This window comes from Pseudomonas sp. NFPP24 (assembly GCF_900112095.1).
GTDB classification, from domain to species: Bacteria; Pseudomonadota; Gammaproteobacteria; order Pseudomonadales; family Pseudomonadaceae; genus Aquipseudomonas; species Aquipseudomonas extremorientalis.
Window position 1 is genome coordinate 57,672 of record NZ_FOKD01000004.1, and the last position, 230,686, is coordinate 288,357.

The following is a 230,686-nucleotide window of genomic DNA, read 5'->3' on the forward strand; positions in this document are numbered from 1 at the left end:
GACGAATTGCTCCAGCACTATCGTCAACACAGCCCCGTCGAGCCGCCGGCGTCCCTCGACGCCTTCATCCTCAACGCAGCCCGCCGTGAAGCCTCGGCGCCGCAGCCGAACCTGTGGCAACGCTGGCTGCAAGCCTGCCAACGGCCGCGCTGGCAGATGGCATTCGCCACCGTTGCAGGGTTGGCCCTGATGATCGGCGTGGTGATGCGCTCGCCCGTGCCGCAACCCGACGTTTCCACCGCGACCTTCTCCGCGCTTCGCGACGAAGCACCGCGTCCCGCTGCACCCGCGATGTCCGCGCCTGCCCCCGTCGCCCGAATGGCCGCCGCGCCCCAGGCAGAGAGTGCGCAGGTCATGGGCTCGATGGCGGAGGAGTCCGGCGCCAAACTCAGCAAGCGTGCGCCGGTGGTGTTGCCTTCGTTAGAGGAGGGGTTGCAGAAGATTGTGCGCTTGCGTGAAGCCGGTGAAAGCAAAGCCGCGGATGAAGAACTGCTGGCATTGCATGCGCGTTTCCCTGACGAAGACTTGCCGGCGCGTTTGGAGGCGTTGCAAAAGCGTTGATCCACAAAGGCCGTGAGACGCGATGTCTCACGGTCTCATGGCCGCCGCTTGCGATCTGGCATCACGGATCTCATTTGAGCTCGATGCCGGCTACCCTCGGGTTTTCTTCGGACGCTCTATGAAAGGCGTGTCCAGGCGTTTTCGCGCAGCTGGCACTGGCCTTGCTCTGGCACTGGTAAACCGCCCGGCACGCCAGTGCCATCCGCTTCAAGGAGAAAAGCGCCATGAGCCTCTCGAGCAATTCGCAACGCAGCATGCGTGCCGCTGTATGGCACGGCCGTAACGATATCCGCGTCGAAGATGTGCCGCTGCCCGTTTCGCCCCCTGCGGGTTGGGTGCAGATCCGAGTGCAATGGTGCGGCATTTGCGGGTCCGATCTGCACGAGTACGTGGCCGGTCCGGTGTTCATACCGGTTGATGCGCCGCACCCGCTGACCGGCATTAAGGGCCAGTGCATTCTCGGTCATGAGTTTTGTGGCGAAATCGTCGAGCTCGGTGCCGGGGTGCAGGGCTTCAGCGTGGGCGAGTCGGTGGCAGCCGATGCCTGCCAGCATTGCGGCACGTGCTACTACTGCACCCACGGGCTGTACAACATTTGCGAAAACCTGGCCTTCACCGGGCTGATGAACAACGGTGCCTTTGCCGAATGGGTCAACGTGCCCGCCAACCTGTTGTACAAGTTGCCGGCGAACTTTCCGGCTGAAGCCGGGGCACTGATCGAACCTCTGGCAGTAGGCATGCACGCGGTGAAAAAAGCCGGAAGCCTGCTGGGGCAAAACGTGGTGGTGGTCGGCGCGGGCACCATTGGCCTGTGCACCATCATGTGCGCCAAGGCCGCCGGTGCTGCTCAGGTGATCGCGCTGGAGATGTCCGGAGCACGCAAGGCCAAGGCGCTGGAAGTGGGAGCGACCCACGTGCTCGATCCCAATCAATGCGATGCCCTGGCCGAAGTCCGCCGCCTGACCGGCGGGCTCGGGGCGGATGTCAGTTTCGAATGCATCGGTAACAAACACACCGCCAAACTGGCCATCGACCTGATCCGCAAGGCCGGCAAGTGCGTACTGGTGGGCATCTTCGAGGAGCCCAGCGAATTCAACTTCTTCGAGTTGGTGGCCACGGAAAAACAGGTAATGGGCGCGCTGGCCTACAACGGAGAGTTCGCTGACGTGATCGCATTTATCGCGGACGGGCGGCTGGACATCACGCCACTGGTGACAGGGCGCATTCAGTTGGAGCAGATCGTGGGGCAGGGCTTCGAGGAACTGGTCAAAAACAAAGAACATAATGTGAAAATCATTGTGTCGCCTGCCCGGGTTTGAAGCGAAGGGCGGGCGATGCGGTCTTTGCCCCACGCCCACAAAAAAGCCCCAGGCCTTTCGACCTGGGGCTTTCTCATTGTATCTGGTGCACCCGGCGGGATTCGAACCCACGACCCCTGCCTTCGGAGGGCAGTACTCTATCCAGCTGAGCTACGGATGCTTGTGCGGGCGACATCATACCCATGTCGACCTTGGGCGTCCATGCTGGTCTTTGGGCGTTCAAGCGTAGGAATTCGCTGCATAAAGGCCCTAGGCCGGGCGCCACCCATCAGAAGGGCAGAATCCGGCCCAACGACGTTGATCAGAAAGATCGACTAAAAGCGCCGTTTTCGTTCTTTTTTTCGAACAGACTATTGCCCTGTACCCCCATTGATCCTAGGATTCGTTTGAGATTTCAAACGCTCTGTCTCCCGCGCGCTATTCACCTATCCCGCGTGCTGGGGCTGATTTCCCTGACGGCAGCCCACAAGGCGCCTTTCAACAACTCTAATTCGCTCCGCGTGCGCGCGGTGCTGTTAAGGAAACCCGACATGCAGCTCAAAGATACCCAGTTGTTCCGCCAGCAAGCCTTTATCGATGGCGCTTGGGTCGATGCGGACAACGGTCAGACCATCAAGGTCAACAACCCGGCCACGGGCGAGATTCTTGGCACCGTGCCGAAGATGGGCGCCGCTGAAACCCGCCGCGCCATCGAAGCCGCCGACAAGGCCCTGCCGGCCTGGCGTGCACTGACCGCCAAGGAGCGCGCGAACAAGCTGCGTCGTTGGTTCGAACTGCTGATCGAAAACCAGGAAGACCTCGGTCGCCTGATGACCCTCGAGCAAGGCAAGCCACTGGCCGAAGCCAAGGGTGAAATCGTCTACGCCGCCTCCTTTATCGAGTGGTTCGCCGAAGAAGCCAAGCGCATCTACGGCGATGTGATCCCGGGCCACCAGCCGGACAAGCGCCTGATCGTGATCAAGCAGCCGATCGGCGTGACCGCCGCGATCACCCCGTGGAACTTCCCGGCCGCGATGATCACCCGTAAAGCCGGCCCGGCCCTGGCCGCCGGTTGCACCATGGTGATCAAGCCTGCTTCGCAAACCCCGTTCTCGGCCCTGGCCCTGGTTGAACTGGCGCACCGTGCCGGTATCCCGAAAGGCGTGTTGAGCGTGGTCACCGGCAGTGCCGGCGACATCGGCGGTGAGCTGACCAGCAACCCGATCGTGCGTAAATTGTCCTTCACCGGCTCGACCGAAATCGGTCGCCAGTTGATGGCCGAATGCGCCAAGGACATCAAGAAAGTTTCCCTGGAATTGGGCGGTAACGCCCCGTTCATCGTGTTCGACGACGCCGATCTGGATAAGGCCGTCGAAGGCGCGATCATCTCCAAGTACCGCAACAACGGCCAGACCTGCGTCTGCGCCAACCGCCTGTACATCCAGGACTCGGTGTACGACGCGTTCGCCGAGAAGCTGAAAGTGGCGGTGGCCAAATTGAAGATCGGTAACGGTCTGGAAGAAGGCACCACCACTGGCCCGCTGATCGACGAGAAAGCCGTGGCCAAGGTGCAGGAACACATCGCTGACGCCCTGAGCAAAGGCGCCAAGCTGCTGGCCGGTGGCAAAGTGATGGAAGGTAACTTCTTCGAGCCGACCATTCTGGTTGACGTGCCGAAAAACGCTGCTGTGGCGAAGGAAGAAACCTTCGGCCCACTGGCGCCGCTGTTCCGCTTCAAAGACGAAGCCGAAGTAATCGCGATGTCCAACGACACCGAGTTCGGCCTGGCGTCCTACTTCTATGCCCGCGATCTGGGCCGTGTGTTCCGTGTGGCTGAGGCGCTGGAGTACGGCATGGTCGGCGTCAATACCGGGTTGATCTCCAACGAAGTGGCGCCGTTCGGCGGCATCAAGGCCTCGGGCCTGGGCCGTGAAGGTTCCAAGTACGGGATCGAGGATTACCTGGAAATCAAATACCTCTGCCTGGGCATCTGACCCGGCAAGAGCTTGCAGCAAACGCAAAGGGCACGAGAGCGCTGACCCTTTGCGTGTTTCACCGCGTAATTCGTAGTGGCCGGGAAAGCTGTGGCAGTCGATCATCGCATGCTGCCGTAGTTGCCTCCCCGCCACGTATTCCTTGGACCACGCCACCCGATGAGTGGCGAATGAGGACTTTATGAGCAAGACCAACGCATCCCTGATGAAACGCCGCGAAGCCGCTGTACCGCGCGGTGTTGGCCAGATTCACCCGATCTTCGCCGAATCCGCGAAGAACGCCACCGTGACCGACGTTGAAGGTCGCGAGTTCATCGATTTCGCCGGCGGCATCGCCGTGCTGAACACCGGCCACGTGCACCCGAAGATCATCGCCGCTGTGACCGAGCAGCTGAACAAGCTGACTCACACCTGCTTCCAGGTATTGGCCTATGAGCCTTACGTGGAACTGTGCGAGAAAGTGAACGCCAAGGTCCCAGGCGATTTCGCCAAGAAAACCCTGCTGGTCACCACCGGTTCCGAAGCCGTGGAAAACGCCGTGAAAATCGCCCGCGCCGCCACGGGCCGTGCCGGCGTGATCGCCTTCACCGGCGCCTACCACGGCCGCACCATGATGACCCTGGGTCTCACCGGTAAAGTCGTGCCTTACTCGGCCGGCATGGGCCTGATGCCAGGCGGCGTGTTCCGCGCGCTGTTCCCGAACGAATTGCATGGTGTGAGCGACGACGACGCCATCGCGAGCATCGAACGCATCTTCAAGAACGATGCCGAGCCGCGTGATATCGCTGCCATCATCATCGAGCCGGTGCAGGGCGAAGGCGGTTTCTACGTCGCGCCGAAATCCTTCATGAAGCGCCTGCGCGAACTGTGCGACAAGCACGGCATCCTGCTGATCGCCGACGAAGTGCAAACCGGCGCCGGCCGTACCGGTACCTTCTTCGCCATGGAACAGATGGGCGTTGCCGCCGACCTGACCACCTTTGCCAAATCCATCGCCGGCGGTTTCCCGCTGGCCGGTGTGTGCGGCAAGGCTGAATACATGGACGCCATCGCGCCAGGCGGCCTGGGCGGCACCTACGCCGGTAGCCCGATCGCTTGCGCAGCTGCGCTGGCGGTGATGGAAGTGTTCGAAGAAGAGCACCTGCTGGACCGCTGCAAGGCAGTTGGCGAGCGTCTGGTGACCGGTCTCAAAGCCATCCAGGCCAAGTATCCGGTGATCGGCGAAGTACGTGCCCTGGGCGCGATGATCGCGGTCGAGCTGTTCGATGACGGCGACACCCACAAGCCAAATGCGGCGGCTGTTGCTTCCGTGGTGGCCAAGGCGCGTGACAAGGGTCTGATCCTGCTGAGCTGCGGCACCTACGGCAACGTGTTGCGCGTACTGGTCCCGCTGACTTCGCCGGACGAACAGTTGGACAAAGGCCTGGCGATCATCGAAGAGTGCTTCTCCGAGCTGTAAGAGAAAGTTGACCTGTTCGACAGAAAAAAACCCGCTCCGGCGGGTTTTTTTACGCCCATTGCCGCACATTCAGGTCGTGTTCATTGTACGTAGGCGGCTCCATTGACTAAGGTTGCAAGCATTGCCGATGGAGCGTGCTGGATGACTGCTGTTGATTTACCCGCTGTACCCCGCGTGTTGATTGCCGAGGCGGACCCTTGGTCGCGGGACCTGCTCAAGCAAGTGCTGTTGAATGTGCGCTGCGATGCGCGGCTGGATGTGTGTGCGCACGGGCATCAAGCGGCGACCCTGCTGCGAGATAAGGCCTATGACCTGATCCTGGCCGATTGGGAGTTGCCCGGCATCGATGGCCTGAGCCTGCTGCGCAGTGTGCGCCATAAGCGCCGCTCGCCGCTTCTGCCGTTCATTCTGCTGAGCAGTCGCAATGACAGCGCCAGCGTGCGCGAAGCCTTGCCCCTGGCGCCCACGGCGTACCTGACCAAACCCTTGAACATGGAAGGCCTGACCCAGCGCCTGCAGGACCTGCTGCTCAACGAAGGCGAAACGGTGTACTGCGAGATCCCACCGCTGGCGCCCGGCATGACCTTGCCAGTGTTCCTCGAGCGGCGCCGCGAAGTGTGCGATGGCGCGCCCTTGCGGGTCGATGTGAAAGCCGCCGTGCAACACAGCCTCGGGCCGGAAAGCCTTGACCTCAAGCATCTGGAAGACCAGGTGCGCATGGACCCGCAAATCACTGCCGTGCTCATCGCCGCTGCCAACAGTGCAGGCCATCACGGCGCACCGGTACAGACCCTGCCCGGCGCCCTGCACAAGCTGGTGCCGGGGCAAAGCATGAACCTGATCCTCGGGCTGGCGCTCAAGCACAACGTGGTACTGAGCGACCCGGCGCTGGTCGCCTACGCCGAGCGGCACTGGCAATTATCCCAGGACACCGCTGACTACGCCCTGCGCCTGGCCCGCATGCTGGAGCTGGATCACGAGCGCTGCTACAGCGCGGGTATCCTCCATCGGCTGGGCGACCTTGCGCTGTTACGCTGCCTGGAGGACTGGCGCCAGGGTGGCGGCGAGCTGGATGACGAAGCGATTGGCGAATCCCTCTACACCTTTGGCGCCGCCTACGGCTCGGCACTGCGCGCGCGTTGGCGTTTGCCGCTGGAGCTGCGCCAGTTGATTGCGGCGATCTACTCGCTTGAGGGCGGTGTGTATGCGCGGGATGCGCTGGTGGTGAATCTGGCGGCGCAGATGGCGCGTTTGACTGAACATGAAGGTTTGGAAGAGCTGGCGGCGGGCAAGACGGCGCGATTGCTCAAGCTGGGCTTTTCGGAGCTGACTCGAGTACGCAAATCCTAATGTGGGAGGAGGCTTGCCTCCGATGGCAGTGTATCAGTCACCCATGTGCTGGCTGACCCCCTGCTATCGGGGGCAAGCCCCCTCCCACATTTGAGCAGTGTCGACTCCTAGCCCGCGATCACACGGTTCTTGCCCAGGCGCTTGGCCTCGTACATGGCCGCATCGGCACGGGCGAACAGACTGTCCAGGGTCGAGTCGCGCTCGGTGAGGCTGGCAAGGCCCTGGCTGATGGTCACGCTGAAAGCCTGGCCTTCGTAGCTGAAGCTCAGCTCCTGGATCTCCCGGCCCAGGCGCTCGGCCACCTGCAACGCCATCTCCGGCGCACAGCCAGGCAGTACGGCGGCGAACTCTTCGCCACCGATGCGTCCGAACAGGTCGCCACGGCGCAGCACCCCTCGACCGCTCTCGGCGATACGCCGCAGTACCTGGTCGCCCTCCAGGTGGCCGTAGCTGTCGTTGATGTCCTTGAAGTCATCGATATCCAGCAGCAAAAAGGCCAGCGGGGCACCTTGTGCGCAGGCACTGTCGAAGGCCTGGTTGGCGCATTCGAAGAAGTGCCGGCGGTTGCTGCTCTGGGTCAGCACGTCGGTGGTGGCGAGGCGGTGCAGCTCCAGCTCCATCTGTTTCTTTTCGGTGATGTCTTCGGCCATGCCCACCACGATCAGTGGCTCGCCGGGCTCGACCTGCTGGTTGATGTAGCACTTGTCGCTCAACCAGCGAATCTGCCCGTCGGCGGTGATGATGCGGTACTCGCGGTCTTCCACGGCGCCCTGTTCCAGCACGCGGGCCAGGCTGTATTCGGCGTAGTCGAGGTCTTCGGGGTGGATACTGTTGCGCCACTCCCGGTGGTCGGCCAGCAGCAGGCCGGCAGAGCGCCCGAAGACGCGTTCGTAGGCGGGGCTCACATACAGCACGCGGCGGGTTTCCCAATCGATGGCCCACAGCACAGCATTCACGCTGACCAGCATTGAGCTCAGCAATTGCTCACGTTCGCTCAGTCGCTCGACTTCGCCCTGGGCATGCACCAGCGCCAGCAGGGTCGCCGCCGCCGCTGGGCGGGGATGCTCAGCTGCAGGCGCGTCGATTAAGGAGGACTTTTCGTGAACCATCGGCACAACTCTCTCTGGGCGCGCCGCAAACAGGAGCAGCGGTCACTACAAGGGGCCACCATGATGGCGAAGTGTTCATTGAGAGAGGCGAATTGCAGTGAAGTTCCGTCAACAGGACCGATTGCCGGTGCCCGGTAAATGACGCCAAAAAGCCGATAGGTGGGAGGGCAAGCCCTCCCACCGCAGCATCAGACTGCCGCAGGACGCAGCGAATAAGTCTTCAATTGGTGCGCAAAATCCCGCAGGGACTGGATGCCGCTGGCCTCGGCTTCATGCACCCATTCCTTGATGGCCGCCAGCATATCGTGGCCATTGGAGCTGGTCTTGAGCCAGATCTGCTGCAGCGCCAGGCGCTTTTCGTAGATCACTTTCAGTGCATGGCTGTGTTCAAGCATGCTCTGGATGCGCACGTGATGGCGGTCATCCAGCAAGCTGGTTTCCCGCGACAGCAGGCGCTTGGCGCGGTGGAATTGATGGCGCACCGAGTGATCGACCTTTTCCAGCTCCTGCTTGACCAGCGGGCCGATCACCAACTTGCGGTACTGGGCCATGATCTGGAAACGATTGTTGAGGATCGCCATGGCGGTATCCATGTCCAGATGGCCCTTGCCTTCCACGCGGTGTGCGATGGGGGCGACACGCTGCACCTTGGCCAGGCGCAGGAAGCTGAACACCTTGATCCACGCCCAGCCCAGGTCGAACTCCCACTTCTTCACCGACAGTTTGGCGGAGTTGGGGTAGGTATGGTGATTGTTATGCAGCTCCTCGCCGCCGACGATGATGCCCCACGGCACCAGGTTGGTGGCCGCGTCACGGCATTCGAAGTTGCGATAGCCCACGGCATGCCCCAGGCCGTTGATCACGCCGGCGGCCCAGAAGGGAATCCACATCATCTGGATCGCCCAGATGGTGATGCCGATGGTGCCGAACAGCAGCAGGTCGATCACCCCCATGATCGCCACGCCCAGCAGCGGGTAGGGGGTGTAGAGCCTGCGTTCGATCCAGTCGTCCGGGCAGTTCTTGCCGTAGATACGCAGGGTCTCTGGGTTTTCGGCCTCGGCGCGGTACAGCTCGGCGCCTTTGCGCAACACGGTGGACAGGCCCTTGATGACCGGGCTGTGCGGGTCGTCGACGGTTTCGCATTTGGCGTGGTGCTTGCGGTGGATGGCAGTCCACTCGCGGGTGTTCTGCGCCGTGGTCAGCCACAGCCAGAAGCGGAAGAAATGTTTCAGGCCGGCATTGAGCTCCAGGGAGCGATGGGCTGAATAACGGTGCAGATAGACCGTGACCCCAACAATGGTCACGTGGGTCATCAACAGCGTGACTGCCACCAGTTGCCAGGCTGACAGGTCAAGAAAACCGTTGTACCACATAGGCTGTATGGCCCTCAGATAAAGAAAAGAACAGCTCACGCATTATCACTAAGCCTACAGAGAAAACCAGCCGCCCTTTCAGATAGGAGTGACTGGATGTTTCTTATTCTATAATCCGCAGCCTTTGTAGGGCGATTCTGTTTTTTTGGTAAGGATTACTGAACATATGCCGTTTTCATACCGAGGTGCCCTGCGTGTGGGGCTGGTATACCTGCTGGTTTCCATCGCGTGGCTCCAGCTCAGCAACCACTTATTGATCAGCTTTCTCGATGAACCGTGGGAGTTGGGACGCTGGCTGCAAGTGCGTGGCTATGTGTGGGTGGCCTTCAGCGCCTTGGCGATTTACCTGATGTGCGCCCGATTTGCGCGTGCCAGCCAGCTTCAGCAACCGTTGAAGGAAAACCGCGAACGCCTGCGCCAGGCCGCCGCCGTGTTCGACTGCACCCGCGAAGGCGTGCTGGTCACCGACGCGCAGGGGCTGATCGTGCATGTGAACCGGGCCTTCATGGCGATCACCGGCTACAGCCGCGAAGACGTCATGGGCCAGCAGCCCAGCCTGTTCAAGTCCGGGCGCCATTCGTCGCATTTCTACCAGCAGATGTTCCAGAGCCTGGAGCGCACCGGCGAATGGAGCGGTGAAATCTGGAACCGGCGCAAAAGCGGCGAAATTTACCCCCAGTGGCAAACCATTCGTGTGATCCACGATGACCAGGGCCACGTCAGCCATTATGTCGCGGTATTTTCCGATATCAGCGCCATCAAGGACTCCGAGCACGAGTTGGCTCACCTCGCCCATCACGACCCGCTGACCGACCTGCCCAACCGCCTGCTGTTCACCGACCGTGCCGAACAGGCGCTGGCTTCGGCACAAATCCACAAGCGTGGTTGCGCCTTGCTGTTGCTGGACCTGGACCACTTCAAGATCATCAATGACAGCCTGGGCCATAACATTGGCGACCAGTTGCTCAAGCTGGTCGGCGAACGGCTCAAGGCGCTGTTCGGCCCAGGCGTGACCCTGGCGCGGCTGGGTGGGGATGAGTTCGCCGTGCTGGTGGAAAGTTGTCCACAGGTGGCGCAAGCGGCCAGTTTGGCGCAACGCATGCTGGATGCGATGAAGCAACCGTTCATCTTCGACGGCCATCAGCTGTTTATCAGCGCCAGCATTGGCATCAGCCTGTTCCCCAACGACGCCCTGAGCGCCGAACAGCTGTTGCGCAACGCCGATTCCGCGCTGTTCAAGGCCAAGAGTGCCGGCCGCGAAAGCTATGCCTTGTACACCGAAGAACTGACCGCCCATGCGCAGAACCGGGTGGAGATCGCCAGTGAGCTGCGCCGTGCCCTTGAACAGCAGGAGCTGTGCGTCTACTACCAGCCGGTGCACGACCTGCAGGGCAGCCGCCTGATCGGCGTCGAAGCGCTGGTGCGCTGGCAGCACCCGGAGCGCGGTCTGGTGCCGCCGGGCGAGTTCATCCCGATTGCCGAGCGCACCGGGTTGATTGCCGATATCGACGCCTGGGTCATGGACCAGGCCTGTCGGCAGATGTGCCAATGGCTGGCCGATGAGGTGCCGCTGAGTTTTATCGCCATCAATGTCTCCAGCCGCCTGTTTGCCCGGCGCGAGTTGTACGAGCAGGTCGCACAGGTGCTGCACGACACGGGTCTGGATCCCGCCTGCCTGGAACTGGAAGTCACCGAAAGCGCGGTGATGGATGACCCTGAAATGGCCCTGGAACAACTGCATCGCCTGCGCGAGCTGGGTTTGCGCCTGGCAATCGATGATTTTGGGACCGGTTATTCCTCGCTGTTGCGCCTCAAGCGCCTGCCGGTGCAGAAGCTCAAGATCGATCAGGGCTTCGTTGCCGGTTTGCCGTGGGACGAGGACGATGCAGCGATCGTGCGCGTGGTAATCGCCCTGGCGAAAAGCATGGGCATGCAAGTGCATGCAGAGGGAATCGAGCAGGTTGAACAGGCGCGGTTTCTGCTGGATCAGCAGTGCGATATGGGGCAGGGGTATTGGTTTGGCCGGCCGGTGCCGGCCCACGAAATTGATTGGCACCGAGCCCCCCCAATCCTGACCTGAAATGCAGTCAAAAGGTGGGAGCGGGCTTGCCCGCGAATGCGGTGCATCAGTTAACACATTTTTAGCTGACACACCGCTTTCGCGGGCAAGCCCGCTCCCACATTTGGATCTTCTCTAGGCTTTATTTACGTACTTGGGCACCAAACCCGCACGCAACCCCACGTCCCACCAGAAAATTCTTTCTGGTTATATAAACATTCTTAAATAGTATTTTTAAGAATATCCGCGCTTATCTACTATCGCCCTCACGCCGCAAGCAGTGCCGCCACTGCCAGGCACTATTCATTTCAGGAGCGAGACCATGAGCGCATCTCTACGTAGCGTCGACGGCCAGGACGAAGCAGCCATTTTGCGTGAGATCCAGAGCGCCTTGCGCGATCTGCGGTTTGGCGCAGTGGAAATCACCGTGCACAACGCCCAAGTGGTACAGATTGAACGCAAGGAAAAATTCCGCCTGCAGAACCCGGGTAACAAACCGAGCTGAGCAAGAACGGCGATAGACCCGCAACTATAAAAAAAGCCAACACCCAAAGAATTTCAGGAGCTTCTATGTCGTCGATTCGCCGTTACGCCCTGGCCGCCCTGGCCAGCGCCGTGTTTGCAGGTTCAGCGGTTGCCAAGGACTACGAGTTGCTCAACGTCTCGTACGACCCTACTCGTGAGCTGTACCAGGACTACAACGCTGAGTTCACCAACTACTGGAAACAGGCCCACCCGGGTGACAACGTCAAGATCCAGCAATCCCACGGTGGTTCGGGCAAGCAGGGCCGTGCCGTGATCGATGGCCTGCGCGCCGACGTGGTCACCCTGGCGCTGGCCGGTGATATCGACGAAATCGCCAAGCTGGGCAAGACCCTCCCGGAAAACTGGCAAACCCGCCTGCCGGACGCGAGCACCCCGTACACCTCGACCATCGTGTTCCTGGTGCGCAAGGGCAACCCAAAAGGCATCAAGGATTGGGGCGACTTGATCAAGAAAGACGTGTCCGTGATCACCCCGAACCCGAAAACCTCCGGCGGCGCCCGTTGGAACTTCCTCGCCGCCTGGGCCTATGGCCTCAAGGCCGGCGGCAGCGAAGCCAAGGCCCAGGAATACGTGAAGGAGCTGTTCAAGCACGTGCCGGTGCTGGACACCGGTGCTCGCGGCTCGACCATCACCTTCGTCAACAACGGTCAGGGTGACGTGTTGCTGGCCTGGGAAAACGAGGCGTTCCTGGCACTGAAGGAAGACGGTGGCGCCGACAAGTTCGACATCGTCGTGCCGTCCCTGTCCATCCTCGCCGAACCACCGGTTGCCGTGGTCGACAAGAACGCCGAGAAAAAGGGCAACACCGAAATCGCCACTGAATACCTGAAACACCTGTACAGCCCGGCCGGCCAGGAGATTGCGGCGAAGAACTTCTACCGCCCACGCGATGCAAAAGTGGCCGCCAAATACGCCCAGCAGTTCCCGAAACTGGACCTGGTGACTATCGACAAAGACTTCGGCGGCTGGAAAACTGCCCAACCGAAATTCTTCAACGACGGTGGCGTGTTCGACCAGATCTACACGGCGCAGTAAGCCAAAATACCTGTAGGGGCTCGCTTTTCTGTGGGAGCTGGCTTGCCTGCGATAGCATCACTGCGGTGTGACTGATACACCGTGGTGCCTGCATCGCGGGCAAGCCCGGCTCCCACAGAAAAGCGCGCTCCTACAGTGGTTTCTACCCTTTGACCAAGGACTCTTATGTCGCGTCGTATCTCCCCCGTCATACCCGGCTTCGGGCTGACGCTGGGCTACACCGTGGTGTACCTCAGCCTGATCGTACTCATCCCCCTGGCGGCGATGTTTGTACACGCCGCTCAACTCACCTGGGATCAGTTCTGGAACATCATCTCCGCACCGCGTGTGCTGGCGGCGTTGCAACTGAGCTTCAGCACCGCACTGTACGCAGCGTTGATCAATGGCGTGATCGGCACGCTGCTGGCCTGGGTGCTGGTGCGCTACACCTTCCTCGGCCGCAAGGTCATCGATGCGATGATCGACTTGCCGTTCGCGTTGCCCACCGCTGTTGCCGGCATCGCACTGACCGCGCTGTACACGCCTACCGGCCTGGTTGGTCAGTTCGCCGCCGACCTGGGCTTCAAGATCGCCTACACCCCGCTGGGTATCACCCTGGCGCTGACCTTCGTCACCCTGCCGTTCGTGGTGCGCACGGTACAGCCGGTGTTGGCCGATATCCCCCGGGAAGTAGAAGAAGCCGCCGCCTGCCTGGGCGCCAAGCCGTTGCAGGTGTTCCGTCACATCCTGGTGCCGGCGCTCCTGCCCGCCTGGTTGACCGGTTTCGCGTTGGCGTTCGCCCGTGGTGTCGGTGAGTACGGTTCGGTGATTTTCATTGCCGGCAACATGCCGATGAAAACCGAGATCCTGCCGTTGCTGATCATGGTCAAGCTCGACCAGTACGACTACCGCGGCGCCACATCCATTGGCGTATTGATGCTGGTGGTTTCCTTTGTCCTGCTGCTGCTGATCAACCTGTTGCAGCGGCGCATCGAACGTCCATAAGGAGGCGCGGAACATGTCCCAATCGTCTATTTCCGCCGCGTCCTCGGCCAACGCTGCCCGCCGTGGCAGCGCCGCGTCGCGACGCATCCTGATCGGCCTTGGCTGGCTGGTGTTCGCCCTGTTCCTGTTGTTGCCGCTGTTTATCGTGGTGACCCAGGGCCTGAAGAACGGCCTCGGCGCATTCTTCACCGCGATCCTCGAACCGGACGCGCTGTCGGCGTTGAAACTCACGGTGATCGCCGTGGTGATCTCGGTGCCGCTCAACCTGGTGTTCGGCGTCAGCGCCGCGTGGTGCGTGAGCAAGTACTCGTTCCGTGGCAAAAGCATCCTGGTGACGCTGATCGACCTGCCGTTCTCGGTATCGCCGGTGATCGCCGGCCTGGTCTATGTGTTGATGTTCGGCGCCCAGGGCTTCTTTGGCCCGTGGTTGCAGGACCACGACATCCAGATCGTGTTCGCCTTGCCCGGCATCGTGCTGGCGACCATCTTCGTCACCGTGCCTTTCGTGGCCCGTGAACTGATCCCGCTGATGCAGGAGCAGGGCACCCAGGAAGAAGAGGCCGCGCGCCTGCTCGGTGCCAATGGCTGGCAGATGTTCTGGCATGTGACCGTGCCGAATATCAAATGGGGCCTGATCTACGGCGTGGTGCTGTGTACCGCACGGGCCATGGGAGAGTTCGGCGCGGTGTCGGTGGTGTCCGGCCACATTCGCGGCGTGACCAACACCCTGCCGCTGCACGTCGAGATTCTCTACAACGAATACAACCACGTTGCCGCGTTTGCGGTGGCGAGTCTGCTGCTGATCCTGGCGCTCTTCATCCTGCTGCTCAAGCAGTGGAGCGAGAACCGTATTAACCGCCTGCGCGCCGGTGCGGCTGAGGAATAAGTCATGTCGATCGAAGTCCGTAATGTCAGCAAGAACTTCAATGCCTTCAAGGCCCTGAACAGCATCAACCTGGACATCCAGAGTGGCGAGCTGGTGGCCTTGCTCGGCCCGTCCGGCTGCGGCAAGACCACCTTGCTGCGCATCATCGCCGGCCTGGAAACCCCGGATGACGGCAGCATCGTGTTTCACGGTGAAGACGTCTCCGGCCACGACGTGCGCGATCGCAACGTCGGCTTCGTGTTCCAGCACTATGCGTTGTTCCGTCACATGACCGTGTTCGACAACGTGGCGTTCGGCCTGCGCATGAAGCCGAAGAACCAGCGCCCGAGCGAAAGCCAGATCGCGGTCAAGGTCCACGAATTGCTGAACATGGTGCAACTGGATTGGTTGTCGGACCGCTACCCGGAGCAGCTCTCCGGTGGCCAGCGCCAACGTATCGCCCTGGCCCGCGCCCTGGCGGTGGAGCCGAAAGTATTGCTGCTGGATGAACCCTTCGGCGCCCTCGACGCCAAGGTGCGTAAAGAGCTGCGTCGCTGGCTGGCGCGTCTGCACGAAGACATCAACCTGACGTCGGTGTTCGTGACCCACGACCAGGAAGAGGCCATGGAAGTCGCCGACCGCATCGTGGTGATGAACAAGGGTGTGATCGAGCAGATCGGCTCACCGGGTGACGTCTACGAAAACCCGGCGAGCGATTTCGTTTATCACTTCCTGGGTGATTCGAACCGCCTGCACCTGGGTGAAGACAAACACGTGCTGTTCCGTCCCCACGAAGTGTCGTTGTCGCGGCATGAGCTGGAAGACCACCATGCTGCTGAAGTGCGGGATATCCGTCCGCTCGGCGCTACCACCCGTGTGACGTTGAAGGTGGAAGGCCAGAGCGAGCTGATCGAAGCGGAAGTGGTGAAAGACCACGACAGCCTGACTGGCCTGGCGCGGGGCGAGACGCTGTTCTTCAAGCCCAAGGTCTGGCAGAAAGCCTGATAACCCCGCACTGTGAAACGGTGCCAATGTGGGAGGGGCGGTGCGACGATTCGACTTGCCCCCGATAGCAGTGGGTCAGTTGATAAACATGTCACTGAAACACCGCCATCGGGGGCAAGCCCCCTCCCACATTTAGGCCTCTCTCGGCTTCAGATCGCGTCGAACCACCGGCCCCGAGCGCTCCTCGATCTGCTGCTTGAGGTCATGCCGCAACCCCAACAGGAATGCCAGTTCGGCCACCACGAACAATGGCCCCACGATCAATCCCGAGACGTCATCCACAAACGCCGGCTTGCGTCCTTCGTAGTAATGCCCGACAAACTGAATCACCCAACCCACCACGAACAGGCCAATGCCGCTGCTGAGCCACACCAGCGTGCTCTGCGCCGCCAGCACGTGCCCGGCCCATAACGACAGGCCCATCAGCACGGTCATCAACACGCCCAGGGCCAATTCCAGGCGCAGGTAAAACCACGCAGAGAACAGCGCGAGAAGAACGGCGGGTGAGATCCATAGGCCAGCGACGGCCCATTCGGGGCGTGACAACAGCACGGCCACTGCCACCACAATCAGTGGAATGCCGACAAAGTGGCTGGCGATATTGCGCGGGTCGCGGTGGTACGCGGCATATTGACTGAGGTGGTCGATGAGGCTTTTCATTGTTATTCCTCCTGTAGGATGTTTGATCATCTCCCGTCAGCCAGCGACTGACTGTCAACTGGGCGACAATCTCTGGAGTTCTCATGATTGCGGCAACCTGGCATGCCCGATTGGCCACCGGCCAGTGGTTCAGCCACCTGCCTGTACCGCTACAGGATAGTTTGCTGGCGGCGGCTCGGCTGCGTCAGCTGACGGCGGGGCAGTACCTGTTCCGGCGCGGTGATCCGCCCTGTGGGGTGTATGCGGTATTGGAGGGGGCGGTGCGGGTCAGCGCGGTCAATGCGCAGGGCAAGGAAGCTATTCTGAGCCTGGTTGAAACGCCTTACTGGTTCGGCGAGATCTGCCTGTTCGATGGTTTGCCACGTACCCACGACGCCTTGTCGGTTGGGCCGTGCACGCTGTTGCAGGTACCGCAATCGGCGATGCTCGAGATTCTTGACCAAAGCCCGGTGTATTGGCGCGACATGGCGTTGTTGATGAGCCAGAAGTTGCGCCTGTCGCTGATCAATATCGAACAGATGAGCCTGATGCCGGCGTCGACACGTATCGCTCACCGGCTGCTGATGATTGCCGGCGGGTACGGCGAGATAGAGCATTCCCGTCGCGTCCTGCAACTGCCCCAGGAAGATCTGGCCGCGATGCTGAGCCTGTCGCGCCAGACCACCAACAGTTTGCTTAAGGCGTTAGAGCAGCAGGAGATCATCAAGCTGAGTTACGGCGCGATTGAAGTGCTCGACCTGCCGCGCTTGCGGCAGGCCGCGGGGGCTGGCTAGGAACCGCGATACGTCGAAAAACCGTAAGGGCTCAGCAGCAGCGGGATGTGGTAGTGCTGGTCGGCCTGCTTGACCTCGAATATTACCGGGACTTCCGGGAAAAACGTCTCGCGATTGGCTTTCTTGTAGTAGTCACCGGTCTTGAACACCACGCGATACTCGCCCGGCTTCATGGCTTGGTTGGCCGGGAACAGTTCGGCGATACGCCCCTGCTGGTTGGTGACACCTTCGGACAGCGACTGCCAGTGATCGCCTACGTGTTGCTCCAGGGTGACGTTGACACCGGCAGACGGCAGACCGTTTTCCAGGTTCAGCACATGCACGCTCAGCGGGTTGCCGGCCGCCAGGGCCAGGCTGCTCAGGCCGCTCAGGCTGAGGGCGGCGAGGGTCATAGTCAGGGTTTTCATTGAGGTTTCCTCAAGGGGTGATTGTCAGGCCAAGTTGATTGGCCGCCTTTACCGCGCACGCGTCGTCCTGCTCGGCACCGCCGGCACCGGCAATGCCAAGCGCGCCTACCAGTTCAGTGTCGGCGAACAGCGGCACGCCGCCCCCGAGCAACAGCAATTCGGACAAGCTGTTAAGGTTGGCGGCCTCTGGGTTGTTGCGCGCACGCTCGGCAAACAACCGAGTGGGGGTTTTAGTCGACAACGCCGTGTACGCTTTGCGTTGGCTGGCGATGCTGTTGTGTGGACCTACGCCATCGGCCCGCAGGCTCAGCAATGGATTACCGCCCCGGTCGAGTACGGTAAGTGCCGCCGTGCACTGCGCCAGGCTGGCGTCTGCCAGTTGGCGTGCGGTGTGCAAATCCAGGTCGGCGTGGCGCGGCAGCGGTGGTGCTGCCAGGACGCTGGCGCTGATGGCGAAGCTCAAGAACAAGGTATTGCGGTACATGGGAACGGCTCCAGAAAGCAGGCGGTTACCTTAGCCAGCGGTCTCGCTCAAAAGCCGAACAATTCGATTACAGGTTTGTAATGAACCAAGAGGTAGGCATGCAGGTGTTGTTAGTGGAAGACCAGCCGAAATTGGCGCAACTTATGGCCCAGGGCTTGAGCGAGGCCGGCTTCGCAGTAGAAGTCGCAGCCAATGGCATGGCAGCTCAGCGGTTTGTGGAAAGCACTGACTATGACTTGGTGATCCTGGATGTAATGTTGCCGGGTTTGAATGCCTGGAGGTTGCAGCAGTCGATTCGCAAGAAGGGCGAGACGCCGGTGTTGTTCTTGACGACCCCGGAAGGAATCGAGGACCGTCTGCGCGAGTTGGAACTGCATGAGGATGATTACTTGCTCAAGCCGTTTGAAGCCAAGGCCTTGGTGGCGCGGGTGAAGAAGTTGTTGCGGCGTGACCGTGGGCGATGATTGATCCGGCAACTTCAATACCTGGACCACCGCCATCGCAGGCAAGCCAGCTCCCACATTTGGAATGCATTCCCTGTAGGAACCGGGCTTGCCCGCGATGGGGCCATCACGAACACCGCAAATCCACCTACCGCAACCCATCCCTGAACTGCCCCGGCGTCATCCCCGTCCAGCGCTTGAACGCGCGGTTGAAACTGCTGGTATCAGCAAACCCCAGCAAATGACTGATTTCCGCCAATGAGCATTGCGGATCCCGCAAATGCAGCAACGCCAAATTCTCCCGGCACTCATTGAGCAACGCATCAAACCGGCAGCCTTCATCCGCCAGATGGCGTTGCAGGCTGCGCAGGCTCAGGTGCAGCGCCTGCGCAACCCGCTCGGCGCTGGGTTCGCCGTCGGGCAACTGCGCTTCGATCACCCGGCGGACCTTGCGTTCCCAGGTCAGCGGTTGCAGTTGGGCGAGGGTGCGCTTGAGCACGGTTTCGTTGTGTTCGGCCAGTTCGGGGTTGGCGTCGTCCAGGTGGCTGTCGAAATCCTGGGCGGCGAACTCCAGGCGGTCTTCCTCAGCGCCGAAAAACACCGGCGCGCGAAACACCGTATGCCATGGCTTGGGATCGGCCGGTTCCGGCCTTCGCAGGTACACCGCCAGCGGCGCGTATTCGCGCCCCAGGCGATTGCGACAAGTGCGCACATAGATCGCCGCAAACGCATCGATGGCCTCGAACGCTGGCGCTGGGTTTCCCGGTAGTTGCAGCAAGCGGAACCGGTAGCGCTCGCCATCGCCGCTCAGCTCCAGGGCCAGTGCATCGCTGACCACCTGGTGATACCGCACGATGCGCTCGAACACTTCCCGCAAGCTGCCACTGGCCACCAGCGCATACCCCAACGCATGAAACGTGGTGGGGCTGACGAACCGCGACACCCGCAGACCAATCGCCGGGTCGCCGCTGGCCTGCACCGCCAGCTCCCACAAACGCGTGGTCGCTGACAGCGGATAGCGCGCGTTGGGATCGTCCATCTGCCGCGGGTCGAGCCCGGCTTCCAGGCACAGCGCGGCGCTGTCGAGGCCCAGGGCGTCGAGTTGCTTGCGCAGGGCGCGGGTCCAGCTGGCGAGGGAGGTGGGTTCGGTCATGGCGATTGGCGCTTGCGGTCAACAGGTTGGCGTGCGTGGCTGATGCCCTGGCGGACCGCTTGGGCCAGGATGCATCCATCAATAACCAGAGGATGGAAGCATGGACGGTACTTCTGCAAGTCCCCAGCAGATGAACGCACAACAGCGCTCGGCGCATATCCGTGAAGTGGTGCTGGCCGAGGGCGTGCGCCTGCGCCAGCAGCACCCTTGGCTGCTGCATCAGGACGCGTTGGGCGCGGGCATCCTGGCCTTTGCCTTGGCGGGCATGATTGGCTGCGCAGCGCTCTACATCAGCGGGCATATGGCCTGGTGGGTGTGCCTGCTGCTCAACGCGTTCCTGGCTTCACTGACCCACGAGCTGGAACACGACCTGATCCACAGCATGTACTTTCGCAAGCAGCGCCTGCCGCACAACCTGATGATGGGCCTGGTGTGGCTGGCGCGGCCCAGTACGATCAACCCGTGGGTACGCCGACACCTGCACCTCAACCATCACAAGGTGTCCGGCACCGAGACCGACATGGAAGAGCGCGCCATCACCAACGGCGAGCCCTGGGGTTTTGCGCGGTTGCTGATGGTCGGCGATAACGTCATGTCGGCCTTCATCCGCATCCTGCGGGCCAGGACCTGGACGCACAAATTGACGATTCTCAAGCGCTCGCTGCTGGTGTACGCACCGCTGGCACTGCTGCATTGGGGCGCGTGGTATGTGTTCCTTGGCTTTCATGCCGCCAATGGCATTGCCAGTCTGCTCGGTGCGCCTATCGAGTGGTCAGCTGGCACCGTGCAGATGATGCAGGTGATTGATATCGCTGTCGTGGTGATCATCGGCCCCAACGTGCTGCGTACCTTTTGCCTGCACTTTGTCAGCTCCAACATGCACTACTACGGCGATGTGGAACTGGGCAATGTGATCCAGCAGACCCAAGTGTTGAACCCCTGGTGGATGTGGCCTCTGCAGGCGTTCTGCTTCAACTTCGGCAGCACCCATGGCATCCACCATTTTGTGGTGAAGGAGCCGTTTTACATCCGCCAGATGACCGCCAAGGTGGCGCACCAGGTGATGGCTGAGATGGGCGTGCGCTTCAATGACTTCGGGACGTTTGCGCGGGCCAATCGGCTGGAGCCGCAAGCGCGCACAAACGCGGGGCTCAATCCGGCTGAAACGGTGATGCGCTGAGTATTACGCCGGTTTCGTCCACGTATTGCTGCCAATGGTCGATAAGCGTGGCCAGTTTGTCCGGGTGACGCTGGGCCAGGTCGTGGATCTCGCCGGGATCCTGGCCCAGGTCATAGAGCTGCCATGTCGCCGGGCCCACCGGGCCTGGGATGTACACGGCTTTCCACCGGCCCTGGCGAATGGCCCGGCGCCCGAACAGCTCCCAGCCGGTGACGGTGTGCTCATCGTGCACCTCGGCGGTTTCACCTGACAGGAAGCCCAGCCACGACTTGCCCCGCAGTGGCGCCACCGGCTTGCCGCGCCATTGTTGGCCCGGATGGCGCACACCGGCCAGGTCCAGGAGCGTCGGCGTGATGTCCATCACTGTGCCAAACCCATGGCTGATCCGGCCTTCAAGCGTCAGCCGAGGGTAGTGCATCAGTGCCGGCACCCGAATCCCGCCTTCGGTGGTAAATGCCTTGAACAGCCGTGACGGGGCGGTTGCCACTTGAGCCCACGAGGGGCCGTACCAGACGTAGGAGTTGGCACGCCCGATGTTCTCCAGGCTGTTGTCGTAGTGCTGGTTGAGGTAGGTCAGCAGCTCGGGGCCGAACTTGGGGAAGGCTTCCAGCAGCGCACCTTCAGCGCCGTTGTCGGACATGAACACGATGAACGTGTTATCCAGTTGACCCTGCTGGCGCAAGTACTCCACCACCCGGCCGATGTTCCAGTCCATGCGCTCGACCATGGCCGCATACACTTCCATCGCCCGCGCCGACACTTGGCGCTGTGTCTCGGTAAGGCCGGCCCATTGGGCACTCAATCCGATCAGTGGATGGGGTTCGACATCCGCGTCGATCAGCCCCAGGGCCTTGAGCTTTTCCAGGCGTTCCAGGCGCAGCACCTCGGGTCCGGCGTCGTAGCGGCCACGGTATTTGTCGACGATCTCGGCGGGAGCCTGCAACGGCCAGTGCGGGGCGGAGAATGGCAGGTAAGCGAAGAACGGTCGCGCCTGGTCGCGCTCCCTGAGGTATTGCAGCAACTTGTCGCCAAAAGCGTCGGATGAATAGAAATGTTCAGGCAGTCGCTCGACGAAAATGTCGTCTTCGATATACAGCGCAGGCGTGGATTTGAGCAGGCCGGGCGTCGTCTCGTCGTAGGGCGGTTCGAAGCCATAGTGGTTGGCCGCGCCGGGCAACAGCGCGAAGGAGCGTTCGAAACCCCGCGCGTGGGGCGCCAGTTCGGCGGTCAGGCCCAAGTGCCATTTGCCGCTCATCAGGGTTTGGTAGCCGGCCTCGCGCAGCAGCTCCGGCAAGGCCACGACCTTATCGTTCAGGTAGCCCTCATAGCCGGGCTTGCCGATCAGCTCGGGTGTGAGGGCCTCGGCCATGGTGCCAATGCCGGCGATATGGTGGTCGGTGCCGGTCAGTAGCATCGAGCGGGTCGGCGAGCAGGTGGGCGCGGTGTGGAAGTCGGTCAGGCGCAGGCCGTTCAGGGCCAGGGCGTCCAGGTGTGGTGTGGCGATTTCCCCGCCAAAGGCGCCGAGGTCGGAAAAGCCCAGGTCATCGGCCAGTATCACGAGAAAATTGGGACGTTGCGGCATCAAGGCACTCCTCATTCAGCAGGCAATAAACGCCAGGGGCAGGTTGCGGATCTGTTCGCGCACAGGGGGCTGGTAATGGTCATCGTTGGTCAGTTCGTGCAACAGCTCCTCACGTAATTGATGGAACTCGAAACTGCTGCGTTGGCGCGGATGGGGCAGGGTGACTTGCACCACTTGTTTGATCCGGCCTGGCCTTGGCTCCATCACCACGACGCGGTCGGCGAGGAAGATCGCTTCTTCCACGTCGTGGGTCACCAGCACTGTCGTGATCCTGGCGCGGGCACGAATCGCCAGTAGTTCATCCTGCATCTGCTGGCGTGTCAGCGCATCGAGGGCGCCGAATGGCTCGTCCAGCAGCAGGATACGTGGGCTGGCCACCAGGCCGCGGGCAATTGCCACGCGTTGCGCCATGCCGCCGGAGAGCTGATGGGGGTAGGCACGCGTAAAGTCGGCCAGGCCGACCAGCTCGATAAAATCATGGACCCGTTGGCTGCGCTCGGCGTCGCCTGATGGTTCGTTGACCAGCCCCAGCCCAATGTTTTGCTCCACGGTCAGCCAGGGAAACAAGCGGTGTTCCTGGAACACAATGCCGCGCTCACGGCCGATGCCACTGACGGCTTTGCCGTCCACCTCGATCTGGCCGCGGAACTGTGTGTCCAGGCCCACCAGCAGGCGCAACAGGGTGGATTTGCCGCACCCGCTGGAACCGACAATCGCGACGAATTCGTCTTCGGCAATCTCCAGGTTGAATTCACGGATGGCTTCCAGCTCGACACCGTCGACGTCAAAGCTCTTGCCCACATGGTTGAAGCGGACGATAGGTGCGTTCATGCGTGTCTCCAGCGGGTAGCACGGGTTTCGATGCGTTGGCCGATAAGGTTGAGGGCGGCGCCAGTGAGGCCGACCAGGAGCATGCCGCTCATGATCAGGTCCATGCGCAGCAACTGTTGAGCGCCGATCATCAGGCTGCCGATGCCGCCGTTGGAGGGCATGAAATACTCAGCGCCGATGGTGCCCAGCCAGGCATAGATCAGGCTCAGGCGCAGGCCGGCGAAAATCCCCGTCGCAGCGCCGGGCAACACCAGGCGGCGCAGGCGCTGGAACAGGTTCAGGCGCAGCACCTGCGCCGCCTCGCGCAGTTGGGGTGACAGGTTCAATACGCTGCGCTGGGTGGCGATAAATAACGGGAAGAACGCGGCGAGGGCGATAAACACCCCCTTGGCCAACTCGCCCAGTCCGAACCACGCGGTGAGCAACGGTACCCAGGCGAAGATCGCAATCTGGCGCAGCGCAGACAGCGTCGGCCCGAGTACGCGCTCGCTGCGCCGCGACAATCCCAGCCACAGGCCCATGGCAAACCCCAGGCTGGTGCCGAGGATCAAGCCGCCCAGCGTACGGCCCAGGCTTTTGCCCAGGGCACCGGACAGGCTGCCATCCAGCACGCCCGTCACGGTGGTGTGCAGGACTGTCCATGGGCTGACCAGAATGTTCGCATCCACCCAATCCTGCTGGGTTGCCAGTTGCCATAACGCCAGCAACAGCAGCGGCAACAGCCAAGGCTGCAGGCGTTGCCAGCCTTGATAGCGGGGGCCCTGAGGAATCTGTGCCGTCGCCGGATGGGGCCAGTGCACCCATTTGCGGTCCAGCCAGCCGATGCCGCGATCCATCACCACGCCCAACACGCCGATCACCACGATGCACACGAAAACGATATCGAGCATGAACAACTGGCGAGCCCATACCATCAAGTAACCAATGCCTTCGCTGGACGCCAACAACTCCACGGCCAGCAATGAGGTCCAGCCGGCGGCCAGCGCGAGGCGTACGCCGGCCATGAACGCGGGGAGCGCGGCCGGCAGGATCAGCCGACGAATCAGCAGGTGAGTGGGCAGGCGCAGCACGCGGGCGGCTTCACGCAGGTGGGGCTGGGCATCACGCACGCCGACCAGTACATGCAGGGTGACGGGCACTACGATTGCCTTCACCAGCACCACCAGCTTCAAGGTTTCGCCGATACCGAAAAACACCATGAACAGGGGGATCCAGGCCAGTGTTGGCACTTGCGCCAAAGCGCTGAACGTGGGGAATACCACGCGCTCGACACGGGCGCTGAACCCCAGCAGGGCACCCAGCAACGCCCCGGCGCCGATGCCCGCCAGGAGTCCCCAGAACAAGCGCTGAACACTGATTGCCAGGTGAGTCCACAACTCGCCACCGGCCAATTCCACAGCGCTGCTCCACACCAGTGAGGGTGGTGGCAGAATCTGCTCGCTCATCCAGTGATTGTGGCTGGCCAGCCACCACAGCGCGAACAGTGCCAAGGGCAACAGCCAGGGCAATAACCGTTCTCCCAGTTTTGGCCAGCGGTGCGCCCGATCATGACGGGGAGCGGCCAGAGGCAGGCTCAACAGTGATATTCGGGCCATGGAGGACCTCCGTTGTCGCCGATGGCGTTATGTGATTTTGATCTTACAAAAACGCAATCAAGATGATTGGGGGATAAGAAAATGCATTTAATGCCTCAGCCGGGCACGCATCCAATGCATTCGGAGAATATTTTCAATGCTGTTCATGCATAGGCCCCAAGGGTCGGCGTTTTAAGCCTTATAGTTCTAAAAGCTATTAAATTGTGCATTTATAGTATTTAAAGTTTTGTGTGGGTTGTGCCTACTTTCTGCTCCCGGACGACCGTCGCCCACAGGAGCTGCGCTTATGAAACTGCCCTTTAAACGCTTGATTGCATTGTTCGCGGGTACCGCCCTGGCCGGTTGGGTCCAGGCCGCCGAACTCAAGGAAATCCGCATTGCCGTACCCGACCTCAGCGCGGGGAGCCAGCACAGTGGTGGTGGTATCACGGATGTGTTGCGCGACCAGCAGATCTTCGAGAAAGCCTTTGCCGACCAAGGCATCAAGATCCAGTGGAATTACTTCAAGGGCGCAGGACCGGTGATCAACGAGGCCTTCGCCAACGGTCAACTGGACCTGGCCTACCTGGGCGACCTGGCGGCGATCATCGGTCGCTCCAATGGCTTGGACACCCGCCTGCTCAGTGCTTCGGCACGCGGCGTCAAACAGTATCTGGGCGTGGTTCCCGGCTCTGGCATCAAGACCCTGCAGGACCTCAAGGGCAAGCGCGTTGCGGTGTTTCGCGGCACGGCCACTCAACTCTCGTTCGACAGCGCCCTGGCCAGCCAGGGCCTGAGTGAAAAAGACCTGAAAGTAATCAATCTGGATTTCAGCGCCGCGAGCGCCGCCCTGGCTGCCAGGCAGATCGATGCCACTTGGGGCAGTTCTAGCCTCAGTGCGCTTCAGGCCAAGGGCTTGGCCGAATTGCCACTGACCACCAAGGACCTCGGCGGCGCGGGCAGCATCCAGGCTGTATTGGTGGGCAGTGGCAAGTTCGTCGATGAGCACCCCGATGTCGTGGTCAAGTTGCTCAAGGCCCAGCAGCAAGCAGTGCAGTGGTTGACCGATGACAACAACAAGCAAGCCTATATCGACCTGGTGTCGGGGCTGGCCAGTTACCCACCGATCATCCTGAGCAATGACCTGAAAAACGAGAAGCTCAGCGAGCTGTTCCCCTCGACCCTCGACCCGGTGTTCCTCGGCAAATTGCAGGAGTCGGTAGACCTGGCGACCAAGGAGCGGCTGATTCGCAAGTCCTTCCAGGTCAGTGACTGGGTGGCGCCGAATCTGCAGGCGGCGGGTCTCTAAGCGACGTCAGACCGCCACGCTCACGTCTTGGCGGTCGACTTGTACCAGCGTCTCGATCATTGCCTTCGCCGCCGGCGACAGGCGCGAGCCGGTGCGGCTGACCACCCCACACCGCGCACTCATGGTGTCCATGTTCTGCGGCAGGTTGCGCCAGTGCAGCACCACCAGGGAGCCACGGGCGATGTCTTCGGCAAATGCTTCTTCGGTGCCCACGCCAATGGCATTGGACTGCAGCACGATCTTCACCAGCGCCGGGAAGTGCTCGGTCTGGATGCTGGGTGAAAAGTCCATGCGCCCGCTGAGGTTCGCCAGCAGTTTGCGAATGCCCTGGGAGATCAGCGGCGACGCCAGCGGATAGTCGAACATGTCGTTGGTCGACAGGCTGTCCTTGGCCAGCAGCGGGTGGCCCGGACGGCAAAAAAATACACCACGCTTGGGGCTCAGTGCGCGGGTCTGGAAGTTTGGATCGTTTTCGAACTGGCGGATGTCGGCAATGAAGAACTCGATTTCTTCGCGGCTCAGAGCGCGGCTGAGTTTTTCCCAGTTATCCACCTGGAAACTGGTCCGGATCTTCGGGTGTGCAGTGATAAAGCGCGCCACCGCATCGGGTACCAGTTTCACCGCGGGCGCCGGTCCGGTGCCGAAGCGCAGGTCGCCGGCATCGAGCTTGGTCATGCGGGTGACTTCACTGCTCAGCAAGGCGGCACCGTGCACCAGGCTCAGCGCATGTTGCAGCACTACCTGGCCCTCGGGAGTGGGGCGCAAGTCCTTGTTGCCACGGTCCACCAATACGCAGCCGAACTCATGTTCCAGGCTTTGGATACTGCGGCTGAACGCGGGTTGGGTGATGCCCATGGCGTCCGCGGCACGCACAAAACTGCGGTGTTCGTTGAGGGCGATGAAATAGCGCAGTTGGCGAAGATCCATATGCTTTCCCGGCATTTTAAAAATAGGTCGAAGGCATTTGCGACCGAGGGAGCTGAGGTTTTAAATGCAAGCTCTTATTCCGTCAACGAAGCATTCATTCATTTGCTAGATCTAAATTGCATATGAATAGAGCGTTGTCGGAAAGCGTTCCCACCATCAGGCACATGAGGGTCACCACAATGAGCAATGTCGCATTCGCTGTTCAACCCATCGCCCAAGCGCTGGACATTCACCCCGTCGGCGGGCGCATTGGCGCCGAGATCCGTGGGGTCAGACTGTCCGGCGACCTGGATGCCGCTACCGTCGAGGCCATCCAGCAGGCCCTGGTGCAGTACAAGGTGATCTTCTTCCGCGAGCAGACCCACCTTGATGACCAGAGCCAGGAAGCATTTGCGCACCTGCTGGGCGAACCGATTGCCCACCCGACCGTACCAGTGCGCGACGGTACCCGTTTCCTGATGGAGCTGGACGGCGGTCGTGGCCAGCGCGCCAACTCCTGGCACACCGACGTGACCTTCGTCGACGCCTATCCCAAGGCTTCGATCCTGCGTTCGGTGCTGGCACCCAGGTCCGGCGGCGACACGGTCTGGGCCAACACATCCAGTGCCTACAATGACCTCAGCGTCGAGCTGCGAGCCCTGGCGGACAACCTGTGGGCGGTGCACAGCAACGAATACGACTACGCCGCGCGCAAGCCGGATGTGTCGGTGGAGACGCTGGAGGAATACCGCAAAGTGTTCACCTCCACTGTCTACGAAACCGAACACCCGGTGGTGCGCGTACATCCGGTCAGCGGCGAGAAAACCTTGTTGCTGGGACACTTCGTCAAGCGCCTCAAAGGATACTCCCAGGCAGATTCGGCGCAGCTGTTCAACCTGTTGCAGAGCTACGTCACCCGCCTGGAAAACACCGTGCGCTGGCGTTGGAGCACCGGTGATGTAGCGATCTGGGACAACCGCGCCACCCAGCATTACGCAGTGGATGACTATGGCACCCAGGAGCGTATTGTGCGCCGGGTCACGCTCAAGGGCGATGTGCCGGTGAGCGTGCACGGGCAGGCCAGCAAGACCACCAAGGGTGTGTGATCACCACACGCCGATCTGCACCACCTTGTCTGTTTCCGGCTCTCCATAACGAAACCGTTGGCCACGCAGATCGATCTCTGTGTGGCTGATGGTGGTGCGCCGCTTCAGGCCACGCAGCCATTCGAACAGATAGCCCGAATGGGTTTCGCGCACGTCGGCGTACGCCGGGTCGGCCCCCAGGTCATGCAGTTCCTGCGGGTCGTTTTCCAGGTCGAACAGCTGTGGGCGAAAGCCATCGTACGCCAGGTATTTCCAGCGTTCGCTGCGCACCATCGTCATGCGGCAACGGTCGATGGGCTGCTCCAACCGTTCACGGGCCGGGGCCTGGAAGGCGTAGTCGTATTCGGCGATGGCGTAGCGTCGCCAGGCGCTTTGCGTACGGTGCAGCAGTGGGATCAGTGAGTGGCCTTCCAGGCGGTGGTCGGCAGCAGGCAGCCCCAGGGCGTCGAGGAAGGTCGGCAGCGCATCAATGGTTTCCACCAGGCGGTCGTCGAATGTGCCACGGCTGGCATCGGCACTGGCGCGTGGGTCGCGCACAATCAACGGGACGCCTACGGCCGGCTCCAGCAGGAATTCTTTCTCCCCGAGGAAATGATCGCCAAGGAAATCGCCATGGTCGCTGGTGAACACGATCAGCGTGTCGTCCCAGCGCCCATTGCTTTGCAGAACATCGAACAGCCGCCCGAGTTGATCGTCGATCTGTTTGATCAGCCCCATGTAGGTCGGGATCACCGTGAGGCGTACCTCGTCACGGGAAAAGTTGAGGCTTTCCTGGTGCTGGCGAAACGCTTGATAAACCGGGTGATCGCTGGGTTGCCCCGGCTGGATGGGCGCCTGGATGTGCTCGGCGCCATACAGCGCGTGGTACGGCGCGGGGGCGATGTAAGGCCAATGCGGCTTGATATAGGACAGGTGCAGACACCACGGCTGCTCGGCTTGTTCGTGGATAAAGTCGATGGCGCGGTCGGTGGTGTAGACGGTTTCCGAATGCGCCTCGGCTACCCGCGCCGGTAGCCCGGCATTGCGCATGTGCCAGCCACTGAGTAGCTCACCGCCCTGACCTTCTGCGGCGTTGGCCCATTCATGCCATGGGTTGGTACCGTTGTAGCCTTGTTCGCGCAGGTAATGCGTGTAGGGCGCGGACTCGCGCTTGTCGTCGAACAACGGGCTGTCAGGGTAAATCCCGTCGTGACGCATATACGCTTCAAAACCGACCTCGTTCAGTGGCTCGGCCTGTGCGCCGTGGGGGTCGATCTTCAGGCGCTGCAAAGCGTCCAGGTTTGGCGTGGCGTGGGTCTTGCCTACCAGCGCGGTGCGGATACCGTGGGGGCGCAGATAATCGCCGATCGTCAACTCTTCCAACGGCAGTGGCACCCCGTTCCAAGCCACTTGGTGGCTGCTGACATAGCGTCCTGTATAGGCCGACATCCGCGACGGTCCGCAAATGGTGCCCTGGGTGTAGGCACGGCCGAATCGCACACCGGCGGCGGCGAGACGGTCGATATTCGGCGTGTGCAAATGAGCGTGGCCGTAGCACGACAGGTAATCGCGGCGCAGTTGGTCGCACATGATGTACAGCACATTGCGTACAGGTTTTGGTTGAGGCATGAGGGTTTACCGAACGGAGGACAGGGGGCTTTTTTCGTCCTTTGCGCCGGGGCTGGCAAGTGCATTTGGGGACTGGGTTTCATGCAGGCCATGCATGGGCGTTGCTGCAGGCGTTATCGGGGACAAGCCCCCTCCCACACTTGAAATGCATTCAAAAGTGGGAGGGGGCTTGCCCCCGATGGCATCAGTTCAGACAGCGAAATTCTCCAGCGCACACACATCCTCATCCAGCGCATCAATCTCCTTGATCTGCTCGATCATCGCCTCCGCCAGTGGTGATAACCGGTACCCTGCGCGGCTGACGATACCGTAGCGGGTGAAACGCTCCTCCAGGTCTTCGGCGAGTCCGTCGATCTTCAAACACACCAATTCGCCTCGGGCCATGTGCAGCACATCGCTGTTGGCACTGACGATACCAATGGCATCGGAGCGCAATACCACACCCATCAAGCTGTAGCCGTTTTCGCACTCCACATTGGGCAGGTAATCGGGGCGTCCGCTGAGGTCGACGATGACCTTGCGCAGGTTGGGCGGGCGGATCGTCACGGCCAGTGGATAACTCATCAACTCTGCGGCGCTCACGCTCTCGCGACCGGCCAGGGGATGGCCGGCGCGGCAGCAGAAATTCCAGCGGCGTGGACGCAAGCGATGGGTGTGATAGTCAGGGTTGGCTTCGAAGTGACGGGTATCAGCGACAAAGAATTCGAACTCCTCGCTGAGCAGGCGCTTGCCCAGGCTTTGCCAGTCATCTACCTGGAACAGCACGCGTGCCTTCGGGTAGCGCCCGATAAAGCTGCCAATGGCGCGGGGAATCAACCCGGCCGCGGGTGCGGGGCCACACCCAAAGCGCAGCTCACCGGCCTCCAACCCATTGAACTGGCTGATCTCGTTGGCCAGTTGCTGGGCACCGCTGACCAGGCGCCGGGCATGCTCCAGTAGCACCTGGCCTTGTTTGGTGGGCGCCAGGTCCTTGCGACCGCGGTCCACCAGTTGGCAGCCGGCGGCATGTTCCAGGGCCTGGATGCTGCGGCTGAACGCCGATTGCGAAAGGTTCACGGTCAACGCCGCCGCCACAAAACTGCGTTGTTCGGCGAGGGCGATGAAATGGCGGAGCTGGCGCAAATCGATATGCATTTTTCACATCAAAAATATCGGGGAAATGCATTGGCTATGCATTAGGTCGACTCCTTATAAAGGCTATCTCTTATGCAGTAAATGTTCTAAAAAACATAAATAAATAACCTTGGGGAATATGTGTCGATGAGTATTTCCTGGTTACGGAGCCGCTTATGAGTGTGTTCAAGCCCGCTGTACCTTGCTCTTCCTGGAGGCTCAAGCGTCTGCCGCTGGCCTTGTTGCTGGCCGGCAGCGCCAGTTGGTCGTCCAGTCACGCGGCCGAGGTGATCTCCCCTGAACCTGAGGGCGAAAGCGCCAGCGGCCAACTGGAAACCGTCACGGTGACGGCACGCCGTCGTACCGAAAGCGCGCAGGAGGTGCCGACGCCGATGAGCGTGGTTGGCGGCCAGGCACTGGAGAGCCAAAGGGTCTACCGCATCCAGGATTTGCAACAACTGGTGCCCAGCGTCAACGTTGCCTACATGCATGCGCGCCAGTCCAGCGTGTCAATCCGTGGCCTGGGCAACAACCCGGCCAGCGATGGCCTGGAAGGCAGCGTGGGGTTGTATATCGACAACGTCTATCTCGGCCGGCCGGGGATGGCGGTGTTCGACCTGATGGACATCGAACAGCTCGAGGTATTGCGCGGCCCCCAGGGTACGTTGTTCGGCAAGAACACCACTGCCGGGGTCATCAATATCAGTACCCGTGCGCCCAGTTTTACCCCGGAGCGCAGCATCGAGACGTCGTTGGGCGAAGATGGCTATTTCCAGACCAAGGGCACGGTTTCCGGCCCGCTCACCGATGATCTGGCGGGACGTTTTTCGGCGTATCGCACGCGCAGCGATGGCGACATCAAGAACGAGCACGACGGCCATGATCTCAATGGTGGTTCACGCCAGGGCTTTCGCGGACAACTGTTGTACAAGCCGAGCGATACGTTCAACCTGCGCTGGATTGGCGATTACAACGAAGAGGATTCCAGCGCCGGCACCCGCGTGCTCTACAGCACCGGGCCCACGATCAATGGCACCAACCTCTATGAGTCACGCGCTGCGGCGGCTGGCGCAACGCTGGTGGACGGCACCCACCGCAAGGTCAATCTGGACAACGACCAGCATGTCACGGTGTTCCAGGGCGGTACGTCCCTGGAAGCCAACTGGACGCTGCCGAGTGATTTCACCCTGACCTCGGTCAGCGCCTACCGCTGGTGGAATTTCACACCGCGCAATGATGATGGCCTCAATGTGCCGGCGTCCTATAACGCGGGGGTGTCGGTGGAAGATAAGCAGTGGTCCCAGGAGTTTCGCCTGGCTTCGCCGACCGGCGGGTTTTTCGATTACGTGCTGGGTGCCTATTACTTCGGTAACTCCCTGGACAACAAGTCCTTCGCCTATTACGGACCCCAGGCCGACATCTGGAACGGCACGGCAACGGGGGCGCTCGCCAACGTGAGCAGTGTGGGCAACGGGCACATCCGCACCGACAGCTTCGCGCTGTTTGCCCAAGGGACCTGGCACCTCACCGAGCGCCTGGATTTCACCGCCGGTCTGCGTGGAACTTATGAAGAGAAAAGCGCCTGGGTGACTCGCAATGCGCCGGTGGGTGGCGCGGCTGTCACGGGCGCGGCCGCTACGGCTCGGCGTGGGCGTGCCGGGGCCTACGACTCTGGAGACCTCAACCAGTACAGCACCAGCCCTTCGGGCCTGCTGAACCTCAGTTACCGCTTCAATGAAAACCTGCTGGGCTATGCGACCCTGTCCCATGGCGAGAAATCCGGTGGGGTCAACCTGGCGGTGGGTTCGGCGCCAACGGCCGGCGCGGATTCGCTGCTGGTCGGCACCGAAAGGGCCAACAACGCTGAACTGGGCTTTAAAAGCACGCTGTGGGACCGACGCCTGCAACTCAATGCCAACCTGTTCTGGACCCAGGTCAATGGCTACCAGACCAACGCCTATGATCAGGACAACCGGGTGCAGTACCTGACCAACGCAGGCTCCGTACGTTCGCGTGGGGTGGAAGTGGAAAGCACCCTGGTTCCCATCAAAGGACTGACGCTGAACGTGAATGGCTCGTTCAACGATGTGAGCTACCTGTCCTACAAGGACGCCCCGTGCCCACCGGAAGTCAGCCTGCGCCCGGGTGCCCCGGCCTCCTGTGACCTGACAGGGCATCAGGTGGTGGGCGCGTCGAAATGGATCGCCAATGCCAATGGCGAGTACAAGTGGAACCTGGACAACGGTCTGGAACCCTACGTCACTGCCAGCTATGCATTCCGCTCCAAGGCCGTGGGGACAGTGGAGGACTCGGACTACGGGCAGATCCCGGCGTACGCGGTGGTGAACGTGTCTACCGGCTTGCGTGGCAACTATCAGCAGGGGCAGTGGGATGTGTCGCTGTGGCTGAAAAACGCCTTCGACAAAACCTACTACACCACCCTGTGGACCGGCGGTAACGGCGGTTATGAAGGCTTGCTGGGCACGCCTCGCACCCTGGGTGTGACCGGTCGCTACGACTTTTAGGCCGGTACGCTGGCGGTGCGATAGGTGGCCGGGCTGAATACGCGGGTCACCACCAGCATCGCCACCGTTGTCACGGTCAGCACCACCCAGGCGCTGACAAAGCTGCCGGTGAGTTCGCGCAGCCAACCGGTCATCCACGGCGAAATCGCGTTGATCAAAAAGCCCACGCCTTGCACGAACGCCGCCAGTTGGCCGGCTTGGCGCGGGTCGCGGTGGTGGTCGAGGGTCAGCAACAGGCTCAGGGCAAAACATGCTCCCAGGCCAAAGCCGCACAGCGCCACCCATAGGTGCGGAAACTGCAACGGCGCGATCAATAGGCCCAGATAGCCGATGGTCTGGGCCAACAGGCTGATCCACAGCAGCGGCCGACGGTCGATCCCGCGTTGTGCCAGCACCGGCATCAACAGCGCGGCGATCACCTGGAAGATGGTCATGAACGCCAGCAATGAACCACTGGGCAACACGCCCCAACCCAGTTGCTGATAGTAGGCCGGCAGCCACGCCACCAGGCTCATGTAGCCGCAGTTCACCAGGCCGAAATACAGCGCCAGCAGCCAGGCACGGCGATTGCGCAGCCCCTTGTAGGCAGGGATGACGTTCGCGTTTTTTGCCGCACCCAGTGGCAACCAGGCCCACAGCAGCAGCGCCGCCAACGCGGGTAACAACCACACGCCCAGCCCGGCCTCCCATTGCTGGAAATACGTGGCTGCCACCGGACTGAGCAGCGCCGCCAGGCCGCCGCCGGCCATCAACGAGGCCGAATAAACGCCCATCGCCACCGGCACGCGATGATGGAATTCACGCTTGATCATCGCCGGCACCAACGCCTGGATCAGTGCCACGCCGGCACCGCCAAGCAACGCAGTCACCAGCAATGTCGACCCTTGGCCCATCAGCCAGCGGGCCAGGCACGCCAACAGGATCATCATGAGGCCCAGGGCGATGCCGCGTCGTTCCCCCAGCTGCGCTTCAACACGCACGCCCACCAGCGCCACCAGGCCCATGCACACCACGGGCAGGCTGGTGAGCAGGGCGCTGCTCTGGAAGCTCAGGCCGGTGGCCAGGCGGATTTCGCCAAGCAACGGGCTGATGGAACTGAGGATCGGCCGCAGGTTCAGTCCCAGGACCACCAGCAGGCCCCAGCCGGCGAACCGGCCTGCGGTTGAGGAGTTAAGCGACATGCAGAACCTGCGGAGTGTGCAAATGAGGCGTGAAGTATCCACAGTCGCCGAGGTATTCTGAAATTAAATATAACCATGCCAACCAGTGGCAAATGGAATGGTAAGCACGATGTTCGATCCCGTGTTGTTGCGCAGCTTTGTCGCCGTGGTGGACTGCGGCAATTTCACCCGCGCGGCAGAGCGCCTGCACTTGACCCAGTCCACCGTCAGCCAGCAGATCCGCCGCCTGGAAGAGGCGGTGGCGTGCCAGTTGCTGGATCGCGACCAACGTCGTGTGGTGGCGACGGCGGAAGGCGAGCGCCTCCTGGCCTATGCGCGGCGCATCCTCGCGTTGCATGAGGAAGCCGCCGACGTATTGATCAACCAGCAAAGCGACGGCGTGCTGCGCCTCGGTGTGCCGGAAGACTTCGCTGCCGAACGCCTGATGCCTCTGTTATCGGCCTTTGTGCTGGCGTACCCCAGGGTGCGCCTGGAGGTCACCAGCGGTCTTGGCCCCGAGTTGCAGCGCCAGTACCGTAGCGGTGAGTTCGACGTATTGCTGGTCAAGCAGATGGGCGACAGCGACGACTGCCTGGCCTCATGGCCAGAGCCGTTGTGTTGGGTGGACAGCCGCAGTACGCCATCCCTGGGGCGCGACCCTTTGCCGTTGGTGGCCTTTCCGGTGGGGGGCCTGTACCGCAATGAAATGCTGCAACATCTGGAAGTGGGGGGCTGGCGCTGGCGCATCGGTTACTCCAGCGCGAGCCTGGCCAGTGTGTGTTCGGCGGTGGCGGCGGGGTTGGGTATCAGTCTGTTACCCCGGCGTGTGGTGCAGGCCGGGCATGTCGTATTGGGCGCGGACAGCGGTTTGCCTGCGGTGCAGGGCGTGCGGCTGGCGTTGTACGGGCGCACTGGCCTCGGCGCGGCGGGGCAGAGCCTGCAACGCCAATTGCTGGATTTGTGTGCTAACAGCCCAGCCTGAACGATGCCTTTGCCGAATATTTTTCATGCCCGGAAAGCATTGAAAAACATCGCCTGGACGCCAGCCCACGCAGGACGGGGCTTTGGCGTTTCATCATGTTTCATTTATTCGTTTTAGGTCTATGTATAACTTTAAAGGTTACTTTAAGAGATAAGCCTCTGGCGCCGATGATTCAGCCCACGACGGCCTTCCAAGCAGGCCTGTCGGTTTTTTTGCTTAAAAACCGTAGGGAGTGAATCAATGGGCAATGTCCAGACCGCCGCCAGTGCACACGAGGCGCCGTGGCGCCAGGCGCCGGGTGGTGAGTTGGTCGACCTTGGCCGGCCGCACCGAGCGCCGTTGGGACAACTGCGAACGCAGAGGACTCCGAAGCGTTTCTCCAGCCGTCGCGAAGGTATCCTGCTCGGCCTGCTGGTACTGGCCCTGCACGGTGCGGTGATCTACTGGGTGAGCCAGAAGCCGACCCCGGTGCTGCCGATCGTGCCGCCGGAAATTCCACCGATGACCATCGAATTTTCCCAGCCGGCACCCCCGGTGGTCGAGCCGCCACCGCCCGTGCCGCCACCGCCGCCGCCTGTGGTCGAGCCACCGCCGCCGGTGGTGGATGAATTGGCCGCCAAGCCGGCGCCGCCAAAACCGATTCCTAAACCCAAACCCAAGCCAGTGCCAAAGCCTGAGCCCAAGCCTGCACCGAAACCGCCCGAGCAACCGCCTGCGCCACCGACTCCCGCGCCGCCTGCGCCTCCAGCACCACCGGCGCCGGCTCCGGTTACGCCCGCTTCGGCCAACGCCGCGTACTTGAAGAACCCGGCGCCGGAGTATCCGTCACTGGCCCAGCGGCGCGGTTGGGAAGGCACGGTGTTGCTCAGGGTGCATGTACTGGCCAGCGGTAAGCCGGGCGAGATCCAGATCCAGAAGAGCAGCGGTCGCCAGCAGCTCGATGACGCCGCACTGACCGCCGTGAAGCGTTGGAGCTTCGTGCCGGCCAAGCAGGGCGAGGTGGCCCAGGACGGCTGGGTCAGCGTCCCGATCGATTTCAAGATTCACTAATTATTCGGCTGCGGTGTGTTGCACGCGCCGCGACCTGCACAGAGGGAAGACATCATGGCATTAGCATCTCCACTTGAATCCATCGAAAGCGCGGTGATCTGGCTGCTGGTGGTTTTTTCGGTCGCCACCTGGGGCCTGGCCCTGCTCAAGGGCGTGCAGTTCGGTCGCCTCAAGGCGCAGGATCGCAAATTCCATAAACAGTTCTGGGCGGCGTCGAGTCTCGACTCGGCTGCCGAGCTGGCGCAAACCCAGCCGGGTGCCGCTGCCCGCGTGGCCCAGGCCGGCTACGCCGCGATCCAGGTGGGCGATACCCCACACGCAGCGGACCTGAGCCAGGCGATCAACCACCAGGACCGCCTTGAGCGTGCCCTGCGCCAGCAGATCGTGCGAGAGCGGCGCTCCCTGGAAACCGGCCTGGCCGTGGTCGCCAGTATCGGCAGCACCTCGCCGTTCATCGGCCTGTTCGGTACCGTGTGGGGCATCATGGAAGCGCTCAAGGGCATCAGTGCCGCCGGTTCCGCCAGCCTCGAAACGGTGGCCGGCCCGATTGGTGCCGCACTGGTTGCGACGGGCGTTGGTATCGCCGTCGCCGTGCCGGCGGTGCTGGTCTACAACTACTTCCTGCGTCGCCTCAAGCTGACCGCTGCCGACCTCGATGACTTCGCCCACGACTTCTACAGCCTGGCGCAGAAAAATTCCTTCCGTGTGCTGCTGCACCCGACCCTGAACAAACCCACTGCCGGCAACCCGCAGAAAGTGAAGGAGGCGTCCTGACATGGCCTTCTCCACGCAAGACACCGATGAGGTACTGAGCGAGATCAACGTCACGCCGCTGGTGGACGTGATGCTGGTGCTGCTGGTGGTGTTTATCGTCACCGCGCCGCTTTTGACCAACGCGATCCCGATCAACCTGCCCAAGACCGAGGCGGTCGCGCCGGTGGAGCAGAAAGACCCGCTGGTGGTGAGCATCGACGGCGCCGGCAAACTGTTTATCAACAAGGACGAAATCCAGCCGGACCTGCTGGAGTTCAACCTGCAGGCGGCCAAGGCCAAGGACCCCGATGTGCGGGTGCAACTGCAGGCGGATGATGGCGTGAACTACGGCGAAGTGGCGCGAGCCATGGCGTCTATCGAACGCGCGGGCATTACCAAGCTGTCGGTGATTACCGCACGTTAGTTGCAAAAGCCTCGACAAGTTTTTGGCCGTTTCCTTGGCAGGGTGCGGCCTTTTTTTTGCCTGCGATTCAATCCTCAACTTGAAATGCGATCAATGTGGGAGGGGGCTTGCCCCCGATTGCAGTGTGTCAGCCAATCAATCTGTAACTGATACACCGCCATCGGGGGCAAGCTCCCTCCCACATTTTGAACTTCATTAATTTTGAATTTTTGGTTATTAATAAATAGCTTCTTATTCCTTAACGAATATAACACCCGTCCCTATACTGTTCAGCAACGTTAAACGCTGCAGGAGGGCACACCCATGCACAGCGAGTCGATTCGTTATCTGATCGTGCCGGGCTGGCAAGGATCGCCAGAAGATCATTGGCAAAGTCACTGGCAGGTCAGCCTGCCCAACAGCGCCCGCGTGGAGCAGGCCGATTGGCTGACGCCACGTCGAGAAGATTGGGTCGCTGCGCTGGCCGAGGCCATCGCAGCCGACAGCACGCCGGTGATCCTGATCGCCCATAGCCTGGGCTGCATCACGGTGGCGCATTGGGCGGCCACCGCGCCGGTGCACTTCCTGCGCCAGGTGCGCGGTGCCTTGCTGGTGGCCCCGGCCGATGTCGAACGGCCCGCCTGCTCACCTGCGTTGCGTAATTTTGCGCCGATCCCGACCGACCTGTTGCCGTTCCCCAGCCAGGTGGTCAGCTCCGACAACGACAGTGCTGTCAGCGCCGCGCGAGCCCTGGAATTGGCCCGCAACTGGGGCGCCGAAGCCGGCATTCTGTCGGGGGCGGGGCACATCAATGTGAAGTCCGGCCACCAGCGCTGGGAACAGGGGTTCGCCTACCTCTATCGCCTGCAAAGCCGCCTTGAGCATCACGCCCGGCGTACTGCCTGAATTTTTTCAACGCCCCGTCCCTTGAGTGGATTGGCGGCGGGAGCCTGCCATGAGTCTGCATGAAACCTACGGCCAGCCATTGCTGACCTTTCCCGACGCGGAAAAAAGCCCACTGAGCATCCGCGCCAAGGCGCTGGTGTTTGTCGACCCGCGTTCGCGGCAGCTGCGCGAAGACCTCGAAAGCCTCGCACCCCGTGCCTTGCCCGTGTTGATCCGCGGCGAGACCGGTAGCGGCAAGGAGTTGCTGGCGAGGCATATTCACCGGGGCAGCGACCGCACCGGTCTGTTTGTCTCGGTCAATTGCGGTGCGATCAGCCCGACCTATGCCGATGCCGAATTGTTCGGTTATGCCGCCGGCAGCCACAGTGGTTCGGCCAGCAGCCGGGCAGGGTGGTTCGGTTCGGCGAATGGCGGCACCTTGTACCTGGACGAGATCGGCGATTTACCGCTGCCGATCCAGGTGAAACTGTTGGCCGCGCTGGAAAACCACGAAGTCACCCGTGTCGGTGCCCATCAGCCGAGCCCGGTGGATGTGCGCCTGGTCGCCGCCACCAGCATCGACCTGGCCCAGGCCGTGGCGGCCGGCAAGTTCCATGAGCGCCTGTTCCACTATCTGAGCGAAGGTCGGTTGGATTTGCCGGCGCTGCGCGAGCGGGTCGGTGACATCTTGTCCCTGGCCGAATACTTCCTGGGCATCTACAGTCAGCGCCTGGACCTGCCGGTGCCGCTGATCAGCGATGCCGCGCAGCGTGTGCTGGAACACCACAGCTGGCCGGGCAATACCCGCGAGCTGGAAAACGTTATTCACTTTGCCCTGCTGGTCAGCAGTGGGGATGAGATTTTGCCCGAACATTTGAATCTGCCGGTGGCGGGTTCTGCGCTGGAACAGGTGCGGCGGATTTTCGAGCGCGCCAGCCCCGCCGAGCGGGAAACGTTAAGTAAATTCCTGCATGAACAAAATGGAATATCAACGTGAATAAAAGATATTGTTCGGGAATAAAAAATCTAGGTATTGTCCCTCCCACGCCGCGATAGCACTTCGCTGGCACACTACATAAAAAACGGTCGTCAGAGACGCCCCCGGAATTCCGATAAGGACACTGCATGAAAAAGGTTCTGTTGTTTACCGCACTGGCGGCTGCCCTGACTGCAAGCTTCGCCCAGGCCAACGAAAAACTGGTGGTGGCCGCCACGCCGATCCCGCACGCCGAGATCCTCGAACTGGTCAAGCCAACCCTCGCCAAAGAAGGCGTGGACCTGGAAATCAAAGTCTTCACCGACTACGTACAGCCAAACGTGCAGGTTGCCGAGAAACGCCTGGACGCCAATTATTTCCAGACCCTGCCGTACCTGGAAAACTTCAACAAAGGCAAGGGCACCAACCTTGTGACAGTGGTCGGCGTGCACGTTGAACCGTTCGGCGGCTACTCGAAAAAGATCAAGAAAATTGAAGATCTGAAAGATGGCGCCACCGTGGCCATCCCCAACGAAGGTTCCAACAGCGGCCGCGCCCTGTTGCTGCTGCAGAAAGCCGGCGTGATCACCCTGAAAGACCCGACCAATGCCTTGGCCACGCCAAAAGACATCAAGGACAACCCCAAGCACCTGAAATTCAAGGAGCTGGAATCGGCCCTGCTGCCACGCGTGCTGGACCAGGTTGACCTGGACCTGATCAACACCAACTACGCCCTGGAAGCCGGCCTGAACCCGGCCAGGGATGCGCTGATCATCGAAGACGCCAAGTCGCCGTACGTGAACTTCCTGGTGGCTCGCCCGGACAACAAGGACAGCGATGCGATCCAGAAGCTGTCCAAGGCCCTGACCAGCCCGGAAGTCAAAGCCTTCATCGAGAAGAAGTACAACGGTGCGGTAGTGCCTGCGTTCTGATGTAACCCAAACCCCCTTCAAGGTTTGAACGCCGACGGCTTATATAGCGTCGGCGTTTTTTATGCCCGGAATTTGGAATGCAATCCAAATGTGGGAGGGGGCTTGCCCCCGATGGTGGTAGCACAGCAAAAAATGTGCTGACTGAACCACTGCTATCGGGGGCAAGCCCCCTCCCACATTTGATCCGCTTTGATCTAGAGAGCTCTGCTATTGATCGCCCTGCGCAACGCCATCAACCACTTCACCAACTCCTGCGGATCCATCGGTTTCACTTCCTTCATGGTTCGATCCCTCGAATCTCAGACCTCCAAACCATAGTCCTCACCCGCCAAACCCGCGAATCCGGCGGATATCTTTTTGGGTGATATCAATATGCTATTTGGGTATTTAAACTTTACTTTTTATACCTTTAAAGTTCGCGCTACCCGGCGTTACCCACACCGGATCGGATTGCGCTCGCTGCATTACCCTTGCGGCGTCATGGACTGGAAATGACCTTCGATTTCGCTTTTATCCTCAGCACCCTGCCGGCGTTCCTGAAGGCCGTGGGGGTGACGCTGCAAGTGGGCCTGATCGCCATTGCCACCTCCCTGCTGGTGGCGCTGATCAACGCCGCGCTGCTGGTGTTTCGCACACCTTACCTGTCGCGCCTGGTGGCGCTGTATGTGGAGCTGGCGCGTAACACGCCGCTGCTGATCCAGCTGTTTTTCGTGTACTTCGCGCTACCGGCGCTGGGCTTCAATATTTCCGGGTTCTGGGCGGCGATCATCACCATGACCTTCCTCGGCGGCGCCTACCTCACCGAAGTGCTGCGCGCCGGTGTGGAAGCGGTGCCGCTGGCGCAGATCGAGTCGGGCAAGTCCATCGGCCTGTCCGACTGGCAACTGCTGCGCCATGTGATCCTGCCCCAGGCCGGCATCCTCAGCCTGCCAGCGCTATTCGCCAATTTCATCTTCCTGCTCAAAGAGACCACCGTGGTCTCCGCCGTGGCGGTGCCGGAGATTCTCTACACCACCAAGAGCTACATAGCGCTCTACTACAAGACCTACGAAATGCTCGCCGTGCTGACGCTGATTTGCGTGTTGCTGTTCTTGCCGCTGTCGCTGCTGCTCAGCCGCCTGGAAAGGAGGCTCCAGCATGGCCAGTTCGGGTCTTGAGTTGCTGTGGGTGTCGTTGCCGCAACTGGGCAAGGGCGCTGCGCAAACCCTGTCGATTTCGTTCTTGAGTATCGCTTTGAGCACCGTCGGCGGCGTGCTGTACGGCGTACTGCGCACCTTGAACAACCGCCTGATCAACGGCGTGCTGCGGGTGTACCTGGAATTGTTCCGCGCGATCCCGGTGCTGGTGTGGCTGTACCTGGTGTTTTTCGGCTTGCCGATTTTCTTTGGTTTGAGCATTCCGAGCTTTTGGTGCGCGGTGTTGGTGCTGTCGCTGTGGGGCGCCAGCGAAGTGGGCGAGGTGGTGCGCGGCGCGTTGCATTCGCTGCCCCGTGGCCAGCGTGAAGCGGGCTTGTCGATTGGCTTGTCAGGTCCGCAGTTGTACGGCTACGTGCTGCTGCCGCAAGCGCTCAAGCGCATGACGCCGCCGACCATCAATGTCTACACGCGCATTATCAAGACCAGTTCCCTCGCGGTGCTGATCGGTGTGGTGGACGTGATCAAGGTCGGCCAGCAAATCATCGAACGCACCTACGAGTCCGTGTTGATCTACGGCGTGCTGTTCCTGTTTTTCTTCTTTATCTGCTACCCGTTGTCGGCTGCCTCCAAGGTGCTGGAACGGCGCTGGGGCCAGGCATGAACGCATTGATCGAGTTCCAGGATTTCAACAAATTCTTTGGCGAGGCGCAGGTGCTCAAGGGCATCGACCTGAGCGTGCAAAGCGGTGAAGTGGTGGTGATTCTCGGCCCCAGCGGTTGCGGCAAAAGCACCTTGCTGCGTTGCCTCAATGGGCTGGAAGTCGCGCACAGCGGCAGCCTGCGTTTCGCCGGCAAAGAGCTGTTGGACAAACACACCGACTGGCGCCAGGTGCGTCAGGACGTGGGCATGGTGTTCCAGAGCTACCACCTGTTCCCACACATGAGCGTGCTCGACAACATCCTGCTCGGCCCGCTGAAAGTGCAAAAACGCGACCCCCGTGAAGCCCGCGAACAGGCGGAAAAATTGCTGGCCCGCGTCGGCCTGGCGGACAAGCGCGATGCCTTCCCGCGCCAGCTCTCCGGCGGCCAGCAACAACGCATCGCCATCGTCCGTTCGCTGTGCATGAACCCCCAGGTCATGCTGTTTGACGAAGTCACCGCAGCCCTCGACCCGGAGATGGTCAAGGAGGTGCTGGAAGTGATCCAGGGCCTGGCCCGCGATGGCATGACCCTGCTGATCGTCACCCACGAAATGGCCTTCGCCCGCGCCGTCGCCGACCGCGTGGTGTTCATGGAGGCCGGTCGCATCCTCGAACACAACACCCCCGAGGCATTCTTTACGAACCCGCAAACCGCACGCGCGCAGCAGTTCCTGGAGAAGTTCTCCTTTGTTTCAACACTGCCCAAGAAAACCCAGGAACTGGAGCTGATATGAAAAAACTACTGCTGCCACTGTTTGCCGTCGCCCTGCTCGCCGGCTGCGATAAAAAGGCCGAAGAGCCTGCAAAACCGGTTACCGCCGCAAGCTACCTCGACAAGATCAAGGCGCGCGACAAGCTGATCGTGGGTGTATTCACCGACAAGCCGCCCTTTGGTTTCGTCAACGAAGCCGGGCGCTATGTCGGCTTCGATACCGACATCGGTCGCCAATTCGCCAAGGACCTGCTGGGCGATGAAAACAAAGTCGAATTCGTCGCCGTCGAACCGGCCAGCCGCATCCCGTTCCTGCAAAGCGACAAGGTCGACCTGATCCTCGCCAACATGACCGTAACGCCCGAGCGCAAGGAAGCGGTGGACTTCACCAACCCCAACCTGAAAGTCGCGGTACAGGCCCTGGTGCCGAATGACAGCGCGGTGAAAAGCCTGGATGACCTGGCGACCCGCACCACCATCGTTACCACCGGCACCACGGCTGATATCTGGCTGACCAAGAACCACCCGGACTGGAAGCTGCTCAAGTTCGAGAAGAACTCCGAGTCGCTGCAAGCGTTGTCCGCCGGCCGTGGCGATGCCTACGCCCAGGACAACCTGGTGCTGTTCAGCTGGGCCAAGCAGAACCCGGGCTACCGCGTGCTGGAAGAGAAGCTCGGTGATGAAGCGCCCATCGCGCCGGCGGTGAAGAAAGGCAACATCGAACTGCGCGACTGGGTGAATGCCGAGTTGGCGAAGCTGGGCGAGGAGAAGTTTTTGCTCAAGCTGTATGACCAGTATGTGCGTAAAGAACTGAGCGATGACACCAAGCCTGAGAGTGTGATTGTCGAAGGCGGTAAGTGGCAGGGCTGATACCGCTATCGGGGGCAAGTCGCACCGCCCCTCCCACACTTGAATGTATTCACAGATCAATAATGTGGGAGGGGCGGTGCGACGATTCGACTTGCCCCCGCTGAGGCCAGCACAGCCACCGCCTACTCCGGCCAATGCCAAGCCGGCGCATCCAGAATCCCCTGCCCGTCAATCCGGGTTTCCCCCAGCACCTTGTTCGCCGGCAAACCGGTAATTGGCCACCGCGTGGGTCTTGAGCGTGGGCATCCAGTCGCCTTGGGAACCATTGGAGTATGGGAGCCTCCATGCAGATAAGGAACCCTGAACTAAGCTCACAGTCGCATACACACTGGCACGTCGGCATCACGCAAAAGGAGCCTGCATGGGCGCTCGCATTTCCACCTGTATTTTCGGCCTTGGCCTACTGGCGCTGTTGAGCGGCTGTGGCGAGGACAAGGCCGAACCCAAGGCCCATTCGCGGGTGTTCGTGCAGACCGTGCAGCCGGCGGACTTCGCGGCGGCGGTCACGCTGACCGGGGATATCCAGGCTCGGGTGCAAACCGATCTGTCCTTTCGCGTGGGCGGCAAAATCATCCAGCGCATGGTGGATGTGGGCGACCGCGTGAGCGCCAGGCAAGTGCTGGCCAAGCTCGACCCCAAGGACTTGCAGACCAACGTCGATTCCGCGCAGGCCCAGGTCGTGGCCGAACAGGCGCGGGTCAAGCAGACTGCAGCTGCATTTGTGCGCCAGGAAAAACTCTTGCCCAAGGGCTACACCAGCCGCAGCGAATACGATTCCGCCCAGGCCGCGTTACGCAGCAGCCAGAGCGCCCTGGCTGCCGCCCAGGCTCAACTGGCCAACGCCCGCGAGCAACTCGGCTACACCGCGCTGATCGCCGAAGCGCCTGGGGTGATTACCGCACGCCAGGCCGAAGTCGGCCAGGTGGTACAGGCCACCGTACCGATTTTCAGCCTGGCGCGCGATGGCGAGCGTGATGCGGTGTTCAACGTCTATGAGTCCCTGCTGGTGGAGCCGCCGCCCGATGCGCCGATCACCGTCAGCCTGCTGGATAACCCCAGCATCAAGGCCGTGGGCAAGGTCCGTGAGGTCACCCCCGCCGTGGCCGCCAACACCGGCACTGTGCAGGTGAAAATCGCCCTGCAGGCCTTACCCAAAGGCATGGAGCTGGGCTCGGTGGTAAGCGCCACCGCCAATGGCCCGGCGAAGGCCAGTATCGAATTGCCGTGGGCCGCGCTGACCAAAGACCTCAGCGAACCCGCTGTGTGGTTGGTCGACGGCGACGGCAAGGCGCAATTGCACAAAGTCACCGTGGCACGTTACCTCACCGGCAAAGTCATCATTGGTGACGGCCTCAAGGGCGGCGAAAAAGTTGTGGTCGCCGGCGGGCAATTGCTGCATCCCGGCATGATTGTCGAGATTGCCCAGCCAGGAGCGCAGCCATGAAACGCCTCACGGGGATACTCGTCGCCAGCGTGTTGCTGGTGGCCTGCTCCAAGGAAGAACCGCCGCCCGAGCCCGTGCGCCCGGTCCTGTCCATGGAAGTGAAGTCGCAAGACCAGGAAAACCTCGGTCGCTTCGCCGGCACCATCCAGGCCCGCTACGAAAGTAATTTAGGCTTCCGCGTACCCGGCCGCATTGCCCGCCGCGCGGTGGACGTGGGCGCCGAGGTGGAGAAGGGCGCCTTGCTCGCCGTCCTCGACCCCACCGACCAACAGAACCAACTGCGCTCGGCCCAGGGCGAGCTGGCCCGCGTGCAGGCGCAATACATCAACGCCCAGGCCAATGCGCGCCGCCAGCAGGAGTTGTTCAACCGTGGCGTCGGCGCCCAGGCCCAGCTGGATATTGCCCAGACCGACCTGAAGACCACCCAGGCCTCGCTCGATCAGGCCCAGGCCTCCGTCAATCAAGCCAAGGACCAGCTCAACTACGCCGAACTGCGCACTGACCACGCCGGTATCGTCACCGCCTGGAATGCCGAGGCCGGCCAGGTGGTCAGTGCCGGCCAGCAGGTCGTCACCCTGGCGCGCCCGGATATCAAGGAAGCCGTGATCGACCTGCCCGCCGGCCTCGCCGAGCGCTTGCCACCGGACGTGGTGTTCCTGGTTGCCGGGCAGCTCGACCCCAGCGTGCATACCACCGCTATCGTGCGCGAGATCGAACCCCAGGCCCAAAGCGCCACGCGCACCCGGCGTGCGCGCCTGACCCTGGCCGACACGCCGCCCGCGTTCCGCCTGGGCACGGCGATCAGCGTAACGTTGAGCACCGCCATCGCCCCGCGCATCGAAGTGCCCCTGAGCGCCTTGCAGGACGTCGACGGCAAGACCCGCATCTGGCTGCTCGACACCCAGAGCCAGACGGTACAACCGCGTGATATCACGGTGATCAGCCGCGATGCCGACAGCGCCTTGCTCAACGGCGGCGTCAAACCCGGCGAGCGCATCGTCACCGCCGGCGTCAACAGCCTGAAACCTGGGCAAAAAGTCAAAATCGACGAGGACAGCCCGCGATGAAAGGGAGCTTCAACTTATCCGACTGGGCCCTCAAGCATCAGTCCTTCGTCTGGTACCTGATGTTCGTCGCGCTGCTGATGGGCGTGTTTTCGTACATGAACCTGGGCCGTGAGGAAGACCCTTCCTTCACCATCAAGACCATGGTGATCCAGACCCGCTGGCCGGGCGCGACCCAGGAAGAAACCCTCAAGCAGGTCACCGACCGCATCGAGAAAAAGCTCGAAGAGCTCGATTCCCTCGACTACGTGAAAAGCTACACCCGGCCGGGCGAGTCCACGGTATTCGTGTTCCTCAAGGACACCACCAGCGCCAAGGACATCCCCCATATCTGGTACCTGGTACACAAGAAGATCGACGACATTCGTGGCAGCTTCCCACCGGGTTTGCAGGGGCCGTCGTTCAACGATGAGTTCGGTGATGTATTTGGCTCGGTGTACGCCTTTACCGGCGATGGCCTGTCGATGCGCCAGTTGCGTGACTACGTGGAGCAGGTACGCGCCGAGATCCGCTCGGTGCCGGGGTTGGGCAAGGTCGAGATGATCGGCCAGCAGGATGAAGTGATTTACCTGAACTTCTCCACGCGCAAACTGGCGGCGCTGGGGATTGACCAGCGCCAGGTGGTGCAGAGCCTGCAATCGCAGAACGCGGTGACGCCAGCCGGGGTGATCGAGGCCGGGCCGGAGCGGATTTCGGTGCGCACCTCGGGGCAGTTCGCCTCGGAGAAGGACCTGGCCAACGTCAATCTGCGGCTCAATGACCGTTTCTATCGCCTGGCGGATATCGCAGACATCAGCCGGGGTTATGTGGACCCGGCGCGGCCGATGTTCCGGTTCAACGGCAAGCCGGCCATCGGTCTGGCGATTGCCATGCAGAAGGGCGGTAATATCCAGTCGTTCGGCAAGGCCCTGCACGAACGCATGGACGAACTCACCGCCGACCTGCCAGTGGGCGTCGGCGTGCACAAGGTGTCCGATCAGGCGGAAGTGGTGGAAGAGGCGGTCGGCGGTTTTACCAGTGCCTTGTTTGAGGCCGTCATCATCGTGCTGGTGGTGAGCTTTATCAGCCTCGGCATGCGCGCCGGACTGGTGGTGGCGTGCTCGATTCCGTTGGTGCTGGCCCTGGTGTTCGTGTTCATGGAATACAGCGGCATCACCATGCAGCGTGTGTCGCTCGGCGCACTGATCATTGCCCTCGGCCTGTTGGTGGACGACGCGATGATCACCGTCGAGATGATGATCACACGCCTGGAAAAAGGCGAGACCAAGGAGCAGGCGGCGACCTACGCCTACACCTCCACGGCGTTCCCCATGCTCACCGGTACGCTGGTGACCGTCGCGGGGTTTGTGCCGATCGGCCTCAACGCCAGCTCGGCGGGCGAGTACACCTTTACCCTGTTTGCGGTGATAGCCGTGGCGATGCTGGTGTCGTGGGTGGTGGCGGTGCTGTTTGCGCCGGTGATCGGCGTGCATATCCTGAGCGCCAACGTCAAACCTCACAACGCAGAGCCGGGGCGGATTGGACGGGCTTTCAATGGCGGCATGCTGTGGGCCATGCGTAACCGCTGGTGGGCGATTGGCATCACCGTGGCGCTGTTCGCGGCGTCGGTGTTTTCCATGCAGTTCGTGCAGAACCAGTTCTTCCCCTCGTCGGACCGCCCGGAAATCCTCGTCGACCTCAACCTGCCGCAAAACGCCTCGATCAACGAGACGCGCAAGGCCGTCGACCGCCTGGAAGCGATCATCAAGGACGACCCGGACATTGCCCGCTGGAGCACGTACATCGGCCAGGGCGCGATCCGTTTCTACCTGCCCCTCGACCAGCAACTGGAAAACCCCTACTACGCGCAGTTGGTCATCGTGAGCAAGGGCCTGGAAGAACGCGGCGAGTTGATCGCGCGCCTGCAAAAGCGCCTGCGTGATGATTTCGTCGGGATCGGCAGCTACGTGCAGCCGCTGGAAATGGGCCCGCCAGTGGGCCGGCCGATTCAGTATCGCGTGTCGGGCAAAGACACCGACCAGGTGCGCAAGCACGCCATCGAACTGGCGACCTTGCTGGACAAGAACACTCATCTGGGCGAGATCATCTACGACTGGAACGAGCCGGGCAAAGTGCTGCGCATCGACATCGCCCAGGACAAGGCACGCCAACTGGGGCTGTCGTCGGAAGACGTGGCGCAACTGATGAACAGCGTGGTCAGCGGCGCTTCGGTGACCCAGGTGCATGACGATATCTACCTGATCAACGTGGTGGGTCGTGCCGAAGACGCCGAACGCGGTACGCCGGAAACCTTGCAGAACCTGCAGATCGTCACGCCCAACGGTACGTCGATTCCGCTGCTGGCCTTCGCCACCGTGCGTTACGAGCTGGAGCAGCCACTGGTGTGGCGTCGCGACCGCAAGCCGACCATCACCATCAAGGCTTCGGTGCGCGATGAGATGCAGCCGACGGACCTGGTCAAGCAGCTCAAACCGGAAATCGACAAGTTCAGCGCTGGCCTGCCGGTGGGCTACAAGGTCGCTACCGGCGGCACCGTGGAAGAAAGCGGCAAGGCCCAGGGACCGATTGCCAGCGTGGTGCCGTTGATGCTGTTCCTCATGGCGACGTTCCTGATGATCCAGCTGCACAGCGTGCAGAAGATGTTCCTGGTGGCGAGCGTCGCGCCGCTCGGGCTGATCGGTGTGGTGCTGGCGTTGATCCCTACGGGCACGCCCATGGGTTTCGTGGCGATCCTCGGCATCCTGGCGTTGATCGGCATCATCATCCGTAACTCAGTGATCCTGGTGACGCAGATTCATGAGTATGAGGTGGCCGGCTATACGCCGTGGGATGCGGTGGTGGAAGCCACCGAGCATCGGCGCCGGCCGATCCTGCTCACGGCGGCGGCGGCGAGCCTGGGCATGATCCCGATTGCCCGTGAGGTGTTCTGGGGGCCGATGGCCTACGCGATGATCGGCGGGATCATCATCGCGACTTTGTTAACACTTTTGTTTTTGCCTGCGCTTTATGTGGCTTGGTACAAGATCCGGGAGCCCAAACCAGAGCAGAGCTGAACATGCCTCACTTCCTGCGCCACGGTCTGTTGATTTGCACACTGTTGCTGTCACCCATGGCTTTTGCCAGCACCGTATTGGAAAACCCCCTGTGGCGGGTCGAACTCGACCCGGCCACCCTCGCCATCCGCGTGACGCCCCACGGGCAGGCGACGGTACAAGCTTCCAGCGGCTTGCCGGCGCGTGCCGTCAGCCAGCTTGTGCGGAGCGATCAACAGGCCAGTTGGCAGTGGGACGACGGCGCCTTCCGGGTGAGCGCCAGCCTTGAACAGCGCGACCTCAAGTTGACCCTGCGCGCGCGTGAGCCTGGCGAGCTACCTATCCTTCAGCAACCCGCCAGCGCCCTGGGCAACGGGCTGATGTGGCCGTTGGCCGAAGGGCATTACGTGCCCGCCGACAACGCTGTATGGAACGCGTTTTTGCAGGAACAAGGTGATCTCAACACCACCCAGGATCTCAGCCTGCCGCTGTGGGGCCTGGACCACGGACGCTTCACCTTGAACTGGTTGCTGACCAACCCCTACAACAATCGCCTGCGCTGGCAGGAAGGGATGGCGCTGTCCGTGGCCCACGAATTCACCGCGCTCGACCCTGATGCGCCGATGACCCTGCTGTTGCACCTGGGGGAGGCCGATCCCTTGGCCGGCGCCAAGCGCTATCGCCAATGGCTGGTGGAGCAAGGGCGTTATGAAGCGCTGGCGGAAAAACTGCGGCAGACACCCGAGGCCGAGAAGTTGCTGGGTGCCAGCCATGTCTACCTGTGGGGTAATGACCTGCTGGCGCCGGAGGATGTCCGTGACTGGCCGTTGTTGCTCAAACGCCTGCGTGGCCATGAACTCAAAGGCTTGCTCGACAAGGAGTCGACAAAGATCCTGGCGCAGGCGACGGCCTTGAATCGCTATGAGCAGACCGCGCTGCTGCGGGGGCTGAATGCGGCAATCAACAGCAAGGCCCGGCAGAGTTGGCAGGTGCAAGAGCCGGATATGACGCGCCTCGCTGCACGTTATGGTGAGCTGCGCAGCGAGTTGGCCGTCGCGTTCGCCGGTGCGCTGAGCGATACCCCCCAAGCCTGGGGCAGCCGGGCGATCCAGTCACTGCGTGATACAGGTCTTTCACGCTTGCTGCTGACCCTAGGCGAAGGCTGGGAGGGCGGCCTGTGGCACCCCGAGGCGATCCGCGCCGGGGTTGAGGCGGGTTACCTGATGGCGCCCTACGATTCCTATGAAACCGCGTTGTCTGCCACGGAAAATCCGGATTGGACCACCGCCCACCTGGGCAGCAGGGCTTACCGCGACTGCGCGATTATGTTGAAGGGTGGCAAGCTGAAAACCGGCTTCCAGCAGTCCGGTCACTACACCGACCCACGTTGCGTGCGGCCTTTGCTCGAAGCCCGTGTGAAGGCCGTGCAGGCCAAGGCCGGTTTCAACGCCTGGTTCCTCGACGCCTATGCCACCAGCATGGTATTCGACAGCTACCGCGACGGCGCCCGGATGACCCAGGCGCAAAACGCCGAGGGCAATGTCGACGCCTCGCGCTGGCTCAACACGGTGCTCAAATTGCCAACCGGTTCCGAAGACGGCAACGCCATCACCGCCCAAGGCATTCTGTTCGCCCATGGCATGCAGACGCCGGTGATTGGCTGGGGTGACCAGGCCATGACCCAGGACAAGCAATCGCCCCATTACGTGGGCAATTGGTACCCGCCGGAGCAGCCGACGGTGTTCTTCAAGCCGGTGCCGCTCAAAGAGCCGTTTCGCACGGTCCACTTTGAACCGAGCATGCGCCTGCCGTTGTACCAGGCGGTGTTCCACGGCTCGGTGATCACCACACACCACTGGCTGTTCGACAGTCTCAAACTGAGCAATGTGCGGGTCGAGAATGAGCTGACGCAACTGCTCTACAACGTGCCGCCGCTGTATCACCTGAGTGCCTCGACCGTTAAACAGCGGCTGCCGGTGATCCAGCGGCAGGATCGGTTCTTCCGGCCGCTGCACCAGCGTTTGGCGACCCAGGCGATGACGGATTTTCGTTGGCTGACGGCGGACAGGCAGGTGCAGCAAACTACCTTTGCCGATGGCACGCGGTTGGTGGCGAATTTTTCTGGCGAGGAAAAAGAAGGTTATGCCGGGCGCAGTGTGACTGCACATGGGGTGGGTGAAAAACCGTTGGTGTATCAGGTGGAGTAAGGCTGCCTCAGCAGGCGTCATCGGGGGCAAGCCCCCTCCCACATGTTGACTGTATTCACACATCAAACTGTGGGAGGGGGCTTGCCCCCGATGGCGTCAGACCAGGCAACGAAAATCTACCGCTTGCGCCACACACTCGCCAACCAGGGCTGTTGCGCCCTGGGCAAACCTGCCGGCCGGTAGTAATGCTCCAACTCCACAAACCCGGCTTGCGTCAGGAGTGTTTGCCACGCCGCCAGGTCGTGATAAGACCCGTACCGTGGCCCATTCCAGCCTTCCTGGTTGTCACCCCGAGGGTTGGAACTGAACAACACGCCGCCCGCCTTCAACGCCCCATGCAATTGCTTGAGCACACGTGGCAGTTCCTGCTTGGGGATATGAAACAACACCGCATTGGCGAAGATCCCGTCAAAGCGCTCGACAGGCAGGTCCAGCTTGAGGAAATCCTGCTGCAACACCTCGCAGCCACTGTCCTCCCGCGCCATCTGCGCAAACCGCTCCGAGCCGTCGAGCCCCACCGCGATATGGCCCATGCGGGTAAAGGTCTGCAAGTCACGCCCGGGGCCGCAGCCGAAATCCAGCACAGTAAACGGTGCCGGACCCTGGATATGCCGCAGCAGGGCATCGATGTTCTGGCTCACATCGTGATCGCGGGTGCCTTCACGGAAGTCCTCGGCCACTTTGTTGTAGTGGCCGAGGGTGGTGGCGGTGATGGTGCTGAGGTCGTCGGGCTTGAGAGTCATAGGGAGACGCTTGGGCGGTTAAACGGTGACTATATCCCATGTTTTGCTGACGGGCCCCTGAGTTCAGAGCAGTGGCGTTGCTACTGCATCCAGGTCTTGGGCACCGTTAACGTTAACGCCTTCTGCATATCCGCCGTTTTGGGAGAGCGTGGTCAGTTGATTTTTTTTGCCACCCCCGATTGAGGCAAGGCAGTTGTTCGTTGCGGGACTACCGCTTGTAGCAGGTGTCCAGATGCATCCAGTGTTGTACTGATCGCTATCAGTGCTATTTAACGCCACGATGCCGTTGTCAGCGATGCTGAACGCTTGCACCCAAACAGCCCCGGTGGGCGGGACGATCAGTTGAATGCCGAACACCCCGAGAGTTGGAAGCCACGTCAAATAGCTGGCTCTGCCCGTAGCATCCTGACGCGCTGCCAGCACAACCCCCGTATTGTTAATTGCCAGTCCTGCATTCTTGGAGTCTACGGCGAGGGTCAATGTCAGCGGCGCGGCGGTGGGTGTATTCCAGACGGCCGTCCGGTTCAGGTTGATGTCGGCCTGGGGATATTCGCAATCACCCACGGATTGCATCAAGTTATTGATGCCGCTGACAGTACAGCGGTTGGCCCCGCTCGCGATGGGCAAGGATGTGACGGCGTAGGCGGAGGCATTCCTTTGAGCAATTCGAGGTACGGTGATGCCATTGGCGCCTGGGCAGTTCAGAGCAATGCTGGGGTAGCCATTGGCAAGGGTGGTGTTCACATCGGTAGGGATGCACTTGTCGTTGTAGCCAAGCAGCGATGAAAAAACCCGTACAGGTGTGCCGGTGCCCGCGAGCCAGACGATAGTGGAGCTTTCATCGTTGCTGCTGATACTCCATCCAATCATGTCTCCACGTTGATTGAACGCAGTGATCATGGTTCGTACATCTGCAGGACGCAGTAAAGTACTTGGAAGCGGCGTCAGCACAGTCGGTGCAGCGCCGGGCGTCGCTGCGTTCCAGATCACCGCCTGGTCGACACTGTTGGCATCGTTACAGATGCCGCCAATCCATCCGCCATTGGAGACGGCCCTTGCGACACAGGGTTAATGAGGATCCAGTGGCTCCAGTCGCGCCTTCGAGTTCGGCGTGTTCACGTTTGCGACAAACGGGACGTTGTTGGCGCTGGTACTGGCAGGAGAGCAGTTGCCGACAGCAATACCGTTGTTGGTGACGCTTTCGGTTTTGCATTGCTCACCTGTTGCATGACCCAGGTCGATGTAACCGGCGGCGTTGACCGACAGCCCAAACGCGCCGACCAGCAGGCAGCTCACGAAACTTATCAGGTACTTGTTCATCATCGTTCCATCCTTGGATAAAGGTTTGGGCTGATTAGATGCGCAAACAAGACCGCCAACAACTGTCAAAGTTAACAGGTTTATACGAGCGGTAAATGCTTGCAGATATTCGTTAACTTCATTGGTCGAGGAGTAAGTTTATTTATTTGAGACGGTTGGGGCGAGTGGGTCAGAGAAGCTCTTCGTGATCGCCCACTGTGCCGCCAATGTAAGCGAGGGGATGAATGTATCATCGTACTGCTTGGAATCATTGCGTAAGTTGCCACTGACGAACATCATGCTGACTGTGGCAGAGCTGGGGGGTGGGCGGTTCCATAAGATTAAGCTGTACGCTAAAGAGAGAGTATTTAATGGGATTGCTTGTGCATGGCCGACAGCTGCCTAGCTAGGAAACATGCAACTGTTGCCAAACCTTTGGGCTAACTAAAGACGAATAGGCGCAGACCCTATTTATGAGACAAGCGCCGCTAGAATACGACGTTAGAACACAGACCTTGTAAGCCGGAATTCTTAGGCCCGCAAAAAGCGTTGCCTAAAAAATCCAAAATCGGGGTGTTAGGTAAAAATTCATAGGCGCCCAGAAAATTCAATGTATCTTTCAGGGCAATGCTGTGATGAATGGACATAGCACTCTTATGCTGCCCAAGCGGAGTCGCCATTGCACTACCGCCAGTAGCCACAATGACTAAAAGAACAATCATTGCCAAACTTTTAGGCGCTTTGAACTTGAACATACTTTCACTCCAATAGTCGGCTGTCTATCACCGATGATGACCTGATTGGATACCCCAAAAAAATGACGCAACTGTTAGAACTAACGGGTACAGACGAGCGAAATATTTTAGAGCGTGTTGAACCCCGCGCCAATCAATGAACTTGTAAGTAACGTATATCACCCCCAGCAGGCTTTTTCCCACGAGCGGCTACGTCATACCATAGGGGCAGCTGCAAGCAAGCCCCCAGCTCACTACTAAAGTCGTTTGTGCCGATTGTTCATAAGCATCAGCTCATCTTTAACAACTTGTCGGGACAACTTAGGTGTTACGACTCATCCTGACCTTTCGCTTTCAAAAACTAACGGAAGCCTCTCAACATTGATTTTAGAGCGACTGAAACCATGAGCTGCCATTTTTAGCGAATCCCGAAATGAACTGAACGCTCTGATCTACTCCCTGGCTACAAACCATACTCGTATTCATAGCTGGCCGGCCGCAATCCCAAATCCAGGTTTCAGCGAAGTACCCACGGGTATTTGCCTCCGGGAGCGGGGTCGCAACTGCAGTTGTGACACTGGATACTGCTATGAAAAACACTGCGATCGCAGTACCGCAAGATGCCTTGACCTTCAACATGCCCCTTACTCCAGTAATCGATTGTCCATACCGTTGTTTACCACGCTGACCCGATTAGATACCCCAAAAAACGGCCCCACAACTGTCAGAACTAACAGGTACAGACCAGCACCCTCCCTCACCGCTTATTAAGCCCCCGCGCCAACCGATCCCCACCCAACTGAATCACCGCCACCAGTGCCACCAGCAGCACAATCACCGTCAGCATGATCTGCGTATCAAAGCGCTGATACCCATACCGGTAAGCAATATCCCCCAAGCCCCCGGCGCCAATCGCGCCGGCCATGGCCGATGAGTTGATCATGGTCACCAGCGTGATGGTGAAACCGCCAACAATCCCCGGCAGCGCTTCCGGCAACAGCACGTGCCAGATGATGTGCCAGCGGCGGCAGCCCATGGCTTGTGCGGCTTCGATCAGGCCGTGGTCGACTTCGCGCAAGCTCACTTCGGCAATGCGTGCAAAGAATGGAGTGGCGGCGATGGTCAAGGGGACGACCGCTGCCCATACGCCGTAGGTGGTGCCGACGATCAGGCGGGTGAACGGGATCAGCGCCACCATCAGGATCAGGAACGGAATCGAGCGGAACAGATTGACGAACGCCCCCAGCACGCGGTTCAGCGCCGGGGCCTGGTAGATGCCGCCCTTGTCACTGGTCACCAGGAATACCGCCAGCGGGATTCCCACCAGCAGCGCGATCAGCGATGACACGCCGACCATCAACAAGGTGTCGATGGCGCCTTGTACCAAACGATCAAACCACATAGCCCAGCACCTCTGTGTGTTGTGCCCAATTCCCGGCTCGTTTGCGCAGTTCTTCGGCGCTGTGGGGCGAGCCGTTTACCGCCAGCAGCAATTGCCCCAGGGCATGCCCCTGGATGCGTTCCACGCCGCCTTGCAAAAGGCGCACGCGACCGCCGAGTGCGCTGAACAGGGCAGCGAGGTCGGGTTCGTCGGTGTCGCCGCCGGTGAATTGCAAACGCAGCACCAGCGCCGCGTCCGCCGACGCTGGTGTGGCCTGCAGGCGGCTTTGCAGTTCGTCCGGCAGCCCGTGTTGCAGGGGGGCCAGCAGGGTTTTGCTGACTTCATGCTGCGGGTTGCCGAACACGTGCCACACCGGGCCTTGCTCGACGATGCGCCCATGTTCCAGCACCACCACGCGGTCGCAGATTTCGCGGATCACCGCCATCTCGTGGGTGATCAGCACGATGGTCAAACCCAGGCGCCGGTTGATCTCGCGCAGCAGGCCGAGAATCGATTGGGTCGTCTCCGGGTCGAGGGCCGAGGTGGCCTCGTCGCACAGCAGGATCTCGGGGTCGTGCACCAGCGAACGGGCAATGCCCACCCGTTGTTTCTGCCCGCCGGACAGCTGCGCCGGGTAAGACGTGTGCTTGTCCTGCAACCCCACCAGTTCAAGCAGCTCGCGTACTTTTTGCTCGCGCTGCTGCTTCGGCACGCCCGCCACTTTCAACGGCAACTCGACGTTCTGCCACACCGTTTTGGCCGACATCAGGTTGAAGTGCTGGAAGATCATGCCGATGCGTCGACGCAGGGCCACCAGACGGTCTTCATCAAACTCACCGATGTCCACCTGATCGATCAGCACCCGCCCGCTGCTGGGTTGTTCCAGGCGATTGATGGTGCGGATCAGCGATGACTTGCCGGCGCCGCTGCGGCCAATGATGCCGAACACTTCACCGCGCTGGATCGCCAGGTCGATGCCTTGCAAGGCATGCACCGTGCCGTCGTAGGTCTTGCCCAGGTTGATGAAACGCACATGCGCGCGATTGAGGTCCGGGTGCAATTCGCTCTGCTCGGCGTCCCAGGGCGGCAGGCCCAGGTCGCGCAGTTGGGCATGGGCGGCGGTCATTTTTTATCTTCCCAGCCGACTTGGTAGAGCTTGCCGAGGGATTTATCCAAGGCGGCACGCACCACCGGCGAATGCTGGTAGATATCCACAAACTTGATCACCCGTGGGTCGGTCTTGCTTTTGGGCTGGATCACGAATTGGATCACGTACTCCGGATGGTCGAGGCCGTCGAACAGCAGCGCCGACTCGGCATCGAAGGTCTTGGACAGGCGGATATACGCCGGGTAGCCCTGCACCAGGTCGGCATCGTCATAGGCGCGCACCAGTTGCACGGCCTCGACCTGCAGGATCTTGATCTTCTTCGGGTTGCTGATGATGTCTTCCTCGGTGGCCTTGTAGCCCACGCCCGGCTTGAGCGTGATCAGCCCCGCCTTGGCCAGCAGTTGCAGGCCACGACCGCTGTTGATCGGGTCGTTGGCAATCGCCACGCTGGCGCCCTGGGGCAAGTCGTTGATGCTTTTGTACTTCTTCGAATACAGCCCGACGTTGTTGATGATGCCCGGCGCATAGGGCACTAGGTCAAAACCGGCGGCGGCCTTGGCGTTTTCCAGGAACGGGATGTGCTGGAAATAGTTCACGTCGATATCGCCGGCAGCCAGGCTGACGTTGGGTGCGATCCAGTCGGTGAACTCCACCAGCTCGACTTTGAGGCCTTGCTTGCCGGCTTCGGCTACAGCGGCTTCCAGAGGAATCGCAAAGGCGGCGGTGGTGCCGATCTTCAACGGCGCATCGGCGGCGAATACCGCTGAGCTGAACAGTCCGAACGCCAGGGCCAGTGCTTTGACTGGATGAGTGAGCAGTGTCTTTTTCATTGGGTATTTCCAGTCAGAGAAGCAGTTTGTCGGTAGGTGGAACCGGTGTGTTGTTCGGGTAGGCGGGCGCTGCCCTGGAAGACTTTTTCCCGCAGTGTTCCCTGTTCATATTCAGTTTTGTACGACCCGCGCTTTTGCAGCTCCGGCACCACCAGGTCGATGAAGTCCACATAGCTTTCCGGCGTGACGATGCGCGTGAGGTTGAAGCCATCCAGGCCGGTCTCGCTGATCCACGATTCCAGCTCGTCGGCGACCTGTCCGGGCGAGCCGACCAGGGTGATGTAGCGCCCGCCCAAGGCGTGCTGCTCCAGCAATTTGCGCCGGGTCCAGTCGTTGTTCTGCAGGTTCTTGGTGGCCGACTGGATCGCGTTGCTCTTCACGTACTGGATCGGCTCGTCCAGTTCGTATTGGGCAAAGTCGATGGCGGTGGATGCCGAGAAATGCGCCACGCCGGCTTCCGGGCTGGCGTAGCTGAGGTACTCGGCGTGTTTGGCCCAGGCCAACGCTTCTGTGGCACCCACGATCACGTTGAGGCCCATGAACACCTTGATGTCATCCGGGTTGCGCCCGGCCTCGACCGCGCTGGCGCGCACCTTGTCCACCTGGACCTTGGTCGCGGCCTTGTTCTGGCCGCTGATGAATACGCACTCGGCATGGCGCCCGGCGAACAGCAACCCGCGCTCCGAACTGCCGGCCTGGAACAGCACCGGTGTACGTTGCGGAGAGGGCTCGCACAGGTGATACCCGTCCACCTGGTAGAACTCCCCCTGGTGCTCGACCTTGTGCACCTTGCCCGGCTGCGCATACACCCGCGCCTTGGGGTCGTTGAGCACCGCGCCGTCTTCCCAGCTGCCTTCCCAGAGTTTGTAGAGCACCTCCAGGTATTCATCGGCCTGATCGTAGCGGCGGTCATGCTCGACTTGTTCAGTGAGGCCCATGGCCTTGGCGGCGCTGTCGAGGTAGCCGGTGACGATGTTCCAACCCACACGGCCACGGCTCAGGTGGTCCAGCGTGGACATGCGCCGGGCGAACAAATACGGCGGCTCGTAGGTGAGGTTGGCGGTGAGGCCGAAGCCGAGGTTTCTGGTGACGGCGGCCATGGCTGAGACCAACAGCAACGGGTCATTCACCGGCAACTGGATCGACTCTTTGAGCGGCACATCAATCGAGTTCTGGTACACGTCGTACACACCGACGATGTCGGCGATGAACAAACCGTCGAACAGCCCGCGCTCCAGGGTTTGCGCCAGCTCGGTCCAGTACTCGATCGTCTTGTACTGGGTCGAAGTGTCCCGTGGATGCGTCCACAGGCCGTGGTTGATATGCCCGATGCAGTTCATGTTGAAGGCATTGAGCAGGATTTTTTTCTTCGCCATCAAATGGTCCCCCGCAGTGGCGGGTTTTCATCGTTCAGGTGGTAATTACCCACCGCGTGGTACTTCCACCGCACCGGGTCGTGCAGGGTGTGCACCCGGGCGTTGCGCCAGTGACGGTCCAAGCCATGTTCAGCCAGGGTCGCCTGGCTGCCGGCCAGTTCGAACAGGGTGCTGCCGGCGGCCAGGGAAATTTCGGTGCTCAAGGCGCGTACTTCCGCGACGGCAATCGAGGCGGCAGCGACGGTCTCGGCGTTGCTGTCGGCCTGGGCACGGTCCAGGTACTCGCCCGAGCGCTCCAACAGCGCCTCGGCGGCGTGCAGGCGGATGCTCAAGTGGCCGAAGCTTTTCAGGGTCAGTGGGTCTTCAGTGGCTTTGTCGTTGCCGGAGTCGATCCACGGGCGGGTCTTGGTGCGTACAAAGTGCAGCGCATCTTCAAAGGCCGCACGGGCGATCCCGGTGTCGATGGCAGCGTGAAGGATCTGGGCCAGCGGGCCGACGGTGGTCGGGCGTTCGAAGGCGCTCTGGAACGGGATCACGTCCTGCGCGGCCACCCACACGTTATCGAACACCACCGAACCGCTGCCGGTGGTGCGCTGGCCGAAGCCGCTCCAGTCGTCGATCACGCTCAGGCCTTCGCTGTCGCGTGGCACAAAGGCCAGTTGCTGCACGCCGTGTTCATCCACCACCGACGTGGGGATGCGCTGGGCGTAGATCGCGCCGGTGGAATAGAACTTGCGGCCGCTGATACGGAAACCGTCACCGTCGCGGGTGATTTTGGTGACGCGGTCATGGGCGGTCTTGGTGCCCAGTTCCGCCAGGGCGTTGCCGAAGCGCTGGCCGGCGAGTACCTCGGTGTACAGGCGTTTTTGCTGTGGCGGGCTGCCGTTTACGCGCAGCACTTCCAGGGCGTAGAAATGGTTCTGCGGGATCTGGCCCAGGGATGCATCGGCCTGGGCTATCAAGGCAATCACCTTGGCCAGGGTGACATTGGATACGCCCGCGCCGCCGTGCTCCTTCGGCACGCTGATGCCCCACAGGCCGGAGCGCGAGAACGCATCCAGCTCGGGCAAGGGCAGGCGGCGCTCGCGGTCGCGCTGGGCGCTGTCGCGGCGAAAGTCTTCGGCCAGGTCGCTGGCGACAACAAGGGCTTGTTCGTCGCTGGTGATGACCGCGACGGGATGAGAGAAAGTCATGATGTTCTCCAGATGTCTGGTCGGTCAGATCCAGGAATGGCGAGCCGGCAAGGTACCGTTCAAGCGATAGGCGCCGATGGCGTGATACTTCCAGCGCACCGGGTCGTGCAGCGTGTGCACCCGGGCGTTGCGCCAGTGACGGTCGAGGTTGAATTCGGCAAGGGTGGCGCGGCTGCCGGCCAGTTCGAAGAGCTTTTCGCTGACCAGCAGCGACACTTCGGTGGTCAGCACCTTGGCCTCGGCCACGGCGATGGAGGCCCGTGCGGCGGACTGCGCGGTGATGGGCGCGGCGCTGACCTGGTCCAGCACTTGCCCTGCCTTGCGCAGCAGCGCTTCGGCGGCGTGCAGTTCGATCTTCAGCTTGCCGATGTCGGCGATCACGTACAGGTCATCGCTGGCACGTTCGACCTTGGCGTCGATCCAGGGGCGCGAGCGTTCGCGTACGAACGCGATGGTGTCATCCAGCGCGCCACGGGCGATGCCGGCGTCGATGGCCGCCTGGATCAATTGCGAGACGGCGCCCTGTATCGTCGGAGTTTCGCCGATGCGCCAGTTTTCCACGACCAGTTCGGCCTCCACCGGCACCCGATCCAGCAGCACCGTGCCGCTGGCGGTGGTGCGCTGGCCGAAGCCGGACCAATCGTCAACGATGCGCAGCCCTTCAGTGCCTCGGCGCACGAACGCCATGACCTGCTTGCCGTCATCGTTCAACGCCTTGACCGCGACCCAATGCGCAAACAGCGCGCCGGTGGAATAGAACTTCTGGCCGCTGATTACGTAACCGTCACCGTTGGCGGTGATGCGCGCCTTGAGCTCCAGGGTATTCCTGGTACCGCGTTCCGGGCCGCCATTGCCGATGCGCCAGCCGTCGAGCACGCTCTGGAACAGCTGTTTTTTCTGGCGCTCGGTGGCGGCGCCCTGCAACAGGTGCAGGATGCCGAAATGGTTCTGCGGGATCTGCCCGAGGGCCGGGTCGGCCGCGCTGATGATCGCGAACACCTCGGCCAGGGTCACGAACGACACCTGCGGGCCGCCGTACTCACGGGGAATGGAAATACTGCCCAGCCCACTGCGGGTGAACTGCTCGATCTGCGCCCACGGCAGTTTGCGTTGCTGGTCGCGCCTGGCGGCTTGCAGGCGAGCCGCCTGGGCCAACTCATGGGCAGCCTTCAGCACCTCTGCGTCGTTGCGCAGCACGGTGGCCGGCAACAGCAGGGGGGCTACGTCCAGATCATTCTGGGGGGGGGTTAGAGCCAAGTTAGACATCAGCGCCGCTCCTTGGCTGCACGTAATGCCCTGGCGTTGCGCACCGGGGTAATCCTGACCATACCGACCTCGCATTCAATGAAATAAAAACAGAAAAATCAGAGATGTCCGGTGGTCCGGTGTATATACCCTAAGCGTGTTAAATATTTAAATAAACTAACTTTTGGGAATATGCATAGAAGGTCTGTCACCCAGGTTCACAGGGCGATCCCGGCGCTCGTGGCTGGTAGGTCAGCGCGGTCCCGGCCGGGCGGGACGGTGCCCCTGCTGCAATGCGCAAGGTGCGCGCGGGTGCCCAGCGTGAATTGTTGCCGACGCGGTCAAGAATGCAGTACGTCACTTCCAGCCGACAGTCGTCGCCCGCTTCGATAATCACCGTCGAAGGTACCCATACCTGTACCGCCAGGCCGACTTCCCTGGCCCGGATCTTCGGCAGATCCAGGCGCACATCGCCCCAGCGCAAGGTGATGGCATCGCCGGTGGTCATGTGCAGGTAAGGCTCGATGGTCAGGGGAATACCGCGCCGCACCTGGCTGGCATTGACGCCGTAGCGGCGGATGATATCGGGCAGGCCCACGGGGGCGAGGTTCTGGTTTTCGTCACCGCAAAGGGGTGAGGGTTGGCCGCCTGGGCACAGGGTCTTTACACGCACTCGCCTCACGGCTGAGCGAGCAGGGGCGTGGCCGACCTGCATGACTTGGTAATGCACCTGCGTCGGCCCCTCCAGCACAAAACTCTCTGGTACCCGCAGGTGAGTGAACTCGCCGATCTTGCCTGTGGTGATCCGACGTGAAGCGGCGAAACAGTTGTTCCAGAACAGCTCGATCAGGTCGCCTTCATCCATGCCGGGATACGGCGGGATGTCAACCTGCAAGCGTGCAGCGGCCAGGGCATTGATGCCATTGCCGACGGCCTGGGGCAGTGTCGGGGCGGTGAGCAGGGGGCGCGTCATAAGTAATCTCCTTGATGCAGCCAGCAGCAATCGCTCCGGACCTTTGGCGCAGGTGTGCGCGGTGGGCCGAACGAAACGATTCAGTGAATAGCCGGGATAGGATCCAATCCTCTGGGCGCTAGATAAGAGGGTTGGCCGAGGGGCGTCAATGGCGGCAAAGGGCTAAATGGCGGGTTTGGAGATAATCAGAACGGTCTGACTGGGGCGGGGATATTCAGGTAGGTGCGGCGGGGTGTTTTACCCGCGAGAACGAGGATTCCCCTTGTAGGAGCCGGCTTGCTGGCGAAGAGCGATCAGGCAACGCGGTAAACCTGATTTACCGCGTTAACGTTGACGTTTTTCGCCGGCAAGCCGGCTCCTGCAGGTGGGAATCAGTGGGCGAGGAATTTGCTCAGGAACTGCTTGGTGCGCTCTTCCCTGGGGTTGGCGAACAGCGCCTTGGCATCGCCTTGTTCCACGATCACACCCTTGTCGAAGAAGATCACCCGGTTGGCCACATCCCGCGCAAAACTCATCTCGTGGGTGACGATGACCATGGTGCGGTTTTCTTCGGCGAGGCTGCGGATGGTCGCCAGCACTTCGCCCACCAGCTCAGGGTCCAGCGCCGAGGTGGGTTCGTCGAACAGGATCACCTCCGGCTCCATGGCCAGCGCGCGGGCAATTGCCACGCGCTGCTGCTGGCCGCCGGAGAGGCGCCGTGGGTAGGCGTCTTCCTTGCCTGCCAGGCCTACCCTGGCCAACAGCTTGCGACCCAGTGCGACCGCGGCATCGTGCGGCATCTTCTTGACCACGGTGGGGCCTTCGATGACGTTTTCCAGCGCGGTGCGGTGGGGGAACAGGTTGAAGTTCTGAAACACAAAGCCCACGTGCTGGCGCAGGCGTCGCACCAGGCTTTGTTGCTGGTTGATCGGCTTGCTGGTGTCGATCTCGATGTCACCCACCTTGATGCGGCCGCTGGTGGGTTGTTCGAGGAAATTCAGGCAGCGCAGGAAGGTGGTCTTGCCGGAACCGCTGGGGCCGATGATGGCGATGACTTCGCCTTCCTTGACCTCCAGGTCGATGCCGTTGAGCACCACCTGACCGTTGAATTGTTTGGTCAGTTTTTCAACCACGATCATGCTTCAGGACTCCAGGTCATGCCGGTTGACCCGGTCTTCCAGGCGATTTTGCAAGTGCGCCAGGATGCTCGCCAAAATCCAGTAGATCAGGGCAGCGGAGAGATACATGGTGAAGATTTCGAAGGTCCTTGCCGACACCAGTTGCGCCTGACGGAACAGCTCGGGCACCTGGATGGTGGCGGCCAGCGCCGTGTCCTTGACCAGCGAAATGAAACTGTTGCCCAGCGGCGGCAAGGCCGTGCGCATTGCCTGCGGCAGGATGGCCCGGCGCAGGGTTTGTGCGCGGGTCATGCCGATACTGGCGGCGGCTTCCCATTGGCCGCGCTCGATGGAACCGATGGCGGCACGCAGGATTTCACAGGCGTAGGCAGCCATGTTCAGCGAAAAGCCGATCATGGCTGCCGGGATCGGATCCAGCTCGATGCCCACTTGCGGCAAGCCGTAGTAGATCAAAAACAGCTGTACCAGCAAGGGCGTGCCGCGAAAGAACGACACGTAGACTCGGGCGAGCCAACTCACCAGCTTGAAGCGCGACAGGCGCATCAAGGCCAGGCCGAAGCCCAGCAGCAAGCCGAAAAACATCCCGCCGAGGCTGAGGATCACCGTGTAATACGCGCCCTTGAGCAGAAAGGGCGCGGAGTCCAGCGCGAGTTGGAAACCTGCTTCCATTATTGAGTGACGTCAGCGTTGAAGTATTTCTCGGACAGCTTCTTCAAGGTGCCGTCGGCGCGCAGTTTGTCGAGGGCCTTGTTCACCGCATCCAGCAGTTCTGGCTCACCCTTGCGCAGGGCGATACCGGCTTCCTGGCGGGAGAAGGCATCGCCGGCTGCAGCGGTGTCCGGGGCTTTCTTGGCGTACTCCAGGGCGGCCAGGCGGTCGATCAGGATGGCGTCGATACGGCCGATGCGCAGGTCCTGGAACTTGGTCGGGTCGTCGTTGTAGGTCTTGATGATGGCTTTGGGTTGATTGTCCTTGAGCCATTGTTCGTAGTTGGTGCCCAGGCCTACGCCGACTTTCTTGCCGGCCAGGTCGTCGGCGGTCTTGATAGCGTCGACGTTTTTCTTCAGGACCAGCGCCTGGATACCGGAGACGGTGTAAGGCTGGGAGAAGTCGTATTTCTTTTTACGTTCTTCGGAGATGGTCACCTGGTTGACCACGGCGTCCAGGCGCTTGGATTCCAGGGCGGCGAGGATGCCGTCCCATGGCGTCGCTTGCAGCTTGACCTTCACGCCCAGCTCCTTGGCCAGGGCTTCGGACAGTTCCACTTCGAAACCGCTGAGCTTGCCGCTTTCATCGACGAAGCTGAACGGCGGGTAAGTACCTTCCAGGCCGATCTTGATCTCGCCGGCTTTTTTGATGTTGCCCAGTTGTTCACCCGCGACTGCCTGGCCGATCAGGCCAGCCCCGAGTGCCAGGCCCAGAGTGCCAACCAGCAACGTGCGACGGAATACAGAAATAGTCATGAAGAGCCCCTGTGTTTTTATGGTGTGCGAAGCAGGTGACGCAGTAGTCGTATCCTGCCTTAAAGCGCGTAGCGCGTCTTCGCCTACGGCGCGACTATAAGGCCGGTTTTTAAGACTTGAAAATAATATAAATTAAATCTGATATTCCAATAAGAAATATATAGAGGTTCTAATGTGGGAGGGGGCTTGCCCCCGATAGCGGTGTAGCAGTCACAGAAGTCATGGCTGACACTCCGTCATCGGGGGCAAGCCCCCTCCCACATGTTGGTCCACATTTAGCCCGCGTTGATTCAGTTGAAGGCGCTCTTGTAAGCAAACAACGCGGGCGCGCCACCGGTATGCAGGAAAATGATCGGGCCATCCTCGAAGCGCTGGCGCCCGATACCGTCCAGCAAGCCGGCCATGGCCTTGCCAGTGTAGACCGGGTCCAGCAGCAGGCCTTCCTGGCTCGCCAGCAACTTGACCGCCGCCAGGGTGCCTGCGTTCGGTTCGCCATAGCGCGGGCCAAAATATTCGTCCCACAGGATCACCTTGAAGGCTTCGGGAATATCCACACCCAACAATTGGGCGGTGCGTTCGGCCAGGCCCTGCACTTTCGGGAACTGTGCTTCTTCGGTGCGCGATACGGTGATACCGATCACGGGCAACTGCGGCAGCACTTCGCTCAACGCCAGGGCCAGGCCGCTGTGGGTGCCCGCACTGCCGGACGCCAGCACCACGGCGGCAAACTCGATGCCGCTGGCTTCGATCTGCGCGGCCAGCTCCAGCCCGGCGCGCACGTAACCCAGGGCGCCGAGTGCATTGGAGCCGCCGATGGGCACCAGGTATGGCTGCTTGCCGTTGCTGCGCAGGCGGTCGGCGACGGCACTGAGTTGGTCGTCGACGTTGTCGAGGTTCTCCACCAGCTCCACCTTGGCGTCGAACAGGTCCAGCAGCAGGCGGTTGCCGTTGCCCAGGTAGTTGGGGTCTTCGGTGCCGGTGGGGTTCTCCAGCAGCGCGACGCAGCCCAGGCCGAGCTTGGCGGCCAGCGCGGCGGTCTGGCGCACGTGGTTGGACTGGATCGCGCCAGCGGTCACCAGGGTGTCGGCGCCTTGGGCGATGGCATCGGCGGCCAGGTATTCGAGTTTGCGCAGCTTGTTGCCGCCCATGGCCAGCGGTGTGGTGTCGTCGCGCTTGACGTAGATATCCCTGCCCAGCCAGGCCGATAGCCGCTCGAGTTTTTCCAGGGCGGTGGCGCCACCCAGCAGTTCCAGGCGGTTAAAACGGTCGAGCTGTTGTTTGATCATGGCTACGCACGGTTGATGAGGATGGGGCGACTATAGGCAGGCACTTTTCATCGGGCAACCGCCAATCGCTTATTCCGGAAGGTTCTTAGCATTGCACCATTGGTTCTTAAGGGCGGCCAGGGTGCATACCGTAAAGTGAGTGCCATTACGTCAGGAGTGAAAACCGTGAGTGAGCGTTCCAGTCATTGGCAATTACAGACCATCGTCAGCCAGTTGCGCGGCGCCCGGGACCAGTGGCGAACGCGCAATGGCCGTTTGAGCGGTGAGCATGGTGGCCGCGAGTTGCCTTCGCGTGAAGCGGTGGCGCAGATCCTGGAGTCGTTGTGCGGCGCGTTGTTCCCCATGCGCCTGGGCCCGGTGGACCTGCGTGAAGAAAGCGAAGACTTCTATGTCGGCCACACCCTGGATGTGGCGCTCAATGCCCTGCTCGGCCAGGCGCGCCTGGAACTGCGCTACGCCGCGCGCCAGAGCGGCGAGGACGACAGCGCCGTTAACGCCCACGCCATCCGCCTGATCCAGGATTTCGCCCTGGCCTTGCCGTCCCTGCGCAGCCTGCTGGACACCGACGTACTGGCCGCCTACCACGGCGACCCGGCCGCTCGCAGTGTGGATGAAGTGTTGCTGTGCTACCCCGGCATCCTGGCGGTGATTCACCATCGCCTGGCCCACCACCTGTACCGCGCCGGCCTGCCGCTGTTGGCGCGCATCAGTGCCGAGATCGCCCACTCGGCCACCGGCATCGACATCCACCCCGGCGCACAGATCGGCCCGAGTTTTTTTATCGACCACGGGACCGGCGTGGTGATCGGCGAAACCGCGATCATCGGCGAGCGCGTGCGCATCTACCAGGCCGTGACCCTGGGCGCCAAGCGCTTCCCGGCGGATGAGGACGGGCAGTTGCAGAAGGGCCACCCGCGCCACCCGATTGTCGAGGATGACGTGGTGATCTACGCCGGCGCGACCATCCTGGGGCGCATCACCATCGGCAAGGGTTCGACCATTGGCGGCAACGTGTGGCTGACCCGCAGCGTGCCGGCGGGGGCGAATATCACCCAGGCGAACCTGCAGCATGATGACGGCACGCAAAAGTGAGCATGTCAGCGTTCAAGCCGCTCCAGTGACAGGTGGGTCTGTTCGCGCAGCCACTCCATGCGACGTTCCGACAGGTCATTGTAGAGCTGGTTGTACAGGTTCTCGGACATGACCTGGTCCGGGACGACTCGGTCCTCGATCTGTAACTGTTCGATCCGGGACTTCAGTGCCTCGCGTTTTTGCGTTTTCTCCTGCTCGTTCAGACCCTGCGCCTGGGCAAACGCTTTTTGTTCGGTATCCAGTTGCTCCAGGCTTTCCAACTGTTGAACCGTGTTTTCTTCGTTGGCTGCGTAGTCTTTTGCGTAGCGTTCCTTCAGGAAGGGCTCCCAGTAGGGTTCCTGCAACATGCGGTTCACCAGTCCGTCGCCTTCACTCAAGTCTTTCACGGCTTTGCCCGCATGGATGATGGAAGACTCAGGCACATCGGCGGTGTTTCGATACGTCATGCTGTCGCTGACCCAGGGCAGGTTGAGGCTTTTCGACAGGCGTGTCTGGTAGGCCAGGTAAACCTCCACCTCGTCGACGCTGCCGGGCTGTCCATCAACAACCTGGGTGGACAGTCGCAGTCCCTGGCCACCTTGATTGGCAGGTTTGAGACGGTTGGCGATGTCCGCCCGGGCGACATCGTTCACCATCTTGAGCCTCGCGGCGCCTTGGGCTAGACGGGTGATTGTCTCTTCATGTTCAGCTTGCGTTCGACTGTATCGCCTGGCCGTGGTGGCGGTGACCTGAATCCCCATTTCGGTGAATATCTGGCGGCTTGCGTCCGGGCACAGCCCCGGGAAGCTCGACATTTTGAACAGCTCCTGACGCAGCATCGTGTCTTCGTGCATGCTCAACAGCATATGCCGCACCTGATCGGTCAGGATTCTTCGGTTTTGTTCGTAACGCATCTGGTCCATCGGGTCCTCGAAAGCCTCGGGTTGCTCCAGTTTCTTGATGACCTCGAAAAAACCCTGGGAGCCTTCTTCATTTTCCAAGTCAAACCAGACATTGGCAAAACGTATCTGGTTTTCATCGTCCAGGTCATCCACCCAAAAGTCAGCATCGCCCTTGGGCGGGTAAGTGCGATAAGGGTCCAACCCAAAGTCAGTTTTGTGCTCGTCCCAAAGGGCCCTGGCTTCAGGCGTGAGGGTTGCGCGGTCCAGCCAGGTGTTAGCCACGGTAAATGCCTCTGCGGACTCCCTGGCGACCTCTGGAATTGTGGTAACGGGGTTGCCGCGAAGGTACAGGTCAAAAGACGCGTCTCGCTCGTGCGCAAAGAGACCCGCGGGCCATTCGCTGATCCCTGTGTGGGACAGGTCCAGCGCCCTCAGGTCGCGCATGTGACTAATATCCGGTACCCGTCCCAGAGGGTTTTTTGAAAGATCCAGCCCCTGCAACCGCCGCAGTTTTTTCAACTGCTGGACAGCGGTGTTGTCCAAGGCAATAGCGTTGTTGCTCACGTCAAGGGCTTTGAGCGAGCGCATGTTTCCAATGGCCTCGGGCAGCGTGACCAGACGGTTATCCGCTAAATCAAGCGCCTTCAGTTTTGGGAAATGCGCCAGGAATGGCGTATGTTCAGCGGCAAACCCACTGCCATTCATATGCAAGTGCGTGACCAATCCCAACTCAAAGGGCAGCACGGGCAGTTCAGTCGGCAGCACTGTATCGCTCAGGTCCAAGTACACGTCGTTGCCTGCCGTATTGAACTCGTCGTGCAGTTTTGTGTACCCCTCGCGCCAGGCTTCTTTCAACTTCTTGGTAAATGCCTTCCTGGCAAGCACCTCTTCCAGCGAGTTGCGATAAGGAAATCGGGTACTGTCTTGCAAATAGGTGTGTAGCGCCTTGTCTAAGGCTTTGCCTTCGGCTTTCAGGTTTTCCAGTTGTAATCGCCCCTCTTCACTCTCGGCTTTTTCAGCGAAGCGTTTCACGCCTTGCTCGGACATCCCCGGCAGCCAGTGTTTGATATCCCCCTGCACCGTAACGGGATTTACCTCGACATCGACCACGCGGCTCATGCTGTTGCCGCCACCGAGCAGGATCAGTGTTTCACGTTCAGGATGGGTGGGGATAGGCGCCTCGGCGAGGGTCAAGCGCCGTTCGGTGGGCGCTTTGTTTTTTTCAATCAGCCATGTGCGCAGTGTGTCGCTATCGCGCAAGGAGCTCTCGGGCGGCAATGCCTGGAATACAGCATTGTAGAAGTCAGTTGGGCCGTGTATCAGCTTGCCTCCGGCGTCGAACACCCGATACTGGCCTTTTCGGTTACGCACCAGGATCTTGAGGTGTGCGGCATCCTCTGCGCCGACCTGGGTTCTCAGGTCGCCGGTAGGGGTTCGCTCACGCACCTGGATACGCAGATTCGCAAAACTGTCTGAGTGAATTCTGAGGGTATTGAGTGCCAGGTTTTCGGTGTGTGTCGAGGGCGGGGTACCCTGGACAAGCTGTTCGAACATGCGCGTACTGCGGACTTCGAAATCCAGCTCCCGCGCTTGGTTTTTTACCTCCAATGGAAGGCGTTTCTTTTCACTCATAATGCTCAGGTGGCGGCGACGGGTATGGCGAACCAGGCTCTGAGCGATACTCAGGGGGAGGTCCGGGTACTGGCTGCGCAGCAATTGGATAGAGGGCTCGTCGCTGGCCTCCTGGCGGGAGTAATCGCTGTGGGCGAGGGAGGCGCTTTGCTGCTCGACATACGCGGCCAGCCGTTCACGCAGCGCTTGTACGCGCTCATTTTCAGGCAACTGTTTGCCGAGTAACTGGGTCAGTTGTGGTTCATCCAGGTAGTCCACGACTTTTTCCGCCAGCCTGCCGGACATGACATCGGCGATGCTCAGGCTCAGGGTATCGGCGCCTGTTGCTTGTGCATTGCCATAACGACGGGGCGTGCCTGATAAATCGCTACGCGGGTACACCAGCAAGGCTTTGTCGCGAGGCCAACCCTCAAGCTCGGTGACCATTTGTTCGAACCAGTCCGACGACGGGTCAAGGGGCTGGCCTGTACGGATAGCGTCTCCGGCCTCTCTGATGCCCTTCTCACTGTTAAAGCGTTTGAGGGTATCGGCCAACAAGGGTGGGGTGGGTTCATTGTTGACATACATATGGCGTAAATCCCCGAACTCGACACCGCTTATCTGCCGTACCTGCTCCAGTTCACCGGCCGTCAGACCGTTTGTCTGTGGCCCGAAGCGTCTCAGCAGGCGAGCATTGTTCCAGGTCCTTGGCTGTTCACCGGCCAGCACGCACGCGCCGCTGCCATTGAGCGCCACGGGAGGCTGGTAGGCACTGGGGCGTTTGGGATGGGCAAGGGTGTACGTTTGGGTGACAGGGTCCTTGCGGACTTCATAGTGGTGGTTTTCCACTTTCACAATCTGCTTGCCCTGATGGTGGTGAAGGCCATTTTCGTGCGCAATGGAGGTCTCGGGCAGGCGCAGGTTGGTATGTTGGTAAGGCGCGAGGTCAGGGGCCCAGAGGCGCGTCTGCGCGGAAGGTGTCTGTACGGGTTGGAGTTGCTCGACAAACGTGGACAGTTTCACCTTGGCAATTTCACCCACTTTACCTCCCGCTTCGAACAGCGCGAGCTGCAGCGTGTTCTCTGCGATCGAGAGCAGATGTTCTGCCGCTTCGCGCTGCAAGCCTTCGGCCCAATCGACGATGCCTTCAAATACATCGTCGAGCATCTGGTAGGTGGTGTAGGCCAACATCAACTCCCCCAGCAAGGGAACGAACGGAGTGATGACCAGGAGCGCGGCATTGAAAATGTCCGAGAGCATTTTTTCCAGGTTGTCCCACCACTTCCAGCGCGCCATGCGGTCGGCGTAGGCTGTGGAGATGGCAATCTCTCGGGCGTCGTTCACGCATTTGTTCAGTTTGACGCGGTAGAGGTAGTGCCAGAGATCATCCTGGCCCGGATTTTCGCCACGGTTTTGAATATCGTCACGAACAGCCAGGGTGCGAAATTGCAGGTTGGGGGTTTCTACCGGCTCTGGGCGCCAGTTGGGGCGGCTGTCCCCAGGTTCTCTGTCGTGCCAGCGCACAGTGGAAAGCAACTGATTGAGTTGGTAAAAAAAGCGCCCACGTTCCTGATGGGCCACGAACTGGCTGAAGAACTGCTGGTAGCTGGGGCGGGATGGGTCGGCGCCAGGCGTGCGGTCACGCAGTTGGCCGGTCAACTCTTTGACGAAGGCCGGGGCCGAGCTGTAGTCCTTGAGAGGGTGGGCGGGGTCATCAGGGATATAGACCAGGATTTTATGAAGCGCTGCGTCCAACCGTGCGGGGGCGATGATGAAAATGCCCGGCAGGCGTGTATCCAGCAGGCTCAGCGCGTAGACGTCCATCGTTTGCCCGCCCAGTTGAAGCGGGCCGTCTCTTTGGAGCAGCGACTGAATGAGGGTGTAACTGTCTTCGGTGATGTCTTTTTTGGCGAGCGCCACGTGAGCGGCACTGTTGAGGGCGGCTTTCAGGTTGTGGATGACTTTTTGTCGGAAGGAGGTGGCGACCGAGGCATTGCCGAACCCCACTGTCAGGGTGAGGTTTTGCATATAGCGCGCACCGATATCCAGGTTTCGGCACAAGGTTTTGAAATGGTCGGCGGTGAGGGGTTGACCTGTCACCCTGTGTTTGAACGTGAGTATCTCACGCTGCCCACGGGCATCCTCTGCCGAAAGGAAAGCGTAATCGACAAAGGTTTCCGAAGCTGAAAAGTTGTGCAAGGCGGCGTCGAGCAGCGTCGTTGTCCGGACGGAGACACCCGGGTGCGTCCCGAACGTCCACCAGGGCAATGTGGCCGGCGCGTATAGACGGATCGAAGTATTCGACACATCAATAGCGCCGTAGTCACGCAGGGCATTTTTCAGCAAGGGCTCGGCGAAGGCCTTAATGTCGGTGAGTTTCTCGAATAGCGTGTCCAGCGCGTTCTGGCTGGCCCAGTGGGTGTCCAGGGCGTGCTTGAAGGGCAGGCGCTGCTCCGAGCCAGGGGCATTGCGATAGAGTTCCGTGAAGTCTGGGCGCTGTTTTTTCAACGCCGCAAAACGTTGCAGTGACGTGCTCCGCAACCATGGCGGCAATTGTTGCCGGATAAAATCAAAATGCTTCAATGTCTCTGGCATGACTGAATGACCTCAGGTGGGCAGTGGTCATTCGATTGTGGTGAATGCAACAGGAGGCAGGCTGCACATATTGAAAGGCGTGCTGAACGTTTTTCAGCGCGATCCGTCATACCTTTCCTTGAGCTTGTGTAGGAATCACCTACCACTCAGCCCTGCGATTAGTCCCAGACAGCCTATCCATGTTTAACTTGAATGCTCGTTCAAGTTAAACCCGGTGGTTCGCTGCCCGCTCACAACAGGAGGCTTACCTTTGCTGAGTCCGTTTTTCACAGCCATATCCCTCATCCTTGGGGTGCATCGTTCATGAGTGCATCGTCCACCCCATCCAGCGGCCTGGTGCGCATGAATGCGCCGGTCTTCTACTTTGCCGCGACGTTTATCCTGCTGTTCGGCATCACCGTCATCGCTATCCCGCAACAGGCCGGTGCCTGGCTGCTGGCGGCGCAAAACTGGGCGGCCAACACGGTCGGTTGGTACTACATGCTGGCGATGACCCTGTATCTGGTCTTCGTGGTGGTCACCGCGCTATCGGGCTACGGCAAGATAAAACTCGGTGCCGACCACGACGAGCCCGAATTCAGTTACCTGTCCTGGGCCGGCATGCTGTTCGCCGCCGGGATCAGCATCACGCTGTTCTTCTTCTGCGTCTCCGAGCCGCTGACGCACCTGGTGCAACCGCCGCAGGGCGCGCCGATGAACGCCGACGCTGCGCGCCAGGCCATGCAGATCCTGTTTCTGCACTGGGGCCTGCATGGCTGGGGCGTGTTCGCGTTTGTGGGCATGGCCCTGGCGTACTTTGCCTACCGGCATAACCTGCCGCTGGCGTTGCGCTCGGCGCTGTACCCGCTGATTGGCAAACGCATCAATGGCCCCATCGGTTACGCGGTGGATGGCTTTGGCATTATCGCCACGGTGTTCGGCCTCGGCGCGGATATGGGTTTTGGGGTGCTGCACCTCAACTCCGGTCTCGATTATCTGTTTGGCATTGCCCATACCCAGTGGATCCAGGTCGGTCTCATCACGCTGATGATGGGCGCCGCGATCCTGGTCGCTGTGGCCGGCGTCGACAAGGGCGTGCGGGTGATGTCCGACATCAACATGCTGCTGGCCTGTGCGCTGCTGCTGTTCGTGTTGTTCGCCGGGCCTACCCAGCATTTGCTTAACACCCTGATCCAGAACATCGGCGACTACCTGGGCGCCTTGCCGACCAAGAGTTTCGACGTATACGCCTACGACAAACCCAGCGACTGGCTGGGTGGCTGGACCGTGTTCTACTGGGCCTGGTGGATCGCATGGTCGCCGTTCGTGGGCCTGTTTATCGCACGGATTTCCCGTGGTCGTACCATCCGCGAATTCGTGTTCGGCGTGCTGCTGATCCCGCTGGGTTTCACCCTGGCCTGGATGTCGATCTTCGGCAACAGCGCCATCGACCAGGTGCTCAACCACGGCATGGCCGCGCTCGGCCAGTCGGCCATCGATGATCCGTCGATGAGCCTCTACCTGCTGCTGGAAACCTACCCCTGGAGCAAAACCGTCATCGCGGTCACGGTGTTTATCAGCTTCGTGTTCTTCGTCACCTCGGCCGACTCCGGCACCGTGGTGCTGTCGACCCTGTCGTCCAAGGGCGGCAACGCCGATGAAGACGGACCGAAATGGCTGCGTGTGTTTTGGGGGGCGATGACCGCGCTGGTCACCAGCGCCTTGCTGTTCGCCGGCAGTATTGATTCGCTCAAGTCAGCGGTAGTACTGACCTCGCTGCCGTTCTCGATGATCCTGCTGCTGATGATGTGGGGGCTGCACAAGGCGTTCTACCTGGAGTCGCAAAAGCAGATCGCCCAGTTGCATTCGCTGGCGCCGGTTTCGGCGGCGCGCAAGGGCCGAGGCGGCTGGCGTCAGCGTTTGAGCCAGGCGGTGCATTTCCCGTCGCGGGATGAGGTGTATCGCTTCCTGGAATCAACCGTGCGTCCGGCGATTGAGGAGGTAACGGCGGTGTTCGTCGAGAAGGGCCTGAGTGTGGTCACCCAGCCCGACCCTTCCAACGACAGCGTCAGCCTGGAAATCGGCCATGACGAGGAACATCCCTTCGTCTACCAGGTGCAGATGCGCGGCTACTTCACGCCGTCGTTCGCCCGTGGCGGCATGGGCTCCAAGGAGATCAACAACCGCCGCTACTACCGCGCGGAAGTGCACTTGGCCGAGGGCAGCCAGGACTACGACCTGGTGGGCTACACCAAGGAGCAGATCATCAACGACATCCTCGACCAGTACGAACGGCACCTGCAGTTCCTGCACTTGGTGCGTTGAGGTTCAGGCCCTGATGTACAGGGCCAGTGCCACTCACGGCGCGCCGAACACGCCACTGCCGATCACCAGCTCTGACACCTGGGCTGGCCGGCAGTGACTACCCCTTGCCCAACGCACTGTCCAGGGAGTAGTGGCCTGCACCGCGAAACACCAGGTACAACGCTAGCAGCGCCATCAGTACCGGGTACTCGATGCCCCGGTCGATCCATGCCCACGTCGGCCCCAATAAGTAAGCAATGGTCAGCATCTGCACGGTCATCATGGCCGCGACCAGCCGTGTGCCCAGGCCGAGGATCAACAGCAACCCGCCCACCGCTTCCAACAACGCGACCAGCAGGCCGATCAACTCCGGCTGCGGCAGGTGCAGGCGGTTCTCGATCAGGTTGATGGATGCCGCCATCGGGTCGGCCATCGAACCATGTGCACGGCCCAGCAATTTGGGCAGGCCGTGGGTGAGCATGATTACCCCGAAACCTGCGCGCAGCAGCGCGTAGGCAAGGGGTTCGGCAAAGCGGTAAAGCGGGGCGAGTGCGGGGATCGATAAGGTTGGCATGAAAGAACTCCACAAAGTGAACATCGCTGGCCCAGATGTACGACTCAGACCAGCCCGCCATTGGCGCGCAGGATTTGCCCATTCACCCAGCCACCGGCCGGGCTCACCAGAAACGCCACCACGCGGGCGACATCTTCCGGTTGGCCCAGGCGTTCCAGCGGCGGCATCTTAGCCATGCCCTGGATCTGTTCTTCGGTCTTGCTGTGAAGGAACAGTTCGGTGGCGACCGGGCCTGGCGCCACCGCGTTGACGGTAATCCGGCGCCCGCGCATCTCTTTAGCGAACACTTGAGTCAGGGATTCCACCGCCGCCTTGCTGGCGATGTACACCGCGTAGCCGGGGAAGTTGAGGCCGACGGTACTGCTGGAAAAGTTGACGATGCGCCCGCCGTCGTTCAGGCGCGTGGCGGCTTCACGCAGGGCGTTGAAGGTGCCACGGGTGTGGATATCGAAGTTCTGGTTGTAGAGCTCATCGCTGTGCTGGGCCAGGGGCAGGGTCTTGAGGATGCCGGCGTTGTTGATCAGTACGTCGACCTTGCCCAACTGTGCCTCGGCCTGGTCGAACAGGCGCGTGATGTCGGCGGGGTTGGCGACGTCGCCTTGAATCGCTATGGCCCGGTGACCGGCCTGGCGCAGTTCCACCACCAGTTTCGACGCCTCGGTGGCACTGCTGGCGTAGTTGATGGCCACGGCGTAACCGTCGGCGGCGAGTTGCTTGGCAATGACGGCGCCGATTCCACGGGAAGCGCCGGTGATGATTGCTACTTGAGTCGTCATGATCTGGGTTCCTTTAACGGTAGGTGGAAGCAGGTTCACATGTTTACCCAGGGCGATAAATGCGCCAGAGTTGCCTTGACTGTTCAATAATCGCCAACAATAGGCGCGACGGAGTGCAGCGTGGATCAAGTCAAGGCCATGAAGGTTTTCGTGCGGATTTACGAGCGTTCCAGCTTCACGCTGGCGGCCGATGACCTGAATCTGCCCCGGGCGACCCTGACCCACACCCTCAACCAGTTCGAAGCGTGGCTGGGCACGCGCCTGCTGGAGCGCAGCACCCGTCGCGTGCGCCCGACCCTGGATGGCGAGGCGTATTACCAACGCTGTTTGCAGTTACTGGCGCAACTGGAAGAGGCCGAACTGGCATTTCGCAGCGTGGCGCCCAAGGGCCGTTTGCGCGTGGATTTGCACGGTACGCTGGCCAAGTATTTTGTGGTGCCGGCACTGCCGCAATTCATGGCGCGTTACCCGGAGATCGAGCTGTCGATCAGCGAGGCGGATCGCTTTGTCGACCTGATCGCCGAAGGCGTGGATTGCGTGCTGCGCGCAGGCGCCCTGGGTGACTCCGCGCTGATCGGCCGACGCGTCGCCAACCTGCGCCAGGTCACCTGCGCAAGCCCTGCGTACTTGCGTAAATACGGCGAACCCAAGAGCCTGGCCGAGCTGAGTGAGCACCGCGCGGTGAACTATGTTTCGCGCACCACGGCCAAACTGTTTCCCTTCGAGTTCATGGTGGACGGCGAGCTGCAGGAAGTGAGTATCCAGGGTGCGCTGTCGGTGTTCGGCGCCGAGATTTATTCCGCCAGCGCGGTGGCGGGATTGGGCATTATCCAGTGCCCGCACTACCGCATGGCCGAATTGATCGAGCAGGGCGTGATGCGTGAAATCCTTCCTGACACACCGCCGCCGTCGATGCCGGTGTCGGTGTTGTATCCGCAGAACCGGCACTTGTCGCCGAGGGTGCGGGTGTTCGTCGACTGGCTTGCCGAAGTCTTCGAAAATGCCCGCTAAGCCGTGTAATAGAAGGGTTTCTTAAATTTAATTTCATCCGTTCACGCCACGGTTTGACGCGTAACTGTCATCTGGTCACTGCGTAATTGTGTGAAGCGTTTGACGCTTTCATTTCAGAACAGTGACGGAGACCGGTACCAATGAAGACGTTGATAAGCCCTATGGTGGGTGCCGCCATGGCGAGCTTTATGCTGTCCGCCCATGCCGATTTTATCGATGACAGCCACGCCGATGTGACCCTGCTCAACCGCTACCTGAACCAGCAGGGGCGTGACGTGGTGAACAGCAACGCCAAGGCCCACAGCATTCGCGATTGGGGCCAGGGTTTCGAGTTCAACTTCAAGTCCGGCTACACCGAAGGCCCGGTGGGGTTTGGCCTGGACCTGCAGGCGTTCTATGGGTTGAAGCTGGACTCCGGCGGCGACCTCAACGACAAGGATCACCAGGGCCGCTACCCGGGCAGCATGTTCCCGCTGGACAACGGCAAGTCCGCCGACCAGTTCGGTGTGTTGAGCCCGACGTTCAAGATGCGTTTCGCCAAGGATGAATTGCGCTTGGGTACGCTCTACGGCAACAACCCGGTGCTGGCCAACACCGACGGGCGCCTTTACCAGCAGACCAACACGGGTGTACAGCTGGTGTCCAAGGACCTCAGTGACTTCACCTTCACCGGCGGCGATATCTTCAAGACCAAGATCCGCAACGAAACCGGCGACCAGGGCATGATCACCGCCGGTGGCACCAAAGAGAGCGATCGCTTCCTGTTCGGCGGTGCGGACTACACTGGCATCCAGAACACCACGGTCAGCCTGTGGTACTCCAACCTTGAGGATTACTACCAGCAGTTCTTCCTCGGCGCCAAGCGGCATGACGCCTTGTCCGTGGGCGCGATCGACACCGACTTGCGGGTGTTCCGCAGCCTGGGCGTGGGCGGCAACGCCGATGGCGACAAAGACTACGCAGCCGCCGGCCTCTACGGTGACGGCACGGGCAAGGGGCGTATCAACCAGACCACCGCCAGCCTGCTTGAGAGCTACAGCCTGGACGGCCACACCGTCGGCCTGGGCATCCAGAAGAACAGCGGCGACAGCGACTTCCCCTACTTGGATTCCGGCCTGAACAGCGGCGACAACCGCCAGGGCCCAGGCTCAGGCGCCGACACGCCGGCGCTGACCAACATGCAGTTGAATAAATTTCAACACGCCGGTGAGCGCACTTGGCTTGCGCAGTACAAGTATGACTTCGGTAAGCTTGGCCTCACGGGCCTGACGTTCTCCGCCGCCTATGCCCACGGCGATGACATCCGCACGGCGCAAGGCACTACCAGCGAATGGGAACGTAACGTCGCCGTGGCGTATCAAGTGCCTACCGGCACCCTCAAAGGCCTGGGTGTCACCTGGAAAAACGCCCATGCCAGCCCGGACATCAGCGGTGCTACCGTGCAAGATGAAAACCGCTTCTATGTGAGTTATGTCGTTCCACTCTGGTAGGCAATTGCTGTAGAACGGAACGGCAGACTTAAGCGATTCAGCTGGTTAAAAGGCCTGGGAATACCCTTATTCCCAGGCCTTATTTGCCGACGTCCAAGAGAGGATTCGATGACTTACATTGCTGCCGAAAACCGCTATGAATCTATCCCGTATCGCCGCGTAGGCCGCAGTGGGCTGGTGCTGCCCGCACTGTCCCTGGGCCTGTGGCACAACTTTGGCGACAGCACCCCGATCGACACCCAGCGCGCCTTGCTGCGCACCGCGTTCGACCTGGGGATCAACCACTTCGACCTGGCCAACAACTATGGCCCGCCCTACGGCAGCGCCGAGATCAACTTCGGCCGTTTGCTGCGTGAAGACTTCAAGCACTACCGCGACGAACTGATCATCTCCAGCAAGGCCGGCTGGGACATGTGGCCCGGCCCTTACGGCCAGGGCGGAGGTTCGCGCAAGTACGTGCTGGCCAGCCTCGACCAGAGCCTGCAACGCCTGGGTGTCGACTATGTGGATATCTTCTATTCCCACCGTTTTGACGCCGACACCCCCCTGGAAGAAACCGCCAGTGCCCTCGCCACTGCTGTGCAACAAGGCAAGGCGTTGTACATCGGTATCTCGTCCTACTCAGGGGTAAAAACCCGCGAAATCGCCGCCCTGCTCAAAGAGTGGAAAGTGCCGCTGCTGATTCACCAGCCGGCCTACAACCTGCTCAACCGCTGGGTGGAAAAAGACCTGCTGGACACCACCGAAGAGCTCGGCGCCGGGGTGATTGCCTTCACGCCGCTGGCCCAGGGTTTGCTGACCGACAAGTACCTCAACGGCGTACCGGCGGATGCACGGGTGAATCGCCCGGGCGGTGGTTCGTTGCAGGCCAAGCACCTGTCCGAAACCAACATCGCCCACGTGCGTGCGCTGAACGAGATCGCCCAGCGTCGTGGTCAGAGCCTGGCCCAACTGGCACTGGCCTGGACGTTGCGTGATCCACGGGTGACCAGTGCGCTGATCGGTGCAAGCCGGCCGGAGCAGATTATCGAGAACGTCGGTGCGTTGAAGAACTTGAGCTTTAGCGTGGAAGAACTGGCGGAGATCGATCGGTTTGCCCAGGAAGGCGGGATCAACCTGTGGGAAAAGCCATCCACGGCTGAATAAACAGTCCATGTGGGAGGGAGCAACCCCCTCCCACATTTGATTTCTGGTGTGATGACTAACGGGCCTGGCCTTAGAACGGCACATCCCCAAGAATCGTCGCCCGATGCATCACCCGCCGCTGCGGCCGGTAGTCATCCACCGCGTAGTGCTGTGTCACGCGGTTATCCCAGAACGCCACATCGTTTTCCTGCCAACGCCAGCGAATGGTAAATTCCGGGCGTGTCGCGTGGGCGAACAAGAGCTTCAGGATTGCTTCACTCTCCGCCGGTTCCAGCTCATTGATCCTGGTGGTAAACCCATCACTCACGAACAGTGACTTGCGCCCACTCACCGGATGCGTACGCACCACCGGGTGCGATAACGGCGGGTTCTTCCTGCGGGTTTCTTCCCAGCGTGCCAGGTCTTCGGCGGTGTTGCCAAAGCGCTCGAGCGGAAAGGACTTGGTGAAGTCATGGGTCGCCGTCAGCCCATCGAGCAAGCGCTTCAGCGGTTCGGACAACGCTTCATAGGCTGCAATCCCGCTGGCCCACAGCGTATCGCCACCAAACGCCGGCAGCAGCTTGGCGCTGAGTACTGCACCGAGCGCCGGAGTGGGCAGGAAGGTCACGTCGGTGTGCCACACAGCATTGTCGCGCACGTCGGTGACGGCGGTGTCGAGGATCAGCACTTCGGGCTGGTCCGGCACGTTGGGGTAGATCGGGTGGATATGCAGGTCACCGAAATTCGCCGCGAACCGCGCTTGCTGCTGCGGGGTGATCGACTGGCCGCGCAAGAACAGCACCGAGTGGGTGAGCAACGCCTGTTCGATGGCGTCGCGCTGTTCAGGGGGCAGCGGCTGGGTGATATCGACGCCACTGATCTGGGCGCCCAGGGCGGTGCTTAATGGGGTAACGGTCAGGCTGCTCATGCGGTTCTCATTCACTCAGTGTGCCTGGCCATGCCACGGCACCAATTTACGCTGCAGGGCACGCAGGCCCATTTCCATGGCGAAGGCGATCAGGGCGATCACCAGAATCCCCAGCACCACCACATCGGTGACCAGGAACTGCGCCGCCGACTGCACCATGAAGCCCAGGCCGCTGGTGGCGGCGATCAGCTCGGCGGCGACCAGCGTGGACCAACCCACACCCAGCCCGATGCGCACGCCGGTCAGGATGTCGGGCAGGGCGCTCGGCAGGACCACATGGCGAATCAACTGGGCACGGGTGGCACCCAGCGACTGCGCCGCACGCAGTCTGGCCGGGTCGACGGTGCGCACGCCGGTGGCGGTGGCGATGGCTATCGGCGCGAAGATTGCCAGGTAGATCAGCAGCACCTTGGACAGCTCGCCGATGCCGCACCAGATCACGATCAACGGCAGGTAGGCCAGCGGCGGGATCGGTCGGTAGAACTCGATCAGCGGGTCGAGGATGCCACGGGCGATTCGGTTGGAACCGATGGCGATCCCCACCGGCACGGCGGTCAGCACCGCGAAGCCCAGGCCCAGGCCGATACGGCTGAGGCTCGCGCCAAGGTGCTGCCACAAGGTGGAGTCCATATAGCCGGTGGTCGCCAGCAGCCAGCCCTTTTGCAGCACGGCGGACGGCGGCGGCAGGAACAGCGGTTCGATCAAGCCGCTGGCGGTCACGGCCCACCAGAGGGCCAGCAAGGCGACCAGGGTCAACACGCTGATCCAGCGCGTGCTCAGGCTGCGTCGTACCGGGACAACTGCGGGCGCCACCGGTTTGGTCACCGTGGCGGGAAGTTCGTAGCTGCTCATGCGGACACCTGCCGTTGGGAGAACACTTTGCCCAGCACGTGTTCGCGGGTTTCGATAAAGCGTGGGTCGGACTTGATCGCCCGCGCCGACTCACCGGCGGCGTAGCGTTGGCCGAAGTCCAGGTGCAGGCGTTCGACGATCTGGCCGGGGTTGGGCGCCAGCAGGATCAAATCGGTGGCGAGGAAGACCGCCTCTTCGATGTCGTGGGTAATCAGGAACACCGGCTTGGCCGTGCGCCGCCAGACTTGCAGCAACAGCTCCTGCATCTGTTCGCGGGTGAAGGCGTCGAGGGCGCCGAAGGGCTCGTCCATCAGCAGCACACGAGGGTCGGCGGCCAGGGCGCGGGCCAGGCCGACACGTTGCTTCTGGCCGCCGGAAAGCTGCCAGATGCGTCGGTTGTCGAACCCGGCCAGGTCGACCAGCGCGAGCATTTCCCGGGCGCGTATTTCGCGTTGCGCCTTGGGCGCGCCGGCCAGCTCCAGGCCGAAGCCGACGTTGGCCAGCACATCCTGCCAGGGCAGCAGGGCGTCGTCCTGGAACACCACGCCGCGTTCAGCACTGGGGCCGTTGACCGGCACGCCATCGAGGGTGATACGCCCGGCGCAAGGTTTGACGAAACCGGCAATCAGGTTCAACAGCGAAGTCTTGCCACTGCCGGACGGGCCGAGAGCCACCAGCAACTGCTGGGGCCCCAGGTCGAGTGAAATGTCTGATAGTACCGGTTCTGTGGCGCCTGGGTACTGTGCGCTGATGCGCTCCAGTTGTAGCAAGGCCATCGCAATGAACTCCCGATCAGTGAGTGATGAATTTGGCGCTGACGTAAGGGGCGTAGTCCGGCAGCACGGCGTCGACCTTGCCTTGTTCCTTGAGGAACGCGGCGGTGTCGGTCACAGCCTTGGTGGTCGGTGCGCCCAGCAGGGTCACCTGGTCAGCGGCCAGCGGGTAGACGTTGCCTTGCAGCAGCAGTGGGATGTCGCTGGCCTTGGCGCCGGAGAGTTTCACCAGTTTGTCGACGTTGCCTTTGTCGGCGAGCCAGGCTTGTGGGTCTTTGCGGTACGCGGCGTAGGCATCCAGGGTGACTTTGGCGAACGCGGTGACGATTTCCGGGTGCGTCTCGGCGAAGTCCTTGCGCACAATCCAGGCATCGAAGGTCGGCGCGCCGAACTTGGCCAGTTCGCCCGAGGTGATCAGCACCTTGCCGTTTTCCTTGGCCACGCCCAGGGCAGGATCCCATACGTAGGTGGCGTCGATATCACCGCGCTTCCAGGCGGCGATGATCGCCGGTGGCGCGAGGTTGAGGATGGTCACTTTGGACGGGTCGATGTTCCAGTGCTTCAGCGCGGCCAGCAGGCTGTAGTGCCCGGTGGACACGAAGGGTACGGCGACTTTCTTGCCGACCAGGTCCTGCGGGCTGTTGATGCCCGAACCGTTGCGCGCTACCAGGGCTTCGGCGCCGCCGATCTGGGTGGCGACCAGGAAGGTTTCCACCGGTACCTTGCGGGTGATCGCGGCAGTCAGCGGGCTGGAACCGAGGTAGCCGATCTGCACGTCGCCGGAAGCGATGGCGGCGATGATGTCGGCGCCATTGTCGAATTTGCGCCAGTTGATCTTGGCGTTTGTGGCTTTTTCATAGTCGCCATCGGCCTGGGCGACTTTGGCCGGGTCCACGGTGGTCTGGTAAGCGATGGTCACGTCCGCCGCCTGGGCAAACAGGCTGGCACCGGCCAGGGACAATGCGGCCAGGAGACGCAGAGGGGTTAGCAGTTTCAAGGGGAAGCTCCTCAATCAGGCGGCCGAGGGTCGGCGTGTGAGGAGCCTAAATGATCTAAGAATCCGAAAATAAATAACATTTTCGAATTAGCTTATGAGAAGAACCGCGGGCGCTGATCGTGAATTGAAATGACGTCAAATGTGAGAAGGGGCTTGCCCTCTCCCACATTTGCCCCGGTTTCAGCTTACTTAGTTGCTGATGGCGAGGATGCTGGCCTGGTACGACCCAACAAACACATCGAAATCGCCCACTTCGTTCTGCTCCAGCTCAGCTTGCTGCGCCAGCGACGTCCGCGCCAGCTCTTCAAAGCGCGCCTGCTCTTCAGCCGCCAGCGGCTCCTTGCGGAAATGCTCGGCGTGCAACTGGCTCTGATGCAGGGAGAATTGCGCAAAACTCTCTTTACGCTCGGCCATCGCCGCCAGCACCTGGGCCGACGGGGTCAGGGACGAATCGTTGACCTTGGCCAACTGGGCGTCGAGCGCCTGGCTGTGCTCAGTGATGCCGTGGCTCTCGTCCAGCAAGGCAGCCAGCGGTGCAATCTGCTCCAGCAACTCGGACGCCCACTCCTTCATGTCCACCGGCTGGCCCTGGCGTTGCAATTGCAGGCCCGGACGGCGACCTTCCTTGACCACGCTGAGGAAGTTGGACGTGGCGTTGCCGCACTCGTTGTTGGCGAACAGCGGGCTGTCGTTCAGTGCGCAGAACAGCAGGAAGGCGTCGAGGAAGCGCGACTCTTGCAAGTCGATGCCCATGGGCAGGAACGGGTTGATGTCCAGGCAGCGCACTTCGATGTACTGGATGCCACGGGCCATCAGCGCCTGGATCGGCCGCTCGCCGGTATAGGTCACGCGCTTGGGGCGGATGTTGGAGTAGTACTCGTTTTCGATCTGCAGGATGTTGGTGTTGAGCTGTACCCACTCACCGTCCTTGTGCGTACCGATTTCGACGTAGGGCGCGTAGGGCGTTGCCACCGCTTCGCGCAGGCTGTCGGTGTAGCTGGCCAGGTCGTTGTAGCACGGCGTGAGGCCCGCCTGGGCGTTGCTCTGGTAACCCAGGTCACTCATGCGCAGGCTGGTGGCGTAGGGCAGGTACAGCGTGTCGGCGTCGAGCACTTCCAACTGGTGCGAACGACCGCGCAGGAACCCGGCGTCCAAGGCCGGCGAAGCACCGAACAGGTACATCAACAGCCAGCTGTAGCGGCGGAAATTGCGGATCAGCGCGATATAGGCGTTGGACTGGTAGTCGCGGTCAGTGCCGACAAACCCTTCGGTTTCCTTGAGCAACGGCCACAGCGCCTCGGGCAACGAGAAGTTGTAGTGGATGCCGGCGATGCACTGCATGGTCTTGCCGTAACGCAGGGCCAGGCCCTTGCGGTACACGTACTTGAGCTGGCCGATATTGGAGGTGCCGTAGTAGGCAATCGGAATATCTTCCTCGGCCGGCAACGGACACGGCATGGAGGGGCTCCACAGGTATTCGCTGGCGAGCTTGGTATAGGCAAAGCGATGGATCTTGTCCAGGCTGCTCAGGGTATCGGCCGGGTCGGGCAGGGCGGGAGTGATGAACTCCAGCAGCGATTCCGAGTAGTCGGTGGTGATCTGTTCGTGGGTCAACGCGGCGCCCAGGGCTTCGGGGTGCGGCGTTTGCGCCAGTCGACCCTCACCGGTGACACGCAGGCATTCGCGCTCGATGCCGTGCAAGCACTGCTCTAGCAGGGAGAGGTGTTCGCGCTTGCCGAGCAGGGCCAGGCGGCGGTTGAGAAGTTCGCTCAAGTTGGATTCCTTCACGCGTCAGTCGCCCCAATATGGGGGTGGGCAGGACGGTCTACAAGGGTGAAGTTGAAACTGGCGTGATCGCCTGGTTTTGAGTCGATTTGACCCGCTCTGAATATGCCGACTTCACTCCATGAATTTGGCTACAGCGCAGCGAGAAAATTCCGACGCCGTTAGTGCAGCGCCGAAATTAACTCAAATCGGGGGTGGGGAGCTATAGGACAGCGAAGGTGCCCTGTGCTTTTGCGACAAGTCTTTCGTCCTGATACACATCCGCCTCGACCACCAGCGTGCGGCGGCCGGCATGAATCACCCGGCTGGTGCACAGCACGTCACCGTCCGACACGGCGCGGATGTAATTGATCTTGCACTCGATGGTCGCGCTCTGCTGGTCGAAACCATGGGCGCTGGAACAGGCCAGCCCCATCGTAATGTCCACGAGGCTGAAAATCGCCCCCCCATGGAGCTTGCCCGCGCGGTTGCGCAGTTGCGGCTCCAGGGTCAGGGCCACCTCGGCAACGCCTTCTTCAAGGCGTTGCAGGCGGCAGCCGATCAGTTCGCTGAAGGCGCTCTGGGTCAAGCCGGCCGGGATCTCCATCAGCGCTTCTTCAACTGCTTGGCGTTGGCGAACAGCGAGGCCATGGCGTTGTTGCTTGGGGCTGCGGTGGCGGTTTCCTTGCGAGCCGTATTGTTTTGCGACTGGCGCGGTGCCGAGCCTGGGCGCGCGCCACGGGCACCGTCGATTTTCTCGCCGGGGGTGTCGCTCATGCGCATCGACAGGCCGACGCGTTTGCGCGGGATGTCGACTTCCATGACCTTGACCTTGACCACGTCACCGGCCTTGACCGCTTCGCGGGGATCCTTGATGAATTTCTCCGAAAGCGCGGAGATATGCACCAAACCGTCCTGATGCACGCCGATGTCCACAAAGGCGCCGAAGTTGGTCACGTTGGTCACCACGCCTTCGAGGATCATGCCCGGTTGCAGGTCCTTGAGGTCTTCGACACCGTCCTGGAACTCGGCGGTCTTGAACTCGGGGCGTGGGTCGCGACCAGGTTTTTCCAGCTCTTGCAGGATGTCGGTGATGGTCGGCACACCGAAGGTTTCGTCGGTGTACTTCTTGGGATCCAGGCGCTTGAGGAAAGCGGCGTCGCCGATCAGCGAACGGATGTCGCGGTCGGTCTCGGCGGCGATGCGCTGCACCAGCGGGTAGGCTTCCGGGTGGACCGCAGACGCGTCAAGCGGGTTGTCGCCATTCATGACGCGCAGGAAGCCGGCGGCTTGTTCGAAGGTTTTTTCACCCAGGCGTGCGACTTTTTTCAGCGCGGCACGGGTTTTGAACGCGCCGTTTTCGTCACGGTGGCTGACGATGTTCTGTGCCAGGGTGGCGTTGAGGCCGGAGATTCGCGCCAGCAGTGCCACGGAGGCGGTGTTCACGTCGACGCCCACGGCGTTTACGCAGTCTTCCACAACTGCGTCCAGGCCGCGCGCCAGCTTCAGCTGCGACACGTCGTGCTGGTACTGGCCGACGCCGATGGATTTAGGGTCGATTTTCACCAGTTCGGCCAGCGGATCCTGCAGGCGACGGGCGATGGATACCGCGCCACGGATCGACACGTCGAGGTCCGGAAATTCCTTGGACGCCAGTTCCGACGCCGAGTACACCGAAGCGCCGGCTTCGGAGACCATGACCTTGGTCATCTTCATGGCCGGGTATTTTTTGATCAGTTCGGCGGCCAGCTTGTCGGTCTCGCGGCTGGCGGTACCGTTGCCGATGGCGATCAGGTCCACCGCGTGCTTGGCGCACAAGGCGGCCAGGATCGCGAGGGTCTGGTCCCATTTGTTGTGCGGCACATGCGGATACACCGTGGCGTGGTCCAGCAGTTTGCCGGTGGCGTCGACTACGGCGACCTTGCAGCCGGTACGCAGGCCCGGGTCGAGGCCCAGGGTGGCACGCGGGCCGGCCGGGGCGGCCAGCAGCAGGTCGTGCAGGTTGTGGGCGAACACGTTGATCGCCTCGGTTTCGGCACCGTCGCGCAGCTCGCCCAGCAGGTCGGTTTCCAGGTGGGTGTAGAGCTTGACCTTCCAGGTCCAGCGCACCACTTCACCGAGCCACTTGTCCGCAGGACGGTTCTGATTCTGGATGCCGAATTGTTGGGCGATCATGCCTTCGCAGGGGTGCATGGTGCCCGGCAATTCGTCGCCGACCTTCAGCGCGGAGCTGAGAATACCTTCGTTGCGGCCACGGAAAATTGCCAGTGCGCGGTGGGACGGCATGCTCTTGAGCGGCTCGTCGTGTTCGAAGTAATCACGGAACTTGGCGCCTTCTTCCTCTTTGCCGGCGATGACGCGGGCGCTGAGGATGGCTTCCTGCTTCAGGTAGCTGCGCAGCTTTTCCAGCAGGCTGGCGTCTTCGGCGAAGCGTTCCATGAGGATGTACTTGGCTCCTTCGAGGGCGGCCTTGACGTCGGCGACGCCTTTTTCGGCGTCGATGAAACGGGCAGCTTCGGTTTCCGGGGTCAGCGACGGGTCGTTGAACAGACCGTCGGCCAGCTCGCCCAGGCCGGCTTCCAGGGCGATCTGGCCCTTGGTGCGACGCTTCTGTTTGTAAGGCAGGTAGAGGTCTTCGAGGCGGGTCTTGGTGTCGGCGAGCTTGATGTCGCGCTCGAGTTGCGGGGTCAACTTGCCCTGTTCCTCGATGCTGGCGAGGATGCTGATGCGCCGTTCGTCGAGTTCTCGCAGATAGCGCAGGCGCTCTTCCAGGTGACGCAGTTGGGTGTCGTCGAGGCTGCCGGTTACTTCTTTACGGTAACGGGCGATGAACGGCACCGTGGAGCCTTCATCCAGTAGAGCGACGGCCGCTTCGACCTGTTGTGGGCGTACACCGAGTTCCTCGGCGATGCGGCTGTTGATGCTGTCCATAAAACCACCTGAAATTCTGAAAAGCAGCTCGCAGGCCCGGAAAACAAGGCCCTGGGAGGCTGGTTGAGCGGCCCGACTGGCGCCGCTGCCTGGGTCAAGAGGCTGCCTATTGACCCTCGAAATCGAAAAAATCGCGACAAGCGGGTGAAAAAAGCCTCGGCAGCAAACGGTAACGATCTGACGTTGCCCTGCACGGCGGCGGCGCATTATAACCAGCGTTCTGTCCTTGGGGGGGATTGCGCCAACGGTTGTAGGGCGCGGGTTCGCTGGCGGTAGAGGAAAAATCTGCTAACAATGCACACGGTGCGTATAACGGCAGCTAGGCCATAATGCGCGCCGAGATAAGAGGAGCATCCAATGAGCAGCACTGCACAAACTGCTGAAGGCGAAAAAATTCTCATCGTTGATGACGATCCGGGGCTGAGCAGCCTGCTGGAGCGTTTCTTCAACTCCAAGGGTTACCGTGCCCGCGCGGTGCCGAACACCGAGCAGATGGACCGACTGCTGGGGCGCGAAGTCTTCAACCTGGTCGTACTCGACCTCATGCTGCCCGGTGAAGACGGCCTGACCGCCTGCAAGCGCCTGCGCGGCGCGAACAACCAGATTCCAATCATCATGCTCACCGCCAAGGGCGATGAGCTGAGTCGCATCAAGGGCCTGGAACTGGGCGCTGATGACTACCTGGCCAAACCCTTCAACCCCGACGAGCTGATGGCGCGGGTCAAGGCCGTACTGCGTCGGCAGGCCCCACCGGTACCGGGTGCACCGGGCAGCGAAGATGAAAGTGTCACCTTTGGCGACTACGAACTGTCGCTGGCGACCCGTGAGCTCAAGCGTGGCGATGAAGTGCACATGCTCACCACCGGCGAATTCGCCGTGCTCAAGGCCCTGGTGATGAACGCTCGACAGCCGCTGACCCGCGACAAGCTGATGAACCTGGCCCGTGGCCGGGAATGGGACGCGCTGGAGCGCTCCATCGACGTGCAGATCTCCCGACTGCGTCGGATGATCGAGCCGGACCCGTCCAAGCCACGGTATATCCAGACGGTGTGGGGCGTAGGTTATGTGTTTGTGCCGGATGGCAACAAAACCAGTTGACCGATGATTTGCAGTTACGGGCCTCCCGGTGTCTGACTCCATGAGGGTCGACGGGATGCCCGGCGTCTGCAATTCTGCGAGCGCCGCTCGTTTCTGCAAGGTATCCAGCTGTCTTCTATGAAAACCCCGTTGTGGTTCCCCCAAAGTTTCTTCTCCCGCACCCTTTGGCTGGTGCTGATCGTCGTTCTGTTTTCCAAGGCACTCACGCTGGTTTATCTGTTGATGAACGAGGACGTGCTGGTGGATCGACAATACAGTCACGGTGTTGCCCTTACCCTGCGTGCCTATTGGGCAGCTGACCCTGAGAATCGCGAAAAAATCGCCAAGGCCGCTACGTTGGTTCGTGTGGCGGGCGCGGGTGTGCCGGAAGGCGAGCAGCATTGGCCCTACAGTGAGATCTACCAGCGCCAGATGCAGGCTGAACTCGGTGAAGACACCGAGGTGCGGTTGCGCATGCATGTATCGCCGGCATTGTGGGTGCGTGCGCCGAGCCTGGGCGAGGACTGGTTGAAGGTGCCGTTGTATCCGCATCCGCTGCGGGGGCAGAAAATCTGGAACGTGCTGGGCTGGTTCCTGGCGATCGGGCTGCTTTCAACGGCGTCGGCGTGGATCTTTGTGCGTCAGCTCAACCAGCCGCTCAAGCGTCTTGTGTTTGCCGCCCGCCAGTTGGGTCAGGGGCGTAGTGTGCGCCTGCCAGTCAGCGATACGCCCAGCGAAATGACCGAGGTGTATGGCGCGTTCAACCAGATGGCGGAAGACGTCGAACAGGCTGGGCGCGAGCGCGAGCTGATGCTGGCGGGGGTGTCCCATGACTTGCGCACACCGTTGACGCGATTGCGCCTGTCGCTGGAGTTGATGGGCAACCATACTGATCTCACCGATGACATGGTCCGCGACATTGAGGACATGGACGCGATTCTCGACCAGTTCCTGGCGTTTATCCGCGATGGCCGTGATGAGGTAGTGGAAGAAGTCGACCTGACGGACCTGGTGCGTGAGGTGGTCGCGCCCTATAACCAGAACGGCGAACAGGTGCGCATGCGTCTGGAGCCGATCCGGCCGTTTGCGTTGCGTCGGGTGTCGATGAAGCGCCTGTTGAACAACCTGATTGGCAACGCCTTGCATCACGCCGGTTCTGACGTGGAAGTGGCGGCGTATGTGTCTGGCGACAGTGCAGCGCCCTATGTGGTGCTGAGCGTGATGGACCGGGGGGCGGGCATCGACCCGGACGAGCTGGAAGGCATCTTCAACCCCTTCACCCGTGGCGACCGTGCCCGGGGTGGCAAGGGCACTGGCCTTGGGTTGGCGATTGTGCGGCGGATTGCTTCGATGCATGGTGGCAATGTTGAGTTGCGCAACCGCGAAGAGGGTGGCCTGGAGGCGCGGGTACGCTTGCCGCTTGGGCTGATGTTGCCCAGGGATGCGGTATAGGCACAGTTGCAAGCTCCCGGTTTAAAGCTGCAAGAGAAAGGCGGATTGTTTTGCCTGTCCTTGCAGCTTAAAGCTTGAGGCTGCTGGCTGCTTCTCTAGCCCTTGCCCTTGGTCCTGGTCATATTTGGCCCACCATTCTTCTCCAGATGCTGAATGATGATCCCCGCCACATCCTTGCCGGTGGTGGTCTCGATCCCTTCCAGACCCGGTGATGAATTCACCTCCATCACCAGTGGCCCATGGTTGGAGCGCAATATATCCACACCCGCCACACTCAACCCCATCACCTTGGCCGCCCGCAGTGCGGTCATGCGTTCTTCCGGGGTGATCTTGATCAGGCTGGCGCTGCCGCCACGGTGCAGGTTGGAGCGGAACTCCCCCGGCTTGGCCTGGCGTTTCATCGCCGCAATCACCTTGTCGCCCACCACGAAGCAGCGGATATCCGCGCCACCGGCTTCCTTGATGTATTCCTGCACCATGATGTTCTGCTTGAGACCCATGAACGCCTCGATCACCGATTCCGCCGCCGTCGCAGTTTCACACAGCACCACGCCGATACCCTGGGTGCCTTCCAGCACCTTGATCACCAGCGGCGCGCCATTGACCATGTCGATCAGGTCGGGGATGTCGTCGGGGGAGTGGGCGAAGCCAGTCACCGGTAGGCCGATACCACGGCGCGACAGCAACTGCAGCGAGCGCAGCTTGTCCCGCGAGCGGGCAATGGCTACCGATTCGTTGAGAGGAAACACCCCCATCATTTCAAACTGGCGCAGCACTGCGCAGCCATAAAACGTCACCGAAGCGCCGATTCGCGGGATCACGGCATCAAACCCTTCCAGCGGCTTGCCCCTGTAGTGGATCTGCGGCTTGTGGCTGGCGATGTTCATATAGGCACGCAACGTGTCGATCACCACCATTTCGTGGCCACGTTCGGTGCCGGCCTCAACCAGGCGGCGGGTGGAATACAGACGCGGGTTTCGCGACAGCACAGCAATCTTCATGCAGCACCTGGGGCAGATAGGGTAGAGACCGGGAACACCGGCTTGTCTTGTACGTACTTGATGCCGGGATTGACCACCAAATGGCCGTCAATCAAGGCTTTGGAACCCAGCAACAGGCGGTAACGCATGGCCTTGCGGCAGGCCAGGGTAAACTCCACCCGCCATACCCGATCACCCAGCGCCAGCGTGGTGCTGATGACATAGCGCACCTGCGCATGGCCATTGGAGCTCTTGATGGTTTTCATCGTCACCAGCGGCGCTTCGCAGCGGCGGTGACGCAGTTGCACGACGCTGCCCAAGTGTGCGGTAAAACGCACCCACTGCTCGCCGTCGCGCTCGAACGGTTCAATGTCGGTGGCGTGCAGGCTCGAGGTGCTGGCACCGGTGTCGATCTTCGCGCGCAGGCCTGCTACTCCCAAGTCGGGAAGTGCCACCCACTCACGCAGACCCACAACGGTCAAATGGTCAAATGTCTTCAATATGGATAACCGATCAATTTGCCCAGGCCTGAGGGGATATCTCGGCCAGGGCTTTAAATGCAGGCTTGGCGAACCAGTAGCCTTGCATCAGAAATATTCCACAGTCGGAGAGAAAGTCCCGTTCGCCGGCACTTTCGATGCCTTCGGCGATGACAGTAACCCCCAACTGCTCACAGATTGTGACAATCCCCTGGACGATGACCTGACGGACACGGTCCTGATCAACATCGCGGATCAGCGCCATGTCGAGTTTGATCAGGTCAGGTTGGAAGTCGGCCAGCAGGTTCAGCCCCGAATAGCCCGCGCCGAAATCGTCGATGGCGGTCTTGAAGCCGAATTCGCGATATTCACGCAGAATATTCGTCAAATGGCGATAGTTATCTACATGCTCGCTTTCCAGGGTCTCGAAAATCAGTTGGTTCAACGGAAAATTATGTACGCGAGCCGCCTCCAGGGTGCTACGGATGCACAGTTCCGGGCGGTACACGGCATTGGGCATGAAGTTGATCGAAAGGTGAGTTTGCATTCCCAAGGTTGCCGCACCGGCGATCGCCTGGGTTCGGCAGCGTTGGTCGAAGCGGTAGCGGTTGCCTTCGTTGACCTGGTTCAGCACCGACAGCGCCCCTTCGCCTTGTGTGCCACGCACCAGGGCTTCGTGGGCAAAGATCGAATGGTCCCGCAGGTCTACGATAGGCTGGTAAGCGAACGCAAAATCGAACCCTAGGGGCTCGCTTTGCTGGCAACCCACGCAGCGCTGGTTGGGCGAGGTGAGTGAAAGGGGGAATTCGGTCACAACATATCCTCGCGAAAACAGGGTGCTACCTGGCGTATCTTAGGTGAGCCTTGGGATTTATGCGTCGAAGGGTTTCAACGGTAAAGTTGCGACATTTTTCAGAGCGAGGAATTCAAGTGGCTCAAAAGCAGGAAGAGGAAGAAAAGGTCCGTCTGGACAAGTGGCTGTGGGCGGCGCGTTTCTATAAAACCCGTGCCCTGGCCAAGGCCGCCATCGAGAGCGGCAAGGTGCATCATCGTGGCGAGCGCTGCAAGCCGGGCAAAGAGCCACGTGTCGGTGATGAGTTTCAGATTCGTGCAGGGTTTGATGAAAAGACGGTCGTGGTTCAGGCGCTTTCCATCGTTCGTCGTGGCGCATCTGAAGCGCAAGCGTTATACGCCGAAACCGAAGCCAGCATCGCCAAGCGTGAAAATGCGGCGGCGATGCGCAAGGCCGGTGCCACTGGCATGACCACCGATGGCAAACCGAGCAAGAAACAACGCCGCGACCTGTTCAAGTTTCGCGGCAGTGGCAACGATGACTAGCCTCAATCGAACGGGCTTTTGTAGTGAGCGGGGCAAGCCCGCTCGCCACAGATTATTGCCGTGTTCTAACGACGCTCATTCGCCCCACTATGGGTAAACGAGCAGCCAGCCCGAACACCGGCGCCGTTACCCGCAACAACCCACCCGATACCTTCGCCGCAAACGGTGTGTAGTACCCCCAGCCCAACGCCAACAGTGCCAGCAACACTCCGCCGATGTAATCGTCTTGCCCCCAATGTGCCCCCGCCACCAGGCGCGGCATCATGAACAGCAGCGTCAGGGCCCAGATCACCAGCACCTGGCCGATGCGCTTGGCGAACACGGTCATGAACATCCCCCAGATCAGCAGCACCGACGCATGGTCCCCCGGGAAGCTCTGACTCGAACGGTCCTTCAACTCCCAGGTCTTCTCCAGGCCCGGGAAGTAGTCACTCATCTGGATCGCCCCGCTGATCACCATGGACGGGCTATTGTGTTGCCAGCCCATGTGCGCGGCGAGTTTGGAAAACAGCATGCGGATAAACAGCAACAGCAACAGAATGCCGACAAAACCTAACAAGGCTTGGCGTACTTGCACCGCCTTGAACACCCAATCGCCGCGAATCAACAGCATCAGCAGAATCACCCCGACCACTGCATCGAACGGTCGCAAACTGGCGACAGCCCACACGTGCAGCCATGTGGAGCTGCTCGCCAGCGGGTCATTGAGCAGGTGAAACAGCCACTCGTCGAACATCACACACAGCATCTGGCCCGTGGGCCACAGCCAAAAACACAGCAGCCCGATAGCGAGTAGATTGCAGACGGCCCATCGCCCGAGGTTCCACTTGGCTTGGAACAAACCCGGATTGTTCATAAACTGTCCCTCATGGCTCTAGAAACCGCACCAAAACGGTGCTAAAGCGTTTAATTCTATAAACCTTGTAATCATTTTGTCATCAATTCAGATACCCAGACCTATGACTGATCTACCGGATACCGACTTCACCCAACGCTTCATCTTCGACGAGAGCGACGCCCGCGGCGAACTGGTCTCGCTGGAGCGCAGCTATGCCGAAGTCCTTGCCAAGCACCCTTATCCGGAGCCGGTCGCGCAACTGCTCGGTGAGCTGATGGCCGCAGCAGCGTTGCTGGTGGGCACCATGAAGTTCGACGGTTTGCTGATTCTGCAGGCGCGTTCCGAAGGCCCGGTGCCGATGCTGATGATCGAATGCTCCAGCGAGCGTGAAATCCGTGGCTTGGCCCGTTATGAAGCCGATCAGATCGCGCCGGATGCCACCTTGTCCGACCTGATGGCCAACGGCGTGCTGGCAATTACCATCGACCCGACCGAAGGCCAGCGCTATCAGGGCATCGTCGATCTGGATGGCGAAACCCTGTCGGACTGCTTCACCAACTATTTCGTCATGTCCCAGCAGGTGGGCACCAAGTTCTGGCTTAACGCCGACGGCAAGCGCGCCCGCGGCCTGTTGTTGCAGCAATTGCCGGCTGACCGTATCAAAGACGACGATGATCGCGCAGAAAGCTGGCGGCACATCATCGCCCTGGCTGACACACTGAAAGCTGAAGAATTGCTGGGCCTGGACAACGAAACCATCCTGCACCGCCTTTACCACGAAGAGGCCGTGCGACTGTTTGACGCACAGGGCCTGCGCTTCAACTGCAGTTGCTCGCGTGAGCGTTCGGCCAATGCGCTGGCCAGCCTGGGCCTGGAAGATGCGCAAAACCTGGTGGTGGAGCACGGTGGCCATATCGAGATCGACTGCCAGTTCTGCAACGAGCGCTACCTGTTCGATGCGGCCGATGTAGCGCAATTGTTCGCCGGCGCAGGCATCGACACCCCTTCCGACACCCGCCACTAAAACGTTTAAGCACAGGTAAATCACCTGACAAACGCCGGATTAGCGCAGTTCTGACGGGAGGGCCCTACTCTTTTTGGGCTTTTCTGGCATAATCCGGCCCACTTTTTTCGCGGTAGTAGTGCGCAACTTTCTACTACAAAACGTTTGGAGCACTCGGCCATAGGCCGACGGGGAACCTCATGACGCAAGCCAACAACGCCGTATACACCGATCTGAGTGTTGACGATCTGGTTAAAGAAGCCCTGCAGCGTGGTGAAGGCGTGCTCGCCGATACTGGCGCGCTGGTCGTCGAAACCGGTCACCGTACTGGCCGTTCGCCGGTCGACCGTTTCATCGTTGAAGAGCCATCCACCCAGGCTTCCATCGCCTGGGGCCCGATCAACCGCAAGTTCCCGGCCGACAAGTTCGATGCCCTCTGGGCTCGCGTCGAGGCATTCAACAACGCGCAAGAGCATTTTGTTTCCCACGTTCACGTAGGGGCTTCCGAAGACCACTACCTGGCTGTGAAAATGACCACCCAGACTGCCTGGCAGAACCTGTTCGGTCGTTGCCTGTTCATCAACCCGGCCCAGTACAACCCGGCCGGTCGTGACGAGTGGCAAGTGCTCAACGTGGCCAACTTCGAATGCGTGCCAGAGCGTGACGGCACCAACTCCGACGGTTGCGTGATCCTCAACTTCGCACAGAAAAAAGTCCTGATCGCCGGCATGCGCTACGCCGGTGAAATGAAAAAAGCCATGTTCTCGGTGCAGAACTTCCTGCTGCCGGCTTCCGACGTACTGCCGATGCACTGCGCCGCCAACATCGGCGAAGCAGGCGACGTGACCCTGTTCTTCGGTCTGTCGGGCACCGGCAAGACCACCCTGTCCGCCGACGAAAGCCGTTACCTGATCGGTGACGACGAACACGGCTGGGGCGAAGGCGTGGTGTTCAACATCGAAGGCGGTTGCTATGCCAAGTGCATCGACCTGTCCGAGAAGAACGAGCCGGTCATCTGGAAAGCCATCAAGCACGGCGCCGTGCTGGAAAACGTGGTGATCGACGAAGCTGGGCACGCCGACTACACCAACGTCAGCCTGACCCAGAACAGCCGCGCCGCCTACCCGCTGGAGCACGTGGCCAAGCGTTCCGAGAAGAACCTGGGCGGCGAGCCAAACGCGGTGATCTTCCTGACCTGCGACCTGACCGGCGTACTGCCACCGGTGTCGATCCTCAGCGAAGAACAAGCGGCCTACCACTTCTTGTCCGGCTACACCGCACTGGTAGGCTCGACTGAGATGGGTTCCGGCGGCGGCATCAAGTCGACCTTCTCCACCTGCTTCGGCGCACCATTCTTCCCGCGCCCGGCTGGCGAATACGCTGAACTGCTGATCAAGCGTATCCGTGGCTTCGGCTCCAAGGTCTACCTGGTCAACACCGGCTGGACCGGCGGCGGCTACGGCGTCGGCAAGCGCTTCAACATCCCGACCACTCGCGGCGTGATTGCAGCGATCCAGAGCGGCGCGTTGGTCGGTGCTGAAACCGAACACCTCGACACCATCAACCTCGACGTGCCATTGGCCGTACCGGGCGTTGAGACCGGCCTGTTGAACCCACGTAACACCTGGGCCGACAAGGCTGCCTACGACGAAGCGGCGAAGGCGCTGGCCGGTCTGTTCATCGAGAACTTCAAGAAGTTTGAAGTGAGCGATGCGATCAAGGCCGCGGGTCCCAAGTTGTAAGATTCAGTCGTTGTGAAAAAGCCGCCTCTTGTGAGGCGGCTTTTTTGTGCGTGTCGGATTAGTCGGCGATATGTAAAACCACTGCGCCGACCAGTACCAGCACAACCCCCAGCACCTGCACCGCCGACAACCGCTCCTTGAAAAACATGAATCCCAGGATCGCCGCAATCCCGCCCGACAACGTACTGATCACCGTCACCACCGAAACCGACCCCGCCATCGCCCCCCATGAAAACGCCGAGAACCCGCCGAGGTTCATCAAGCTCGCCCCGGTCAGCGTCGCGCAGTTTTTCAGCGGTGGGATTTTCAAGCCGTCCTTGATCTTCAACACCATCACCAGCAGTACGCACAGGCCCACCAGGTAACCCAGCCACAGCATGGTGATCGGTCCCAGCGCCGGCAGTGTGTAGCGGCCTTGCAGCCAGAAGCTGGTGCCATACAGCAGGGCGGCGAGCATGGCGTAGGCGATCGACTGGCTGGGGTTGTTGTGGGGGACGCCGTTGTCCTTATGGATGCTGGAGAGGATCACGCCGATTACACACAGGGCGATGCAGCCCAGTTGCGTCGGGCTGATGTGTTCACCGCTGGCCCAGGACAGAAGTGTGGTCACCACGCCGTAGGAGGTCACCAGCGGCGCCACGATGGCGGCTTTGCCCAGGGCGAAGGCCTTGGACAGTGCAAGAGCGCCGGAGACAGTGAACAGGGCGGCAGCGATGCCCAGCAGCCAGACGCTCAGCGCGGCGTCGAGGGCTTTGAACAGGAAGGTCGGGAGGATGACCAGCAGCAGGGTCATGATCAGAAAGCCCAGCGCCTGGCCGAAATACACCGCGCGTTTTACGCCCACGGCGCGGGCGTTGAGGCCCACGAGAAAATCCGTGCCGCCCCAGAGCAGGGCGGCCAGCAGGCCCATTGTTACGTCCATGTAAGATCCTTGTTGTTTTGAGCACGCTCATCGAATGTGGGAGGGGCTTGCCCCTTCCCACATTTGAGTACCGGTGTGCCTGGAGTTTGTGTTCGCTCAGCTCAGGTTTTCCAGCGTCTGCGTGTCCCAGCTGTGGGTCTTGATCGCCAGGTAGAGCATGCCGATGGTCAGCGGCACTTTTTCGCCGCGCCCCTTGGCCCGGCGCTTGAGGAACACATCAAACACCGGCGGGTTGAAGTAACGATAAGTGTCGTAGTCACCCAGGTCGAGGGCGAATTCCTGCTCCAGCGCTTCCATCAGGTGCTTGGCCTCACTGCCGTCGCAGCCCAGGTCGAAGTTGATCGAAGTTTGCAGGCGGATCGTCTTGTGTTTTGGCAGGCCGATTTCTTCGTGCAAGAGCTGCAGGAGTTGCTGCATAACGGGGTCTTCGGGGAAGTTGGGGGCGAGGTTCATGGTGGGGGCACGCAGGAGTGGGTGAGGGGATCGGTTGCGGTGGATCTGGTATTGGTTTCGAGTGAGGAAGAGTGCCAAGCCTATCAAGAATACGAAGACAGGTAGGAAAGGCATTCTGAGGATCACCGCGACGTAGGGTAGTAGGAACGTCAAGGTGAAGCCTGTTGCAAGGAATGTGAGGGCGAAGCGCTTTCTGAGGGTGCAGTCGGTAATTTGATAATGAAGTAATAGGTAGAGCCCGAGGAAGCAGACTAATTGCAGGTAGAGATTCACAGTATCTGATCCCCCTTCGCTTCGAGTGTCTGGGTATCCCAATACTTGGCTTTGACGGCTTGGTAGAGCATGCCAATGGTTAGAGGGCGCTTTCCCACGCTGCCTTTTTCCACATATCGCAAATACGCGTCAAAGCCTCGACGCTTGAAGTAGCGGTTGCCGTTGTAGTCACCTGGTCGCATGCCGAAATCGTGCTTAAGTAGTGCCATCAATTGCTTGGCTTCGGCACTGTTACATCCGAGGTCGTGGTTGATTGATGTGTTGAGGGTGATGGTTTTGTGTTTGGGCAGGCCAATGCTTTCATGCAAAATTTGCAGGAGGTGCAGCATGAGTGGGTCATCAGGAAAGTCCGGCGCAAGGTTCAAGGTTGGGGCGATTAACAAAGGGTGGGTGGTTTTAGTCCTGCAATAGATATGTTGGGTGCTCAATAACCCGATGCCTGTCACGAAGGCGATTATCGGCATGCTTTCAAGCTGTGCCTCTCTGATCCAGGAGGTGGCATACAACAGAAGTGCAGGGCCAGTTACCAAGAGGTAGAGTCCAAGCCATCTTCTGAGTAAGGGCCGCTTTATTGTTCGGTCGACTAGGGTGGCCAGTACGAGAAGCAGCAGCAGGTTGGTCCACTGGGTGTATTCATTCATTGCGCTAGCCACCCTGGAACTGCCGGACCATGGCCGACAGCGACCGCTGAGGTCCAATTCCGCCGTTGACCTGTGCGTCGAGGCCGATAACTACATCGCCGGCGTGATAGCTGCGAATGATCCCTTTAATAATCAGGCCAGCGGCTGCACCAGCGGCGAACCCAACGGCAGGAGATGCCAGGCTCATGGGTGCTGATACGGCGCCGCTGATTAATCCCGCAACGATCTCCCCACGAATGTTGAGTAAGTCAGCCTGTGTCCGGGTCAGCGGTTTGGATATGGCGACAGCCATCTTGCAAGGCAAATCGCGAGGGAGCATTTTTCTATAGATATCTACGAGTCTTTGGCGCAACTCGTTTGCAGAAGTACCTGCTTCCAGCAGGCAGAGGCTCGCCAGTACCGGGTGATTGGCAGGCGAGACGATAAGGCGCAGCACCGTGAAAGTGATGCCGTAGTGGCCAATGTATTGAGTCCTTTCGATGTTCACGGGTAATTTGCCGAGGCTGTTGAAAGGGCGCCAGTTTCAGTCAGAGAAAGGTGAGATTTATAGAGGGGTGGGCAGGAGTTTTAAGCAGTTTCGGAAGGGGATGTCGCGGTATTTGGAGGTTTCTTACAGGGCTTTCCGGGATTTTTTGTTTGGCAGTGATTTCCGGTGGTTAAAGCGTTCAGTTGTAGGAGCTTAGGTGTATGGCTGTTGAGGTTGTAGCTGCACGTGCTGCGCTTCTTCCAGCAAATCACAGCCGTCCTGAACGAGCAGGTACAGGGCGTTAGTGATGTGGGAAATGTCTTTGAGGTCTGCGTGTTCGAATGTCACGCAGGAGAAGGTTTCCAGCAAGTCTGTGGCAGCGCGGATGCGTTGATGCGCGGCGGACTGGATGTCTTCGGCTTTGGCTTGAATGTCGATGATAAGCGGACGGGTGTCGGTGAAGTTGGTGCGAAGAACGCGATAGCGATTGGTTGAAACGTTAGGTTTTGTCATTGCAGTGTTCCAATACAGATTCAAAGAAATACGCCAAACGAGTTGGCATGTTTTGTCTCTGCTGTATTTCGAGTGACCAAACCCGGCCGCTGATTTGGCAGCGACGAAGCGAACCTTAGAAGTGAGTCAGTTTCCGGGCAATAAACAGATGGTTTAACTGTGCGTGGTCCGATCAGGCACCGACCGGCCTACTCACACACCGCTCAAAAATCGCCTCCAGCCCCCGATAATCACAGGCCACCGCATCAATATTCGCTGGTATCCACGCCGCGTGCTTCACCAGCCACCAGTTCACTGAAAACCCGGCATTCACGATGATCTGCTCGAACAAGATCCGTTGTGCTCGGCCATTACCTTCGCGGAAGGGATGGATGACGTTGAGGTCGCCGTAGGCTTCGGCAATCTGCTTCACCAGCTGGGCCTGGCTCGCCCCGACATACCAGTTCGCTGCCTCCATTTGCCGGATGATCTTCGCCGCTTCCGGCGGGATGCGTTCCGGGGTGCAGAACAGCGTGTCGCCCTTCTGGATGTTGACGCTGCGCAGTTCACCGGCCCAGTCGTAGAGGTCGCCGAACAGGACGCGGTGTATGTGTTGCAGGCGTTCGAGGTCGTAGGGCGGCGGGAAGAGAGGGAGGTTGCCTACGGCGATTTCGGATAATTCCCGCTCGGCCTGGTGCAGTTGGGCTTCGTCGTGCAGATCGAGGCGGTTGCGCAGGACGCTGCTACCGGGATAGCAGTACGGATCCTGGCCCACCCCGTATTTGTCGAGCATCAGCGTGGGGTGTTGCGGTACTTGGCAAGGACGGCTTCACGGGTCGGCAAGGGCTTGTCGACGTCGGCCGGTTGGGTGTCGAACCCTTCCAGGCGCAGGCTGGCCAGGTAATTGGAACGGCGGATCTTGTGGTAATGATCCTGTTTTTGCTCAAACGTCGGTTCGCTCATGGCAGCGTACTCTTGGGTAGCAAGGCTTGATTGTAGCGCAATGCTTCAACAGGCAGGCGGGATAAAAACCACGTCACATTCTGTATAAATAATCCGCCAGCCCACGCATTTCGGAGTATGTTTCACCGCAAAATCTTGCAGGGCGATTCCGCCCGCTACTTAAAGGGAGTTAAGCATGGGTTTGCTGCGTGTTGCTTCGGCAATGTCATTGTGTGCGGTCGCGTTTTCAGTCCAGGCGGCGCAATTGCCGATTGAAGTGCTCAGTGCGGTGGTCAAGGACCAGAAAATCGCCGACGCCGAGGTGTTGCTGCAACGCAACGGCGCGCAGAACGTAGTGGGCCGTACCAACGCCCAGGGGCAAGTGACCCTCACCAGCGAAGCCGCAGACGATGCCACCAATCTTCTGATCATCAAGAAGCCCGGCTACTCGAACCTGGTGGTGAAGTGCCCATGCGCCGGCATGACGTATGCCATCAGCCCGGTGATGGAAAACCTCGACGGCCTGCGTGTGGTACTGACCTGGGGCAAGACCCCGGAAGACCTCGATTCCCACATGATCTTCCCTGGCAACAATATCTACTTCGAGAACAAGACGGGCACCGACGCTGAACTGGACGTGGATGACGTCGACAGCTACGGCCCGGAAACTATCACCCTGCAGAAAAAACACTACGGCGAAAGCTACGTGTATGCCGTGCATGACTTCACCAACGGCGGCAATCCAGGCTCGCGCCAGCTGTCCAACAGCGAAGCCAAGGTATTCGTGTACATGGGCCAATCGCTGGTGCGTACCTACTACGTGCCGAAAAACCGCAGCGGCAACCTGTGGACCGTGTTCCGCATGACCGGCAGTGGCGACTTCCAGGACATCAACACCTTCAGTGGCGTGACGGTGAACGCGGCGAACGTGCTTAACGAAGTCAAACCGTTGCTGGATGACAGCGTGGCCGTTACCGCTGTGGCGGTGAGCTCTTCTGCGCAAGCCGATGCAAAACGTCTGAACGTGCAAGGTGAAGCGGCTTACCAGGCCGGCAAGCTGGACCAGGCTATCGACCTGTTCCGCCAGGCTATCGAGTTGGACAATGGTTTCGGCAAGGCCTACGGCAACCTGGGCCTGGCGTATCAGAAGGCCGGCAACACCGCCGAGTCGATCTGGGCCAATCGCAAGGCTATCGCCCTCGCCACGGGCGCGAACGCTGCGACGGTGCGAGCGGGCGCTTACTACAACATTGCGCGGATCTACGAAGCGGCGGGGCAGTTCCCGGATGCGTTGCGTCACTACCAGTTGGCCAAGGAGCAGAAGGCTAACCCGGTGTATGACACGGCGATCGAGCGGGTGCAGAACCGCTGATACACAGCGACAAATGCTCTACCGACAACGCGCCTTAGGGCGCGTTGTTTGTTTGGGCGCGATTACAGGCGCGAGGCAGCGTCCAGGTCCATCAACCCACGCCCATAGGCTTCGCTGTTGGCGTAGATGCCTGTTCGATTGGCGGTGCTGAGCAGGCGGTCACGCACTTGTTGCGGCGTCATTTCGGGAAAGCGACTTTGCAAGGCAGCCAAGGCGCCGCTGACCAGCGCAGCGGCTGGCGAAGTGCCGGCCGTAGGTCCGTAGCTGCCGTCCTTGTTGGTGGTCAACAGCCCTGCTCCACCGTCACCTCCCGGTACCGCGATGCACCAGCGGGCCGCGAGGCCGCAATAGTTGGACTTGAGATTGATGGCGGTGCCGTCGCTCTTGAGTGCCATGACGGCTATCCAGCCCTTCTCCAGTTCAGGCACCAGTGCCGGCAGGCCGGGCTCGGCAAGCGGCTCACGCTTGACCTCATTGCCGGTGGAAAACACGAAAACAGCACCCTCGGCGACCAGCTTTTTCGCCACGTCCAATGAGTCCCCCATCAAGCGTTCATAGATGGGAACTTCGTTGGTGTTGGCTTCGATGGGATTGGCCCATGAGTTGCTGAAGATCCGTGCGCCCTTTGTGTGTGCGAGCGTCCAGGCCTGGGCAATTTCACTGTCAAAATAAAAAGGCTCCTTGTCATCACCGAAGCGCATGGGAATCAACTGGGCGTTAAACGCAATGCCGTGGATGCCCTGGTCGTTCTTGTTGGCGGCGAGAATACCGGCCATCTGGGTGCCGTGACCCTTGATATCGAGGGTTCCCGGCTGGTGGCGCACAAAGTCGTAGCCCGGGTCGGCCACGCGACCGTAGAACTCAGGCAGGTCCTGGTTCAGGCCTGAATCGATCAGTGCCACTTTGACACCCTGGCCTGTGCCACCCCGTGCGTAGAGTGCTGATGCCTTGACGACGGGCAGGGCTTTTTGCGCCAGGTACTCGAGGGTTTCAAAGCGCTGTGTATCCGGCTCGGCGGGCTTTGGGGAGGGTGGGGTCACGCACCCCAACAGCAACAGCGGCAATGTGAGCAGGCTCAGGCGTAGCGATGGGAATACTGGCTTGTGCGACATTCACGACTCCGGGTCGGGCGCTTGTGATCAGGCATGTTAATGTCTTCGTTTTTGCGTAGGCCTGCTGGTTTTCTCTGTATCAGTTTGTAGCGTTTATCCCCGACCTATTCTCGATCGCTGATCTATGTTTTTGACTCCCTCAGCGGTCAATGGAGTGACAGCCTATGCACGACACCCTCCAACAGGTCTTTGGTTATCCACAGTTTCGTCCGGGCCAGGAAGAAACGGTCAGCGCCATACTGGCCGGGCGTTCGGCGGCCGCTATTTTCCCTACCGGGTCGGGCAAGTCCCTGTGTTACCAGCTGTCGGCGGTATTGCTGCCGCACCTGACGCTGGTGGTATCGCCGCTGTTGGCGTTGATGCAGGATCAGCTGGGTTTCCTGCAGCGCCATGGCATTGCGGCGGGCAGTATCGACTCGGCCCAGAACCGCGATGAGGCCAATGAGGTCATGGCCCGTGCGCGGTCGGGCGAACTCAAGATCCTGATGATTTCGGTGGAGCGCTTGAAGAACGAGCGCTTCCGTAACTTCCTGCAAAGTGTGCGGATCTCGTTGTTGGTGGTGGACGAGGCCCACTGTATTTCCGAATGGGGCCACAACTTCCGTCCGGACTATCTGAAACTGCCGGACTACCAGCGTCAGTTCAATATCCCACAAGCACTGCTGCTGACGGCGACAGCCACGCCCAAGGTGATTGCCGACATGCAGGCCAAGTTCGCCATTGCCCCGGACGATGTGGTCACCACGGGCTTCTACCGGCCCAACCTCAACCTGCTGGTGGAGCCGGTCAGCGGTGCGGACAAGCGTCGCCGGCTGGTGCAGTGGATGAGTGAGCGCGTCGACCAGCCGAGCATTGTCTACGTTACCTTGCAGAAAACCGCCGAGCAGATTGCCGAGCACCTGAATCGCAACGGCATCCAGGCCGAGGCCTATCACGCGGGTTTGCCCCACGATAAACGCGAGGGCATCCAGCAGCGCTTCATGGGTGGACGCTCCAATTGCATCGTCGCCACCATCGCGTTTGGCATGGGCATCGACAAGAGTGATATCCGCAACGTGGTGCACTTTGACCTGCCCAAATCCATCGAGAACTACAGCCAGGAGATTGGCCGGGCGGGGCGTGATGGGCAGCCATCCGACTGCCTGGTGCTGGCCAATCGCGACAGCCTCAATGTGCTGGAAAATTTCGTGTACGGCGATACGCCAGAGCAGGAAGGTATCCGGCGGGTGCTGGAAGAGTTGCAGGCCGCGCGGGGCGATGGGCAGTGGGAGTTTTTGCTCAGGTCCTTGTCGGACCTCAGCAATATCCGCGAGCTGCCGTTGAAGACGCTGCTGGTGCAGTTGGAGCTCAAGGGCGTGATCGCGCCGCGTTACGCGTTTTATGCCGAGTACCGTTTCAAATACCTGGTCGAACCTGAGGCTTTGCTGGCACGTTTCTCCGGTGAGCGGCAGCAGTTTGTCGCGGCGATCATCCAGGTTTGCAAGCGCGCGAGGAGCTGGGCGACAGTGGATTTCGACGTGCTGTATCAGCAGCACAACGCCGAGCGCAATCGGGTGGTGAAGGCGCTGGATTATTTCCAGGAGCAGGGCCTGATCGAACTGGAAAGCAAGCAAATGACCGAGGTCTACAGCCTGCTGGAGACCGATTTCGATCCACAGGTGTTGAGCGCTGAGTTATACACAGGCTTCAAGCAGCACGAGGTGGCAGAAGTCGCGCGGATTCACGCCATGCTCGATCTGTTTGCCACCGAACACTGCCTGGGGCAGCGCCTGGCACAGTACTTTGGCGATGAAAATGCACCGCAGCGTTGTGGGCATTGCTCGGTGTGCCACGGTCATGTTGCGCGCCTTCCTTCGCCGCCGGGCTTGCCGCCACTTGTGGATAAGAACTTCATGGAGCTGTGCGGCGATTTTATCCACAGGCATCATGAACACACCGGGCAACTGCCTGGCGCGGAACGCCTGACGCGTTTCCTCGGGGGCATCAGCGTGCCGTTGTTTACCAAGCTGAAGGCGCGAGGTATTCCGGGTTTTGCTGTGCTGGAAGAGTATCCGTACGCCGAGGTACGCGAGTGGGCCCAGGCCCATTTGAATGACCTGTAACTCACTTTCACGAGATGACCCGATGCCTGATACCGTACTGCAACGCGCCGATTTCCCTCACTTCCAGCCGATCATCACGCGTTGGCACGACAACGATGTGTATGGCCATGTGAACAACGTGACCTACTACAGCTTCTTTGACACGGCAGTGAATACCTACCTGATCGAGCAAGGTGGTCTGGATATTCAGGAAGGCGATGTGGTGGGGTTTGTGGTGAGTTCGGCGTGTGATTACTTTGCGTCGATCGCCTTTCCCGAGCGCATCGACATCGGCCTGCGGGTGGGCAAGCTGGGCAACAGCTCAGTGCAGTACGAGTTGGCGGTGTTCAAGGCGGGCGAAGAAGACGCCTGTGCGGCGGGGCGGTTTGTGCATGTGTTCGTGGATCGGGGGACGAACCAGCCGGTGACGATTCCGGGGCGGTTGCGCGAGGCATTGCAGCGGTTGATCACCCTGTAGGAGCCGGCAAGCCGGCTCCTACACTCAGCAACTATCAGTCGCGGTAGTGATGCTTGTTCTTGCGATGCCCATAGGCATGACCGCGCCCACGGTGGTCGTCACGGTCATAACGGCGGTGATCACGGCCACGGCTGCGACGGTCGTCATCATCGCTCTTGTTGCCCATGTAGTTGCCCAGTGCGCCACCGGCACCACCGCCGGCCGCTGAACCGATCAGTGCGCCGGTGCTGCCGCCGACACTGCGGCCCACAACGTTGCCGCCGGCTGCGCCCAATGCGCCGCCAATAGCGGCTTCGCCACGGCTGCGCTTGTCGGCGCCCACCGCACTACCACCCGCGCCACCCAAGGCTGCGCCGATGGTCGAACCGGTGTTGCCGCCTAGCTGCTGGCCAACGACCGAACCCAGAACCCCGCCCAATGCGCCGCCCACACCGGCTTCGGTGGTGCCACCGGCCATGGCTGCGCCACTGACCAGGCCAAGGGACAACAAGAGAATCGAGGAGAACTTCATTAGGGAGACCTCAAGAGGATGACGGCGCGATCCTGAGGCTGTATCTGGATTGTGACAATAGAAATCCGACCAGTAGCACGAGTTGTACACAATTCTATAAGTTACTGTTTTTACTCGGGAACTTAAGTCTGTTTTGCGAGTCTTTAGCTACTTCGGAACGGCCGCTTTTATGCAAAAGCGGCCTTTTTTGTGCCCGAAATTCCTTTTGCGGGTAATTCCCTGTGGCGAGCGGACCAATACAAGTCTGCCCACCACAACGGTCCTGATCAGGCCGAGCGCGCCATGATCAAGCCATTGTCACTCGCCGCTTCCAACCGGATCGCCACGAACTTCGACGTCGGTGTATGGCTGCCATCCCCGGTGCTTTCCAGCGGCACCAGCGGGTTCACTTCCGGGTAGTAAGCCGCAGCCTGCCCTGCCGGAATATCGAACGCCAGCAAGGTAAAGCCCTTCACACGGCGCTCGCGGCCGTCCTCCCACAATGACACGATGTCGGCCTTCTGCCCCGGCTTGAAGCCCAGGCGGATGATGTCGGCTTCGTTGACGAACAGCACGTCACGCTGGCCCTTGACCCCACGGTAGCGGTCGTCCAGGCCGTAGATGGTGGTGTTGTACTGATCGTGGGAGCGCATCGATTGCATGATCAGGTCCGGTACGTGGCCGGTCGCGTGGGTGCGTTCATGGATCAAGTCCTTGGGCAGGATGTTCGGGCGGAAGTTGGCGCGGCCCGACGGGGTATTCCAGCGGCGCGCGCCCGCGGAGTTGCCCAGATAGAAACCGCCCGGATGCTTGATCTTCTCGTTGAAGTCCTTGAAGCCGGGAATGGTGTCGGCAATCAGGTCGCGGATGCGGCTGTAGTCGGCCACCAGCCAGTTCCAGTCCACCGGCTTGCTGCCCAGGGTCGCGGCAGCGATACCGGCCAGGATTGCCGGTTCGGATTTCATGAGTTTCGACAGCGGCTGCAACTGGCCATTGGAACCGTGGACCATGCTGAACGAGTCTTCCACCGTCACCGCTTGCGGGCCTTCGGCCTGGATATCGATGTCGGTACGGCCCAGGCACGGCAGGATCAGTGCATCTTTGCCGTGCATCAAATGGCTACGGTTGAGCTTGGTGCTGATCTGCACGGTAAGGTCGCAATTGCGCAGGGCTTCGAAGGTACGCAGGCTGTCCGGCGTGGCTTGAGCGAAGTTGCCGCCCAGGCCGATAAACACCTTGGAGCGGCCTTCGAGCATGGCGTGGATGGCTTCCACTACGTTGTGCCCGTTTTCACGCGGCACCTGGAATTGGAAGCGACGCTCCAGGGAATCGAGGAACGCCACCGGAGGGCGTTCGTTGATGCCCATGGTGCGGTCGCCCTGCACGTTACTGTGGCCACGCACCGGGCACAGGCCGGCGCCTGGGCGGCCGATATTGCCGCGCAGCAGCATCAGGTTGGCGATTTCCTGGATGGTCGGCACCGAATGGCGGTGCTGGGTGATGCCCATCGCCCAGCACATGATCACGTTCTTGCCTTTGGCGTACATGCGCGCGGCTTGCTCGATCTCGACCAGGGTCAGGCCGGACTGTTCGACGATCTCATCCCAGGAGGTATCGTCGATCTTGCCCAGGTATTCCAGCACGTTGGCGGTGTGCTCGTTGAGGAAGTCGTGGTCGAACACGGCCTCCTTGCCTTCGGCCTGGGCCTGGCGCTCCCACAGGAGCAGGAACTTGGCCATGCCGCGCAGGATGGCCATGTCGCCACCCAGCGCCGGGCGGAAGTAGGCGGTGTTGGTTGGCTTGTCGCCGTTGGTGAGCATTTCCAGCGGGTGTTGCGGGTGCTGGAAGCGTTCCAGGCCGCGCTCTTTGAGTGGGTTGATGCACACCACCTGAGCGCCGCGTTTAACCGCTTCACGCAGCGGTTCGAGCATGCGCGGGTGGTTGGTGCCGGGGTTCTGGCCCCAGACGAAGATCGCATCGGCATGTTCGAAGTCATCAAAGGTCACGGTGCCTTTGCCGACGCCCACGCTTTGCGCCAGGGCAACGCCGCTGGCTTCGTGGCACATGTTCGAACAGTCCGGGAAGTTGTTGGTGCCGTAGGCGCGCACGAACAATTGGTACAGGTAGGCCGCTTCGTTGCTGGCGCGACCCGAGGTGTAGAACTCGGCCATGTCAGGGCTGGGCAGGGCGTTGAGGTGCTTGCCGACCAGGTCGAAGGCCGCTTCCCAACTGATGGGCGTGTAGCGGTCGGTTTCGGCGTCATAGCGCATCGGCTCGGTCAGGCGGCCCTGGTATTCCAGCCAGTAGTCGCTCTGTTCCAGCAAGGCGGTGACGCTGTGCTTGGCGAAAAATGCACCATCCACACGGCGCTTGGTAGCTTCCCAGTTGACCGCCTTGGCGCCGTTTTCGCAGAACTTGACCATGCCGCTCTCCGGCGAGTCACCCCAGGCGCAGCCCGGGCAGTCGAAGCCGCCGTTCTGGTTGGTCTTGAGCATCATGCGCAGGTTTTTCAGCGCGTTGTCGCTGGTCAGCCAGGCTTGCGCCACGCTGATCAGTGCGCCCCAGCCGCCGGCCGGGCCTTTGTAGGGCTTGTAGCGCGGGGTCGGGGTTTGGTCGGCTTGGTGGTGCTGGCTCATGGCTGGTTCTCCATCGCAGGGCTGTAGACCCGCGGCGCACTTTTCTGCGGCAGGTGGATGAGATTGAGGTTATGCCGGCGCGCCCATTGCAGGGCGAGGCCGGTGGGTGACGACAGGCTGACCAGGGTCTGGATGCCCGCGCGCAGGACTTTCTGGATCAACTCCAGGCTGCAACGGCTGGTAACAATCGCCAGGCCGCCTTCGGTCGGAATTTTTTGGCGGATCAATGCACCGATCAATTTATCCAGAGCGTTATGTCGGCCAATGTCTTCGCGGCCCAGCAACAATTCGCCCTGGCCGTTCATAAATACGGCGGCATGCACGGCACCGCTGTACTGGCCCAAGGGCTGGAACGCGCTGATGCGTTGGCGCAGCCCATCCAGCCATTCGGCAGGCGGCAAAGGCGCGCCCGGCAGTACATCAAGGTCAGGCAATGCTTGTTCTACCGCCTCTACACCGCACAGACCGCAACCACTGGTGCCGGCCAGTTGCCGGCGCTGTTGCTTGAGGTTCCAGAAGGCACGGCTGGAGATCTGCACCTGAGCGTATTGGGCAGAGCCCGATCCGCTGAGTTTTAGATCATAAATGTCGCTAACGTCGGCGATAATGCCGCTGCCTATACTGAAGCCGACGATAAAGTCTTCCAGGTCTGTCGGCGTCACCAGCATTACCGCTTGGCTGATGTCGTTGTAGGCAATCGCCAACGCCACTTCCTCGGCCAGGGCTGTGCTGACGAATTCCGTATGTTCGAGATTGCAATACTGGTAGCTCTGGCTGGCGGCGGGCGCTGGCGTTTCAAGAGCGGGCGCCGCGCAGACTGGGCGCTTGGCGTTCATGGGGCAGTACCACCGGCGGATTGATCAGTGTTTAGACTAGGCGCGACAAAGCGTCGCGTCTAATCGCCAGTACTGATCTTCCGATAGATGACGTCGATCAAGACTCGTTTTGCGATTTCTGATACAGCGCGAAACACGCCTCTGCCAGCGCCGAGCGCGGTGCACTGCGGCGCATGATCAAGCCCAGACGCGCGAGTGTATGGGCGTCTTCGATCGGCTGCAGGCGCAGATGCTCGGTGAGTGCATCCAGGCCACCGTCCAAAGGCATCACGGCGCAGCACAAGCCGCCATGCACGGCTTGCAACAACTGATGGACGGCGTCGGTCTGCAACAATGGCTGCGGGTTGAGCCCACGGCTGTGGAAGTTGTGGTCGATGGATTGGCGAAAGTGCATGCCGCTGGTGAGCATGCCCAGGGGCAGTTCGATCAGGGCTTCCCAGCTCAACGGCGTGTCGCCAAAGCTGAAGAAGCGCTGGTCGTAGAGCAGGCCCATGCGGGTTTCGCCCAAGGCCAGCGAGTCGAAACGCTCGGTGTCCAGGCGCTCCAGGTAAGACACGCCCAGGTCCAGGCGATTGCTCGCCAGTTGCTCAAGGATCTGTTCGGAGCTGAGCGCCGACAGCTCGAAACGCAGGTTCGGGTGTTCTTTGTGCAGTTGCTGCATCAACGCCAAGGGATCGAAGCTCGACAACGGCACCACGCCCAGGCGCAATGTGCCGACGAGGTTGCCGCGACAGGCGGCCGCTTCGGCCTGCAAGCCGTCATACGCCGCCAGCACCGTGCGTGCCCAGGCCAGCACGCGCTCACCGGGGGCGGTAAAGCCCTCGAAGCGCTGGCCGCGATTGACCAAAGGCAGGTCCAGCTCTTCTTCAAGGCTGCGCAGGCGCATCGACAGTGTCGGTTGAGTGATGTGGCAACGCGCGGCCGCCTGGCCGAAGTGGCGGGTCTCGTCGAGGGCGATGAGGAATTTCAGCTGTTTGATGTCCATCTTCGCTCCAGGGCTTATTCCAATGGCGGGGGGATTCTAGCGCGTTTGGGTCTTTTGCCGGGTTGGAACCCAAGTCGGTAGGACTGGTCTAGTCTTGGGCATCTGGAAATCAATTAACAAGGAGCGCGCACTATGAGCATTTTCAGCTTTATCAAGGAAGCCGGCGAAAAGATTGTCGACCTGTTGACGCCGGGTAATGCAAACGCCAGTGAGCAGTTGAAGGAGCACGTGGCCAAAGTGGGCCTGGGTAATCCGAATGTGCAGACCACGGTGGATGGCGACAAGGTGACCGTGACCGGTGAAGTCGCCACCCAGGAAGAGAAAGAGAAGATCCTGCTGGCGCTGGGCAACATTGCCGGTGTGGCCAGTGTAGATGACCAGATCACCGTTTCCGGGCCTGTTGTGGCTGCCGCCCGTTTCGTCGTGGTGAAAAAGGGCGACACACTGAGCGCGATTTCCCTGGCGGTGTATGGCAACGCCAATCAGTACAACAAGATCTTTGAGGCTAACAAGCCGCTGTTGTCGCACCCGGACAAAATTTACCCAGGGCAGACGCTGCGTATTCCTGAGTAAAACGCAGGACGAAGGTGGGATGGGGCTTGCCCCCGATGGTGGTGTGTCAGTGACTGAATGTGGCTCTGATGCACAGCAATCGGGGGCAAGCCCCCTCCCACATGGGGTCAGAGTCCGGCAATGAGATCTCGGTAGTCGTCGACCGCCGCAAATTCCGCCGTGTCCTTCGGACCTTTCTTGCTGTCCGGCTCCTTTACCGCCAACAAATGCCCCACGCCAAACGCCTGGGCGCTGCGCAGGATCGGCAAGGTGTCATCGATAAACAGACTCCTTGCCGGGTCGAAGCCGATATCGGCTTGCAGGGCATCCCAGAACTGCGGGTTCTCCTTGGCGAAACCGTAATCGTGGGAGCTGATCAACCGCTCGAAATACGGCGCCAGTTCAATGCGTTCCAGCTTCAATGACAGGGAATCACGATGAGCGTTTGTGATCAGGATCACGCGCTTGCCGGCCCGTTTGATTGCCGCGAGGAAAGTGTCGGCATCCGGGCGCAGGGCGATCAGGTGCGCGGTTTCCAGCTTGAGTTCGCGCACCGGGATCTTCAGTTCGGTACTCCAGAAGTCCAGGCAATACCATTGCAACTGTCCGGCGTTACGCTCGAACAGCGGCTGCAACTCCATCTCGGCCAGGGCGCGGCTCACGCCATGCAGTTCGGCGTAGCGCTGGGGCAGGTGTTCCATCCAGAAGTGGTTGTCGTAATGCAAGTCGAGCAGGGTGCCGTCCATGTCCAGCAGGACAGTGTCGATGGCGTGCCAGGGCAAAGAGGGCATGGGGCGGTCTCATGTAAGTAAAGATATCCGACACAGACAATCGGAAAAGCCACGGTATAGTAACCCGATCACGCCAAGGAGCCGCTCATGCGCCAGAAACCCACCGTCCTCGCCCGCGAAATAGTCGCCAGTAGCCGTTTGTTCCGCGTGGAGGAAGTGCAATTGCGCTTCTCCAATGGCGTTGAGCGGACCTACGAGCGCCTGGTGGGTCGCGGTGCCGGCTACGGCGCGGTGATGATTGTGGCCATGATCGACGCAGACCATGCGTTGCTGGTGGAAGAATACTGCGGCGGCACCGACGAATATGAGCTGTCGTTGCCCAAGGGGTTGATCGAGCCCGGTGAAGACGTACTGGCGGCGGCCAATCGCGAACTCAAGGAAGAGGCGGGCTACGGCGCACGGCAGTTGGAGCACCTCACGGAACTGTCGCTGTCGCCTGGCTACATGAGCCAGAAAATCCAGGTGGTACTGGCCACCGACCTCTATGAAGAACGCCTGGAAGGCGATGAACCTGAGCCGATGCGTGTGGACCGGGTCAACCTGCGCGAGCTGTCGATGCTGGCGCAAAATGAGCAATTCAGCGAAGGCCGGGCCCTGGCCGCGCTGTACCTGGTACGAGACCTGTTGACCCAGCGAGGAGCGTTTAACGCATGAGCGAACTGTTTTTAGGCCACCCGTTTATTGCCCCGGTGATCGAGCTGGCCCGTCAGGCCGGTGAAGTGATCCTGCCGTACTGGCGCGCTGACGTGGCCGTTACGTCCAAAGCCGATGATTCGCCGGTGACGGCCGCGGACCTGGCCGCTCATCACCTGATCCTGGCCGGCCTGACCGCGCTGGACCCGAGCATTCCGGTGCTGTCCGAAGAAGATGCCGATATCGACCAGAGCGTGCGCGCCGGCTGGCAGCGCTGGTGGCTGGTAGATCCGTTGGATGGCACCAAGGAATTCATCTCCGGCAGCGAAGAATTCACCGTGAATATCGCCCTGATCGAACAGGGCCGCGTCGTGTTCGGCGTGGTCTCGATGCCCACCAACGGCCGTTGCTACTTCGGTGGCGCCGGCTTGGGTGCCTGGCGATCCGATGTGAATGAAGCGCCCAAGCAGATCCAGGTGCGTGAAGCACCGGCAGCGGGCGAGTCGTTCACCGTAGTTGCGAGTCGTCGGCATACCAGCGCGGAGCAGGAGCGTTTGCTGGGCGGGCTGAGCGAAGGCCTGGGCGCATTGAAGCTGACGAATATCGGCAGCTCGCTGAAGTTCTGTTTGTTGGCCGAGGGCAGTGCGGACTGCTATCCGCGCCTGGCGCCGACCTCGCAGTGGGACACGGCGGCAGCCCAGGGCGTACTCGAAGGCGCGGGGGGCGAAGTGTTGGAGCTGAGCGGTGAGCCGTTCAGCTACCCGGCGCGGGCATCGTTGTTGAACCCGTTCTTTTTGGCGTTGCCGGCCAAGGCTGCGTGGCGCGAGCGCTTGCTGACCCTGGCCAGATCCTGAGGCGGAAGGTGGGAGGGGTGTGGCAGTCAGCGGTGCAGGACGTACTGCCCGGTAAAGGCCACTGCACGCTCCTCGCTGCCTTCATTCACAACCCACGTCTCCAGCGTGATGCGCGCGCGGCCATAGCGCTGGTACGTCGCTAAAAAGCGCTTCCACACCTTCTCCTCCGGCGCCTGGCACACCACCGTTGCATCCCGCGTGACCGGCAGCGGATAACTGATCTGCCCTTCCTGAATCACGATGTGCCCGTCTTCGATGCCTTCTTCACGCAGTTGCAAGTGCAGCCAGCCCCAACCCCCCAGCACTGCGCCGCAATACAGGCTGCCGCCGAACATGGTGCTCTTGTGGTTGATGTTGGCGTGCAAGGGCAGATGCAGTTCCAGCCGCCCGTGTTGCCAGTCGAGCACCTTGAGGCCCATTTCCCGGGTGAGTGGGATGTCGTGGTGAAGGATGGATTCCAGGTAACGACTGTCGCGGTTCATGGGGGCCTCTTGGCGAGTGGGAGCGGTCATTCGTCATCGCCGCTTTGGTTGGCGAAATTCAGGCCGTGCTTGCGCAGCTTGTCGTGCAAGGTCTTGCGCGGTACGCCGAGGGCTTCGGCGAGGCTGCGCATGGAGCCGTGGGGGCGGGTCAGCTCAGCGGCGATCAGGCTTTTTTCGAACTGCTCGACCTGTTCGCTCAGGCCACCCGAGGTGGACGTCAACACACCGGCGGCAGGGTTGTCCGGCGTGGCATCCAGTGCCAGTTCCAGCCCCAGTGCGAAGCGCTCGGCGGCGTTTTGCAGTTCGCGCACATTGCCCGGCCAGTTATGGCGCAGCAGCAGGGCGCGCTGGCCCGGTTGCAGTTCGTGCAGCGGCAGGCCGTGACGACTGCTGGCTTCATCGGCGAAGTGCTGGAACAGCATCAAGGCATCCTCACCCCGCTCACGCAGCGGCGGAATACGCAGCGGCGCGACGTTGAGTCGGTAATACAAGTCGGCACGGAAGCGACCCTGGTCGGCGGACTGGCGCAGGTCTTCCTTGGTGGCGGCGATGATGCGGATATCCAGCGGGATCAGTTGATTGCCGCCCAGCCGCTCCACCACACGCTCCTGCAGCAGGCGCAAGAGTTTGACCTGCACGTCCAGGCTCATGCTTTCGATTTCATCGAGGAACAAGGTGCCGCCGTTGGCGAACTCGAACTTGCCGATGCGGCGTTTCTGCGCGCCGGTGAAGGCACCAGGCTCGTGGCCGAACAGCTCGCTTTCGACCACCGATTCAGCCAGCGCCCCGGCGTTGATCGCCACGAACGGCCCGCTGCGGCGGCTCGACAGGTCGTGCAGCGCACGCGCCACCACCTCTTTGCCGGCGCCGGTTTCGCCGAGGATCAGCACATCGGCCTTGGTCGCAGCCAGGGCGCCGATCTGTTCACGCAGGCGCAGCATTTGCGGCGAATGCCCGACCAGTCGCGTGCTCAATTGCTGACGATCGCTGAGGGCCAGGCGCAGGCTGCGGTTGTCCAGTACCAGGCGGCGCAGAGCCAGGGCACGGCGGACGCTGTCGAGCAGGGCGTCGCTGGCGAAGGGTTTTTCCAGAAAGTCATAGGCACCGGCGCGCATGGCTTGTACCGCCAGCGGCACATCGCCATGGCCGGTGATCAGCAGCACCGGCAGGTCCGGGTCCTGGCCGTGCAGTTCGGCGAGCAGCTCCAGCCCGTCCATGCCGGGCATGCGGATATCGCTGACCACCACCCCCGGCCAGTCCCGTGACAGGCGTGCGGTGAGGCCGCTGGCTTCGCCCAGGGGCAGGACTTTCAGCCCGGCCAGGTCCAGGGTCTGGCACAGCGCCTGACGCAGGTGTGGATCGTCGTCGATCAACACCACCTGAATCTGGTTATCGATACTCATACACTGCGGTCCTCGGACGGTTGCAGACTGACGCCCGGCGAGCCGGCACGCAATTTCAAGGTTAACAGCGCGCCGCCTTCCTTGTGGTTGGCAAACAGCAATTCGCCGCCGAAGGCACGCATCAGGGTCTCGCAGATCGCCAGCCCCAGGCCCAGGCCCTGGGTGCGTGTCTTGGTGGTGTAGAACGGCTCGCTGGCGCGCCCCAGGGCCTCCATGCAAAAACCCGGGCCGTTGTCGCGAATGTACAGGTTGACGCCCTGTTCGGTGGTTTCGGCACTCAGCCAGAGTCTGCGCGGCGGGCCTTTTTCGGTGAGGGCGTCGAGGGCGTTGGCCAGCAGGTTGCCCAGCACCTGGCGCAGGCGGGTTTCGCCGGCTTGTACCCACAGGGTGGCCTCCGGCAAGTCGCGGATCAGTTCCACCTCCATCGACCGTCGCCGCTTGGCCAGCAACGCCAGCGCATCGTCGAGCGCCGGTTGCAGGGCCACGCTTTCGGGCGCATGGCGGTCGCGACGGGCGAAAGCGCGCAGGTGGGCGATGATCGAGGCCATGCGCCCGGTCAGTTCGCTGATCAGCTTGAGGTTGCCGCGGGCGTCATCGGTGCGTTCATGGTCGAGCAGGATTTCGGCGTTTTCCGCGTAGCTGCGGATGGCGGCCAGGGGCTGATTAAGTTCGTGACTGATGCTCGCCGACATGGTGCCCAGCGCCGACAGTTTACCCGCTTGCACCAGGTCGTCCTGGGCTCGTACCAACTCCTGCTGGGCGTGTTCGCGCTCCAGCACTTCCTGTTTCAGGCGCCGGTTGAGGCCCTCCAGGTCACTGGTACGCTCGACTACCCGCGCTTCCAGCTCGCGGCGGGCCTTGGCTTCGAACGCAATGCGCTCCAGGTAGTGACGGCGACGTTGCATCATCAGGCCCAGCAGCAACATCAGCACCAGCAGCGTCGCGCCGCCGACGGCAACCACGGTGCGCACCGGGCGGTTGATCAACGAGCGTGGCGCAAGGATTTCCACATTCCAGCCCGTTTCGGCGATGGCCGTGGATTGGCGCAGCCACGCGGTGCTGCTCAGGCTCAACGGCTGCGGGTCGCGGGTCGGGTAGGGCTGGATGGCGATGATGGCCTGGCGTTCTTCAGCGGTCAGCGGACGGGTCGCGCGGAATCGCCATTGCGGGCGCGAGGTCAGGATCACCACGCCGTTATGGTCGGTGACCAGCAGTTGTTCCGGGGTGTTGCCCCACAGGCTTTCGGTGTGGTCCAGGTCGACCTTGACCACCAATACACCGATGATTTTATCGCCATCACGTACGGCGGCGGCGAAGAAATAACCGCGCTTGGCCGATGTAGTGCCCAGGCCGAAAAACCGCCCCAGGCGCCCGGCCATGGCTTCGCTGAAATACGGGCGGAACGAGAAGTTGCGCCCGACAAAGCTGTCTTGTTTATCCCAATTGGACGCCGCGAGGGTCTTGCCGGTGGTGTCCATCAGGTACATCACTTCCACCCCGGCCTGGGCGGCGACCTCCTTGAGCAGCAGGTTGGCGTTGACCAGGTTGGTGCTGACGTTGGGCGCGTCCAATGCGGTGCGCAGGGCCGGCAGGTCGCCGAGGATTTGCGGCAGCACTTCATAGCGGTGCAGGGTGCCGAGCAGGTTGGCGACGTACAGGTCGAGGGTCTGGCGGTTCTGGCCGGCCAGTTCGCTGCGGTAATAACGCTCGGCCAGATGCTCCAGCGGCCACAATAGCGGCGCCAGGCAAAGCGCCAGGAGGGCGAGGCTGCGCCAGCGGGGCCTGCGCGGGAGGGGTGGAGTCATGGGAGTCGTGCGCCTGTGGGTACAGGCGCATTATGCCTAGTGCTGCTGTGCAAGACACTCGCGCAATGCGTCTTGCCACTGCGGCTGGCTGACGTGCCATTGTTGTTGCAAGCGGCTGCAATCGAGGCGTGAGTTCAAGGGACGCTGGGCGGGCGTCGGGTAGGCGCTGGACGGGATGGCTTCCAGCTCGGCACAGGCTTTGCCCTGCTTGCGCAGATGCTCGCCGATGGCCTCGGCAAAACCGAACCACGACGTTTCACCTTGGGCGGTCAGGTGATACACCCCCCATTCCCCCGCTGTGCCGGCTTGCCAGCGCTCGATCAACGCAAGCGTACTGTTGGCGATGCTACCGGCCCAGGTCGGTGCGCCGATCTGATCGGCGACGATGCGCATCTGCGGTTTTTCCTGCAGCAGGCGTTGCATGGTCAGCAGGAAGTTCTTGCCGTGGTTGGAGTAGACCCAACTGGTGCGCAGAACCAGGTACTGACCCCCTACGGCTGCAATCGCCTGCTCGCCGGCCAGCTTGCTCTGGCCATAGACGCCCAGCGGGTTCGGCGTGTCGGCTTCGGTGTAAGGCGCCGGTTTGCTGCCGTCGAACACGTAGTCGGTTGAGTAGTGGATCAACGGGATGCCCAGGGCCTTGGCTTCCTCGGCGAGAATGCCGGGGGCGATGGCGTTGATGGCAAATGCGGCGTCCGGTTCGCTTTCGGCCTGATCGACAGCGGTGTGAGCCGCTGCGTTGATAATCAGGCTGGGGCGGTGGGCGCGCACTTGCTGGCGGATCTGCTCTGCATTGGCCAGGTCAAGCTGGTCGCGGCCCAGGACGATGAGTTCGCCCAAGCCCTGGAGGCGTTGTTGCAGTTCGCGGGAGACTTGGCCGTGCTGGCCACAGATCAGGATCTTCATGGGAACAGGTCGGCTTCCATCAAGGGTTTAGCTGCCTGGTCCTTGGCGGACAACTGTGGCGCTTCGGTCAGCTGCCAATCGATGGCCAGCGTCGGGTCATTCCACAGGATGCTGCGTTCGGCGCTGGGCTGATAGTAATCGGTGGTTTTGTACAGGAACTCGGCGTGATCGCTCACTACCACGAAACCATGGGCGAAACCTTCCGGCACCCACAGCTGGCGATTGTTCTGTGCTGACAGCCGCACGCCGACCCATTGGCCGAAGTTCGGCGAGCTGCGGCGGATGTCCACGGTCACGTCCAACACTTCCCCGGCGATGACGCGCACCAGTTTGCCCTGGGTGTGTTCGAGCTGGTAGTGCAGGCCCCGCAGCACGCCTTTTTGTGAGCGCGAATGATTGTCCTGCACGAATTCACGCTTGAGCCCAGTGGCCGCTTCAAAGGCGCGGGCATTGAAACTTTCGTAGAAAAAGCCGCGTTCATCGCCGAACACTTTGGGTTCGAGGATCAGTACGCCGGGCAAAGTGGTTTCAACAACGTTCACTTGTTCTCTCCGGCCAGCGAGAACAGGTACTGGCCATAGCCGGTCTTGCCGAAATACTTGGCGCGTTCCAGCAGGTGGTCGCGGTCGATCCAGCCATTTTCGTAGGCGATTTCTTCCAGGCAGGCCACTTTCAAACCCTGGCGGTGTTCGATGGTCTGCACGTACTGCGAGGCTTCCAGCAAGCTGTCGTGCGTCCCCGTATCCAGCCAGGCAAAGCCACGGCCAAAGCGCTCAACCTGCAGGTCGCCGCGCTTGAGGTAGGCGTTGTTGACGTCGGTAATCTCAAGCTCCCCTCGAGGCGACGGCTTGACTGCCTTGGCGATCTTGATCACGTCGTTGTCGTAGAAGTACAGGCCGGTCACTGCGTAGCTGGACTTGGGCTTCGCGGGCTTTTCTTCGATGGACAGCGCACGGCCTTCGCTGTCGAAGTCGATCACGCCGAAGCGCTCCGGGTCCTTGACCCAGTAGCCGAAGACAGTAGCGCCCGTCGGCCGCTTGGCGGCGCGGAGCAATTGCTCGCCGAAGTGCTGACCATGAAATATGTTGTCACCCAGGATCAGGCACACAGGGTCATCGCCGATGAATTCCTCGCCAATGATGAAGGCCTGGGCCAGGCCATCCGGGGTTGGCTGTTCGGCATAACTGAAACGTACGCCAAACTGGCTGCCATCACCCAGTAGGTTGCGATACTGCGGCAAGTCCACCGGTGTGGATATCACCAGAATATCTTTGATTCCCGCCAGCATCAGTACCGAGATCGGGTAGTAGATCATCGGTTTGTCATACACCGGCAGCAGCTGCTTGGACACGCCCAGGGTAATGGGGTGCAAACGCGTGCCGGAGCCGCCGGCCAATACGATTCCCTTCATCATGCAATCAGATCCTTAAGGTCGGTGTTGCCCAAACGTTCACCCTGGTAACTGCCGTCCTGGACCCTGCGGCACCATTCCAGGTTATCCAGGTACCACTGCACGGTTTTGCGCAGCCCTGTTTCAAAGGTTTCTTCGGGGGTCCAACCCAGCTCTCGCTCGATCTTGCCAGCATCGATGGCATAGCGCTGGTCATGGCCCGGGCGATCCTTCACGAAGGTAATCAGGTCGGTGTACTGCTCGACACCGGCCGGGCGCTGTGGCGCCAGTTCTTCGAGCAGGGCGCAGATGCCGCGTACCACGTCGATATTCTTCTGCTCGTTGTGTCCGCCGATGTTGTAGGTCTCGCCGACCACACCTTCGGTGACCACTTTGAGCAATGCGCGGGCGTGGTCTTCGACGAACAGCCAGTCGCGCACCTGCAAACCGTCACCGTAGACGGGCAGTGGCTTGCCCGCGAGGGCATTGAGTATCACCAGCGGGATCAGCTTCTCGGGGAAGTGGAATGGCCCGTAGTTGTTCGAGCAGTTGGTCAGCAGCACCGGCAAGCCGTAGGTGCGCTGCCAGGCGCGGACCAGGTGATCGGACGCCGCCTTGCTGGCCGAATACGGTGAGCTGGGTGCATAGGGTGTGGTTTCAGTGAACAGGTCGTCCACGCCATGCAGGTCGCCGTACACCTCATCGGTGGAGATGTGATGGAAGCGGAACGCACGCTTGGCGGGCTCGTCGAGCGTCTGCCAATAGGCGCGGGTGGCTTCCAGCAAGCTGTAGGTGCCTACGATATTGGTCTGAATGAAGTCCGACGGGCCATCGATCGAGCGGTCTACATGGGACTCGGCCGCCAGGTGCATGATCGCCTGGGGCTCGAAGCGCTTCAGTACGGCACTGACAGTGGCCTGGTCGACAATATCGGCCTGGACGAACTCGTAGCGGCTGTTGGACGCGATGCTGGTCAGCGATTCCAGGTTGCCGGCATACGTGAGTTTGTCCAGGTTGAGCACTTCGTGCTCGGTGTGCTGAATCAGGTGGCGGATCAAGGCGGAGCCAATAAAACCGGCGCCACCGGTGATGAGAATGCGCATGTCGGAGGGCCTTTTCCTTAGACGGACATTAAGTGAATGGAGCATAGCTTGAGTTGTGCCGCCGGGCGGTGCAAGCGTGGTTTGCGCAGGGGGTTGCGCAAGCCCCCTGAACAATGGCGATATACACCCCTAAAAAACCGAGGCCACCCCCATGCTGCTCGCCACCCTGATCCATCGCGCCAGTCTACCCTGCCCGCAAGTAAGCCCCGATCAGGCGGCTCAACTGCTCGAGCAGCATTACGGCCTCACGGGCACCTTGCAGTCATTGGGCAGCCAGCAGGATCTCAACTACAAAGTTGACAGTGCCCGTGGCCGGTTCGTTCTGAAAATCTGCCGGGGCGACTACGCTGCCGTTGAGCTTCAGGCCCAGCACGCGGCGCTCAACACCCTGCAGGCTGTGCGCGCACCCAGGGTCATCAAGGCTCTGACCGGTGAGGAACTGCTGACCCTGACCCTCGACGGCCAAACCTTGCATGTGCGGGTGCTGGATTACATCGACGGCCAGCCGTTGACCCATCAAGCGCATTTGGGGCACAGGGTGATCGCAGGCTTCGGCGATCTGTGCGGTCGGATGAGCCAGGCGCTGGCGTCGTTCGAACATCCGGGCCTGGAGCGTACGTTGCAATGGGACCCGCGCCATGCCCTGGAATTGATCAAGCATCTACTGGCCACCCTGGAAGATTTGCCCCACCGCGAAGCACTGGAACAAGTGGCTGAGCAGGTCCGGAACCGCATGCGCTCCCTGGCCGACCACCTGCCGAGGCAAGCCGTGCACATGGATATCACCGACGACAATGTGGTGTGGCAGCGTGATGCGCAACGCCACTGGCAACTTCAGGGCGTGATCGATTTTGGCGATCTGGTGCACACCTGGCGCATTGCCGACCTGTCGGTGACCTGCGCCGCCCTGCTGCACCATGCCGAGGGCGATCCCTTTGCGATTTTGCCGGCAATCCAGGCTTGTCATGCGGTGACGCCCTTGCAACCCGCAGAATTACAGGCGTTATGGCCGCTGATCGTCGCCCGGGCGGCGGTGCTGGTCTTGAGCAGCGAGCAGCAACAACGGCTGGATCCGCATAACAGTTACCTGCTGAAAAACGCCGAGCATGAGTGGGAAATCTTCCATGTAGCGACCTCGGTGCCGTTTGAGCTGATGGAAGCGGCGATTCTCAGCCGTGTTGGCCAGGCACCCGCACCCATCCTCAGCCAAGGTTTTGCGCCCTTGTTGCCGGGGTTGGTAGGCCGCGAGTTCGCGCTGATCGACCTGGGTGTGCTCAGCCCGCATTTCGAGGCGGGCAACTGGGAGCAAGCCGGCATCGATCAACGCCTGTTGCAGGATGCGGCGGCGGTACATGGGCTGGCGGCGAGCCGCTATGGGCAATACCGTTTGTCGCGTACCCGGCCCGACAGTGCGACCGAGCCGGAGACGTTTGCGTTGCACGTTGAGCTGCACGTGCCATCGGGGACTTCCGTCGAAGCGCCGTTTGCCGGTGTGGTACGACGAGGAGCCAATGATGAACTTCATGTGCATAACAGCGAAGCGACCGTGCGGCTATGGGGTGTAAAGCCGCTGTTGCAGCCGGGGGCTGCGGTGCTCAAGGGCCAGGTGATCGGTGAGGCCGAGGGCCCGCTGACAGTGCAGCTTTGCCGTGTTGACTTGCCCGCACCGCTATTCTGCGCACCGTCCCGGGCAGCGGCGTGGCAAGCGCTTTGCCCATCGCCGGCCGCGCTGCTGGGGCTGGCTTGCGACGCCGAGCCCGAGCTGGACCCCAAGGCCCTGCTGGCCCGCCGCGACGCCAGTTTCGCCCGTTCGCAAAAGCACTATTACGTCGATCCGCCGCGCATCGAGCGTGGCTGGCGCAACCACCTGATCGACATGCAGGGTCGTTCCTACCTGGACATGCTCAACAACGTGGCGGTGCTTGGCCATGGCCACCCGCGCATGGCGGCGGTGGCGGCGCGGCAGTGGTCGTTGCTCAACACCAACTCGCGGTTTCATTACGCGGCGATTGCCGAGTTTTCCGAGCGCTTGCTCGCGCTGGCACCAGAAGGCATGGACCGGGTGTTCCTGGTCAACAGCGGCACCGAGGCCAATGACTTGGCGATACGCCTGGCCTGGGCCTACAGCGGCGGGCGCGACATGCTCAGCGTGCTGGAGGCGTACCACGGCTGGTCGGTGGCGGCGGATGCGGTGTCCACCTCGATTGCTGACAACCCCCAGGCCTTGAGCAGCCGCCCGGACTGGGTGCACCCGGTGACCGCACCGAATACCTATCGCGGCGAGTTTCGCGGGCAGGACAGTGCGCCCGATTACGTACGAAGTGTGGAGCACAACCTGGCGAAAATCGCCGCGAGCCAACGCCAGCTGGCCGGTTTCATCTGTGAACCGGTGTACGGCAATGCCGGCGGCATCTCGTTGCCGCCGGGCTATTTGCAGCGGGTGTATGAGCTTGTCCGCGCCCAGGGCGGCGTGTGCATCGCTGATGAGGTGCAGGTGGGTTACGGCCGCATGGGGCATTTCTTCTGGGGCTTTGAAGAGCAGGGTGTGGTGCCCGATATCATCACCATGGCCAAGGGCATGGGCAACGGCCAGCCCCTGGGTGCGGTCATCACCCGGCGTGAAATCGCCGAGGCGCTGGAGGCTGAGGGCTACTTCTTCTCGTCGTCGGGGGGCAGCCCGGTCAGTTGCCGCATCGGCATGGCCGTGTTGGATGTGATGGAAGAAGAAAAACTGTGGGAAAACGCCCAGGTGGTTGGCGCGCATTTCAAGGCACGCCTGGAAGCTCTGATCGAGCGCCATCCGTTGGTTGGCGCCGTCCACGGTTCCGGATTTTACCTCGGCCTGGAATTGGTACGTAACCGGCAAACCCTGGAGCCCGCCACCGAAGAAACCACTTTGCTGTGTGATCGCCTGCGGGAGTTGGGGATTTTCATGCAGCCTACCGGCGACTATCTGAACATTCTCAAGATCAAGCCGCCGATGGTCACGTCGAGGCGCAGCGTGGACTTCTTTGTCGACATGCTGTCGAAGGTGCTGGATGAGCAGGTGTGATTAATCGATTGTTATCGGTTAACTACTGTCATACTCATCAGCTATGATCTTTTGTCGCTTTTAAAGCCGATTTTTATCCGTTATAAAGTCGGCCTTTACCCCATTCGGAGTCCTGATCGCCATGACCACCCTGCACAGCACCCCTCGCGCCGATGGCTTCTACATGCCTGCCGAATGGGCGCCACAGACGCAAACCTGGATGATCTGGCCCGAGCGCCCGGACAACTGGCGCCTGGGCGGCAAGCCGGCGCAGGCTGCCCATGTGGCCGTGGCCAAGGCGATCGCACGCTTTGAACCGGTGACCGTTGCCGTATCTGCCGGCCAGTACGAAAACGCCCGCGCACGCCTGGATGTGCCGAATATCCGCGTGGTGGAGATGTCCAGCGATGACGCCTGGGTGCGCGACACCGGCCCGACCTTCGTGATCAACAACAGCGGCGAAGTGCGCGGCGTGAACTGGGACTTCAACGCCTGGGGCGGTTTTGACGGTGGCCTGTATGCGCCGTGGAACCGCGATTCCCAGGTTGGCGGCAAGATCCTCGAGATCGAACGCGCACCGCGCTACCGCACCGAAGGTTTTGTGCTGGAAGGCGGTTCGATCCATGTCGACGGCGAAGGCACCCTGATCACCACCGAAGAATGCCTGCTCAACCGCAATCGCAACCCGCACCTGGGCCGGGCCGAGATCGAAGCGGTGCTGAGCGCCAACCTGGCTGTGGATAAGATCATCTGGTTGCCGGATGGCCTGTTCAACGACGAAACCGACGGCCATGTGGATAACTTCTGCTGCTACGTGCGCCCGGGCGAAGTGTTGCTGGCCTGGACCGATGACGAACAAGACCCGAACTACGCGCGCTGCCACGCCGCAATGGACGTGCTGCAAAGCAGCACCGACGCCCAGGGTCGCTCGTTCATAGTGCATAAAATGCCGATTCCCGGGCCGCTGTACGCCACGGAGGAAGAATGCGCCGGTGTCGACCCGGTTGACGGCTCCCAGGAGCGGAATCCGTCGGTGCGTTTGGCCGGTTCCTACGTGAACTTCCTGATCGTCAACGGTGGCATCATCGCCCCAAGCTTCGACGACCCGCTGGACAGCCAGGCCAAGGCGATCCTGCAGGACCTGTTCCCGCAGCACGAAGTGGTGATGGTGCCGGGCCGCGAACTGTTACTGGGTGGCGGTAATATCCACTGTCTGACACAGCAGCAGCCGGCACCGCACAAAGAGTGAGTGCAGTTGTAACAGCATCGAGGCGATAAGCCGGGCGCAACCGGTTCCGGTGCCCACAGCAAGCCCGCGGCCCAGCAAGGTCGCGGGCTTTTTTGTGTCCGAATACCTATAAACACGAGACATTGGCATAGCTCTTGTATCGGTGCTGTCACAGTGGCCCAAGGTGATGACTGCGCAGTTCTGTCATAAACCTTGAGTAAGTTAGCCGCTCACGCAGTAGGAGAGAGCGCTGAAATGAATGCCGATATCAACCTGATGTACACGCGTGCGGCCCACCCCTTGCGGGTCAGCGGCGACGCGATTCCCGCACTGGCGCTCTGGTTGAAGGAAAACGGCTCGCGACGGATCAGGCGCCAGCCTGACTTGCGCAGCGTGATGAATGAACGCTACCCGGCAGGCCTGTTCAGCGAGGATGAAGTGCACGTGTTGTGCGACCTGCTGAAAAACTGAGTAACACCGAGCACAAATGTGGGAGGGGGCAAGCCCCTTCCTACACCCTTTGGATGTATTCGATTCAGAAACTGTAGGTCCCAGTCACCACCACGCTGCGCGGTTCTCCCGGCTGGATCTGCGCCACGCTGGTCGCCGACGCATAGTAGGTTTTGTCCGCGATATTGTTCAGCGCCGCCCTCACGTCCCATTCTTTCTGGCGGAACCCCGCCAAGGCATCCCAACGGCCATAACCCGGCAGCACCACGGTGTTGAGACTGTCGGCGTAACGATCCCCCACCAGCGTCAAACCGGTTTCGGCGTACCAGCCCATCTCGGGTTTCCAGGTGATGAACAGGCTGCCGTTGCGCTTGGCCACATCACTGACGCGCTTGCCTTCAAAGCCGTTGTTGTCCTTCACGACCGTGGCGTCCTGCAGGCCGATTCCCCCGCGAACGTACCAATTGCCGACGATCTTGCCGGTGGCGGTCAGCTCCACGCCGCGTGAGCGTTGCAAGCCGCTGAGCAGGGTGATGGTGCGGTCCAGCGGGTCGCTGGTGCGGCGGTTGTAGAGCTCCAGTTCGTACACCGCCAAGGTGGTGCTCAGGCGGTCGTCGAGCCAATCGCTCTTGACCCCGATTTCCTTCTGTTTGGTCAGCTCAGGGCTCAGGTCGTTGACGCTGCCGGCGGCGTTAGGGGTGATGCCGATCAGGCCGCCACCGGCCGGGGAGAACGTCTTGCTCCACGAGGCATAGAACGAGTGATGTTCCAGCGGCGTCCAGACCACGCCAAAGCGCGGGCTGGTGCTGTGGCTGTCGACGGCCTGTTGGGTGTTGAGGATTTTGTTCCTGGTGTCCACTTCGAAACGGTCGTAGCGCAGGCCGGCCAGGAGCTGCCATTGATCATTCAGGCGCAGTTGGTCTTGTACATAAACCGCACGACTTTCCACTTCGGTGTGGTTGTTGCTCGACACGCTCATCCGCCCGTTATGGCTCAGGTGGCGGTTGGGCTGGTTGAGGTCCAGGCTCGGCACGGCCTGGCCACCACGGCTGACGGCGGTGGCGGTGTAGAGCTTGGGATCGCGGCGCTGGCTGCTCAGCTCGAGGCCGGTGAGCAAACGATGCTCCAGGCCGAAGGTGCTGAAGCCGCCTTCCAGTTCGACGTTGTTGAAGAGGTTCCGCGTGGTCAGGTCTTGCTGCCAGCGCTGGCGTGTCACGCTGTTGGTCGCAGGCACGTAGGCGGTCTGGTAGGTGTTGTCGAAATCGCTGTCGAGCTTGAATACGCCCAGGGTCTGGCGCAGTTGCCAGTTGTCGTTGAGCTCATAGGCCAGCCTGGAGCGCAGGGACTGGGATTTGTCGTCGATGTAGTCGCGGCTGTCGAAGTAAGTGGTGCTGCGGCTCACATCCGCCGGCCGGCCGTTGACCCCGGGAACGCCACGGTCCGGCGTGCGGTTGTAGCGGCTGTATTCGTATTGCACCAGCCAATTCAGGTCCGGCGTGAGCTGCCAGCTCATGGACGGTGCAAACAGCTGGCGATTGCCGCTGACGCCATCGCGCCAGCTGTTGTTGTCCTGGTTGCCCATGTTCAGGCGCAGGCTGATGTCATCGGTGGGGTCGGTGCTGAGGTCGGCATACAGACTGCGCAAATCGTTGCTGCCGCCTTGGGCCTCGATACTCGACTTGTGGCCGGCGCCAGGCAGTTTGCTCACACGGTTGACGATCCCTCCCTGACCGCCTCGCCCGTAGAGTACGGCTGCCGGCCCCTTGAGCACTTCGATGCGCTCGATGTTATGCAGGTCGCGCACGTACTGGCTGTCATCGCGGATGCCATCCAGGTAGAAGTCATTGCTCGCGTCGAAACCCCGGATGCGTAGGCTGTCGAAGCGCGTATCGGCGCCGCTGCTGACGTTGGGAATGCCGCTCAACGCCTGGCCCAGGTCATTGGTGCCGTAGGCGCGAAGGCTTTCGGTCTTTACCGAGTCGATGGCCTGGGGCACATAACGCACCGGCGTGGCGGTGCGGGTGGCGGTGCTGGTTTCCTTGACGCGTGGGTCGTCTTCGTCAGCTTCGGCGCTGATCGAGGTTTCGGGCAACGTGGTGGCCGCGCAGGCAAAACCGGCAGACAGCAGAACGGAAAGCCCAAGGGTGATGGGCGTCAGGCGAAGGGCAGGCATTAAGGAACGTATCCGAATGGTTTGGGAGAAAAGCAGCGCTTTAATGGTAATGCTTTGCATTTGCGCGCGTTATCCATTGCCAAACGTATTGGCTTTGAAATGTGTTACGAGATGTGTTTTTTGTCGTTTCGGCTGCGGTTTTTTGTCGCTTTCGATGTGGCTGTAAGCCCTGGCTTAGAATTATTTCGCCTAAATACAGACGATTCGCGAAATTGACACATAGTTCCGGGCGCGACTAGGATTGCGCCCAACGCCTGTGGCTAACCGCCATGACTCATCCAATAAAAAAGGCCCGCGGCATGTTCAGTCGTCCGCGGGCCTTCTTTTTTCCGGATTCAGTCGACACCAGAAAAAGCATTACGGAGCCTGGTGTCACAGCGCGTACTCAACCAGGAATAAGGAATACAAGAAAATGTTGAAGCAACGGATGAGTCTGATCGCTCTGGGGATTTTGAGCGCATCGACAGCAATGGCAAACGACCAGGACCAGTCCAAGGGTTTTATCGAAGACAGCCACCTGAACATCGCCGCACGTAACGCCTACATCAGCCGCGACTACAAAAACGGCAAGCAAGACAAAGCCGAGTGGGGCCAAGGCTTCATCGGCAAGCTGGAGTCCGGTTTCACCCAGGGCACCGTCGGTGTGGGTGTGGACGTGATCGGCCAATACGCTATCCGCCTGGACGGTGGTAAAGGTCGCGCCGGCGCGGGCGGTATCGACTTCTTCAAACCGGGTAATGGCACTGCCGACAACCCTGGCTCGGCACCACACGACCTGGCCAAGGGCGGCGCTGCCGTCAAGTTCCGCGTTTCCAACACCGTGCTCAAGTACGGTGATCAGTTCCCGGCCGTGCCTGTGCTGCAGTACGACAACTCCCGTCTGTTGTCGGAAACCTACACCGGTACCTCGATCGTTTCCAAAGAGATCGCCGGTCTGCAACTGGACGCGGGTCACTTCACCAAAGAAGCGCGCAAGAGCATGGAAGGCACCGACAGCGGTCGCCTGAAAAGCATCGACTACATCGGCGGTAGCTACAAATTCACCGAAAGCCTGTCCGCCGCGCTGTATGCCTCCGACATGCAGGACGTGCTGAAGAAGCAATACGTCAACGTCAACTACGTGCTGGCCCTGCCAGAGAAGCAGTCGCTGACTTTTGACTTCAACGGCTACAAAACCAAGCTGGACAAGAGCTTCGCCCTGGAAAACCAAGGCAGTGAAGATGCTCGCGACAACAAAATCTGGAGCCTGGGCGCGACCTGGGCCGTTGGCCCGCACAGCTTCACCGTGGCTCACCAGCGCAGCACCGGCGACACCGGCTACCTGTACGGCGGCTACCGCAATGCTGGCGGCATCGGCGACGGTGGCAACACCATCCTGCTGGCCAACTCCTACTGGTCCGACTTCAACGGCAAGGACGAACGTTCGTGGCAAGTGGGCTACGGCATCGATTTCGCCACCTTCGGCGTGCCGGGCCTGACCTACAACGTTGCCTACGTACGGGGTACCAACATCGACGACGGTACCAACCGCGGCGACGGCACCGAGCGTGAAATCTGGAACCAGTTCAAGTACGTGGTCCAGAGCGGCCCGGCCAAAGACCTGAGCCTGCGTGCGCGTGCGTCCTGGTTGCGCGTTTCCAACAACGCCAGCAACTACAACGTAGGCGGTAACGAAATCCGTCTGTTCGCCGACTACCCGATCAACGTTTTTTAATTGATCCTGTGTCGCGCCTGAGTGTCAGGCGAAAAAACCCCGACTGGTTCGGGGTTTTTTTATGCCCGTCTATGCAAGGCGGACTTGTTACATCGGATCACTAATGAAGTAACCGGGCCCACCTTTATCCCCTTCCAGCGCAAGCCTAAATTGGCCCCACTGCTCGCCCATCACCCCGATGGTCGGCCACTGGAGTCCTCGCCATGCCCTTTGTCAGCCTGCGCATCATCCGCGACACCCTGGCCATCTTCGGGCGCATCGACAGCCTGATCAACAACGCTGGCATCTTCATCGCCAAACCCTTCACCGCCTACACCCAGGCGGACTACGCCAACGTGCTTGCGGTGAACCTCCATGGCTTCTTCTACATCACTCAACTCGCGATTGCCGAGATGGAAAAGAACCGCGCCGGCCACATCGTCAACGTCACCACCAGCCTGGCTGACCACGCCATTGATGGCGTGCCGTCGGTACTCGCCAACCTCACCAAAGGCGGCTTGAATTCGGCAACCAAATCGTTGGCGATTGAATACGCCAAGCGTGGAATCCGTGTGAACGCAGTGAGCCCGGGCATCATCAAGACGCCGATGCACGGCGAAGAAACCCACGCGGCGCTCGGGCAATTGCACCCGGTCGGGCACATGGGGGAAGTGAGTGACATCGCCCAGGCAATCGTCTACCTGGAAACCGCCGGTTTTGTGACCGGCGAGATTCTGCATGTCGACGGCGGGCAAAGCGCCGGGCACTGATACACACGTCCCGGCCTAGCCCGGCCGGGCGTTGTCATCCCTAGGCGAGCGGCCGAAAAAAGCTTTATAGGCGCGACTGAACGCCGCTTCGGATTCATAGCCAATTGCAAAACCCACTTCTCCGATGCGGCCGTCCTGTTTGGCCAGCATGGTTTTCGCCAGGGTCAGCCGCCATTCATTCTGATACCGAAGCGGCGAGCGGCCGACCAGGGCGCTGAACCGTTCGCAGAAATTCGACCGCGACATGCCCGCCACCTCAGCCAGGTTGTCGATGCGCCATTGCCTGCCCGGTGTTTCGTGAATGGCTTTCAGCACGCGGGCGATACGCGCGTCCGACAACCCACCCAACCATCCGGAAGCGGCGCCCTGGTGCACCCAGGTGCGCAGGATGCGAATCACCACCAGGTCGATCAGGCGCGAAATCATTAATGCCCCGCCCGGTTGCGTGTCGTGGGCTTCGAGCAACATGAAATGCAGAATGCCTTCCGCCCATGCGGCGGCGTCGGCTTGCTGGATGTGGATCAGCCGAGGCAGGGCGAACAGCATGGCCTGGAAACTGCTCGCGTCGAACCAGAAACGGCAGATGACTACGGTTGCCGGCCCATTCAGGGCGGTCAGCGTGATGCCCGTTGGAACGTGGGGCAGCAGGATCACATCGCCTTGCTCCAGCGCTACGGGAGGCTGATCAGCAACGTAGAGATGCAACCGGCCGTGCTGGAGCACGCAGATGTGCGCGCTTCTTTCATCCAGCGTGAGGGGCTGTGCCTCCGTCAGTGTGCAGGAATAAACCCGATCACCCGTCAGGCGGATCTGCGCCAGTACCTGGGACAGCAGGTCGCCCTTGGCCAGCCCTTCCAGCTGCAATTGCGGATGAATGATCAAGTTTTCCAAGGGATTCATCATGTCGGTTCGACCCCGCCCTCACTAAGCTGACCGCCGAGATCATAGCGCGCCGGCGCCATCGGGATGAGCCTTTCCCGCGCTGACCGTTTTTGCACATCATCCAACCACATGGGAACCCCACTATGTTCGGAATCTCCGCTCTCGGCTGGCTGCACACCCTCGGCAGCCTGCCGGCCATTCCACTGGCCGCCTACATGTTTATCCGGCATGGCCGTATCGTGCCTCGGTCAGTGCCGGGGTTGTTGTATTTCGTGTCGATGATGATCGGTGGCCTCACCGTGTTCCTGGTCGCGCATCAGCCCGTCAGCAACGCCATCGGCATCATTACGATTGCGCTGCTGTTGGCGGGCTATGGGGTAGGGCGCGTGGCCTGGCTGGGGCGAGCCCGGGTGTATGTGGAGACGATCTTGCTGAGCCTGACGGCTTTTTTCCTGATGGTGCCCACCGTGTCCGAGACGTTGCGCCGCGTTCCCGATGGTCACCCCTTCGTCACTGACCTGAAATCGCCGGTGCTGCTGGGTGCGCAGGCGGGCATTGCGCTGGCGCTGGTGATCGGCGTGACGGCGCAAATGGTGTACCTGCGCAGGCAGTCGCGCCTCAGCACTGCCCAACGCTGAAAAACCGGGCAGGAACTGCCAGCTTTCATCGCCCAACACCGTGTAGCCGCCCAAGAAGTAGGAGCCAGCAATCGTCACGCAAGTCGTCTCGACCACCCAGCCTGGGCCACGAATATGGGTGAAGTAGACGTGATACCTGAAAGGGTGAAAAAAAGACTGCGCCCTATTAGTAGCGTCAAATAAGTGGCAAGTTTGACTCGGATTTGCCGTTTGGCGGCATCTTAGACAATTTGTTGACAGTCTCTTTTGGATCCACCATGATTCCCGCGATGTTGATGGCTCTAAGCCATTAAAGTGACATTAGTAACGCGCATTCGTCCCATGCTGTGGTTCTTCAAGATTCAGGGATAAGGCGGCTTGGACTCGGATGGCCAGGCGACGTTGGTCAGGGTAGCCCTAAAACACTGTCACCTTTAATTAGCAGGCTCGTTTGTCGGTGCCTGCGCTCGAGTCTCTAGGAAGTAAACTTCATGGCTGTAGGACGAATTCTGGTCACCGGTGGTGCAGGTTTTATTGGTTCACATCTGGTAGATGCGTTGCTGGGCAAAGGCTACAAGATTCGCGTATTGGACAACTTGTCGACCGGTAAGGTGGCTAACCTGCCCGCCGGTAATCCTGATCTGGAACTGCTGGTTGGCGATGTCGCCGACAGCGCCGTGGTCGAGCAAGCCATGGTTGATTGCAGCGCAGTCGTGCATCTGGCTGCGGTTGCGTCGGTGCAGGCCTCGGTAGACGATCCTGTCGCCACTCACCAGGCCAATTTCGTCGGCACTCTCAACGTGTGCCAAAGCATGCTCAAGGCCGGTGTGGCGCGTGTGGTGTTTGCCTCCAGCGCGGCTACCTACGGCAACAACGGCGAAGGCACGGCCATCGCCGAAGACACGCCCAAGTCGCCACTGACGCCTTATGCCAGCGACAAGTTGGCCAGTGAGTACTACCTGGACTTCTACCGTCGCGAGCACGGCCTGGAGCCAGTGATCTTCCGCTTTTTCAATATCTTCGGCCCACGCCAGGATCCGTCTTCGCCGTACTCCGGCGTGATCAGCATCTTCACCGAGCGTGCGCTGGCAGGTAAGCCGATTACCGTCTTTGGTGACGGTGAGCAAACCCGCGACTTCGTCTACGTGCAGGACCTGGTGAGCATCCTCGTCCAGGCGGTGGAGACCCGCGAACCGGCACCTGAAGCCATCAACGTAGGGCTCAGCCGTTCGACCAGTCTCAACGACCTGATCGCTGAGCTGGGCCGTGCCACCGGTACTGCGTTGAACGTGACGTACCAGGCTTCACGTCAAGGCGACATCCGTCATTCGCGCGCGAATAACGCCCGTCTGTTGGAGCGCTTTGCACTCCCGCAACCGACCTCCATTGGCCAGGGTTTGGCGCAGCTGTTGCGCAGCTTGTAGTTCGTCGGTCACTTCGCCCGACGTCTACGCAGTATTGGCTCAGTCATCTTCAAGAGTGAATTATGGAAATCGTTTTCCGCAGGACGCGTATCCGCGCGATCGCTGAGCGGCTGTTGGCTGCTTTTGCCTTATTCGTCGGCGGGCCGACTGTGCACGCTGCTGCCTTGGCTCAACCGAACAGCGTGGCTTTCTGGTACGCCGAGCAACCACCGCTGCCGGAACTGGCGCAGTTCGACTGGGCCGTGGTCGAACCGGGCCACATGACCCCTGGCGATGTGAAAACCTTGCGGGCGTTGGGCAGCCAGCCATTTGCCTACCTGTCCATCGGTGAGTTTGACGGCAATAAGGCTGAGGTCGAGAAAGCCGGGTTGAGCAACGCGGTTTCCCCTGTGCGTAATCACGCCTGGAACAGCCAGGTGATGGATCTCACGTCGCCGGTCTGGCGCGAGCATCTGTTCGGACGTGCCAAGGCTCTGGAAGCGCAAGGCTATGCGGGTCTGTTCCTCGACACCCTCGACAGTTTCCAACTGATGCCCGAGGCTTCGCGCGAGAACCAGCGCGTCGGCCTGGCCAGCTTGCTGCGTGAGCTGCACAAGCGTCAGCCGAACCTGAAGCTGTTCTTCAACCGTGGTTTCGAAGTGTTGCCTGAGCTGGACGGCGTTGCCGCCGCCGTGGCGGTCGAGTCGATCCATGCCGGTTGGGATGCTTCCGCCAAACGCTATCGTCCGGTGTCCGAGTCCGATCGCCAGTGGCTCGAAACCCACCTGCAACCGCTGCGCGCCAAGGGCGTGCCGCTGGTGGCCATCGACTACTTGCCACCCGAGCGTCGTGAGGAGGCGCGCACGCTCGCCAAGCGTCTGCGCGAAGAGGGGTTCATTCCCTACATCAGTACCCCGGACCTCAACACCCTGGGCATCAGCAGCATCGAGGTCCAGCCGCGCCGTATCGCGATGATCTACGACCCGCGTGAAGGTGCACTGGAAGATTCCGCTGGCCATAGCAACCTGGGTGGTTTGTTGGAGTACCTCGGTTACCGAGTCGATTACCTGCCCGCCGACAGTGACCTGCCGCTCTACGGTTTCAGTGGCTTGTACGCGGGCGTGGTCACCTGGATGACCAGCGGCCCGCCGCAGGATGCATCGGCGTTCAATCGCTTTATCAATGCCCGTCTGGACGAGCAGGTACCAGTGGTGTTTTTCAGTGGTCTGCCGGTTGAAGACAAGTTGTTGCTCAAGCGCCTGGGCCTCAAGTTGGATGCGCCGCCCGCCACTCAGGTGTTGACCATCACCCATCAGGACAAGGCCCTGCTGGGCGCATTCGAGGCACCGGTGGTGCCTCGCTCCCGTGACCTGGCAGCGGTCCGCGTATTGCCCAACGGCCCAACCCCGGCGTTGTCCTTGAGCGGTGTCAATGGCGCCGTTTTCAACCCGGTGGTGGTCGGTAAATGGGGGGGACTTGCGCTGGCGCCTTACCTGCTCGAAATCAACAACGAGCGTAGCCGCTGGATTCTCGACCCTTTCGCGTTCCTTCAGGCCAGCTTGCGTCTGCCGGCGCAACCTCGGCCGGACACCACCACCGAAAATGGCCGGCGCATCGCGACCGTGCATATCGATGGCGACGGATTTCCCTCCCGCGCCGAAGTGCGCGGCACTCCCTATGCAGGTCGTCATACCCTGGACGACTACATCAAGCCCAACCCGTTCCTGACGTCGGTGTCGATCATCGAGGGCGAGATCTCGCCGCGTGGCGCGTTCCCCTTCCTGGCCCGCGAGCTGGAGCCGATTGCCCGCGAGATCTTCGCCAACCCTAAAGTCGAAGTGGCCACGCACACCTACAGCCATCCGTTTTTCATGCAGCCGGATAAGGTCGAGAAGCGCGAAAATTTCAACCCGGAATACGGTTTGAACATGAAAATCGCTGGCTACGAAAAAATCGATTTTCGTCGGGAGATTTTTGGCTCGCGCGATTACATCAATCAGAACCTGACTACGCCACAGAAGCCGGTGAAGATGGTGTTCTGGCCAGGCGATGCGCTGCCATCCGCCAGCACCATCAAGCTGGCCTATGACGCGGGCTTGAAAAACGTCAACGGCGCCGAAACCATCATGACCAAGGCCAACCCGTCCCTGACCGGGTTGAACCCGTTGCTGCGGCCGACGCCTGGGGGGTTGCAGTACTACGCGCCGATCATCAACGAAAACCTCTACACCAACCTGTGGAAAGGCCCGTACTACGGCTTCCGTGAGTTGATCGAGACGTTCGAACTGACCGACAGTCCGCGTCGCCTGCGCGGGCTGCACCTCTACTACCACTTCTATTCCAGCACCAAGCAAGCCTCGATCAAGGCCATGCACGAGATCTACGGCTACTTGCGCGAGCAACAGCCGATGTCGTTGTGGATGAGCGACTACGTCGACCGTCTGCATGGTCTTTACCAGTCGAGCCTGGCCCGAACGGCGGACGGCGCCTGGCAGATTCGCGGGATGGACGCTCTGCGTACCGTGCGCCTGGATGCACAAATGGGCTGGCCGGACTTGCTCCAATCCCAAGGTGTCGCGGGTGTACGTGACTTGCCGCAAGGGCGCTATGTGGCCCTGAGCAGCGACAAGGCATTGCTCGCATTGCGTGCGGACAGAGATCCCCGCCCTGCGCTGGAGGAGGCCAACGTGCCGTTGCTCGATTGGCGTTACCTGGACGATCGGCGCGTGAGCTTTTCCTTCGCCGGTCAGTTCGACCTGACCTTCACCGTACGCTCGGCAACCGCCTGCCGCGTGGAAGTCGATGGGCAACGATTCGCTGGCAAGGCTTCGGCTGGCCTTTGGACTTTTCAACTTCCCATGAAGCAGGTGAGTAATGGTCAACTCCTCTGCAACTAAAAGCAGCCGCCTGCTCAACCCATGGGCACTGGCGGTGGTCGCTGTCGCCGTGGGTGGCCTGCTGTGGGCAACCTTCCAGCGTGAAGAAGTGTTCCAGCCCGACGGGCGCGAACCCGACGCCGTGTCGGCCAACTATGCCGAGCTGTTGCTGACGGCGCACCCGGATGACGACCATTTGCGTTTGCAATTGGTCGACTTGCTGATTCGCCTGGGTGACTACACCAAGGCGCGCCAACACGTGGACGCCTGGCCCAAGCCGCAGCCGGAGATCCAGGCCTACTATCGCCTGGAGCTGGACGCGCTGATCGCAGCCAGTGGCAACGACCTGATTGCGCAGCATGCGTTGGTCGAGCGTCTGCAAAGCTTCGATCATCGCAAGCTGCCGGTGGCCCAGCTGCAAAGCCTGGCGAAGCTGGCGTTGACCCTGCAGGCGCCGGCGTTTGCCGCCAGTGTCTTCGAAGAGATCGCAGGGCGTGACTCGGCGCAGCGCACCGAGGCGCTCAAATCAGCCGCGCAGTGGTACTTGGCGGGTGAGCAGCCTGCGCACGCGGCAGACATCTATCTGCAACTCAAGCGTGACGCCCAACAACCGGCCGAACGACGGGAGTACGCGCAACTTGCGTTCAACAGCCTGCTCTCGGCCGGCCGTGACGAGCAGGCCGCGCAAGTGTTGGCTGACGAGCTGCCCCGGCTGACGAACCCGCAAACCGACGTGGCGTGGCTGGAGCAAGGCGTGGATATCGCCGTTGCGACCAGGCAGTTCGACCTGGCCCAGCGCGTGCTCCGGCAGTGGCATGACCTGGAGCCTGGCAACCGCAAAATCCTGGTCAAAGAATTCCAGGTGCGCCTGTCTATCAATGATCTGGCGGGTGCGTGGGAAACCGGTCAGGAGCTGGTCATCGATTACCCGGATGACACCGAGTTGCTGGGGCAAATGGCCAAGCTCGGTGAGTGGCGCGGTGATAACGAAGCCGCGCTGGATTACTGGATTCGCTTGCTCAAACTCAAGGAGGACCCGAAAACCCGCGAGCACGCCTGGCGCCTTGCCAGCCTGCAATTCGACTTCGCCCGCTCGATCCCGTTGCTTGCCGACATCATGCAGCAGCGTGCGCTCACGGACATCGAGCTGGATGCGTTGATCTACGCTCATGAATCCCGTGGTACACCGGCTGAAGCCGAGGCATGGCTGCGCACCTACCTGCGCAAGTACCCGGCCCATCGCCTGGCCTGGACACGCTTGCTGCACAACCTGGAAAACACCGGGCAGTTCGCGGCCAAAGGCAAGCTCTACAAGGACTATGCAAAACGCTACACGCTGACCACCGCCGAATTGGTCGATTGGGCCAGCACGCAAATGAAGCTGTTTGATGAGCCGGCGGCCTGGGAAGTGGTCAAGTCGGACGACTCATCCATCGATGACCCGGAATACTGGCGCACCCGTGCGGCGCTCGCCTGGGACCTGGAGCGCGACGAAGACTTGCGCGTCTCCCTGGAAAAACTGCTGTCCCTCAACGGCAAGCTGACCAGTGGCGACGAGAGCCAGTTGATCACCCTCTATCGCACCCGTGACCCGCAGCGTGCCTTGAAGTTGATGGTCGACAGCTGGCAACGCGCCCAGGATCCGCAACGGTTGGTCGAGGCGCTGCAACTGGCCCAGGAGCTGCACGAGTGGGATCAGGTCGTGACCCTGTTGGAAGACGCCAGGCAATACCCGCAGGCCTACGAGCAAGCCCAGGTCCTGGCGGTACGCGGTGCCTTGGCGGTGGAGCAGGGCGACCCCTCCGAGGCCGAGCGTCTCTATCTGCTGGGCTTGTCGCGCTACCCCGATGACAACCTGTTCCGCGAGCGTTTGACCTGGCTGTATGTCGACCAGGCCGACACGGCAAAACTCAAACTCCTGCTGGCCAAATGGCGTGCCTATGCACGGGCAGACCGCCTGCTCTGGCTGCCGTTCGCCAGCGCCAGCCAGCTGTTGGGGCGCGATGCCGAGGCGTTGGCCTGGTATCGCATGTACCTCAAGCTCAGCCCGAACGACTGGCTGGTGCAGGCCGCGTATGCCGATGCACTGGACACATCCGGCTACCAGGACGCCGCCCAGCGCCTGCGCTTGAAGTTGCTGCGCAGCCCCGAGGCCGACAACCTGCAACCCTCGTCCCAACGCTATGCGATCTGGCTGCGCTTGATGTCGAGCAGCTACTCGCCGCAGAAGGCCCAGCAAGAATTGCTGAAGTGGAAAGACGGTTCGCCGTCGATGAAACAGCTGTGGTTCGAACGCCTGCTGGCCCGCCTGGATGCGACCAACCAGCAAGCGCAGAAAGACGACTGGCTGGCCTGGGCGCGCACCCAAGGGCTCAAGGTCGACCGTTACGAGCAGATCCAGGAAGCCTTGCGCAGCCGCAATAAAGCCCAGGTCGAAACCCTGTTGGCCAGCAGCGACCTGAACCCGGCGCAGCGCGCACAGGCGCTCAGCCGTTTGGGGCGTACCAACGAGGCACTGGACACCAGCCTGTCCGCACTGGGCGACGACCAGCCGGATTCGGTGAACGAGCAACTGCGTCGCCAGGCGGTGGAGATCCACGAAGCCACCCCGCAAGGCGCATTGCTGTCGTATCAGAAACAGGATTTCGGTGGCTTGTCGTTTGACTCGCCGCGCCTGGAAATCGCCCATAACCTGGGTGACAACTGGTACGCCGATGTCGAGATGGAACACGGCAACTATAAAGGCGACGACGTCATCTCTTCGCGCATCGGCGACGAGAGCAACGCGGCCCTGACCTTGGTGCGCGCGGTGGAAAACGGCAGCTGGAAGCTGTTCGCCGACACCAGCCAACGCAAGGACGACGACCGTAACGGCCTGGGCCTGTCGCGCCTGTGGCAGTTGGGCAACAGCCACCAGATCGAGACCGGCCTGGACTGGCATCGCAAGAGCGACGACAGCGGCCTGATGCGGGCTTTCGGCCAGCAGGACCGCGCCTGGGTCGGCGGCCGTCACGGCCTGACTGCGCGGGACCAGTTGAGCTGGGAAGTGGCGCAGCGCTCGTTCTCGACCCGTGCCGGCGACTCGTTGGGCAGCGGTCATGCGCTGAAGCTGGAGCTTAACCACACGCTGGAATTCGCCGGGCCTAACTGGACGGTGCGCAGTGGTGTGGATTACCAGAAGAACAACGTGAAGGATCGCAACCTGGATTACCTCTCCAGCGACTTCAAAGGCCCGATTCGAGTGCCTGATGTCGCGCCGCCTGAGCCGGGTGACCCGATCGAGTTGCAGACCATCCCGTCGGGCGACCTCCTGCAAAGCCGCTACGGCCAACTCTATGTCGGTACGTCCTGGCGTCGCGGCATCCCCGGTGCGCTGGTGCGCAGCAAGCCGCAATACACCTGGCTGGTGGACATGACGGCGGGCTGGCAGTGGACCGACCAAACCTTCAACTACGGCGTCAACACGGGCATTGGTTTCGAAGTGCTGGGTGATGACGAACTGGCCCTCACCTTCGGCTACCAATCTGCGCCACAAGGCGCGGATGGCAAGTCCGGCGGCACACTGGGCATGAGCTACGGCGTGCGTTTCGGGCGCTGATTACAGAATCTACGGGAGAAAAACCTATGCAAGCAATTCGTAACCTGAGCCTGGCCCTGACAGTGCTGTTCGTCGCCGGCTGCTCCAGCTTCACCAGTGAAAACAGCCCTGACCTGCCGCGTAACGCGCAGTGGGGCATCGTGCCGATGATCAACTATTCGCAGACCCCGCAAGCCGGTGAGCGCAGCGAGCAGATCCTGCTCAGCGTACTCAGCAGCCATGGCCTGCAACCGCGTGTTTATCCGACCAGCACCCAGGGTGAGCAGGCGCTGATGGACGACAACGAGCGCCTGACCGGTGCCCTGGAATGGGCACGTGAGCAAAAGCTCGATTACGTCATCGCCGGCAGCGTCGAAGAGTGGCAGTACAAGAACGGCCTGGATGGCGAGCCGGCGGTGGGCATCAGCCTGCGTGTGCTGGACGCCAACAGTGGTCGTGTGCTCTGGAGCAAAAGCGGCGCGCGCGCCGGTTGGTCCCGTGAAAGCCTGGCGGGCAATGCTCAGACGGTAATCGACAAACTGGTTGGCGCCCTTCGATTCGAGTGAACGCAATGAATTCTCCACACATGGATTACAGCCTGGCGCCTCGCGCCAGCGGGCCGGTGTCTTGGCTGGAAACACTCCTGGTAACGGGCTTGGCCATTGGCCTCGGCTTCTGGCTGACTCCCGAAGACCCGTTGCAAATGCACGGTGGTTTCCCCTGGCCAATCCTGGCGCCACTGCTGTTGGGTGTGCGTTACGGTTTTGTGCGCGGCCTGTTCAGCGCCGTGCTGCTGGTGGCGGCGCTGTTTGCCCTGCGCTACACCGGGCATGCAGGTTATACCCAGCTTGAGCCCTCGTTCATCGTCGGTGTGCTGGTGTGCGGGATGCTGGTGGGTGAGGTTCGCGACCTGTGGGTGCGCCGCCTGGAGCGTCTGCAGATGGCTAACGAATACCGTCAGTACCGCCTCGACGAATTCACCCGTGCCCACCAGATCCTGCGGGTGTCCCATGACCTGCTGGAGCAGCGCGTGGCCGGCAGTGACCAGAGCCTGCGCAGCTCGTTGCTGGGCCTGCGTGAAAAACTGCGCGGCATGCCGGTCGAAGGCGACGCATTGAGCGAGCTGGCCGAGCCGATCGTGGCGATGCTCGGCCAATACGGTGCATTGCGCGTGGCAGGTTTGTACCGCGTCGACGACAGCGAGAAAAACCTACTGCCCCAGGCCTTGGCGATGATCGGCGTGATGGGGCCGCTGGAAACCGATGACGGTTTGATCCGGCTATGCCTGGAACGCGGCGAACTGGTGAGCGTACGCCAGGAACTGATCGACGCCGGTAACGCCGCGCAGTTTTCCGCGCTGCAGGCCTGCATCCCGTTGATCGATGCCGAAGGCCGCTTGCTGGCGATCCTGGCGGTTCGGCAAATGCCGTTCTTTGCGTTCCAGGACCGCACCTTGAGCCTCTTGTCGCTGCTGGCCGGCCACATTGCCGACCTGTTGCGCCGCGATCCGCAAGTGCTGAGCCTGCCCGATGCGCACGCCCAGCAGTTTTCGTTGCAGCTCAAGCGGTCGTTGGTGGACGTGGAACAGCACACATTGCCCGCCGGGTTGTTCGCGTTCGAGATGACGCGCGCCAACGAGGAACTGTCGCGTCTGATGGAGCGCAGCCAACGTGGCCTGGACTTGCACCTGGCGGTGCGCAACAACCGCGAACATCGCCTGCTGCTGGTGCTGTTGCCGTTGACCAGCCCGGAAGGTACCGAAGGCTACCTGGCGCGGATTGGCATGCTGTTGCACGAGCACTTTGGTATCGACACGGACCTGGACAGCCTGGGTGTGCGGGCCATGCCTTTCAACCTGGAGCCTGACTGTGATCGCAACGGGCTGCGTAACTTCCTTTACAACGAGTGTGGCCTGAATGATCAGCAAGTGGCTGTTTAGCGGCGCCGTGCTGCTGGAGGCGGGCAGTTGGGCCAGTCTGTGGCTCGATGCGCCGCAGATGCACCAACTGCTGGTGTTCACCTTCAGCCATGGCTTGGCCTGCCTAATGCTGTGCGGCGCCGTATGGTTGCTGTTGCCGGCGCGCTACCGGGCGCCTTTGCCGTGGAGCCCACTGTTCATTTTCAGCCTGGCGTTCTTTGTGCCGGTGATCGGCACCCTGGGCGTGGTTGCGTCGATCTTCCCGGCGCTGTACCTGCCGCGTAAACGCGACCAGCAGGCGTGGCGATCGGTGGGGATCCCAAGCCTGCCGTTCCGTGCGCAGGCCCAGACACGCACGCCGATTTTCGCCGATGGCGGTTTGCAGGACGTGCTGCGCCACGCGCCCGATCCCGATCAGCGTCTGGCCGCTTTGCTGGCGACTCGCCGCATGCCTGGCAAGGACGCGGTACCCATCCTCAAGCTGGCCTTGGGTGACCCCAGTGATGACGTGCGTCTCCTGGCGTACTCGATGCTCGACAAGCAGGAAAGTGACATCAACCTGCACATTCAGATGGCGTTGGAACAGTTGGCCGGCGTCAGCCCCCGAACTGCCGGCCCGGTGCACAGCATGCTGGCGCGATGGTATTGGGAATTGGCCTACCTCGGCCTGGCCCAAGGCAGTGTGCTCGAGCACGTGCTGAACCAGGCCAGCGAGCATGCCGAGCAAGGTCTGGCGGCCGGTGAGGGCGGTGAGCTGTTGCTGCTGGCCGGCCGTATTGCCCTGGAGCGCGGTGAAAACGAGCGAGCCGAGGCCCTCTTGCACGAGGCTGAGCGAAACGGTCTGGGTGAGGCTCAGTTACTGCCTTTCCATGCCGAGCTGGCGTTTGAAGCGGGTCGCTATCACGAAATCCCCGGGCTGCTCGCCAGGCTGCCGGAAGAAACCCGTCAGCGGCCACCCTTTGCTGAGTTGGTGAGGAGCTGGAATGAATCATAAGGAAGCCACCCCGACGGCCGACATCTGCCTGCTGCTGGAAGGCACCTGGCCTTACGTGCGCGGCGGCGTATCGAGCTGGATTCACCAGATGATCCTCGGCCTGCCGGAGCTGACTTTTTCGGTGATGTTCATCGGTGGTCAGCGCTCGGCGTACACTTCGCGGCGTTATGAAGTGCCGGTGAACGTGGTGCACATCGAAGAGGTGTTCCTCGAAGACGCGACGCACCCCGCCGATACCCGTGGCACGCCGCGCGATGCCGACCCGCAGCAGTTGGCCGACCTGTATCGCTTTTTGCACCACCCGGACCCGCCCGAGCGGGAACTGGGTGAGCGCCTGCTCAATTGCATCGCCGAGGGCCATATGACCCTGGATGATGTACTGCGCAGCCGTGCCAGTTGGGAAACCCTCAGCGAAGGCTACCGCCAGCACTGCGCCGACCCGTCTTTCGTCAACTATTTCTGGACGCTGCGTTCGTTGCAGTCGCCGTTGCTGATGCTCGCCGAGGCCTCGCGCAAGATGCCGCCCGCGCGGGTGCTGCACTCGATTTCCACCGGTTACGCCGGGCTGCTGGGCTGCATCCTCAAGCACCGCTGGAAATGCACTTACCTGCTGAGCGAACACGGTATTTATACCAAGGAGCGCAAGATCGATCTGGCCCAGGCCACCTGGATTGCCGAAACCTCCGGGCAGGCGCTCAACCGCAGCCTCGACGGAGGCTCGGGGTATATCCGTACCCTGTGGGTGCGCTACTTCGAACGGATCGGCCAACTGGCCTACAACAGCGCCGACAAGATCATTGCCTTGTATGACGGCAACCGTCAGCGTCAGATCAAGGACGGTGCCGATCCGAGCCGCACGGCGTTGATCGCCAATGGCATCGACCTGTCGCAGTGGTCCCGCGCCATGGAAACCCGTGAGCCGGGCATTGCACCGGTGGTTGGGTTGATCGGGCGCGTGGTGCCGATCAAGGACGTGAAAACGTTCCTGCGTGCCATGCGCGGCGTGATCAGCGCCATGCCGCATGCCGAAGGCTGGATTGTCGGCCCCGAGGAAGAAGACCCGGAATACGTGAGCGAATGCCGCAGCCTGATGGCGAGCCTGGGGCTTGAAGGCAAAGTGCACTTCCTGGGTTTCCAGCGCATCCAGGACATCTTGCCCAAGCTTGGCCTGATGGTGCTGACCTCGATCAGCGAAGCACAACCCTTGGTGATCCTCGAAGCCTGGGCTGCCGGTACGCCGGTCGTCAGCAGCGACGTCGGCTCATGCCGCGAACTGATCGAAGGCGGCAGCGCCGAAGACCGCGACCTGGGCGTGGCGGGCAAGGTGGTGGCGATTGCCGACCCACAGGCGACGTCCGCCGCGATCCTGGAACTACTGCGCAGCCCCGAGCGCTGGCAGGCTGCACAGGCCGCCGGCTTGCTGCGGGTCAACCGTTACTACACCGAAGCCCTGATGCTGCAGCGCTACCGCGACCTGTACCAGGCCGCCATGGAGAATAGTTAAATGGCCGGTATTGGCTTCGAACTGCGCAAGATCCTCTCGCGTGACTCTTACACCGCCACCTTGCACGCCTATGTGTATGCAGGCCTGATCAGCTCCGGCCCGTGGGTGCTGTCGATCATCAGCGTAATGCTGGTGGGCATCATCAGCCTGGGCCTGCTGTTGCCCAACTCATTGGTGGGGCAGTTTCTGGTCACGGTGACGTACCTGATGGCCAGCTCATTGATCCTGACCGGTGGCCTGCAGTTGTTCTTCACCCGCTTCGTGTCCGACCAGTTGTTCGAGCACAACTACGAGCAGATCCTGCCCAACCTGCTGGGCATATTGTTGATGGTGACGGTCGGTGCCGGGGTGCTGGGGGTTATCGTGCTGGCGCTGCTGTTCGATCAACCGCTGGTCTACCGCGTGCTGGTGCTGTCGAACTTCGTGGTGCTGTGCAACCTGTGGCTGGTGATCATCTTTCTGTCGGGGATGAAGAAATACAACCGCATCCTGCTGGTGATGGTAGTGGGTTACTCGCTGATGGTCGCGTGCGCCTACCTGCTGAGCTTCCTGAAGATGCCCGGCCTGTTGCTGGCGCTGCTGATCGGGCACGGCAGCCTGTTGTTCCTGTACCTGTACGACATCCTGCGCGAGTACCGTGCCGAGAAAATGATTGCGTTTGATTTTCTCAATCGTCGCAACGTGTTCCTCAGCCTGCTGGTGACCGGGTTCTTCTACAACTTCGGCATCTGGGTCGACAAAATCCTGTTCTGGTTCAACCCAGGCACTTCCAACGAAGTCATAGGCCCGCTGCGCGCCTCGATCCTGTACGACATGCCGATCTTCATCGCTTACTTGGCGATCATCCCCGGCATGGCCGTTTTCCTGGTGCGTATCGAGACCGACTTTGCCGAGTGGTACGACCGCTTGTTCCGTGCCATCCGCGATGGCGAGACCTTGCAGCACATCGGCTCGCTGAAAACCGAGATGACCCTCTCCATCCGCCAGGGCCTGCTGGAAATCTGCAAAGTCCAAGGCCTGACCGTGGTGCTGCTGTTCCTCTTCGCCCCGCGCCTGCTGGAATGGATCGGCATCTCCAGCTACTACCTGCCACTGTTCTACATCGACTTGATCGGCGTGAGCATCCAGGTGGTCTTCATGGCGTTGCTCAACGTGTTCTTCTACCTCGACAAACGCCGCGTGGTCCTGGAACTGTGCGTACTGTTTGCCGTACTCAACGCAGCCCTGACCCTGCTCAGCATGCACCTGGGGCCCAGTTTCTTCGGCTACGGGTTTACGTTGTCGTTGCTGGTGTGCGTATTGCTGGGGCTGGCGCGGTTGTCGTCGGCGCTGGAAGATCTGGAGTATGAGACGTTTATGTTGGCGCGGTGATTGGGTTTCAGGTGGTGTGAGAAGGCACTTGGCGTTCGCGGCAAGTGCCTTTTTTGTTGGGGGCTGGATGGGGCTTTATAGAGAGCGATAACGAACCTCGCCACAAGTTGGACTGCACCATGGCGAGGACAGGCCTTTTCAGTGAGGTCTACTGCGCGCTATTGCCGGGTGACTCCAACACCTTCACCACGTCATCAATCACCGCCTTGCTCATCTCCTGCAAATAATGCGAAGCCCAGGCATAACGGTCCGTCTCCCGCGTCATCGCCGCCTCTTCTGCGAGCAGCTTGGCGACATGGAGCAGGTCGGAAACATGGTGCAAGGCTTCATGCAGGGAAACACCGCTATTGACGCGGAACAGAGGTTGGTCGGAGTGAAAGGAGAAGGGGGTGACGCCGAGGGTGGTTAACGCAGACGGACTTGTAGCGGTCATTGGTAAAACTCCCATATCTGGTGAGAACTACCACATTCGTTATCAGGCGAATTGGGTGGCAGCTGTGCGCAGGCTGATAAACCGGAGATACAGGAACCCGGCAGACCCGAAGGTCTCCCACGCACAGCCGCCATTGCACGAAATGGTGGGCGAAAAAAAAACGCCTGCAAATCGGGTTTTGGGGGCGCTTGGTGCGCCTGCATCTTGCCGGGTTATCAGGCCCGATCGCTGAATTGGCAGCGATGGAACGGAGGGTAGCGTGGTGGGACGTGGGGAGCAATCAGGAATATTGATGGGATGATTTTGAGGCCCTCATTAGGGTGTGTAGGTTGCTACTGAAATTATTGTTTTTATGGCTGGGTCATAATTATTGCCAGTTCATAATTTGGAATAAACGTAGAGATCGGGGGGGTACAGAGGAAGGCGTTCAGCGCTCATGGGAGGTTTGTTTTTTTCTACTGAGCATGGGGACCTGTGGGGGGAGAGGGGCCGTGTGGTGTTGGTGGGTTGTCGGCGAATGAAGCCAAATAGATTTTTCGTTTCTATCAGTTGGATGACAGCGGGAGATTAGATTTCATCACCAGTGGATCGCTTTTCGAAGGGACTACAAGTTCAGATGTTTTTTGTGAGGCAGGAGATTTGTTGGGGGCTGCGATGAAGGTCGGCCGTGAGCTGACTGACGAGGCAAGCAACAAGAAGGGAGGTTTGGGGGAAATGCGGGCTGTGTTTTTTTGAGTTTGGGCGTTTTGTGGACGTTTTCCCGAAAACCGCAGTGTAGATTTTCAGTGTTTTCCAAGCCCCAGAAACCACAAAGCCCTGCGTTGTGGGGCTTTGAGATATGGTGCGGCACCAGACGAACGGTATGTTTCTGCAGGGCTAGGTTTTTCGGGCGTCTGGTGTTCGCTGGGAAATTCGGCGTATCCAAATAGTAACTATAAACAAATCAGCTAGTTATGGCGTTCGGTGGAATCGAACTCGGGATTTTAGATGTCAGCACGTTGTCGGTCTGCGAGTGATTCAGAGCCGCATACGGAATGGTAAACCTCCCGAATTCGAACGTTGTTGATCATCCCCCCGTCGAGAATAGGTAGGAATCCGCCAAAAGCTGCCGTGGCGACAGGCAGCAGATGGCCCAGAGTGTGTAAAAACGCGCTGATGCACTGTCGGCGCGCAGCGCTGACGGTTGTTAGCGGGGTAATTGCTCAGAACAAGTCCTACGGACCATCACGACGACCTGGGAGCCCGTAGCGCCGCTGGGTGGCCAAAATACAGCCCTCTTCAGGCCGACAGCGCCTTCATTAAACCGCTGGTACCGAGAATTTTTATGACTCGCTTAAAGTTGTAGGCGAGGACGTTCAAGCTCATCTCCGCACTTACCCCGGCCAGCTTTCGGGTCAGGAAATGTGTGGAGCCCATCCATTGCTTGAGTGTCCCGAAGGGATGCTCGACCGTACGCTTGCGGACTCGCATCATGTCCGGCGCGTTGCCCAGCCTGCTCTGCATTTCCTCCAATACGGCTTCATGTTCCCATCGCCGAACTCGCCGTTGCTTGCTCGGTGTGCACTTCGATTTCAGCATGCATCCCTGGCAATTAGAACTCCAGTAACGGTGCAACTTCAGGCCTTTTTCAACGCTGGAAAAACGCCAGATCAACGCCTCTCCAGCGGGACAAATGTATTCGTTTTTTGCCGCGTCATAGTGGAAGGCATCGTTATTGAAACGCCCGTCAGCCTTGGCTCCAGAGGTCATCGGCTTGGGCACATAGGCGGTGATACCTGCATCGTGACAAGCCAGGATTTGTTCGCTTTTGAAGTAACCTCGGTCAGCCACTACCGACAAGGTATCTGACGCCATAACCTCGCGAGCCTGCTTGGCCATCGAGCTGAGTTGATCGCGGTCGGAGCCGACGTTGGTAACTTCATGGGCAACGATCAAATGGTGCTGGGTATCGACCGCTGTCTGCACGTTGTAACCGACGATTCCAGTGCCGCGCGTCATCATGGAACGGGCGTCTGGATCGGTCAGTGAGACCTGTTTATCCGGTGATTCGTTAAGCTGAGTTTCAATCGCTTGAAGCTCTTTCATTTGCTTCTTCAGTTTGGCGATCTTCTCTTCCAACCCCACTGGGCGGGGGGCGGAGGCTGTTGATTCTTGTCGATCAACAGCATCAAGCTCGGTCAGGTAGCGGCTGATGCTCGATTCAATTTCTTCCATTCGCCGCTTTAGTTTGGCGCTAGTGAAGTTGCGGTCACGATTGTTGACGGCCTTGAATTTACTGCCGTCGATGGCAACCAGGTTTTCTCCGAACAATCCGAGCTGCTGACAGAGCACGACGAACTGACGACAGACGCCTTGGATGGCCTTGCTGTTGTCTTTTCGGAAGTTGGCGATGGTCTTGAAATCCGGCATCAAACGACCCGTCAACCACATCAGCTCAACGTTGCGTTGAGCTTCTCGCTCCAGGCGTCGGCTCGACTGGATGCGGTTGAGATAGCCATAGATATAGATCTTCAACATGACCTCAGGATGGTAAGCAGGTCGGCCCGTATCAGCAGGAATAGCGCCGTCGAAGCCCAAATTGACCAGGTCGAGTTCGTCGACGAAGACGTCGACTATACGTACCGGGTTGGTATCGTTGACGTAGTCGTCGAGGCTTTCGGGAAGTAAGGTGCCTTGACCTCTATGCTCCCCTTGAATAAAGCGCTTCACGAGACGATCCTCTTGTGGAACTCGAATGTTGGATGCTGCTGTGAAGATAGTGAAATCTACCCGTTTTGACGATGTCGACCATGATTTAGGGTATGAGTACCGTGGTCATAATTACAGCGTGCAGAACGATGGGGACATATTCCTGATCAGAACTTACGACGACGAACCAGGGTGTGCGACTGTCGTAAGTCCGACCACGGCGCATGCCAAGGGCAACCTTAGACAGCTCGTCGCTTTCTTGCAGACGGAGTTTGGGGTCTCTAGGATCAAGCTCTACAAGGGGGATTTGGGGAGCTACGCTGAGATCGACCTTGAAACGTTGGCATTCCTTCCCATTTAATTCGGCAGCGATAGCGCGGTTGGTGTTTTTACACACTCTGGGCCGGAAGCGGACGTTCGCAATCGACCGCTAACGACCAGGAGGCAGACCGTCTGTTATATAAGGGTTGGTCCTGCCCCCTTTTTCGGTCCAAAGATGGGCAAATGAAATTGAGGTCGATGACGCAACTGGTAAGCGCAGCAGTGGGAACTGTCAGATAGCCATTATCGATAGGTTCCGCTACGCTCAATACGTCTGGAACGGCTCACAACCAACCAAAGTAACAGCTGACAGTCCCCTAAAAATCACGCATGGAAAAGCATATGTCAGAACTCTCAGGAAATCCATCATCCAGAGCTATTGGAAGCGTTTACAAAGAGAATAAAAGATTTGTTGTAATTGGTTTAACTGGAAGAACTGGTTCAGGCTGTTCTACATCAGCAGAAATTCTTTGTAATGCCTCCATTGAACTTCCAGAGAGTGCGTATCCCGGAATTACAAATAATGAGCTAAGAAAACATCGAATAATAAAGAAATTCATTGGGCACCGATGGCAACCATTTAAGTGTCTTCAAGTTAGAACTGTTATAACTAGATACATCCTTGCCTTAAATTTTCCAGAATTTTGCCGCTTTGTTTCTGACGTGATGGTTAGAGATATGCACAAGACTTCCGAGTTCCTGAGAGAAATAAAAGAAGAATATGAAGATTTGCATATCGAAATATCTGAATACCTCAGAAGCCCTGAAAAAACACTTGATGAAATCGAAGCTAAGCAGGAGTTTGCTTTTGATCTGTATTTCAAGAGATTGCCGTTTTTTTCAAACAAGATACGCGACGTCTTAAAAAATATATCGATTGATGCGTACACAAAAATATATCAGAGTGCAGGCGACAACATTCGAGCCTCAGGACAGGTAAATAGCTCTAAATTTGACGATTCAAAAGTTTTTCATTTTCCAAGAACTATAAACAAAGTAATAAAATCAGCGCATCACGTGGCCCGGAAAAATAATGAGTCCTGCTTTATTGTGATTGACGCTATTAGGAATCCCTATGAGGCAATATTCTTTAAGGAGCGTTATGCGGGTTTTTATCTGGTTTCAATAAATACAGAGAATGACAATAGGCTCGCCCATCTCCGCAGCACTCATAAGTTTTCTGAATCTCAAATAAAAGAGCTTGATGAGAAAGAGTATCCGAGTAAACTTTCGGGCTATAGTAAATTTATTTCTCAGAATATACAGAAGTGCATAGAAATATCCGACATACACATACACAACCCTAGAAAAGAACAATTCAATAATGTTGAGCTTAAATGCCAACTTGCTTGGTATATTTCTTTAATACAGCATCCCGGCTTGGTAATGCCAACATCTATAGAAAGTTGCATGCAAATTGCTTACACGGTCAAGCAAAGTTCTGGCTGCATATCCAGGCAGGTGGGAGCAGCTGTTACTGACGAAGAATTTTCTGTCAAGTCAGTTGGATGGAACAATACACCACAAGGGCAAGTGCCATGCCTTCTCAGAAATGCCGAAGACTTACTCCTTGGTCAAGATACTTACGCATACAGTGAGTATGAAAGAAATGATAGTAAGTTTAGAGAGGTTTTGCATGGAAAATTTGACAAGCTAAGAAAGTCATTCCTATTGGAAGGTCGCAATTTGTCTTTTTGCTTTAAGGATATGCAAAATGAAATAGATGGTGAAAAAAACCAAGTTCACACACGCTCCCTACATGCAGAAGAGAATGCATTCCTTCAGATTTCAAAGCATGGCGGAATGAAACTTAGAGGCGGGATATTGTTTACTACAGCTAGCCCATGCGAACTTTGCTCTAAGAAAGCCTATCAACTTGGAATCAGCAAAATCGTATTCATTGATCCTTACCCGGGGATCGCCACTAGGCATACTCTATTGGTAGGGAGGGATAGTCCAGAGCTACAACTCTACAGAGGAGCAGTTGGCAGGGCATATCACCAGCTTTATCAACCAATAATGCCATACAAGGATGAGCTTGAGACACTGTTATCAATACCAGGTAATGCAAACAAAAAAGCTGTTCGGACAAAGATGCTGGAAAAAGAGAATTTAGAATTAAGAGAAGAGCTTGAGCGACTAAAGAACCAACTAGATAACCTTGGTAGGTAAGATGAGCTACATATAGGTAATTACGAAAGTAGAATTGCTAATCTCTCCAAAAGGGCGCGGATTTTTTTAGAAATAGTTCGTTCCCTTTTTTCACCGCTTTCGGTTGTATTGAGGAGGGAGTTGGCGTTCTAATGCATGGGATTATGGCTTCGGTCGAAATTGTAGTTGGGGTTAGGCATGACGCCTAAAAGTATTTGGAAACAGGGGGCAGACCACCATTATTGAAACCATGCTCTGACCCCTATTTTTGTTCTCGTTGCTTTAGCAGTTCCAATTGCTGTTCTACGCTGAGGGCCGGCTTATCGAAGGGCCTCATGTAGTTTTCTCCAGGCAAAAAAAACCCGCACGATTTGAGCTTGCTGACTGGGTCAACCTAGGCTTGGCGGGTGTGTTGGGGTGCATTATAGGTAGCTGGAGGAGGTCGTCAACTTCATGCTGAAGTGAAATTGTAACGGGTAGGTGTGCAGGCAGATTTGGATGGGCAACCGGACTTGCATAGGGGGCGAAATCTGAAGATCAAAAGATCGCAGCCTTCGGCAACTCCTACAGGGCGGCGGCGGGGTGCTTTTTAGGCGTTGGATTTCTGAATGCCAGAAACAACAAAGCTCTCACATTTCTGTGAGGGCTTCGTCTTATATGGTGCCGGCACCAGGAGTCGAACCCGGGACCTACTGATTACAAGTCAGTTGCTCTACCAACTGAGCTATACCGGCGTGTTAGGGCGACGATTATAGCGATTGGCAAGGTTCTGTAAACCCCTGAATTCTGACTATTTTTGCAGAACCCACGCTTTTTCCACACTCACCCCTTTTTCCAGCTGGCGAGTGTAGGATTTCTCCCTTGCCACCGAAGGGTCTACCCCGGCAAAAATCTTCTCAAAACCCAAGGAAGCCCCACGTGAAACGGATTCTCTCGCTGTCCCTCATCCTTCTCACTGTCGCGCTCGCTGCGTGTTCGTCCAACAAACCCGCCAACGACCCGGCGCTGGTGGGCACCTGGAAAGGTCTGCGCACCGAGACCGGTAAATGTCAGTTCCTGTCGTGGACCAACACCCTCAAGCCCGACGGTCGTTTTGTGATTACCTTCTACCGCGATGCACAGCAGACCAAGGTGATCCAGACCGAGCAGGGTTCGTGGTCGGCGGCCAATGGCAGGAATGAGTTGCGTACCGACGGCGTGCGTTCGCCGGATGTATACACCTATAAGCTGCTGGACGCAGACACGGTGCATTACGTGAGTGTGGCGTCGGATCCGACCAGCGATTGCCAGGATGACTACGCGTTCACCGAGCGTCGTGTGCGCTAAGCCTTCAGAAACGCTCCGAAACCGGGCACTCAGGTGCCCGGTTCGCGCAAGCCTCAACTGCCTTCTGCGCAGTTATCTGCGAACTTTTTGTAGTCCAATACCTGTTGCTGCCCGTGGGAATCCAGGTAGGTCATGTGCGCATTCACGATCCCACACGCTCCGTTTGTGTCTTCGACAGTGGTCAGCACGCGCTGGATATCCAGCTTGGGCTGTACGTCGGCGTGGGCGTTGACGGCAAAAGCCAGCAGGCTGACGGCGATCAAGGTGTTCCAGTTCATGGTAGGTATCCTCCGGGTTCAACAAGTGGGTGTGGGCTTATTGAGCGCCCTGGAGGTATCTGCACTGTGTCATGCGGCGCGGGTTTTGCTTCGTTGTGTAGCGAGGCCGTGACTGCATACACAGCGATACACGGGCGGTGGCTTTATGGACCATTTGGATCGACCGCTCAGCCGGTTTTCCCTTGAATACAGGTACGGTTTACGTATTCTGTGCCGCGATATAAACCGTCAGTTTTATCGCGGTTCCTTGTAGGCAAATTTCCGAGACAATGTAGGGCAATTGAAAATCTGTTGAAGCGTATGTCAGTTTTGTGCCGTTTTTGTCCACTCGGCCAACTTTTTTTGCGAAATAATGATGCAAGTTCATGTTCTTACAGCGAATGGCTTTTTCTCCGCAAAATAGTCATAAAAATGGCGTTGCGCCGTTCGTCGGATAGATTTGAACTAAAATCATCAAAATACTGACACCATCAATGTGATATCACAGAATGCGCCCGACACCACATAACTAGAAAAATACGAGGTCAGCTCATTGCTGGCCTTTTTATCGCCTTTTAAAGCGCAAATCAGGTGGGGGGGCAGTGAGTGAGTCGGGCAGATGATATTTCAAAGCTATTCAACAAGCTGGGTGCCAACCCGAGCGGCTATCGCGAGATCGACTTTGTCCATGAGTTCATCGAGGACGAAATAGAGGTCCTGGAAGCCCCCGCAGTCACTCACGCTCCACCTGTGATCGAAGCACCCTCGGCGCCGCTGCTGCGCCTGCTGGAGGAACTGAGCCAAGGTGAAGCCGACCACCTGCAGCCGCCCGAAGTGGTGGAAGGGCGGGACGGCCAGGTGTACTCCGAGCAATCCAGCCCTAAAGTCGTAGTGTTGGTCTCGGTCAAGGGTGGCGTTGGCCGCAGTACCCTGGCCGCCGCGATTGCCAGCGGTCTGCAGCGCCAGGGCCGCCCGGCGCTGGCCCTGGACCTGGACCCGCAAAACGCCCTGCGCCACCACCTGTGCCTGGGCCTGGACATGCCCGGCGTCGGCGCCACCAGCCTGCTCAACGAAAGCTGGGCCGCCCTGCCCGAGCGCGGTTTTGCCGGTTGCCGGCTGGTGGCATTCGGTGCCACTGACCACGAGCAACAGCACAGCCTCAATCGCTGGTTGGGCCAGGACAGCGAGTGGCTCAGCAAGCGATTGTCCGGCCTCAAGTTGAGCGGCCAGGACACCGTGATCATCGACGTCCCCGCCGGCAACACCGTCTACCTCAGCCAGGCCATGTCGGTCGCCGACGCTGTGCTGGTGGTCGTACAGCCGGACGTGGCCTCGTTCAGCACACTCGACCAGATGGACAGCCTGCTGGCGCCGCACCTCAAGCGCGCCAAACCGCCACAACGCTTCTACGTGATCAACCAGCTGGACGGTGCCCACCGCTTCAGCCTGGACATGGCCGAGGTGTTCAAGACCCGTCTGGGCGCTGCGTTGTTGGGGACTGTCCACCGTGACCCCGCATTCAGCGAAGCCCAGGCCTACGGGCGTGACCCCCTCGACCCAACCGTCAACAGTATCGGCAGCCAAGACGTCCACGCCCTGTGCCGCACCTTGCTCGAACACATCGACTCGGACCTTCCATGACCGACACTACGTCCTCCACGCCCTTCGTCGAAGGGCACGCCGAACAGCGCCTCAATGACGCCATCGCGCGCTTCAATCGGTGGCCTGCGGCGCTGCGTACGGTGCTGGTTGTCGCCAGTTGCGTGCTCGGCGCGCTGCTGTTGCTGGGCATTATCAGCGCGCCGCTCGATCTCTACAGCCAATGCCTGTTCGCCGGCGTGTGCTTCCTCGCGGTGCTGGTGCTGCGCAAGATCCCGGGGCGCCTGGCGATCCTCGCGCTGGTGGTGCTGTCGCTGGTGGCGTCGTTGCGCTACATGTTCTGGCGCCTCACCTCCACCCTCGGCTTTGAAACCTGGCTCGACATGTTCTTCGGCTACGGCCTGGTCGCGGCCGAGTTCTACGCCCTGGTCGTGCTCATCTTCGGCTACGTGCAAACCGCCTGGCCGCTGCGCCGCACGCCGGTATGGCTCAAGACCGAGCCGGAGGAGTGGCCGACGGTCGACGTGTTCATTCCCACCTATAACGAAGCGCTGAGCATCGTAAAACTGACCATCTTCGCCGCCCAGGCGATGGACTGGCCCAAGGACAAGCTGCGCGTCCACGTGCTCGATGACGGCCGTCGCGACGACTTCCGCGACTTCTGCCGCAAGGTCGGGGTGAACTACATCCGCCGCGACAACAACTTCCACGCCAAGGCCGGTAACCTCAACGAAGCGTTGAAAGTCACCGACGGCGAATACATCGCGCTGTTCGACGCCGACCACGTGCCGACGCGTTCCTTCCTGCAAGTGAGCCTGGGCTGGTTCCTCAAGGACCCGAAGCTGGCGATGCTGCAAACGCCGCACTTCTTCTTTTCGCCGGACCCGTTCGAAAAGAACCTCGATACCTTTCGCGCCGTGCCCAACGAGGGTGAGCTGTTCTACGGCCTGGTGCAGGACGGCAACGACTTGTGGAACGCCACGTTCTTCTGCGGCTCCTGCGCCGTCATCCGCCGTGAGCCGCTGCTGGAAATCGGCGGCGTGGCCATCGAGACGGTGACCGAAGACGCCCACACCGCGCTCAAGCTCAACCGCCTGGGCTACAACACCGCTTACCTGGCTATCCCGCAGGCCGCGGGCCTGGCCACCGAAAGCCTGTCGCGCCATATCAACCAGCGGATTCGCTGGGCGCGAGGTATGGCGCAGATTTTCCGCACCGACAACCCGCTGCTGGGCAAGGGCCTGAAGTGGGGGCAGCGCATCTGCTATGCCAACGCCATGCTGCACTTCTTTTATGGGTTGCCGCGCCTGGTGTTCCTCACCGCGCCACTGGCCTACCTGATTTTCGGCGCCGAGATTTTCCACGCCTCGGCGCTGATGATCGTCGCCTACGTGCTGCCGCACCTGGTGCACTCCAGCCTGACCAACTCACGGATCCAGGGGCGTTTCCGTCACTCGTTCTGGAACGAGGTGTACGAGACCGTACTGGCCTGGTACATCCTGCCGCCGGTGCTGGTCGCGCTGGTCAACCCCAAGGCGGGTGGCTTCAACGTCACCGACAAGGGCGGCATCATCGACAAGCAGTTCTTCGACTGGAAACTCGCCCGCCCGTACCTGGTGTTGTTGGCGGTGAACCTGGTCGGCCTGGGCTTCGGTATCCACCAGTTGGTCTGGGGCGATGCGTCCACAGCCGTGACGGTGGCGATCAACCTGACCTGGACCCTCTACAACCTGATCATCACCAGTGCCGCCGTGGCCGTGGCCTCGGAAGCGCGTCAGGTACGTTCCGAGCCACGGGTCAGCGCCAAGCTGCCGGTGAGCATCATTTGTGCCGACGGCCGTGTGCTGGACGGCACTACCCAGGACTTCTCGCAAAACGGCTTCGGCCTGATGCTCAGCGATGGGCACTCGATCACCCGTGGCGAACGCGTGCAACTGGTGCTGTCGCGCAACGGCCAGGACAGCCTGTTCGATGCGCGCGTGGTGTTCAGCAAGGGCGCGCAGATCGGCGCCCAGTTCGAGCCTCTCAGCCTGCGCCAGCAAAGCGAACTGGTACGCCTGACCTTCTCCCGTGCCGATACCTGGGCCGCGAGTTGGGGCGCCGGCCAGCCGGACACACCGTTGGCGGCCCTGCGCGAAGTCGGCGCCATCGGCATCGGCGGTCTGTTCACCCTCGGCCGCGCCACCCTGCACGAACTGCGTCTGGCCTTGAGCCGCACCCCCACAAAACCGCTAGATACGCTGATGGACAAGCCATGACCTCGAAGATATTCGCTCGCCCTCATCCGCGCCGTGCACTCGCGCTGATGATCGCCTCGCTGATGGGCCTCAACACCCTGGCGCAAGCTGCCGAGCAAGCGGCTGCCACCGTGCCGGTACAAAGCACCGATAACGGCTATAGCCTGACGCTCAAGCAGTTGGGCCGTCGCGACACCATGAACCTGCAAGGCGTGGAGTCGTCCGACAGCGTCAACTTCGATATCCGTGCCGATGAAGTGGTGAAGGGCGCGCAACTGCTGCTCAAGTACAGCTACTCGCCGGCGCTGCTGGCGGACCTGTCGCAGATCAACGTGCTGGTCAACGGCGAAGTCGCCGCCAGCCTGGCGCTGCCCAAAGAAGGCGCGGGCACCCCGCAAGAGCAACTGGTGCAGATCCCGCCGAAGTTGATCACCGAGTTCAACCGCCTGAGCCTGCAGTTCATCGGCCACTACACCATGTCCTGCGAAGACCCGTTGCACAGCAGCCTGTGGGCCAAGATCAGCAACAGCAGCGAGCTGAAAGTGCAGGTCGAGCCGATCGTGCTCAAAGACGACCTGGCGGTGCTGCCGCTGCCGTTCTTCGACAAGCGCGACGCTCGCCAGGTGAGCCTGCCGTTCGTGTTTGCCACCGCGCCGGACAGCGCCGCACTGGAAGCCGCTGGCGCCTTGTCGTCGTGGATCGGCGGCCTCGCCAGCTACCGGGGCGCGACCTTCCCGACCACCCTCGGCGAGCTGCCGGCCAAAGGCAACGCCATCGTGCTGGTGCAAACCGCCGACGCGATGGACGTGCACGGTGTGGCCATCGCCAAGCCGACCGGCCCGACCCTGACCCTCATCGCCAACCCCAACGACGCCAACGGCAAGCTGCTGATCGTCACCGGGCGTGACGGCGAAGAGCTCAAGCGTGCCGCCAACGCGGTGGTGCTGGGCAACCCGGTGCTGGCCGGTAACAGCGTGGTCATCACCAAGCTCGACACCCTGGCACCGCGCCGCCCGTACGATGCGCCGAACTGGCTGCCAAGCAACCGCCCGGTACGCCTGGGCGAACTGATCGAACAGCAGAAACTCAGCGTGTCGGGCTACAACCCGGGCGCCATCAGCGTCGACATGCGCCTGCCGCCCGACCTGTTCAACTGGCGTGAAGAGGGCGTGCCGCTCAAGGTCAAATACCGCTACACGCCGCAGCAAGTGTCGACCAACTCCTCCCTGTTGATCGGCCTGAATGACCAGTTCATGAAGTCCGTGGCGTTGCCGTCGGTGGCCAACCTGGGCGGCGGCCAGACCCTGCTCGACCAGTTGAAGAAAGACGAAAGCCTGCCGCGTGAAGTGACCACGCTGTTGCCGATCAGCTCGGCATCGCCCAAATCCAAGCTGCAGCTGCGCTTCATGTACGACTACATCAAGGAAGGCGAATGCCGCGACATCATCGTCGACAACATGCGCGGTTCCATCGACCCGGATTCGACCCTCGACGTCACCGGCTACCAGCACTACATCGCCATGCCTAACCTGGGCGTGTTCAACGACTCTGGCTTCCCGTTCACCCGTCTGGCCGACCTGTCGGAATCCGCCGTGGTCATGCCCGACAACTACGGCACCGACGAGTTGACCGCCTACCTGACCGTGCTCGGTCGCTTCGGCGAAGCCACCGGCTACCCGGCCACCGCCGTCAAAGTGGTGCAGGCCAAGGACGTGCAGAGCGTTGCCGACAAAGACCTGCTGGTACTTGCCACCGCCGCCAACCAGCCGTTGCTCAAGCAGTGGCAGCAATACCTGCCGGCGACCAGTGATGGCGAGCAGCACCACTTCCTGCTGTCCGACCTGCCGCGTTATGTGCGCAGCTGGATCAGCCCCGACCCGGCGGCCAACCAGCATCCGGCCAACACCGGCATTACGTTCAAGGGCCTGAGCAACAGCACCTGGCTGGCCGGTTTCCAATCGCCGCTCAAATCGGGCCGCAGTGTGGTGCTGATCGCCAGCAACCAGCCGCAGGGCCTGCTGGAAGCCACCTCGGCGCTGATCGGCGGTGACGACTACAAAGACTCGATCCAGGGCAGCCTGGCCGTGGTGCAGGGCACAACCATCAGCTCGCTGGTCGGTGACGAGCAGTACTACGTCGGCAAGCTCAACTACTTCAAACTCATGCAGTGGCAACTGTCACAGAACCTGGGCTGGATGCTGTTGATCACCTTCCTCGGCCTGGCCGTGGTGACCAGTCTGGTCTACCTGTCGCTGCGCGCACGTGCAAAACGGCGGTTGGCATGAGCCTGCTCAAGCGTATGGCCCTGGCGACACTGGGCGCGATGATGTTCGCCGGCGGCGCCCAGGCGCAGACCTGTGACTGGCCGCTGTGGCAGAACTACGCCAAGCGCTTCGTGCAGGACGACGGCCGGGTGCTGAACTCGTCCATGAAGCCCACCGAGAGCAGTTCGGAAGGGCAGTCCTATGCGATGTTCTTCGCCCTGGTCGGCAACGATCGTGCGAGCTTCGACAAGCTGTGGACCTGGACCAAGGCCAACATGTCAGGCTCCGACATCGGCCAGAATCTGCCGGGTTGGTTGTGGGGTAAAAAAGCCGATAACACCTGGGGCGTGATCGACCAGAACTCCGCCAGCGACGCGGACTTGTGGATGGCCTACGCCTTGCTCGAAGCGGCCCGCGTGTGGAATGCACCGCAGTACCGCGCCGACGCACAGCTGTTGTTGGCCAACGTCGAACGCAACCTGATCGTGCGTGTGCCGGGCCTGGGCAAGATGCTGTTGCCGGGGCCTGTCGGCTATGTGCATCCGGGTGGCTTGTGGCGTTTCAACCCGAGCTACCAGGTGCTTGCGCAACTGCGTCGCTTCCAGAAAGAACGGCCGAACGGCGGCTGGAACGAAGTCGCCGAAAGCAATGCGCGGATGCTTGCCGACAGCGCCAGCAACCCCCATGGCCTTGCGGCCAACTGGGTTGGTTACCGCGCCACCAGCGCCAACACCGGGGTGTTCGTGGTCGATCCGTTCTCCGATGACCTGGGCAGCTACGATGCAATCCGCACGTATATGTGGGCCGGCATGACCGCCAAGGGCGATCCTTTGGCAGCGGCGATGCTCAAGTCGCTGGGGGGTATTTCCCGTGCGACGGCGGCGTCGGTCACCGGCTTCCCGCCGGAAAAAATCCACGTACTGACCGGCGAAGCCGAGAAAAACAACGGCTATACGCCGATGGGCTTCTCGGCCGCTACCTTGGCCTTCTTCCAGGCCCGCGGCGAAACCGCCCTGGCGCAATTGCAAAAAGCCAAGGTCGACGACGCGCTCAATAAAGCCCTGGCGCCCTCGGCGCCCGACAGTGCGCAGCCGATCTACTACGACTACATGCTCAGCCTGTTCGGCCAGGGCTTCGCCGATCAGAAGTACCGGTTTGAACAAGACGGTACGGTCAAACTTTCCTGGGAGGCCGCATGCGCCGTCACACGCTAGCCATTGCGATTCTCGCTGCCCTGGCTTCCACCGCCAGCCTCGCTGAAACCAGCGACCCACAGTCCTTGCTGATCGAGCAGGGCTACTACTGGCAGTCGAAAAAGAACCCCGAGCGCGCCCTGGAAACCTGGCAGAAACTCTTGAACCTGGCCCCGGAGCAACCGGACGCGTTGTACGGCATCGGTTTGATCCAGGTGCAGCAGAACCGCCCGGCCGAAGCCCGGAAGTACCTGGCCCGCTTGCAGGCGCTGAGCCCGCTGCCGCGCCAGGCGTTGCAGCTGGAGCAGGACATCACCGTGGCGGTGCCGGACAACGCCAGGTTGCTGGAGCAGGCCCGCGAGTTGGGTGAACCCGAGGACGAGCGCGAAAAGGCCGTGGCCCTGTACCGCCAGATTTTCCAGGGTCGCCAGCCCCAAGGCCTGATCGCCCGTGAGTACTACAACACCCTGGGTTTCACCGCCAAGGGCACCAATGAAGCCATCGCCGGCTTGCAGCGTTTGTCCCGTGAGCGGCCGAACGACCCGATCGTTGCGCTGTTCCTGGCCAAGCACCTGGCGCGTAACCCCGCCACGCGGCCGGACGGCATCCGGGCGCTGGCCAAGCTGGCACCGAACAACGACGTGGGCGGCAACGCCGATGAAACCTGGCGCTTTGCGCTGATCTGGCTCGGCCCGCCGAAGCCGGACCAGGTGGCGTTGTTCCAGCAATTCCTGACCGCGCACCCGGATGACACCGAGATCCGCGCCATCATGGAAAAAGGCATCGCCCAAGGCAAAGGCGGTGGTGCCTGGCAGCGTGATCCGCAAATGACCAAGGCCTTCAAGGCCCTGGACGATGGCGACCTGAAAACCGCCGAGCCCCTGCTGGCAGCGCGCCTCGCGCAAAAATCCAACGACGTCGATGCCCTCGGCGGCATGGGCGTGTTGCGTCAGCAGCAGGAACGCTACGGCGAAGCGGAAAACTACCTGGTTCAAGCCACGCGCTTGCCCGGTGGTGCGGCCTGGCAGTCGGCCTTGAACGATGTGCGCTACTGGAACCTGATCAGCCAGAGCCGTGACGCTCAGCGCGCCGGTCGCAGCGCCCAGGCCCGCGACCTGGTGGCCCAGGCAGAGCGCCTGAACCCGGGCCAGCCCGGCGCGGCTGTCGCATTGGCGGGCTTCCAGGCCCAGGACAATCAGTTCGAGGAAGCCGAAGCCGGCTACCGCAAGGTGCTGGCCCGTCACCCTGGCGACGCGGATGCCTTGAGCGGCTTGATCAACGTGTTGTCCCAGTCGGGCCAGCCGGATGAGGCCTTGAAGCTGATCGACTCGGTGTCGCCGGCCCAGCGCGCCAAGTTCGCGCCGAGTGTGAAAATCAACGCGCTGCGGGCGACTCAGGTCGGCAAGCTGGCCGAGCAACGTGGCGATTTGAAAGGTGCGCAAGCCGCTTACCGCCAGGCGCTCGACGCTGACCCGGAAAACCCCTGGACGCGCTTTGCCCTGGCACGCATGTACCTGCGTGACGGCCAGATCCGCGCTGCCCGTGCCTTGATTGACGGCTTGCTCAAGACCCAACCCAACCAGCCGGACGCGCTGTACACCAGCACCCTGCTGTCGGCGGAATTGAGCGAATGGAAGCAGGCCGAAGCGACCTTGGGACGTATCCCCATGGCGCAGCGCACCGCCGACATGAACGAACTGGCGACCGATATCGCGCTGCACCAGCAGACCGACATCGCCATCGAGACCGCTCGCCGTGGCCAGCGCCCGGAAGCCCTGGCGTTGCTGGGGCGTTCCGAACCGCTGACCCGCAAGAAACCCGAGCGCGTGGCCGTGCTGGCCGCCGCCTATGTGGAAGTGGGCGCTGCACAGTACGGCCTGGACATGATGCAGAAGGTGGTGGAGAACAATCCCAACCCGACGGTCGACCAGAAGCTGCTGTACGCCAACGTGCTGCTCAAGGCCAACAAATACAGCGCGGCGGGTGAGATCCTGCGCGAAGTGCAAGGCCAGCCGCTGACCGAGACCGGGCGCCAGCGCTACGACGATTTGATCTACCTGTACCGGGTCAAGCAGGCCGACGCCCTGCGTGAGAAAAACGACCTGGTGGCCGCCTACGACATGCTGTCACCGGCCCTGGCCCAGCGCCCGAACGATGCCTTGGGTGTCGGCGCCCTGGCGCGCATGTATGCCGACAGCGGCAACGGCAAAAAGGCTATGGAGCTGTATGCGCCGTTGATCCAGCAGAACCCCGACAATGCACGTCTGCAACTGGGCCTGGCGAACATTGCCCTGAAAGGTCGCGACCGTGACCTGGCACAACGCGCCACTGACAAGGCGTTGGCGCTGGAGCCGGGTAACCCGGAGATCCTCACCTCGGCGGCCGGTGTCTACCAAGGCCTGGGCAAAAACAGCGAAGCCGCTGAACTGCTGCGCAGGGCCCTGGTGATCGAGAACGCGATGAAGGCCAGGACCCAGGTGGCCCAGGCCGGCACCGAAGCCAAGTCGTCGAACCCGTTCGTGGGCTTGCCCGGCCAGCGTCGCCAGGTCACCGACCTGACCATCGCCGGTGCGGTGCCACCACCGATCGATGCGCCGACCAACAGCGTGACCTCCAACGCATTTGCGAGTGCAACGTCCAACGACCTGAGCGATCCGTTTGTTCCGCCGTCGAAAATCGCCTCCATCGACAGCCCCGAGCTGAGCCCGGCGCGTCGTGCGCTGGACACCATCCTGCGCGACCGTACCGGTTATGTGGTGCAAGGCTTGAGCGCGCGCAGCAACAACGGCGAAAAAGGCTTGAGCAAACTCACCGATATCGAAGCGCCGTTTGAAGCGCGCATGCCGGTCGGCGATAACACCGTGGCGCTGCGAGTGACGCCGGTGCATTTGAGTGCCGGCAGTGTCAGCGATGACGCTGCATCACGCTTTGGCGGCGGCAAAGCCACCTCACCCCGCACCCAGAACGCGACCGGTGTGGGCTTGGCCGTGGCTTTCGAGAACCCGGATGAAGGCCTCAAGGCCGACGTCGGCGTCAGCCCACTGGGCTTCCTCTACAACACCATCGTCGGTGGGGTGAGCGTGTCGCGTCCGTTCGAGGCCAATTCGAATTTCCGTTATGGCGCGAATATCTCGCGGCGCCCGGTCACCGACAGCGTCACGTCCTTCGCCGGTTCCAAAGACGGTGATGGCTATAAATGGGGCGGTGTGACCGCCAACGGCGGGCGGGGTGAGTTGAGCTACGACAACCAGAAGCTGGGCGTCTACGGTTACGGCTCCCTGCACCAACTGATGGGTAACCACGTTGACGACAACACTCGCATGGAGCTGGGCAGCGGCATCTACTGGTACCTGCGCAATAACCCGCAGGACACGCTGACCCTGGGTGTCAGTGCCTCGGCGCTGAGCTTCAAGGAAAACCAGGACTTCTACACCTATGGCAACGGCGGCTACTTCAGCCCGCAGCGTTTCTTCTCCCTGGGTGTGCCGATCCGGTGGGCGCAGAGCTTCGATCGCTTCAGCTACCAGGTAAAAAGTTCGGTGGGTGTGCAGTATATCGGCCAAGATAGCGCGGACTTTTTCCCGGGCCACAAAGACCTGGGTACCCAGGAGTACAAAAGCTCGGACAAAACCGGCATCGGCTACAGCTTCAATGCCGCCGCCGAATATCGCCTCAGCTCGCGCTTCTACCTGGGTGGCGAGATCGGTGTCGACAACGCCCAGGACTACCGCCAGTACGCCGGTAATGCTTACCTGCGCTACTTGTTCGAAGACCTGAGCGGGCCGATGCCCTTGCCGGTCAGCCCTTACCGTTCCCCTTATTCCAACTGATTAAATCGGAGTCATTCATGCCTGTTTCTGCGATTGCCGGCCTGACCATGCTGGTATTGGGCGAAAGTCATATGAGCTTTCCCGATTCGTTGCTCAACCCGCTGCAAGACAACCTCACCCAGCAAGGCGCGGTGGTTCACTCCATCGGTGCGTGCGGTGCCGGCGCGGCGGATTGGGTGGTGCCGAAAAAAGTCGAGTGCGGCGGCGAGCGCATGCCCACCGGCAAGGCTGTGATCTATGGCAAGAACGCCATGAGCACCACGCCGATCAAAGACCTGATCGCCAAGGACAAGCCCGACGTGGTTGTGTTGATCATCGGCGACACCATGGGCTCCTACACCAACCCGGTGTTCCCCAAAGCCTGGGCCTGGAAAAGCGTGACCTCGCTGACCAAGGAAATCGCCGCCACCGGCACCAAGTGCGTGTGGGTCGGCCCGCCATGGGGTAAGGTCGGTTCGCAGTACAAGAAGGACGACACCCGCACCAAGCTGATGTCGTCGTTCCTGGCCAGCAACGTGGCGCCGTGCACTTACATCGACTCGCTGACCTTCTCCAAGCCGGGCGAGTGGATCACCACCGACGGCCAGCACTTCACCATCGACGGCTACCAGAAGTGGGCCAAGGCGATCGGGACAGCCTTGGGTAACCTGCCGCCATCGGCCTACGGTAAAGGAAGCAAATAATGAAGCGAATGACCCTGGGCCTGGCGACCTTGCTCGCCAGCGTCAGCGCCTACAGTGCCGACATCCCGCTGTATCCGACCGGCCCGGAGCAAGACGCAGCGTTCCTGCGTTTTGCCAACGGCACCCCGGGCGAATTGAAGCTGGTGGCGGACGGTTCCAAGGCCAGCTTGGTCCTGAGCGGCGACAAAGCCGTGTCGGCGTTCCTGCCGGTGGTCGGCGGCGACAAGCCGATCAAGGGCGTCTTGAGCAGCGGCGGCAAAAACGCGGATTTCTCGGTGAACGTCGCGCCGGGTGAGTTCGCCACAGTGGTCGCATTGGTCGACGCCAAGGGCGCCACGCGCCAGCTGGTGGTGCGCGAAGTGCCGGACGACTTCAATGCGCTCAAGGCCTCCCTGGCCTTTATCAACGCCGACGCCAGCTGCGCCGACGCCAGCCTGGAAGCCGTGGCGCAAAAGGCCGAGTTGTTCAAGAAGGTCGCTGAAGGTGCGGTGCAGCGGCGCATGATCAACCCGGTGGAACTGTCGGTGCAGCTCAAATGCGCCGGCGCGCCGGTCGGTCAGCCGCTGGCGTTCACGCTCAAGGCGGGCGAGCGCTACAGCGTATTGGCCGTTCCTTCAGATAAAGGCTCGAAGTTGCTGTTCGCCTCTGACGCACTCGCTAACTGATCGGGCCCGACACCACCATGGTCTTTGCCTCACTCGAATTCCTCACGCTGTTCCTGCCGGCCTTCCTGTTGATCTACGCGCTGGCTCGTCCGAGCTGGCGCAACGTCATCCTGCTGATCGGCAGCTGGCTGTTCTACGGCTGGTTGAGCCCGTTGTTCCTGTTGCTGCACATGGTGTTGACCGTGGTGGCATGGGGCGGCGGCTTGCTGGTGGACCGCTCCCGTGAGGACGGCAAAGGCCGGGTGCGCCTGTTGATCGCATTGATCGTGTTCAACACGGCGGTGCTGTGTTGGTACAAGTACGCCAACATCGTCGCCGGCACGGTGAGCGAGGTGATCACCTGGTACGGCGCGATGCCGCTGGACTGGCAGCGTGTGGCCTTGCCGGCCGGCTTGTCGTTCATCGTATTGCAGGCGATTTCCTACCTGGTGGATGTGCACCGGCATACGGTGCCGGTGGAGCGCAGCTTCATCAACTACGCCACCTATATCTCGATGTTCGGGCACTCGATTGCCGGCCCGATCATCCGTTACGACTGGGTTCGCCGCGAGCTGAACCAGCGGTATTTCAACTGGGCGAATTTCTCCCTGGGCGCGCGACGCTTCATGATCGGCATGGGCATGAAAGTGCTGGTGGCCGACACCCTGTCGCCGCTGGTGGACATCGCCTTCCACCTTGAACACCCCAGCCTGGTGGACGCCTGGATCGGGTGCCTGGCGTATTCGCTGCAACTGTTCTTCGACTTCGCCGGCTACAGCGCCATGGCCATCGGCCTGGGCCTGATGCTGGGCTTCCACTTCCCGGAAAACTTCAATCGGCCGTACCTGGCCAGCAGCATCCAGGATTTCTGGCGGCGCTGGCACTTGTCGTTGTCCAGCTGGTTGCGCGACTACCTGTACATCGCCCTGGGCGGGAACCGCGACGGCGTGTGGCGCACCTATCGCAACCTGTTCCTGACCATGGCGATTGCCGGGTTGTGGCACGGCGGCGACAGCTGGAACTACCTGTTGTGGGGTTCGGCCCATGGCGTGGCGCTGTGTGTCGACCGCGCCTGGTCGCGATCGAGCCTGCCGAGCATTCCGCCGGTGTTGTCGCACGTCCTGACCTTGCTGTTTGTGTGCCTGGCCTGGACCTTGTTCCGCGCGCCGGACTTCCACTCGGCACTGACCATGTACGCCGGCCAGTTCGGCCTGCATGGCATGGCCTTGGGTGACGCGATGGCCGTGGCCATGCGCCCGGCCCATGGCATGGCCGCGCTGTTGGGCCTGGTCTGCATCATCGCGCCAATCTGGCAGGTGCGTTGTGAACAGCGCTTCGGCACCCAACCGTGGTTCGTGCTGGCGGCTTCGCTGTGGCCGGTGGCCGGGTTTGTGTTGTCGTTCGCGCTGATCGCCAGCCGTGACGCCGTACCGTTTCTGTACTTTCAGTTCTAAGGACGCCCGACCATGCCTGCTCCTACCGCGCCGACGCCTCCGAGTGAACTGGCCGTTCGCACCAGCCCCCTGGCGGCCTGGGTGCTGGTGCCCTTCCTGGCGGCGGGGCTGTTGTCATGCGCCTGGCTGATGGTGAAGGGACCGATCAGCTATGTGCCGGCCAAGGTCGACAGCGACATGCTGCTGCACGGCGACCTGACCCACCGTTTTGCCAAGGAACTGGCCAAGGCACCGATGGCAATCCAGGCCGCCAACCTGGAGCGCGGCGGCAGCTGGCTGGCGTTCGGTGACACCGGGCCGCGGGTACGGCGAGGTTGCCCGGGCTGGCTGTTTATCAGTGATGAACTGCGCATCAACCGGCATGCCGAGGCCAATGCCCAGACCAAGGCCCAGGCGGTGATCGACCTGCAAAAACAACTGGGTCAAAAAGGCATCGACCTGCAAGTGGTGGTGGTGCCGGACAAGAGCCGCATCGCCGCTGCCGAACGCTGTGGCCTGTACCGCCCGGCGGTGCTCGACGGCCGCATTCAGGACTGGACCAAACGGCTGCAAGCTGCCGGCGTTTCCGCGCTGGACCTGACCGACACTTTGAAACCCCTGGGCGCCGAAGCCTACCTGCGCACCGATACCCACTGGAGCGAAATCGGTTCCAACGCCGGCGCACAGGCGCTCGCGCAGCGCATCCAGCAGCGTGGCATCAAGGCCACGCCGGAGCAGGCGTTCGATATCACCCAGGCGCCGCTCGCCGTACGCCCGGGAGACCTGGTGCGCCTGGCCGGTCTGGATTGGTTGCCGCCCACGTTGCAGCCGCCGGGGGAGTCGGTCGCGGCCAGCAGCGCCCATGAAACCGGCGGCGCGACCAGCAATGCCGACGACCTGTTTGGCGACGCTGGCCTGCCCAATGTGGCGCTGATCGGCACCTCGTTTTCGCGCAACTCCAACTTTGTCGGCTTCCTGCAAAAAGCCCTGAATGCGCCGGTCGGCAATTTCAGCAAGGACGGGGGCGAGTTCTCGGGGGCGGCCAAGGCCTATTTCGAAAGCCCGGCCTTCAAGCAAACACCGCCCAAGTTATTGATTTGGGAGATTCCGGAGCGGGACCTGCAAACGCCCTACGATGCGATCACGGTTGGTCAGTAATTTGACGATTTGCCGTTTGTCTAAAAAATAGACAGCTCTCTCATCAAAATAATGACACCTTTGTGTGCCTGAAGCAGACTGGCTTGCACTAGGGCGACCACAAAAAGACCTGCGGTAAGCAGTCGTATCAGCTGACCTTTTCACGTCTTTGGGCTTCGCCGTGATGAGGGGTCAGCTATGAGCATTACCAATGGTCTTTTAGCCTTGCTCGGCAAGGACATCTGCCAGGATGAGCGCGGCAGGGAGGCGCGGATGCATTTCTTCGGCAGTATTCCCCGCGCGGATGATGGTGCGGTCAGCCAGGACGCAGACACCGTGCCCCTCAAGCCAAAAGTGGTGGCGCTGGTGTCGATCAATGGCGGCGTCGGCCGCAGTACCCTGGCCACTGCCTTGAGCAGTGGTCTGCAGCGTCAGGGCGAGTCCGTCGTGGCCCTGGACCTGGACCCGCAGAACGCCTTGCATCTTCACTTCGGCGTGAGTCCGGCGTTGCCGGGCATCGGGCGTACCAGCCTGGAACATGGGCCATGGAACCCGCTTCAACAGCTCAGCTTCGCCGGCTGCCAGGTAATCCCCTTTGGCGAAATCGACATCCCACAGCAGGAAAGCCTGGAGCGCTGGCTCAAGCAGGAGCCGCGCTGGCTGGCTCAACACCTGGCAGCCCTCGACTTGAGTGCGCGACAGACAGTGATCATCGACACACCCGCCGGTAACAACATCTACTTCCATCAAGCGCTGAGTGTCGCCGATGTGGTGCTGGTCATTGTGCAGGCAGACGCTGCATGCCTGGGCACCCTCGACCATCTGGATGCACTGCTTGCCCCGCACCTTGAAAGTGGACACGCGCCTCGCGTGCACGTGGTTATCAACCAAGTGGATGAAAGGAATGCTTTCTGCCTGGACATGATCGAGGCCTTTACCCAGAGGCTGGGGAAAGAGGCGCTGCAGGTGCATCGCGACATGCGGATCCATGAAGCCCTGGCTTTTGGTGACGACCCGGTGGAAAGCGCAGAGAAGGGCCTGGCGGGTGACGATATCAACGATCTTTGCCAACTGCTGAAGGCGCCAAACACCCGAGCATAAAGCGCTGGTTATACGCTTGACCCCAGATGCTTATGCACAATCGGTTGGATGCACCTGTCACCCAACAGCCATTTTGTGGAGCGTTTCTCATCACGCTGCAACTGCCTGTTTTGCGTGCATTTTATTTTGTGAACAAAAAATGACCAGTACGGCTTTTGGCCTGTAGCGCAGATGCCTACAGGCCCCGTAAAGAATCCATCAACAGAGTTATCCACAGGCTGCACTGCGACAATTTTGCCCTCTAATCGCGCTCGGCAAGCACCATCAAGTTGCGCGGCGTCAGTGCAGGATCGCAGAAGGTGCCTACGTCGACCTTGTAGCCGTTCTCACCGAGAAACAACGCCCGATCCAGCACCAGCCAAACCTCAAGCGGGCGCCGAAACAGACCACGCACCAATTCCAGGTTTCTCACCTCAGCCAGGCGGCGCCAGCCGTGGGCCTCCAGCGCCGCCCAATACTGTTCACCTGTGGATAACCCTTTGAGGTTCGCCAGCTCCCGGCAGTAATCGGCGAAGGGCTTGTCCAGCCAACGGGCAGGCAGGGACGGTGTGGGCAGGTATTCGTCGAGGCCGCGCAGTTCGCGTTGCAGTTGGTCGAAACCCAGGCGCCGTGCCATGGACGTATCGCGTTGCAAGCGCACGCGTTTGCCAGCAGTGACGGTTTCGCTCAGCGGCAGGCCGAGGTCATCGATGGACAGTTGCAGGGTTGAAGCACGGCCTGCGTTGGACAGTGGCTGGTAGGTGTCGGCAGTGATGCGGTTGTAGCAGCATGGCGCCAGCGCCAGTTGCTTGCAGCCGACCGCGCTGGCCAGTTGCAGCAGGCGCACATGCAGGTCGCCACAGGCGTGCAGGGCGACGGGGGTGTGTTCGGCGTGGATCGCCACATCGGCCATCACGTCTTGCAAACGATGAGTGGCGGGCAGGCCATGGTGATCGCTCAAGGCCTGGCCTGCCGCGATCAGTGCCGGGTCGTATTCCAGGCAGGTCAGGGCCTGATCGGCTTGCAACAGCCGGCGACCCAGGTGGCCCTTGCCTGAACACCAGTCCAGCCAGTGTGTGGGGGCTTGCGCAAACTGCAGCGCACTGCCGAAGGCTTCAATCTGTTCCCACTTGCGGCCCGGAACATCGACGTTCAGGCGGTGACGAGCAGGAGCCAGGGGGTGCGTCGGTAACTTATCCACAGCACTGAGCGCGCGAGCGTGCGCGGCGAGTTGCGCAAAAGGCGCCGGTGCCGGCAGGTCATGGGGGTGGTTGTGACAGGTTTCGGCATCGTCCAGCGAGCGTTGCCGCAGCCACCGGGCGAGTTCGGGGTGCTGGGTTTCCCAGGGCAAGTGCCGATGAGTAAAGGGCCGTGGTTTCCACAGCCCTTGGTGCTCGATCAGGAACGCATCCAGCGCCTGGAAGCGTGCCTCAACGTCCTTGGCAGGCATCGACGCGCAGCCAGCGTTCCAGCAGTTTGAAGGCGCGTACCAGCACGTAGGCCATCAACAGGTAGAACAGGCCCGCAGCGAAGAAAATCTCTACCGGCAAGTAGGTACGGGCAATGATGGTCCGTGCCATGCCGGTCAGTTCCAGCAGGGTAACGGTACTGGCCAGGGCGCTGGCCTTGAGCATCAGGATCACTTCGTTGCTGTACGCCGGCAGGCCGATGCGCGAGGCACGCGGCAGGATGATGTAGAACAGCGTCTTCGGCCTGGACATGCCCAGGGCTCGTGCCGCTTCGATCTCGCCGGGCGGGATGGCCTGGATGGCGCCGCGCAGGATCTCGGCGATATAGGCGGCGGTGTGCAGGGTCATGGTGGCGGTGGCGCACCAGAACGGATCGCGCAGGTAGGGCCACATGAAGCTCTCGCGCACTGAATCGAACTGCGCCAGGCCGTAGTACACCAGGAACAACTGCACCAGGAGCGGCGTGCCACGGAAGAAGAAAATATAGGCGTAGGGCAGGGCGCTGACGTACCAGCGGCGCGAGGAACGGGCGATGCCCAGCGGGATCGCCAGCAGCAGGCCGGCGATCACCGCAATGGCCACCAGCTCCAGGGTCAGAATGGCGCCCTGGGCCAACTTGGGCAGCCACTTGATGATCACGGACCAGTTCAGGCCCAGGTCGAAATGCGCCAGCCAGCTGTAGTCGCCGCTCATTGGGTGCTCCTTGCAAAGCCGCGGGCGGCGCGTTTTTCCAGGAAGTGCATGCCGGTCATGGCCAGCACGGTGAGGCCCAGGTACATGAAGGCGGCGACCATGAAGAAGGTGAAGGGCTGCTTGGTGACAGTCACGCCGATCTGCGCATGGCGCATGATTTCTTCCAGGCCGATCACCGATACGAGGGCGGTGTCCTTCATCAGGATCATGAACAGGTTGCCCAGGCCCGGCAGGGCGATGCGCCACATCTGCGGCATGATCAGCCGGGTGAAGATCCGGAACTTGGACAGCCCCAAGGCTACACCCGCTTCACGGTGGCCCTTGGGAATGGCGAGGATCGCGCCACGGAACACTTCGGTCGCGTAGGCGCCAAAGCACAGGCCCAGGGCAATGACCCCGGCGGCGAAGGCACTCAGGGAAAGGTCGGGGTTGCCGAAGAACTCACCGAGGGCACGCATCAGGTTGACCGTGCCGAAGTAAATCAGCAGCACCCACAGCAATTCGGGAATGCCACGCACGATGGTCGAATACGCACCGCCCACCCATTGCAGCGGCTTGTACGGCGAAGTCTTGGCCAAGGCCCCGGCAAGGCCGAGCACCAACCCCAGGCACAGGGCCGTGAGCGCCAGTTTGACGGTCATCAGCGCGCCGGCGGCAAGCGCCGGGCCGAATCCGTAGAGATCGAAATTCATGGTGTTTTCATATCGCGGCAGGCATTGCAAAAAGCCGACGCGCTCAGGTGAGCGCGTCGGGCATACCGTTCAGATCATTCGATGCTGAAAGGGAAGTACTTGTCGTTGATCTTCTTGTAGGTGCCGTCTGCCTTGATCTCTGCCAGGGCTTTGTTCAGGCGCTCGCGCAGTGGGTCGCCCTTGCGTACGGCGATACCGATCTTGTCGCTTTCTACAACCGGGTCGCCCTTGAACTCGTAGGCCGAACCGTCTTTGCTCTTGAGCCATTCGTACTGCACGTACTTGTCGGCGAGGATGCCATCCAGGCGACCGGAGGTCAGGTCGAGGTAGGCGTTTTCCTGGGTGTCGTACAGCTTGGCTTCGGTTTCAGGCAGCTTGTCTTCCAGGTAGGTACCGGCCAGCGTCGCGCGTTGTGCACCGATGACCTTGCCTTTCAGGTACGCCGCGTCAGTCTTGAAGTCGGCGGTGGCTTTAGGCGCGATGAATTGCAGCTTGTTGGAGTAGTACGGGTCGGTGAAGTCGACGGCCTGCTTGCGCTCGTCGGTGATCGACAGCGAGGACACCAGGAAGTCGAACTTCTTGGCGTTCAGGGCCGGGATGATGCCGTCCCAGTCGGACACATACACTTCGCACTTCTCGACTTTCATCTTGGCGCACAGGGCGTCGCCGATGTCTTTGTCGAAGCCGACCACGTTGCCGCTCGCGTCTTTGTTGTTGAACGGCGGGTAGGCCGCTTCAATCCCCATTTTCAAGGTTTCTGCCATGGCCGTGGCGCTGAACGCCATCGAGACGGCCGCGGCCAGAAGGAATTTTTTATAGTTCTGCATGCATGTTGCTCCGTTAGCGGTTGCTGGACATGAATTGTTTGCAGCGCGCCGAAAGCGGGTTTTCAAACACCTGCTGTGGCGATCCTTGCTCTTCGACCAGGCCCTGGTGGAGGAACACCACTTCACTGGACACCTGACGGGCGAAGCCCATTTCATGGGTGACCAGCAGCATGGTGCGGCCTTCTTCGGCCAGCGCGCGGATCACATTAAGTACTTCCTGAACCATTTCCGGGTCAAGCGCGGAAGTGGGCTCGTCGAACAGGATGACCTTGGGCTGCATCGCCAGGGTGCGCGCGATGGCGGCCCGTTGTTGCTGGCCGCCGGACAATTGCGCGGGGTAGGCGTGGCGCTTGTCGGCAATGCCGACCTTGTCCAGCAGCGCTTCGGCGACTTCGATGGCTTCGGCCTTGCTTTGGCCGAGCACGCGGCGCGGGGCCTCGATGATGTTGTCGAGGATGCTCATGTGCGGCCACAGGTTAAAGTTTTGAAACACAAAACCGATTTCGCTGCGCAGGCGGTTGATCTGCTTGCCGTCGGCGGCCATCAGTTCGCCGTTTTTCGCGGCCTTGAGCTTGAGTTCTTCGCCGGCCACCAGGATCTGGCCCTGGTGCGGGTTTTCCAGCAGGTTGATGCAGCGCAGGAAGGTGGACTTGCCGGAACCGGAGGAACCCAGGATCGAGATCACATCGCCGTCGCGAGCGGTCAGCGAGATACCTTTGAGTACCTCCAGCTCACCATAGCGTTTATGCAAGTTGCGGATTTCAAGCGCGGGCGTGGCCTCGGCCATGTGGGGTCCTCATTGTGTTCGTTGCAATCCTGCTGTTGGGCCGCCTTCCTGGCGAGGCGCCAAGCTAGCATAGCGTCCTGATGGCAGCCAACAGCGCGGCCGGCGGTAAACCGATGGTGTGCGGGGGGTGTCGCATCGGCACAGCAGCGTGTCGCGCCATCAACAACCGAACAACCGTTTGAACCCGGAAAACCGCAGGCTTTGCGTAAAAAAGGGCGCGATGGTGCCAGCTTTGGCCGGGTGTTGGAAGGGTTAACCGGGCAAACGGTGCTTATCAGCCCTTTTATGGAGCGTCACGTACTTTTTGTGTGTGTTTATGGTGCGTTTATTCGTCTTGAATGTGAGTCGCACGGTAACGCTATAGCGGAATGCCATTGTTCTCAATGACTTGCGATGGTTGTTGAATCGTCCTACAGCCCGCGTCAATCGTGGCTCTGTAACATTTTGGCGCAAATCTTGCGTAAAAAATAAAGAACGCCCTGTTGGTTTCTTTTCACGAGAAAGATCCCGGGCCGGGTGGACCGTTTTCGCAATTCCTCGCAAAGGTGTGTCAATGAGTAGTACGCAAAGCTCCAATGACCTCGAACAGGGGCTAAAACCGCGTCACGTCACCATGCTGTCGATTGCCGGCGTCATCGGTGCCGGTCTGTTTGTCGGCTCCGGCCACGCGATTGCTGCCGCCGGCCCGGCCGTACTGCTGGCGTATGCCGCAGCGGGCACGCTGGTGGTATTGGTGATGCGCATGCTGGCCGAAATGGCCGTGGCGTCGCCGGACACCGGTTCTTTCTCCACTTATGCCGACCGTGCGATTGGCCATTGGGCCGGCTTTACCATCGGCTGGTTGTACTGGTGGTTCTGGGTCTTGGTGATTCCGTTGGAAGCCAACGCCGCCGCGACCATCCTGCATGCCTGGTTCCCGGATGTGGCTATCTGGGCCTTTACCCTGATCATCACCCTGTTGCTGACGGCGACCAACCTGTTCAGCGTGAAGAACTACGGCGAGTTCGAGTTCTGGTTCGCGTTGATCAAGGTCGTGGCGATCGTAGGCTTCGTGATCCTTGGCCTGGCCGCGATTTTCGGTTTCCTGCCGACCAGCCAGGTCAGCGGTGTTTCCCATCTGTTCGATACCCAGGGCTTTATGCCAAACGGCATGGGCGCCGTACTGGCTGCGATCCTGACCACCATGTTCTCGTTCATGGGTACCGAGATCGTCACCATCGCCGCTGCTGAATCGAAGAACCCAGGCCAGCAAATCACCAAGGCCACCAACTCGGTGATCTGGCGGATTGGTTTGTTCTACCTGCTGTCGATCTTCATCGTGGTGTCCCTGGTGCCTTGGAACGATCCGACCCTGGCGGCCGTGGGTTCCTACCAGACCGTGCTGGAACGCATGGGTATCCCGAATGCCAAGCTGATCGTCGACCTGGTGGTACTGGTGGCCGTGACCAGTTGCTTGAACTCGGCGCTGTATACCGCTTCGCGCATGCTGTTCTCCCTGGGCCGTCGCGGTGATGCACCGGCTGTTGCCAAGCGTACCAACAAGAGCGGCACGCCTTACTGGGCGGTGTTGTTGTCCACCGGTGCGGCGTTCCTGGCGGTCTTCGCCAACTACGTGGCCCCGGCGGCGGTGTTCGAGTTCCTGCTGGCCAGCTCCGGCGCCATCGCGCTGCTGGTGTACCTGGTGATCGCAGTATCGCAACTGCGCATGCGCCAGAAGCGCACGGCGGCGGGCGAGAAGATTGTCTTCAAGATGTGGCTGTTCCCTGGCCTGACCTACGCGGTGATGGTGTTCATCGTGGGGACGTTGACCATCATGCTGTTCCAGGAAGCGCATCGGGTCGAGATCATCGCGACCGGTGTGCTGAGCTTGCTGGTAGTGGCGGCGGGGCTGATGGTGGCGAGTCGCCGCAAGGCGCAGCGAGTGGGCGCTGCGGTACTTAACTGACCCAATGTGGGAGGGGCAAGCCCCTCCCACTTTGTTTTCGCGTCAGGCTTCTGGGGTGATCAGCGCCTGAGACGCCGCGACGTAATCCGCCTGGAACTGCGGCGACTCGATCCACGCCAATGCAGCCGCCTCATCATCGGTATCCGTCGCCCACTGTCGATACTCGATCAGCGCCGCCAGGATGAAATCGGTGGCTTGCTCTTCGCCTTCCTGCTCCAGCACCAGCGCCAACAGCGGGTGCGCCAGGAATGCCGTGCACAACGCCTGCTGGCTGGTTTCGCCTGCGGTGCGCATCTCGACAAACATCTCCGTCAAATCCACCGACTCCAAGTCAATGCGGCTGTCATCGCCGGCAAACGCATCCGGTTTGGTCGCGACGGCGCGCTGGGTGCGGTTCTGCTTGGCCTTGGCCTTTGCCCGGTGGGCGCGTTTTTGCTGCTTGTTCGGCGAGGCCATGGGGTTGGCGTCCTAGGGTTCTGGATCGGGGGGAGTATTGAAGCGCAGGTTGGGGGAAATCCCAAGGGTATCTGCCGCCAATTGACCGTTTTGAAGCCACGCCATTGCAATCGGCCACAACCGGTCCTGATATTCGCTGCGGAAAAAGGCGAAATGCCCGACCTGGTTTTCACCGATATCTTCCGGCGCTATGCGCAGGTGCGTACGCTCGCTGCCGTCAAAATAACCCAGCAACCGCTCGATGGCCGCCACGGTGCCGAAGGGGTCATCCGTGATGCTGATTGCCAGTATCTGCGCTTTCACGCGGCTGAAGGGCAGGTTGCCCAGCGCTCGACCGCTGGGGCGTGTTTCATACCGGGGCGTCGGCATGCTCCAGTCGCGCACTACGCCGGCTGGCGTATCTTCCAGCCAGCCCAGGCGCTTGCCGGGGAAGTATCCGCACAGTGCCGTCAGCAGCGGCATTACCACATGCCACTTGGCAAACATGCGCCAGCGCCCGCTTGGTGCGTAATCGCGCCAGTAGGCGAACTGTGCGCCCACCGTGACGATCCGTCGAATAACAGCACCCGACGCCGCGAGTCCTGCCGCGCAACCGCCAAAGCTGTGGGCGACTACGTCAATCGGCTGCCCTGGGAACTCCCGTTGCGCACGCGTGAGCATCGCCTCGAAATCCAGCACGCCCCAATCCGACCACGAGGCCTTGAAGTGGCGCAGCGAGCCGTTGCGGGATTCGCCGATGCCACGGTAGTCGTAGGTGATGACATCGAAGCCGTTGGCGAACAGGTAGTCGGCGAAGCGAGCGTAGTGGCGGCAGCGTACGGAGGTGGCGGCGTTGATGATCACCACCGGGCGTGCGGGGTCGGTCCTGATATGGCGCCAGGCGAAGCCGCCCAGGATATGGCCGTCGGCGGCGGGTTCCTTGAAGGGTTCGCTGTGATCGCGTGCAGGCGGGACTGGAGGCAATGGTAAAGAGGCGTCGTTCAAATTCATTGGTTTCTCGACCTGGATCGGTTTCTTGTTTTTTTAGAAACAATTGCTCAGTTTGCCAGCACTTGCGCTGTCATTTGGTGGTTTATCAAATGACGGATTGGATCGCCTGCTTGCGTCGCTCGACCTGGAGCCGGTAGATGCATAACCTTGCACTCTTTCGATTCGACTAGACCATCTTATGACCCGCGATGCCCTCGAACACAACCAGATTCCGATCTACCTCGTCACTGTGTTTCTGGCCGTCGTTTTCGGTCTGCTTCCCCTTTCATTCGCCCACGATCTCAGCGCACTGGTCACCCCCGCCATCGCCGTGCTGATGTACGCGATGTTCCTGCAAATACCGTTTCTGGACCTGCGCCAAGGCTTGGGTAACAAGCGCTTCCTGTCGGCATTGCTGCTGGCCAACTTCATCCTGGTGCCCTTGCTGGTGTGGGCGCTGACCCAAAGCCTGGTCGGGCGCCCGGCGTTGCTGGTGGGTGCGTTGCTGGTGTTGCTGACGCCTTGCATCGACTACGTGGTGGTGTTTACGCATATTGGCGAGGGCGACTCACGGCTGATGCTGGCGGCGACGCCGGTGCTGTTGCTGCTGCAGTTGGCGCTGTTGCCGTTGTACTTGGGGTTGATGCTGGGGCCGCAGTCTGAGGTCGTGGTGGAGGCGGGACCATTTGTCGAAGCATTCCTGTTGTTGATTGTGATGCCGATGATTCTGGCAGTGCTCACGACTTCCCTGGCGCGGCGATCATCTGTCGTCAACGCGTGGAGCAGCGCCTGGGCGTGGCTGCCCGTGCCGGCGATGGCGCTGGTGTTGTTTGTGGTGATCGGTTCGCAAATCACTTCCGTGGTGCGGGATATCAACCTGCTGTTGCCGGTGATTCCGGTGTATATCGGCTTTCTGCTGTTGGCACCGTTGATGGGTGCGCTGGCGTCGCGGCTGTTTGCGCTCCCGGCCGCAACGGCGCGGGCGGTAACATTCAGTGCATCGACACGCAATTCGTTGGTGGTGCTGCCCTTGGCGCTGGCCCTTCCCGACGATGTGCGCGGGTTGGCGGCGACGGCGGTGATCCTGCAAACCCTGGTCGAACTGGTCGGGGAGTTGATTTACGTGCGGCTGATCCCGAAGTGGGTGTGGCCCGCAGGTCGGTAGACGCACAAATTTTCCAGTCTGTTCAGGCGCTATTCAGCAGGGCGGTCGGCACCATAAGTCGGCGCCCCTTACCTGACAGGTCAACCGATGGATCACCGCAACCGTTTTCGCCTGGAATCCTCAGGGATTTTCCTCTTCGCTCTATTGTTGTTCACCCTGGGCATCTGGGATCAACAGCCCCAAGGGTTTGATGGGCGATGGGCGCTGTTCCTGCAAGAGATGTTTCGCCATGGCGTGAGCTTTTTCCCGACCACCTATGGCCTGCCCTACGCGGATTATCCCGGCACCGCGACCTTCTTCAGTTATGTATTTGCCAGGCTGTTCGGTGCGCCCAACCATCTGGCGAATATCCTGCCGACCGCCCTGGCTTCTGCTGGCGTAGTCGCGGTGATCTATCGCTTGCTGGTGCCTGCGAGCCGGCCGTGGGCACTGCTCACGGTGCTGCTGACGTTGCTCACCACCCAACTGCTCGAAAAGTCCCGCTCGGTATGCCTGGACCAGATGGTGGCGTTGCTCTGTGTAGGCAGTTTCTACCTGCTGCACAGCGGCGGACGCTGGAGGCGGCTTGCGGTGTTCCCGCTGTTTGTCCTGGGTTTTGCGATACGCGGGCCATTGGGGTTGATCGAGGTCTGTGGTGTGGTGTGTGTGTATTGGGCGCTGGCCAAGCCTGGCGAGCGTGTGAAACAGGTGCTGATTCACGGCATCGTCGGCGTGGTGCTGCTGGCAGCCTGTTGGTGGCTGCTGGTGAAGCTGGCGCGCATCAGTGGGGGCGACGCGTTTGCCGATGAGGTGTTCAAGATGCAGGTCGGCGGGCGCCTGGATGAAACCGGAGAGCCGTTCTACTTCTATTTCCAGCTGAGTCTGTACCGCTATTTTCCGGTGGTGCCATTGGCGCTCGCTACGATGATTGCCCTGCGTCATCGCTGGCCCGAGCGGTTTGAGGGCGACATGCAACTGGTCGCGCGGTTAGGTGCCTGCGGCTTGATGATCTTGCTCGGGCTGTCGATACCGCACTTCAAGCGCGCTTATTACATCCTGCCCATGGTGCCGATGTTCGCGGCTGTCGCGGCCTATGGGCTGCTCCAGGCGCAAGGCTGGCTCACGGGCGTGCGCCGCTGCTACGAAGCGCTTGTCGTCGCGCTGCCGGCGTTGTGCGTGGTTGCGATCTTTGTGTGTCGGCATGGCTGGCAGAAGCACGGTTACTGGCCGGCGGTTTCACTGCCGCTGCTGATTGGCGGGCTGGTGGTGCTGCAGGTGGCGGCGCTGATCGTCTGGCATCGGGGAGGGCGGTTGGTGTGGCTCAGCCTGATCGCGTTGATGGCGCAGTGGGTGGTGTTGGTCACTGTGGTGGAGCCCTCCAAGGATATGCAGTTCGATACCCGGAAGTTTGTCGGCCAGGTGGAGGCGTTGCGTGCCGCGCAGCCGGGGCCGCTGGTGTTCATCAATCTCGGCCGAGACACTTGGGCGGTGCGCTACATGATGAACCTGGACCATGATGAGCAACCGATCTTTATCGAAGGCAGCGAAATAGAGCGACTGGGGACTTTGCCTCGACCCGCCTGGGCAATTGTGTCGCGCAAGGAAACCGCGTTGCTGCAAGGAACGCCTCTGGAGAAGCAGACGCCAAGGTTTGAAGGGCGGCTGAACGACAATCCGCTGATGGTGTTCTTGTTGAAGTAATAGAGGTCGTTCGTTTCGGGGTGGCGTAGGCCGCCCCTGGACAACGCAATAAACGACAGACAACAAAAAAACCGCACTAGGCGGGTTTTTGTGTGTTTCAAATGACGTTTGCACCACTTGAAACTGAATAGTGGTGCCCAGAGACGGAATCGAACCGCCGACACGGGGATTTTCAATCCCCTGCTCTACCGACTGAGCTATCTGGGCAACGGGGCGCATTAAACGGGTTTTTCAGGGGGTCGTCAAGCAAGTTTTCGAAAAATATTTAATTATTACCGTCGCTTACGTGCCGGCCCCGGTTTTTGATCAATTATTGAGCAGGCGGCACGTAGCCGTCGGCCTTGGCGTATTCCTCGCCGGAAAAGAACTTGTCCATCTCGCCCGCCAGGTATTTGCGATCTTCGGCGTTCATCATGTTCAGGCGTTTTTCGTTGATCAGCAGGGTCTGATGTTTCAACCAGTCGCCCCAGGCTTTGGCCGAGACATGTTCGAAAATGTCCTGGCCCTTGGCGCCTGGATACGGAGGGCGTTCCAGGCCGGGCAATTCTTCTTTGTACTTGCGGCACATGATGGTGCGGGTCATGACGACACTCCTGCATTCAATACGTCGGCCGCGCGTTTCAGCAGTTTTTTTACCGGGGCGGCAAGGCCCAGGCGCGGCGGGGTGGCGAGGTTATACCAGAGCCAGTCGGCCTCGGCCACGTGATGGGCGGTTTCCTCGACCTGGATCAGCCAGGGTTCGATGGCGAGCTGGAAGTGGCTGAAGGTGTGGATCAACCCCGGCAGCGCCTGTTGGTTGCCCAGTTCCAGCGCATGCTGGTGGGCCAGGTGTTCCAGGTCTTGCAGGTCATCCAGCTCCGGCAAACTCCACAGGCCGCCCCACAGCCCGGTGGAAGGGCGACGGTAAAGCAGGATCGCGCCCTCGGCATTCGCCAGCATCGGCATCAGCGTGCGCTTTTGCGGGATGGTCTTGCGCGGCTTGGGGATCGGATAGCGCGTCTCCAGGCCGAGCATGTGGGCTTCGCAATGTTTTTCCAGCGGGCACAGCAGGCAGCTGGGCTTGCTGCGGGTGCAGAGGGTGGCGCCCATGTCCATCATCGCCTGGGTGTAGGCGTTGACGCGGGTCTGGGGCGTGAAGCGCTCTGCGGTGGCCCACAGCTGCTTGGCCACCTTGGGTTCGCCGGGGTAGCCCTCCTGTGCGGTAAACCGCGCCAGCACGCGCTTGACGTTGCCGTCGAGGATCGGCGCACGCAGGCCCATGCTCAGGCTGGCAATCGCGCCGGCGGTGGACAGGCCGATACCGGGCAGCTCGGTGAGCTTTTCGACATCCCTGGGAAACTCGCCACCGTACTCGGCCACGACAATCTTCGCGGTCTTTTGCAGGTTGCGCGCCCGGGTGTAGTAACCCAGGCCGGTCCACAGGTGCAGCACTTCATCTTCCGGCGCGGCGGCCAAGGCTTCGACCGTTGGCAATGACGCCATGAAGCGGTCGAAGTAATTGAGCACCGTGCTGACCTGGGTCTGCTGCAGCATGATCTCCGAGACCCACACCCGATAAGGCGTGATGCCCTGTTGCCAGGGCAGGTCATGGCGACCGTGGCGGTCGTACCAATTGAGCACGGCCTCTGAAAACTGCTCGTTTCTCATCGCTTGAACAGGCCCTTCAATGCATCTTTCAACTGCGGGTTCACCTTGTCGAGCTTCTCTTCCAGCTTGTCGCTAAGCTTGTTGCCGGCCGCCTTGATGGCGACCTGGGTCAAGCCGTCCTTGTCCAGGCGGCAGGCCTTGGCGCCCAGCTCCAGCGGGCCACGGCAGCGCAGCGGCACTTCGATGCCCTGGAAGTTGGAGCCGACCTGGCAGGCAGGGTCCGGCGTTTCGCGCTGGTCGCCCTCGACAATGATGCCGACGCGGTAGTCCATGCCCAGCACGCGCAAGTCCACATCACCGTTACCATTGACGGTCAGGCCCGGGATGCGCACTTTCAGGTCAGGGTTGCTGGCCACACCGTTACGGAAGGTCAGGTTGCCTTTCAGCTCCTGGAACGGCGTGTCCTTGCCTGGCGGCGTGCTGCTCAGCGTCTTGCGGTTGAGCAGGGCAATGCCGGTGCACAGTTGTTGCTCAAGGTTGGCGTTGAGCAGCACGCCGTTGTTGATCACGAAACTGGCGGTGCCGTTGAGGCTGTCGATCAGGGCTTTCTGGCTGTTGCCGCGGCCTGTGAGGTTGCTGTCCAGGGTGATCTGGCCTTTTACCGGCGGGTTCTGCCCCTGGGCCTGCAGGATGCGCTCGACCGGCACCTGCTTGATCCGGCTCTGCAACGCCAGCACCGGAATATCCTGGCGCACATCGAGGCTGCCGTTGGCCTGGAAGGTGCCGTTGTAGAGACCGCCGCTCAAGGTGTCGAGCTTGAGTTGGCCGTCGAGGCCGGACGCTTTGAGCGCCGCATTCTGGATCGGCAATTTGCTCAGGGTCAGTTGACCGAAGGCGAGGTCGGCATCCACGTCCAGCGTGCGCAGGCGCGTCAATGGCAGCAGCTTGTCGGTGCTCCAGGCGCCCTTGGTCGGGGCGTCGGGCAATGGCGTGGTGCCGCCGGCGGCCATGGCACCGGCTTCGCTGTTCTGCACCTCGGCCTGGCGTGCGGCGCTTGCACCCTTGGCGGATTCGGACTTGGCCGGCAGGTAGTTGTCGGCGTTGAATGTATCGCCCTTGAGCTGCACACGCAGGGACTGTTTGGCGAAATCGTCCACCGCCAGGCGACCGGTGAAGGTGCTGCCGTCGAGTTTCAGGTTCAGGTCTTCCAGCGCCAGGCTGGTCGGGGTGCCCTTGAGGCGGCTGACCAGTTCGACCTTGCTCAGGCTGCCCTCGGCCATCGGTGGCAGGGGGTGGCCGACGCTGTCGAGGAACTTGGCCAGGTCGAACTGGGCAATGGACAGGGCGCCGCTGAGCTGCGGGGTCTTGTCCAGGTCGTTGACCTTAAGCTCGCCCAAGGCGCGCAACTGGTTGGCCGAGAGCTTCAGGTTGGTCCATTCGGCGATATTGGCCGCCTGGTCCACCAGCAGTTGGCCCTGGGTGGAGAAGGTCACGGTCTTGCCTTGCAGCGGTTCGCCCGTGGCTTCGCCGGTGATCTTCATGTCTTCCAGCTGATAACGCTTGAGGGCGCGCTGGATGCGCAGGTTGCCGTTGAGTTCGGTCTTGACGCGCATCACCGGCTGGTTGGTGCCGAAGAAGGCAGTGAGCTTCACCGGAATACTGGCGCCTTCGTGCACGGCGCCGGCGCTCAGCTGGATGCTTTCGGCGCTGAACTGCTTGCCGGTCTGCTCGTCGTTGTATTCGATGCGGGCGTTGTTGATGGTCAGGCTGTCGATGTCCAGCCGGATAGGTTTCGAGGGTTTCTCCGGCTCGGGCTCGGCGGCCTGTTCCGCGGCAGCGGGTGCGCTGGCGCTCGGCTCATTGGCGCTTTTGCCGATGTCTTCCCAATCGCCATGGCCTTGTTTGTCGCGGTTCAGGCGCAGGTTGAGGCCTTCGACACGCACATCGCTCATCTGCACTTCACGACGCAGCAGCGGTAAAACCCGTACCGACAGGCCGAGCATCTGCAAGTCGGCGAACGGTTTGGTCGGGTTGGTCAGGGTCGCCACGCTGGCTTCGTGCAGTTCCAGCCCGAGCCAGGGGAACAGGCTCCAGCCGATATCGCCATTGAGCGTCAGCTCGATGTGGGCCTTGTCGCGGGCAATCTGGCGGATCTCATCTTTATAGTCGTTGGGATCGAAGAGGTGGGTCAGGGCAAAGCCCAGGGCCACAATGATCAGCAACAGCCCGAGAAGTACCAGACCCAGGATTTTGCCGAACGCTTTCATGGGCGAGTCCTTGTATGTCGATTTCAAAATTTAGCCGCAGAGTATAACGCCCGACGGCCTGCGTCAGTGCCCCGATCGTTACATTGTATCCAGGGGCCGGGAAACGGGTTTTTGACGTCAAACAAAGCAGATTTCCTGAAAAAGGTGATGGCAGTTTGGTTTTTCTGTCATCCACAGATGCTAATCTCTGCATGTTCGTCCGCCTTCTGCGACTTAACGTCGCGCCTAAAACGGAGCTTCACTCAACAAAACGGCCGCGCTTTGCGTGCAAGGCCGAGGGAGAGAGCGCCTGACGGACACATACTAACAACTGGGGGAAACACCAATGAGCACTAGCACTGCGGCAGCTTCATCTGCCGCGCAGCCTGCGTTCCTGTCCAAGGAACGCATTATCGCCAAGCCCGGCTTCAACCGCTGGCTGGTTCCGCCGGCCGCCTTGGCCATCCACCTGTGCATCGGCATGGCCTATGGGTTCTCGGTGTTCTGGCTGCCACTGTCCAAAGCGCTTGGTATCACCAAACCGGTCGCCTGCGCGCCGGACATGAGCTTTATCGCTCAAGTCTTTTCGTCCCAATGCGACTGGCCCATCTCCATGCTGGGCTGGATCTACACGCTGTTCTTCATCTTCCTGGGCTGCTCGGCAGCGATCTGGGGCGGCTGGCTGGAACATGCCGGGCCACGCAAGGCGGGCGTTGTTTCGGCGCTGTGCTGGTGTGGCGGCCTGTTGATTTCGGCGTTGGGGATCTATACCCACCAGATCTGGCTGATGTGGATCGGCTCCGGGGTCATTGGCGGTATCGGCCTGGGCCTGGGCTATATCTCGCCCGTGTCGACCCTGATCAAGTGGTTCCCGGACAAGCGCGGGATGGCCACCGGCATGGCGATCATGGGCTTCGGCGGTGGCGCGATGGTGGGTGCCCCGTTGGCAGCGGCATTGATGGGTCACTTTGCTACGCCCACCAGCGTGGGCGTGTGGCAGAGCTTCCTGGTGATGGCCGCGATCTACTTCGTGTTCATGATCGGTGGCGCCTTGTCCTACCGCGTCCCGCCGACCGGCTGGAAGCCTGAAGGCTGGACCGCGCCGGCGAAAAAAGCCAGCAATGCAATGATCACCCACCGTCACGTACACGTGAACGTGGCGTGGAAAACCCCGCAATTCCGCCTGGTATGGCTGGTGCTGTGCCTGAACGTGTCCGCCGGTATCGGCATCCTCGGCATGGCTTCGCCCCTGCTGCAGGAAGTGTTCGGCGGCAAGTTGCTGGGTGTGGATGTGCCATTCGGCCAGCTGGACGCCGGTCAACTGGCCTCCATCGCCGCCATTGCGGCGGGCTTCACTGGCCTGTTGAGCCTGTTCAACATCGGTGGCCGGTTCTTCTGGGCGTCGTTCTCCGACTACCTGGGCCGCAAAAACACCTACTTCGTGTTCTTCGCCCTGGGCTTTGCCCTGTACGCGCTGATCCCGAACCTGGGGCACCTGGGCAACGTGGCGCTGTTCGTGGCGGCGTTCTGCATCATCCTGTCGATGTACGGCGGTGGTTTTGCGACCGTCCCGGCCTACCTGGCCGACCTGTTCGGTACGCAAATGGTCGGCGCGATCCACGGTCGCCTGTTGACCGCCTGGGCGGCGGCTGGCGTGTTGGGCCCGGTGTTGGTGAACTACCTGCGTGAGTATCAACTGAGCATCGGCGTTGAACGCGCTGCGGCCTATGACATCACCTTGTACATCCTCGCTGGCCTGCTGGTGCTGGGCTTTATCTGCAACCTGCTGGTCCGTCCGGTGGCGGACAAGTACTTCATGACCGACGCCGAACTGGCCGCCGAACAGGCGCTGGGCCATGACAAAGGCGCGGATGCCACCACTTCCCTGGAGTGGAAAGCAGCCCCGGGCACCGTGCCATTGGCGATCGCTGCCTGGCTGGTGGTGGGTATTCCGTTGGCGTGGGGTGTGTGGGTGACCCTGCAGAAGACCGCAGTCCTGTTCCACTAACACCGCAAAAATTTTGTGGGCGCGGTTCCTGTGGGAGCCGGGCTTGCCCGCGATGGCATCACCTCGGTGCAACTGAAAAGCCGAGGTGCCTGCATCGCAGGCAAGCCAGCTCCACAAAAGCGGGTTCTCACATGTATGCACATGTCTATCCCCGACACTCCATCAGTCTTATCCCCTCCGATGTTTCTGTTTGGCGCCCGCGCCCCTATAATGGCTGCCTTTTTCGCCCAATGATTTTGCGGAGCTGGTGATGGCCGAACGTAAGGCGTCCGTCGAGCGCGACACTCTGGAAACCCAGATCAAAGCCTCGATCAACCTGGATGGCACCGGAAAGGCCCGATTTGATATCGGTGTACCTTTTCTTGAGCACATGCTGGACCAGATCGCCCGTCACGGGCTGATCGACCTGGATATCGTCAGCAAGGGCGACCTGCATATCGACGACCACCACACGGTGGAAGACGTCGGTATCACCCTCGGCCAGGCGTTTGCCAAGGCCATCGGCGACAAGAAAGGCATCCGTCGCTACGGCCATGCCTATGTCCCGCTGGACGAAGCGCTGTCGCGTGTGGTCATCGACTTCTCCGGCCGTCCAGGCCTGCAGATGCACGTGCCCTACACCCGCGCCACCGTGGGCGGCTTCGACGTCGACCTGTTCCAGGAGTTCTTCCAGGGGTTCGTCAACCACGCGCTTGTCAGCCTGCACATCGACAACCTGCGCGGCACCAACACCCACCACCAGATCGAAACCGTGTTCAAGGCTTTCGGCCGCGCCCTGCGCATGGCTGTGGAGCTGGATGAGCGCATGGCCGGGCAAATGCCTTCGACCAAGGGCGTCCTGTAATGCAGACGGTCGCGGTTATCGATTACGGCATGGGTAACCTGCACTCGGTGGCCAAGGCCCTCGAGCATGTAGGGGCCGGCAAGGTACTGATCACCAGCGATGCCAACGTGATTCGCGAAGCCGATCGCGTGGTGTTTCCCGGCGTCGGCGCGATTCGCGATTGCATGGCCGAGATTCGCCGCCTGGGCTTTGACAGCCTGGTGCGCGAAGTCAGCCAGGACCGTCCCTTCCTCGGCATCTGCGTGGGCATGCAAGCCTTGCTCGACCGCAGTGAAGAGAATGAGGGCGTCGACTGCATCGGCCTGTTCCCTGGGCAAGTGAAGTTCTTCGGCAAAGACCTGCATGAAGACGGCGCTCACCTGAAAGTCCCGCACATGGGCTGGAACGAAGTCAGCCAGGCGGTGGATCACCCGCTGTGGCACGACATTCCGGACATGGCGCGCTTCTACTTCGTGCACAGCTACTACATTGCCGCCGGTAAGCCGGGCCAGGTGGTGGGTGGCGGGCACTACGGCGTCGACTTCGCCGCTGCACTGGCCGAAGGCTCGCGGTTTGCCGTGCAGTTCCACCCGGAGAAGAGCCATACCCATGGCCTGCAATTGCTGCAGAACTTCGCCGCCTGGGACGGGCGCTGGTAATGGCCAGGAAGCCGAAGCAGCCGGTCTTGAACCTCACGCCTGAACAGGAGAGTGAGGCTACCCTCAAGATCAAGCGTTTCATGGAAGATCGCTTCGAGCTCAAGCTGGGGTCGTTCGAGGTCGCCGAGATCCTCGAACTGTTCACCACCGAAGTGGCTCCGCACTATTACAACAGGGCGATTTTCGACGCGCAGACGCTCCTTAAAGAAAGGTTCGAAAGCATCGAAAGCGACCTGTGGTCGCTTGAGAAACCCTGATTTCCCAAGCATTGCTGAATATCGAATAAGGTTTGCCAGATGCTGATTATCCCCGCTATCGATCTCAAGGACGGTGCCTGCGTACGTCTGCGCCAAGGCCGCATGGAAGACTCCACCGTGTTCTCCGATGACCCGGTGAGCATGGCCGCCAAATGGGTGGAAGGGGGCTGCCGTCGTCTGCATCTGGTGGACTTGAACGGCGCCTTCGAAGGCCAGCCGGTGAACGGTGAAGTGGTCACCGCCATTGCCAAGCGTTACCCGAACCTGCCGATCCAGATCGGTGGCGGTATCCGCTCCCTGGAAACCATCGAGCACTACGTCAAGGCCGGCGTGAGCTACGTGATCATCGGCACCAAGGCGGTGAAAGACCCGGCGTTCGTCGCCGAAGCCTGCCGCGCGTTCCCGGGCAAAGTGATCGTGGGCCTGGACGCCAAGGACGGTTTCGTCGCCACCGACGGCTGGGCTGAAATCAGCACGGTGCAGGTGATAGACCTGGCCAGGCAGTTTGAAGCCGACGGCGTCTCCGCCATCGTTTATACCGACATCGCCAAAGACGGCATGATGCAGGGCTGCAACGTGCCATTCACTGCTGCGCTGGCGGCCGCCACGAAGATCCCGGTGATCGCTTCCGGCGGCATCCACAACCTGGGCGACATCAAGTCGCTGCTGGACGCCAAGGCGCCCGGCATCATCGGCGCCATCACCGGCCGTGCGATCTACGAAGGGACCCTGGACGTCGCTGAAGCCCAGGCTTACTGCGATGCCTACAACGGCTGAGGACTGACCATGGCGCTGGCCAAACGCATCATCCCTTGCCTGGACGTCGACAACGGTCGCGTGGTCAAGGGCGTCAAGTTCGAGAACATCCGCGACGCCGGTGACCCGGTGGAAATTGCCCGCCGCTACGATGAGCAAGGTGCCGACGAGATTACCTTTCTCGACATCACCGCCAGTGTCGACGGCCGCGATACCACGTTGCATACCGTCGAGCGCATGGCCAGCCAGGTCTTCATCCCGCTGACCGTGGGCGGTGGCGTGCGCACTGTGCAAGACATCCGCAACCTGCTCAATGCCGGCGCGGACAAGGTTTCGATCAACACGGCGGCGGTGTTCAACCCGGAGTTCGTGGGCGAGGCCGCACAGCACTTCGGCTCGCAATGTATCGTGGTCGCCATCGACGCCAAGAAAGTCTCCGGCCCGGGCGAAACCCCGCGCTGGGAGATCTTCACCCACGGCGGTCGCAAGCCGACCGGCCTGGACGCGGTGGAGTGGGCGATGAAGATGGAAGGCCTGGGTGCCGGTGAAATCCTGCTGACCAGCATGGACCAGGACGGCATGAAAAACGGCTTCGACCTGGGCGTGACCCGGGCCATCAGCGATGCGCTGGGCATCCCGGTGATCGCTTCCGGCGGCGTCGGCAACCTGCAGCACCTGGCCGACGGCGTGATCGAAGGCCACGCCAGCGCGGTACTGGCGGCGAGTATTTTCCACTTTGGCGAATACACCGTTCCCGAGGCCAAGGCCTACATGGCGGCGCGCGGTATCGTCGTTCGCTAAACGCTGCTGGACACCATGGCAGGCCAGAGGCACTCTCTGCGCTTGCCATGGATTCCGGTAACTTTCATGTTCAAGCACCTGCTGCTCGCCCTTGCCAGTACGTCCCTCCTGTTGACCGTTCCGGCCCGCGCCGAGGAACCGTCCGACGCCTCCCTGGTGTTGCTGACGGAAAACTTCCCGCCCTACAACATGGCGAAAAACGGCAAGAACTTCGCCAAGGACGAGAACATCGAAGGCATCGCCGTGGACATCGTGCGCGAAACCTTCAAGCGTGCGGGCATTTCCTACAATCTCACCCTGCGTTTCCCCTGGGAGCGCATCTACAAGCTCGCCCTGGAGAAACCAGGCTACGGCGTGTTCGTGATGGCGCGCCTGCCGGACCGGGAGGCGCTGTTCAAATGGGTCGGCCCCATCGGTCCGGACGATTGGGTGCTGTTGGCCAAGGCCGACAGCAAGATCCAGCTGAACGACCTTGAGCACGCGCGCCGCTACAGGATCGGTGCCTACAAGGGCGATGCCATCGCCGAGACCCTGGAAAAGCAGGGACTCAACCCGGTCGTCGTGCTGCGCGACCAGGACAACGCGCAAAAGCTGCTGGATGGCCAGATCGACCTGTGGGCCACCGGCGACCCCGCCGGGCGTTATCTGGCGCGCCAGATCGGGGTCTCCGGGCTCAAGACAATCCTGCGTTTCAACAGCGCCGAACTGTACCTGGCGCTCAACAAGCAGGTGCCGGATGAAGTAGTGAGCAGGCTTCAAGCGGCGTTGGATCAGTTACGAGACGAGGGGGTCGTGGCTGACATCATGGGGCGTTACCTCTAGTGGCGGCTCCTTTGCGGGCACGGGCTGCGGGCGCTCGGCCTCTACGGAATCGGTGGTATTTGCCTCACTGAAATACACCTGCTCGGTATTGGTGTAGGTCACTGATGTTGCCAGGGGGCTGGCATCCCTGCGCAGCAATGTGTACTCGCTTTCGAGCACATAGGCTGCCACGGTCTTGTGGGCCGGGACATATGCAGCGATGTCGGTGGTTTGCGGGGCGGTCCAGCCTTTGGACGAAACGCTCGAGTGAGTGAATGCACTGCCCAGCCTTACCGAGCTTTTCGGGTTGGTTCTGAGAGAATGGCCTGTCCATGCCTCGGTCATGTCGACACCCGTGGCCCACTTGAGGAAGTTGGCTGCGAAACCGGGCGAGCCTTTGGTAATCGTCCATTTGAAGGTCTGGCTGGTGGTCGTTGGGTTGCGCGCCACATCGACCAGTACGTACTTGTCGCGTCTTTGCAGCCTGTAGAAGGGGGACCGCAAGGGTTGCTCGTCGGCTGGCAGCTCCGGGTCGGAGACTAGAAACCAGGGGAGTTGGCAGACATGCAAGGACTCTTCGGCGTCCAGGGTTGAAGGTTGCCCGTCTGCAGACGGTGCGGGCGGGGCCGGGAGCTCGTGCCCCGCCACCTCGGTCAGGGGGATATGCAAGGCATGCGCTAACCCGGGCGCTTCGGGCTTTGCATAGCCCCGCACCCCGAAAAATGTCCCTGGTGCCAGGTAAGCCTCTCCAGGATGAGCGGTCGGCGGCATGACGTCCCAGGCACTGAAGTCGATTTGGCCGCGACTGCCTTTGTCATTCCAGATGTGATCGGCAACGTAAGCCGGCACGGCCAGGTCAGCCCGCACACAGCGCACGGTGTTCAGCGAAGGCCGTTGATAGCCCACGCCGCATACGGTACCCAGGGCCACATAGCCATCAGGCGGGACCGGCTGCCAGATGGAAATATCAGCGTTGGCGCCTGTGCCGCGACTGTTCCAGACTTCTATGAAGTCTTTCGGTTGGCGAAGTGCGGTGCCGTTGGTTTTGTTGGCTTCGCTGACAACAACGACGGTCTTGCGATGATTCAAATTGTCATGGCTCGGGTGAGCGACATCTCCCAATGAGGAGAACGAGATCAAGTGATCGGCACTGGTGCTCGGGCGCCAAAAGCTGGCCGACTTTTTGGCGCCCGAGCCTTGGTCGTTCCAGAGTGGGGTGAACTCCGAAGTGAAGTTGATCAGCAGGTCTTTGACTTGGATGGGTTCCATGGGGGTACTCCTTGTGGATGGAATGGTTCTGTCTCTCGATGTGGTCGAGCCGGACCGGTTAGCGGGGTTTGAGCAAGTCCACGCGCAGTGCTGAGGGTTGGTCAGCCTGGTCGTAGGCGTAGGTGCAGATCTTGTAGGGTCTGTCCCGAACGGTGATCAGCCGTGCGTACTGCTCTGTTCGCGTGCTGGGGGAGTCATTGAGCGTGGAAAATATCTCGATAGGTTCGTCCTCCTCCTCCACGGGAGGGGGCGGAAAGGCCAGGTAATCGACTGGCCTGAGGCAATCGGTCGTGGTGGCCGGGCCGAACTTGTAGGAGTAGCGATGCATGAATGGCGGCGCGAGCTTCCAGATCACGGTGTAGGCCGCCAGCCCCTGTTTATCCAGGCTGATGCTCAAGTTCGGCGTGCGTGCCGGCCCGGGTTCGGCCAGTTCCACCGCCAGGGTCAGGGCATTTTTCATCATGCCGTTGGTCGCCTGTTGTTCCTCGGAATCCAAGCCGACGATACACAGCATGTGCATACCGGTTTCCGGTCCGATGGCGTCATTCACGTACGCGTCCTGCGCCTTGATCGGGGTGCTGTAAAGCTCCGGTTTTTCGCAATCAATGGCGCGCCGAGTGGTTTTGTAGCGATAGAGCGCAGTGTTGGTCGTGAAGGAAAGGTTCCAGCGCGGCACGATATCCTTGTGTGTGCCGTCGGGTCGCTTGACGAAGTATTGCTGGATGGGGTCCGGGTGCCGAAAGGAAATGGTGGTGGTCGGGAAGAGTTCGCAGTGTTCACTGTCGGCTTTCAGAACGCCTTCGACAAAGCACCGGTTGAGGAACGTCACCGGGCTGCCGTAGTTCGTTTCGGAGTGCCAGGTGGGCATACCGTTGTTGACCTCGCAGGGCGCGTCCCTTTGGCATTTGCGTTCTTCGGTCTGGCCTGAAGTGCTGGTGCTGAGAATGCCGAAGAGCGTATTAGTCGCCCGCTCCAGCAGTGGCCCGCCGAAGCCGCCGCGGCCGATACCCTGGCATTGGTTTTTCATGGTCACCCGCCACACGAACGGCTGTTCCACCAGTTCGCGCGAGGCTTGCTGCGCGCAGGCGGAGAGATGCAGGGTGTCCCATTCCGGTGCAGCCAGCGCGAGGATATCGACCCCGTCGGCGGGGACCGCTTCGGCCAGTTTCAAAGGGGCGATGCCTGCCTTCAGCAAATCGGCAAGCGAAGCTTTCAGCTCGACGATCGCCAGGTCCACTCCCTGGCTACTGCTCCATTTCAGGGTTTTCAACGGAAAGGTCTTGAGGCTCTCCAGCGTGTCGTCGAAGTAGTTGAAGCTGATGTTGCCTTTGATATCCAGGTCTTTTTGTACCCCGCCGTTATGGCGATGAAGGCAGTGGCTGCTGGTGAGCACATAGGCCGGGCCGGACTTGCCTGCGTCGTCGCGGGTGTCCAGTAGGGAGGCGGTGCAGAGGGCCTGGGCTTCATTGCGGATGCGACCGACGCCAGTCCAATGGGCGTGCTGATGCTGCGCATTGGCGAGCATTCTGGGCGGGCTGGCGTTGGCAAGGCCTTCACCATAGTCCCTTGGTGCCGCGATAAGCAGGTTGGAAAGGCTGCAGAGCAGCAGCCCCGAAATCAAGTGGTGGAGCGTGTTCATGGCATGTCCTGAAAGAGTGAGCGCAAGGTTCGACTATTCAGGAATGTCAGCTGGGCAGTACGGTAGCTATCTAGTACTTGCCATTCTTGCCATGGCCGGCCATTGCCTGGTTACTGCGCACGCTGATCATCAACTTGATATCGATCCACTCCACGCCCTGGGCCTTGAGCTTGGGCAGCTCGCGCTCCAGCACCGCCAGGGTTTGCGGGTAGGGATGGCCGATCATCACCGCCGAACCCTGTTTGTGCGCCAGTTTGATTGCGCTCTGCAGCTGCGTGGTGATTGCCGCTTCGGTGCGTTCGTCGTCCAGGAACACGTCCCGCGAGACGCTGGCCAGGCCGATCTTCTGCGCCTCGGCGGCGGCGACTGTCTTGGCGCTGGTGCGGCTGTCGACAAAGAATTTGTTGCGCCGTTGCAGTTCGCCCATCAACCAGGCCATGGCCTCGGGCTGCGCGGTCATGCGGCTGCCCATGTGGTTGTTGATGCCCGCGGTGTAGGGCACTGCCTTGAAGGCAGCGTCCAGGCGCCTGCCGAGTTCCTCGATGGGCAACTCCGGGTGCCAGGCGAACGGGCCGGTGGCCGGGTCCATGGGCATGTGCAGGATCACGATCTTGCCGGCCTTGTGGGCTTCGCGGGCGAATTCGGCGGCATGGGGCGTGTCGGGCATGATCGCCGTGGTCACCGGCCCGGGCAGGGCCAGCACGCGACGATCCCTGGGCAGATTTTGCCCGAGGTCGTCGATGATAAGGGTCAGGTAGGCTTTGTTGGGCTCGTTGGCCGGGGTCGCATGGGCGACTCCGGCCAGGCTGCACAGCACGGCGATGATCAGGGCAAAACGCATATCAACGGCTGCGCGTAATGCTCAAGCCCTTGAGCAGGCTCAGCGCCTGGGCCAGTTGGTAGTCATCGTCCTGTGGCATCGGCTTGGCTTTCTTGCCGCTGCCGGTGGGCTGGTCGGCGCCGCCGTTGCCATTGCCCAGATGGCCTTGCAGGTCCGCTTCTTTGTAGTACTCGCTGTCGATCTCGTTGGTGATCTTGGCTTTGCGCACCTCGATGTCGGGCACGATGCCCTGGGCCTGGATCGAGCGACCATTTGGCGTGTAGTACAGCGCCGTGGTGATCTTCAGCGCACGTTCGTTGTTCAGCGGCAACACGGTTTGCACCGAGCCTTTGCCGAAACTGGTGGTACCCATCAGCACGCCGCGCTTCTGGTCTTGCAGGGCGCCGGCGACGATCTCCGACGCCGAGGCGCTGCCGCCGTTGATCAGCACGGCCAACGGGACGTTTTCGCTGAGGTCGTTGCCCGTTGCCGAGAAGCGCAGTTCGGAGTTGGCAATGCGGCCCTTGGTGTACACGATCAGGCCCTTGGTGATGAAGTGGTCGACCACTTCCACTGCCGACTGCAGCACGCCGCCCGGGTTGTTGCGCAGGTCGAGCACGATACCGCTGAGCTTCTTGCCGTTGTCCTTGCGCAGCTTGGCCAGGGCCTTGGCCACTTCGTCGCCGGTCTTGACCTGGAATTGGGTGATGCGGATGTAGCCGTAGCCCGACTCCAGCAGCTGGCTCTTCACACTCTTGACCACAATGGTCGCCCGGGTCAGCGTCACGTCGAACGGGTTGCCGCCGTCGCGTACCAGGGTCAGGGTGATTTTCTGGCCGATCTTGCCGCGCATCTTGTCGACGGCTTCAGTCATGGTCTGGCCACGGGTCGGCTGGCCGTTGATCTTGACGATGAAGTCGCCGGCCTGGATGCCGGCCTTGGACGCCGGGGTGTCGTCGATCGGCGAGACGACCTTGATGTTGCCGTCTTCGGAGCCGACTTCGATGCCCAGGCCGCCGAATTCGCCGCTGGTGCTTTCCTGCAGCTCGGCAAAATCTTCCGGTCCCAGGTAGGCGGAGTGCGGGTCGAGGTTGCTGAGCATGCCCTTGATGGCATTTTCCAGCAGGGTCTTGTCGTCTACAGGTTCGACATAAGCGGCCTTGATCCGGTCCATGACCTCGGCAAAGGTGCGCAGCTCGTCCAGCGGCAGCGGCGCCTTGGTGGTCGCGGCCGTGCTGGCCGGGGCAGCCTGGTCGGCGAAAGCCAGGGGCGCGCCGATCACCAGGGCGATCGTCAGGGCCAGCGAAGTGAGGCGGGACAAATGCAGCATGTCGAACGAACTCCTAATGTAGATGCGCCCCTATCCTTGGGAGCGGCACCATTGTGCGGGATCGCTCGGGCGACCCTGCTGACGAATAGCGAAGTACAGCGCCGGAGTGTCCTGGCCACCACTGTTACCCACAGTGGAGATGGATTCACCGGCTTTTACAACATCACCTGCCGACTTGAGTAATGTCTGATTGTGGCCGTAAAGGCTCAAATAGCCATTGCCGTGGTCGAGAATCACCAGCAAACCGGCGCCCCGCAGCCAATCGGCAAACACCACACGCCCGCCATGAACGGCGTGGACCTGGCTGCCGGCGGAGGCGCTGATCATCACCCCATCCCACTTGGCGCGGGTGTCATCGCCACGGGTTTCCCCGAAGCGTGCCAGTAATCGACCATCAACTGGCCATGGAAGTTTGCCGCGGGCCGAAGCAAAAGGCCCACCGAACGACTCGCCGGCGCTGGAAACCAGCGGGCCAGGCGCTGCATGCGCCGGTTTACGCGGTGCTGGCGCATCCGTAGTGGCGGCCAGCTCGGCCTCACGCTGGCGCTTTTTTTCGGCTTCCTGCTGGGCGATCAGCGCTTTCTGTCGCGCTTCTTCGGCCTCGCGTGCCTGGCGTGCCAGGGTTTCCTCGATGGTTTTAAGCACTTTGGCCAAGTCGGCCTGGTCCTGCTCGCGGGCCTGGAGCTTGGCGTCGCGGGCCTTCACATCCTCATTGAGCTTGGCCAGGGCCAGTTGGCGCTCCTTGCGAACCTTGTCCAGCTCGTCGCGCTGGGCGTTGAGGGCGCTTTTCTGGTCTTCCAGCTGCGACTGCTGGTTGGCGATCTCCTGTTCGACGTTGACCAACTGGCGCAGGGTTTCGTTGAAGCTTTTAAGTTGCTCCAGCCGGGCCTTGCTCAGGTAGTCGTAGTAGGTGAGGGTGCGCGCGAATTTCTCGGGGTTCTGCTGGTTGAGCAGCAGCTTGAGGTATTCCTGGCGGCCGTTCTGGTAGGCGGCACGGGCCTGGATCGCGATCAGGCGTTGCTGTTCAACGCGGGCGCTCTGGAGTTTTTTTTTCTCAGCGTCGAGTCGCTCCAGTTCCGACTCGCTCTTCTTTAATTCTTTTTGTAGCTCCTGGACCTGCTTCTCCAGCTTGCCCATCTCGGTTTCCGTACCGCGCAGGTCTTTCTGCACTCCGGATTTCTCTTCCTGGAGCTTGCCGAGCAGTTTCTTCAGCTCGGTAATGTCCTGACGCGTAGCGTCCAACTGTTGTTGGGTTTGTGCGCGCTCGTCGGCAAACGCCGGTTGGAGCAGGCAGACAAGAGCAAGGGTAATCAAGGCGCGAAGCATAGAGGCGGGCGACACCAGGGAAATGGACGGCCTAGTATGCCCGCCAAGCGCGGCAAAAAAAACGCCCAATTCGGGCTGTAGCGCAAGATAGGTGCCGAGTGGCAGTGGTATGGCAAAAAGACATGTTCCAAACACCGCAGATCCAATGTGGGAGGGGGCTTGCCCCCGATTGCAGTGTGTCAGCCACATAGGTGTCAGCTGATCTACCGTAATCGGGGGCAAGCCCCCTCCCACATTGTTTTTCGGTGAAGCTGGAAATCAGACCAGAATCGAAGTCCCGGTCATCTCCACCGGCTTCTCCAGCCCCATCAGCATCAGCATGGTCGGCGCCACATCCGCCAGCACGCCACCGCTACGCACCTTGAAATCACGCTTGCCGACGTAGATGAACGGCACCGGTTCGGTCGTGTGAGCAGTGTGGGCCTGGCCGGTGGATTCGTCGGACATCTGCTCGCAGTTGCCGTGATCGGCCGTGATCAGCGCTTCGCCGCCCACCTTTTCCAGGGCGTCGACGATACGGCCGACGCACAGGTCCAGGCATTCCACGGCCTTGGTCGCAGCTTCCAGGTTGCCGCTGTGGCCCACCATGTCGCCGTTGGCGTAGTTGACTACGATCACGTCGTAACGCTGGTGGTCAATGGCGTCGACGATCTTGTCGGTGACTTCCGGCGCGCTCATCTCCGGCTGCAGGTCGTAGGTGGCGACCTTTGGTGATGGGATCAGGATGCGCTCTTCACCCGGGAACGGCTCTTCGCGACCACCGGAGAAGAAGAAGGTTACGTGGGCGTATTTTTCGGTTTCGGCAATGCGTAGCTGGGTCTTGCCATTTTTTGCCAGGTAATCGCCCAGCACGTTGTCCAGGCTGCCCGGGGCAAAGGCGGCGGGGGCCGGGATGCTGGCGGCGTATTGGGTCAGGCCCACGTACTGCACTTTTGGCTGGCGGGCGCGCTCGAACTCCTTGAAGCCGTCTTCGACAAACACACGGCTGAGCTCACGGGCGCGGTCGGCGCGGAAGTTCATGAACACCACGGCGTCGCCGTCTTCGACCTTCACTGGCTCGCCGATGGTGGTGGCTTTGACAAACTCGTCGCTTTCGCCACGGGCGTAGGCGGCTTCCAGGCCTTCCTGGGCGGTGGCGGCGTTGAATTCGGCCTGGCCGTCGACGATCAGGTTGTAAGCCTGGGAGACGCGGTCCCAGCGGTTGTCACGGTCCATGGCGAAGTAACGGCCCACCAGGCTGGCGATGCGGCCCTTGCCGAGGGCGGCGAAGGTGGTGTCGAGCAGTTCGATGGACGATTGCGCGCTTTTCGGCGGGGTGTCGCGGCCGTCGAGGAAGGCATGCAGGTAGATCTTGTCGGCGCCGCGCTTGAAGGCCAGTTCGGCCATGGCGACCAGGTGGTCCTGGTGGCTGTGGACGCCGCCATCGGACAACAGGCCCATGAAGTGCACGGCCTTGCCGGCAGCCACTGCTTTATCGACCGCCGCGCAAATCGTCGGGTTCTCGAAGAACTCGCCATCGCGGATCGCTTTGGTCACGCGTGTGAAGTCTTGATACACCACTCGTCCGGCGCCGAGGTTCATGTGGCCGACTTCCGAGTTGCCCATCTGGCCGTCCGGCAGGCCCACGTCCATGCCCGAGCCGGAGATGAGGCCGTTGGGTACGGTGGCGGTCAGGCGGTCGAGGACAGGCTTGTTGGCCGCGTATACCGCGTTGTCGTGGTGGCTTTCACTGTGTCCGAAGCCATCGAGAATTATCAGGACCAAAGGTTTAGGCGTAGTAGTCATAGATCCTCTCGCGGCGGTAATAAAGGAAGACAATTGAAAAGGGAGTGGCAGTTTAAAGCGAAGTTCCGACCACGTCACCGCTTTACGGGGGTTGGCCCCCCCTGGCGGCTGTGTATACTTACCGCCATTTTAACGCCCTGGAACCTCCTTGATGGTTGATCACCTGATTGCATTTGCCACTGCCCACTACCTGCTCGTGGGTGCCTTCGTTATCCTGCTGGCGCTGCTGATCGCTCATGAATTGAGCCGCGGTGGCCGCAGCCTGAGCACGGCGGAGCTGACCGCGCTGGTCAACAAGGATGAGGCCGTTGTCGTGGACATTCGTCCGGCCAAGGATTTCGCCACCGGTCACATCGTCGGCGCCCTGAACATTCCTCAGGACAAGCTGATCGCGCGCCTGGCCGAGCTGGAAAAGCACAAGGCCAAGACCATCATCCTGGTCGACGCCCAAGGCCAGCACGCCGGCACCCACGCCCGCGAAATGCTCAAGACCGGTTTCACCGCCGCCAAGTTGTCCGGTGGCATCAGCAGCTGGCGCGCCGATAACCTGCCGCTGGTGAAGTGATATGAGCCAGGTTGTCGTGTATTCCAGCGATTGGTGCCCTTACTGCATGCGGGCCAAGGCCCTGCTTGAGAAGAAGGGTGTTGCCTTCGAAGAAATCAAGGTCGACGGCAAACCGCAAGTGCGCGCCGAAATGGCCCAGAAGGCGGGGCGCACGTCCGTGCCGCAGATCTGGATCGGCGCCAGGCACATCGGTGGCTGCGACGACCTGTTCGCCCTGGAGCGCGCCGGTAAACTGGATGCGCTGCTGCTCGTCTGACTCCTAAACCCTAAAAGACCTCAAGATCACAAGGATCTGCGATGACTGACCAACAGAACACCGAAGCTGCAGAAGCCCAAGCGCCACAGTTCTCGCTGCAGCGCATCTACGTGCGTGACCTGTCGTTCGAAGCGCCGAAAAGCCCGGCCATCTTCCGTCAGGAATGGACGCCAAGCGTTGCGCTGGACCTGAACACCCGCCAGAAGGCACTGGAAGGCGACTTCCACGAAGTCGTGCTGACCCTGTCCGTGACCGTCAAGAATGGCGAAGAAGTGGCCTTCATCGCTGAAGTGCAACAGGCCGGTATCTTCCTGATCCAGGGCCTGGACGAAGCGTCCATGAGTCACACCCTGGGCGCGTTCTGCCCGAACATCCTGTTCCCGTATGCCCGTGAGACCCTGGACAGCCTGGTCACCCGTGGCTCGTTCCCTGCGCTGATGCTGGCTCCGGTGAACTTCGATGCCCTGTACGCGCAAGAGCTGCAGCGCATGCAACAGGAAGGTTCGTCGACGGTTCAGTAATCTCGAACCCGGTGCAGGACCCCATGTGGGAGGGGGCTTGCCCCCGATAGCGGTGGATCAGTCACATAGATGTCGACTGACACTCCGTCATCGGGGGCAAGCCCCCTCCCACATTTGTTATGTGTGTTATTTGAAGCCGAGCTGGCGCCAGCCTTCGTAGACGGCGACGGCCACGGTGTTGGACAGGTTCAGGCTGCGGCAGCCCTCGCGCATCGGCAAACGCAGGCGATGGCCGTCGGGCAGGGCGTCGAGCACCTCGGCCGGCAGGCCCCGGCTTTCCGGGCCGAACAGGAACGCATCGCCCTCGGCAAAGCTGGCATCATGGAACGGCCGCGACCCCTTGGTGGTGAACGCGAACAGCCGTGGGTGGCCCAGGCTTTCCAGGCAACTGGCCAGGTCGGCGTGGCGTTTGAGCGTGGCGTACTCGTGGTAATCCAGCCCGGCACGGCGCAGGCGCTTGTCGTCCATGTCGAAGCCCAGCGGTTCGATCAAATGCAGGTGGCAGCCACTGTTGGCGCACAGCCTGATAACGTTGCCGGTATTCGGCGGAATTTCTGGTTGAAAAAGGATGACGTGAAACATGCACGGCTCCGAAGGCAAAGATGCGCTGCATTCTACCCTCGAAGAGGACCCGAGGCCGAAGCTTATGCCGAGGGTCATGGGCTCTTTGGCGATTGTCGGCATGATGGTCGGCCTGATGATCGGTCGCCTGACCACCCCGGAGCCGGTCGAACTGCAACAGGTCGAGACCGCGAGGGACGGCGTGGTGGTGTGGTTCAACGGCGAACCCAAGTTGCACGGCGAGCACGTCGACGGCACTGTGGCGCTGTTGTTCGACGCCCAGGGCAAGGCCGCGAGTGGACGGCTCAAGGTCAATGACAAGGACGTGAACTGGCGCATACGCAAGACCGATGGCGGCCTGCTGCTGAACCTGGTGGCGGCGCGACCGTTGCGTGGGGAGTGGAAGGGCGAGAAGGCCGATGGCCGTTGGCGGCTGGAGATCCATCTCCAGGAGGAATAAAAGAGGGAGTTCCCGGCCTGCCTGTACCAGGGCTCCCAAAACGGGGTGAAGCTTGCAAAGCTTCGGTGTTAAAGAGGGAATCCCCGGCCTGCCTGTACCGAGGTTCCCCAAAGCGGTGTGGAGCGCGACGCGATTCGCATCAAGCACCCCGGGTGTAAAGAGGGGATTCTCGGCCTGCCTGTACCAAGGTCCCCGAAACTGGGTAGTACCAGGGTTATTGCAGGGCGCGTGCCAAAATTCGCAATATGTGCCAAAAAATTACGCCAGAAAGCGCAAAGCCCCGGAATACGGGGCTTTGGTGTTTTCGGCTCGGGGGTTCTATTGAGTGAGGCTCTGGCTTTCGCTACCAGATCCATGCTCGATGCCGGTTCACGGTGCGTTGAAGCGGTGCACGGTGCTGGAACCTTGTAGAGGTCCAAATGTGGGAGGGGCAAGCCCCCTCCCACATTGGGTCTTGAGTGGATCCGAGATTCAGGTTTCATCACCCTCGTCATCATCCCCACCGTCGACCTTCATCCCCAGTTCCTTGATCTTGCGCGTCAGGGTATTGCGGCCCCAGCCCAGCAACACGGCGGCATCGCGACGGCGACCGGCGGTGTGTTTCAAGGCGGTCTCGATCATGATCCGCTCAAAGGCCGGCACAGCGCTGTCCAGCAGGCTCGACTGGCCGCGTGCCAGGGCCTGGTCGGCCCACTGGCGCAGCGCCTGCTCCCAGTTGGTTACCGGTGCAGAGTCCTGCGGCAGGCTCAGCAGCTCCGGTGGCAGGTCGCTGATATGCACTTCGCGCCCGGACGCCATCACGGTGATCCAGCGGCAGGTGTTCTCCAGCTGGCGCACGTTGCCCGGCCACGGCAGGTTCTTCAGGTACTCCTCGGTCTCGCTTTTCAGCAGTTTCGGCTCGACGGCCAGCTCCTGGGCGGCGCGGCTGAGGAAGTGACGGGCGAGGGTCGGGATGTCTTCGCGACGGTCCGACATGCGTGGAATGTGGATACGGATCACGTTGAGGCGATGGAACAAGTCCTCACGGAATTTGCCGGCGTGTACCAGGGTTTCCAGGTTCTGGTGGGTTGCCGCAATGATGCGTACGTCGACCTTGACCGGCGTGTGCCCGCCAACGCGATAGAACTCACCGTCAGCCAGCACCCGCAGCAGGCGGGTCTGGGTATCGGCCGGCATGTCGCCGATTTCATCGAGAAACAAGGTGCCGCCGTCAGCCTGTTCAAAACGCCCGCGCCGCAGGTTGGCCGCGCCGGTGAACGCGCCTTTTTCATGGCCGAACAGCTCGGATTCCATCAAGTCCTTGGGAATCGCCGCCATGTTCAGCGCGATGAACGGCGAGGCCGCCCGTGGGCTGTGGCGGTGCAGTGCATGAGCGACAAGCTCTTTACCGGTGCCGGATTCGCCGTTGATCAGCACGGTGATGTTGGAGTGGCTCAAGCGCCCGATGGCGCGAAAAACTTCCTGCATCGCCGGCGCTTCGCCGATGATTTCCGGGGTGCGGGTCAGGGCCGGTGGGGCTTCCTGGTTCTGCTGTTCCTGGGCGTGCTGGTTGGCGCGCTTGACCAGTGCCACCGCCTCGTCCACGTCGAACGGCTTGGGCAGGTACTCAAAGGCACCGCCCTGGTAGGACGCGACAGCGCTGTCCAGGTCCGAGTGCGCGGTCATGATGATCACTGGCAGGCGCGGGTGCTGCTCGCGAATCCGCGCCAGCAAGTCCAGGCCACTGGCGCCGGGCATGCGGATGTCGGAGATGATCACATCGGGCTGCTGGCGCGCCAGGCGGCTCATCACCCCGTCGGCGCTGTCGAAGCTCTGGGTGGTCATGCCTTCCTGTTGCAAGGCTTTCTCGAGGACCCAGCGGATAGAACGGTCGTCATCGACGATCCAGACAGTTTCACTACGGCTCATGTCGATGGGGCTCCTTGTTCCAGAGGCAGAAAGATCGAGAACGTGGTGTGGCCGGGATGGCTTTCACATTCGATCAGACCCTGGTGCTGGCTGATGATGTTCTGGGTGATGGCCAGGCCCAGCCCGGTACCGTCCGGGCGGCCGCTGACCATGGGAAAGAAAATGGTTTCCTGGAGTTCCGCAGGAATGCCCGGGCCGTTGTCGATGATTTCGACCTTGGTCACCAGGCGATGGCGCACGTGGCCGATGGTGAACTGGCGCAGGGCGCGGGTGCGCAGGCTGATGCGACCCAGGCGCAGCTCATTCTGACTGCTGATGGCCTGCATGGCATTGCGCACGATGTTGAGCACTGCCTGGATCATCTGTTCGCGGTCGATCAATACGTCGGGAATGCTCGGATCGTAGTCACGCACCAGGGTGATGCAGCCCTGGCTTTCGGCTTCCACCAACTGGCAGACGCGCTCAAGCACTTCGTGCACATTGGTCATCGCCAGTGACGGCAACTTGTTGGAGCCGAGCATGCGGTCCACCAGGTTACGCAGGCGATCGGCCTCCTCGATGATGACGTTGGTGTAGTCCTTGAGGTGTTCCTCCGGCAGCTCACGGGCCAGCAACTGCGCCGCACCGCGAATGCCGCCCAGTGGGTTCTTGATCTCATGGGCCAAGCCGCGCACCAGCATCTTGCTGGTTTCCTGCTTGGACAGCTGCGCTTCCTCCTTGGTGATGCGCAGCAGGCGATCGCGCGGGTGTACTTCCAGCAGCAGCAACGTCGCGCCGTTGCTCAGGATGGGGGTCACGGCATAGTCGACGGTCAGTGTCTGGCCGGTGAGGGCGGTGAGCATCGCTTCGCGTTTGGTGAACGGGTGTGCCTGCTCCACCGCCTGGCGCAACGAACTCAGGGCTTCGGCCGACTCGGTGAACAATTCGCTGATGAACTGCCCATGGCTGCGCTGGCCGCTGATGGCCAGGAGCATCTCCGCCGCCGGATTCATGTACTCAAGACGCAAGTCGTCATTGAGCAGGATGGTCGCGGTGGTCAGGTTGTCGAGTAGCAAACGGTGCAGTGCATCGCTGATGGTCATCAGGACCTCTTTTGGAGCAAGGCGCGGGCTTGAGGCACACGCTGATACATGGAAAATGCAAAAACCAAACCAAGGCTCCGAAAAGAAGCGTGAAAGCCCTGAAATGGGTGTTTCAGGCGCGAAACTGTGGCGTTCTGCCAGCTTGCACGGGAAGTTTCGAACCAAAATGGGCTGGGCAAGTGGGAAGGGTGCAGCCTATCGCACCAATATAGTGCGGTTTTGTGAAGGTTGTTCAGGAAGTGGCGAGTGGATCGTTTTCAGGGCGCGGTGAAAACGATCCGGAGTGGGGGATGGATCAGTGTTGTTCGGAAAGTGGCATGCCCGGACGGCCCGCGTAAAAGACCAGCAGCTCGACCGGGGTGTTGCCGGTAATACCGCGATGCTCAATGCCTACCATCTCGGCAAGGGTTTGCCCTTGCCTCAAGGTGCGCGTCAGCCCGCTCTTACGGGTTTCAACGGTCAGCTCTCCCGAAACGATGTAGGCGGCATTTGGCATTGGGTGAGTGTGCCAGGGCAATTGCGTGTGCGCAGGGATCTTGAGGCGTATGAGCGTCAGTTGCGGCGGACCTGAGGGGTAGGCTTTGTAAGGTGTGCCATCCCATGACGCGCTGCGTTCAAGCAACACCTCTTTTTCGATGTGTACGGCGTTCTTTGGGTGGGTGCCGCAGCCAAGCAACGACAAACCCACCGCTGCTGCAATCCAGCACTTGAGGGTGATCATGGTTCCATCCTGTTCGATAAATGAACAGTCAGGCTATGGCTGCCGGCCTCGGTGAAGATGCAGGACGGGTCCTCAAATCAAGTAGGTCCAGTGCACAGTTCGGCCGTGGCGCGGATCATCGCCAGCTGACGCAACGGATCGTTCAGCGGCTCATGCACGGCTTCGGCCAGCCATTGTGGGCACTGTGGATCGGTGCGCTGCGGGGTGAAGTCAGCCAATTGCTGCAGCAGGCGTTTTTGCAATTCGTCCAACTGCGGGCGGATCTGTTTCACCAGGTCGGGGCGTGGATCGTCAGGTGCCTTGCCCTGGAACTGCCAGTCTGACAGATGGGTGTACTGCACCAGTTTGTTCGCCTCGATCTGCGCCGAGAAAAACTGCTCGACGGCGGCAGACGCCAATTTGTAGCTCGGTGCCTGGGCGACGACGCTGGCGATCACTTCTTGTTCGCGCTTTTTGTCCTCTACCGGCTTGTGGCTGTCCCATTTGCTCAGGGCTACCTGGTCGGCGATCTCCAGGCGTTCGGCGATGCTGTTGAGCAGCGGCTCCAGGGTGGGCGGCGCGGCACTGGCACTGGCACTTGCGAACAACAGGGCGAACACAAGTCTATGTTTCATTGAAGATCTCCTTGTGGGAGGGGGCTTGCCCCCGATGGTGGAGTGTCAGTGCCAGATGGGCTGGCTGACACACTGCAATCGGGGGCAAGCCCCCTCCCACCTTTTTTGATTGGGTTTGCAGGTCTACAGCGGCGTCAGGCAGAGGCTACCTTAACTTGCGTGCTTGCCTGCAGTTACGCCAGAATCCGCCGGCTTGTACGGCTGGCTTGTCGTCTCTAAGGTTGCTCGGTCGCTGCTCATCAGCGATCAGGTTTAGTAGCCTGGATTCGAATTGTAGGTCGTGCATTCTCCATCAATCAGGTTTCTAAAGCCTGTGCTTGATGGTGGTTGCGCGCAGGGCATCCTTGGATGCGCCGGGCTTCTACATTCACCGGTCTACTAACCCGCGCGCAGCTGCCACCCTTTCGTTTAGTAGCGAAGCGAAGGCGGCCTCACTTGAGGAATGTAGAAAATGTTCAAGCCAACCCCCAATCCACAACCCTGGCCATTCACCAACTGAGTGCGCCGGGCACGCAGATGGTCGGCCAGATGCTCGACCGCCATCCCCCGGCCAGCTAAACCCCAGGCAAAAAAAAGACCTCCCGAAGGAGGTCTTTTTCGTCACGCCACGTTAAGCAGCGCTACCGGATCAGCAGCTGTAGTACAGCTCGTATTCCAGTGGGTGTACGAAGGTGCGAACCTTGATTTCTTCTTCGCTTTTCAGCTCGATGTAGGCATCGATGAAGTCGTCGCTGAATACGCCGCCTTTGGTCAGGAACGCACGGCCCTTGTCCAGCTCTTCCAGGGCTTCTTTCAGGCTGCCGCACACTTGTGGGATCTCTTTGGCCTCTTCAGGCGGCAGGTCGTACAAGTTTTTGTCGGCGGCGTCGCCAGGGTGGATCTTGTTCTGGATACCGTCCAGACCGGCCATGACCAGTGCCGCGAAGGCCAGGTATGGGTTGGCTGCCGGGTCCGGGAAGCGCGCTTCGATACGGCGAGCACGTGGGCTGGACACGTAAGGAATACGGATCGAGGCGGAACGGTTGCGAGCGGAGTAGGCCAGCATTACCGGAGCTTCGAAACCTGGGACCAGACGCTTGTAGGAGTTGGTCGACGGGTTGGTGAAGCCGTTCAGGGCCTTACCGTGCTTGATGATGCCGCCGATGAAGTACAGGGCAGTGTCGGACAGGCCGGCGTAACCTTCGCCTGCGAAGGTGTTCTTGCCTTCTTTGGCGATGGACAGGTGAACGTGCATACCCGAACCGTTATCGCCGTACAGTGGCTTAGGCATGAAGGTCGCGGTACGGCCGTAGGCATCAGCCACGTTGTGTACGCAGTACTTCAGGGTCTGTACTTCGTCAGCCTTGGCGACCAGGGTGTTGAACTTCACACCGATTTCGTTCTGGCCGGCAGTGGCCACTTCGTGGTGGTGCACTTCGATGACCAGGCCCATTTCTTCCATGGCGTTGCACATGGAGGTACGGATTTCGTGGTCGTGGTCGAATGGCGGAACCGGGAAGTAGCCTCCCTTGACGCCTGGACGGTGGCCTTTGTTGCCGCCTTCCACGTCCTGGTCGGACATCCAGGAGCCTTGTTCGGAGAAGATCTTGAACATGGAGCCGGAAATGTCGGACTTGAACTTGACCGAATCAAAGATGAAGAATTCTGGCTCCGGGCCTACGAATACGGTGTCGCCGATACCGGTGGACTTCAGGTATTCCTCGGCACGCTTGGCGATCGCACGTGGGTCGCGGTCGTAGCCTTGCATGGTCGAAGGCTCGATCACGTCACAGACGATGATCAGGGTTGGGTCTTCGGTGAACGGGTCGAGAACAGCAGTGCTGTCGTCCGGCATCAGGATCATGTCGGAAGCTTCGATGCCTTTCCAGCCAGCGATGGAGGAACCGTCGAACATTTTGCCTTCTTCGAAGAAAGCATCATCCAGCGCGTCGCGAGCCGGCATGGTCACGTGGTGCTGAGTGCCTTTGGTGTCCGTGAAGCGCAGATCAATCCATTTAACGTCATGATCTTTGATGAGTTGAACCGACTTCGACATAGTGTCCTCCGGGTGGCTTCGGGCTGGGGTAGTGGAGTTAGCCCTTAGAATGTGGGTGATGCCGGCGCGGATACTCCGCCATGGCAACCTGCCTCACAAGAGAGCAAATTGCATGCCAGTGCGCCAACATGGGTTTTCTGTTCCAAAAACGCCCCTATAACGGTGCATTACGACAAAAGCCCGAAAATAGCGCACCTCAATGTAGCGCAAAGGCGTGCAGGTGCACCCATTTAGTGCGTTGCGCCTGCTGTGCATATTAACTGGTTAAACCTTGAGCGATTTCCGCTATAATCCGCGCCCCCCTTTTTCAGCAGGCCCGGCGCGCGCTGTTTCCATGAAATTAATCGTTAAAGTCTTCCCCGAGATCACCATCAAAAGCCGACCGGTACGGACGCGTTTCATCCGTCAGTTGGCCAAGAACATCCGTGCCGTGCTCCGCGATCTGGACCCGGCTGTGGTGGTGAACGGCGTGTGGGACAACCTCGAGCTGGAAACCCGTGTCACCGAGCCCAAAGCCTTGAAGGACATGACCGAGCGCCTGAGCTGCATGCCGGGGATCGCGCACTTCCTGCAGGTGGATGAGTACCCGCTGGGCGACTTCGACGACATCACCGAGAAGTGCAAACAGCACTACGGCGACTCGCTTACCGGCAAGATCTTTTCGGTGCGCTGCAAGCGTGCCGGCAAGCACAGCTTCAGCTCCATGGACGTCGAGAAATATGTCGGCAGCAAGCTGCGTCGCGAGTGTGGCGCTGCCGGAATTTCCCTGAAAGCACCGCAAATTGAAGTGCGCATGGAAATTCGCGACCAACGGTTGTTTGTGATCCACAGCCAGCACAACAGCATCGGCGGCTACCCGCTGGGCGCTCTGGAACAGACCCTGGTACTGATGTCCGGCGGTTTCGATTCCACGGTGGCGGCCTACCAGATCATGCGTCGCGGCCTCATGAGCCACTTCTGCTTCTTTAATCTGGGCGGGCGTGCACACGAATTGGGCGTGATGGAAGTTGCGCACTTTATCTGGAAGAAGTACGGCAGCTCCCAACGCGTGCTATTTGTGAGCGTGCCGTTCGAGGAAGTGCTGGGCGAAATTCTCGGCAAAGTCGATAACAGTCATATGGGCGTGGTATTGAAGCGTATGATGTTGCGCGCTGCCTCGCGGATCGCCGACCAGTTGCAGATCGACGCGCTGGTCACCGGTGAAGCGATCTCCCAGGTATCGAGCCAGACGCTGCCGAACTTGTCGATCATCGATTGTGTTACCGAGAAGCTGGTACTGCGCCCACTGATCGCCAGCCACAAGCAGGACATCATCGACCTGGCAGAGCAGATCGGCACCGCCGATTTTGCCAAGCACATGCCCGAGTACTGCGGGGTCATCTCGGTGAACCCCAAGACCCACGCCAAGCGTCACCGCGTGGAGCATGAAGAGAAAGAATTCGACATGGCGATTCTGGAGCGTGCGCTCGAGAACGCCAAACTGGTCCCGATCGATCGCGTCATCGACGAGCTGGGCCAGGACATCAAGATCGAAGAAGTCAGCGAAGCCCTGGCCGGCCAGATCGTCATCGACATCCGTCACCCGGATGCCGCTGAGGATGAGCCGCTGGAAATCGCCGGCATCGACGTACAAACGCTGCCGTTCTATGCATTGAACGCGCGTTTCAAGGAACTGGATAACAGCCGTCAGTACCTGCTGTATTGCGACAAAGGCGTGATGAGTCGCCTGCATGCCCACCATTTGCTCAGTGAGGGGCATGCCAATGTGCGCGTTTATCGACCGAGCTAAGAGCCCGGGGCTGTTTGCCTGTGGCCTGCGTCACCGGCCCCCCGACTCTGCCGTCAAGCTGTAACGGCAAGGCCTGACTCTACTGTTAATCGCTGCCACGACCTGTCAGCACACCGAATCCTCTGATCGAGATACACAAGTGATCGAAAATCTACGTAACATCGCCATCATTGCTCACGTTGACCATGGTAAAACCACCCTGGTAGACAAACTCCTGCGTCAGTCCGGCACCCTGGAGCGCAACGAGCTCAACGACGAGCGCGTGATGGACTCCAACGACCAGGAAAAAGAGCGCGGTATTACCATCCTGGCGAAAAACACCGCCATCAACTGGAACGGCTACCACATCAACATCGTGGACACCCCGGGCCACGCCGACTTCGGCGGCGAAGTCGAACGCGTAATGTCGATGGTGGACTCCGTTCTGCTGCTGGTTGACGCTCAAGACGGCCCTATGCCGCAAACCCGTTTCGTGACCAAGAAGGCCTTCGAAGCCGGCCTGCGTCCGATCGTGTGCATCAACAAGGTTGACCGTCCAGGCGCGCGTCCGGACTGGGTTCTGGACCAGATCTTCGACCTGTTCGACAACCTGGGTGCCACCGAAGAACAGCTGGACTTCAAAGTCGTCTACGCCTCGGCCCTGAACGGTATTGCCGGTCTGGACCACACCGACATGGCTGAAGACATGACCCCGCTGTACCAGTCGATCGTCGACAACGTACCTGCGCCGGCTGTTGACCGTGACGGTCCGTTCCAGATGCAGATCTCGGCACTGGACTACAACAGCTTCCTGGGTGTTATCGGCGTTGGCCGTATCGCCCGTGGTCGCGTCAAGCCGAACACCCCGGTTGTCGCTATCGGCGCCGACGGCAAAAAGCGCAACGGTCGTATCCTGAAGCTGATGGGCCACCACGGCCTGCACCGCATCGACGTTGAAGAAGCTGCAGCTGGCGACATCGTGTGCATCAGCGGTATGGACTCGCTGTTCATCTCCGATACCCTGTGCCACCCGGACGCGGTAGAAGCGATGAAGCCTCTGACCGTTGACGAGCCAACCGTTTCCATGACCTTCCAGGTAAACGACTCGCCTTTCTGCGGTAAAGAAGGCAAGTTCGTGACCTCCCGTAACATCAAGGAGCGTCTGGACAAAGAGCTGCTGTACAACGTTGCACTGCGCGTTGAAGAAGGCGACTCGGCTGACAAGTTCAAGGTTTCCGGCCGTGGTGAGCTGCACCTCTCGGTACTGATCGAAACCATGCGTCGCGAAGGCTTCGAAATGGGCGTTGGTCGTCCTGAAGTGATCATCCGTCAAGTTGACGGCGTGAAGCAGGAACCGTTCGAAAACGTCACCATCGACACCCCTGAAGAATCCCAGGGCAAGGTCATGGAAGAGATGGGCCTGCGTAAAGGCGACCTGACCAACATGGTGCCGGATGGCAAAGGCCGTGTGCGTCTGGAATACAACATCCCTGCTCGCGGTCTGATCGGTTTCCGTAACCAGTTCCTGACCCTGACCAACGGTGCTGGCATCCTGACCTCGATCTTCGATCGCTACGACACCATGAAGTCCGGCGACATGTCCGGCCGTCAGAACGGTGTTCTGGTCTCGGTAGAAACCGGCAAGGCACTGACCTACTCCCTGGAAACCCTCCAGGCGCGTGGCAAGCTGTTCGTTGAACACGGTCAAGAGATCTACAACGGTCAGATCGTTGGTCTGAACAGCCGTGACAACGACATGGGCGTCAACCCAACCAAAGGCAAGAAGCTCGACAACATGCGTGCTTCGGGTAAAGACGAAACCATCGCCCTGGTTCCACCTGTTCGCTTCACCCTGGAACAGGCCCTGGAATTCATCCAGGACGACGAGCTGTGTGAAGTCACGCCTAAGTCGATCCGCCTGCGTAAGAAGATCCTGGACGAAGGCGAGCGTACCCGCGCTGCCAAGAAAGCCAAGAACTGAGTTAACTCAGGCTGAATGAAAAACGCCCCCGGTCGAAAGGCCGGGGGCGTTTTTTTGCGCCTGCATTTTGTGGGGTGGCTTTACTGGCCTCATCGGGGGCAAGCCCCCTCCCACACTTGAAGGTGTTCACAGTTCAAAATGTGGGAGGGGGCTTGCCCCCGATAGGGCCCTTGAAAGCCCCGAAAAACCCTGATCAGAACTTGTCGAGGGTCTTGAACGTGGTCTCGCGCACCACTTCCTTCGGCTTGTACGCGCAATATCCCGGACGCGGCCCGATCTTCGGGTGGTTGCGGCAGGTATCCGGGCGCTTGTCATAAATAGTGCAGAAGCGCGTCTTACGATCCAGGTACAGGCAATCGTTGTTGCTCATGCGCTGCAGGGTAAAAATCTCGGATTTGGAATTGAAGCGCTCGACGATGCCTTCCTTCTGCAGGCGCTTGGCGATGTTCTTCGGCGGGTCGCCACGCTCGAATTCATCGACGATGCCAATACGGATCAGGTCCTTGATCTTCACTTCGACCGGCAGCGTGCAGCAGCTGGACACGCAACCACCGCACATATGCGCGGAATATTTCTGCCATGTTTCAAGACGGTCGGGTTCCGCGGCGGCGATCAATTGAGGCTTCATCAGGGTTCCAAAAGGTGGGGCTGTATCCGGGCGCGCGATCATACCGGGATTGGTGATTTTTTGAACAATATTTTCTGGGTTTCAGCTCAAAGGCAGATCGGGCACGACCCCTGCATCTAATTCACACAACGGTGAATGCGTTAAAAAACTGCCGAACCAGCGCGTCTACCGCCTGTCAGACCGTCTAGGCTCTAGCAACTCCTTCTATCTCGCCCGAGGTCGCAATTGATGTCTCAGGAACCACTTGCACGAGAAGCAGAGGTAGCCGCATTCCGCGATGCCGTCTTGACCAAACTCACCTACGCGGTGGGCAAGGACCCGGATCACGCCTTCGACCACGACTGGTTCGAAGCCATTGCCCTGGCCGCCCGCGACCAGATGGTCGACCACTGGATGGACCATACGCGGCGTATCTACCGCAAAGGCCAGAAGCGTGTTTATTACCTTTCCCTGGAATTCCTCATCGGCCGCCTGCTCTACGACAGTCTGAGCAACCTTGGCGTGCTGGAGATTGCGCGCGAAGCGTTGTCCGAGCTGGGTGTCGACCTGGAGCGCATTCGCCTGCTGGAGCCCGACGCGGCGCTCGGCAACGGTGGCTTGGGCCGCCTGGCCGCGTGCTTCATGGAAAGCATGTCGACCCTGGGCATTGCCGGCCATGGTTATGGCATTCGTTATGAGCACGGCTTATTCCGCCAGGCGATTGTCGATGGCTGGCAGCAGGAGCAGACCGAGCGTTGGCTGGATTTCGGCAACCCGTGGGAGTTCGAGCGGGCCGAAGTGATTTACCCGATCGGCTTTGGCGGCAGCGTCGAAACCCTGGCGGATGCCTCCGGCAAGATGATTCAGGTGTGGTCGCCCAACGAAACCGTCCGGGCCGTGGCCTACGACACTCCGGTGGTCGGCTGGCGTGGCGCCAGCGTCAACACCCTGCGCCTGTGGCGCGCCCGTGCGGTGGAAGACTTGCACCTGGAGCGCTTCAACGCCGGTGACCACTTGGGCGCTGTCGCCGAAGTGGCCCGGGCTGAAAGCATCTCCCGCGTACTTTACCCAGCCGATAGCACCGAAGCGGGGCAGGAACTGCGCCTGCGTCAGGAATACTTCTTTGTCTCCGCTTCATTGCAGGACCTGCTGCGCCGTCACAAGAACATGCACGGCTCGGTGCTGAGCCTGGGCGAACACGCGGCGATCCAGCTCAACGACACGCACCCGTCCATTGCCGTGGCCGAGTTGATGCGGCAGTTGGTGGATTTGCACGATATTCCGTGGGAAGCGGCTTGGGACGTCACCGTTGAAACCCTTTCCTACACCAACCACACGCTGTTGCCCGAAGCCTTGGAAACCTGGCCTGTGGGCCTGATGGAACGCATGCTGCCCCGGCACATGCAGATCATCTACCTGATCAACGCCCAGCACATCGATTCGCTGCGCGCCAAAGGCATCCACGATTTCGATGTGCTGCGCGCCGTCTCACTGATCGAAGAAGACAACGGCCGCCGTGTGCGCATGGGTAACCTGGCGTTCCTCGGTTCCCACAGCGTCAACGGCGTGTCCGGCCTGCACACACAACTGATGCGCAGCACTGTGTTCTCCGAACTGCACAAGCTGTACCCGGAGCGCATCAACAACAAGACCAACGGCATTACCTTCCGCCGCTGGTTGTACCAGGCCAACCCCAAGCTCACGTCCATGCTGGTGGAGGCGCTCGGTCCGGACATTCTCGACAAGCCCGAAGAGCGACTGCTGGAGCTTGAACCCTTTGCCGAGAAACAGACATTCCGCAAGACGTTTGCCGAGCAACGTTTACACAGTAAGCGTGCACTGGCCGACATCATCCACGAGCGCCTGGGCATTGCGGTGAACCCGGCGGCGATGTTCGACGTGCAGGTCAAGCGTATCCACGAGTACAAGCGCCAACTGCTCAACCTGCTGCACACCGTGGCGCTGTACCAGGCGATCCGTGCCGAGCCGGGCACCGACTGGGTGCCGCGCGTGAAGATCTTCGCGGGCAAGGCGGCGGCCAGTTACCACCAGGCCAAGTTAATCATCAAGCTGACCAACGACATCGCGCGCACCGTCAACAACGACCCGACCGTGCGCGGCCTGCTCAAGGTGGTGTTCCTGCCTAACTACAACGTCAGCCTGGCGGAAAGCATCATTCCGGCGGCGGACTTGTCGGAGCAGATCTCTACCGCCGGCTTCGAAGCCTCGGGCACCAGCAACATGAAGTTCGGCCTCAATGGTGCGCTGACCATCGGCACCATGGACGGCGCCAACGTTGAAATGCATGAGCGCGTGGGGGCCGAGCACATGTTTATCTTTGGCCTCAGCGCGCAGCAAGTGGAAGCCCGCAAACACGCCGGGGAGTTCAACGCCGGGCCGGACATCGCCGCCTCCCATCGGTTGAACGATGTGCTGCAAGCGATCCGCGGCGGGGTGTTCTCGCCGGATGATCCGGGCCGCTACGTGGGGTTGATCGATGGGTTGATCGACTACGATCGATTCCTTGTGTGCGCCGACTTCGATTCGTACTGGGACGCCCAGGCGCGGGTCGAGGCGCATTGGCATGATTCCAAGGCGTGGTGGCGTTCGGCGGTGCTGAATACGGCGCGCATGGGCTGGTTCAGCTCGGACCGGACGATCAGGGAGTACGCGACCGAGATCTGGAAAGCCCTCGACTAAACATCGCTGATCCAAAAATGTGGGAGGGGGCTTGCCCCCGATAGCAGCCTGTCAGTTTGCAGATATGTCGACTGGTGCACCGCTATCGGGCGCAAGCTCCCTCCCACATTGGTTCTGCATCGATATACTGGGCGCCGGTTTGCCTAGGGAATATCGACCATGCAATGGATTTTCATGCTGATTGGCCTGGTGCTCGGCTGGACGCTCGATGAGTCGTTCAGCGATGCGGGCATCGGTGCGCTGTTGGGGCTGGGCATTGGCCAGGCGATCCGCCTGGCGAAGCTGTCCTCCCAGGTGGACCAACAGGCGCGTCAGTTGGAAACCACGCAGAAGTCGCTGATAGCGCTGGGTGAGCGCCTGCGGCAACTGGAAGTGCCTGCGCCTGCAACCAGCAGCGTGTTTGTCGAGCCCGCCGTGGCAGAACCCACCCCCGTCGCCCAAACGCCTGAGCTGGTCTGGGAGCTGCCTGCCGAGCTGACACCTGTAGCCATGGTCGCCGAACCGAGCCAGCCGCTGCCGGATGATGTGTGGGCACCGGCTGCGTCGTCGTCCCCTAAAGAACCTGCCATCCCGCGTGGCCCCAACCTTATCGAGCGTGCCCTCAACGGTGCACGCAATTGGCTGTTTGGCGGCAACACGGTGCTGCGCGTCGGGGTGGTGCTGCTCTTTCTCGGCCTGGCGTTCCTGCTGCGCTACGCCACCGAAGGCATGGTGGTGCCGATCGAGCTGCGTTATGCCGGTGTGGCTGCGGCTGCGGTGGGCCTGCTGGGCCTGGGCTGGTGGCTGCGGCTGCGCAACAGCAACTACGGGTTGATGCTGCAGGGCGCGGGCATTGCGGTGTTGTACCTCACGGTGTTTGCGGCGATGCGTGTGCATCTGCTGATCGATCCCGGCGCGGCAATGGGGTTGCTGGTCGCCGTCACGGTATTTTCAGCGATCCTGGCGATCACCCAGGATGCCCTCGGCCTCGCCTGTGCGGCGGCTTTGGGCGGTTTTGCGGCACCGATCCTGGTATCGACCGGCGCCGGAAGCCATGTGGCGTTGTTCAGTTACTTTGCGTTGCTCAATGCCGGCATTCTCGCGATTGCCTGGTTCAAGGCCTGGCGCCTGCTGAATGTGATCGGCTTTGTGGGCACCTTCGGGATCGGTTTCGCCTGGGGTATGCGTTCCTACACGCCGGAGCTGTTGTGGAGCACCGAGCCGTTCCTGCTCCTGTTTTTCGCGATGTACCTGGCAATCGGCCTGTTGTATGCCTGGCGCAAGTTGCTGGAGATGGGCGAGGGCGACAGCCTGGGTACGCAATTGCGCAAGGGCGACTATGTCGACGGCACCTTGTTGTTCGGCCCGCCGCTGGTGGGCTTTGGCTTGCAGTTCGCGCTGGTGCAACACCTTGAGTTCGCCGCTGCGTTCAGTGCGCTGGGCCTGGGCATTATTTACATGGTCTTGGCCCGTGTATTCAGTGGTGGGCGCGCCGGGCTCCTGACGGAAACCTGTCTGGCCCTGGGGGTGATCTTCGCCAGCCTGGCCATTCCCTTGGGCCTCGATGCACGCTGGACCGCTGCGGCGTGGGCTGTCGAAGGCGCCGGGATCTTCTGGCTCGGCCTACGCCAGCATCGCCCCGTGGCGCGGGCGTTCGCCTTGCTGTTGCAACTGGGTTCGTTGCTCGCCTTCCTCAGCGAACTGCGCGATGGCCAGGACACCTTGCTGCTGGGCCCTCCATTAGGGGCATTGTTGCTGGGCGCTGCACTGTTGTTCAGTTTTTACCAACTACACAAAGCCGCGCCGGAGCAGAGCCGGCGTTGGGAACGTCTCGGCGCTCCAGGGCTCGCCATACTCGGCCTGGGTTGCGCCTACCTGCTGGCGCCGCTGTTGTTTTCAACCCAAGGCAGCATCGTCAGTTGGGCAGTTGCGGGCCTTGCGACCCTATGGGTGGGCCAGCGTATCGGCTCGCCGGTGGTAGTGCGCTGTGGCATTGCTGTGCAAGTCCTTTCGGGCGCGCTGTTTGCCCTCGACCCCGTGAGCAATGCCTGGACGCCGATGATCATTGCCTTGGCGGCAATGCCCGGCGCCTGGCGCTTGCCCCGTGGCCGTTTGTCCTCAGCTCTGCTGGCCTGGGGTGTGGCGTGGTGGGCGCTGGCGGTGATCATTGAAGTGTGGCGCTTGGCGCCTGTACCTTTGCACGCTGCACTGTTGCTGCTGGCGGCTGCGCTGAGCGGGGTGATCTGGACGTTACTGGCGCTGCGTTTGCGCTGGGTGGCGTTGGGTCTCGCCAGCACGTTGCTGATGCCTGCGGCGGGCCTGGTGTTGTGGGACGCATGGACCGAGTATTACCACCCAGCCGCGCAGTTCGGCTGGCTGGCCTGGCTGGCGGTGTTCGGGGTGCATTTCATCTCGCTGCGACGTTTGGCGGCACTGGTGCCTGGAAAGGTCTTAAGCGCGGCTCATGTACTGGGCTGCTGGATGCTGATCGGCGTACTGGCACTGGAACTGCGCTACGGCTTGCTGATGCTCTCGAGCGAATACAACGCCTGGCGCTGGCTGGGCTGGGCGATCCTGCCAAGCCTGTACCTGGTGCTGGCCGCCGCGCCGCGCAGCTGGCCGTGGCCTGTTTCCGCGTACCCAAGGGAATACCGCGTGCTCGCCGCATTGCCGCTGGCGGTGCTGATGCTCGGTTGGTTCTGGCTGGCGAACATCTTCAGTGACGGCACTGCCAAGCCGCTGCCCTATCTGCCCATGCTCAATCCGCTGGACCTGGGCCTGCTGTTCGCGTTGCTGGGCATTTACCTGTGGTCGCGCAGCGCCGCGCCGCAGCGGGGGCCGCGTGTCGAGTCGATCGCCCAAGGTGTCGCGGGGCTTTCGCTGTTCGCCTTCTTTACCGCGCTGGTGATGCGCACGGCCCACCATTGGGGCGGCGTGCCGTTTCAATGGGATGCGTTGCTGGAGTCGATGCTGGTACAGGCCGGCCTGTCGATTGTCTGGACCCTGATCGCCCTCGGCCTGATGATCGGCGGCCACCTGCGCCATCGTCGTGAAGTGTGGCTGATCGGCGCGGCGCTGATTGCGGTGGTGGTGGCCAAGCTGTTCTTCGTCGAATTGAGTAACCGCGGCGGCCTGGCGCGGATCGTGTCGTTTATCGGCGTGGGCGGGTTGTTGCTGGTGGTGGGCTATTTTGCACCGTTGCCGCCCAAACGTATTGAAACTGAGGGAGCGTCTTCTTGATAGGCAAGCTGAGTCTGAGTGGGTTAACGATATGGACGCTGTGCTCGGTGGCGTTTGCTCAAGAGCGGCCGGCTGATTTCGCCACCCAGGTGCCGCTCGCCGTGAGCGGCACTGGCCCCTGGTATCGCCTGGACTTGCCGTTGGCGGTTCAACTGAATGCACGCCAGGCCGATCTCAGCGATGTGCGAGTGTTTAACGCCGCCGGTGAACCCCAGGCCTATGCGCTGTCTCGCCAGTCCGCGCAACGCTCCGAGAGTCGCAACGTCACTGACGTGAAGTGGTTCCCGCTGTACGCCGCCGACACTCAAACAGCGTTGCCCGACGTGGTGATGAAGGCCTCTACCACAGGCACCTTGGTGGAAATCACCCCATCCACTGCACCCAAACCCGGCAAGCAAGTACTGCGCGGCTGGGTGTTGGACGCCAGCGCGATCAAGGCGCCCTTGCAGCAATTGACCCTGGACTGGAGCCGCGAACAGGAGGGCTTCCAGCGTTTCAGCATCGAGGCCAGTGATGACTTGCAGCACTGGGACGCCTGGGGCGATGGGCAGGTGGCGCGCTTGTCGTTTGCCGACGAACGGGTCGAGCAACATGACGTGAACTTGCCCGGGCAATCGGCGCGCTACCTGCGTCTGGTCTGGCAGGGCCAGGCGGCGCCGCTGCTGACCTCGGCCAAACTGGTGAGCGCTACCCGCAGCAGCGTGCCGCTGCCGTTGGTATGGTCGCAGCCGCTCACGGGTACGCGGCTTGGCGCCGGGGAATACAGTTGGCAGTTGTCGGCGGGGGTGAGCATCGAACGCTTGCGCGTCGAGTTGAAGCAACCCAACACGCTGGCGCCCGTGACGTTATCCGGTCGAAGGGACAGCAAGCAGGCATGGCAGCCGTTGAGCAATGGTCTGTTGTATCGCCTGACCCAGAATGGCCAGGACGTGGTGCAGGATGAACTGCAACTGCCGGGGCAAACGGTGGCCGAGCTCAAATTGCAGGTAGATGAGCGCGGTGGTGGTCTGGGCGTCGAGGCGCCGGCGCTGCGCTTTGCAGTGCGTGCCACGCAGTTGGTGTTCCTGGCGCGGGGGGAGCCACCGTTTACGCTGGCGTTGGGCAATGCGTCCGCCAAGGCCGCGAGCTTGCCGCTGTCGACCTTGATCCCGGACTACAAACCCGAGCGCTTCGAGACGCTGGGGCAGGCCAAGGTCGTCGGGGAAGTCGCGGTCACACCGGTTGCGATGGTAGCCGCTGCCGATCCCGGGACGAACTGGAAAAAGCTTGGGCTCTGGGCCGTACTGCTGCTCGGCGTGGCGGCACTGGGCGCCATGGCCTACAGTTTGCTGCGCAAGCCGCCGGCGGCACGTTAAATAAAGTCCATGAACTCTATTGGGTTTAAATCCTCTGATAGGAGGAAATACGCCCCGACTCGCGTTAAACTGCGCGGGTTTTCAAGCCCCCCATTCTCCGGAGCCTTACATGTCCCGCGTTACCTTGAGTCGCTATTTGATCGAGCAGACCCGCAGCAACAACACGCCTGCCGATCTGCGCTTCCTTATCGAAGTGGTGGCGCGTGCTTGCAAGGAAATCAGCCACGCCGTTTCCAAAGGCGCACTGGGTGGTGTCCTGGGCAGCATGGGCACTGAAAACGTGCAGGGCGAAGTGCAGAAGAAGCTCGACGTCCTGTCCAACGAAATCCTGCTCGAAGCCAACGAATGGGGCGGTCACCTGGCCGGCATGGCGTCCGAAGAAATGGACAATGCCTACCAGATCCCCGGCAAATACCCGAAAGGCGCGTACCTGTTGGTGTTCGACCCACTGGACGGTTCGTCCAACATCGATATCAACGCACCGGTCGGCACCATCTTCTCGGTACTGCGTTGCCCGAATGAATACCTGAGCCAGAACGAAGCGCTGAACGAAAAAGCCTTCCTGCAGCCAGGCACCGAGCAGGTCGCTGCCGGCTACGCGATCTACGGCCCGCAGACCATGCTGGTGCTGACCCTGGGTGACGGCGTCAAGGGCTTCACCCTGGACCGTGAAATGGGCAGCTTCGTACTGACCCACGAAGACATCTCCATTCCTGGGTCGACCCAGGAATTTGCGATCAACATGTCCAACCAGCGCCACTGGGAAGAGCCGGTGAAGCGCTACGTCAACGAGTTGATGGAAGGTGAGGAAGGCCCGTTGAAGAAAAACTTCAACATGCGCTGGGTGGCCGCGATGGTCGCCGACGTGCACCGCATCCTGACCCGTGGTGGCCTGTTCATGTACCCACGCGACAGCCGCGAGCCGTCCAAGCCGGGCAAACTGCGCCTGATGTACGAAGCCAACCCGATGTCGTTCCTGGTTGAGCAGGCGGGCGGCGCGTCCACCGACGGCCATCAGCGCATCCTCGACATTCAGCCGGAAGGCCTGCACCAGCGTGTGGCGGTGTTCCTGGGGTCGAAGGAAGAAGTCGAGCGCGTGACGGCTTACCACAAGAAGTAAGCTGCGGCGACAAGTGACTGGTGTTGTTGTGAGCCGGTTCACCGTTGAAGAAGCCCCGAAACGTTTCAGCGTTTTTGGGGCTTTTTTGTTTTCGCTCATCGGGAACCAGACACCTCTTTTCCCTTCTAAGCTTCTGGCAGATACCCACGCTGCTTCGTCCCTCCAGGAGTGTTTCCATGTCGTTACGCCGTTTCGCTTTGCTGGCTTTTTGCGTGCTGTTGGCCGCTTGCAGCAAGGTCAACCAAGAAAACTATCAAAAATTGTCGGCTGGCATGGCCAAGGCTGAGGTGGAGTCGTTGCTGGGCAAGCCGACCGATTGTTCCGGCGCACTGGGCATGTCCAGTTGTAGCTGGGGCGATAAAAACAGCTTTATCAGCGTTCAATATGCCGGTGACAAGGTTCTGATGTTTTCCGGGCAAGGCCTGAAGTAAACCGGGGCGCAAGCCTGCGGGAGAAGAAGAATGATGCGTTTTGTTTTGTTCCTTTGTGCCAGCCTGTTTTTGGCGGGCTGTGCCAGCCATTCTGGCGATGATCTGCAACCCAAGACAGCGAGCAACGTCAACCTCAAGCGCTACCAGGGCACCTGGTATGAGTTGGCCCGATTGCCGATGTACTTCCAGCGCAACTGTGCGCAGTCCGAAGCCCGCTACACCCTGTTGCCCGACGGCGACATGTCGGTGTTCAACCGCTGCCTGACGACCGAATGGAAGTGGGAGGAAGCCAAGGGTACCGCCACCCCGCAAGTGCCGGGCAAGACCGACAAGCTCTGGGTGGAATTCAACAACTGGTTCACCTCGCTGCTGCCGGGCGTCGCCAAGGGCGACTACTGGGTGCTGTATGTCAGCGATGACTACAAAACCGCCATTGTCGGCAGCCCGAGCCGGCGCTACATGTGGATCCTTTCGCGCACGCCAACGGTCAATGCGGACACCCGCGAAGACCTGCTGAGCAGGGCGCGACAGCAGGGGTATGACACCACACGGTTGATCTGGCGTACGTCGGACAAGCAGATGGCGAAGACTTCGCAATAACTCTGGATCACCACCGATCCAATTGTGGGAGGGGGCTTGCCCCCGATTGCAGTGTGTCAGTCAGCACATCTGACTCTGATACATCGCTATCGGGGGCAAGCCCCCTGCCACCGTTTTTAACCGAGTAAATCCCTCAAGACCTGTGTGAACGCTCGGCTGCTTTCTTCTTCGCCGGCATGATGCCCATCACGCACCACCCACTTTCCATTCACCAGCACATCCCGCACCTGCCGATCACCGCCGGCAAACAACCAGCGATTCAGAATCCCGTCCTCGGTCGCCGTGGCCAGGTACGGATCATTACCGTCCAGCACAATCCAATCCGCACGTTTGCCCACTTCCAATCGGCCAATTGGCTGCCCCAGCGCCTGGGCACCACCGTCCAGCGCGGCATCGAACAGCGTGCGCCCAACCATCGGCTGGTCACTGCGATACAAGCGGTTACGCCGTTGATCACGCAGGCGCTGGCCGTATTCCAGCCAGCGCAATTCTTCCACCACGCTCAGTGACACATGGCTGTCGGAGCCGATACCCAGGCGTCCGCCCTGGACGAGGAAGTCCACCGCCGGGAAAATCCCATCACCCAGGTTGGCCTCGGTGGTCAGGCACAAACCGGCAATCGCCCGGCTCTTGGCCATGCGCGTCACCTCATCGGCGTCGGCATGGGTGGCGTGCACCAGGCACCAGCGTTCATCGACGTCGACATTGTCATACAGCCATTGCAGTGGGCGTTTGCCGCTCCAGGCCAGGCAGTCGTCGACTTCCTTCTGCTGCTCGGCAATGTGGATATGCACCGGGCACGCCTTGTCGCTGGCGGCCAGCACTTCGTTGATTTGTTGCGGTGTGACGGCGCGTAGCGAGTGAAAACACAGGCCCAGTTGCTGTGCGGGTTGCGCGGCCAGAATTGGCTGCAGACGCGCTTGCAGCTCCAGATAATTTTCAGTGCTGTTGATAAAGCGCCGCTGGCCTTCATTGGGCGCCTGGCCGCCAAACCCAGAGTGGGTGTAGAGCACCGGCAACAACGTCAGGCCAATCCCGCTGCTGGCCGCCGCCTGGCTGATCTGCCGCGACAATTGTGTGCGATCGGCATAGGGCTGGCCGCTGACGTCATGGTGCACGTAGTGAAACTCGGCCACCGAGGTATAGCCGGCCTTGAGCATCTCGATATACAGCTGGCGCGCGATGACCTGGAGTTGGTCCGGGTCGATCTTGCCGACCATGCGGTACATCAGGTCGCGCCAGGTCCAGAAACTGTCATTCGGGTTGCCGGCCACCTCGGCCAAGCCGGCCATGGCACGCTGGAATGCGTGAGAATGCAAGTTCGGCATACCCGCCAAGACCGGCCCTCTCAGCCGTTCGGCCCCCTCTGCGCTGGCATTGGCCTCAACGTTGGTCAGCAGGCCATCGGCGCTGACTTCAAGACGTACATCATTGGCCCATCCATCAGGCAGCAGCGCGCGTTCGGCGAAGAAAGCGGACATGATCAAGGCACCCCGGTCGTGTGTTTATTTGTATATACATATACAGACGTTTGCCTGCTCGGTAAACTCCGGCAATCTATGCATCTTTTTCCTCTGCAAGGATTCCCCGTGCCGACTCCGCCCGCCAACTCTTCGCTGGCTGCCCACATGGACGAAAGTCCGGCGCCCTTGTATGCCCGCGTCAAACAGATGATCAGCCAGCAGATCCTCAACGGCAACTGGCCGCCCCATTACCGCGTGCCATCGGAGAGCGAGTTGGTCAGCCAACTGGGTTTCAGTCGCATGACCATCAACCGCGCCCTGCGCGAACTCACCGCCGAAGGGTTGCTGGTGCGCATGCAAGGCGTCGGCACGTTTGTCGCCGAACCCAAGAGCCAGTCGGCGCTGTTCGAGGTGCACAACATCGCCGATGAGATCGCCTCCCGCGGTCACCGGCATACCTGCCAGGTCATCACCCTGGGTGAAGAGGCCGCCGGTTCCGAGCGCGCCGTTGCCTTGGAGATGCGTGAAGGCGGGCGGGTGTTCCATTCATTGATCGTGCACTTCGAAAACGATATTCCCGTGCAAATCGAAGACCGCTTCGTCAATGCCCTGGTCGCGCCGGAATACCTGCAGCAGGATTTCACCCAGCAAACGCCTTACGCCTACCTGAACCAAGTGGCGCCACTGACCGAAGGCGAGCATGTGGTCGAAGCCATCCTCGCCGATGCGGCCGAATGCAAACTGCTGCAGATCGAGCCCAGTGAGCCGTGCCTGTTGATCCGCCGACGCACCTGGTCGGGTCGCCAGCCGGTGACCGCTGCGCGTTTGATCCACCCCGGTTCCCGTCACAGCCTGGAAGGACGTTTCAGTAAATGAGTAGCGTAAAAGTCTGGCGCGCCGCTGAGTACGTACGCATGCCGTGGAAAAACGGCGGCGGCAGCACTGAAGAAATCACCCGTGATGCAGGTACAGGGCTGGATGGCTTTGGCTGGCGCTTGTCGATTGCGGATATCGCTGAATCCGGCGGTTTCTCCACCTTTGCCGGCTATCAGCGCGCGATCACCGTAATCAAGGGCGCCGGCATGGTCTTGACCGTGGACGGCGAGGAGCAGCGCGGGTTGCTGCCGCTGCAAGCTTTTGCGTTCAAGGGTGACAGCCAGGTGTCATGCCGTTTGATCACCGGGCCGATCCGCGACTTCAACCTGATCTATTCGCCCCAGCGTTACCACGCACGGCTGCAATGGATCGATGGCGAACAGCGCTTCTTCAGCACGGCGCAGACAGTGCTGGTGTTCAGTGTCGCGGATGAAGTGAAGGTGCTGGACCAAAAGCTAGGCCATCACGACTGCCTGCAAGTGGACGGTAACACTGGCCTGCTGGAGGTTGCCGTGAGCGGTCGCTGTTGTGTTATCGAACTGAGCAACAGCTGAGCGCTTGTATGACCGGCGCTCAGCCAGCGTGGGGAGATGGGTTTACTTAACGCACATCAGTTGAAAGCCCATCGAAGAATCGCCCGCGGGTTTGTTGTCTCCCACTTTCAGCGTTAAAACGTTGACGTAGTTGATCGCCGGGACGCTCCCCAACTTGGCGTGGCCGTAGAAGATGTGATCATTGGAGCTGACGTCCGTCACCGACACGGTGCAAAACCGTGGCGCGTCCTTGAACACTCCCGGCACAAACCTGACTTTGTAATCGGAGAAGTAATCAGGTTGGGCGGTGAGTTTCACGTCCTTGATCCACTTGGGTGACTGCGCAGTAATTTTTCCTGTTTTATCAAGGGTCGCAGTAAAGGTGTCGGCAATGGCCTGGACTGAAGCCATGCTTGTCGCCATGAGTACGATAAAGATGCCTGCCCGTTTTAGAGTGGTCACGATAAGTCTTCCATGGTGTTGGGTGTGTGAAAGCCGACTCTAAACCACTGAATATACAAAAAAATCCGTTTTTACTGGGCTACAGATAACTCAGAAAAATCGTCGTTGGGACGCGCCTTTTACCTGGCAGGCCAGGCGCGCCATTTCACTGCTACGCATGCCCACCCTCGATTCCCAACCGTGCGCACCATTTTGTTACCGAATGCCCCAATGCGGCGCAATGCTGCATTGGGGTGACAAACCCCTCTCCCGGGAAGAAACGTCTGCAAGAAATTTCATCAAGCCTCAAAGCCTCAATTTCCAAGGCTTGCACACCCCTTCACAAAAAATCCCGACAACGCCTTTCTAAAGTTGGCCGCTTGATTGCATATGCTTGTATGTACAAGTAAAGATGTGTGCGTAAGACTCTCCTTCGCACCATCCATGTTCGCGCATCATGCCGAGGAGTCCAGTCGTGACCGATTTTTCTAAAGCCAGGCCTACAAAATACCGTGACGTCGAAATCCGTGCCGCCCACGGTAACAAGCTCACCGCCAAAAGCTGGCTGACTGAAGCGCCGCTGCGCATGCTGATGAACAACCTCGATCCACAAGTGGCCGAGAACCCGAAAGAGCTGGTGGTGTATGGCGGTATTGGCCGCGCAGCACGCAACTGGGAGTGCTACGACCAGATCGTCGAGAGCCTCACCCACCTGAATGACGACGAAACCCTGCTGGTGCAATCCGGCAAGCCGGTCGGCGTGTTCAAGACCCACAGCAATGCACCGCGTGTACTGATCGCCAACTCCAACCTGGTGCCGCACTGGGCCAGTTGGGAGCACTTCAACGAACTGGATGCCAAGGGCCTGGCCATGTACGGCCAGATGACCGCCGGCAGCTGGATCTACATCGGCAGCCAGGGCATCGTCCAGGGCACCTACGAAACCTTCGTCGAAGCCGGTCGCCAGCATTACAACAGTGACCTCAAAGGCCGTTGGGTACTGACTGCCGGCCTCGGCGGCATGGGCGGCGCCCAGCCGCTGGCGGCCACTCTGGCTGGCGCCTGCTCGCTGAACATCGAGTGCCAGCAGGTCAGCATCGATTTCCGCCTGAACAGCCGTTATGTCGACGAACAAGCCACCGACCTCGACGACGCCCTGGCACGCATCGCCAAATACACCAAGGAAGGCAAGGCTATCTCCATCGCCCTGCTGGGCAACGCCGCCGAAATCCTGCCGGAACTGGTCAAGCGTGGCGTGCGCCCGGACATGGTCACCGACCAGACCAGCGCCCACGACCCTCTCAACGGTTACCTGCCCGCTGGCTGGACCTGGGACGAATACCGCGCCCGCGCCAAGACCGAGCCCGCCGCCGTGATCAAGGCCGCCAAGCAGTCGATGGCCGTGCACGTCAAAGCCATGCTGGAATTCCAGAAGCAAGGCATCCCGACTTTCGACTACGGCAACAACATCCGCCAGATGGCCCAGGAAGAGGGCGTGGAAAACGCCTTCGATTTCCCGGGTTTCGTCCCGGCCTATATCCGCCCGCTGTTCTGCCGTGGCATCGGCCCGTTCCGCTGGGCGGCGCTGTCCGGTGACCCGCAGGACATCTACAAGACCGACGCCAAAGTCAAAGAGCTGATCCCGGACGACGCGCACCTGCACAACTGGCTGGACATGGCCCGCGAACGCATCAGCTTCCAGGGCCTGCCGGCACGTATCTGCTGGGTTGGCCTGGGCCAGCGCGCCAAGCTCGGCCTGGCGTTCAACGAAATGGTGCGCAGCGGCGAGTTGTCGGCACCGGTGGTGATCGGTCGTGACCACCTCGATTCCGGCTCGGTCGCAAGCCCGAACCGCGAAACCGAAGCCATGCAGGACGGTTCCGACGCCGTGTCCGACTGGCCGCTGCTCAACGCTCTGCTCAACACCGCGAGCGGCGCGACCTGGGTGTCGCTGCACCACGGTGGTGGTGTGGGCATGGGCTTCTCCCAGCACTCCGGCATGGTCATCGTCTGCGACGGTACCGATGAAGCGGCTGAGCGGATTGCCCGTGTGCTGCACAACGACCCGGCCACCGGGGTGATGCGCCACGCAGACGCCGGTTACCAGATCGCGATCGATTGCGCCAAGGAGCAGGGCTTGAACCTGCCGATGATCAAGTAAGCCAGCACCACCCTGAAACAATCCATCAGAGGTTGAACCGACATGGCTGCAAATGACACCACCCCGTTGATCGAAAGGCGTTCGATCGACTACATCCCGGAAGCGGAAAGACACGGTCGTCTGTTCAGCCAGTTCACCCTGTGGATGGGCGCCAACCTGCAGATCACCGCGATTGTCACCGGAGCCCTGGCCGTGGTGCTGGGCGGTGATGTGTTCTGGTCGTTGATCGGTCTGTTGATCGGCCAACTGATCGGCGGTGGGGTCATGGCGTTGCATGCGGCGCAAGGGCCCAAGCTGGGCCTGCCACAGATGATCTCCAGCCGGGTGCAGTTCGGTGTGTATGGCGCGGCGATTCCGATCGTACTGGTGTGCCTGATGTACCTGGGTTTCACCGCCACTGGCACCGTGCTTTCGGGGCAGGCGCTGGGCCAGTTGTTCGGGGTCAGCGACAGCGTGGGCATCCTGATTTTCGCCAGCGTGATCGTGTTGGTCACGGTGCTCGGCTACCGGGTGATCCATTTCATTGGCCGCGTCGCCAGCGTCATTGGCGTGGTCGCCTTTGTCTACCTGTTCAGCCGGCTGGTGAGCCAGACCGATGTGGGCGCACTCCTGCAAATCCGCCACTTCAGCTGGAGCAGTTTCCTGCTGGCGGTATCGCTCGCGGCCTCCTGGCAGATTGCCTTCGGCCCGTACGTGGCGGACTACTCGCGTTACCTGCCAAGCAAGACGTCATCGGTGAAAACCTTTTTCGCCGCCGGCGCCGGTTCGGTGGTGGGCGCGCAGGTGGCCATGGTGCTGGGCGTGTTTGCCGCGGCCATGTCCAACGGTCAGTTCGCCGGGCATGAAGTGGCGTACATCGTGGGCTTGAGTGGCACGGGTGCTACCGCTGCGTTGCTGTACTTCAGCATCGCGTTCGGCAAGGTCACCATCTCGACGCTGAACTCCTACGGCAGCTTCATGTGCATCGCGACCATCATCAGCGGCTTTCGTGGTCGCCTGGAGGTCACGCGCCTGCAGCGCCTGGTGTTCGTGCTGGCGATTGTCGGCACGGCGACCCTGATCGCATTGCTCGGCCAGCACTCGTTCCTGGGGGCGTTCAAGTCCTTCATCCTGTTCCTGCTGGCGTTCTTCACGCCCTGGAGCGCGATCAACCTGGTGGACTACTACTGCATCACCCGCGAGCGCTATGACGTACCGGCGCTGGCCGACCCGAACGGTCGCTATGGCCGCTGGAACCTGCTGGGAATCAGCGTCTACGTGTTCGGCGTGCTGGTGCAGTTGCCGTTCATCTCCACCAAGTTCTACACAGGTCCCTTGGTGGCTGCGCTGGGTGATGTGGATATCTCCTGGATCATCGGCCTGGTACTGCCCGCAGCGCTGTATTACCTGTGTGCGAAAAAATGGCACGGCACCGTGCCCGATCAACTGATCCTGCCAACAGAGCAGGGCGCTATACCCACAACAAACGGGCTGGCTGCACAGGCCTGATGGGACGTGGACAGGGCAGGATGCCTACTGACTGCCGTAATCCATTTCAAGATTGGGAGCGTCACAACAATGAAAATGCATAAGACCCTGATGGCTACCTTGCTCTCTGCGGGCTTGCTGGCCAGCGCTGGCGCCCAGGCAGCCGGTTGGTGCGAATCCGGCAAACCGGTGAAATTCGCCGGGCTGAACTGGGAGAGCGGCATGTTGCTCACTGACATCCTGCAAACCGTGCTGGAAAAAGGCTACGACTGCAAAACCGACAGCCTGCCGGGCAACTCCATCACCATGGAAAACGCCCTGAGCAGCAATGACATCCAGGTGTTCGCCGAAGAGTGGGTCGGCCGCAGCGAGGTCTGGAACAAGGCCGAGAAGGCCGGCAAAGTCGTCGGCGTCGGTGCCCCTGTAGTGGGCGCTATCGAAGGCTGGTACGTGCCGCGCTATGTGATCGAAGGCGACGCCAAGCGCAAGCTGGAACCCAAGGCCCCGGACCTGAAAAACATCGCCGACCTGGCCAAGTACGCCTCGGTGTTCAAGGACCAGGAAGAGCCCTCCAAGGGTCGTTTCTACAACTGCCCGGCCGGCTGGACCTGCGAGCTGGACAACAGCGAGATGCTGAAAAGCTATGGGCTGGAAAGCACCTACACCAACTTCCGCCCCGGCACCGGCCCGGCGCTGGATGCGGCGGTGCTGTCGAGCTACAAGCGTGGCGAGCCGATCCTGTTCTACTACTGGTCGCCCACGCCGCTGATGGGCCAGGTCGATTTGGTCAAGCTGGAAGAAAAACCCGGCGTGGATAAAAGCGTGAGCATCAAGGTCGGCCTGTCCAAGACCTTCCACGAGCAAGCCCCTGAATTGGTGGCCGTGCTGGAAAAGGTCAACCTGCCCATCGACCTGCTGAACCAGAACCTGGGCCGCATGGCCAAGGAGCGAATTGAGTCGCCAAAACTGGCGAAAATTTTCCTCAAGGAACATCCTGAAGTCTGGCACGCCTGGGTGAGCGACGACGCAGCCAAGAAAATCGACGCGGCCTTGTAGGTCAAGCGTGCCCGGCTACCCTGAGGGGCTGGCCGGGCGCCTGGCCACAACCCACTGGATCGAGAGCACGATATGTTTCCTGAGAGTTTTACGTTTTCCATCGCCGACTGGGTCAACGGTTGGGTGGACTCACTGGTCACCAACTACGGCGATGTGTTCCGGCACATCTCCGACACCCTGCTGTGGGCCATCGTCAACCTGGAAGGCTTGCTGCGCGCAGCGCCCTGGTGGCTGATGCTGGCCATCGTCGGCGCCGTCGCCTGGCACGCGACCCGCAAGGTGGTGACCACGGCGGTGATCGTCGGCCTGCTGTTCCTGGTGGGCGCGGTTGGCCTGTGGGACAAGCTGATGCAGACCCTGGCCCTGATGATGGTCGCTACGGTGATCTCGGTGCTGATCGGCATTCCGCTGGGCATCCTGTCGGCGCGCAGCAATCGCTTGCGTTCGGTATTGATGCCGCTGCTGGACATCATGCAGACCATGCCGAGCTTCGTGTACCTGATCCCGGTGCTGATGCTGTTCGGCCTGGGCAAGGTCCCGGCGATTTTCGCCACGGTGATCTACGCCGCGCCACCGCTGATTCGCCTCACCGACCTGGGCATTCGCCAGGTCGACGGTGAAGTCATGGAAGCCATCAACGCCTTCGGTGCCAACCGCTGGCAGCAACTGTTCGGTGTGCAACTGCCGCTGGCGTTGCCGAGCATCATGGCCGGTATCAACCAGACCACCATGATGGCGCTGTCGATGGTGGTGATCGCCTCGATGATCGGCGCCCGTGGCTTGGGTGAAGACGTACTCGTCGGCATCCAGACCCTCAACGTCGGGCGTGGCCTTGAAGCTGGCCTGGCCATCGTGATTCTCGCAGTGGTCATCGACCGCATTACCCAGGCCTATGGTCGTCCACGGCATGAGGCGAGCAAATGACTACTGTCAGCAAAATCGAAGTCAAAAACGTCTTCAAGATCTTCGGCGCGCGTTCCAAGGATGCGCTGTCGTTGATCGGCCAGGGCAAGACCAAGGACCAGGTGCTGGCCGAGACCGGCTGCGTGGTCGGTGTGAACGACCTGTCCCTGAGCATCGGCACCGGTGAGATCTTTGTGATCATGGGGCTGTCGGGTTCCGGCAAGTCCACACTGGTGCGTCACTTCAACCGCCTGATCGACCCCACCAGCGGCGCGATCCTGGTGGACGGCGAAGACATCCTGCAACTGGACATAGAAGCCCTGCGCCAATTCCGTCGGCACAAGATCAGCATGGTGTTCCAGAGCTTCGGCCTGCTGCCCCACAAGAGCGTGCTCGACAACGTCGCCTATGGCCTGAAGGTGCGTGGCGAAACCAAGCAGGTCTGCGCCGAGCGCGCGTTGCAGTGGATCGAAACCGTGGGCCTCAAGGGCTACGAAAACAAATACCCGCACCAGCTCTCCGGCGGCATGCGCCAGCGTGTCGGCCTGGCCCGCGCCTTGGCGGCCGACACCGACATCATCCTGATGGACGAAGCCTTCAGCGCACTCGACCCGCTGATCCGCGCCGAGATGCAGGACCAGTTGCTGGAACTGCAAAAGACCCTGCACAAGACCATCGTGTTCATCACCCACGACCTCGACGAGGCCGTGCGTATCGGCAACCGCATTGCGATCCTCAAGGACGGCAAGCTGATCCAGGTCGGCACGCCTCGGGAGATCCTGCATTCGCCGGCGGATGAGTATGTGGATCGGTTTGTCCAGCGGCGGGCGGCGGTGGTCTGATCTGGATGTGTTGGTGAGGCTGATGGCCTCATCGGGGGGCAAGCCCCCTCCCACAGGGGAGTGCATTCCAAATGTGGGAGGGGGCTTGCCCCCGATAAGGCCGGTAAGGCTGCACAAGAATTGAAGAGAGTATGAACATGCCCCAGGCAACAAAAGTCATCATCGCCGACACCCCGCTGCGCTGGCAGGACGTGGTCGCCGTCGCCCGCCACGGCGCCGTGCTCGAACTCTCGGGCCAGGCCTGGGCGCGCATCGACAATGCCCAGGCCATCGTGCAGCGCATCGTCACCAGCGGTGAGCGCGCCTATGGCGTGAACACCGGCCTGGGCGCGCTGTGCAATGTGTCGCTCAAGGGCGAGCAACTCAGCCAACTGTCGCGCAACACCTTGCTCAGCCACGCCTGTGGCGTCGGCCCGGTGCTGAGCGACGAGCAGACCCGCGCGATCATCTGCGCCGCCATCATCAACTACAGTCACGGCAAATCCGGCCTGCATCCGCAGGTGGTGCATTCGCTGCTGGCGCTGCTCAACCACGGCATCACGCCGCAAGTGCCATCCCAGGGCTCGGTGGGTTACCTGACCCATATGGCCCATGTTGGTGTGGCTGTGCTGGGCGTGGGTAACGTGAGTTACCAAGGTCGGGTCGTTCCGGCTCAAGACGCATTGAGCGCGGAAGGCCTGCGGCCGGTGGCGCTCGGCGCCAAGGACGGCCTGTGCCTGGTCAACGGCACGCCGTGCATGACCGGCCTGAGCTGCCTGGCCTTGGCCGACGCCCATCACTTGCTGCAATGGGCTGACGTGATCGGCGCCATGAGTTTCGAAGCCCAGCGTGGGCAGATCGATGCCTTCGA

Annotated in this window: 197 protein-coding genes, 3 tRNA genes and 2 pseudogenes (2 of these 202 only partly in view); 106 read left to right on the forward strand and 96 right to left on the reverse strand. The window is 60.8% G+C overall.

All coding sequences use genetic code 11. The features are described 5' to 3' along the window. Both BM026_RS09805 and BM026_RS09810 read left to right on the forward strand, forming a co-directional pair. A protein-coding gene (locus tag BM026_RS09805) for a hypothetical protein (protein WP_093513603.1) crosses the window boundary here: on the forward strand, window positions 1–561 show its 3' portion. The gene continues 33 nt to the left of window position 1, outside the view; the window shows 561 of its 594 coding nt (coding positions 34–594); the start codon falls outside the window, past its left edge; the stop codon is at window positions 559–561. Between the two features lie 254 nt (window positions 562–815). Then, on the forward strand, window positions 816–1,880 hold the full coding sequence (locus BM026_RS09810; RefSeq protein ID WP_231999541.1) for a 2,3-butanediol dehydrogenase: 1,065 nt from the start codon (window positions 816–818) through the stop codon (window positions 1,878–1,880). A gap of 83 nt (window positions 1,881–1,963) precedes the next feature. Here the strand turns inward: BM026_RS09810 and BM026_RS09815 are convergent. Then, window positions 1,964–2,040, reverse strand: a tRNA-Arg gene (locus BM026_RS09815). Window positions 2,041–2,410: 370 nt separating this feature from the next. Between BM026_RS09815 and gabD the strand changes: the two genes are divergently transcribed. The 3 genes from gabD to BM026_RS09830 all read left to right on the forward strand — a co-directional run bounded on the left by gabD (window position 2,411) and on the right by BM026_RS09830 (window position 6,662). Further along, complete coding sequence (gene gabD / locus BM026_RS09820) at window positions 2,411–3,853, forward strand: NADP-dependent succinate-semialdehyde dehydrogenase (RefSeq protein WP_092248696.1); 1,443 nt, start codon at window positions 2,411–2,413, stop codon at window positions 3,851–3,853. A gap of 181 nt (window positions 3,854–4,034) precedes the next feature. After that, on the forward strand, window positions 4,035–5,312 hold the full coding sequence (gene gabT, locus BM026_RS09825; protein WP_092248693.1) for a 4-aminobutyrate--2-oxoglutarate transaminase: 1,278 nt from the start codon (window positions 4,035–4,037) through the stop codon (window positions 5,310–5,312). 141 nt (window positions 5,313–5,453) lie between these two features. Beyond that, complete coding sequence (locus BM026_RS09830) at window positions 5,454–6,662, forward strand: HDOD domain-containing protein (protein WP_093528324.1); 1,209 nt, start codon at window positions 5,454–5,456, stop codon at window positions 6,660–6,662. Window positions 6,663–6,769: 107 nt separating this feature from the next. Here the strand turns inward: BM026_RS09830 and BM026_RS09835 are convergent, their stop codons facing one another. Beyond that, the gene (locus BM026_RS09835) at window positions 6,770–7,771 is read right to left on the reverse strand and encodes a sensor domain-containing diguanylate cyclase (RefSeq protein ID WP_093121814.1); all 1,002 of its coding nucleotides are present in this window, start codon (window positions 7,769–7,771) and stop codon (window positions 6,770–6,772) included. A 188-nt stretch (window positions 7,772–7,959) separates the two neighbouring features. After that, entirely contained in the window at window positions 7,960–9,144 is a 1,185-nt protein-coding gene (gene desA, locus BM026_RS09840) for a delta-9 fatty acid desaturase DesA (RefSeq protein WP_093528327.1), read from the reverse strand. A gap of 166 nt (window positions 9,145–9,310) precedes the next feature. On the opposite strand from desA, the gene dibA reads away from it, so the two are divergent. The 6 genes from dibA (at window position 9,311) to BM026_RS09870 (ending at window position 15,638) form a co-directional block, all read left to right on the forward strand. After that, window positions 9,311–11,224: a phosphodiesterase DibA gene (dibA, locus tag BM026_RS09845; RefSeq protein WP_093121809.1), complete on the forward strand. Its 1,914-nt coding sequence runs from the start codon at window positions 9,311–9,313 to the stop codon at window positions 11,222–11,224. Window positions 11,225–11,525: 301 nt separating this feature from the next. After that, complete coding sequence (gene oscA, locus BM026_RS09850) at window positions 11,526–11,708, forward strand: sulfur starvation response protein OscA (RefSeq protein WP_003170956.1); 183 nt, start codon at window positions 11,526–11,528, stop codon at window positions 11,706–11,708. A 65-nt stretch (window positions 11,709–11,773) separates the two neighbouring features. Then, window positions 11,774–12,784 carry a sulfate ABC transporter substrate-binding protein gene (locus tag BM026_RS09855; protein ID WP_071489766.1) on the forward strand — a complete coding sequence of 337 codons (1,011 nt, stop codon included), beginning with the start codon at window positions 11,774–11,776 and terminating at the stop codon, window positions 12,782–12,784. A gap of 165 nt (window positions 12,785–12,949) precedes the next feature. Next, window positions 12,950–13,768, forward strand: coding sequence for a sulfate ABC transporter permease subunit CysT (gene cysT / locus BM026_RS09860; RefSeq protein ID WP_093528330.1), 819 nt, complete (start codon window positions 12,950–12,952; stop codon window positions 13,766–13,768). 13 nt (window positions 13,769–13,781) lie between these two features. Beyond that, on the forward strand, window positions 13,782–14,654 hold the full coding sequence (gene cysW, locus BM026_RS09865) for a sulfate ABC transporter permease subunit CysW (protein ID WP_010214166.1): 873 nt from the start codon (window positions 13,782–13,784) through the stop codon (window positions 14,652–14,654). 3 nt (window positions 14,655–14,657) lie between these two features. Continuing rightward, window positions 14,658–15,638: a sulfate/molybdate ABC transporter ATP-binding protein gene (locus tag BM026_RS09870; RefSeq protein ID WP_034101869.1), complete on the forward strand. Its 981-nt coding sequence runs from the start codon at window positions 14,658–14,660 to the stop codon at window positions 15,636–15,638. A gap of 132 nt (window positions 15,639–15,770) precedes the next feature. On the opposite strand, the gene BM026_RS09875 is transcribed toward BM026_RS09870, so the two are convergent. Further along, the gene (locus BM026_RS09875) at window positions 15,771–16,298 is read right to left on the reverse strand and encodes an Mpo1 family 2-hydroxy fatty acid dioxygenase (RefSeq protein WP_092248675.1); all 528 of its coding nucleotides are present in this window, start codon (window positions 16,296–16,298) and stop codon (window positions 15,771–15,773) included. An 83-nt stretch (window positions 16,299–16,381) separates the two neighbouring features. On the opposite strand from BM026_RS09875, the gene BM026_RS09880 reads away from it, so the two are divergent. Then, complete coding sequence (locus BM026_RS09880) at window positions 16,382–17,071, forward strand: Crp/Fnr family transcriptional regulator (RefSeq protein WP_092248673.1); 690 nt, start codon at window positions 16,382–16,384, stop codon at window positions 17,069–17,071. Here the strand turns inward: BM026_RS09880 and uraH are convergent. Continuing rightward, complete coding sequence (uraH, locus tag BM026_RS09885) at window positions 17,068–17,478, reverse strand: hydroxyisourate hydrolase (protein ID WP_058424846.1); 411 nt, start codon at window positions 17,476–17,478, stop codon at window positions 17,068–17,070. The genes BM026_RS09880 and uraH overlap by 4 nt on opposite strands. 10 nt (window positions 17,479–17,488) lie before the next feature. Next, on the reverse strand, window positions 17,489–17,962 hold the full coding sequence (locus BM026_RS09890) for a GlcG/HbpS family heme-binding protein (protein ID WP_093121803.1): 474 nt from the start codon (window positions 17,960–17,962) through the stop codon (window positions 17,489–17,491). 98 nt (window positions 17,963–18,060) lie between these two features. Here BM026_RS09890 and BM026_RS09895 point away from each other — a divergent pair, with 98 nt between their 5' ends. After that, window positions 18,061–18,426, forward strand: a complete 366-nt coding sequence (locus BM026_RS09895) for a response regulator (RefSeq protein ID WP_071489770.1) — start codon at window positions 18,061–18,063, stop codon at window positions 18,424–18,426. Between the two features lie 127 nt (window positions 18,427–18,553). Here BM026_RS09895 and BM026_RS09900 read toward each other — a convergent pair whose 3' ends face one another. Then, window positions 18,554–19,558: an AraC family transcriptional regulator gene (locus BM026_RS09900; RefSeq protein ID WP_093121799.1), complete on the reverse strand. Its 1,005-nt coding sequence runs from the start codon at window positions 19,556–19,558 to the stop codon at window positions 18,554–18,556. A gap of 100 nt (window positions 19,559–19,658) precedes the next feature. On the opposite strand from BM026_RS09900, the gene BM026_RS09905 reads away from it, so the two are divergent. Then, window positions 19,659–20,738, forward strand: coding sequence for a fatty acid desaturase (locus BM026_RS09905; RefSeq protein WP_093528334.1), 1,080 nt, complete (start codon window positions 19,659–19,661; stop codon window positions 20,736–20,738). Here BM026_RS09905 and BM026_RS09910 read toward each other — a convergent pair. From BM026_RS09910 to BM026_RS09920, 3 genes are read right to left on the reverse strand one after another with little or no spacing between them, the layout of a single operon-like run. Beyond that, window positions 20,710–22,320, reverse strand: a complete 1,611-nt coding sequence (locus tag BM026_RS09910; RefSeq protein ID WP_093528337.1) for an arylsulfatase — start codon at window positions 22,318–22,320, stop codon at window positions 20,710–20,712. The two genes, BM026_RS09905 and BM026_RS09910, sit on opposite strands and share 29 nt — an antisense overlap. Before the next feature lie 15 nt (window positions 22,321–22,335). Next, entirely contained in the window at window positions 22,336–23,151 is an 816-nt protein-coding gene (locus BM026_RS09915; RefSeq protein ID WP_093528340.1) for an ABC transporter ATP-binding protein, read from the reverse strand. After that, the gene (locus tag BM026_RS09920; protein WP_092248656.1) at window positions 23,148–24,746 is read right to left on the reverse strand and encodes an ABC transporter permease; all 1,599 of its coding nucleotides are present in this window, start codon (window positions 24,744–24,746) and stop codon (window positions 23,148–23,150) included. The genes BM026_RS09915 and BM026_RS09920 overlap by 4 nt, the downstream gene beginning before the upstream one ends. A gap of 286 nt (window positions 24,747–25,032) precedes the next feature. Here BM026_RS09920 and BM026_RS09925 point away from each other — a divergent pair, with 286 nt between their 5' ends. Then, entirely contained in the window at window positions 25,033–26,034 is a 1,002-nt protein-coding gene (locus BM026_RS09925; RefSeq protein ID WP_092248652.1) for an ABC transporter substrate-binding protein, read from the forward strand. Window positions 26,035–26,040: 6 nt separating this feature from the next. Here the strand turns inward: BM026_RS09925 and BM026_RS09930 are convergent, their stop codons facing one another. Continuing rightward, a complete protein-coding gene (locus BM026_RS09930; protein ID WP_071489777.1) occupies window positions 26,041–26,961 on the reverse strand; it encodes a LysR family transcriptional regulator in 921 nt (306 codons plus the stop codon). A gap of 179 nt (window positions 26,962–27,140) precedes the next feature. On the opposite strand from BM026_RS09930, the gene BM026_RS09935 reads away from it, so the two are divergent. Continuing rightward, on the forward strand, window positions 27,141–28,046 hold the full coding sequence (locus BM026_RS09935) for a TauD/TfdA dioxygenase family protein (RefSeq protein WP_071489778.1): 906 nt from the start codon (window positions 27,141–27,143) through the stop codon (window positions 28,044–28,046). Here BM026_RS09935 and BM026_RS09940 read toward each other — a convergent pair whose 3' ends face one another. Next, a complete protein-coding gene (locus BM026_RS09940) occupies window positions 28,047–29,654 on the reverse strand; it encodes an alkaline phosphatase family protein (RefSeq protein WP_093121780.1) in 1,608 nt (535 codons plus the stop codon). A gap of 189 nt (window positions 29,655–29,843) precedes the next feature. Next, window positions 29,844–30,788, reverse strand: coding sequence for a LysR family transcriptional regulator (locus tag BM026_RS09945; protein WP_092248643.1), 945 nt, complete (start codon window positions 30,786–30,788; stop codon window positions 29,844–29,846). 155 nt (window positions 30,789–30,943) lie between these two features. Between BM026_RS09945 and BM026_RS09950 the strand changes: the two genes are divergently transcribed. Further along, window positions 30,944–33,292 (forward strand): TonB-dependent receptor, encoded by a 2,349-nt coding sequence (locus tag BM026_RS09950; RefSeq protein WP_093513592.1) that lies wholly within the window; start codon window positions 30,944–30,946, stop codon window positions 33,290–33,292. On the opposite strand, the gene BM026_RS09955 is transcribed toward BM026_RS09950, so the two are convergent. Further along, window positions 33,289–34,473 (reverse strand): CynX/NimT family MFS transporter, encoded by a 1,185-nt coding sequence (locus BM026_RS09955; RefSeq protein WP_071489782.1) that lies wholly within the window; start codon window positions 34,471–34,473, stop codon window positions 33,289–33,291. The genes BM026_RS09950 and BM026_RS09955 overlap by 4 nt on opposite strands. Window positions 34,474–34,582: 109 nt before the next feature. Here BM026_RS09955 and BM026_RS09960 point away from each other — a divergent pair, with 109 nt between their 5' ends. From BM026_RS09960 to BM026_RS10010, 11 genes are all read left to right on the forward strand, one after another. Beyond that, window positions 34,583–35,434: a LysR family transcriptional regulator gene (locus tag BM026_RS09960; protein WP_071489783.1), complete on the forward strand. Its 852-nt coding sequence runs from the start codon at window positions 34,583–34,585 to the stop codon at window positions 35,432–35,434. A gap of 240 nt (window positions 35,435–35,674) precedes the next feature. Then, window positions 35,675–36,484, forward strand: a complete 810-nt coding sequence (locus tag BM026_RS09965; protein WP_071489784.1) for an energy transducer TonB — start codon at window positions 35,675–35,677, stop codon at window positions 36,482–36,484. Between the two features lie 54 nt (window positions 36,485–36,538). Further along, window positions 36,539–37,258, forward strand: coding sequence for a MotA/TolQ/ExbB proton channel family protein (locus tag BM026_RS09970; RefSeq protein WP_371914407.1), 720 nt, complete (start codon window positions 36,539–36,541; stop codon window positions 37,256–37,258). A gap of 1 nt (window position 37,259) precedes the next feature. Beyond that, window positions 37,260–37,661, forward strand: a complete 402-nt coding sequence (locus BM026_RS09975) for an ExbD/TolR family protein (protein WP_093121774.1) — start codon at window positions 37,260–37,262, stop codon at window positions 37,659–37,661. Window positions 37,662–37,964: 303 nt separating this feature from the next. Then, a complete protein-coding gene (locus BM026_RS09980; RefSeq protein ID WP_093528343.1) occupies window positions 37,965–38,546 on the forward strand; it encodes an alpha/beta hydrolase in 582 nt (193 codons plus the stop codon). A 49-nt stretch (window positions 38,547–38,595) separates the two neighbouring features. Next, window positions 38,596–39,522, forward strand: a complete 927-nt coding sequence (locus BM026_RS09985) for a sigma 54-interacting transcriptional regulator (RefSeq protein ID WP_058424836.1) — start codon at window positions 38,596–38,598, stop codon at window positions 39,520–39,522. A 128-nt stretch (window positions 39,523–39,650) separates the two neighbouring features. Next, window positions 39,651–40,433, forward strand: coding sequence for a MetQ/NlpA family ABC transporter substrate-binding protein (locus tag BM026_RS09990; RefSeq protein ID WP_092248631.1), 783 nt, complete (start codon window positions 39,651–39,653; stop codon window positions 40,431–40,433). Window positions 40,434–40,924: 491 nt separating this feature from the next. Continuing rightward, window positions 40,925–41,590, forward strand: coding sequence for an amino acid ABC transporter permease (locus BM026_RS09995; RefSeq protein ID WP_003187615.1), 666 nt, complete (start codon window positions 40,925–40,927; stop codon window positions 41,588–41,590). Further along, window positions 41,571–42,230, forward strand: a complete 660-nt coding sequence (locus BM026_RS10000) for an amino acid ABC transporter permease (protein ID WP_092248628.1) — start codon at window positions 41,571–41,573, stop codon at window positions 42,228–42,230. Before BM026_RS09995 ends, BM026_RS10000 begins: the two co-directional genes overlap by 20 nt. Continuing rightward, window positions 42,227–43,003, forward strand: a complete 777-nt coding sequence (locus BM026_RS10005; RefSeq protein ID WP_093528345.1) for an amino acid ABC transporter ATP-binding protein — start codon at window positions 42,227–42,229, stop codon at window positions 43,001–43,003. The genes BM026_RS10000 and BM026_RS10005 overlap by 4 nt, the downstream gene beginning before the upstream one ends. Next, window positions 43,000–43,851 carry a transporter substrate-binding domain-containing protein gene (locus tag BM026_RS10010; protein WP_093528348.1) on the forward strand — a complete coding sequence of 284 codons (852 nt, stop codon included), beginning with the start codon at window positions 43,000–43,002 and terminating at the stop codon, window positions 43,849–43,851. The genes BM026_RS10005 and BM026_RS10010 overlap by 4 nt, the downstream gene beginning before the upstream one ends. A gap of 122 nt (window positions 43,852–43,973) precedes the next feature. Here the strand turns inward: BM026_RS10010 and BM026_RS29350 are convergent. Beyond that, window positions 43,974–44,045: pseudogene (locus BM026_RS29350) on the reverse strand (ATP-binding protein); the annotation flags it as partial. A 167-nt stretch (window positions 44,046–44,212) separates the two neighbouring features. Between BM026_RS29350 and BM026_RS10015 the strand changes: the two are divergent. From BM026_RS10015 to BM026_RS10030, 4 genes are read left to right on the forward strand one after another with little or no spacing between them, the layout of a single operon-like run. After that, a complete protein-coding gene (locus BM026_RS10015; protein ID WP_092248623.1) occupies window positions 44,213–45,295 on the forward strand; it encodes an efflux RND transporter periplasmic adaptor subunit in 1,083 nt (360 codons plus the stop codon). Beyond that, window positions 45,292–46,362 carry an efflux RND transporter periplasmic adaptor subunit gene (locus tag BM026_RS10020; protein WP_093528351.1) on the forward strand — a complete coding sequence of 357 codons (1,071 nt, stop codon included), beginning with the start codon at window positions 45,292–45,294 and terminating at the stop codon, window positions 46,360–46,362. The genes BM026_RS10015 and BM026_RS10020 overlap by 4 nt, the downstream gene beginning before the upstream one ends. Further along, window positions 46,359–49,412, forward strand: a complete 3,054-nt coding sequence (locus BM026_RS10025; protein WP_093513589.1) for an efflux RND transporter permease subunit — start codon at window positions 46,359–46,361, stop codon at window positions 49,410–49,412. The genes BM026_RS10020 and BM026_RS10025 overlap by 4 nt, the downstream gene beginning before the upstream one ends. A gap of 2 nt (window positions 49,413–49,414) precedes the next feature. After that, complete coding sequence (locus tag BM026_RS10030) at window positions 49,415–51,598, forward strand: glycoside hydrolase (RefSeq protein ID WP_093528354.1); 2,184 nt, start codon at window positions 49,415–49,417, stop codon at window positions 51,596–51,598. A 116-nt stretch (window positions 51,599–51,714) separates the two neighbouring features. Here the strand turns inward: BM026_RS10030 and BM026_RS10035 are convergent, their stop codons facing one another. The 15 genes from BM026_RS10035 to BM026_RS10105 all read right to left on the reverse strand — a co-directional run bounded on the left by BM026_RS10035 (window position 51,715) and on the right by BM026_RS10105 (window position 66,347). Beyond that, on the reverse strand, window positions 51,715–52,341 hold the full coding sequence (locus BM026_RS10035) for a class I SAM-dependent methyltransferase (protein WP_093528357.1): 627 nt from the start codon (window positions 52,339–52,341) through the stop codon (window positions 51,715–51,717). A gap of 63 nt (window positions 52,342–52,404) precedes the next feature. Beyond that, window positions 52,405–53,241, reverse strand: a complete 837-nt coding sequence (locus BM026_RS10040) for a hypothetical protein (protein WP_093528360.1) — start codon at window positions 53,239–53,241, stop codon at window positions 52,405–52,407. Between the two features lie 168 nt (window positions 53,242–53,409). Next, window positions 53,410–53,661, reverse strand: coding sequence for a hypothetical protein (locus BM026_RS10045; protein ID WP_139217550.1), 252 nt, complete (start codon window positions 53,659–53,661; stop codon window positions 53,410–53,412). Window positions 53,662–54,128: 467 nt separating this feature from the next. Then, window positions 54,129–54,395, reverse strand: a complete 267-nt coding sequence (locus BM026_RS10050; RefSeq protein ID WP_093121728.1) for a hypothetical protein — start codon at window positions 54,393–54,395, stop codon at window positions 54,129–54,131. Between the two features lie 736 nt (window positions 54,396–55,131). Next, window positions 55,132–55,776, reverse strand: coding sequence for a methionine ABC transporter permease (locus BM026_RS10055; protein WP_093121718.1), 645 nt, complete (start codon window positions 55,774–55,776; stop codon window positions 55,132–55,134). Further along, complete coding sequence (locus BM026_RS10060) at window positions 55,766–56,881, reverse strand: methionine ABC transporter ATP-binding protein (protein ID WP_093528363.1); 1,116 nt, start codon at window positions 56,879–56,881, stop codon at window positions 55,766–55,768. Before BM026_RS10060 ends, BM026_RS10055 begins: the two co-directional genes overlap by 11 nt. Beyond that, the gene (locus tag BM026_RS10065; RefSeq protein ID WP_092248604.1) at window positions 56,878–57,693 is read right to left on the reverse strand and encodes a MetQ/NlpA family ABC transporter substrate-binding protein; all 816 of its coding nucleotides are present in this window, start codon (window positions 57,691–57,693) and stop codon (window positions 56,878–56,880) included. The genes BM026_RS10060 and BM026_RS10065 overlap by 4 nt, the downstream gene beginning before the upstream one ends. Next, entirely contained in the window at window positions 57,690–59,069 is a 1,380-nt protein-coding gene (locus BM026_RS10070) for an LLM class flavin-dependent oxidoreductase (protein WP_092248601.1), read from the reverse strand. The genes BM026_RS10065 and BM026_RS10070 overlap by 4 nt, the downstream gene beginning before the upstream one ends. Then, a complete protein-coding gene (locus tag BM026_RS10075) occupies window positions 59,069–60,262 on the reverse strand; it encodes an SfnB family sulfur acquisition oxidoreductase (protein ID WP_093528366.1) in 1,194 nt (397 codons plus the stop codon). Before BM026_RS10075 ends, BM026_RS10070 begins: the two co-directional genes overlap by 1 nt. 24 nt (window positions 60,263–60,286) lie before the next feature. Then, on the reverse strand, window positions 60,287–61,528 hold the full coding sequence (locus tag BM026_RS10080) for an SfnB family sulfur acquisition oxidoreductase (protein ID WP_093528369.1): 1,242 nt from the start codon (window positions 61,526–61,528) through the stop codon (window positions 60,287–60,289). Window positions 61,529–61,715: 187 nt separating this feature from the next. Next, window positions 61,716–62,480, reverse strand: coding sequence for a hypothetical protein (locus tag BM026_RS10085; protein ID WP_092248592.1), 765 nt, complete (start codon window positions 62,478–62,480; stop codon window positions 61,716–61,718). Window positions 62,481–62,851: 371 nt separating this feature from the next. Further along, complete coding sequence (gene tcyN, locus BM026_RS10090; RefSeq protein WP_093528372.1) at window positions 62,852–63,598, reverse strand: L-cystine ABC transporter ATP-binding protein TcyN; 747 nt, start codon at window positions 63,596–63,598, stop codon at window positions 62,852–62,854. Window positions 63,599–63,601: 3 nt separating this feature from the next. Continuing rightward, the gene (tcyL, locus tag BM026_RS10095; protein WP_010214112.1) at window positions 63,602–64,267 is read right to left on the reverse strand and encodes a cystine ABC transporter permease; all 666 of its coding nucleotides are present in this window, start codon (window positions 64,265–64,267) and stop codon (window positions 63,602–63,604) included. After that, window positions 64,267–65,061 (reverse strand): cystine ABC transporter substrate-binding protein, encoded by a 795-nt coding sequence (gene tcyJ / locus BM026_RS10100; protein WP_092248589.1) that lies wholly within the window; start codon window positions 65,059–65,061, stop codon window positions 64,267–64,269. Before tcyJ ends, tcyL begins: the two co-directional genes overlap by 1 nt. 290 nt (window positions 65,062–65,351) lie before the next feature. Continuing rightward, entirely contained in the window at window positions 65,352–66,347 is a 996-nt protein-coding gene (locus BM026_RS10105) for a D-cysteine desulfhydrase (protein WP_093513580.1), read from the reverse strand. A 165-nt stretch (window positions 66,348–66,512) separates the two neighbouring features. Here BM026_RS10105 and epsC point away from each other — a divergent pair, with 165 nt between their 5' ends. Beyond that, window positions 66,513–67,439 (forward strand): serine O-acetyltransferase EpsC, encoded by a 927-nt coding sequence (epsC, locus tag BM026_RS10110; protein WP_071492510.1) that lies wholly within the window; start codon window positions 66,513–66,515, stop codon window positions 67,437–67,439. A gap of 5 nt (window positions 67,440–67,444) precedes the next feature. On the opposite strand, the gene BM026_RS10115 is transcribed toward epsC, so the two are convergent. Next, window positions 67,445–72,526, reverse strand: a complete 5,082-nt coding sequence (locus BM026_RS10115) for an NEL-type E3 ubiquitin ligase domain-containing protein (protein ID WP_093528375.1) — start codon at window positions 72,524–72,526, stop codon at window positions 67,445–67,447. A gap of 342 nt (window positions 72,527–72,868) precedes the next feature. Between BM026_RS10115 and betT the strand changes: the two genes are divergently transcribed. After that, window positions 72,869–74,830, forward strand: coding sequence for a choline transporter BetT (betT, locus tag BM026_RS10120; RefSeq protein WP_175507942.1), 1,962 nt, complete (start codon window positions 72,869–72,871; stop codon window positions 74,828–74,830). Window positions 74,831–74,927: 97 nt separating this feature from the next. Here the strand turns inward: betT and BM026_RS10125 are convergent, their stop codons facing one another. Together BM026_RS10125 and BM026_RS10130 are read right to left on the reverse strand one after the other, a co-directional pair. Further along, a complete protein-coding gene (locus tag BM026_RS10125) occupies window positions 74,928–75,383 on the reverse strand; it encodes a DoxX family protein (protein WP_256575405.1) in 456 nt (151 codons plus the stop codon). A gap of 44 nt (window positions 75,384–75,427) precedes the next feature. After that, entirely contained in the window at window positions 75,428–76,159 is a 732-nt protein-coding gene (locus BM026_RS10130) for an SDR family oxidoreductase (RefSeq protein ID WP_093513577.1), read from the reverse strand. Window positions 76,160–76,279: 120 nt separating this feature from the next. Between BM026_RS10130 and BM026_RS10135 the strand changes: the two genes are divergently transcribed. The 3 genes from BM026_RS10135 to mgrA all read left to right on the forward strand — a co-directional run bounded on the left by BM026_RS10135 (window position 76,280) and on the right by mgrA (window position 79,806). Beyond that, a complete protein-coding gene (locus tag BM026_RS10135; RefSeq protein ID WP_071492506.1) occupies window positions 76,280–77,170 on the forward strand; it encodes a LysR family transcriptional regulator in 891 nt (296 codons plus the stop codon). Between the two features lie 161 nt (window positions 77,171–77,331). After that, on the forward strand, window positions 77,332–78,660 hold the full coding sequence (locus BM026_RS10140) for an OprD family outer membrane porin (protein ID WP_093121675.1): 1,329 nt from the start codon (window positions 77,332–77,334) through the stop codon (window positions 78,658–78,660). Between the two features lie 108 nt (window positions 78,661–78,768). Beyond that, window positions 78,769–79,806 carry an L-glyceraldehyde 3-phosphate reductase gene (mgrA, locus tag BM026_RS10145; protein ID WP_071492504.1) on the forward strand — a complete coding sequence of 346 codons (1,038 nt, stop codon included), beginning with the start codon at window positions 78,769–78,771 and terminating at the stop codon, window positions 79,804–79,806. Window positions 79,807–79,876: 70 nt separating this feature from the next. Here mgrA and tauD read toward each other — a convergent pair whose 3' ends face one another. From tauD to BM026_RS10180, 7 genes are all read right to left on the reverse strand, one after another. Continuing rightward, complete coding sequence (gene tauD / locus BM026_RS10150; RefSeq protein ID WP_092248565.1) at window positions 79,877–80,713, reverse strand: taurine dioxygenase; 837 nt, start codon at window positions 80,711–80,713, stop codon at window positions 79,877–79,879. A 15-nt stretch (window positions 80,714–80,728) separates the two neighbouring features. Then, window positions 80,729–81,565, reverse strand: coding sequence for a taurine ABC transporter permease TauC (gene tauC, locus BM026_RS10155; protein WP_093513576.1), 837 nt, complete (start codon window positions 81,563–81,565; stop codon window positions 80,729–80,731). Continuing rightward, on the reverse strand, window positions 81,562–82,341 hold the full coding sequence (gene tauB / locus BM026_RS10160) for a taurine ABC transporter ATP-binding subunit (protein WP_093513575.1): 780 nt from the start codon (window positions 82,339–82,341) through the stop codon (window positions 81,562–81,564). Before tauB ends, tauC begins: the two co-directional genes overlap by 4 nt. 16 nt (window positions 82,342–82,357) lie before the next feature. Beyond that, a complete protein-coding gene (tauA, locus tag BM026_RS10165; RefSeq protein ID WP_093528381.1) occupies window positions 82,358–83,335 on the reverse strand; it encodes a taurine ABC transporter substrate-binding protein in 978 nt (325 codons plus the stop codon). A 189-nt stretch (window positions 83,336–83,524) separates the two neighbouring features. Continuing rightward, on the reverse strand, window positions 83,525–85,108 hold the full coding sequence (gene gshA, locus BM026_RS10170) for a glutamate--cysteine ligase (protein ID WP_093528384.1): 1,584 nt from the start codon (window positions 85,106–85,108) through the stop codon (window positions 83,525–83,527). 214 nt (window positions 85,109–85,322) lie between these two features. Further along, window positions 85,323–85,706 (reverse strand): PaaI family thioesterase, encoded by a 384-nt coding sequence (locus BM026_RS10175; RefSeq protein ID WP_034108628.1) that lies wholly within the window; start codon window positions 85,704–85,706, stop codon window positions 85,323–85,325. Next, on the reverse strand, window positions 85,706–88,030 hold the full coding sequence (locus tag BM026_RS10180; protein ID WP_092248546.1) for a Tex family protein: 2,325 nt from the start codon (window positions 88,028–88,030) through the stop codon (window positions 85,706–85,708). Before BM026_RS10180 ends, BM026_RS10175 begins: the two co-directional genes overlap by 1 nt. A 357-nt stretch (window positions 88,031–88,387) precedes the next feature. On the opposite strand from BM026_RS10180, the gene ompR reads away from it, so the two are divergent. Together ompR and BM026_RS10190 are read left to right on the forward strand one after the other, a co-directional pair. Continuing rightward, complete coding sequence (gene ompR, locus BM026_RS10185) at window positions 88,388–89,128, forward strand: osmolarity response regulator transcription factor OmpR (RefSeq protein WP_016979041.1); 741 nt, start codon at window positions 88,388–88,390, stop codon at window positions 89,126–89,128. Between the two features lie 117 nt (window positions 89,129–89,245). Next, a complete protein-coding gene (locus BM026_RS10190; RefSeq protein WP_071492496.1) occupies window positions 89,246–90,559 on the forward strand; it encodes an ATP-binding protein in 1,314 nt (437 codons plus the stop codon). 95 nt (window positions 90,560–90,654) lie between these two features. On the opposite strand, the gene rimK is transcribed toward BM026_RS10190, so the two are convergent. From rimK to BM026_RS10205, 3 genes are read right to left on the reverse strand one after another with little or no spacing between them, the layout of a single operon-like run. Beyond that, on the reverse strand, window positions 90,655–91,560 hold the full coding sequence (gene rimK, locus BM026_RS10195; RefSeq protein ID WP_010214091.1) for a 30S ribosomal protein S6--L-glutamate ligase: 906 nt from the start codon (window positions 91,558–91,560) through the stop codon (window positions 90,655–90,657). Next, window positions 91,557–92,021, reverse strand: coding sequence for a retropepsin-like aspartic endopeptidase RimB (locus BM026_RS10200; protein WP_371322030.1), 465 nt, complete (start codon window positions 92,019–92,021; stop codon window positions 91,557–91,559). Before BM026_RS10200 ends, rimK begins: the two co-directional genes overlap by 4 nt. Before the next feature lie 31 nt (window positions 92,022–92,052). Beyond that, entirely contained in the window at window positions 92,053–92,832 is a 780-nt protein-coding gene (locus BM026_RS10205) for a S6 modification regulatory phosphodiesterase RimA (protein WP_092248543.1), read from the reverse strand. A gap of 116 nt (window positions 92,833–92,948) precedes the next feature. Here BM026_RS10205 and BM026_RS10210 point away from each other — a divergent pair, with 116 nt between their 5' ends. Further along, on the forward strand, window positions 92,949–93,356 hold the full coding sequence (locus tag BM026_RS10210; RefSeq protein WP_093121663.1) for an RNA-binding S4 domain-containing protein: 408 nt from the start codon (window positions 92,949–92,951) through the stop codon (window positions 93,354–93,356). A gap of 52 nt (window positions 93,357–93,408) precedes the next feature. On the opposite strand, the gene BM026_RS10215 is transcribed toward BM026_RS10210, so the two are convergent. Continuing rightward, window positions 93,409–94,212: a phosphatase PAP2 family protein gene (locus tag BM026_RS10215; RefSeq protein ID WP_093121660.1), complete on the reverse strand. Its 804-nt coding sequence runs from the start codon at window positions 94,210–94,212 to the stop codon at window positions 93,409–93,411. 103 nt (window positions 94,213–94,315) lie between these two features. Between BM026_RS10215 and hslO the strand changes: the two genes are divergently transcribed. Both hslO and BM026_RS10225 read left to right on the forward strand, forming a co-directional pair. Further along, window positions 94,316–95,218: an Hsp33 family molecular chaperone HslO gene (gene hslO, locus BM026_RS10220; RefSeq protein ID WP_071492491.1), complete on the forward strand. Its 903-nt coding sequence runs from the start codon at window positions 94,316–94,318 to the stop codon at window positions 95,216–95,218. 179 nt (window positions 95,219–95,397) lie between these two features. Beyond that, entirely contained in the window at window positions 95,398–96,939 is a 1,542-nt protein-coding gene (locus tag BM026_RS10225) for a phosphoenolpyruvate carboxykinase (protein WP_071492490.1), read from the forward strand. Window positions 96,940–96,997: 58 nt separating this feature from the next. Here the strand turns inward: BM026_RS10225 and BM026_RS10230 are convergent, their stop codons facing one another. The 7 genes from BM026_RS10230 to BM026_RS10260 form a co-directional block, all read right to left on the reverse strand. Next, window positions 96,998–97,861, reverse strand: a complete 864-nt coding sequence (locus tag BM026_RS10230; RefSeq protein ID WP_256575404.1) for a DMT family transporter — start codon at window positions 97,859–97,861, stop codon at window positions 96,998–97,000. 96 nt (window positions 97,862–97,957) lie between these two features. Then, entirely contained in the window at window positions 97,958–98,314 is a 357-nt protein-coding gene (locus BM026_RS10235; RefSeq protein ID WP_071492542.1) for a DUF1493 family protein, read from the reverse strand. A 269-nt stretch (window positions 98,315–98,583) separates the two neighbouring features. Further along, window positions 98,584–99,228, reverse strand: coding sequence for a DUF1493 family protein (locus BM026_RS10240; protein WP_093528387.1), 645 nt, complete (start codon window positions 99,226–99,228; stop codon window positions 98,584–98,586). Between the two features lie 4 nt (window positions 99,229–99,232). Continuing rightward, window positions 99,233–99,715: a hypothetical protein gene (locus BM026_RS10245; protein ID WP_093528389.1), complete on the reverse strand. Its 483-nt coding sequence runs from the start codon at window positions 99,713–99,715 to the stop codon at window positions 99,233–99,235. A 192-nt stretch (window positions 99,716–99,907) separates the two neighbouring features. Then, the gene (locus BM026_RS10250) at window positions 99,908–100,207 is read right to left on the reverse strand and encodes a hypothetical protein (RefSeq protein WP_093528392.1); all 300 of its coding nucleotides are present in this window, start codon (window positions 100,205–100,207) and stop codon (window positions 99,908–99,910) included. 172 nt (window positions 100,208–100,379) lie between these two features. Beyond that, window positions 100,380–100,979: a putative adenosine monophosphate-protein transferase Fic gene (locus tag BM026_RS10255; protein ID WP_093528395.1), complete on the reverse strand. Its 600-nt coding sequence runs from the start codon at window positions 100,977–100,979 to the stop codon at window positions 100,380–100,382. Next, window positions 100,979–101,149 (reverse strand): YhfG family protein, encoded by a 171-nt coding sequence (locus tag BM026_RS10260; RefSeq protein WP_016979054.1) that lies wholly within the window; start codon window positions 101,147–101,149, stop codon window positions 100,979–100,981. The genes BM026_RS10255 and BM026_RS10260 overlap by 1 nt, the downstream gene beginning before the upstream one ends. 175 nt (window positions 101,150–101,324) lie before the next feature. Between BM026_RS10260 and BM026_RS10265 the strand changes: the two genes are divergently transcribed. Beyond that, window positions 101,325–102,500, forward strand: coding sequence for a tetratricopeptide repeat protein (locus BM026_RS10265; RefSeq protein ID WP_092248522.1), 1,176 nt, complete (start codon window positions 101,325–101,327; stop codon window positions 102,498–102,500). 62 nt (window positions 102,501–102,562) lie between these two features. On the opposite strand, the gene BM026_RS10270 is transcribed toward BM026_RS10265, so the two are convergent. Then, complete coding sequence (locus tag BM026_RS10270) at window positions 102,563–103,612, reverse strand: S8 family peptidase (RefSeq protein WP_093121654.1); 1,050 nt, start codon at window positions 103,610–103,612, stop codon at window positions 102,563–102,565. 164 nt (window positions 103,613–103,776) lie between these two features. Here BM026_RS10270 and BM026_RS10275 point away from each other — a divergent pair, with 164 nt between their 5' ends. Together BM026_RS10275 and BM026_RS10280 are read left to right on the forward strand one after the other, a co-directional pair. Further along, on the forward strand, window positions 103,777–105,714 hold the full coding sequence (locus BM026_RS10275) for a RecQ family ATP-dependent DNA helicase (RefSeq protein ID WP_092248516.1): 1,938 nt from the start codon (window positions 103,777–103,779) through the stop codon (window positions 105,712–105,714). Window positions 105,715–105,736: 22 nt separating this feature from the next. Beyond that, on the forward strand, window positions 105,737–106,171 hold the full coding sequence (locus tag BM026_RS10280) for an acyl-CoA thioesterase (RefSeq protein ID WP_093528398.1): 435 nt from the start codon (window positions 105,737–105,739) through the stop codon (window positions 106,169–106,171). 34 nt (window positions 106,172–106,205) lie between these two features. On the opposite strand, the gene BM026_RS10285 is transcribed toward BM026_RS10280, so the two are convergent. From BM026_RS10285 to BM026_RS10300, 4 genes are all read right to left on the reverse strand, one after another. Continuing rightward, window positions 106,206–106,682, reverse strand: coding sequence for a glycine zipper domain-containing protein (locus tag BM026_RS10285; RefSeq protein WP_058424794.1), 477 nt, complete (start codon window positions 106,680–106,682; stop codon window positions 106,206–106,208). Between the two features lie 266 nt (window positions 106,683–106,948). Continuing rightward, complete coding sequence (locus BM026_RS10290; protein WP_093528401.1) at window positions 106,949–109,297, reverse strand: FdhF/YdeP family oxidoreductase; 2,349 nt, start codon at window positions 109,295–109,297, stop codon at window positions 106,949–106,951. Next, on the reverse strand, window positions 109,294–110,133 hold the full coding sequence (gene fdhD / locus BM026_RS10295; protein ID WP_093528404.1) for a formate dehydrogenase accessory sulfurtransferase FdhD: 840 nt from the start codon (window positions 110,131–110,133) through the stop codon (window positions 109,294–109,296). Before fdhD ends, BM026_RS10290 begins: the two co-directional genes overlap by 4 nt. 97 nt (window positions 110,134–110,230) lie before the next feature. After that, window positions 110,231–111,118, reverse strand: a complete 888-nt coding sequence (locus BM026_RS10300; protein WP_092248505.1) for a LysR family transcriptional regulator — start codon at window positions 111,116–111,118, stop codon at window positions 110,231–110,233. 132 nt (window positions 111,119–111,250) lie between these two features. Between BM026_RS10300 and lysM the strand changes: the two genes are divergently transcribed. Further along, window positions 111,251–111,691 carry a peptidoglycan-binding protein LysM gene (gene lysM / locus BM026_RS10305; protein ID WP_071492479.1) on the forward strand — a complete coding sequence of 147 codons (441 nt, stop codon included), beginning with the start codon at window positions 111,251–111,253 and terminating at the stop codon, window positions 111,689–111,691. A 107-nt stretch (window positions 111,692–111,798) separates the two neighbouring features. On the opposite strand, the gene yrfG is transcribed toward lysM, so the two are convergent. Beyond that, window positions 111,799–112,461 (reverse strand): GMP/IMP nucleotidase, encoded by a 663-nt coding sequence (gene yrfG / locus BM026_RS10310; protein ID WP_092248503.1) that lies wholly within the window; start codon window positions 112,459–112,461, stop codon window positions 111,799–111,801. 87 nt (window positions 112,462–112,548) lie between these two features. Between yrfG and nudE the strand changes: the two genes are divergently transcribed. Together nudE and cysQ are read left to right on the forward strand one after the other, a co-directional pair. After that, the gene (nudE, locus tag BM026_RS10315; protein ID WP_071492477.1) at window positions 112,549–113,115 is read left to right on the forward strand and encodes an ADP compounds hydrolase NudE; all 567 of its coding nucleotides are present in this window, start codon (window positions 112,549–112,551) and stop codon (window positions 113,113–113,115) included. After that, window positions 113,112–113,948: a 3'(2'),5'-bisphosphate nucleotidase CysQ gene (gene cysQ, locus BM026_RS10320; RefSeq protein ID WP_071492476.1), complete on the forward strand. Its 837-nt coding sequence runs from the start codon at window positions 113,112–113,114 to the stop codon at window positions 113,946–113,948. The genes nudE and cysQ overlap by 4 nt, the downstream gene beginning before the upstream one ends. Window positions 113,949–113,974: 26 nt before the next feature. Here the strand turns inward: cysQ and BM026_RS10325 are convergent, their stop codons facing one another. The 7 genes from BM026_RS10325 to rfbB are packed head-to-tail and all read right to left on the reverse strand — an operon-like array spanning window position 113,975 to window position 121,037. Beyond that, window positions 113,975–114,430, reverse strand: coding sequence for a YiiD C-terminal domain-containing protein (locus tag BM026_RS10325; RefSeq protein WP_092248499.1), 456 nt, complete (start codon window positions 114,428–114,430; stop codon window positions 113,975–113,977). Window positions 114,431–114,456: 26 nt separating this feature from the next. Continuing rightward, complete coding sequence (locus BM026_RS10330; protein WP_071492474.1) at window positions 114,457–115,833, reverse strand: sigma-54-dependent transcriptional regulator; 1,377 nt, start codon at window positions 115,831–115,833, stop codon at window positions 114,457–114,459. Further along, the gene (locus tag BM026_RS10335) at window positions 115,830–117,638 is read right to left on the reverse strand and encodes a sensor histidine kinase (protein WP_093121632.1); all 1,809 of its coding nucleotides are present in this window, start codon (window positions 117,636–117,638) and stop codon (window positions 115,830–115,832) included. Before BM026_RS10335 ends, BM026_RS10330 begins: the two co-directional genes overlap by 4 nt. A gap of 36 nt (window positions 117,639–117,674) precedes the next feature. Further along, a complete protein-coding gene (rfbD, locus tag BM026_RS10340; RefSeq protein ID WP_093121629.1) occupies window positions 117,675–118,544 on the reverse strand; it encodes a dTDP-4-dehydrorhamnose reductase in 870 nt (289 codons plus the stop codon). Continuing rightward, on the reverse strand, window positions 118,541–119,086 hold the full coding sequence (gene rfbC, locus BM026_RS10345; RefSeq protein WP_093513567.1) for a dTDP-4-dehydrorhamnose 3,5-epimerase: 546 nt from the start codon (window positions 119,084–119,086) through the stop codon (window positions 118,541–118,543). Before rfbC ends, rfbD begins: the two co-directional genes overlap by 4 nt. Next, window positions 119,083–119,958, reverse strand: coding sequence for a glucose-1-phosphate thymidylyltransferase RfbA (gene rfbA / locus BM026_RS10350; protein WP_093528408.1), 876 nt, complete (start codon window positions 119,956–119,958; stop codon window positions 119,083–119,085). The genes rfbC and rfbA overlap by 4 nt, the downstream gene beginning before the upstream one ends. Then, window positions 119,955–121,037: a dTDP-glucose 4,6-dehydratase gene (gene rfbB / locus BM026_RS10355; RefSeq protein ID WP_092248485.1), complete on the reverse strand. Its 1,083-nt coding sequence runs from the start codon at window positions 121,035–121,037 to the stop codon at window positions 119,955–119,957. Before rfbB ends, rfbA begins: the two co-directional genes overlap by 4 nt. Before the next feature lie 151 nt (window positions 121,038–121,188). On the opposite strand from rfbB, the gene BM026_RS10360 reads away from it, so the two are divergent. The 3 genes from BM026_RS10360 to BM026_RS10370 all read left to right on the forward strand — a co-directional run bounded on the left by BM026_RS10360 (window position 121,189) and on the right by BM026_RS10370 (window position 125,767). Beyond that, window positions 121,189–124,089, forward strand: a complete 2,901-nt coding sequence (locus BM026_RS10360) for an aminotransferase (RefSeq protein ID WP_092248482.1) — start codon at window positions 121,189–121,191, stop codon at window positions 124,087–124,089. Between the two features lie 121 nt (window positions 124,090–124,210). Then, on the forward strand, window positions 124,211–125,317 hold the full coding sequence (aguA, locus tag BM026_RS10365) for an agmatine deiminase (RefSeq protein ID WP_071492467.1): 1,107 nt from the start codon (window positions 124,211–124,213) through the stop codon (window positions 125,315–125,317). Between the two features lie 234 nt (window positions 125,318–125,551). Continuing rightward, window positions 125,552–125,767 carry a hypothetical protein gene (locus BM026_RS10370; protein WP_071492466.1) on the forward strand — a complete coding sequence of 72 codons (216 nt, stop codon included), beginning with the start codon at window positions 125,552–125,554 and terminating at the stop codon, window positions 125,765–125,767. A gap of 64 nt (window positions 125,768–125,831) precedes the next feature. Here BM026_RS10370 and BM026_RS10375 read toward each other — a convergent pair whose 3' ends face one another. Continuing rightward, the gene (locus BM026_RS10375) at window positions 125,832–127,919 is read right to left on the reverse strand and encodes a TonB-dependent receptor (protein ID WP_093528411.1); all 2,088 of its coding nucleotides are present in this window, start codon (window positions 127,917–127,919) and stop codon (window positions 125,832–125,834) included. Between the two features lie 412 nt (window positions 127,920–128,331). On the opposite strand from BM026_RS10375, the gene BM026_RS10380 reads away from it, so the two are divergent. Together BM026_RS10380 and BM026_RS10385 are read left to right on the forward strand one after the other, a co-directional pair. Further along, window positions 128,332–129,633, forward strand: coding sequence for an OprD family porin (locus BM026_RS10380; protein WP_071492465.1), 1,302 nt, complete (start codon window positions 128,332–128,334; stop codon window positions 129,631–129,633). Between the two features lie 230 nt (window positions 129,634–129,863). Further along, window positions 129,864–130,382, forward strand: a pseudogene (locus tag BM026_RS10385) (SDR family NAD(P)-dependent oxidoreductase); the annotation flags it as partial. A 15-nt stretch (window positions 130,383–130,397) separates the two neighbouring features. On the opposite strand, the gene BM026_RS10390 reads toward BM026_RS10385, so the two are convergent. Continuing rightward, a complete protein-coding gene (locus BM026_RS10390) occupies window positions 130,398–131,285 on the reverse strand; it encodes an AraC family transcriptional regulator (RefSeq protein WP_093528414.1) in 888 nt (295 codons plus the stop codon). Between the two features lie 122 nt (window positions 131,286–131,407). Here BM026_RS10390 and BM026_RS10395 point away from each other — a divergent pair, with 122 nt between their 5' ends. The 9 genes from BM026_RS10395 to pelG all read left to right on the forward strand — a co-directional run bounded on the left by BM026_RS10395 (window position 131,408) and on the right by pelG (window position 145,524). Then, window positions 131,408–131,902: a hypothetical protein gene (locus BM026_RS10395; RefSeq protein WP_071492462.1), complete on the forward strand. Its 495-nt coding sequence runs from the start codon at window positions 131,408–131,410 to the stop codon at window positions 131,900–131,902. A 470-nt stretch (window positions 131,903–132,372) separates the two neighbouring features. Beyond that, window positions 132,373–133,305 (forward strand): SDR family NAD(P)-dependent oxidoreductase, encoded by a 933-nt coding sequence (locus tag BM026_RS10400; RefSeq protein ID WP_092248467.1) that lies wholly within the window; start codon window positions 132,373–132,375, stop codon window positions 133,303–133,305. Window positions 133,306–133,367: 62 nt separating this feature from the next. Then, on the forward strand, window positions 133,368–136,181 hold the full coding sequence (locus BM026_RS10405; RefSeq protein WP_093528417.1) for a bifunctional glycoside hydrolase/polysaccharide deacetylase family protein: 2,814 nt from the start codon (window positions 133,368–133,370) through the stop codon (window positions 136,179–136,181). Next, window positions 136,159–139,758: a tetratricopeptide repeat protein gene (locus BM026_RS10410; RefSeq protein WP_093528420.1), complete on the forward strand. Its 3,600-nt coding sequence runs from the start codon at window positions 136,159–136,161 to the stop codon at window positions 139,756–139,758. Before BM026_RS10405 ends, BM026_RS10410 begins: the two co-directional genes overlap by 23 nt. Window positions 139,759–139,784: 26 nt before the next feature. Then, the gene (locus BM026_RS10415; RefSeq protein WP_071492458.1) at window positions 139,785–140,303 is read left to right on the forward strand and encodes a penicillin-binding protein activator LpoB; all 519 of its coding nucleotides are present in this window, start codon (window positions 139,785–139,787) and stop codon (window positions 140,301–140,303) included. Window positions 140,304–140,308: 5 nt separating this feature from the next. After that, on the forward strand, window positions 140,309–141,676 hold the full coding sequence (locus BM026_RS10420; RefSeq protein WP_256575512.1) for a PelD GGDEF domain-containing protein: 1,368 nt from the start codon (window positions 140,309–140,311) through the stop codon (window positions 141,674–141,676). Next, window positions 141,654–142,649, forward strand: coding sequence for a HEAT repeat domain-containing protein (locus BM026_RS10425; protein WP_071492456.1), 996 nt, complete (start codon window positions 141,654–141,656; stop codon window positions 142,647–142,649). Before BM026_RS10420 ends, BM026_RS10425 begins: the two co-directional genes overlap by 23 nt. Further along, on the forward strand, window positions 142,639–144,153 hold the full coding sequence (gene pelF / locus BM026_RS10430; protein ID WP_092248458.1) for a GT4 family glycosyltransferase PelF: 1,515 nt from the start codon (window positions 142,639–142,641) through the stop codon (window positions 144,151–144,153). The genes BM026_RS10425 and pelF overlap by 11 nt, the downstream gene beginning before the upstream one ends. Then, window positions 144,154–145,524 carry an exopolysaccharide Pel transporter PelG gene (gene pelG / locus BM026_RS10435; RefSeq protein ID WP_092248456.1) on the forward strand — a complete coding sequence of 457 codons (1,371 nt, stop codon included), beginning with the start codon at window positions 144,154–144,156 and terminating at the stop codon, window positions 145,522–145,524. Between the two features lie 148 nt (window positions 145,525–145,672). On the opposite strand, the gene BM026_RS10440 is transcribed toward pelG, so the two are convergent. Both BM026_RS10440 and BM026_RS10445 read right to left on the reverse strand, forming a co-directional pair. Then, complete coding sequence (locus BM026_RS10440; RefSeq protein WP_092248453.1) at window positions 145,673–145,957, reverse strand: DUF3077 domain-containing protein; 285 nt, start codon at window positions 145,955–145,957, stop codon at window positions 145,673–145,675. 1,278 nt (window positions 145,958–147,235) lie between these two features. After that, complete coding sequence (locus BM026_RS10445) at window positions 147,236–148,666, reverse strand: IS1182 family transposase (RefSeq protein WP_093528427.1); 1,431 nt, start codon at window positions 148,664–148,666, stop codon at window positions 147,236–147,238. A 25-nt stretch (window positions 148,667–148,691) separates the two neighbouring features. Between BM026_RS10445 and BM026_RS10450 the strand changes: the two genes are divergently transcribed. Together BM026_RS10450 and BM026_RS10455 are read left to right on the forward strand one after the other, a co-directional pair. Next, window positions 148,692–149,006, forward strand: coding sequence for a hypothetical protein (locus BM026_RS10450; protein ID WP_093528430.1), 315 nt, complete (start codon window positions 148,692–148,694; stop codon window positions 149,004–149,006). Window positions 149,007–149,308: 302 nt separating this feature from the next. Beyond that, window positions 149,309–151,138, forward strand: coding sequence for a hypothetical protein (locus BM026_RS10455; protein WP_093528433.1), 1,830 nt, complete (start codon window positions 149,309–149,311; stop codon window positions 151,136–151,138). A 637-nt stretch (window positions 151,139–151,775) separates the two neighbouring features. On the opposite strand, the gene BM026_RS10460 is transcribed toward BM026_RS10455, so the two are convergent. Beyond that, a tRNA-Thr gene (locus BM026_RS10460) sits at window positions 151,776–151,851 on the reverse strand. Between the two features lie 184 nt (window positions 151,852–152,035). Here BM026_RS10460 and BM026_RS10465 point away from each other — a divergent pair. Further along, complete coding sequence (locus tag BM026_RS10465; RefSeq protein WP_071492447.1) at window positions 152,036–152,443, forward strand: hypothetical protein; 408 nt, start codon at window positions 152,036–152,038, stop codon at window positions 152,441–152,443. 53 nt (window positions 152,444–152,496) lie between these two features. On the opposite strand, the gene BM026_RS10470 is transcribed toward BM026_RS10465, so the two are convergent. Next, the gene (locus BM026_RS10470; RefSeq protein ID WP_058426315.1) at window positions 152,497–152,721 is read right to left on the reverse strand and encodes a DUF2790 domain-containing protein; all 225 of its coding nucleotides are present in this window, start codon (window positions 152,719–152,721) and stop codon (window positions 152,497–152,499) included. Between the two features lie 585 nt (window positions 152,722–153,306). Here BM026_RS10470 and bcsQ (BM026_RS10475) point away from each other — a divergent pair. The 10 genes from bcsQ (BM026_RS10475) to bcsQ (BM026_RS10520) all read left to right on the forward strand — a co-directional run bounded on the left by bcsQ (BM026_RS10475) (window position 153,307) and on the right by bcsQ (BM026_RS10520) (window position 168,821). Then, a complete protein-coding gene (bcsQ, locus tag BM026_RS10475; RefSeq protein WP_371914408.1) occupies window positions 153,307–154,341 on the forward strand; it encodes a cellulose biosynthesis protein BcsQ in 1,035 nt (344 codons plus the stop codon). Then, window positions 154,338–156,557 (forward strand): UDP-forming cellulose synthase catalytic subunit, encoded by a 2,220-nt coding sequence (bcsA, locus tag BM026_RS10480; RefSeq protein WP_092246227.1) that lies wholly within the window; start codon window positions 154,338–154,340, stop codon window positions 156,555–156,557. The genes bcsQ (BM026_RS10475) and bcsA overlap by 4 nt, the downstream gene beginning before the upstream one ends. Further along, window positions 156,554–158,821: a cellulose biosynthesis cyclic di-GMP-binding regulatory protein BcsB gene (gene bcsB / locus BM026_RS10485; RefSeq protein WP_092246230.1), complete on the forward strand. Its 2,268-nt coding sequence runs from the start codon at window positions 156,554–156,556 to the stop codon at window positions 158,819–158,821. The genes bcsA and bcsB overlap by 4 nt, the downstream gene beginning before the upstream one ends. After that, window positions 158,818–160,014 (forward strand): cellulose synthase complex periplasmic endoglucanase BcsZ, encoded by a 1,197-nt coding sequence (bcsZ, locus tag BM026_RS10490; protein ID WP_093528435.1) that lies wholly within the window; start codon window positions 158,818–158,820, stop codon window positions 160,012–160,014. Before bcsB ends, bcsZ begins: the two co-directional genes overlap by 4 nt. Continuing rightward, window positions 159,996–163,823 (forward strand): cellulose biosynthesis protein BcsC, encoded by a 3,828-nt coding sequence (locus tag BM026_RS10495; RefSeq protein ID WP_093528438.1) that lies wholly within the window; start codon window positions 159,996–159,998, stop codon window positions 163,821–163,823. The genes bcsZ and BM026_RS10495 overlap by 19 nt, the downstream gene beginning before the upstream one ends. A 17-nt stretch (window positions 163,824–163,840) precedes the next feature. Further along, the gene (locus tag BM026_RS10500; RefSeq protein ID WP_071492442.1) at window positions 163,841–164,506 is read left to right on the forward strand and encodes an SGNH/GDSL hydrolase family protein; all 666 of its coding nucleotides are present in this window, start codon (window positions 163,841–163,843) and stop codon (window positions 164,504–164,506) included. After that, window positions 164,506–165,171: a cell division protein FtsQ gene (locus tag BM026_RS10505; protein WP_093513504.1), complete on the forward strand. Its 666-nt coding sequence runs from the start codon at window positions 164,506–164,508 to the stop codon at window positions 165,169–165,171. Before BM026_RS10500 ends, BM026_RS10505 begins: the two co-directional genes overlap by 1 nt. Window positions 165,172–165,188: 17 nt before the next feature. After that, window positions 165,189–166,604 (forward strand): MBOAT family O-acyltransferase, encoded by a 1,416-nt coding sequence (locus BM026_RS10510; RefSeq protein WP_093528441.1) that lies wholly within the window; start codon window positions 165,189–165,191, stop codon window positions 166,602–166,604. 12 nt (window positions 166,605–166,616) lie between these two features. Continuing rightward, on the forward strand, window positions 166,617–167,741 hold the full coding sequence (locus BM026_RS10515; RefSeq protein WP_093528444.1) for an alginate O-acetyltransferase AlgX-related protein: 1,125 nt from the start codon (window positions 166,617–166,619) through the stop codon (window positions 167,739–167,741). Between the two features lie 177 nt (window positions 167,742–167,918). Beyond that, complete coding sequence (gene bcsQ, locus BM026_RS10520) at window positions 167,919–168,821, forward strand: cellulose biosynthesis protein BcsQ (protein ID WP_093528447.1); 903 nt, start codon at window positions 167,919–167,921, stop codon at window positions 168,819–168,821. 241 nt (window positions 168,822–169,062) lie between these two features. On the opposite strand, the gene BM026_RS10525 is transcribed toward bcsQ (BM026_RS10520), so the two are convergent. The 5 genes from BM026_RS10525 to BM026_RS10545 form a co-directional block, all read right to left on the reverse strand. Beyond that, window positions 169,063–170,250, reverse strand: a complete 1,188-nt coding sequence (locus tag BM026_RS10525; RefSeq protein ID WP_093528450.1) for a methyltransferase — start codon at window positions 170,248–170,250, stop codon at window positions 169,063–169,065. Next, complete coding sequence (locus BM026_RS10530; protein WP_092246670.1) at window positions 170,231–170,920, reverse strand: ABC transporter permease; 690 nt, start codon at window positions 170,918–170,920, stop codon at window positions 170,231–170,233. Before BM026_RS10530 ends, BM026_RS10525 begins: the two co-directional genes overlap by 20 nt. Before the next feature lie 38 nt (window positions 170,921–170,958). Beyond that, complete coding sequence (locus BM026_RS10535; RefSeq protein WP_016979103.1) at window positions 170,959–171,654, reverse strand: ABC transporter permease; 696 nt, start codon at window positions 171,652–171,654, stop codon at window positions 170,959–170,961. Between the two features lie 74 nt (window positions 171,655–171,728). Beyond that, entirely contained in the window at window positions 171,729–172,481 is a 753-nt protein-coding gene (locus BM026_RS10540; protein WP_071492436.1) for an ABC transporter substrate-binding protein, read from the reverse strand. A 13-nt stretch (window positions 172,482–172,494) separates the two neighbouring features. Continuing rightward, complete coding sequence (locus BM026_RS10545; protein ID WP_012721734.1) at window positions 172,495–173,268, reverse strand: ABC transporter ATP-binding protein; 774 nt, start codon at window positions 173,266–173,268, stop codon at window positions 172,495–172,497. Window positions 173,269–173,821: 553 nt separating this feature from the next. Here BM026_RS10545 and gabP point away from each other — a divergent pair. After that, window positions 173,822–175,213: a GABA permease gene (gene gabP, locus BM026_RS10550; RefSeq protein WP_093513500.1), complete on the forward strand. Its 1,392-nt coding sequence runs from the start codon at window positions 173,822–173,824 to the stop codon at window positions 175,211–175,213. A gap of 42 nt (window positions 175,214–175,255) precedes the next feature. On the opposite strand, the gene BM026_RS10555 is transcribed toward gabP, so the two are convergent. Together BM026_RS10555 and BM026_RS10560 are read right to left on the reverse strand one after the other, a co-directional pair. Then, window positions 175,256–175,669: a hypothetical protein gene (locus BM026_RS10555; RefSeq protein ID WP_071492434.1), complete on the reverse strand. Its 414-nt coding sequence runs from the start codon at window positions 175,667–175,669 to the stop codon at window positions 175,256–175,258. Between the two features lie 12 nt (window positions 175,670–175,681). Beyond that, window positions 175,682–176,659 (reverse strand): alpha/beta hydrolase family protein, encoded by a 978-nt coding sequence (locus BM026_RS10560; RefSeq protein WP_093528453.1) that lies wholly within the window; start codon window positions 176,657–176,659, stop codon window positions 175,682–175,684. A 178-nt stretch (window positions 176,660–176,837) separates the two neighbouring features. Here BM026_RS10560 and BM026_RS10565 point away from each other — a divergent pair, with 178 nt between their 5' ends. Together BM026_RS10565 and BM026_RS10570 are read left to right on the forward strand one after the other, a co-directional pair. Next, the gene (locus BM026_RS10565; RefSeq protein ID WP_093528456.1) at window positions 176,838–177,803 is read left to right on the forward strand and encodes an arsenic resistance protein; all 966 of its coding nucleotides are present in this window, start codon (window positions 176,838–176,840) and stop codon (window positions 177,801–177,803) included. A gap of 87 nt (window positions 177,804–177,890) precedes the next feature. Continuing rightward, on the forward strand, window positions 177,891–179,483 hold the full coding sequence (locus BM026_RS10570) for an ArnT family glycosyltransferase (RefSeq protein ID WP_093528459.1): 1,593 nt from the start codon (window positions 177,891–177,893) through the stop codon (window positions 179,481–179,483). A 131-nt stretch (window positions 179,484–179,614) separates the two neighbouring features. Here BM026_RS10570 and BM026_RS10575 read toward each other — a convergent pair. From BM026_RS10575 to BM026_RS10590, 4 genes are all read right to left on the reverse strand, one after another. Beyond that, a tRNA-Phe gene (locus BM026_RS10575) sits at window positions 179,615–179,690 on the reverse strand. Window positions 179,691–179,793: 103 nt separating this feature from the next. Continuing rightward, complete coding sequence (locus BM026_RS10580; protein WP_028615361.1) at window positions 179,794–180,066, reverse strand: oxidative damage protection protein; 273 nt, start codon at window positions 180,064–180,066, stop codon at window positions 179,794–179,796. Then, window positions 180,063–181,130 (reverse strand): A/G-specific adenine glycosylase, encoded by a 1,068-nt coding sequence (gene mutY / locus BM026_RS10585; RefSeq protein WP_071492430.1) that lies wholly within the window; start codon window positions 181,128–181,130, stop codon window positions 180,063–180,065. Before mutY ends, BM026_RS10580 begins: the two co-directional genes overlap by 4 nt. After that, a complete protein-coding gene (locus BM026_RS10590) occupies window positions 181,127–183,337 on the reverse strand; it encodes an AsmA family protein (RefSeq protein WP_093528462.1) in 2,211 nt (736 codons plus the stop codon). Before BM026_RS10590 ends, mutY begins: the two co-directional genes overlap by 4 nt. Before the next feature lie 325 nt (window positions 183,338–183,662). On the opposite strand from BM026_RS10590, the gene BM026_RS10595 reads away from it, so the two are divergent. The 7 genes from BM026_RS10595 (at window position 183,663) to BM026_RS10625 (ending at window position 189,442) form a co-directional block, all read left to right on the forward strand. Further along, entirely contained in the window at window positions 183,663–185,324 is a 1,662-nt protein-coding gene (locus BM026_RS10595) for an OFA family MFS transporter (protein ID WP_071492428.1), read from the forward strand. 250 nt (window positions 185,325–185,574) lie between these two features. Then, window positions 185,575–186,168 (forward strand): imidazoleglycerol-phosphate dehydratase HisB, encoded by a 594-nt coding sequence (gene hisB, locus BM026_RS10600; protein WP_017849940.1) that lies wholly within the window; start codon window positions 185,575–185,577, stop codon window positions 186,166–186,168. Beyond that, window positions 186,168–186,806 (forward strand): imidazole glycerol phosphate synthase subunit HisH, encoded by a 639-nt coding sequence (gene hisH / locus BM026_RS10605; RefSeq protein ID WP_071492427.1) that lies wholly within the window; start codon window positions 186,168–186,170, stop codon window positions 186,804–186,806. The genes hisB and hisH overlap by 1 nt, the downstream gene beginning before the upstream one ends. Continuing rightward, window positions 186,806–187,063, forward strand: a complete 258-nt coding sequence (locus tag BM026_RS10610) for a DUF2164 domain-containing protein (protein ID WP_071492426.1) — start codon at window positions 186,806–186,808, stop codon at window positions 187,061–187,063. Before hisH ends, BM026_RS10610 begins: the two co-directional genes overlap by 1 nt. A 39-nt stretch (window positions 187,064–187,102) precedes the next feature. Further along, complete coding sequence (hisA, locus tag BM026_RS10615; protein ID WP_016972250.1) at window positions 187,103–187,840, forward strand: 1-(5-phosphoribosyl)-5-[(5-phosphoribosylamino)methylideneamino]imidazole-4-carboxamide isomerase; 738 nt, start codon at window positions 187,103–187,105, stop codon at window positions 187,838–187,840. Window positions 187,841–187,849: 9 nt separating this feature from the next. Then, window positions 187,850–188,620, forward strand: coding sequence for an imidazole glycerol phosphate synthase subunit HisF (hisF, locus tag BM026_RS10620; protein ID WP_003171107.1), 771 nt, complete (start codon window positions 187,850–187,852; stop codon window positions 188,618–188,620). A 66-nt stretch (window positions 188,621–188,686) separates the two neighbouring features. After that, window positions 188,687–189,442: a substrate-binding periplasmic protein gene (locus BM026_RS10625; protein WP_092246272.1), complete on the forward strand. Its 756-nt coding sequence runs from the start codon at window positions 188,687–188,689 to the stop codon at window positions 189,440–189,442. Here BM026_RS10625 and BM026_RS10630 read toward each other — a convergent pair. The 6 genes from BM026_RS10630 to gpmI all read right to left on the reverse strand — a co-directional run bounded on the left by BM026_RS10630 (window position 189,395) and on the right by gpmI (window position 197,590). Continuing rightward, complete coding sequence (locus BM026_RS10630) at window positions 189,395–190,690, reverse strand: Vps62-related protein (protein WP_093528464.1); 1,296 nt, start codon at window positions 190,688–190,690, stop codon at window positions 189,395–189,397. The genes BM026_RS10625 and BM026_RS10630 overlap by 48 nt on opposite strands. Before the next feature lie 58 nt (window positions 190,691–190,748). Then, a complete protein-coding gene (locus BM026_RS10635) occupies window positions 190,749–192,329 on the reverse strand; it encodes a trypsin-like serine protease (protein ID WP_093528467.1) in 1,581 nt (526 codons plus the stop codon). Between the two features lie 70 nt (window positions 192,330–192,399). After that, window positions 192,400–193,170 (reverse strand): divergent polysaccharide deacetylase family protein, encoded by a 771-nt coding sequence (locus BM026_RS10640; RefSeq protein WP_092246280.1) that lies wholly within the window; start codon window positions 193,168–193,170, stop codon window positions 192,400–192,402. Between the two features lies 1 nt (window position 193,171). Continuing rightward, window positions 193,172–194,479, reverse strand: coding sequence for a S41 family peptidase (locus tag BM026_RS10645; RefSeq protein ID WP_071492420.1), 1,308 nt, complete (start codon window positions 194,477–194,479; stop codon window positions 193,172–193,174). 30 nt (window positions 194,480–194,509) lie between these two features. Beyond that, window positions 194,510–195,805 carry a murein hydrolase activator EnvC family protein gene (locus BM026_RS10650; protein ID WP_092246283.1) on the reverse strand — a complete coding sequence of 432 codons (1,296 nt, stop codon included), beginning with the start codon at window positions 195,803–195,805 and terminating at the stop codon, window positions 194,510–194,512. A gap of 258 nt (window positions 195,806–196,063) precedes the next feature. After that, window positions 196,064–197,590 carry a 2,3-bisphosphoglycerate-independent phosphoglycerate mutase gene (gene gpmI, locus BM026_RS10655; protein WP_093513496.1) on the reverse strand — a complete coding sequence of 509 codons (1,527 nt, stop codon included), beginning with the start codon at window positions 197,588–197,590 and terminating at the stop codon, window positions 196,064–196,066. 151 nt (window positions 197,591–197,741) lie between these two features. Here gpmI and BM026_RS10660 point away from each other — a divergent pair, with 151 nt between their 5' ends. Genes BM026_RS10660 through secB form a run of 3 tightly spaced genes read left to right on the forward strand, consistent with a single transcriptional unit; the run spans window position 197,742 to window position 198,932 of the window. After that, entirely contained in the window at window positions 197,742–198,155 is a 414-nt protein-coding gene (locus BM026_RS10660; RefSeq protein WP_010213877.1) for a rhodanese-like domain-containing protein, read from the forward strand. Between the two features lies 1 nt (window position 198,156). Further along, on the forward strand, window positions 198,157–198,411 hold the full coding sequence (grxC, locus tag BM026_RS10665; RefSeq protein ID WP_033896917.1) for a glutaredoxin 3: 255 nt from the start codon (window positions 198,157–198,159) through the stop codon (window positions 198,409–198,411). 41 nt (window positions 198,412–198,452) lie between these two features. Then, window positions 198,453–198,932: a protein-export chaperone SecB gene (gene secB / locus BM026_RS10670; RefSeq protein WP_010213875.1), complete on the forward strand. Its 480-nt coding sequence runs from the start codon at window positions 198,453–198,455 to the stop codon at window positions 198,930–198,932. 126 nt (window positions 198,933–199,058) lie between these two features. On the opposite strand, the gene BM026_RS10675 is transcribed toward secB, so the two are convergent. Continuing rightward, the gene (locus BM026_RS10675; RefSeq protein ID WP_003171120.1) at window positions 199,059–199,514 is read right to left on the reverse strand and encodes a tRNA (cytidine(34)-2'-O)-methyltransferase; all 456 of its coding nucleotides are present in this window, start codon (window positions 199,512–199,514) and stop codon (window positions 199,059–199,061) included. Between BM026_RS10675 and BM026_RS10680 the strand changes: the two genes are divergently transcribed. After that, window positions 199,513–199,953 (forward strand): hypothetical protein, encoded by a 441-nt coding sequence (locus BM026_RS10680; RefSeq protein WP_093121454.1) that lies wholly within the window; start codon window positions 199,513–199,515, stop codon window positions 199,951–199,953. The two genes, BM026_RS10675 and BM026_RS10680, sit on opposite strands and share 2 nt — an antisense overlap. Window positions 199,954–200,424: 471 nt before the next feature. Here the strand turns inward: BM026_RS10680 and ntrC are convergent, their stop codons facing one another. From ntrC to BM026_RS10705, 4 genes are all read right to left on the reverse strand, one after another. After that, entirely contained in the window at window positions 200,425–201,861 is a 1,437-nt protein-coding gene (gene ntrC, locus BM026_RS10690) for a nitrogen regulation protein NR(I) (RefSeq protein WP_058423720.1), read from the reverse strand. Beyond that, on the reverse strand, window positions 201,858–202,943 hold the full coding sequence (glnL, locus tag BM026_RS10695) for a nitrogen regulation protein NR(II) (RefSeq protein ID WP_056860661.1): 1,086 nt from the start codon (window positions 202,941–202,943) through the stop codon (window positions 201,858–201,860). The genes ntrC and glnL overlap by 4 nt, the downstream gene beginning before the upstream one ends. A gap of 295 nt (window positions 202,944–203,238) precedes the next feature. Further along, complete coding sequence (locus BM026_RS10700; RefSeq protein ID WP_092246286.1) at window positions 203,239–203,664, reverse strand: cupin domain-containing protein; 426 nt, start codon at window positions 203,662–203,664, stop codon at window positions 203,239–203,241. Between the two features lie 77 nt (window positions 203,665–203,741). Further along, window positions 203,742–204,278, reverse strand: coding sequence for a chorismate mutase (locus BM026_RS10705; protein WP_093513495.1), 537 nt, complete (start codon window positions 204,276–204,278; stop codon window positions 203,742–203,744). 435 nt (window positions 204,279–204,713) lie between these two features. On the opposite strand from BM026_RS10705, the gene BM026_RS29355 reads away from it, so the two are divergent. Beyond that, the gene (locus BM026_RS29355; RefSeq protein WP_256575398.1) at window positions 204,714–204,836 is read left to right on the forward strand and encodes a hypothetical protein; all 123 of its coding nucleotides are present in this window, start codon (window positions 204,714–204,716) and stop codon (window positions 204,834–204,836) included. Between the two features lie 70 nt (window positions 204,837–204,906). Here the strand turns inward: BM026_RS29355 and glnA are convergent, their stop codons facing one another. Next, window positions 204,907–206,313 (reverse strand): glutamate--ammonia ligase, encoded by a 1,407-nt coding sequence (gene glnA, locus BM026_RS10710; protein WP_017529544.1) that lies wholly within the window; start codon window positions 206,311–206,313, stop codon window positions 204,907–204,909. 334 nt (window positions 206,314–206,647) lie between these two features. Between glnA and thiI the strand changes: the two genes are divergently transcribed. Both thiI and typA read left to right on the forward strand, forming a co-directional pair. After that, entirely contained in the window at window positions 206,648–208,102 is a 1,455-nt protein-coding gene (gene thiI, locus BM026_RS10720) for a tRNA uracil 4-sulfurtransferase ThiI (protein WP_071492415.1), read from the forward strand. A 139-nt stretch (window positions 208,103–208,241) separates the two neighbouring features. Continuing rightward, complete coding sequence (typA, locus tag BM026_RS10725; RefSeq protein WP_058423717.1) at window positions 208,242–210,062, forward strand: translational GTPase TypA; 1,821 nt, start codon at window positions 208,242–208,244, stop codon at window positions 210,060–210,062. A gap of 193 nt (window positions 210,063–210,255) precedes the next feature. Here the strand turns inward: typA and BM026_RS10730 are convergent, their stop codons facing one another. Continuing rightward, window positions 210,256–210,690 carry a YkgJ family cysteine cluster protein gene (locus BM026_RS10730; protein WP_093528470.1) on the reverse strand — a complete coding sequence of 145 codons (435 nt, stop codon included), beginning with the start codon at window positions 210,688–210,690 and terminating at the stop codon, window positions 210,256–210,258. 228 nt (window positions 210,691–210,918) lie between these two features. Between BM026_RS10730 and BM026_RS10735 the strand changes: the two genes are divergently transcribed. From BM026_RS10735 to BM026_RS10760, 6 genes are all read left to right on the forward strand, one after another. Beyond that, window positions 210,919–213,369 (forward strand): glycogen/starch/alpha-glucan phosphorylase, encoded by a 2,451-nt coding sequence (locus tag BM026_RS10735; protein WP_071492413.1) that lies wholly within the window; start codon window positions 210,919–210,921, stop codon window positions 213,367–213,369. Window positions 213,370–213,528: 159 nt separating this feature from the next. Beyond that, entirely contained in the window at window positions 213,529–216,588 is a 3,060-nt protein-coding gene (locus tag BM026_RS10740; RefSeq protein WP_093528473.1) for a DUF2339 domain-containing protein, read from the forward strand. Beyond that, window positions 216,588–217,943 (forward strand): DUF3999 domain-containing protein, encoded by a 1,356-nt coding sequence (locus BM026_RS10745; RefSeq protein ID WP_093528632.1) that lies wholly within the window; start codon window positions 216,588–216,590, stop codon window positions 217,941–217,943. The genes BM026_RS10740 and BM026_RS10745 overlap by 1 nt, the downstream gene beginning before the upstream one ends. A gap of 109 nt (window positions 217,944–218,052) precedes the next feature. After that, a complete protein-coding gene (locus tag BM026_RS10750; protein ID WP_092246301.1) occupies window positions 218,053–219,063 on the forward strand; it encodes a class 1 fructose-bisphosphatase in 1,011 nt (336 codons plus the stop codon). A 176-nt stretch (window positions 219,064–219,239) separates the two neighbouring features. Beyond that, window positions 219,240–219,494 carry a hypothetical protein gene (locus BM026_RS10755; protein WP_093528476.1) on the forward strand — a complete coding sequence of 85 codons (255 nt, stop codon included), beginning with the start codon at window positions 219,240–219,242 and terminating at the stop codon, window positions 219,492–219,494. Window positions 219,495–219,524: 30 nt separating this feature from the next. Further along, window positions 219,525–220,094 (forward strand): lipocalin family protein, encoded by a 570-nt coding sequence (locus BM026_RS10760; RefSeq protein WP_058423714.1) that lies wholly within the window; start codon window positions 219,525–219,527, stop codon window positions 220,092–220,094. Between the two features lie 116 nt (window positions 220,095–220,210). Here BM026_RS10760 and BM026_RS10765 read toward each other — a convergent pair whose 3' ends face one another. Next, window positions 220,211–221,575, reverse strand: coding sequence for a formimidoylglutamate deiminase (locus tag BM026_RS10765; protein ID WP_093121432.1), 1,365 nt, complete (start codon window positions 221,573–221,575; stop codon window positions 220,211–220,213). A 147-nt stretch (window positions 221,576–221,722) separates the two neighbouring features. Between BM026_RS10765 and hutC the strand changes: the two genes are divergently transcribed. Beyond that, a complete protein-coding gene (gene hutC, locus BM026_RS10770) occupies window positions 221,723–222,433 on the forward strand; it encodes a histidine utilization repressor (protein ID WP_173668614.1) in 711 nt (236 codons plus the stop codon). After that, on the forward strand, window positions 222,430–222,987 hold the full coding sequence (locus BM026_RS10775; RefSeq protein ID WP_093528479.1) for a HutD/Ves family protein: 558 nt from the start codon (window positions 222,430–222,432) through the stop codon (window positions 222,985–222,987). Before hutC ends, BM026_RS10775 begins: the two co-directional genes overlap by 4 nt. A gap of 42 nt (window positions 222,988–223,029) precedes the next feature. On the opposite strand, the gene BM026_RS10780 is transcribed toward BM026_RS10775, so the two are convergent. Next, on the reverse strand, window positions 223,030–223,428 hold the full coding sequence (locus BM026_RS10780) for a hypothetical protein (protein WP_092246313.1): 399 nt from the start codon (window positions 223,426–223,428) through the stop codon (window positions 223,030–223,032). Window positions 223,429–223,864: 436 nt separating this feature from the next. Between BM026_RS10780 and hutU the strand changes: the two genes are divergently transcribed. From hutU to hutH, 6 genes are all read left to right on the forward strand, one after another. Then, complete coding sequence (gene hutU / locus BM026_RS10785) at window positions 223,865–225,568, forward strand: urocanate hydratase (RefSeq protein WP_071492409.1); 1,704 nt, start codon at window positions 223,865–223,867, stop codon at window positions 225,566–225,568. A 42-nt stretch (window positions 225,569–225,610) separates the two neighbouring features. Continuing rightward, entirely contained in the window at window positions 225,611–227,056 is a 1,446-nt protein-coding gene (locus BM026_RS10790; protein ID WP_092246316.1) for a purine-cytosine permease family protein, read from the forward strand. A gap of 69 nt (window positions 227,057–227,125) precedes the next feature. Continuing rightward, the gene (locus BM026_RS10795; RefSeq protein ID WP_071492407.1) at window positions 227,126–228,091 is read left to right on the forward strand and encodes an ABC transporter substrate-binding protein; all 966 of its coding nucleotides are present in this window, start codon (window positions 227,126–227,128) and stop codon (window positions 228,089–228,091) included. Window positions 228,092–228,163: 72 nt separating this feature from the next. Further along, a complete protein-coding gene (locus BM026_RS10800; protein WP_012721776.1) occupies window positions 228,164–229,015 on the forward strand; it encodes an ABC transporter permease in 852 nt (283 codons plus the stop codon). After that, window positions 229,012–229,836: a quaternary amine ABC transporter ATP-binding protein gene (locus BM026_RS10805; RefSeq protein WP_093528482.1), complete on the forward strand. Its 825-nt coding sequence runs from the start codon at window positions 229,012–229,014 to the stop codon at window positions 229,834–229,836. The genes BM026_RS10800 and BM026_RS10805 overlap by 4 nt, the downstream gene beginning before the upstream one ends. Window positions 229,837–229,973: 137 nt before the next feature. Beyond that, a protein-coding gene (hutH, locus tag BM026_RS10810) for a histidine ammonia-lyase (protein ID WP_093121939.1) crosses the window boundary here: on the forward strand, window positions 229,974–230,686 show its start. It continues 799 nt past the right edge of the window; only the first 713 of its 1,512 coding nucleotides appear in the window; the start codon lies at window positions 229,974–229,976; its stop codon lies beyond the right edge, outside the window.

Excerpts from the sequence above, each read along its gene's own strand:
- BM026_RS09810 (WP_231999541.1), top strand. The coding sequence starts at position 816 with ATGCGTGCCGCTGTATGGCACGGCCGTAACGATATCCGCGTCGAAGAT.
- gabD (WP_092248696.1), top strand. The coding sequence starts at position 2,411 with ATGCAGCTCAAAGATACCCAGTTGTTCCGCCAGCAAGCCTTTATCGAT.
- gabT (WP_092248693.1), top strand. The coding sequence starts at position 4,035 with ATGAGCAAGACCAACGCATCCCTGATGAAACGCCGCGAAGCCGCTGTA.
- BM026_RS09830 (WP_093528324.1), top strand. The coding sequence starts at position 5,454 with ATGACTGCTGTTGATTTACCCGCTGTACCCCGCGTGTTGATTGCCGAG.
- BM026_RS09835 (WP_093121814.1), bottom strand. The coding sequence starts at position 7,771 with ATGGTTCACGAAAAGTCCTCCTTAATCGACGCGCCTGCAGCTGAGCAT.
- desA (WP_093528327.1), bottom strand. The coding sequence starts at position 9,144 with ATGTGGTACAACGGTTTTCTTGACCTGTCAGCCTGGCAACTGGTGGCA.
- dibA (WP_093121809.1), top strand. The coding sequence starts at position 9,311 with ATGCCGTTTTCATACCGAGGTGCCCTGCGTGTGGGGCTGGTATACCTG.
- oscA (WP_003170956.1), top strand. The coding sequence starts at position 11,526 with ATGAGCGCATCTCTACGTAGCGTCGACGGCCAGGACGAAGCAGCCATT.
- BM026_RS09855 (WP_071489766.1), top strand. The coding sequence starts at position 11,774 with ATGTCGTCGATTCGCCGTTACGCCCTGGCCGCCCTGGCCAGCGCCGTG.
- cysT (WP_093528330.1), top strand. The coding sequence starts at position 12,950 with ATGTCGCGTCGTATCTCCCCCGTCATACCCGGCTTCGGGCTGACGCTG.
- cysW (WP_010214166.1), top strand. The coding sequence starts at position 13,782 with ATGTCCCAATCGTCTATTTCCGCCGCGTCCTCGGCCAACGCTGCCCGC.
- BM026_RS09870 (WP_034101869.1), top strand. The coding sequence starts at position 14,658 with ATGTCGATCGAAGTCCGTAATGTCAGCAAGAACTTCAATGCCTTCAAG.
- BM026_RS09875 (WP_092248675.1), bottom strand. The coding sequence starts at position 16,298 with ATGAAAAGCCTCATCGACCACCTCAGTCAATATGCCGCGTACCACCGC.
- BM026_RS09880 (WP_092248673.1), top strand. The coding sequence starts at position 16,382 with ATGATTGCGGCAACCTGGCATGCCCGATTGGCCACCGGCCAGTGGTTC.
- uraH (WP_058424846.1), bottom strand. The coding sequence starts at position 17,478 with ATGAAAACCCTGACTATGACCCTCGCCGCCCTCAGCCTGAGCGGCCTG.
- BM026_RS09890 (WP_093121803.1), bottom strand. The coding sequence starts at position 17,962 with ATGTACCGCAATACCTTGTTCTTGAGCTTCGCCATCAGCGCCAGCGTC.
- BM026_RS09895 (WP_071489770.1), top strand. The coding sequence starts at position 18,061 with ATGCAGGTGTTGTTAGTGGAAGACCAGCCGAAATTGGCGCAACTTATG.
- BM026_RS09900 (WP_093121799.1), bottom strand. The coding sequence starts at position 19,558 with ATGACCGAACCCACCTCCCTCGCCAGCTGGACCCGCGCCCTGCGCAAG.
- BM026_RS09905 (WP_093528334.1), top strand. The coding sequence starts at position 19,659 with ATGGACGGTACTTCTGCAAGTCCCCAGCAGATGAACGCACAACAGCGC.
- BM026_RS09910 (WP_093528337.1), bottom strand. The coding sequence starts at position 22,320 with ATGCCGCAACGTCCCAATTTTCTCGTGATACTGGCCGATGACCTGGGC.
- BM026_RS09915 (WP_093528340.1), bottom strand. The coding sequence starts at position 23,151 with ATGAACGCACCTATCGTCCGCTTCAACCATGTGGGCAAGAGCTTTGAC.
- BM026_RS09920 (WP_092248656.1), bottom strand. The coding sequence starts at position 24,746 with ATGGCCCGAATATCACTGTTGAGCCTGCCTCTGGCCGCTCCCCGTCAT.
- BM026_RS09925 (WP_092248652.1), top strand. The coding sequence starts at position 25,033 with ATGAAACTGCCCTTTAAACGCTTGATTGCATTGTTCGCGGGTACCGCC.
- BM026_RS09930 (WP_071489777.1), bottom strand. The coding sequence starts at position 26,961 with ATGGATCTTCGCCAACTGCGCTATTTCATCGCCCTCAACGAACACCGC.
- BM026_RS09935 (WP_071489778.1), top strand. The coding sequence starts at position 27,141 with ATGAGCAATGTCGCATTCGCTGTTCAACCCATCGCCCAAGCGCTGGAC.
- BM026_RS09940 (WP_093121780.1), bottom strand. The coding sequence starts at position 29,654 with ATGCCTCAACCAAAACCTGTACGCAATGTGCTGTACATCATGTGCGAC.
- BM026_RS09945 (WP_092248643.1), bottom strand. The coding sequence starts at position 30,788 with ATGCATATCGATTTGCGCCAGCTCCGCCATTTCATCGCCCTCGCCGAA.
- BM026_RS09950 (WP_093513592.1), top strand. The coding sequence starts at position 30,944 with ATGAGTGTGTTCAAGCCCGCTGTACCTTGCTCTTCCTGGAGGCTCAAG.
- BM026_RS09955 (WP_071489782.1), bottom strand. The coding sequence starts at position 34,473 with ATGTCGCTTAACTCCTCAACCGCAGGCCGGTTCGCCGGCTGGGGCCTG.
- BM026_RS09960 (WP_071489783.1), top strand. The coding sequence starts at position 34,583 with ATGTTCGATCCCGTGTTGTTGCGCAGCTTTGTCGCCGTGGTGGACTGC.
- BM026_RS09965 (WP_071489784.1), top strand. The coding sequence starts at position 35,675 with ATGGGCAATGTCCAGACCGCCGCCAGTGCACACGAGGCGCCGTGGCGC.
- BM026_RS09970 (WP_371914407.1), top strand. The coding sequence starts at position 36,539 with ATGGCATTAGCATCTCCACTTGAATCCATCGAAAGCGCGGTGATCTGG.
- BM026_RS09975 (WP_093121774.1), top strand. The coding sequence starts at position 37,260 with ATGGCCTTCTCCACGCAAGACACCGATGAGGTACTGAGCGAGATCAAC.
- BM026_RS09980 (WP_093528343.1), top strand. The coding sequence starts at position 37,965 with ATGCACAGCGAGTCGATTCGTTATCTGATCGTGCCGGGCTGGCAAGGA.
- BM026_RS09985 (WP_058424836.1), top strand. The coding sequence starts at position 38,596 with ATGAGTCTGCATGAAACCTACGGCCAGCCATTGCTGACCTTTCCCGAC.
- BM026_RS09990 (WP_092248631.1), top strand. The coding sequence starts at position 39,651 with ATGAAAAAGGTTCTGTTGTTTACCGCACTGGCGGCTGCCCTGACTGCA.
- BM026_RS09995 (WP_003187615.1), top strand. The coding sequence starts at position 40,925 with ATGACCTTCGATTTCGCTTTTATCCTCAGCACCCTGCCGGCGTTCCTG.
- BM026_RS10000 (WP_092248628.1), top strand. The coding sequence starts at position 41,571 with ATGGCCAGTTCGGGTCTTGAGTTGCTGTGGGTGTCGTTGCCGCAACTG.
- BM026_RS10005 (WP_093528345.1), top strand. The coding sequence starts at position 42,227 with ATGAACGCATTGATCGAGTTCCAGGATTTCAACAAATTCTTTGGCGAG.
- BM026_RS10010 (WP_093528348.1), top strand. The coding sequence starts at position 43,000 with ATGAAAAAACTACTGCTGCCACTGTTTGCCGTCGCCCTGCTCGCCGGC.
- BM026_RS10015 (WP_092248623.1), top strand. The coding sequence starts at position 44,213 with ATGGGCGCTCGCATTTCCACCTGTATTTTCGGCCTTGGCCTACTGGCG.
- BM026_RS10020 (WP_093528351.1), top strand. The coding sequence starts at position 45,292 with ATGAAACGCCTCACGGGGATACTCGTCGCCAGCGTGTTGCTGGTGGCC.
- BM026_RS10025 (WP_093513589.1), top strand. The coding sequence starts at position 46,359 with ATGAAAGGGAGCTTCAACTTATCCGACTGGGCCCTCAAGCATCAGTCC.
- BM026_RS10030 (WP_093528354.1), top strand. The coding sequence starts at position 49,415 with ATGCCTCACTTCCTGCGCCACGGTCTGTTGATTTGCACACTGTTGCTG.
- BM026_RS10035 (WP_093528357.1), bottom strand. The coding sequence starts at position 52,341 with ATGACTCTCAAGCCCGACGACCTCAGCACCATCACCGCCACCACCCTC.
- BM026_RS10040 (WP_093528360.1), bottom strand. The coding sequence starts at position 53,241 with ATGATCACTGCGTTCAATCAACGTGGAGACATGATTGGATGGAGTATC.
- BM026_RS10045 (WP_139217550.1), bottom strand. The coding sequence starts at position 53,661 with ATGAACAAGTACCTGATAAGTTTCGTGAGCTGCCTGCTGGTCGGCGCG.
- BM026_RS10050 (WP_093121728.1), bottom strand. The coding sequence starts at position 54,395 with ATGTTCAAGTTCAAAGCGCCTAAAAGTTTGGCAATGATTGTTCTTTTA.
- BM026_RS10055 (WP_093121718.1), bottom strand. The coding sequence starts at position 55,776 with ATGTGGTTTGATCGTTTGGTACAAGGCGCCATCGACACCTTGTTGATG.
- BM026_RS10060 (WP_093528363.1), bottom strand. The coding sequence starts at position 56,881 with ATGACCGCCGCCCATGCCCAACTGCGCGACCTGGGCCTGCCGCCCTGG.
- BM026_RS10065 (WP_092248604.1), bottom strand. The coding sequence starts at position 57,693 with ATGAAAAAGACACTGCTCACTCATCCAGTCAAAGCACTGGCCCTGGCG.
- BM026_RS10070 (WP_092248601.1), bottom strand. The coding sequence starts at position 59,069 with ATGGCGAAGAAAAAAATCCTGCTCAATGCCTTCAACATGAACTGCATC.
- BM026_RS10075 (WP_093528366.1), bottom strand. The coding sequence starts at position 60,262 with ATGACTTTCTCTCATCCCGTCGCGGTCATCACCAGCGACGAACAAGCC.
- BM026_RS10080 (WP_093528369.1), bottom strand. The coding sequence starts at position 61,528 with ATGTCTAACTTGGCTCTAACCCCCCCCCAGAATGATCTGGACGTAGCC.
- BM026_RS10085 (WP_092248592.1), bottom strand. The coding sequence starts at position 62,480 with ATGACGCGCCCCCTGCTCACCGCCCCGACACTGCCCCAGGCCGTCGGC.
- tcyN (WP_093528372.1), bottom strand. The coding sequence starts at position 63,598 with ATGATCGTGGTTGAAAAACTGACCAAACAATTCAACGGTCAGGTGGTG.
- tcyL (WP_010214112.1), bottom strand. The coding sequence starts at position 64,267 with ATGGAAGCAGGTTTCCAACTCGCGCTGGACTCCGCGCCCTTTCTGCTC.
- tcyJ (WP_092248589.1), bottom strand. The coding sequence starts at position 65,061 with ATGACTATTTCTGTATTCCGTCGCACGTTGCTGGTTGGCACTCTGGGC.
- BM026_RS10105 (WP_093513580.1), bottom strand. The coding sequence starts at position 66,347 with ATGATCAAACAACAGCTCGACCGTTTTAACCGCCTGGAACTGCTGGGT.
- BM026_RS10115 (WP_093528375.1), bottom strand. The coding sequence starts at position 72,526 with ATGCCAGAGACATTGAAGCATTTTGATTTTATCCGGCAACAATTGCCG.
- betT (WP_175507942.1), top strand. The coding sequence starts at position 72,869 with ATGAATGCGCCGGTCTTCTACTTTGCCGCGACGTTTATCCTGCTGTTC.
- BM026_RS10125 (WP_256575405.1), bottom strand. The coding sequence starts at position 75,383 with ATGCCAACCTTATCGATCCCCGCACTCGCCCCGCTTTACCGCTTTGCC.
- BM026_RS10130 (WP_093513577.1), bottom strand. The coding sequence starts at position 76,159 with ATGACGACTCAAGTAGCAATCATCACCGGCGCTTCCCGTGGAATCGGC.
- BM026_RS10140 (WP_093121675.1), top strand. The coding sequence starts at position 77,332 with ATGGTGGGTGCCGCCATGGCGAGCTTTATGCTGTCCGCCCATGCCGAT.
- mgrA (WP_071492504.1), top strand. The coding sequence starts at position 78,769 with ATGACTTACATTGCTGCCGAAAACCGCTATGAATCTATCCCGTATCGC.
- tauD (WP_092248565.1), bottom strand. The coding sequence starts at position 80,713 with ATGAGCAGCCTGACCGTTACCCCATTAAGCACCGCCCTGGGCGCCCAG.
- tauC (WP_093513576.1), bottom strand. The coding sequence starts at position 81,565 with ATGAGCAGCTACGAACTTCCCGCCACGGTGACCAAACCGGTGGCGCCC.
- tauB (WP_093513575.1), bottom strand. The coding sequence starts at position 82,341 with ATGGCCTTGCTACAACTGGAGCGCATCAGCGCACAGTACCCAGGCGCC.
- BM026_RS10175 (WP_034108628.1), bottom strand. The coding sequence starts at position 85,706 with ATGGAGATCCCGGCCGGCTTGACCCAGAGCGCCTTCAGCGAACTGATC.
- BM026_RS10180 (WP_092248546.1), bottom strand. The coding sequence starts at position 88,030 with ATGGACAGCATCAACAGCCGCATCGCCGAGGAACTCGGTGTACGCCCA.
- ompR (WP_016979041.1), top strand. The coding sequence starts at position 88,388 with ATGAGCAGCACTGCACAAACTGCTGAAGGCGAAAAAATTCTCATCGTT.
- BM026_RS10190 (WP_071492496.1), top strand. The coding sequence starts at position 89,246 with ATGAAAACCCCGTTGTGGTTCCCCCAAAGTTTCTTCTCCCGCACCCTT.
- rimK (WP_010214091.1), bottom strand. The coding sequence starts at position 91,560 with ATGAAGATTGCTGTGCTGTCGCGAAACCCGCGTCTGTATTCCACCCGC.
- BM026_RS10215 (WP_093121660.1), bottom strand. The coding sequence starts at position 94,212 with ATGAACAATCCGGGTTTGTTCCAAGCCAAGTGGAACCTCGGGCGATGG.
- hslO (WP_071492491.1), top strand. The coding sequence starts at position 94,316 with ATGACTGATCTACCGGATACCGACTTCACCCAACGCTTCATCTTCGAC.
- BM026_RS10225 (WP_071492490.1), top strand. The coding sequence starts at position 95,398 with ATGACGCAAGCCAACAACGCCGTATACACCGATCTGAGTGTTGACGAT.
- BM026_RS10230 (WP_256575404.1), bottom strand. The coding sequence starts at position 97,861 with ATGGACGTAACAATGGGCCTGCTGGCCGCCCTGCTCTGGGGCGGCACG.
- BM026_RS10235 (WP_071492542.1), bottom strand. The coding sequence starts at position 98,314 with ATGAACCTCGCCCCCAACTTCCCCGAAGACCCCGTTATGCAGCAACTC.
- BM026_RS10240 (WP_093528387.1), bottom strand. The coding sequence starts at position 99,228 with ATGAATGAATACACCCAGTGGACCAACCTGCTGCTGCTTCTCGTACTG.
- BM026_RS10250 (WP_093528392.1), bottom strand. The coding sequence starts at position 100,207 with ATGACAAAACCTAACGTTTCAACCAATCGCTATCGCGTTCTTCGCACC.
- BM026_RS10255 (WP_093528395.1), bottom strand. The coding sequence starts at position 100,979 with ATGCTCGACAAATACGGGGTGGGCCAGGATCCGTACTGCTATCCCGGT.
- BM026_RS10260 (WP_016979054.1), bottom strand. The coding sequence starts at position 101,149 with ATGAGCGAACCGACGTTTGAGCAAAAACAGGATCATTACCACAAGATC.
- BM026_RS10265 (WP_092248522.1), top strand. The coding sequence starts at position 101,325 with ATGGGTTTGCTGCGTGTTGCTTCGGCAATGTCATTGTGTGCGGTCGCG.
- BM026_RS10270 (WP_093121654.1), bottom strand. The coding sequence starts at position 103,612 with ATGTCGCACAAGCCAGTATTCCCATCGCTACGCCTGAGCCTGCTCACA.
- BM026_RS10275 (WP_092248516.1), top strand. The coding sequence starts at position 103,777 with ATGCACGACACCCTCCAACAGGTCTTTGGTTATCCACAGTTTCGTCCG.
- BM026_RS10280 (WP_093528398.1), top strand. The coding sequence starts at position 105,737 with ATGCCTGATACCGTACTGCAACGCGCCGATTTCCCTCACTTCCAGCCG.
- BM026_RS10285 (WP_058424794.1), bottom strand. The coding sequence starts at position 106,682 with ATGAAGTTCTCCTCGATTCTCTTGTTGTCCCTTGGCCTGGTCAGTGGC.
- BM026_RS10290 (WP_093528401.1), bottom strand. The coding sequence starts at position 109,297 with ATGAGCCAGCACCACCAAGCCGACCAAACCCCGACCCCGCGCTACAAG.
- fdhD (WP_093528404.1), bottom strand. The coding sequence starts at position 110,133 with ATGAACGCCAAGCGCCCAGTCTGCGCGGCGCCCGCTCTTGAAACGCCA.
- BM026_RS10300 (WP_092248505.1), bottom strand. The coding sequence starts at position 111,118 with ATGGACATCAAACAGCTGAAATTCCTCATCGCCCTCGACGAGACCCGC.
- lysM (WP_071492479.1), top strand. The coding sequence starts at position 111,251 with ATGAGCATTTTCAGCTTTATCAAGGAAGCCGGCGAAAAGATTGTCGAC.
- yrfG (WP_092248503.1), bottom strand. The coding sequence starts at position 112,461 with ATGCCCTCTTTGCCCTGGCACGCCATCGACACTGTCCTGCTGGACATG.
- nudE (WP_071492477.1), top strand. The coding sequence starts at position 112,549 with ATGCGCCAGAAACCCACCGTCCTCGCCCGCGAAATAGTCGCCAGTAGC.
- cysQ (WP_071492476.1), top strand. The coding sequence starts at position 113,112 with ATGAGCGAACTGTTTTTAGGCCACCCGTTTATTGCCCCGGTGATCGAG.
- BM026_RS10325 (WP_092248499.1), bottom strand. The coding sequence starts at position 114,430 with ATGAACCGCGACAGTCGTTACCTGGAATCCATCCTTCACCACGACATC.
- BM026_RS10330 (WP_071492474.1), bottom strand. The coding sequence starts at position 115,833 with ATGAGTATCGATAACCAGATTCAGGTGGTGTTGATCGACGACGATCCA.
- BM026_RS10335 (WP_093121632.1), bottom strand. The coding sequence starts at position 117,638 with ATGACTCCACCCCTCCCGCGCAGGCCCCGCTGGCGCAGCCTCGCCCTC.
- rfbD (WP_093121629.1), bottom strand. The coding sequence starts at position 118,544 with ATGAAGATCCTGATCTGTGGCCAGCACGGCCAAGTCTCCCGCGAACTG.
- rfbA (WP_093528408.1), bottom strand. The coding sequence starts at position 119,958 with ATGATGAAGGGAATCGTATTGGCCGGCGGCTCCGGCACGCGTTTGCAC.
- rfbB (WP_092248485.1), bottom strand. The coding sequence starts at position 121,037 with ATGCGCATTCTCATCACCGGTGGCGCCGGTTTTATTGGCTCCGCCTTG.
- BM026_RS10360 (WP_092248482.1), top strand. The coding sequence starts at position 121,189 with ATGCTGCTCGCCACCCTGATCCATCGCGCCAGTCTACCCTGCCCGCAA.
- aguA (WP_071492467.1), top strand. The coding sequence starts at position 124,211 with ATGACCACCCTGCACAGCACCCCTCGCGCCGATGGCTTCTACATGCCT.
- BM026_RS10370 (WP_071492466.1), top strand. The coding sequence starts at position 125,552 with ATGAATGCCGATATCAACCTGATGTACACGCGTGCGGCCCACCCCTTG.
- BM026_RS10375 (WP_093528411.1), bottom strand. The coding sequence starts at position 127,919 with ATGCCTGCCCTTCGCCTGACGCCCATCACCCTTGGGCTTTCCGTTCTG.
- BM026_RS10380 (WP_071492465.1), top strand. The coding sequence starts at position 128,332 with ATGTTGAAGCAACGGATGAGTCTGATCGCTCTGGGGATTTTGAGCGCA.
- BM026_RS10390 (WP_093528414.1), bottom strand. The coding sequence starts at position 131,285 with ATGATGAATCCCTTGGAAAACTTGATCATTCATCCGCAATTGCAGCTG.
- BM026_RS10395 (WP_071492462.1), top strand. The coding sequence starts at position 131,408 with ATGTTCGGAATCTCCGCTCTCGGCTGGCTGCACACCCTCGGCAGCCTG.
- BM026_RS10400 (WP_092248467.1), top strand. The coding sequence starts at position 132,373 with ATGGCTGTAGGACGAATTCTGGTCACCGGTGGTGCAGGTTTTATTGGT.
- BM026_RS10405 (WP_093528417.1), top strand. The coding sequence starts at position 133,368 with ATGGAAATCGTTTTCCGCAGGACGCGTATCCGCGCGATCGCTGAGCGG.
- BM026_RS10410 (WP_093528420.1), top strand. The coding sequence starts at position 136,159 with ATGGTCAACTCCTCTGCAACTAAAAGCAGCCGCCTGCTCAACCCATGG.
- BM026_RS10415 (WP_071492458.1), top strand. The coding sequence starts at position 139,785 with ATGCAAGCAATTCGTAACCTGAGCCTGGCCCTGACAGTGCTGTTCGTC.
- BM026_RS10420 (WP_256575512.1), top strand. The coding sequence starts at position 140,309 with ATGAATTCTCCACACATGGATTACAGCCTGGCGCCTCGCGCCAGCGGG.
- BM026_RS10425 (WP_071492456.1), top strand. The coding sequence starts at position 141,654 with ATGATCAGCAAGTGGCTGTTTAGCGGCGCCGTGCTGCTGGAGGCGGGC.
- pelF (WP_092248458.1), top strand. The coding sequence starts at position 142,639 with ATGAATCATAAGGAAGCCACCCCGACGGCCGACATCTGCCTGCTGCTG.
- pelG (WP_092248456.1), top strand. The coding sequence starts at position 144,154 with ATGGCCGGTATTGGCTTCGAACTGCGCAAGATCCTCTCGCGTGACTCT.
- BM026_RS10440 (WP_092248453.1), bottom strand. The coding sequence starts at position 145,957 with ATGACCGCTACAAGTCCGTCTGCGTTAACCACCCTCGGCGTCACCCCC.
- BM026_RS10450 (WP_093528430.1), top strand. The coding sequence starts at position 148,692 with ATGTTGGATGCTGCTGTGAAGATAGTGAAATCTACCCGTTTTGACGAT.
- BM026_RS10455 (WP_093528433.1), top strand. The coding sequence starts at position 149,309 with ATGTCAGAACTCTCAGGAAATCCATCATCCAGAGCTATTGGAAGCGTT.
- BM026_RS10470 (WP_058426315.1), bottom strand. The coding sequence starts at position 152,721 with ATGAACTGGAACACCTTGATCGCCGTCAGCCTGCTGGCTTTTGCCGTC.
- bcsA (WP_092246227.1), top strand. The coding sequence starts at position 154,338 with ATGACCGACACTACGTCCTCCACGCCCTTCGTCGAAGGGCACGCCGAA.
- bcsB (WP_092246230.1), top strand. The coding sequence starts at position 156,554 with ATGACCTCGAAGATATTCGCTCGCCCTCATCCGCGCCGTGCACTCGCG.
- bcsZ (WP_093528435.1), top strand. The coding sequence starts at position 158,818 with ATGAGCCTGCTCAAGCGTATGGCCCTGGCGACACTGGGCGCGATGATG.
- BM026_RS10495 (WP_093528438.1), top strand. The coding sequence starts at position 159,996 with ATGCGCCGTCACACGCTAGCCATTGCGATTCTCGCTGCCCTGGCTTCC.
- BM026_RS10500 (WP_071492442.1), top strand. The coding sequence starts at position 163,841 with ATGCCTGTTTCTGCGATTGCCGGCCTGACCATGCTGGTATTGGGCGAA.
- BM026_RS10505 (WP_093513504.1), top strand. The coding sequence starts at position 164,506 with ATGAAGCGAATGACCCTGGGCCTGGCGACCTTGCTCGCCAGCGTCAGC.
- BM026_RS10510 (WP_093528441.1), top strand. The coding sequence starts at position 165,189 with ATGGTCTTTGCCTCACTCGAATTCCTCACGCTGTTCCTGCCGGCCTTC.
- BM026_RS10515 (WP_093528444.1), top strand. The coding sequence starts at position 166,617 with ATGCCTGCTCCTACCGCGCCGACGCCTCCGAGTGAACTGGCCGTTCGC.
- bcsQ (WP_093528447.1), top strand. The coding sequence starts at position 167,919 with ATGAGCATTACCAATGGTCTTTTAGCCTTGCTCGGCAAGGACATCTGC.
- BM026_RS10525 (WP_093528450.1), bottom strand. The coding sequence starts at position 170,250 with ATGCCTGCCAAGGACGTTGAGGCACGCTTCCAGGCGCTGGATGCGTTC.
- BM026_RS10535 (WP_016979103.1), bottom strand. The coding sequence starts at position 171,654 with ATGAATTTCGATCTCTACGGATTCGGCCCGGCGCTTGCCGCCGGCGCG.
- BM026_RS10540 (WP_071492436.1), bottom strand. The coding sequence starts at position 172,481 with ATGCAGAACTATAAAAAATTCCTTCTGGCCGCGGCCGTCTCGATGGCG.
- BM026_RS10545 (WP_012721734.1), bottom strand. The coding sequence starts at position 173,268 with ATGGCCGAGGCCACGCCCGCGCTTGAAATCCGCAACTTGCATAAACGC.
- gabP (WP_093513500.1), top strand. The coding sequence starts at position 173,822 with ATGAGTAGTACGCAAAGCTCCAATGACCTCGAACAGGGGCTAAAACCG.
- BM026_RS10555 (WP_071492434.1), bottom strand. The coding sequence starts at position 175,669 with ATGGCCTCGCCGAACAAGCAGCAAAAACGCGCCCACCGGGCAAAGGCC.
- BM026_RS10560 (WP_093528453.1), bottom strand. The coding sequence starts at position 176,659 with ATGAATTTGAACGACGCCTCTTTACCATTGCCTCCAGTCCCGCCTGCA.
- BM026_RS10565 (WP_093528456.1), top strand. The coding sequence starts at position 176,838 with ATGACCCGCGATGCCCTCGAACACAACCAGATTCCGATCTACCTCGTC.
- BM026_RS10570 (WP_093528459.1), top strand. The coding sequence starts at position 177,891 with ATGGATCACCGCAACCGTTTTCGCCTGGAATCCTCAGGGATTTTCCTC.
- BM026_RS10580 (WP_028615361.1), bottom strand. The coding sequence starts at position 180,066 with ATGACCCGCACCATCATGTGCCGCAAGTACAAAGAAGAATTGCCCGGC.
- mutY (WP_071492430.1), bottom strand. The coding sequence starts at position 181,130 with ATGAGAAACGAGCAGTTTTCAGAGGCCGTGCTCAATTGGTACGACCGC.
- BM026_RS10590 (WP_093528462.1), bottom strand. The coding sequence starts at position 183,337 with ATGAAAGCGTTCGGCAAAATCCTGGGTCTGGTACTTCTCGGGCTGTTG.
- BM026_RS10595 (WP_071492428.1), top strand. The coding sequence starts at position 183,663 with ATGAGCACTAGCACTGCGGCAGCTTCATCTGCCGCGCAGCCTGCGTTC.
- hisB (WP_017849940.1), top strand. The coding sequence starts at position 185,575 with ATGGCCGAACGTAAGGCGTCCGTCGAGCGCGACACTCTGGAAACCCAG.
- hisH (WP_071492427.1), top strand. The coding sequence starts at position 186,168 with ATGCAGACGGTCGCGGTTATCGATTACGGCATGGGTAACCTGCACTCG.
- BM026_RS10610 (WP_071492426.1), top strand. The coding sequence starts at position 186,806 with ATGGCCAGGAAGCCGAAGCAGCCGGTCTTGAACCTCACGCCTGAACAG.
- hisA (WP_016972250.1), top strand. The coding sequence starts at position 187,103 with ATGCTGATTATCCCCGCTATCGATCTCAAGGACGGTGCCTGCGTACGT.
- hisF (WP_003171107.1), top strand. The coding sequence starts at position 187,850 with ATGGCGCTGGCCAAACGCATCATCCCTTGCCTGGACGTCGACAACGGT.
- BM026_RS10625 (WP_092246272.1), top strand. The coding sequence starts at position 188,687 with ATGTTCAAGCACCTGCTGCTCGCCCTTGCCAGTACGTCCCTCCTGTTG.
- BM026_RS10630 (WP_093528464.1), bottom strand. The coding sequence starts at position 190,690 with ATGGAACCCATCCAAGTCAAAGACCTGCTGATCAACTTCACTTCGGAG.
- BM026_RS10635 (WP_093528467.1), bottom strand. The coding sequence starts at position 192,329 with ATGAACACGCTCCACCACTTGATTTCGGGGCTGCTGCTCTGCAGCCTT.
- BM026_RS10640 (WP_092246280.1), bottom strand. The coding sequence starts at position 193,170 with ATGCGTTTTGCCCTGATCATCGCCGTGCTGTGCAGCCTGGCCGGAGTC.
- BM026_RS10645 (WP_071492420.1), bottom strand. The coding sequence starts at position 194,479 with ATGCTGCATTTGTCCCGCCTCACTTCGCTGGCCCTGACGATCGCCCTG.
- BM026_RS10650 (WP_092246283.1), bottom strand. The coding sequence starts at position 195,805 with ATGCTTCGCGCCTTGATTACCCTTGCTCTTGTCTGCCTGCTCCAACCG.
- gpmI (WP_093513496.1), bottom strand. The coding sequence starts at position 197,590 with ATGACTACTACGCCTAAACCTTTGGTCCTGATAATTCTCGATGGCTTC.
- BM026_RS10660 (WP_010213877.1), top strand. The coding sequence starts at position 197,742 with ATGGTTGATCACCTGATTGCATTTGCCACTGCCCACTACCTGCTCGTG.
- grxC (WP_033896917.1), top strand. The coding sequence starts at position 198,157 with ATGAGCCAGGTTGTCGTGTATTCCAGCGATTGGTGCCCTTACTGCATG.
- secB (WP_010213875.1), top strand. The coding sequence starts at position 198,453 with ATGACTGACCAACAGAACACCGAAGCTGCAGAAGCCCAAGCGCCACAG.
- BM026_RS10680 (WP_093121454.1), top strand. The coding sequence starts at position 199,513 with ATGCACGGCTCCGAAGGCAAAGATGCGCTGCATTCTACCCTCGAAGAG.
- BM026_RS10675 (WP_003171120.1), bottom strand. The coding sequence starts at position 199,514 with ATGTTTCACGTCATCCTTTTTCAACCAGAAATTCCGCCGAATACCGGC.
- ntrC (WP_058423720.1), bottom strand. The coding sequence starts at position 201,861 with ATGAGCCGTAGTGAAACTGTCTGGATCGTCGATGACGACCGTTCTATC.
- glnL (WP_056860661.1), bottom strand. The coding sequence starts at position 202,943 with ATGACCATCAGCGATGCACTGCACCGTTTGCTACTCGACAACCTGACC.
- BM026_RS10700 (WP_092246286.1), bottom strand. The coding sequence starts at position 203,664 with ATGATCACCCTCAAGTGCTGGATTGCAGCAGCGGTGGGTTTGTCGTTG.
- BM026_RS10705 (WP_093513495.1), bottom strand. The coding sequence starts at position 204,278 with ATGAAACATAGACTTGTGTTCGCCCTGTTGTTCGCAAGTGCCAGTGCC.
- glnA (WP_017529544.1), bottom strand. The coding sequence starts at position 206,313 with ATGTCGAAGTCGGTTCAACTCATCAAAGATCATGACGTTAAATGGATT.
- thiI (WP_071492415.1), top strand. The coding sequence starts at position 206,648 with ATGAAATTAATCGTTAAAGTCTTCCCCGAGATCACCATCAAAAGCCGA.
- BM026_RS10730 (WP_093528470.1), bottom strand. The coding sequence starts at position 210,690 with ATGAAGCCTCAATTGATCGCCGCCGCGGAACCCGACCGTCTTGAAACA.
- BM026_RS10735 (WP_071492413.1), top strand. The coding sequence starts at position 210,919 with ATGTCTCAGGAACCACTTGCACGAGAAGCAGAGGTAGCCGCATTCCGC.
- BM026_RS10740 (WP_093528473.1), top strand. The coding sequence starts at position 213,529 with ATGCAATGGATTTTCATGCTGATTGGCCTGGTGCTCGGCTGGACGCTC.
- BM026_RS10750 (WP_092246301.1), top strand. The coding sequence starts at position 218,053 with ATGTCCCGCGTTACCTTGAGTCGCTATTTGATCGAGCAGACCCGCAGC.
- BM026_RS10755 (WP_093528476.1), top strand. The coding sequence starts at position 219,240 with ATGTCGTTACGCCGTTTCGCTTTGCTGGCTTTTTGCGTGCTGTTGGCC.
- BM026_RS10760 (WP_058423714.1), top strand. The coding sequence starts at position 219,525 with ATGATGCGTTTTGTTTTGTTCCTTTGTGCCAGCCTGTTTTTGGCGGGC.
- BM026_RS10765 (WP_093121432.1), bottom strand. The coding sequence starts at position 221,575 with ATGTCCGCTTTCTTCGCCGAACGCGCGCTGCTGCCTGATGGATGGGCC.
- hutC (WP_173668614.1), top strand. The coding sequence starts at position 221,723 with ATGGACGAAAGTCCGGCGCCCTTGTATGCCCGCGTCAAACAGATGATC.
- BM026_RS10775 (WP_093528479.1), top strand. The coding sequence starts at position 222,430 with ATGAGTAGCGTAAAAGTCTGGCGCGCCGCTGAGTACGTACGCATGCCG.
- hutU (WP_071492409.1), top strand. The coding sequence starts at position 223,865 with ATGCCGAGGAGTCCAGTCGTGACCGATTTTTCTAAAGCCAGGCCTACA.
- BM026_RS10790 (WP_092246316.1), top strand. The coding sequence starts at position 225,611 with ATGGCTGCAAATGACACCACCCCGTTGATCGAAAGGCGTTCGATCGAC.
- BM026_RS10795 (WP_071492407.1), top strand. The coding sequence starts at position 227,126 with ATGAAAATGCATAAGACCCTGATGGCTACCTTGCTCTCTGCGGGCTTG.
- BM026_RS10800 (WP_012721776.1), top strand. The coding sequence starts at position 228,164 with ATGTTTCCTGAGAGTTTTACGTTTTCCATCGCCGACTGGGTCAACGGT.
- BM026_RS10805 (WP_093528482.1), top strand. The coding sequence starts at position 229,012 with ATGACTACTGTCAGCAAAATCGAAGTCAAAAACGTCTTCAAGATCTTC.